This window comes from Vibrio sp. Vb0598 (genome assembly GCF_033338935.1).
In the GTDB taxonomy this organism is placed as follows: Bacteria; Pseudomonadota; Gammaproteobacteria; order Enterobacterales; family Vibrionaceae; genus Vibrio; species Vibrio alginolyticus.
Map to the genome: position 1 here is coordinate 1 of NZ_JAWOTP010000008.1, position 213,877 is coordinate 213,877.

189 protein-coding genes, 2 tRNA genes, 1 other RNA gene, 2 riboswitches and 1 other annotated feature are annotated in these 213,877 nt (G+C 44.2%); of the genes, 121 read left to right on the plus strand and 71 right to left on the minus strand.

Annotated elements, in window-relative coordinates; all coding sequences use genetic code 11:
- Nucleotides 1-67: transfer RNA gene (locus tag R7Q38_RS10190), tRNA-Tyr, on the minus strand.
- A gap of 292 nt (nucleotides 68-359) precedes the next feature.
- Here R7Q38_RS10190 and R7Q38_RS10195 point away from each other — a divergent pair.
- From R7Q38_RS10195 to R7Q38_RS10205, 3 genes are all read left to right on the plus strand, one after another.
- Nucleotides 360-1,454 (plus strand): efflux RND transporter periplasmic adaptor subunit, encoded by a 1,095-nt coding sequence (locus R7Q38_RS10195; RefSeq protein WP_154204730.1) that lies wholly within the window; start codon nucleotides 360-362, stop codon nucleotides 1,452-1,454.
- The gene (vmeF, locus tag R7Q38_RS10200) at nucleotides 1,454-4,567 is read left to right on the plus strand and encodes a multidrug efflux RND transporter permease subunit VmeF (protein WP_005389957.1); all 3,114 of its coding nucleotides are present in this window, start codon (nucleotides 1,454-1,456) and stop codon (nucleotides 4,565-4,567) included. The genes R7Q38_RS10195 and vmeF overlap by 1 nt, the downstream gene beginning before the upstream one ends.
- A 221-nt stretch (nucleotides 4,568-4,788) precedes the next feature.
- The gene (locus tag R7Q38_RS10205) at nucleotides 4,789-4,986 is read left to right on the plus strand and encodes a type II secretion system protein (RefSeq protein WP_031781369.1); all 198 of its coding nucleotides are present in this window, start codon (nucleotides 4,789-4,791) and stop codon (nucleotides 4,984-4,986) included.
- A gap of 90 nt (nucleotides 4,987-5,076) precedes the next feature.
- Here the strand turns inward: R7Q38_RS10205 and R7Q38_RS10210 are convergent, their stop codons facing one another.
- Nucleotides 5,077-5,652, minus strand: coding sequence for a porin family protein (locus tag R7Q38_RS10210; protein ID WP_239939159.1), 576 nt, complete (start codon nucleotides 5,650-5,652; stop codon nucleotides 5,077-5,079).
- A 214-nt stretch (nucleotides 5,653-5,866) separates the two neighbouring features.
- Here R7Q38_RS10210 and R7Q38_RS10215 point away from each other — a divergent pair, with 214 nt between their 5' ends.
- Entirely contained in the window at nucleotides 5,867-6,184 is a 318-nt protein-coding gene (locus R7Q38_RS10215; RefSeq protein WP_005378586.1) for a DUF1244 domain-containing protein, read from the plus strand.
- A 60-nt stretch (nucleotides 6,185-6,244) separates the two neighbouring features.
- Here the strand turns inward: R7Q38_RS10215 and R7Q38_RS10220 are convergent, their stop codons facing one another.
- Nucleotides 6,245-7,339, minus strand: a complete 1,095-nt coding sequence (locus tag R7Q38_RS10220; RefSeq protein ID WP_239939158.1) for a PLP-dependent cysteine synthase family protein — start codon at nucleotides 7,337-7,339, stop codon at nucleotides 6,245-6,247.
- 140 nt (nucleotides 7,340-7,479) lie between these two features.
- Between R7Q38_RS10220 and R7Q38_RS10225 the strand changes: the two genes are divergently transcribed.
- Nucleotides 7,480-7,944: an Lrp/AsnC family transcriptional regulator gene (locus R7Q38_RS10225; protein ID WP_025998626.1), complete on the plus strand. Its 465-nt coding sequence runs from the start codon at nucleotides 7,480-7,482 to the stop codon at nucleotides 7,942-7,944.
- Between the two features lie 456 nt (nucleotides 7,945-8,400).
- Nucleotides 8,401-11,442: a cadherin repeat domain-containing protein gene (locus R7Q38_RS10230; protein ID WP_239939229.1), complete on the plus strand. Its 3,042-nt coding sequence runs from the start codon at nucleotides 8,401-8,403 to the stop codon at nucleotides 11,440-11,442.
- Nucleotides 11,443-11,510: 68 nt separating this feature from the next.
- On the opposite strand, the gene tesB is transcribed toward R7Q38_RS10230, so the two are convergent.
- Nucleotides 11,511-12,371 (minus strand): acyl-CoA thioesterase II, encoded by an 861-nt coding sequence (tesB, locus tag R7Q38_RS10235; protein WP_005378575.1) that lies wholly within the window; start codon nucleotides 12,369-12,371, stop codon nucleotides 11,511-11,513.
- Between the two features lie 240 nt (nucleotides 12,372-12,611).
- Between tesB and R7Q38_RS10240 the strand changes: the two genes are divergently transcribed.
- Complete coding sequence (locus R7Q38_RS10240; RefSeq protein WP_005378572.1) at nucleotides 12,612-13,046, plus strand: YbaY family lipoprotein; 435 nt, start codon at nucleotides 12,612-12,614, stop codon at nucleotides 13,044-13,046.
- A gap of 30 nt (nucleotides 13,047-13,076) precedes the next feature.
- Here R7Q38_RS10240 and R7Q38_RS10245 read toward each other — a convergent pair whose 3' ends face one another.
- Nucleotides 13,077-13,379, minus strand: coding sequence for a DNA base-flipping protein (locus R7Q38_RS10245; protein ID WP_005378570.1), 303 nt, complete (start codon nucleotides 13,377-13,379; stop codon nucleotides 13,077-13,079).
- Between the two features lie 257 nt (nucleotides 13,380-13,636).
- Here R7Q38_RS10245 and R7Q38_RS10250 point away from each other — a divergent pair, with 257 nt between their 5' ends.
- The 7 genes from R7Q38_RS10250 (at nucleotide 13,637) to udp (ending at nucleotide 21,934) form a co-directional block, all read left to right on the plus strand.
- Complete coding sequence (locus tag R7Q38_RS10250; protein ID WP_005378568.1) at nucleotides 13,637-14,380, plus strand: hypothetical protein; 744 nt, start codon at nucleotides 13,637-13,639, stop codon at nucleotides 14,378-14,380.
- 152 nt (nucleotides 14,381-14,532) lie between these two features.
- Nucleotides 14,533-16,536: a GGDEF domain-containing protein gene (locus tag R7Q38_RS10255; protein ID WP_017820005.1), complete on the plus strand. Its 2,004-nt coding sequence runs from the start codon at nucleotides 14,533-14,535 to the stop codon at nucleotides 16,534-16,536.
- A gap of 137 nt (nucleotides 16,537-16,673) precedes the next feature.
- Nucleotides 16,674-16,770, plus strand: an RNA gene (gene ffs, locus R7Q38_RS10260) — signal recognition particle sRNA small type.
- Nucleotides 16,771-16,982: 212 nt separating this feature from the next.
- Nucleotides 16,983-17,717 (plus strand): RNA methyltransferase, encoded by a 735-nt coding sequence (locus tag R7Q38_RS10265; protein ID WP_005378485.1) that lies wholly within the window; start codon nucleotides 16,983-16,985, stop codon nucleotides 17,715-17,717.
- A 245-nt stretch (nucleotides 17,718-17,962) separates the two neighbouring features.
- The gene (locus tag R7Q38_RS10270) at nucleotides 17,963-18,382 is read left to right on the plus strand and encodes a CBS domain-containing protein (protein WP_005378483.1); all 420 of its coding nucleotides are present in this window, start codon (nucleotides 17,963-17,965) and stop codon (nucleotides 18,380-18,382) included.
- 172 nt (nucleotides 18,383-18,554) lie between these two features.
- Nucleotides 18,555-20,861, plus strand: coding sequence for a zinc/cadmium/mercury/lead-transporting ATPase (locus R7Q38_RS10275; RefSeq protein ID WP_239939230.1), 2,307 nt, complete (start codon nucleotides 18,555-18,557; stop codon nucleotides 20,859-20,861).
- A gap of 314 nt (nucleotides 20,862-21,175) precedes the next feature.
- Nucleotides 21,176-21,934 carry a uridine phosphorylase gene (gene udp, locus R7Q38_RS10280; protein WP_017820007.1) on the plus strand — a complete coding sequence of 253 codons (759 nt, stop codon included), beginning with the start codon at nucleotides 21,176-21,178 and terminating at the stop codon, nucleotides 21,932-21,934.
- A 157-nt stretch (nucleotides 21,935-22,091) separates the two neighbouring features.
- Here udp and R7Q38_RS10285 read toward each other — a convergent pair whose 3' ends face one another.
- On the minus strand, nucleotides 22,092-23,252 hold the full coding sequence (locus R7Q38_RS10285) for a DUF1887 family protein (protein ID WP_005378476.1): 1,161 nt from the start codon (nucleotides 23,250-23,252) through the stop codon (nucleotides 22,092-22,094).
- Between the two features lie 163 nt (nucleotides 23,253-23,415).
- A complete protein-coding gene (locus tag R7Q38_RS10290; protein WP_213909899.1) occupies nucleotides 23,416-25,407 on the minus strand; it encodes a methyl-accepting chemotaxis protein in 1,992 nt (663 codons plus the stop codon).
- Between the two features lie 269 nt (nucleotides 25,408-25,676).
- Between R7Q38_RS10290 and hinT the strand changes: the two genes are divergently transcribed.
- From hinT to R7Q38_RS10325, 7 genes are all read left to right on the plus strand, one after another.
- Nucleotides 25,677-26,027 carry a purine nucleoside phosphoramidase gene (hinT, locus tag R7Q38_RS10295; RefSeq protein ID WP_239938935.1) on the plus strand — a complete coding sequence of 117 codons (351 nt, stop codon included), beginning with the start codon at nucleotides 25,677-25,679 and terminating at the stop codon, nucleotides 26,025-26,027.
- Nucleotides 26,028-26,096: 69 nt separating this feature from the next.
- Entirely contained in the window at nucleotides 26,097-27,494 is a 1,398-nt protein-coding gene (locus R7Q38_RS10300) for a hypothetical protein (RefSeq protein WP_318114210.1), read from the plus strand.
- Nucleotides 27,494-27,886 carry a YcfL family protein gene (locus R7Q38_RS10305; RefSeq protein ID WP_005378469.1) on the plus strand — a complete coding sequence of 131 codons (393 nt, stop codon included), beginning with the start codon at nucleotides 27,494-27,496 and terminating at the stop codon, nucleotides 27,884-27,886. The genes R7Q38_RS10300 and R7Q38_RS10305 overlap by 1 nt, the downstream gene beginning before the upstream one ends.
- Before the next feature lie 66 nt (nucleotides 27,887-27,952).
- Complete coding sequence (gene lpoB, locus R7Q38_RS10310) at nucleotides 27,953-28,543, plus strand: penicillin-binding protein activator LpoB (protein WP_005378467.1); 591 nt, start codon at nucleotides 27,953-27,955, stop codon at nucleotides 28,541-28,543.
- A gap of 24 nt (nucleotides 28,544-28,567) precedes the next feature.
- Nucleotides 28,568-29,449 (plus strand): thiamine kinase, encoded by an 882-nt coding sequence (thiK, locus tag R7Q38_RS10315; RefSeq protein ID WP_213866963.1) that lies wholly within the window; start codon nucleotides 28,568-28,570, stop codon nucleotides 29,447-29,449.
- A gap of 75 nt (nucleotides 29,450-29,524) precedes the next feature.
- Entirely contained in the window at nucleotides 29,525-30,067 is a 543-nt protein-coding gene (gene ycfP / locus R7Q38_RS10320; protein ID WP_005378464.1) for an alpha/beta hydrolase YcfP, read from the plus strand.
- 533 nt (nucleotides 30,068-30,600) lie between these two features.
- On the plus strand, nucleotides 30,601-31,890 hold the full coding sequence (locus R7Q38_RS10325) for an NAD(P)/FAD-dependent oxidoreductase (protein WP_005378463.1): 1,290 nt from the start codon (nucleotides 30,601-30,603) through the stop codon (nucleotides 31,888-31,890).
- A 76-nt stretch (nucleotides 31,891-31,966) separates the two neighbouring features.
- On the opposite strand, the gene R7Q38_RS10330 is transcribed toward R7Q38_RS10325, so the two are convergent.
- From R7Q38_RS10330 to R7Q38_RS10345, 4 genes are all read right to left on the minus strand, one after another.
- Nucleotides 31,967-32,515 (minus strand): GNAT family N-acetyltransferase, encoded by a 549-nt coding sequence (locus tag R7Q38_RS10330; RefSeq protein WP_005387823.1) that lies wholly within the window; start codon nucleotides 32,513-32,515, stop codon nucleotides 31,967-31,969.
- 160 nt (nucleotides 32,516-32,675) lie between these two features.
- Nucleotides 32,676-33,449: a peptidoglycan binding protein CsiV gene (locus R7Q38_RS10335; protein WP_005387825.1), complete on the minus strand. Its 774-nt coding sequence runs from the start codon at nucleotides 33,447-33,449 to the stop codon at nucleotides 32,676-32,678.
- Between the two features lie 7 nt (nucleotides 33,450-33,456).
- On the minus strand, nucleotides 33,457-36,918 hold the full coding sequence (mfd, locus tag R7Q38_RS10340) for a transcription-repair coupling factor (protein WP_239938931.1): 3,462 nt from the start codon (nucleotides 36,916-36,918) through the stop codon (nucleotides 33,457-33,459).
- 5 nt (nucleotides 36,919-36,923) lie between these two features.
- On the minus strand, nucleotides 36,924-37,493 hold the full coding sequence (locus tag R7Q38_RS10345) for a PilZ domain-containing protein (RefSeq protein ID WP_239938929.1): 570 nt from the start codon (nucleotides 37,491-37,493) through the stop codon (nucleotides 36,924-36,926).
- A gap of 249 nt (nucleotides 37,494-37,742) precedes the next feature.
- Between R7Q38_RS10345 and lolC the strand changes: the two genes are divergently transcribed.
- The 3 genes from lolC to lolE are packed head-to-tail and all read left to right on the plus strand — an operon-like array spanning nucleotide 37,743 to nucleotide 40,898.
- Nucleotides 37,743-38,951, plus strand: a complete 1,209-nt coding sequence (gene lolC / locus R7Q38_RS10350) for a lipoprotein-releasing ABC transporter permease subunit LolC (protein WP_053349430.1) — start codon at nucleotides 37,743-37,745, stop codon at nucleotides 38,949-38,951.
- On the plus strand, nucleotides 38,944-39,651 hold the full coding sequence (lolD, locus tag R7Q38_RS10355) for a lipoprotein-releasing ABC transporter ATP-binding protein LolD (RefSeq protein WP_005378457.1): 708 nt from the start codon (nucleotides 38,944-38,946) through the stop codon (nucleotides 39,649-39,651). Before lolC ends, lolD begins: the two co-directional genes overlap by 8 nt.
- A 2-nt stretch (nucleotides 39,652-39,653) precedes the next feature.
- Nucleotides 39,654-40,898 (plus strand): lipoprotein-releasing ABC transporter permease subunit LolE, encoded by a 1,245-nt coding sequence (gene lolE, locus R7Q38_RS10360; protein ID WP_064376276.1) that lies wholly within the window; start codon nucleotides 39,654-39,656, stop codon nucleotides 40,896-40,898.
- Between the two features lie 148 nt (nucleotides 40,899-41,046).
- Here the strand turns inward: lolE and R7Q38_RS10365 are convergent, their stop codons facing one another.
- Nucleotides 41,047-41,556 (minus strand): DUF2062 domain-containing protein, encoded by a 510-nt coding sequence (locus tag R7Q38_RS10365; RefSeq protein ID WP_005387834.1) that lies wholly within the window; start codon nucleotides 41,554-41,556, stop codon nucleotides 41,047-41,049.
- Nucleotides 41,557-41,564: 8 nt separating this feature from the next.
- Between R7Q38_RS10365 and R7Q38_RS10370 the strand changes: the two genes are divergently transcribed.
- The 5 genes from R7Q38_RS10370 to kdsB are packed head-to-tail and all read left to right on the plus strand — an operon-like array spanning nucleotide 41,565 to nucleotide 47,528.
- A complete protein-coding gene (locus R7Q38_RS10370) occupies nucleotides 41,565-43,820 on the plus strand; it encodes a DNA internalization-related competence protein ComEC/Rec2 (RefSeq protein ID WP_213962930.1) in 2,256 nt (751 codons plus the stop codon).
- 31 nt (nucleotides 43,821-43,851) lie between these two features.
- Nucleotides 43,852-45,600, plus strand: coding sequence for a lipid A ABC transporter ATP-binding protein/permease MsbA (gene msbA, locus R7Q38_RS10375; RefSeq protein WP_186584398.1), 1,749 nt, complete (start codon nucleotides 43,852-43,854; stop codon nucleotides 45,598-45,600).
- 5 nt (nucleotides 45,601-45,605) lie between these two features.
- Complete coding sequence (gene lpxK, locus R7Q38_RS10380) at nucleotides 45,606-46,613, plus strand: tetraacyldisaccharide 4'-kinase (RefSeq protein ID WP_318113002.1); 1,008 nt, start codon at nucleotides 45,606-45,608, stop codon at nucleotides 46,611-46,613.
- A complete protein-coding gene (locus R7Q38_RS10385) occupies nucleotides 46,594-46,773 on the plus strand; it encodes a Trm112 family protein (protein WP_009707122.1) in 180 nt (59 codons plus the stop codon). Before lpxK ends, R7Q38_RS10385 begins: the two co-directional genes overlap by 20 nt.
- Nucleotides 46,773-47,528, plus strand: a complete 756-nt coding sequence (gene kdsB / locus R7Q38_RS10390; protein ID WP_047100855.1) for a 3-deoxy-manno-octulosonate cytidylyltransferase — start codon at nucleotides 46,773-46,775, stop codon at nucleotides 47,526-47,528. Before R7Q38_RS10385 ends, kdsB begins: the two co-directional genes overlap by 1 nt.
- 79 nt (nucleotides 47,529-47,607) lie before the next feature.
- On the opposite strand, the gene R7Q38_RS10395 is transcribed toward kdsB, so the two are convergent.
- The 9 genes from R7Q38_RS10395 to R7Q38_RS10435 all read right to left on the minus strand — a co-directional run bounded on the left by R7Q38_RS10395 (nucleotide 47,608) and on the right by R7Q38_RS10435 (nucleotide 60,593).
- A complete protein-coding gene (locus R7Q38_RS10395) occupies nucleotides 47,608-49,167 on the minus strand; it encodes a SpoVR family protein (RefSeq protein ID WP_005378449.1) in 1,560 nt (519 codons plus the stop codon).
- A gap of 11 nt (nucleotides 49,168-49,178) precedes the next feature.
- On the minus strand, nucleotides 49,179-50,450 hold the full coding sequence (locus R7Q38_RS10400) for a YeaH/YhbH family protein (protein WP_005378448.1): 1,272 nt from the start codon (nucleotides 50,448-50,450) through the stop codon (nucleotides 49,179-49,181).
- 47 nt (nucleotides 50,451-50,497) lie between these two features.
- Nucleotides 50,498-52,432 (minus strand): PrkA family serine protein kinase, encoded by a 1,935-nt coding sequence (locus R7Q38_RS10405; protein WP_005378447.1) that lies wholly within the window; start codon nucleotides 52,430-52,432, stop codon nucleotides 50,498-50,500.
- 493 nt (nucleotides 52,433-52,925) lie between these two features.
- Complete coding sequence (locus R7Q38_RS10410; protein ID WP_005378446.1) at nucleotides 52,926-53,426, minus strand: YfbU family protein; 501 nt, start codon at nucleotides 53,424-53,426, stop codon at nucleotides 52,926-52,928.
- 136 nt (nucleotides 53,427-53,562) lie between these two features.
- The gene (locus R7Q38_RS10415) at nucleotides 53,563-54,228 is read right to left on the minus strand and encodes an energy-coupling factor ABC transporter permease (RefSeq protein WP_005378445.1); all 666 of its coding nucleotides are present in this window, start codon (nucleotides 54,226-54,228) and stop codon (nucleotides 53,563-53,565) included.
- A 154-nt stretch (nucleotides 54,229-54,382) separates the two neighbouring features.
- Nucleotides 54,383-55,123, minus strand: a complete 741-nt coding sequence (gene pflA, locus R7Q38_RS10420; RefSeq protein WP_005378444.1) for a pyruvate formate lyase 1-activating protein — start codon at nucleotides 55,121-55,123, stop codon at nucleotides 54,383-54,385.
- Nucleotides 55,124-55,334: 211 nt separating this feature from the next.
- The gene (locus R7Q38_RS10425) at nucleotides 55,335-56,312 is read right to left on the minus strand and encodes a lipid A deacylase LpxR family protein (RefSeq protein WP_005387855.1); all 978 of its coding nucleotides are present in this window, start codon (nucleotides 56,310-56,312) and stop codon (nucleotides 55,335-55,337) included.
- Nucleotides 56,313-56,465: 153 nt separating this feature from the next.
- Complete coding sequence (gene pflB, locus R7Q38_RS10430) at nucleotides 56,466-58,742, minus strand: formate C-acetyltransferase (RefSeq protein ID WP_005378442.1); 2,277 nt, start codon at nucleotides 58,740-58,742, stop codon at nucleotides 56,466-56,468.
- A 303-nt stretch (nucleotides 58,743-59,045) separates the two neighbouring features.
- Complete coding sequence (locus R7Q38_RS10435) at nucleotides 59,046-60,593, minus strand: DUF3360 family protein (RefSeq protein WP_005378441.1); 1,548 nt, start codon at nucleotides 60,591-60,593, stop codon at nucleotides 59,046-59,048.
- 453 nt (nucleotides 60,594-61,046) lie between these two features.
- On the opposite strand from R7Q38_RS10435, the gene R7Q38_RS10440 reads away from it, so the two are divergent.
- From R7Q38_RS10440 to R7Q38_RS10465, 6 genes are all read left to right on the plus strand, one after another.
- On the plus strand, nucleotides 61,047-62,510 hold the full coding sequence (locus R7Q38_RS10440; RefSeq protein WP_151514641.1) for a 54K polar flagellar sheath protein A: 1,464 nt from the start codon (nucleotides 61,047-61,049) through the stop codon (nucleotides 62,508-62,510).
- Nucleotides 62,511-62,751: 241 nt separating this feature from the next.
- The gene (locus R7Q38_RS10445; RefSeq protein ID WP_318114211.1) at nucleotides 62,752-63,522 is read left to right on the plus strand and encodes an ABC transporter ATP-binding protein; all 771 of its coding nucleotides are present in this window, start codon (nucleotides 62,752-62,754) and stop codon (nucleotides 63,520-63,522) included.
- A gap of 83 nt (nucleotides 63,523-63,605) precedes the next feature.
- Nucleotides 63,606-64,376, plus strand: coding sequence for an ABC transporter substrate-binding protein (locus tag R7Q38_RS10450; RefSeq protein WP_005378437.1), 771 nt, complete (start codon nucleotides 63,606-63,608; stop codon nucleotides 64,374-64,376).
- Between the two features lie 81 nt (nucleotides 64,377-64,457).
- Complete coding sequence (locus R7Q38_RS10455) at nucleotides 64,458-65,198, plus strand: ABC transporter permease (protein ID WP_005378436.1); 741 nt, start codon at nucleotides 64,458-64,460, stop codon at nucleotides 65,196-65,198.
- 3 nt (nucleotides 65,199-65,201) lie between these two features.
- The gene (locus R7Q38_RS10460; RefSeq protein ID WP_053303243.1) at nucleotides 65,202-65,879 is read left to right on the plus strand and encodes an ABC transporter permease; all 678 of its coding nucleotides are present in this window, start codon (nucleotides 65,202-65,204) and stop codon (nucleotides 65,877-65,879) included.
- Nucleotides 65,880-66,033: 154 nt separating this feature from the next.
- Nucleotides 66,034-68,757, plus strand: a complete 2,724-nt coding sequence (locus tag R7Q38_RS10465; RefSeq protein WP_239939250.1) for an ImpA family metalloprotease — start codon at nucleotides 66,034-66,036, stop codon at nucleotides 68,755-68,757.
- Nucleotides 68,758-68,850: 93 nt separating this feature from the next.
- Here R7Q38_RS10465 and xthA read toward each other — a convergent pair whose 3' ends face one another.
- From xthA to dinG, 5 genes are all read right to left on the minus strand, one after another.
- A complete protein-coding gene (xthA, locus tag R7Q38_RS10470) occupies nucleotides 68,851-69,657 on the minus strand; it encodes an exodeoxyribonuclease III (RefSeq protein ID WP_005378433.1) in 807 nt (268 codons plus the stop codon).
- Nucleotides 69,658-69,750: 93 nt separating this feature from the next.
- Entirely contained in the window at nucleotides 69,751-69,915 is a 165-nt protein-coding gene (gene rsmS / locus R7Q38_RS10475; protein WP_005378432.1) for a pleiotropic regulatory protein RsmS, read from the minus strand.
- Nucleotides 69,915-70,460, minus strand: coding sequence for a primosomal replication protein (locus R7Q38_RS10480; RefSeq protein ID WP_171345296.1), 546 nt, complete (start codon nucleotides 70,458-70,460; stop codon nucleotides 69,915-69,917). Before R7Q38_RS10480 ends, rsmS begins: the two co-directional genes overlap by 1 nt.
- Complete coding sequence (locus R7Q38_RS10485) at nucleotides 70,457-71,242, minus strand: sulfite exporter TauE/SafE family protein (protein WP_005387866.1); 786 nt, start codon at nucleotides 71,240-71,242, stop codon at nucleotides 70,457-70,459. The genes R7Q38_RS10480 and R7Q38_RS10485 overlap by 4 nt, the downstream gene beginning before the upstream one ends.
- 14 nt (nucleotides 71,243-71,256) lie before the next feature.
- Nucleotides 71,257-73,332 (minus strand): ATP-dependent DNA helicase DinG, encoded by a 2,076-nt coding sequence (dinG, locus tag R7Q38_RS10490; protein ID WP_017634733.1) that lies wholly within the window; start codon nucleotides 73,330-73,332, stop codon nucleotides 71,257-71,259.
- Between the two features lie 515 nt (nucleotides 73,333-73,847).
- Here dinG and R7Q38_RS10495 point away from each other — a divergent pair.
- The gene (locus R7Q38_RS10495) at nucleotides 73,848-74,927 is read left to right on the plus strand and encodes a porin (RefSeq protein ID WP_005378424.1); all 1,080 of its coding nucleotides are present in this window, start codon (nucleotides 73,848-73,850) and stop codon (nucleotides 74,925-74,927) included.
- Between the two features lie 76 nt (nucleotides 74,928-75,003).
- Entirely contained in the window at nucleotides 75,004-75,681 is a 678-nt protein-coding gene (locus R7Q38_RS10500; protein WP_017634732.1) for a DUF2057 family protein, read from the plus strand.
- A gap of 85 nt (nucleotides 75,682-75,766) precedes the next feature.
- Here the strand turns inward: R7Q38_RS10500 and R7Q38_RS10505 are convergent, their stop codons facing one another.
- Nucleotides 75,767-76,468 carry a pseudouridine synthase gene (locus tag R7Q38_RS10505; protein WP_005387874.1) on the minus strand — a complete coding sequence of 234 codons (702 nt, stop codon included), beginning with the start codon at nucleotides 76,466-76,468 and terminating at the stop codon, nucleotides 75,767-75,769.
- Nucleotides 76,469-76,779: 311 nt separating this feature from the next.
- On the opposite strand from R7Q38_RS10505, the gene R7Q38_RS10510 reads away from it, so the two are divergent.
- On the plus strand, nucleotides 76,780-79,005 hold the full coding sequence (locus R7Q38_RS10510) for an NADP-dependent isocitrate dehydrogenase (RefSeq protein ID WP_239938484.1): 2,226 nt from the start codon (nucleotides 76,780-76,782) through the stop codon (nucleotides 79,003-79,005).
- Nucleotides 79,006-79,190: 185 nt separating this feature from the next.
- Here R7Q38_RS10510 and cspD read toward each other — a convergent pair whose 3' ends face one another.
- Nucleotides 79,191-79,409: a cold shock domain-containing protein CspD gene (gene cspD / locus R7Q38_RS10515; protein ID WP_005378407.1), complete on the minus strand. Its 219-nt coding sequence runs from the start codon at nucleotides 79,407-79,409 to the stop codon at nucleotides 79,191-79,193.
- Between the two features lie 704 nt (nucleotides 79,410-80,113).
- On the opposite strand from cspD, the gene clpS reads away from it, so the two are divergent.
- Entirely contained in the window at nucleotides 80,114-80,434 is a 321-nt protein-coding gene (gene clpS / locus R7Q38_RS10520; protein WP_005378419.1) for an ATP-dependent Clp protease adapter ClpS, read from the plus strand.
- Between the two features lie 50 nt (nucleotides 80,435-80,484).
- The gene (gene clpA / locus R7Q38_RS10525; protein ID WP_151514644.1) at nucleotides 80,485-82,752 is read left to right on the plus strand and encodes an ATP-dependent Clp protease ATP-binding subunit ClpA; all 2,268 of its coding nucleotides are present in this window, start codon (nucleotides 80,485-80,487) and stop codon (nucleotides 82,750-82,752) included.
- Between the two features lie 132 nt (nucleotides 82,753-82,884).
- Here clpA and infA read toward each other — a convergent pair whose 3' ends face one another.
- The 3 genes from infA to aat form a co-directional block, all read right to left on the minus strand.
- Nucleotides 82,885-83,103, minus strand: coding sequence for a translation initiation factor IF-1 (gene infA, locus R7Q38_RS10530; protein ID WP_001040192.1), 219 nt, complete (start codon nucleotides 83,101-83,103; stop codon nucleotides 82,885-82,887).
- Between the two features lie 81 nt (nucleotides 83,104-83,184).
- On the minus strand, nucleotides 83,185-83,886 hold the full coding sequence (locus R7Q38_RS10535; RefSeq protein ID WP_151514645.1) for an arginyltransferase: 702 nt from the start codon (nucleotides 83,884-83,886) through the stop codon (nucleotides 83,185-83,187).
- Nucleotides 83,883-84,590 (minus strand): leucyl/phenylalanyl-tRNA--protein transferase, encoded by a 708-nt coding sequence (gene aat / locus R7Q38_RS10540; protein WP_005387881.1) that lies wholly within the window; start codon nucleotides 84,588-84,590, stop codon nucleotides 83,883-83,885. Before aat ends, R7Q38_RS10535 begins: the two co-directional genes overlap by 4 nt.
- 39 nt (nucleotides 84,591-84,629) lie before the next feature.
- Between aat and R7Q38_RS10545 the strand changes: the two genes are divergently transcribed.
- Together R7Q38_RS10545 and aroA are read left to right on the plus strand one after the other, a co-directional pair.
- On the plus strand, nucleotides 84,630-85,106 hold the full coding sequence (locus tag R7Q38_RS10545; protein WP_005378348.1) for a glycine zipper 2TM domain-containing protein: 477 nt from the start codon (nucleotides 84,630-84,632) through the stop codon (nucleotides 85,104-85,106).
- A gap of 290 nt (nucleotides 85,107-85,396) precedes the next feature.
- Nucleotides 85,397-86,677 carry a 3-phosphoshikimate 1-carboxyvinyltransferase gene (gene aroA, locus R7Q38_RS10550; protein ID WP_005387883.1) on the plus strand — a complete coding sequence of 427 codons (1,281 nt, stop codon included), beginning with the start codon at nucleotides 85,397-85,399 and terminating at the stop codon, nucleotides 86,675-86,677.
- Between the two features lie 63 nt (nucleotides 86,678-86,740).
- On the opposite strand, the gene R7Q38_RS10555 is transcribed toward aroA, so the two are convergent.
- Nucleotides 86,741-86,989 carry a YciN family protein gene (locus tag R7Q38_RS10555; RefSeq protein WP_005387884.1) on the minus strand — a complete coding sequence of 83 codons (249 nt, stop codon included), beginning with the start codon at nucleotides 86,987-86,989 and terminating at the stop codon, nucleotides 86,741-86,743.
- 434 nt (nucleotides 86,990-87,423) lie between these two features.
- On the opposite strand from R7Q38_RS10555, the gene topA reads away from it, so the two are divergent.
- The 4 genes from topA (at nucleotide 87,424) to R7Q38_RS10575 (ending at nucleotide 94,240) form a co-directional block, all read left to right on the plus strand.
- Complete coding sequence (topA, locus tag R7Q38_RS10560; protein ID WP_005378351.1) at nucleotides 87,424-90,054, plus strand: type I DNA topoisomerase; 2,631 nt, start codon at nucleotides 87,424-87,426, stop codon at nucleotides 90,052-90,054.
- Between the two features lie 608 nt (nucleotides 90,055-90,662).
- Nucleotides 90,663-91,880, plus strand: coding sequence for a glucose-1-phosphate adenylyltransferase (glgC, locus tag R7Q38_RS10565; protein ID WP_017634726.1), 1,218 nt, complete (start codon nucleotides 90,663-90,665; stop codon nucleotides 91,878-91,880).
- A complete protein-coding gene (gene glgA, locus R7Q38_RS10570) occupies nucleotides 91,870-93,327 on the plus strand; it encodes a glycogen synthase GlgA (protein ID WP_318114212.1) in 1,458 nt (485 codons plus the stop codon). The genes glgC and glgA overlap by 11 nt, the downstream gene beginning before the upstream one ends.
- Nucleotides 93,328-93,436: 109 nt before the next feature.
- Nucleotides 93,437-94,240, plus strand: coding sequence for an alpha/beta fold hydrolase (locus R7Q38_RS10575; RefSeq protein ID WP_017820032.1), 804 nt, complete (start codon nucleotides 93,437-93,439; stop codon nucleotides 94,238-94,240).
- Between the two features lie 31 nt (nucleotides 94,241-94,271).
- Here R7Q38_RS10575 and R7Q38_RS10580 read toward each other — a convergent pair whose 3' ends face one another.
- The 5 genes from R7Q38_RS10580 to torD all read right to left on the minus strand — a co-directional run bounded on the left by R7Q38_RS10580 (nucleotide 94,272) and on the right by torD (nucleotide 98,618).
- Nucleotides 94,272-94,592 (minus strand): DUF2007 domain-containing protein, encoded by a 321-nt coding sequence (locus tag R7Q38_RS10580; protein WP_031781154.1) that lies wholly within the window; start codon nucleotides 94,590-94,592, stop codon nucleotides 94,272-94,274.
- A gap of 20 nt (nucleotides 94,593-94,612) precedes the next feature.
- On the minus strand, nucleotides 94,613-95,299 hold the full coding sequence (locus R7Q38_RS10585) for a TVP38/TMEM64 family protein (protein WP_005378366.1): 687 nt from the start codon (nucleotides 95,297-95,299) through the stop codon (nucleotides 94,613-94,615).
- 114 nt (nucleotides 95,300-95,413) lie between these two features.
- On the minus strand, nucleotides 95,414-96,004 hold the full coding sequence (locus R7Q38_RS10590) for a TfoX/Sxy family DNA transformation protein (protein ID WP_005378367.1): 591 nt from the start codon (nucleotides 96,002-96,004) through the stop codon (nucleotides 95,414-95,416).
- Between the two features lie 116 nt (nucleotides 96,005-96,120).
- A riboswitch (cyclic di-GMP riboswitch) is annotated at nucleotides 96,121-96,210 on the minus strand.
- A 287-nt stretch (nucleotides 96,211-96,497) separates the two neighbouring features.
- Complete coding sequence (purR, locus tag R7Q38_RS10595) at nucleotides 96,498-97,502, minus strand: HTH-type transcriptional repressor PurR (protein ID WP_005378368.1); 1,005 nt, start codon at nucleotides 97,500-97,502, stop codon at nucleotides 96,498-96,500.
- 468 nt (nucleotides 97,503-97,970) lie between these two features.
- Nucleotides 97,971-98,618 (minus strand): molecular chaperone TorD, encoded by a 648-nt coding sequence (gene torD / locus R7Q38_RS10600; RefSeq protein WP_005378369.1) that lies wholly within the window; start codon nucleotides 98,616-98,618, stop codon nucleotides 97,971-97,973.
- Between the two features lie 266 nt (nucleotides 98,619-98,884).
- Here torD and torR point away from each other — a divergent pair, with 266 nt between their 5' ends.
- Entirely contained in the window at nucleotides 98,885-99,595 is a 711-nt protein-coding gene (torR, locus tag R7Q38_RS10605) for a two-component system response regulator TorR (RefSeq protein ID WP_005378370.1), read from the plus strand.
- Nucleotides 99,596-99,666: 71 nt separating this feature from the next.
- Here the strand turns inward: torR and elyC are convergent, their stop codons facing one another.
- Nucleotides 99,667-100,452: an envelope biogenesis factor ElyC gene (gene elyC / locus R7Q38_RS10610; RefSeq protein WP_213966495.1), complete on the minus strand. Its 786-nt coding sequence runs from the start codon at nucleotides 100,450-100,452 to the stop codon at nucleotides 99,667-99,669.
- A 114-nt stretch (nucleotides 100,453-100,566) separates the two neighbouring features.
- On the opposite strand from elyC, the gene cmoM reads away from it, so the two are divergent.
- From cmoM to mukB, 4 genes are read left to right on the plus strand one after another with little or no spacing between them, the layout of a single operon-like run.
- Nucleotides 100,567-101,358: a tRNA uridine 5-oxyacetic acid(34) methyltransferase CmoM gene (cmoM, locus tag R7Q38_RS10615; protein ID WP_025766915.1), complete on the plus strand. Its 792-nt coding sequence runs from the start codon at nucleotides 100,567-100,569 to the stop codon at nucleotides 101,356-101,358.
- A gap of 2 nt (nucleotides 101,359-101,360) precedes the next feature.
- Entirely contained in the window at nucleotides 101,361-102,698 is a 1,338-nt protein-coding gene (mukF, locus tag R7Q38_RS10620) for a chromosome partition protein MukF (RefSeq protein WP_213966496.1), read from the plus strand.
- Nucleotides 102,679-103,404, plus strand: a complete 726-nt coding sequence (gene mukE / locus R7Q38_RS10625) for a chromosome partition protein MukE (RefSeq protein ID WP_005378379.1) — start codon at nucleotides 102,679-102,681, stop codon at nucleotides 103,402-103,404. The genes mukF and mukE overlap by 20 nt, the downstream gene beginning before the upstream one ends.
- 2 nt (nucleotides 103,405-103,406) lie before the next feature.
- Entirely contained in the window at nucleotides 103,407-107,870 is a 4,464-nt protein-coding gene (mukB, locus tag R7Q38_RS10630; RefSeq protein ID WP_203345849.1) for a chromosome partition protein MukB, read from the plus strand.
- 143 nt (nucleotides 107,871-108,013) lie between these two features.
- Here mukB and R7Q38_RS10635 read toward each other — a convergent pair whose 3' ends face one another.
- The 7 genes from R7Q38_RS10635 to R7Q38_RS10665 all read right to left on the minus strand — a co-directional run bounded on the left by R7Q38_RS10635 (nucleotide 108,014) and on the right by R7Q38_RS10665 (nucleotide 114,656).
- Nucleotides 108,014-108,166, minus strand: a complete 153-nt coding sequence (locus R7Q38_RS10635; RefSeq protein ID WP_005378381.1) for a hypothetical protein — start codon at nucleotides 108,164-108,166, stop codon at nucleotides 108,014-108,016.
- A 227-nt stretch (nucleotides 108,167-108,393) separates the two neighbouring features.
- The gene (locus R7Q38_RS10640; protein WP_005378387.1) at nucleotides 108,394-109,362 is read right to left on the minus strand and encodes an alpha-L-glutamate ligase-like protein; all 969 of its coding nucleotides are present in this window, start codon (nucleotides 109,360-109,362) and stop codon (nucleotides 108,394-108,396) included.
- Between the two features lie 3 nt (nucleotides 109,363-109,365).
- Nucleotides 109,366-110,871, minus strand: a complete 1,506-nt coding sequence (locus tag R7Q38_RS10645; RefSeq protein ID WP_005378389.1) for an inactive transglutaminase family protein — start codon at nucleotides 110,869-110,871, stop codon at nucleotides 109,366-109,368.
- A gap of 11 nt (nucleotides 110,872-110,882) precedes the next feature.
- Entirely contained in the window at nucleotides 110,883-111,629 is a 747-nt protein-coding gene (locus R7Q38_RS10650) for an ATP-dependent zinc protease (protein ID WP_005378391.1), read from the minus strand.
- 276 nt (nucleotides 111,630-111,905) lie between these two features.
- The gene (gene cmoB / locus R7Q38_RS10655; RefSeq protein ID WP_064353746.1) at nucleotides 111,906-112,877 is read right to left on the minus strand and encodes a tRNA 5-methoxyuridine(34)/uridine 5-oxyacetic acid(34) synthase CmoB; all 972 of its coding nucleotides are present in this window, start codon (nucleotides 112,875-112,877) and stop codon (nucleotides 111,906-111,908) included.
- Between the two features lie 81 nt (nucleotides 112,878-112,958).
- The gene (gene cmoA / locus R7Q38_RS10660; protein ID WP_017635063.1) at nucleotides 112,959-113,696 is read right to left on the minus strand and encodes a carboxy-S-adenosyl-L-methionine synthase CmoA; all 738 of its coding nucleotides are present in this window, start codon (nucleotides 113,694-113,696) and stop codon (nucleotides 112,959-112,961) included.
- A 93-nt stretch (nucleotides 113,697-113,789) separates the two neighbouring features.
- Nucleotides 113,790-114,656, minus strand: a complete 867-nt coding sequence (locus tag R7Q38_RS10665) for a DUF72 domain-containing protein (RefSeq protein WP_171344565.1) — start codon at nucleotides 114,654-114,656, stop codon at nucleotides 113,790-113,792.
- Nucleotides 114,657-114,929: 273 nt separating this feature from the next.
- Here R7Q38_RS10665 and aspS point away from each other — a divergent pair, with 273 nt between their 5' ends.
- From aspS to R7Q38_RS10770, 21 genes are all read left to right on the plus strand, one after another.
- Nucleotides 114,930-116,708, plus strand: coding sequence for an aspartate--tRNA ligase (gene aspS / locus R7Q38_RS10670; protein ID WP_171344566.1), 1,779 nt, complete (start codon nucleotides 114,930-114,932; stop codon nucleotides 116,706-116,708).
- 142 nt (nucleotides 116,709-116,850) lie between these two features.
- The gene (locus tag R7Q38_RS10675; RefSeq protein ID WP_005378402.1) at nucleotides 116,851-117,597 is read left to right on the plus strand and encodes a YebC/PmpR family DNA-binding transcriptional regulator; all 747 of its coding nucleotides are present in this window, start codon (nucleotides 116,851-116,853) and stop codon (nucleotides 117,595-117,597) included.
- A gap of 92 nt (nucleotides 117,598-117,689) precedes the next feature.
- A complete protein-coding gene (gene ruvC, locus R7Q38_RS10680; RefSeq protein WP_005387909.1) occupies nucleotides 117,690-118,211 on the plus strand; it encodes a crossover junction endodeoxyribonuclease RuvC in 522 nt (173 codons plus the stop codon).
- 67 nt (nucleotides 118,212-118,278) lie between these two features.
- Complete coding sequence (ruvA, locus tag R7Q38_RS10685; protein ID WP_017820041.1) at nucleotides 118,279-118,890, plus strand: Holliday junction branch migration protein RuvA; 612 nt, start codon at nucleotides 118,279-118,281, stop codon at nucleotides 118,888-118,890.
- Between the two features lie 286 nt (nucleotides 118,891-119,176).
- Nucleotides 119,177-120,181 carry a Holliday junction branch migration DNA helicase RuvB gene (ruvB, locus tag R7Q38_RS10690; protein ID WP_005378312.1) on the plus strand — a complete coding sequence of 335 codons (1,005 nt, stop codon included), beginning with the start codon at nucleotides 119,177-119,179 and terminating at the stop codon, nucleotides 120,179-120,181.
- A gap of 461 nt (nucleotides 120,182-120,642) precedes the next feature.
- A complete protein-coding gene (gene cydA / locus R7Q38_RS10695) occupies nucleotides 120,643-122,229 on the plus strand; it encodes a cytochrome ubiquinol oxidase subunit I (RefSeq protein WP_005378311.1) in 1,587 nt (528 codons plus the stop codon).
- A gap of 17 nt (nucleotides 122,230-122,246) precedes the next feature.
- Nucleotides 122,247-123,383: a cytochrome d ubiquinol oxidase subunit II gene (cydB, locus tag R7Q38_RS10700; protein ID WP_006742909.1), complete on the plus strand. Its 1,137-nt coding sequence runs from the start codon at nucleotides 122,247-122,249 to the stop codon at nucleotides 123,381-123,383.
- 12 nt (nucleotides 123,384-123,395) lie between these two features.
- Nucleotides 123,396-123,503, plus strand: a complete 108-nt coding sequence (gene cydX, locus R7Q38_RS10705) for a cytochrome bd-I oxidase subunit CydX (RefSeq protein WP_000270284.1) — start codon at nucleotides 123,396-123,398, stop codon at nucleotides 123,501-123,503.
- Nucleotides 123,496-123,798: a cyd operon protein YbgE gene (ybgE, locus tag R7Q38_RS10710; RefSeq protein ID WP_031781159.1), complete on the plus strand. Its 303-nt coding sequence runs from the start codon at nucleotides 123,496-123,498 to the stop codon at nucleotides 123,796-123,798. The genes cydX and ybgE overlap by 8 nt, the downstream gene beginning before the upstream one ends.
- A gap of 172 nt (nucleotides 123,799-123,970) precedes the next feature.
- Complete coding sequence (ybgC, locus tag R7Q38_RS10715) at nucleotides 123,971-124,390, plus strand: tol-pal system-associated acyl-CoA thioesterase (protein ID WP_017820044.1); 420 nt, start codon at nucleotides 123,971-123,973, stop codon at nucleotides 124,388-124,390.
- Nucleotides 124,380-125,078, plus strand: a complete 699-nt coding sequence (gene tolQ / locus R7Q38_RS10720) for a protein TolQ (RefSeq protein WP_005378301.1) — start codon at nucleotides 124,380-124,382, stop codon at nucleotides 125,076-125,078. The genes ybgC and tolQ overlap by 11 nt, the downstream gene beginning before the upstream one ends.
- Before the next feature lie 3 nt (nucleotides 125,079-125,081).
- Nucleotides 125,082-125,525, plus strand: coding sequence for an ExbD/TolR family protein (locus R7Q38_RS10725; RefSeq protein ID WP_005378298.1), 444 nt, complete (start codon nucleotides 125,082-125,084; stop codon nucleotides 125,523-125,525).
- 13 nt (nucleotides 125,526-125,538) lie between these two features.
- Complete coding sequence (tolA, locus tag R7Q38_RS10730; protein WP_005387924.1) at nucleotides 125,539-126,603, plus strand: cell envelope integrity protein TolA; 1,065 nt, start codon at nucleotides 125,539-125,541, stop codon at nucleotides 126,601-126,603.
- Nucleotides 126,604-126,618: 15 nt separating this feature from the next.
- The gene (gene tolB, locus R7Q38_RS10735) at nucleotides 126,619-127,971 is read left to right on the plus strand and encodes a Tol-Pal system beta propeller repeat protein TolB (RefSeq protein WP_005387925.1); all 1,353 of its coding nucleotides are present in this window, start codon (nucleotides 126,619-126,621) and stop codon (nucleotides 127,969-127,971) included.
- 30 nt (nucleotides 127,972-128,001) lie between these two features.
- Entirely contained in the window at nucleotides 128,002-128,526 is a 525-nt protein-coding gene (pal, locus tag R7Q38_RS10740) for a peptidoglycan-associated lipoprotein Pal (RefSeq protein ID WP_005378293.1), read from the plus strand.
- 15 nt (nucleotides 128,527-128,541) lie between these two features.
- Complete coding sequence (gene ybgF / locus R7Q38_RS10745) at nucleotides 128,542-129,294, plus strand: tol-pal system protein YbgF (RefSeq protein WP_005387926.1); 753 nt, start codon at nucleotides 128,542-128,544, stop codon at nucleotides 129,292-129,294.
- Nucleotides 129,295-129,545: 251 nt separating this feature from the next.
- Nucleotides 129,546-130,607: a quinolinate synthase NadA gene (nadA, locus tag R7Q38_RS10750; RefSeq protein ID WP_318114213.1), complete on the plus strand. Its 1,062-nt coding sequence runs from the start codon at nucleotides 129,546-129,548 to the stop codon at nucleotides 130,605-130,607.
- Nucleotides 130,608-130,725: 118 nt separating this feature from the next.
- The gene (locus R7Q38_RS10755) at nucleotides 130,726-131,769 is read left to right on the plus strand and encodes a potassium channel protein (RefSeq protein WP_017820047.1); all 1,044 of its coding nucleotides are present in this window, start codon (nucleotides 130,726-130,728) and stop codon (nucleotides 131,767-131,769) included.
- Nucleotides 131,769-132,185: a DUF350 domain-containing protein gene (locus R7Q38_RS10760; RefSeq protein ID WP_005378281.1), complete on the plus strand. Its 417-nt coding sequence runs from the start codon at nucleotides 131,769-131,771 to the stop codon at nucleotides 132,183-132,185. Before R7Q38_RS10755 ends, R7Q38_RS10760 begins: the two co-directional genes overlap by 1 nt.
- A gap of 8 nt (nucleotides 132,186-132,193) precedes the next feature.
- Nucleotides 132,194-132,763, plus strand: coding sequence for a DUF1190 domain-containing protein (locus R7Q38_RS10765; protein ID WP_025766906.1), 570 nt, complete (start codon nucleotides 132,194-132,196; stop codon nucleotides 132,761-132,763).
- A gap of 8 nt (nucleotides 132,764-132,771) precedes the next feature.
- Nucleotides 132,772-133,938 (plus strand): glutathionylspermidine synthase family protein, encoded by a 1,167-nt coding sequence (locus R7Q38_RS10770; protein WP_318114214.1) that lies wholly within the window; start codon nucleotides 132,772-132,774, stop codon nucleotides 133,936-133,938.
- A gap of 73 nt (nucleotides 133,939-134,011) precedes the next feature.
- Here R7Q38_RS10770 and R7Q38_RS10775 read toward each other — a convergent pair whose 3' ends face one another.
- A complete protein-coding gene (locus R7Q38_RS10775; protein ID WP_005378278.1) occupies nucleotides 134,012-134,623 on the minus strand; it encodes a YecA family protein in 612 nt (203 codons plus the stop codon).
- Nucleotides 134,624-134,674: 51 nt separating this feature from the next.
- Between R7Q38_RS10775 and R7Q38_RS10780 the strand changes: the two genes are divergently transcribed.
- The 3 genes from R7Q38_RS10780 to R7Q38_RS10790 all read left to right on the plus strand — a co-directional run bounded on the left by R7Q38_RS10780 (nucleotide 134,675) and on the right by R7Q38_RS10790 (nucleotide 138,279).
- On the plus strand, nucleotides 134,675-137,095 hold the full coding sequence (locus R7Q38_RS10780; RefSeq protein WP_213969557.1) for a hybrid sensor histidine kinase/response regulator: 2,421 nt from the start codon (nucleotides 134,675-134,677) through the stop codon (nucleotides 137,093-137,095).
- Between the two features lie 502 nt (nucleotides 137,096-137,597).
- Nucleotides 137,598-138,047 carry an L-alanine exporter AlaE gene (locus tag R7Q38_RS10785; RefSeq protein WP_213969474.1) on the plus strand — a complete coding sequence of 150 codons (450 nt, stop codon included), beginning with the start codon at nucleotides 137,598-137,600 and terminating at the stop codon, nucleotides 138,045-138,047.
- A 144-nt stretch (nucleotides 138,048-138,191) separates the two neighbouring features.
- Nucleotides 138,192-138,279: transfer RNA gene (locus R7Q38_RS10790), tRNA-Ser, on the plus strand.
- Between the two features lie 273 nt (nucleotides 138,280-138,552).
- Here R7Q38_RS10790 and R7Q38_RS10795 read toward each other — a convergent pair.
- The 3 genes from R7Q38_RS10795 to R7Q38_RS10805 all read right to left on the minus strand — a co-directional run bounded on the left by R7Q38_RS10795 (nucleotide 138,553) and on the right by R7Q38_RS10805 (nucleotide 141,357).
- Nucleotides 138,553-138,681, minus strand: a complete 129-nt coding sequence (locus R7Q38_RS10795) for a hypothetical protein (RefSeq protein WP_256902832.1) — start codon at nucleotides 138,679-138,681, stop codon at nucleotides 138,553-138,555.
- A 349-nt stretch (nucleotides 138,682-139,030) separates the two neighbouring features.
- Nucleotides 139,031-140,023, minus strand: a complete 993-nt coding sequence (locus tag R7Q38_RS10800; RefSeq protein WP_005388401.1) for a cytochrome d ubiquinol oxidase subunit II — start codon at nucleotides 140,021-140,023, stop codon at nucleotides 139,031-139,033.
- Nucleotides 140,024-140,025: 2 nt separating this feature from the next.
- The gene (locus R7Q38_RS10805; protein ID WP_206969718.1) at nucleotides 140,026-141,357 is read right to left on the minus strand and encodes a cytochrome ubiquinol oxidase subunit I; all 1,332 of its coding nucleotides are present in this window, start codon (nucleotides 141,355-141,357) and stop codon (nucleotides 140,026-140,028) included.
- A gap of 816 nt (nucleotides 141,358-142,173) precedes the next feature.
- On the opposite strand from R7Q38_RS10805, the gene R7Q38_RS10810 reads away from it, so the two are divergent.
- Nucleotides 142,174-142,422 (plus strand): hypothetical protein, encoded by a 249-nt coding sequence (locus R7Q38_RS10810; RefSeq protein ID WP_005378271.1) that lies wholly within the window; start codon nucleotides 142,174-142,176, stop codon nucleotides 142,420-142,422.
- 5 nt (nucleotides 142,423-142,427) lie between these two features.
- Here R7Q38_RS10810 and R7Q38_RS10815 read toward each other — a convergent pair whose 3' ends face one another.
- Nucleotides 142,428-143,417: a Solitary outer membrane autotransporter beta-barrel domain gene (locus R7Q38_RS10815; RefSeq protein WP_172563326.1), complete on the minus strand. Its 990-nt coding sequence runs from the start codon at nucleotides 143,415-143,417 to the stop codon at nucleotides 142,428-142,430.
- Nucleotides 143,418-144,190: 773 nt separating this feature from the next.
- Here R7Q38_RS10815 and R7Q38_RS10820 point away from each other — a divergent pair.
- The 4 genes from R7Q38_RS10820 (at nucleotide 144,191) to R7Q38_RS10835 (ending at nucleotide 151,240) form a co-directional block, all read left to right on the plus strand.
- Nucleotides 144,191-145,828 carry a methyl-accepting chemotaxis protein gene (locus R7Q38_RS10820; protein WP_104978955.1) on the plus strand — a complete coding sequence of 546 codons (1,638 nt, stop codon included), beginning with the start codon at nucleotides 144,191-144,193 and terminating at the stop codon, nucleotides 145,826-145,828.
- A gap of 465 nt (nucleotides 145,829-146,293) precedes the next feature.
- Nucleotides 146,294-147,433 (plus strand): efflux RND transporter periplasmic adaptor subunit, encoded by a 1,140-nt coding sequence (locus R7Q38_RS10825; protein WP_005388411.1) that lies wholly within the window; start codon nucleotides 146,294-146,296, stop codon nucleotides 147,431-147,433.
- Nucleotides 147,434-147,435: 2 nt separating this feature from the next.
- Nucleotides 147,436-150,597, plus strand: coding sequence for an efflux RND transporter permease subunit (locus R7Q38_RS10830; protein ID WP_005378264.1), 3,162 nt, complete (start codon nucleotides 147,436-147,438; stop codon nucleotides 150,595-150,597).
- Nucleotides 150,598-150,784: 187 nt separating this feature from the next.
- Entirely contained in the window at nucleotides 150,785-151,240 is a 456-nt protein-coding gene (locus R7Q38_RS10835; protein ID WP_017635039.1) for a MarR family winged helix-turn-helix transcriptional regulator, read from the plus strand.
- Between the two features lie 44 nt (nucleotides 151,241-151,284).
- On the opposite strand, the gene R7Q38_RS10840 is transcribed toward R7Q38_RS10835, so the two are convergent.
- Nucleotides 151,285-152,241 (minus strand): AEC family transporter, encoded by a 957-nt coding sequence (locus R7Q38_RS10840; RefSeq protein ID WP_005388415.1) that lies wholly within the window; start codon nucleotides 152,239-152,241, stop codon nucleotides 151,285-151,287.
- A gap of 601 nt (nucleotides 152,242-152,842) precedes the next feature.
- On the opposite strand from R7Q38_RS10840, the gene trpS reads away from it, so the two are divergent.
- Entirely contained in the window at nucleotides 152,843-153,865 is a 1,023-nt protein-coding gene (trpS, locus tag R7Q38_RS10845; RefSeq protein ID WP_025766897.1) for a tryptophan--tRNA ligase, read from the plus strand.
- Between the two features lie 84 nt (nucleotides 153,866-153,949).
- On the opposite strand, the gene R7Q38_RS10850 is transcribed toward trpS, so the two are convergent.
- Nucleotides 153,950-154,906: a hypothetical protein gene (locus R7Q38_RS10850; protein ID WP_064368018.1), complete on the minus strand. Its 957-nt coding sequence runs from the start codon at nucleotides 154,904-154,906 to the stop codon at nucleotides 153,950-153,952.
- On the minus strand, nucleotides 154,903-156,231 hold the full coding sequence (locus tag R7Q38_RS10855) for a sphingomyelin phosphodiesterase (protein ID WP_213901065.1): 1,329 nt from the start codon (nucleotides 156,229-156,231) through the stop codon (nucleotides 154,903-154,905). Before R7Q38_RS10855 ends, R7Q38_RS10850 begins: the two co-directional genes overlap by 4 nt.
- 291 nt (nucleotides 156,232-156,522) lie before the next feature.
- Here R7Q38_RS10855 and R7Q38_RS10860 point away from each other — a divergent pair, with 291 nt between their 5' ends.
- Both R7Q38_RS10860 and R7Q38_RS10865 read left to right on the plus strand, forming a co-directional pair.
- On the plus strand, nucleotides 156,523-156,789 hold the full coding sequence (locus R7Q38_RS10860; protein ID WP_005388970.1) for a hypothetical protein: 267 nt from the start codon (nucleotides 156,523-156,525) through the stop codon (nucleotides 156,787-156,789).
- 154 nt (nucleotides 156,790-156,943) lie between these two features.
- Nucleotides 156,944-158,572, plus strand: coding sequence for a methyl-accepting chemotaxis protein (locus tag R7Q38_RS10865; protein WP_318114215.1), 1,629 nt, complete (start codon nucleotides 156,944-156,946; stop codon nucleotides 158,570-158,572).
- Between the two features lie 125 nt (nucleotides 158,573-158,697).
- Here the strand turns inward: R7Q38_RS10865 and miaE are convergent, their stop codons facing one another.
- Complete coding sequence (miaE, locus tag R7Q38_RS10870; protein WP_017634952.1) at nucleotides 158,698-159,468, minus strand: tRNA isopentenyl-2-thiomethyl-A-37 hydroxylase MiaE; 771 nt, start codon at nucleotides 159,466-159,468, stop codon at nucleotides 158,698-158,700.
- A gap of 97 nt (nucleotides 159,469-159,565) precedes the next feature.
- Entirely contained in the window at nucleotides 159,566-160,330 is a 765-nt protein-coding gene (locus R7Q38_RS10875) for a hypothetical protein (RefSeq protein WP_033905073.1), read from the minus strand.
- Between the two features lie 313 nt (nucleotides 160,331-160,643).
- Between R7Q38_RS10875 and cysB the strand changes: the two genes are divergently transcribed.
- Nucleotides 160,644-161,618, plus strand: a complete 975-nt coding sequence (gene cysB, locus R7Q38_RS10880) for an HTH-type transcriptional regulator CysB (protein ID WP_005388967.1) — start codon at nucleotides 160,644-160,646, stop codon at nucleotides 161,616-161,618.
- A 53-nt stretch (nucleotides 161,619-161,671) separates the two neighbouring features.
- A complete protein-coding gene (locus R7Q38_RS10885) occupies nucleotides 161,672-162,868 on the plus strand; it encodes a methyltransferase (protein ID WP_213970495.1) in 1,197 nt (398 codons plus the stop codon).
- 93 nt (nucleotides 162,869-162,961) lie between these two features.
- Here R7Q38_RS10885 and ald read toward each other — a convergent pair whose 3' ends face one another.
- A complete protein-coding gene (gene ald / locus R7Q38_RS10890) occupies nucleotides 162,962-164,086 on the minus strand; it encodes an alanine dehydrogenase (protein WP_005378241.1) in 1,125 nt (374 codons plus the stop codon).
- 156 nt (nucleotides 164,087-164,242) lie between these two features.
- On the opposite strand from ald, the gene lrp reads away from it, so the two are divergent.
- The 8 genes from lrp (at nucleotide 164,243) to R7Q38_RS10930 (ending at nucleotide 173,156) form a co-directional block, all read left to right on the plus strand.
- A complete protein-coding gene (gene lrp / locus R7Q38_RS10895; RefSeq protein WP_005378234.1) occupies nucleotides 164,243-164,737 on the plus strand; it encodes a leucine-responsive transcriptional regulator Lrp in 495 nt (164 codons plus the stop codon).
- 152 nt (nucleotides 164,738-164,889) lie between these two features.
- On the plus strand, nucleotides 164,890-167,937 hold the full coding sequence (locus R7Q38_RS10900) for a DNA translocase FtsK 4TM domain-containing protein (protein WP_239932369.1): 3,048 nt from the start codon (nucleotides 164,890-164,892) through the stop codon (nucleotides 167,935-167,937).
- A gap of 61 nt (nucleotides 167,938-167,998) precedes the next feature.
- Nucleotides 167,999-168,625: an outer membrane lipoprotein chaperone LolA gene (gene lolA / locus R7Q38_RS10905; RefSeq protein ID WP_005388103.1), complete on the plus strand. Its 627-nt coding sequence runs from the start codon at nucleotides 167,999-168,001 to the stop codon at nucleotides 168,623-168,625.
- Nucleotides 168,626-169,981 (plus strand): replication-associated recombination protein A, encoded by a 1,356-nt coding sequence (locus tag R7Q38_RS10910; RefSeq protein WP_242542049.1) that lies wholly within the window; start codon nucleotides 168,626-168,628, stop codon nucleotides 169,979-169,981.
- Between the two features lie 91 nt (nucleotides 169,982-170,072).
- Nucleotides 170,073-171,380 (plus strand): serine--tRNA ligase, encoded by a 1,308-nt coding sequence (gene serS / locus R7Q38_RS10915; protein WP_005378225.1) that lies wholly within the window; start codon nucleotides 170,073-170,075, stop codon nucleotides 171,378-171,380.
- Nucleotides 171,381-171,586: 206 nt separating this feature from the next.
- On the plus strand, nucleotides 171,587-172,318 hold the full coding sequence (locus tag R7Q38_RS10920; protein WP_151514665.1) for an ATPase: 732 nt from the start codon (nucleotides 171,587-171,589) through the stop codon (nucleotides 172,316-172,318).
- Nucleotides 172,312-172,752 carry a hypothetical protein gene (locus R7Q38_RS10925; RefSeq protein WP_151514666.1) on the plus strand — a complete coding sequence of 147 codons (441 nt, stop codon included), beginning with the start codon at nucleotides 172,312-172,314 and terminating at the stop codon, nucleotides 172,750-172,752. Before R7Q38_RS10920 ends, R7Q38_RS10925 begins: the two co-directional genes overlap by 7 nt.
- A gap of 137 nt (nucleotides 172,753-172,889) precedes the next feature.
- Nucleotides 172,890-173,156 (plus strand): DksA/TraR family C4-type zinc finger protein, encoded by a 267-nt coding sequence (locus R7Q38_RS10930; protein WP_005437185.1) that lies wholly within the window; start codon nucleotides 172,890-172,892, stop codon nucleotides 173,154-173,156.
- Nucleotides 173,157-173,225: 69 nt separating this feature from the next.
- Here R7Q38_RS10930 and bioA read toward each other — a convergent pair whose 3' ends face one another.
- On the minus strand, nucleotides 173,226-174,506 hold the full coding sequence (gene bioA / locus R7Q38_RS10935; protein WP_213905303.1) for an adenosylmethionine--8-amino-7-oxononanoate transaminase: 1,281 nt from the start codon (nucleotides 174,504-174,506) through the stop codon (nucleotides 173,226-173,228).
- Nucleotides 174,507-174,636: 130 nt separating this feature from the next.
- On the opposite strand from bioA, the gene bioB reads away from it, so the two are divergent.
- Genes bioB through bioD form a run of 4 tightly spaced genes read left to right on the plus strand, consistent with a single transcriptional unit; the run spans nucleotide 174,637 to nucleotide 178,331 of the window.
- Complete coding sequence (gene bioB / locus R7Q38_RS10940) at nucleotides 174,637-175,689, plus strand: biotin synthase BioB (RefSeq protein ID WP_151514668.1); 1,053 nt, start codon at nucleotides 174,637-174,639, stop codon at nucleotides 175,687-175,689.
- Nucleotides 175,676-176,827, plus strand: coding sequence for an 8-amino-7-oxononanoate synthase (bioF, locus tag R7Q38_RS10945; protein ID WP_318114216.1), 1,152 nt, complete (start codon nucleotides 175,676-175,678; stop codon nucleotides 176,825-176,827). The genes bioB and bioF overlap by 14 nt, the downstream gene beginning before the upstream one ends.
- Nucleotides 176,827-177,648, plus strand: a complete 822-nt coding sequence (gene bioC / locus R7Q38_RS10950) for a malonyl-ACP O-methyltransferase BioC (RefSeq protein WP_318114217.1) — start codon at nucleotides 176,827-176,829, stop codon at nucleotides 177,646-177,648. The genes bioF and bioC overlap by 1 nt, the downstream gene beginning before the upstream one ends.
- Nucleotides 177,645-178,331, plus strand: coding sequence for a dethiobiotin synthase (bioD, locus tag R7Q38_RS10955; protein WP_005378217.1), 687 nt, complete (start codon nucleotides 177,645-177,647; stop codon nucleotides 178,329-178,331). The genes bioC and bioD overlap by 4 nt, the downstream gene beginning before the upstream one ends.
- A gap of 81 nt (nucleotides 178,332-178,412) precedes the next feature.
- Here the strand turns inward: bioD and R7Q38_RS10960 are convergent, their stop codons facing one another.
- Nucleotides 178,413-178,616: a hypothetical protein gene (locus R7Q38_RS10960; RefSeq protein WP_054575128.1), complete on the minus strand. Its 204-nt coding sequence runs from the start codon at nucleotides 178,614-178,616 to the stop codon at nucleotides 178,413-178,415.
- A gap of 473 nt (nucleotides 178,617-179,089) precedes the next feature.
- Here R7Q38_RS10960 and htpX point away from each other — a divergent pair, with 473 nt between their 5' ends.
- From htpX to R7Q38_RS11005, 9 genes are all read left to right on the plus strand, one after another.
- Nucleotides 179,090-179,959, plus strand: coding sequence for a protease HtpX (gene htpX / locus R7Q38_RS10965; RefSeq protein ID WP_005388085.1), 870 nt, complete (start codon nucleotides 179,090-179,092; stop codon nucleotides 179,957-179,959).
- 211 nt (nucleotides 179,960-180,170) lie between these two features.
- The gene (locus R7Q38_RS10970; RefSeq protein WP_005378211.1) at nucleotides 180,171-180,590 is read left to right on the plus strand and encodes a nuclear transport factor 2 family protein; all 420 of its coding nucleotides are present in this window, start codon (nucleotides 180,171-180,173) and stop codon (nucleotides 180,588-180,590) included.
- The gene (locus tag R7Q38_RS10975) at nucleotides 180,587-181,312 is read left to right on the plus strand and encodes an SDR family oxidoreductase (RefSeq protein ID WP_262639269.1); all 726 of its coding nucleotides are present in this window, start codon (nucleotides 180,587-180,589) and stop codon (nucleotides 181,310-181,312) included. Before R7Q38_RS10970 ends, R7Q38_RS10975 begins: the two co-directional genes overlap by 4 nt.
- Nucleotides 181,313-181,324: 12 nt before the next feature.
- On the plus strand, nucleotides 181,325-182,635 hold the full coding sequence (locus R7Q38_RS10980; RefSeq protein WP_262652799.1) for an NAD(P)/FAD-dependent oxidoreductase: 1,311 nt from the start codon (nucleotides 181,325-181,327) through the stop codon (nucleotides 182,633-182,635).
- A 1-nt stretch (nucleotide 182,636) separates the two neighbouring features.
- Nucleotides 182,637-183,455, plus strand: coding sequence for a DUF1365 domain-containing protein (locus R7Q38_RS10985; protein WP_318114218.1), 819 nt, complete (start codon nucleotides 182,637-182,639; stop codon nucleotides 183,453-183,455).
- Nucleotides 183,449-184,705, plus strand: a complete 1,257-nt coding sequence (locus R7Q38_RS10990) for a cyclopropane-fatty-acyl-phospholipid synthase family protein (RefSeq protein ID WP_318114219.1) — start codon at nucleotides 183,449-183,451, stop codon at nucleotides 184,703-184,705. The genes R7Q38_RS10985 and R7Q38_RS10990 overlap by 7 nt, the downstream gene beginning before the upstream one ends.
- Nucleotides 184,706-184,711: 6 nt before the next feature.
- Entirely contained in the window at nucleotides 184,712-185,224 is a 513-nt protein-coding gene (locus R7Q38_RS10995; RefSeq protein ID WP_318114220.1) for a DUF2878 domain-containing protein, read from the plus strand.
- Nucleotides 185,184-185,777 (plus strand): chalcone isomerase family protein, encoded by a 594-nt coding sequence (locus R7Q38_RS11000; RefSeq protein WP_053349498.1) that lies wholly within the window; start codon nucleotides 185,184-185,186, stop codon nucleotides 185,775-185,777. Before R7Q38_RS10995 ends, R7Q38_RS11000 begins: the two co-directional genes overlap by 41 nt.
- A complete protein-coding gene (locus R7Q38_RS11005) occupies nucleotides 185,777-186,310 on the plus strand; it encodes a DUF3833 domain-containing protein (protein WP_005378200.1) in 534 nt (177 codons plus the stop codon). The genes R7Q38_RS11000 and R7Q38_RS11005 overlap by 1 nt, the downstream gene beginning before the upstream one ends.
- A 133-nt stretch (nucleotides 186,311-186,443) precedes the next feature.
- Here R7Q38_RS11005 and purB read toward each other — a convergent pair whose 3' ends face one another.
- The 3 genes from purB to mnmA all read right to left on the minus strand — a co-directional run bounded on the left by purB (nucleotide 186,444) and on the right by mnmA (nucleotide 189,720).
- Complete coding sequence (gene purB / locus R7Q38_RS11010; RefSeq protein ID WP_005378198.1) at nucleotides 186,444-187,814, minus strand: adenylosuccinate lyase; 1,371 nt, start codon at nucleotides 187,812-187,814, stop codon at nucleotides 186,444-186,446.
- Nucleotides 187,815-187,967: 153 nt separating this feature from the next.
- Nucleotides 187,968-188,585, minus strand: coding sequence for a high frequency lysogenization protein HflD (hflD, locus tag R7Q38_RS11015; protein ID WP_005378194.1), 618 nt, complete (start codon nucleotides 188,583-188,585; stop codon nucleotides 187,968-187,970).
- Nucleotides 188,586-188,595: 10 nt separating this feature from the next.
- The gene (mnmA, locus tag R7Q38_RS11020; RefSeq protein WP_005378192.1) at nucleotides 188,596-189,720 is read right to left on the minus strand and encodes a tRNA 2-thiouridine(34) synthase MnmA; all 1,125 of its coding nucleotides are present in this window, start codon (nucleotides 189,718-189,720) and stop codon (nucleotides 188,596-188,598) included.
- Nucleotides 189,721-189,908: 188 nt separating this feature from the next.
- Between mnmA and R7Q38_RS11025 the strand changes: the two genes are divergently transcribed.
- Entirely contained in the window at nucleotides 189,909-190,178 is a 270-nt protein-coding gene (locus R7Q38_RS11025) for a hypothetical protein (RefSeq protein ID WP_151514676.1), read from the plus strand.
- 117 nt (nucleotides 190,179-190,295) lie between these two features.
- Entirely contained in the window at nucleotides 190,296-191,600 is a 1,305-nt protein-coding gene (locus R7Q38_RS11030) for an inosine/guanosine kinase (RefSeq protein WP_005378187.1), read from the plus strand.
- A 128-nt stretch (nucleotides 191,601-191,728) separates the two neighbouring features.
- Here R7Q38_RS11030 and R7Q38_RS11035 read toward each other — a convergent pair whose 3' ends face one another.
- Nucleotides 191,729-192,136, minus strand: coding sequence for an H-NS family nucleoid-associated regulatory protein (locus R7Q38_RS11035; RefSeq protein WP_005378185.1), 408 nt, complete (start codon nucleotides 192,134-192,136; stop codon nucleotides 191,729-191,731).
- Nucleotides 192,137-192,718: 582 nt separating this feature from the next.
- A riboswitch (Lysine riboswitch) is annotated at nucleotides 192,719-192,901 on the plus strand.
- A gap of 109 nt (nucleotides 192,902-193,010) precedes the next feature.
- On the opposite strand from R7Q38_RS11035, the gene tet(35) reads away from it, so the two are divergent.
- Nucleotides 193,011-194,612: a tetracycline efflux Na+/H+ antiporter family transporter Tet(35) gene (gene tet(35) / locus R7Q38_RS11040; RefSeq protein WP_005378182.1), complete on the plus strand. Its 1,602-nt coding sequence runs from the start codon at nucleotides 193,011-193,013 to the stop codon at nucleotides 194,610-194,612.
- 323 nt (nucleotides 194,613-194,935) lie between these two features.
- Here the strand turns inward: tet(35) and R7Q38_RS11045 are convergent, their stop codons facing one another.
- A complete protein-coding gene (locus tag R7Q38_RS11045; protein WP_005388056.1) occupies nucleotides 194,936-195,889 on the minus strand; it encodes a sigma-54 interaction domain-containing protein in 954 nt (317 codons plus the stop codon).
- 370 nt (nucleotides 195,890-196,259) lie between these two features.
- Nucleotides 196,260-196,397, plus strand: a sequence feature (His leader region).
- Nucleotides 196,398-196,450: 53 nt separating this feature from the next.
- Here R7Q38_RS11045 and hisG point away from each other — a divergent pair.
- The 8 genes from hisG to hisIE all read left to right on the plus strand — a co-directional run bounded on the left by hisG (nucleotide 196,451) and on the right by hisIE (nucleotide 203,625).
- Nucleotides 196,451-197,347 carry an ATP phosphoribosyltransferase gene (hisG, locus tag R7Q38_RS11050; RefSeq protein WP_318114221.1) on the plus strand — a complete coding sequence of 299 codons (897 nt, stop codon included), beginning with the start codon at nucleotides 196,451-196,453 and terminating at the stop codon, nucleotides 197,345-197,347.
- A gap of 5 nt (nucleotides 197,348-197,352) precedes the next feature.
- Nucleotides 197,353-198,645 (plus strand): histidinol dehydrogenase, encoded by a 1,293-nt coding sequence (gene hisD / locus R7Q38_RS11055; protein ID WP_318114222.1) that lies wholly within the window; start codon nucleotides 197,353-197,355, stop codon nucleotides 198,643-198,645.
- Nucleotides 198,646-198,663: 18 nt separating this feature from the next.
- A complete protein-coding gene (gene hisC / locus R7Q38_RS11060) occupies nucleotides 198,664-199,704 on the plus strand; it encodes a histidinol-phosphate transaminase (protein ID WP_262638472.1) in 1,041 nt (346 codons plus the stop codon).
- Nucleotides 199,705-199,773: 69 nt separating this feature from the next.
- Nucleotides 199,774-200,847 (plus strand): bifunctional histidinol-phosphatase/imidazoleglycerol-phosphate dehydratase HisB, encoded by a 1,074-nt coding sequence (hisB, locus tag R7Q38_RS11065; RefSeq protein ID WP_033905090.1) that lies wholly within the window; start codon nucleotides 199,774-199,776, stop codon nucleotides 200,845-200,847.
- Nucleotides 200,848-200,873: 26 nt separating this feature from the next.
- A complete protein-coding gene (hisH, locus tag R7Q38_RS11070; RefSeq protein WP_318114223.1) occupies nucleotides 200,874-201,488 on the plus strand; it encodes an imidazole glycerol phosphate synthase subunit HisH in 615 nt (204 codons plus the stop codon).
- Nucleotides 201,489-201,500: 12 nt separating this feature from the next.
- The gene (hisA, locus tag R7Q38_RS11075) at nucleotides 201,501-202,238 is read left to right on the plus strand and encodes a 1-(5-phosphoribosyl)-5-[(5-phosphoribosylamino)methylideneamino]imidazole-4-carboxamide isomerase (RefSeq protein ID WP_005390889.1); all 738 of its coding nucleotides are present in this window, start codon (nucleotides 201,501-201,503) and stop codon (nucleotides 202,236-202,238) included.
- A complete protein-coding gene (gene hisF, locus R7Q38_RS11080) occupies nucleotides 202,220-202,993 on the plus strand; it encodes an imidazole glycerol phosphate synthase subunit HisF (RefSeq protein WP_004749837.1) in 774 nt (257 codons plus the stop codon). Before hisA ends, hisF begins: the two co-directional genes overlap by 19 nt.
- Nucleotides 202,990-203,625, plus strand: coding sequence for a bifunctional phosphoribosyl-AMP cyclohydrolase/phosphoribosyl-ATP diphosphatase HisIE (hisIE, locus tag R7Q38_RS11085; RefSeq protein ID WP_020196969.1), 636 nt, complete (start codon nucleotides 202,990-202,992; stop codon nucleotides 203,623-203,625). Before hisF ends, hisIE begins: the two co-directional genes overlap by 4 nt.
- Before the next feature lie 280 nt (nucleotides 203,626-203,905).
- Here hisIE and R7Q38_RS11090 read toward each other — a convergent pair whose 3' ends face one another.
- The 4 genes from R7Q38_RS11090 to R7Q38_RS11105 all read right to left on the minus strand — a co-directional run bounded on the left by R7Q38_RS11090 (nucleotide 203,906) and on the right by R7Q38_RS11105 (nucleotide 207,107).
- A complete protein-coding gene (locus tag R7Q38_RS11090; protein WP_262639274.1) occupies nucleotides 203,906-204,421 on the minus strand; it encodes a YchJ family protein in 516 nt (171 codons plus the stop codon).
- An 80-nt stretch (nucleotides 204,422-204,501) separates the two neighbouring features.
- Nucleotides 204,502-205,716 (minus strand): EAL and HDOD domain-containing protein, encoded by a 1,215-nt coding sequence (locus tag R7Q38_RS11095; RefSeq protein ID WP_005378158.1) that lies wholly within the window; start codon nucleotides 205,714-205,716, stop codon nucleotides 204,502-204,504.
- Between the two features lie 98 nt (nucleotides 205,717-205,814).
- On the minus strand, nucleotides 205,815-206,552 hold the full coding sequence (lpxH, locus tag R7Q38_RS11100) for a UDP-2,3-diacylglucosamine diphosphatase (protein WP_005389817.1): 738 nt from the start codon (nucleotides 206,550-206,552) through the stop codon (nucleotides 205,815-205,817).
- Between the two features lie 60 nt (nucleotides 206,553-206,612).
- Nucleotides 206,613-207,107, minus strand: coding sequence for a peptidylprolyl isomerase (locus R7Q38_RS11105; RefSeq protein ID WP_005378156.1), 495 nt, complete (start codon nucleotides 207,105-207,107; stop codon nucleotides 206,613-206,615).
- 202 nt (nucleotides 207,108-207,309) lie between these two features.
- Here R7Q38_RS11105 and cysS point away from each other — a divergent pair, with 202 nt between their 5' ends.
- Nucleotides 207,310-208,692 carry a cysteine--tRNA ligase gene (gene cysS / locus R7Q38_RS11110; RefSeq protein WP_005378155.1) on the plus strand — a complete coding sequence of 461 codons (1,383 nt, stop codon included), beginning with the start codon at nucleotides 207,310-207,312 and terminating at the stop codon, nucleotides 208,690-208,692.
- Nucleotides 208,693-208,779: 87 nt separating this feature from the next.
- Nucleotides 208,780-209,358 carry a thymidine kinase gene (locus R7Q38_RS11115; protein WP_005378154.1) on the plus strand — a complete coding sequence of 193 codons (579 nt, stop codon included), beginning with the start codon at nucleotides 208,780-208,782 and terminating at the stop codon, nucleotides 209,356-209,358.
- Nucleotides 209,359-209,418: 60 nt separating this feature from the next.
- On the opposite strand, the gene R7Q38_RS11120 is transcribed toward R7Q38_RS11115, so the two are convergent.
- Genes R7Q38_RS11120 through R7Q38_RS11130 form a run of 3 tightly spaced genes read right to left on the minus strand, consistent with a single transcriptional unit; the run spans nucleotide 209,419 to nucleotide 211,778 of the window.
- Entirely contained in the window at nucleotides 209,419-210,057 is a 639-nt protein-coding gene (locus R7Q38_RS11120) for a YdcF family protein (RefSeq protein WP_239938342.1), read from the minus strand.
- The gene (locus R7Q38_RS11125) at nucleotides 210,054-210,881 is read right to left on the minus strand and encodes an NAD-dependent epimerase/dehydratase family protein (protein WP_064353801.1); all 828 of its coding nucleotides are present in this window, start codon (nucleotides 210,879-210,881) and stop codon (nucleotides 210,054-210,056) included. Before R7Q38_RS11125 ends, R7Q38_RS11120 begins: the two co-directional genes overlap by 4 nt.
- Nucleotides 210,882-210,899: 18 nt before the next feature.
- Nucleotides 210,900-211,778 (minus strand): LysR family transcriptional regulator, encoded by an 879-nt coding sequence (locus tag R7Q38_RS11130; protein WP_005378151.1) that lies wholly within the window; start codon nucleotides 211,776-211,778, stop codon nucleotides 210,900-210,902.
- A gap of 89 nt (nucleotides 211,779-211,867) precedes the next feature.
- On the opposite strand from R7Q38_RS11130, the gene R7Q38_RS11135 reads away from it, so the two are divergent.
- Nucleotides 211,868-212,314 carry a PACE efflux transporter gene (locus R7Q38_RS11135; protein WP_213966530.1) on the plus strand — a complete coding sequence of 149 codons (447 nt, stop codon included), beginning with the start codon at nucleotides 211,868-211,870 and terminating at the stop codon, nucleotides 212,312-212,314.
- A gap of 43 nt (nucleotides 212,315-212,357) precedes the next feature.
- Here R7Q38_RS11135 and R7Q38_RS11140 read toward each other — a convergent pair whose 3' ends face one another.
- The gene (locus R7Q38_RS11140) at nucleotides 212,358-212,591 is read right to left on the minus strand and encodes a TIGR02647 family protein (protein WP_005387662.1); all 234 of its coding nucleotides are present in this window, start codon (nucleotides 212,589-212,591) and stop codon (nucleotides 212,358-212,360) included.
- A gap of 299 nt (nucleotides 212,592-212,890) precedes the next feature.
- Between R7Q38_RS11140 and focA the strand changes: the two genes are divergently transcribed.
- Nucleotides 212,891-213,751: a formate transporter FocA gene (gene focA / locus R7Q38_RS11145; protein ID WP_054577945.1), complete on the plus strand. Its 861-nt coding sequence runs from the start codon at nucleotides 212,891-212,893 to the stop codon at nucleotides 213,749-213,751.
- The last annotated feature ends 126 nt before the right edge of the window (nucleotides 213,752-213,877 follow it).

Consider the following 213,877-nt stretch of genomic DNA (forward strand, 5'->3'; position numbering starts at 1 on the left):
GGACGGATTCGAACCATCGAAGGCAGTGCCGGCAGATTTACAGTCTGCTCCCTTTGGCCACTCGGGAACCCCTCCAGAGGATTTTTATACTTAGTAAGATGTTTTCCCAACTCATCTCCCAAGTGCGGAGCGAATCATAGCAAACTCGCTCAGGCTGTAAAGCGTTTTTCTTACGTTTTTACGTTGAATGCTGTCTTTTTGGGCAAAGATGGTAGAAAGTCAGCGTTTTGTTTGTCCTTTGAACAGAAGAGAGGCGCGCTTTTTACTTGAATTTACACTACTTGACGTTAAACACCGTATCTACTGATAAACTGTAAGCAGTTTAATGACATAAGTTTATTCGTTTAGAAGTCAATATCATGAGCATGAAAGCCACGTTATCGTTATCTGTTTTAACGCTTTCTATATTACTGAGTTCTCCATCGGTTTCCGCTGCGATGCGAGGAGGCTCAGCGGTTACCGTTGTGACTGAACAAGTAGAAACGCACGAGATCAATCAATCCTTAACTCTTATCGGCAAATTAAAGGCAGCGGAGTCTGTGGTTGTCGCATCGGAAGTCGCCGGCAAAGTGAATCAAATCGCTGTTAAAGCGAATCAAAATGTCCAGCAAGACCAGCTATTAATTAAGTTAGATGACGATAAGGCTCAAGCCGCTTTGATTGAGGCAAAGGCGTATCTAAAAGATGAACAGCGTAAGTTAAAAGAGTTCCAACGTTTGGTTAAGCGGAATGCGATTACTCAAACTGAAATCGATGCACAAAAAGCCAGTGTTGAAATAGCACAAGCGAGGCTTGATGCTGCTCAAGCCAATTTAGCTGATCTCCATATTACTGCCCCATTTTCTGGCACTGTTGGTTTTATCGATTTTAGCCGCGGCAAAATGGTCAGTGCGGGTACTGAACTTTTGACGTTGGATGATCTTTCCGTCATGGAACTGGATTTACAAGTACCGGAGCGCTATTTATCGATGCTTTCTATTGGTATGGAAGTCATCGCTAAAACCAGTGCATGGGGTAGCCAGATCTTTACTGGTCAAGTCACAGGTATTGATACGCGTATCAGCGCCGAAACACTGAATCTTCGCGTGCGTATTGAGTTTGATAACCCAGAAAATCAATTGAAGCCGGGCATGTTGATGAACGCTTCACTAGCATTTCCTGCTATTAAGGCGCCAATCATTCCTGTTCAAGCGCTTGAATACTCCGGAACTAAACGTTTTGTATATGTAATTGATGAAAACAACAAAGCTACTCGTCAAGAAGTGTCGCTAGGTGCTCGTGTTGGTAACGAGGTGGTGATCGAATCTGGTGTTGAGATTGGTGACAAGATTGTGGTTCAAGGCATTGTTAACATGCGTGATGGTGTCGAAGTGAAAGAAATTGTCGCGCCACTAAAAGCGAACACCACGGATGTGACACGCAATGACAGTGAATCGGATGAGGAAGAAAACTAATGTTACTGTCCGACGTTTCAGTTAAACGCCCTGTCGCGGCGTTGGTTCTGAGCATGCTGTTGTGTGTGTTTGGCTTTGTGTCATTCACCAAATTAGCCGTTCGTGAAATGCCTGATATAGAAAGCCCAGTCGTTTCTATCAGTACGCGTTATGAGGGTGCATCGGCGACTATTATTGAAAGCCAAATTACCTCCGTTTTGGAAGACCAGCTTTCTGGGATCAGTGGAGTTGATGAAATTAGCTCCACTACTCGTAACAGCATGTCGCGTATCACGATCACGTTTGAGTTAGGTTACGATCTCAACACAGGTGTGAGCGACGTGCGTGATGCCGTAGCTCGTGCTCAGCGCTCGCTACCTGATGAAGCGGATGACCCTATTGTTTATAAGAACAATGGCTCGGGAGAGGCGTCGCTCTACATCAATCTCAGTTCTGCAGAGATGGACCGTACTCAATTAACCGATTATGCCGAACGTGTATTGATGGACCGCTTTAGCCTGATCTCTGGGGTTAGCTCCATTGATCTCTCCGGTGGTTTGTACAAGGTCATGTACGTGAAGCTTAAGCCAGAACTAATGGCTGGACGTTCAGTTACAGCTTCGGACATTACATCAGCTTTACGAAGTGAGAACCTAGAAAGCCCAGGTGGTGAAGTTCGCAACGACTCAACAGTAATGTCCGTGCGTACGGCTCGTACTTATAACACGCCTGAAGATTTTCAATATCTTGTCATTAAACGCGCAAGCGACAATACACCTATCTATTTAAAAGATGTAGCAGATGTCTTCATTGGTGCAGAAAACGAAAACTCAACCTTCAAAAGTGATGGTGTAGTAAACATCAGTCTTGGTGTGGTACCGCAGTCAGACGCAAACCCGTTAGAAGTAGCGAAGCTGGTTAGGTCTGAAGTCGATAACATCCAGAAGTTCTTACCAGAAGGTACACGTCTTGCGATAGATTACGACGCGACAGTGTTTATCGAGCGTTCAATCGAAGAGGTGTACAGCACGCTATTTATCACGGGCGGCTTGGTGATTTTGGTATTGTACATTTTCATCGGCCAAGCTCGTGCAACCTTAATTCCTGCGGTTACGGTACCTGTTTCTCTGATTTCTTCGTTCATTGCCGCGTACTACTTTGGGTTTTCTATCAACTTGATCACCTTGATGGCGTTGATATTATCGATTGGTTTGGTGGTGGATGACGCAATTGTGGTTGTAGAGAATATCTTCCACCATATTGAACGCGGTGAATCGCCATTACTCGCCGCATATAAAGGCACAAGAGAGGTTGGTTTTGCTGTTATAGCAACAACATTAGTGCTGGTGATGGTGTTCTTACCGATCTCCTTTATGGATGGCATGGTAGGTCTACTATTTACAGAGTTTTCTGTATTGCTGGCTATGTCGGTCATATTCTCCTCTTTGATTGCCCTGACGCTGACTCCTGTATTAGGTAGTCAGATTTTGAAAGCGAATGTAAAACCAAATCGATTCAATGAAGCGGTTGATCGCTTGTTTAGCAAGCTTGAGAGTGGCTATCGCGCATTATTGAAAGGTGCATTGAAAGTACGTTGGGCTGCTCCGCTGGTGATTCTAGCTTGTTTGGGCGGTAGCTATTTCTTGATGAATCAGGTACCGGCCCAGCTGACCCCACAAGAAGATCGCGGTGTGATATTCGCGTTTGTGCGCGGTGCAGATGCTACGTCGTACAATCGTATGTCAGCCAATATGGATATTGTCGAAGACCGATTGATGCCATTACTAGGGCAAGGTTATCTGAAGTCATTCAGTATCCAAACGCCAGCGTTTGGTGGCCAGGCAGGAGACCAGACAGGCTTTGTGATCATGATTCTAGAAGATTGGAACGAACGTGATATCACGGCTCAGCAAGCCCTTAACAAAGTACGGAAAGAATTGGCGGGTATCCCAGATGTTCGAGTGTTCCCATTTATGCCAGGTTTCCAAGGTGGTTCGAGTGAGCCAGTTCAGTTCGTATTAGGCGGCTCTGATTACGATGAGCTCGTTGTTTGGGCTGAAATGCTAAAGAACAAAGCAGAAGAATCACCAATGATGGAAGGAGCAGAGATAGATTACTCGGAAAAAACGCCTGAGTTATTGGTTACAGTTGACCGACAGCGTGCCGCAGAGCTAGGAGTCAGTGTTAAAGACATTTCTGACACCCTAGAAATCATGCTCGGTGGTAAAAGCGAAACGACTTATGTTGAGCGTGGCGAAGAGTACGATGTGTATCTTCGCGGTGATGAAAATAGCTTTAATAATGCTGCAGATTTAAGTCAGATTTATCTGCGCACGAATAGCGGTCAGCTAGTGACGTTAGATGCGGTCACAAAAATTGAAGAAGTGGCGGCCTCTATTCGTCTTTCTCACTACAACAAACAGAAGTCCATTACTATTACTGCCAACCTGTCGGAAGGTTATACATTAGGAGATGCGCTGAATTACCTAGACCAGGAAGCCATCGACAACTTACCGGGTGACATTTCGGTGAGTTATTCGGGGGAGTCGAAAGACTTTAAAGAGAACCAAGCGAGTGTTGCTGTTGTGTTTGCATTGGCACTACTAGTGGCGTATCTCGTGTTGGCGGCTCAGTTTGAAAGCTTCGTAAACCCGTTAGTGGTCATGTTTACGGTGCCGATGGGTGTATTTGGTGGCTTCCTTGGTTTGGTTATTATGGGCCAAGGTATGAACATTTATAGCCAGATTGGCATGATCATGTTGATTGGTATGGTGACGAAAAACGGTATTTTGATCGTAGAATTTGCCAATCAGTTACGTGATCGTGGCGTTGGGTTTGAAAAAGCGATCATTGATGCAGCTGCGCGACGTCTACGTCCAATCTTGATGACTGCGTTTACCACACTTGCTGGCGCAATTCCGTTGATCGTATCGACAGGGGCGGGTTATGAGAGCCGTATTGCCGTGGGTACGGTTATCTTTTTCGGGATGGGGTTTGCGACATTGGTGACCCTGTTTGTTATCCCGGCAATGTACCGATTGATTTCGGCGAAAACACAAGCACCAGGTCATGTAGAAGCAGAGTTAAACAAAGCAATTAGCCATGATACGAAGGGCCGTGTTGCCCACCCCTAGCAGTAGCACGTAAAGCTTTGATTGAAAACGCCGGGCAATTTTTGTTCGGTGTTTTTTTATATAGATAGTGATTACTTATAGATTTAATGATTATTTTTGTTTATTATTTCGCCACTTCTTCGAGGGGCACAGGACTCGCTCATCGTTTTGACTGAATGTTGGGTCTTGTTAGGTTTAATGCTAGGAAAGCAGCCTATGCCTATTATTATTGAGGTGTTTCCTTGAAAAAAGTACGTGGTAGTTACATGGTCGAAATGGTTTTAGTTGCAGGTGTTATGGCGTTGCTAGCAACTACCGCACTTCCAACGTTGACGAATGCATTAAAAGATCGTCAAGATGGTATTTTGCATTCTCTCGATGCTGGTCAACCAAGCAACCATGTGAACAAAGAGGCAACAGAAACGTTCTCTGTTCAATAAGTGACGACATACTATAGAATCTAAAAGAAGCCGAGGTAAAACACTCGGCTTCTTTGTTTTTCAATTATGGAAACTTGGTGCTACCTAATGTTAGAAGCGTTTCCCTAGGCTGATTTGTACACCTTCGTAGCTGTCGTAAAAATCTTCAAAACCCATATCCGCGACATTATAAATGTACTCTGCGCGTAACCAGATATCTTTGCTCATATCCCAATGGACACCAGCACCGATGTTGAATAGTGCACCTGAATCATCTGTGACTTTTTGTTCGTTTGGAACATACATTTCAGCTTGAGTGCCAAGCGCAGTTACGCGACCAAACAGTGATAGTGGCGTATCGCCTAAGTTATCACTTGTTACAACAGCAGACATACCTGCTTGGTAATAGTGAAGATCTAAGTCAGTTTTTAGAGCATCGTTCTTAAGTTCATTTTGTGAATAGCGCAGAACCCCTTCAAACGCGAGGTATTGGTTTACATGGTAACCCCAGCCAACGGTGATATGTGGTGTTGACCACTCATTGTCTCTATCCGAGCCGAAGTACGGTGTATCAAAACCAACGTTACCAGTACCCAGATAAAAATAAGATTGATGAACTTGTTCTTGAGCAGCTAAAGTTGGCACGCTAATGGTCAAGGCAGACAATAATAGAATGGCGTTTTTCATAACTAGACGATAACCTTGGTAAAAGACCGTTGTAATGATTTGTTTAAATGTTAATTTAATCAATAGGATGGATGGTAATTATCATATCAGCTTTTATCAAAGGTAGTGATTTTAGAATGGGAATTGTTGCGCTAAAGCATACTTCTTACTCATGACTACCGACTAACTAGATATGGTGACGAAAGCTAGTTAAATAAGAGAGAAGGAAAGGAAAGTGGCTGAATTCAAATACAAAAACTTGACTCAAGAAGAACAAGATAAGTTAGACGCGGCGACATTTCGCCGTTTATTGGCGCATTTAGATGCTAACAAAGACGTACAAAACATCGACCTGATGATCCTTGCGGGCTTCTGTCGCAACTGCTTTAGCAAATGGTATAAATCTGAGGCTGAAAATCTCGGTTTGGATTTAGATATTGATGACGCTCGCGAACGTGTTTACGGCATGACTTACGATGAATGGAAACAAAATCATCAACCAGCGGCAACGCCAGAACAATTGGCTGCGTTTGAAGCGCGCCAGAAAAAGTAAAGCCCAGCGATAAAAACAGCCCGCATGAAGTTGGGCTGTTTTTAAAGTCCAGTTTGCACGTTAAGCGTTAGTTGAGCCGCAACAAGCTGGCTCAACGCAACCTTTTGCTTGAATGACTTCGAGTTGAGCTAAGTAAGGTTGAATATCGCCGATGTTCTCTTTTACCCATGTTAAGTCATAATACGTATCTAGGTAACGCTCTCCAGAATCACATAGAAGCGTCACGATAGAACCCTTCTCACCGCGTTGTTTCATCTCACAAGCCAATTGCAGCACACCGTAAAGATTGGTGCCTGTTGATGCGCCGACTTTACGCCCAATCAGCTGAGATACCCAATGGGCAGTTGCCACACTGGCTGCGTCTGGAATTTTGCGCATTTCATCAATGACACCAGCAATAAAGCTTGGTTCGACACGTGGTCGCCCGATACCTTCAATTTTGCTGCCAGTATCGCCTTTCAATGAGTGATTTCCTGACTGGAAAGCATCGTAAAACACTGAGTTTTCAGGGTCTACCACGCAAAGCTTAGTGTCGTATTTTTGGTAACGAATAAAACGGCCAATGGTTGCTGATGTGCCGCCTGTTCCAGGACTCATCACTACCCAGCTAGGAATCGGGTGATCTTCTAACTCCATTTGGCTAAAGATAGAGTTCGCGATGTTGTTGTTACCGCGCCAGTCAGTAGCGCGTTCAGCATAAGTAAACTGGTCCATGTAGTGACCATTTAGCTCTTGAGCCAAGCGTCGAGACTCGTCATAAATCTGATCTGATCGTTCAACAAGGTGCGCTTTACCACCGTAAAATTCAATTTGTTCGATCTTTTTACGTGCAGTGGTTTTCGGCATGACGGCAATGAACGGTAAGCCAAGTAAACGCGCAAAATACGCTTCCGAAATGGCAGTGCTGCCTGAGGACGCCTCGATTACAGTGGTTTCAGGACCAATCCATCCATTACAGATAGCATAAAGAAACAATGAGCGCGCCAATCGATGCTTAAGAGAGCCTGTAGGGTGCGTACTCTCATCTTTTAGATAGATATCGATACCATCAAGAGAAGGTAGTTCGAGTTTAAATAAGTGAGTATCAGCAGAACGTTGGAAGTCTGCTTCAATTTTACGCACTGCATTGTTGATCCAATTGTGGTCAGTACACATGGCGTCTCTCCTTGGGAAATCGATAGATAAGTATTAGATAGGGATAATTTATCTAAAATTTTCGAGAAAAACTTTGCTATTGTTACTCTTAATAAAGATTTTTGTAGAAAAAATTTCTACATTTTATGGGTTTTATAGAAATGAGTTTAGATCGAATAGATAAGCAGCTGCTTGCTTTACTACAAACCGACAGCACCTTGTCATTAAATGACGTGGCTGAGCGAGTCAATCTTACTACAACACCATGCTGGAAGCGCTTGAAAAGGTTGGAAGAAGAGGGCTACATCGAAAAACGCGTGGCGTTGTTAAGTGCAGAAAAGCTCGAGCTATCTTTCATTGCATTTGTTCAGTTAAAAACGATTGATCATTCCGAAGGTTGGTATCACCATTTTGTTACAACTGTGAGTGACTTTCCTGAGGTAATGGAGTTTTATCGTATGGCTGGCGAGTATGACTACATGATGAAAGTACTAGTCAAAGATATGAAGTGTTTTGACGAATTCTATAAGCGGTTAGTTAATAGTGTAAAAGGGCTATCTAATGTGACTTCAACATTTGCTATGGAGTCCATTAAATACACAACAGAGTTACCAATCCTAAAATAACTCGCCCTATAAGAATTCTATCTAATGTTAATTCTACCTTTTAGTATTTTAAATGTTAAAAGGTAGTTTGATTATGCTTTTAAAACTATTTCCTACCAGATTTTTATAAATATAAACGATATTTATTCTCTCTTCTATTTTTCATTAACCATTTGTTTTTACAGTCCATTAATCCTATACATCATAATGAAAGAAAAAATAACGCAATTTTTTCTCTTTCTTTTTCATGTTTTATTTTATTGAATATTGATTTTTACTAAATTAATGGAAGAGTTTGATTTAAACGTTTGCTTTTTGTGTTTTCATGTAATTTGGTCGCTATTTTTGAGTATTTGTTTTTAGGATTAATACAGTAGCAATTACTTAAGTAATAAAGTACTCAAAAATGGGGATAGTGATTAATAAAACATCGTATTATTATCGCCCCATCTTGTATGTAACAAAGTATTACTAAAAATGAACAGAAATTACTATTTGCTTTTTCTCGCAGCTTTACTCGCTGGCTGTGGCGGTGGGGGAGACTCTAAGCCGAACAATACGAAGACACCAACTACGGTAACAAAGCAGAACCGTCCGCAATTAAAAGTGGAAGACACGGTGTTGAAGTTTGAAGGAGTGGGAACGGTTACTGAAGCAAAACTGAGCAATGTACATGGGTCGGTATCTTACCAAGTCATTGACTCTAATCCGCCAAATGTCGTGAAAATTAATGACTCAGGAATACTACAAATTCTGCGCCCAGGAACGGCGACGATTCTTGCTACAGATAGTAGCTCTGCTTATGAATCTTCTGAAGCAAGATTTTCTGTCACTGTAGAGCGAGGCATCAATACTGAACTTTCAGTGAGTGATCTGAATTTCAATGCGATTGAGTCAGAAGGAAAAGCGTTGATCGTCCGTGGCCAAAAAGGCGAACTGAGTTATGAGGTAGAAAGTGGTCATAACTTGATTCGTGTTGATGAGAACGGTTCGGTATATTCATTAGGTTCAGTTGGTCAGGCATCGGTGCTGATTACTGATTCAGGTAACGACTTTTACTTGCCGAAACAAGTTCGCGCTACGGTTAAGCTGCATGCAGTAGCTCCGGGGCAATTACAGTTCGCTTTGCTTGAAGACGAGTATCGAGAAGGGTTGACGTTAGAACCAGTGCGTCTAGATAAAGCTCAAACGCAACGTATTTCTTACAAAATTATAAATAGCGTACCAGACAGCAAGGTGGCCGAGTTGCTAGACCCTGAAACGGGTTTACTTCTTGTTCATAATGTTGGTCGATTAACGGTTGAAGCGACTGCAACTTACAGCGACGCGTTTCTGGATAAACAGCAAACAGCGCAATTTTTTGTGGATGTAAAACAAGGCAAGCGTCAAGAAATCAGGGCAGCGGATATCGTCACAACTTATGAGGAAGGTGGACGAATTTTCCCTAAGGTGACGAACGCCTACGGTGACTATGAGCTGAGAATCATTCGTGGTGAAGACGTTGTCGCTAAAACTGAAAATGGTGAAGCATTACTGATCAAAGGTGTTGGTGCTGCTGAAGTGGAAATTTACGAGCATGACATGCGTAATTATCCTGCAAGCAAAACTCGCTTTGATCTTGAAGTTAATCGCGCGCCTCATCCCGTTATAAAAGACATTGAAATGCCGCTTACCTATCAACCAAATCTTTCAATCCCTCTGGCGTTTAAAGGGCAAAAAGGTAACGTAAATCTAGTTAGCAGCTTACCTAATGGCTTACGAATGACTGACGGCAAGTTGGAGGTAGTGACTGCGGGTGAGTACGACCTTAAGTTTGAAGACGATGGTGGGGAGTTCTACCAACCTATTCAATTTAATGTCGTCATTAAAGTTGCAAAGGCTGAAGGCCAACCCATGGCAACGCACGATTATGACGTTGTATACAGCAACAAATACAGTTTTGATCTTCATCGTGATTTTGGTTTGAGTGCTGACGAGCAAATTGAGATTGTAGATAACACCGCACCAGATGTTGTCGGTGGTTTTAGTGAAGGACGTCTCCATGTGTATAAAGCGGGTAAAGCGACGCTAACTGTGCGCAGAAAAGAGAGCGCGAATTATACTGTTGGTCCTGATCAAAAAGTCTACGTGACAATTTTGAGTGCGCCGAGCCGAATTGAAGTTCAATCCGATGTGGAAGAGATTTGGAAGGTTGGCCAAACATTTGTTGCGCCGAAAATCTCTGGTACGGTTGGGGAAGTTACGTACCGATTTGCAGACAACGCAGCAACAGATGTAGTTTCCTTAAACAGCCAAACGGGTGCCATGCAAATTCTTAACGCGGGTAGCACAAAAATTATTGTTTCGGATGCGGGGGACGACAAAGTGGATCCGGGTGAAAGTAGCTTCTCGGTCACGATTAAACAAGGCACAAACCCTGTATCGGTTACTTACCCAACGGTAGAATTCTCCGCTGGTAGTGTTATCTCACCAGTGATGAGTGGTGGGACTGCGAAGGCAAGTTACCGTCTTATTAACCAAAAAGATCCTGTGGTCGAGCTAGTTTCCCCTGATACGGGGCGTTTGAAGATTTTGCACGCAGGCGAGTACCAAGTAGAGGTTACTCTTACTGGACGCAACTACAAAGCTAAAACAATCGTCGTAAATGGCACTATTAACAAAGCGAATCACCCTGGTTTAAGTGCTTCTACAATGAAGGTGGAATTTGAACCATTTAAAAAGGTTAAGCTAGACTTTGGTACACCAATAGGAAACCGCAGCTATCAAATATCCAGCTCAACAATTAAAGGAGTCGCTTCATTAGATGTTGATAAGGAAGAGCTGACGTTACTTGACCTCCCGCCAGTAAAAAGACGTTGGATTTCTCTCGACGTTTCTGAAGGAGAATCTCGAGATTACAAAGCGTTGGAAAGTAAGAAAGTCCAGCTGTATCTAAGCTTTGCAGATGAAGGTGTTGCGGATCAATATACATTGCTTGAAACTGAACAAACAGTATTGTTTAGCACGCTAAATGCACGTGAGTTTTCTAACTTAGAAGAAAGTGAGTTTGGTTTGATGAACGTTCGTTCAGTGCGTGAGCCAACGGACGAAGAATTGAAACTATACGGCAAAGGTAAGATTGCACTACTTGCATTCAAGCCGGTGGGTAACGATGACCAAACTCTAATAAAAGGAGCGTGGGTACACTTAGCTCGATTTGATGGATGTACATCAGAGCTGTTCGAAGATGATCTCAAGCCTTTTGAAGCAATTGACTATGATGACCCAGGGTACTGCACCAACGGCAGCACGATTCGTATGACTCGGTTCTTAGTAATTGATGACTCGAAGATGGAAAAGGTAGAGTATGAGTTAGTAGCACCTGTGATTACTTACCGTCGTGGGGTTCGTGAATTTTTAGCAACGAATAAAGGTGGATTCTATGCCGACCCAAATGTCATTTACGGGAAAGGCGAATATGGTTACCCGAAATCACTTTACGAATGGTCGGTTGTTAACATGAAGTATCAACCAAATTAATCATCGTTTGATACCCATTAAAAAAGGAGTGCGGAACAGCACTCCTTTTTTCGTGTAACGAACACGAGCTATTTCGTGTAGCGCATCACCCCTTCTTGCACGGCGGTCGCCACTAAGTGACCTTGCTGGTTGTATATTTCGCCTCGGACCAACCCACGAGTATTGCTCGCCGTTGGGCTCTCTATCGCATATAGAAGCCATTCATCCATCTTAAACGGACGATGGAACCAGATAGAGTGGTCAATGGTGGCCACTTGAAAGTTAGGCGTCATTAATGAGACTTCATGTGGATGCATTGCTGTCACAAGGAATCCCCAATCGGATGCGTAGGCCAGAAGGTACTGGTGAATTAGCTGATTCTCTGGCATTTCACCATTAGCACGAATCCAAAGGTACTGTTTGGGTTCTGCTTTTTTGGGCTTCAAAGGGTTGATAACCGTAACGGGGCGAGTTTCGATTGGCTTTTCCCCGCAAAATGTTTTGCGTAAGCGTTTGGGTAGAAATTCTGCAATATGGCTTGCGAGCTCACTCTCTGAGGCAAAGTTTTCTGGACCAGGGATATCTGGCATTTCTTTTTGATGATCAAACCCAGGTTGATCGCCATGGTAGGATGCGGTTAGGTAAAAAATAGGGCGTCCATTTTGAATTGCTTTTACGCGTCTAGTGCTAAAGCTACGGCCATCTCTCAGATTTTCTACATCATAAATAATAGGTTTTTCTGGATCGCCAGGGTACAAAAAATAGCTATGGAAGGAGTGTACCGTGCGTGTTTCTTCAACGGTGTAGCGCGCAGCAGAAAGCGCTTGCCCAATTACTTGACCGCCATAAACTTGAGGCAAACCTAGGTTTTCACTTTGGCCACGAAACAAGCCTTCTTCTAATTTTTCGAGTTGTAGTAGGCTGAGCAATTCTCGTAGTGGTTTACTCATTGTGTCTCCTCACCGTTGTCTTTCATTCCAAGTTACCTCAACAGCCTCACTCTTGTGAAGTGGCATAGTTAAGAACTATTGAGTAACTTAGAAATAGTATTGTTCCAATTATGAAACAAAATCAATTGTTTGATAAATTCTAACTCAGTCAAACTATTGTCAAATAAACTGACAGGAAGCAGACAGTTTTATATTCCACACCTATAATTGCCTCGGTTTAATGCTCTTTTCGAGGAATATATGAAAAAAACACTACTACTTGTTACTTCTCTACTCTTTGGGGCTGCGTTAGTGGGTTGCCAAACTTCTCAAAATACAGAAATGGAATCTACAGAAGCGTCAATGAAGACGATTACAGGTACAGTGGCTTATCGCGAGCGGATTGCCTTGCCACCAAACGCAGTGGTTACTATTGCGTTAGAAGATGTGTCCTTGGCGGATGCGCCAGCAAAAGTGTTGGCGAAACAGACATTCGAAACAGAAGGTAAGCAAGTTCCTCTTTCTTTTGAGTTGAGTTACGACAGCAATGAAATCAAACCAAACCATCGTTACAGCGTTCGTGCTCGCATTGAGGTAGATGGAAAGCTGCGTTTTATCAGCGACACACATAACGGTGTTATTACAGATGAAGCACAAACTCACCAATTAGATATTCGTCTAGTTGGAACACGTTAATACGACGTACTGAGAACAAAAAATGGCAGCTTAAGGCTGCCATTTGTATTTTTTAAGTGAAGTTTTGCCAACTTCCGATACTTCAATCCCTTCTGCTTCTAATTTCTTTTTTTGTCGCTCTAAGTCTCTGCCTTTTAAAGATATTTTTCCTTGGCTATTTACCACTCTAAACCAGGGGAGTTTGCTGCCTTCTGGTAGGTTACCCAGTGCTTTACCAACATGTCTCGCATAGCCCGGATAACCGGCCATTTTTGCAATTTCCCCATAGGTGGAGACTTTTCCTTTTGGAATTTGGTGAATTACAGCAAAGATTTGCGCTAAAAATTGGTCCATACTCAAAAGTGTCTATTTTGGATTACTAAGGAATGGTAAACCATTGGACTTGTATATTGCTAACGGTTCTTAACCCTTGTGTTGTCAGCGACTCACTTTGAAGAATTACATTTTCTGTTCTTTAGTGTCGTTGGTTGATGAGCCTTAAACAGCATGAAGCAAACGCAAGCTAAGCTTGAATCTAGACCCTCTCAACGACTTTCAATCCCAGTTTTTGCCGTTGAGTTACCAAGTAGGTGGGGAAGCCAGGAGGCGCTATGATTTTATCGACACTTCAATTTTTCGTTACGACCTTACTCGCTGTTGTCTGCGTTCGGGCGATGAGTTTGAGCGAGGGTGACATTCCCGTTCTTGCACTTATGATCCCCGCGCTGTGGGTTCTGCCACAAGGTGGGTTCGCTGGCCTAGTATTACTGGGCGCGATGATGGCTTTTGGTGCGACACTCTCAATGCAGCCAATTGCTTTGTCGGTTGGTGTTTTGATCCTTTTCCCACTTTTAATGGTGGTATTTTCTCGTAGAAGCTCTTTAGGTGTGTTGCTCACCGCTGGTCTTATTGTACTTACACTGCAAGTTGGTCTTATGGTCACACAGCAAGGCGGTAAGCTGGATGGTTTTGCTTGGGTTACAGTGGTTCAAACCATTGCGGTTATGGCGATGTGGTGGTCGGCTGCGCATTGGACGCCATCCAATAAACACAGCTGGTGGCCGTTGTTTTTGTTGCTCCCATTGTGGATTGCAGGCCTACCGTACGCCGTTCTTATGGCGTTAAGTTTGACGGGAATGTTAGCGTCAATGGAAGCACTTGCGAAGCTTCAACATACCATTCGTTGGAGCAAATTATTATGTTGGACATTGCCGACTGTGGGTTTTGCCGCTTTAGTCGTCAGCCCGACCACGGATGTGCCAAACCCTGTTTTCGTGGTTTGGATCTGTTTGTTAGGGACGGCTTGGATGACTGACTATATTTTACGTAGTAGCGATGAACAGGCTGAATTATGAATTTTTAGTCAGGTAAAAAGTGACATGTGCGGCAGAGTATCGAATTGGTTGTGGAACAAAATGGAGATTAGTATATGTTCTTCATTTCATATTTACTACACTTCCAATAATAATAACCACAATATAAGTGGTTGATTTAAGATAAGTTTGTCATGACAACTTTTGCTCGAACACTGTTGCTTTTTGCATGTTGCCTCTTGAGTTTGAATGTAAAAGCCGAAGCCCCTTTAATTGCTCATTATAAAGTCGCGACTGAAGCGGATGATGTCGTCACTCGTGTTCTTTTCAATGCTGCTTCAAAGGAGTTTGGCTTTACCGTTCAATACGTGAACTACTCCAGCTTTGATGCCATTCTAAATTCAGTAGCGAATGGGGAAGCGGACTTTGCTGCGAATATCACTTACACACAAGAACGTGCTCAACGTTTTAGTTATTCCCGCCCAACAAATATCGAATATACCTACCTCTTTGGTTTAAAAGATTCGACGTTGAGTGACATTTCGCGTGTTGGCATCCCCAAAGATACAGTTTATGCCCAATTACTTAAACAACACTACCCTGAGCTAGAACAGATCTCTTATCAAGGTCATGAACAAGCAGTAACACTGCTACGTTCAGGTGCTGTGGACGGCGTTGTCGATGCCATTAACCAGCTCAAGCCGATGCTGATGGAGGGGTTTGACGCCAAGATGCTCAATGATCAGATTTCGATAAAGCCCGTATCCATCATCAGTAAAAAAGATCATCATCTTGAGGAGTTGGACACGTTCGCTACGTTTATTCACGGGGAAGCGGTGCAAAAGCAGCTTCGCGAAGAAATTTCCCAGTATCAATTTGAATTAAGGCGAGCAGCGTTGCGTGATTCTATTCGTTTATTACCCCTTGATTTTAATGAACCAATACGGATTAAGCTCGAATCTATCTTTCCATATGTTGTATACAACGCAGATGGTAGTGTCGAAGGGATGACGGCTGATGTAGTCCTGAGAAGTTGTGAGATCTTGGCTTTAAACTGCTTGATCATTAGTGAGCCTGGTGAAAGCTGGGGTTCTATGTACCATGAGTTTATCCAAGGTAATTTCGAAATTTTGGCGCCGTTAACGGTCAGCCGTGAGCGGCGCGCATTTAGCTACTTTCCAAAGTCCCATTACGCGCCAGCATCGGTGATGGTCAAGCGTTTAGGTTACAAACCGAGCACATACTCTCATGTTTCACAGTTGATATCTGAGCGGATTGGCGTAGTTAAGGATGACTTTTTCGATCAAATGATGACGCAACTGTTACCGCTAAAAGAACTCAAACGTTATCGTACCCAACAAGAACTCATTCAGGGGCTATTAAATGAAGAAGTCGATTACATTCCGATGGATACGGCGATGCTCAATCATTTTTTACGTCTCAGTGAACTGGTTCCGATAGAGCAGGATACCGCTATTGGCGAGTTTTATGAGTCTCAACTCTCTGTTGGATTGGTCGCGAATGAAAAAGGAGCCATGCTTGCGCCTTTCTTCAGTCGAGCGATAGCGATGTTAGAAGTTGATAAGATCATTGCTCAGTACGATGTACGCCCAGATTGGCGTACCGCACTTGAATATGAGATTCGATTAGCGACGCAAACACAAGCTGTGTTTATCTTTGTATTATTGTTTGCTATTTGTGTTTCGCTTTATCTTTACCGTCAATCGAACACTGACAACTTAACAGGGTTAAGGAATCGTCGTGCGTTGCAAGTAAAGTATCGAAAAGGAGTAAACAAAGATCTATCCATACTTTACTTAGACATTAATCATTTCAAACGAATCAATGACACTTATGGGCATCGCGCTGGGGACGAAGTTTTACAACTACTGGCACTAAAAATTCATTATGTCTGGTCGGGAAGATGTTATCGAATTGGAGGGGATGAGTTCATATTGCTGGGTTATCCAACGCAAGCCGAGTTAACTAGAGCAATGAGAGAGCTCAGTAGAATCGACGTGAAAGGCAAATTATGTAGTGATTTGGAGTCTATAAGTATCTCTATTGGTTTCTCTGCAAAAAGGGAACGGCACATGAGCTTAGAGCAAGCGATGCATTTGGCTGATGAAGACATGTACATGAGTAAGCAGTCCTCACGGCACGACTCCTCTTATCGTGACTGCACGGTTTCATCATAAAGGAATGAATTGATCGAGTTTTGTTCAAACGGTAATGAAATGATGAAATTCAAGGTTTTTGCTCTTGCATTATGAGAGCTGATACTGAATAATCGCCCCATCGATTGAGGCAAGACCTCTCGAAAAGAATTATGGGGCTCTGGTCCTCTCGCAACAATAGCTCGTGAACTCGGTCAGGTCCGGAAGGAAGCAGCCGCAGCGTGTGACTTGTGTGCCGGGATGTGGCTGGGGTCCCACCCTTTGAAAGCCCTGCGTTATCGCAGGGCTTTTTTCGTTTTTGAGCCTTCTTTTATTTTGGCTACGCTTGGTGTTCAACGTCTTCTGATGATCAAGCTTCTTGAGGTTATTTAGGTATAATTTATAATCTCATCCGCTCGATACCGAACTTTCGTGAAGATTGTTTAGGGTACACTCGCCGAATAACCATTTTCACCTGGGATACTTTAATGATTTCAAAAAACCAATTAAAACTGCTTCGTGCTTTAGGTCAAAAGAAACAGCGTAAAGCGCATGGCTTATTCCTAGTTCAGGGTGAAAAGAACGTACTAGAGCTAGCAAGTAGTTCATTGAAGGTGAAGCAGGTTTTTGCAACAGCGGCATTTCTCGAACAAAATGCTGGTACGCTAAATCGTTTTGATTGTGTTGAAGCATCGCTTGATGAATTGACCAAAGCGAGCACGCTTGTGAGCAATAATGCGGCCATTGCTGTGGTTGAAATTCCGAGTGTAAAAGAGCCTCAAGCGAAAGGCTTGATGATTGCGCTAGATGGTGTATCCGACCCTGGTAATCTAGGTACGATTATTCGTGTTGCAGACTGGTATGGCATCAAGCACATTATTGCGAGTACAGATTGTGCTGATCCTTATAATCCTAAAACGATCAGTGCGACCATGGGCAGCTTTGGCCGCGTACAAGTGAGTTTGGTGGATTTGCCAAGTTACTTGGAACACGCCAAATTGCCAGTATATGGCGCGTTTTTGGAAGGAGAGAGCGTTCATAAAACGGATTTCGCTGCTGAAGGTATTTTGTTGATGGGCAGCGAATCTCATGGTGTGCGCGAAGCCGCAGCAAAATTCGTGACAGATAAGATCACGATTCCGGCGTTTGGCGGTGCCGAATCACTGAATGTCGCGATGGCGACTGGCATTATTTTAGACAACATGCGCCGCCAACATAGCTAATGCAACAATTACTTAATAACAAAGCCAGTCTATTTGACTGGCTTTGTTGTATTTTGCCTAGAAAAATCAGCCTGGCTGAATCTTGCGTTTAACAAAATACAGTGAATGTTGTTCGGTGAGTTAATTTTGTTTTAGTTCAATAGGCTGTGCCTATAAATAAAATTACTCCTTTCCATTTAGTAAAATCAGGAAATTAGGCGACACTTATCTAAAGGCCGCAATAAAATGCCCTTAAGGAGATAAGAATGCATTCATTAAAAGTAAAAGATTACATGACGTTGCAAGCGGTGACTTTCACGAAAGATATGTCACTTTCGGCAGCTTTAAACAAAGTAATGCAAAGTGTCACACTAGGTGGCCCTGTCATTGATGAAAATGAAAAAGTGGTTGGGTTTTTATCGGAGCAAGACTTATTAGATAAGTTGGTGAAAGCAAGTTATCACTGCCAAGATACACATACGGTACAAGAGTGTATGCATGATGATGTCTTATCTGTTTCTCCAGAAATGTCAGTAATTGAACTGGCTGACATGATGAAAGTTGGAAAGCCGAAAATGTATCCAGTGGTGGATGGCAAAGGTAAGTTGGTTGGTGTTATCACAAGAAGAGACGTGCTGCGTGCCATAGGAATGACATTAAATGAGTGTTTTAAGCATCCCGTTTAACCTCTCTGTTTAAACTTTACGGAATATTGCTTTTAAACTGGTTTGGAAAGACGCTTCGGCGTCTTTTTTATTTTCTATCGCCGAACTGTACAAATTTATCTTGACCTTGGAGCTTACTCTAAGGTTTATCCTTAGCAATAGGTAAATCACCGATACCAATAAGGAAAAAATTATGTGTACAAAACATCAAGGTTGCCAATCTAGCAAAATCAAAACTGCGGTGCCGCTTGGTGCAAGCGAGTCATGCTGTGCGCCAGTAAAATCTTCGCTCAATATCTCTCAGGCCAGTGTTGATGTTTCTGAAAGCTCTTGCTGTAGTGGAGGAGGCTGCAGCGTTGACACAGGCGAGGAAGACGATCCCACAAGGGAGAGTAATTCCTCCGTTCGGAACGCTTGGCTTGTGTCAGGTATGGATTGCCCATCTTGTGCGCAAAAGCTTGAGAAAGCCATTACGTCTTTACAAGGCGTCAGCCAAGCCAAGGTTTTGTTTGCAACAGAAAAACTGGTCGTCGATTTTGATGGTCTAGAGCTGATAGCTACGATAGAGCAGACAGCCCAAAAAACGGGTTTCCCGCTCTCTTCACTTGATGCTCCAAAACCAAGCACTACAAAGAAAGGCTGGCTTGGCGTCATAAGAGACAACATCCAAATTCTCTCGATTGCTGGTGCAATGGCTACTGCGGCAGTAATTTCTAAGATCGACCCTCAAATAAGCGCTTGGTTATTCACTTTGACGTGTTTACTTGGTTTATACCCAATCGCGCTCAAAGCATTTAAGTTGGCGCGTAGCGGTACGCCTTTTGCGATTGAAACGTTAATGAGTGTAGCGGCGCTCGGCGCTTTATATTTAGGTGAAACCGCCGAAGCCGCAATGGTGTTATTGCTTTTCCTTATTGGTGAAAAGTTAGAAGCATATGCATCATCTCGCGCGCGAAGCGGTGTCCAGGCGTTAATGGACTTAGTCCCAGAAAGTTCAATTTTAATAATTGATGGTGAACGTAAAGAAGTACCAGCTGCTCAGCTTAAACCAGGGGATATCATAGAAGTCGCACCCGGAGGTCGTTTGCCTGCCGACGGTGTTTTGCAAGATGCGCTTGCGAGTTTTGACGAAAGTGCGTTAACGGGAGAATCTGTTCCCGTTGAGCATCAAACCGGTGGCAAAGTGATGGCCGGGGCTGTGGTTGTCGATAAAGTGGTTCGCTTACAGGTGACTTCCCGTCAGGGCGAGAATGCGATAGACCGAATTCTTCATTTGATTGAAGAAGCAGAATCCCGTAAGGCACCATTAGAACGCTTTCTTGATAAATTTAGCCGTTGGTATACGCCACTAATGATGTTGGTGTCTCTGGTGGTTATCGTTACGCCGCCATTACTATTTGCCCAACCGTGGGAAACGTGGATCTATCGAGGACTTGCCCTGCTGTTGATTGCTTGTCCATGTGCATTAGTAATTTCAACGCCTGCGGCGATCACTTCTGGCTTGGCGGCAGCTGCTAAGCGGGGCGCATTGATCAAAGGTGGAGCGGCGCTTGAGTTGCTTGGCAAGGTTGAGTCTGTCGCATTTGATAAAACTGGGACACTGACGCAAGGTAAACCAGAAGTGACCGACGTCTTTGCTTTTGATATGGATGAAGACAAGTTACTTAGCCTAACTGCGTCAATCGAGGTTGGCTCAAGTCATCCTCTAGCAGTTTCTTTAGTTACCAAAGTGCAAGAGCAGGGGCTTACTATTCCTGAAGCGTTGGATAAAACCGCGCAAGTAGGCTCTGGTGTCACTGGTTACGTCGATGGAAAAATGGTCCAAGTGGTCACGCCTTCAAAGGCAGACTTTCCACTTTCTCAAGAAGCCAAAGAGCAAGTGGTTACGTTGGAACAACAAGGTAAAACGGTTGTCATTGTGCGTTTCGATGACGAGGTCATTGGCGTGATCGCATGGCAAGATACATTGCGCTCAGATGCTCAGCAAGCCATCGCAATGTTGAAGGAACTTGGGGTCACGTCGGTGATGCTAACGGGTGACAACCCGAGAAGTGGAGAAGCAATGGCAAATAGAATAGGCTTGGATTATAAAGCGAGTTTGTTACCTGCAGACAAGGTGCATTACGTCGAGAAGCTATCACAACAACATACCGTTGCGATGGTGGGAGACGGTATCAATGATGCTCCAGCCATGAAAGCTTCGAGCATTGGTATTGCGATGGGAGGCGGTACGGATGTTGCGCTCGAGACAGCTGATGCGGCGTTAACACACAACCGTTTGATTGAGCTACCTGCCATGATAGAACTGTCGCGTGCGACGCTAAGTAACATTCGTCAGAATGTCGCGTTAGCGCTAGGTTTGAAAGGTGTATTCTTAGTGACAAGTTTACTTGGTGTTACTGGGTTGTGGGTTGCTGTATTAGCCGACAGTGGTGCAACAGCACTGGTGACATTGAATGCGTTGAGATTACTTCGTTTTGAGTCCAAGCAGATTAAATAACTGACCTAACCATTGATCCCACTCATTAATAGCCCGAGGCATTCGTGTATCGGGCTTTTTTTAACCGTATTCACCTGATGCGATCAGACGTTTTTCTCGTCCTTGAAATCACGCATTGCTATGCAACAAAATGATCTAATGCCCCTTAAAGTGTGATCAATACCAGTTTTGTTTGAAATTTCATTTTCATTACATTTTGTCATTGTGATTATGATCACTCTATGTTGGTGAAAGGTTCGCTACAGTGCATCTGTACCCAATAACTGATTAATGAGCTTATTGTTCATAAAATAAGCCACAATAAGGAGCGACTTATGTCTCAAGCTGTATTCCATTTAGGTATTACTGAAGCTGATCTTAATGGTGCGACTCTAGCGATCATTCCTGGTGACCCAGCGCGTGTTCAAAAAATCGCAGAACAAATGGAAAATCCAGTATTTCTAGCAAGCCATCGTGAATACACGCTATACCGTGCAGAGCTAGACGGTAAACCTGTTGTGGTTTGTTCTACAGGTATTGGTGGTCCTTCTACCTCTATCGCAGTTGAGGAATTGGCACAGCTTGGTGTTCGCACTTTCCTACGTGTTGGTACAACGGGTGCAATTCAACCGCATGTAAACGTGGGTGACATGATCGTAACGACGGGGTCAGTTCGTCTTGACGGTGCGAGCCTACACTTTGCTCCTATGGAATTCCCAGCAGTTGCTGACTTTGAAGTAGCAACCGCAATGAAAGCAGCGGTAGAAGAGTCTGGCGCTACGGTTCACATGGGTGTGACTGCATCAAGCGACACGTTCTACCCTGGTCAAGAACGTTACGATACGTTCTCTGGTCGTGTTGTTAAGCGTTTCCAAGGCTCTATGCAAGAATGGCAAGACATGGGCGTACTTAACTTCGAGATGGAGTCTGCAACACTGCTAACAATGTGTGCGAGCTCTGGTTTAAAAGCGGGTTGTGTGGCTGGTGTTATCATCAACCGTACACAAAAAGAGATTCCAGATCATTCAACTCTGAAAGAAACGGAAGCGCGTTCAATTAAAGTGGTTGTAGAAGCAGCGCGTAAAATGCTTTAAGCCGCTATAGTTGGCATTTAAACAAACAGAAAAACCAGAGGCTAACCTCTGGTTTTTTTCTACTTATAGAAATGCGTACAGCTAAAGTTTAGGTATAAAAAAAAGCAGCATTAATGCTGCTTTTTATCGTTGTGAATTTTAGCTTTTCTTAATGGCACTAGATCTCGTCTGAACCGCCCGCGTCTTTAAACCAAGCCGTTAAGTGCGTTCTTAAATCTTTAAGCTCATCAGGGCCAATCAGGGCTAGCCCTAAGTCTTCAGCACGAGTAATGTCATTGTGACGAAGAGGACGGAAGCTCACCAACATTGCGCGCGCTTGTAAGCCACCTAATAGATCGCGAAGCGATTCTAACTTATATAAAGTATCGTCGCCGTCATCTCTCATGCCTTTGGTTTTGCACTCGATGATGTGCAGCTTGTTGTTTACAACTGTTGCGACATCTAACTCATTGCGTACTTCACTTTCACCAAGTTTGCGATAAACCTGAACATTTAACGATCGATCTTGGATCGTCGGCATGGTGTCTTGGATTTGCTTCACGGTGCTGTGAACCAAAGTTTCTAACCACTCACCGTTTGAAAAGCGTCGAGCATCTTCATCTGCAAACGTTAAAACGCCATTCTCATAGGTGGCGATTTCTGCTTCTACTAAATCTGAAAGCAACATGTTGAGCTCACGGTAGCCCTGCTGTTTTTCGGAGAGCTCGACATCAAGCTTTTGTTCTTTGCGGCATGTGGTTGCAAGGTAGTTAAGTGTTGCTAGACCTGGCCCAAGCTCAAGCGCATTTGAGGCCCATCGTTCACCAAGTTCATACAATTTTTTATCAAGAAGAGGTGGTAAATCAACGTGGTGAAACTCGCCGCGTGCACCAAAGATAGTGAGGTAATCTGCAATCGTAATGTGATCTTCGACTTGGGTATCTTCTTTGCCATCAGGGTATAACCAACAAAGCTTATCGCTACTAGGCTCAACCACAAAAATTGGCCAGCGATAGGTACGGAAAACTTCGTACACCGACAACAAGCGATGACGAAGACCACAGCTCGCGTTCAATTTTACATCTTCGCCGCGTTCATGGAGATCTTTTGCCAGTTTTTGAATTGCTTGTTTGATCAGAGATGTATTAACAGCGGATGGAATTTCAAAAAATTCAGAAGTAATTTCTCGTTGATCTAAAACGGCACTCAGTCGGTCAAATATATCTAACTGGCTCTTGTCTCCGATGAAGACGATATGTGTGCTTAGCGTACGATTATCTAATAGAGGAGTGACCAATCTCACTGGGTCTTGGTCGATAATACCAACATGAACAGCCATAGATTTTCCTTTTTATGAGGCCGCTCGAAAAGAGTTGTGCAAGGGGATGAGCTGGCCTTATTAATCATATGTAGACATGGCCGACAAAAAACAAGGGCGACTTAACAAAAAGTCGCCCTTATACAGTTGATTGCACTAATTAATACTCTTAATTATAAAGTATTTATAACTTAAAGCGGTGGACCAATTCATTTTGCTGATGAGCCAAGTGGGTCAGTGATTCACTGGTTTGTGCGATACTCGACATGGCTTGGAAACTTTCATCGGCGATGCTGTTGATATCTTCAATACTGCGAGCAATGTCTGTTGATGTTTCACTTTGCTCTGCTGCTGCTTGTGAAATGTGCGTACTCATTTGGCTGATCTCAATGATTAGCGCCTGGATCTCTTCCATTGAGCTGTTCGCTTTTGACGCTTGCTCAACCGACATCTCCATATCGCTCATACAGCTTTGTATGACTTGGTTCGCCGATTGCGAGCTAGATTGCAGATTACTGATCATGGATTCAATTTCAGTGGTTGATTGAGTCGTTCTTGATGCGAGTACTCGTACTTCATCTGCCACTACCGCGAAGCCGCGACCTTGTTCACCAGCGCGAGCCGCTTCAATTGCCGCGTTCAATGCCAGTAGGTTGGTTTGCTCCGCAATGTTGCGGATCACATCAAGGATAGACCCAATTTGACCACTCATTTTTTGTAGCTCAGAAACTGCGGAGACCGATTCGTTCAAACGTGTTTCTAGTTGATTAATGGTTGAGATGTTACTGCTCATAACATTTCTGCCTTCTTCAGAGGCAGATTCGACGCGTTGCACCATTTCTAGCGAGCCTTGCGCACTTTGCGCGACTTCCTGCACTGAATGAGACATTTCTGTCATCGCGGTAGCGACGTTTGCCGTTTGTTCGCGTTGAGAGCTCAATTTAATTTGTGCTTGCGAAGAGGTGCGTTCGTTGGTTGTCGCGGTTGACGATAGGTTTTCTGACGCTTCGTTGAGTTTCACCAAGATCTCGTGAAGGTTGTCGGCGAGTGAGTTAATGTGTCCACTCACACGGCTGAATTCGTTGTTATAGCGAATGTCGATACGCTGTGTCATATCACCTTCAGTCAGGCCTTCTAACACTTTTAGAATACGAGTCAACGGCTCGCGAACGCTTTGTGCGATGTGGTAGCCAATCGCTGTCGCGAGTAAAACGACAATAACGCCAATGATGATGGCTTTCGTTACACCCGCCGAATATATGTCACCTGCATCTGCCAATGATTCATTGAGCTTATCTGTTGCGGTTGTCGTAAATTGCTCAAGAATCGCCATGGTTGAATCCACTTTATTTGCTAGGTTGGCGATATTGTTATACAAAGCGGCGCGAGCATTGAGGTAATTATTATGTTGGTCTAGCACACCGCCACGCATACCGACGTCACGAGTAAATTGCTCTACAGATTCGCCAAATGCTTTTTCTAGCTCAGGAAGCTGAGTCACCAACCCGCGGAATGCGTAATTCAAGTGCGTTACTGCTTTGCGGTTTTTAGCCACGGCTTGCGTAACAAACTCAGGGTTGGAACTGGCGAGAGCATCAGAAGTAATCACTTCGGCATCTTTTAACTTGATAAAGTAGCTCTTTGCCATGACTTTGACAGAAATGCTGGTTTGATCTGCCACATATTCTTTAAGACCAACCGACAGTTCGGTATTCAGTTTTTGGAAGCGGCGTGAGGATTTTTGCACTTCTTCTTGAGCCGCGAACATTGCTTCGTAGTTGTCCATGGCCTCTAGAGCTTCTGTAAAATAGCTCTGCTCTAACGTTTTTAACTGTGAAAACGGTTCGGCAAGAGAAGGGTAGGTTTGGCTTGCGGTTTTCAGTTGAGCCAATGTGGATTCGAAGCGCTGTTGAGATCTAGCAAATTCCTGACGCATTTCATCCATGCGTTGTTTATTCTCTGTCGTCAGGAAGTCTTTAAATGATTTGTCGGCAGAAAGCAGCTCAACACTGGTTTGATTAGATAACGATACCAACGGTAGGGATGATTTAGAAACCGTGCCAAATTTTCCGTGAATATCACTCATTCCTCCCATCATAATGGCAATTGTGACGGCAAATAGGATGATGATCAGTGCAAAGCCGGCATACATCCTTTTAATAACTGAACCTCGCATAAGTGAGCTTCCTCTCCCAAAAATAGACAAGCTACCCAAGTATTTTTGAATTTACTTGGGTATAAAAATAATAATTGTCTTAAAAAAGTAACAAAATTCATTGGATTGTATTCAGTTTGTGATGCGCATTTTATGACGCACACGACAAAAAAAGCTTCGTTAATTAGCATTTGATTAATAATGTTAAGTGAACACTGTTTTTATTGAGCTCCGCTTTTGGTTGGCGCATACTAATTGGGGTCTAATTACGTTTATAAAATGGAGTCCTCATGGCGGAAGAAACGATCTTTAGTAAAATTATTCGCAAGGAAATCCCTGCCGATATCCTTTATCAAGATGATTTGGTGACTGCGTTTCGCGACATTAACCCTCGCACACCAAGCCATATTCTCATTATTCCGAATAAACTGATCCCAACAACGAATGATGTAGAAGCTGAAGATGAAGCAATAATGGGGCGTTTGTTCACTGTTGCTAGAAAGTTAGCGAAAGAAGAAGGTATTGCTGAAGACGGCTATCGCCTGATCGTTAATTGTAATCCACATGGTGGCCAAGAGGTTTACCATATTCACATGCACCTACTAGGCGGCCGCCCTCTAGGTCCAATGGTATTGAGCTAAGCTTTTAAAAGTGGGTGGTGATTCACCCACTTCTTTTTCCTGTCGAATGACACATTTGTGGAGATAAATGTGAAACTAGGTGTAAAGCTGTTAGGGCTGATGAGCTGGGCTTTAATGGCCTCTGGCTGCGCGAATTTATCTGCGGGCAATCTGTTTAGTCATTACAGCAACCAGAATCAAGAAGTTTATCAAGCCGTTGTTGCAGGGGAATATGCCAAAGCAAAACAACTTCAATCAAGTGAAGTGGGTGGCGAGATACTTGGCAATTTTGAAAAAGGTCGTATCTCTTTTCTTGCTGAAGATTACCCGACAAGTTTGAATGCGCTAGAAAGCAGCGATCGTGCCGTACGTGTTCAACAAGATCGAGCGACGATATCTGTGTCAGGCACGGCAACGAGCGTCGGCTCTCTCGCAGTGAACGACAATCTCCAAGACTATCATCCCGCCGATTACGAACTTGGCTTTTTGCACCTGTATCTAGGACTAAATTACTTACAGAAAAACGATTTAGAAGGGGCACTAGTTGAAGTGCGTCGAGCTAATCAAGTTCAGGAAGCAGCAAGAAAGGCGCGTGAAAAAGAGCTAAAAGCAGCAGAGAAAGACCTTAACAAGCAAGGCATGTCTGCCAATTTAGGCAGTGTGTTAGCGAACTACCCTGATGCTGGTAAAAAACTAAGCGCGGTACAAAATGGTTATCTGTTCTATCTTTCTGGCTTGTTATATGAAGCGTCGCGAGACTTAAACAGTGCTTATGTTGATTACCGACGAGCACTCGCTGTAATGCCAGACAACAAGCAAGTTGTGGAAAGCACCTTATACGCTGCTAAGAAGCTGGGCATGCGTGAAGACTTGCGCATGCTAGAGAAGCGGTATGGTAAAGCACCTTCTGGATTAACTCAGTCACAAGGGCGAGTCATCGTTATTGATGAGCAGGGTGTTGTTGAGGCGATGAAAGGGTGGCGTATTGATTTACCAATTTACGACAGTCGCGATAATGGCGCGATTTATTCGTTGGCGCTTCCTTATTATCAGAACCGAGGTGCTCAACGTTTTAGCGATGTTGTTTTAAATGGTCAGGTATTATCTTCCAGTACGCTGGTTGATGTTAATGCGATGGCGCAAAACGATCTTAATGAACGTCTTACTACAATAGTGATCCGTCAAGCTCTTCGTGTTTGGGCAAAAGATCGAATCCGAAAAGAGGCGGCGAAAAAAGGCGATGATGTGGGCAACATACTTTTCAACGTATGGAATACATTGACCGAACAGCCAGATACGAGAAGTTGGCAAACGTTGCCAGCGCAAGTGAAAACGGCTTCAAAAATCGTGAAACCGGGAACACAAAGTTTAAACTTGGGTGATCAAACCTATCAGTTTGAAGTGCCTGCACAGCAGACTACATTGGTATGGGTATCTCGTCAGGGAGCACACTCAACCGTGTGGCATAAACAGCTAGGGAGACTGTAATGAAAGCATGGCTTGTTTGTTTAGCAATGGCTATTGGTTTAGTTGGATGCGCCGAAAACACGGCTGGTATTCGAATTGATGGCCAAACGCAAAAAGTATTCTTTAATGATAACGTTTTAGGTAGTCGCTTATTAGTTGACAACATCACCACCACTTACGTTGATGATCGCCCACGAGGAGTCGTGCAGCTGAGTAGCAATTACAAAGGTGATCAGCACATTCTTTACCGATTTTATTGGTATGACAACAATGGTTTAGAAGTGAATACCAAACCTGGTCCGTGGCGAAAAATGATTGTGCGAGGATTTGAGCAAGTCACGTTATCTGAAGTTACTGTGAATCCAAATGGCACAAAATTCCGTGTGCAAATTAGAGAAGCACAAGACGATTAATCTTAACGGCTCTGCCGAAGCTGCCGCGCTAACGATGCGCTGGTATTGAAAAACTAAGGAACTCTCATGAAAAAAAGTATTATTGCTCTTTTAGGTCTTGCCGTCATTTTAGGTGGCTGTTCTAACAAAGTCTCTTACGGCGATGCGCAAGCAACAGAAACCACGACTATCGATTTTGGCTCAACAGATTTACAAAAAATCGCGGCTGAAATGGTGGATAGCATGATGATGTCGGGCTCTGTAGCAGCAATTACTCGTGACCAACGTCCTATCGTTTTTGTTGAGCGAATTAAGAACAAAACCAGTGAACATATTGACACTGAATCCATTACTGACACGATCTCTACTAAGATGTTGAACTCAGGTAAGTTCCGCTTTGTTGATATGGATCGTGTTGAGTCTGTGCGTGAACAACTTAACTTCCAAAACACGGATGAGCTTGTTAACCAAAGCACAGCGATCCAATTTGGTAAAATGGTTGGTGCTCAATACATGCTTTACGGCAACCTATCTAGCATTGTGAAAAATGCAGGTAGCGATAAAGATGTATACTACAAGATGACCATGCGCCTAATGGACCTAGAAACAGGTTTGATTGAGTGGGCGGATGAAACTGAAATTCGTAAAGCGCAATCTAAGAGCCTATTCGGTCTTTAATCGAACAGGGTGGAGAAGTCATCAATGGCATGGTTTTCTTGGCAACAAGCAAAACAGTTAGATCCGAGTCTTAATGCTCTCGATGGCTTCTTTACGGAGCCTCCGGTAAAAGTACAAACTGTTACCGGGGGGCTAACCAACCGCTGTTGGCGGTTGGAATCTTCTCAAGGCCTTGCATACATCTGGCGACCGACCAGTCATGTCTGCAAGGCTTTTTCAATTTCTCGTCACAGTGAATATCAAGTGCTGAATGCAGTCTCTTCATTGGAAATTGGCCCCAAGCCAGTTTTTATTCATGAGCAAGGGTTGCTGGTGGAATGGATAGAAGGAGAGGCACTGACGGAGTTAGGCTTAGCACTAAGCTATTTATTATCCATTGCGGCGAAGATTCATCAATATCCGATAAGCGCAATTCCTTTGGTTCCATTTTCATATATTTCTCGCATCGATCATTATTGGCTTGAGCTTGATGGTCAGTATGTGGGTACGGAGTTTGAGGCTTTGTACATGAAGTGGCGCACGGAACCGAACGTTGCACCTGTTCCGCTTGCCCTATGTCACTTCGATCTGGGGTGTTACAACCTAGTGCGAGGAGAGAGTGGGGTGAAAGTCATTGATTGGGAGTATGCCGGGATTGCTGACCCTAGGCTTGATTTGACCTTAACTATTCAGGTCGCGAATTCGCCTGTGGAAGAAGCGGTAAAGCAGTATTGCCAAATTCGAGGTGTCGAAGATGTGTCTCTTTGGCTGAGAGGTGTAAAAGCTTGGCAACCAAGAACCTTGGTGATGGCGATGCTCTGGTATCTACTTGCCTATAAATTGTGGGGAGATGAACAATACTTAAACAGTGCGTATGAGTTGAAAGGCTCATTGTGTATGGAAGATCACTGTTTTGAGAACTCGTGATATTTTCCCCTTTAACAGTAAGGAAATAGTGGTAGTTTTAATAAAAGTACCAGATACACACAGGGAGAGGTACACATGATTATTTACTTACACGGCTTTGACAGTACAAGCCCGGGTAACCACGAAAAAGTTCTTCAACTGCAATTTATCGACGACGACGTTCGTTTTATCAATTACAGCACCCTTCACCCAAAGCACGACATGCAACACTTGTTAAAAGAAGTGTCTAAAGTTATCGATCAATCTGATGACCCAAACCCGTTAATCTGCGGGGTTGGTTTAGGTGGTTACTGGTCTGAGCGAATTGGTTTTCTATGCGGTATCAAGCAAGTGATGTTCAACCCGAACTTGCACCCAGAAAAAACGATGGCTGGTCGAATCGATCGCCCAGAAGAGTACGAAGATATCGCAACAAAATGTGTTGATCAGTTCCGAGCGAAAAATCAAGCTCACTGCTTAGTGATTCTCTCTAAAGATGATGAAGTGCATGACAATTCGAAAACGGCAGCTGAGCTAGAAAAACACTATCAAATCATTTGGGATGAAACTCAGTCTCATAAGTTCAAAAAAATCTCTCATCATTTACAAGCGATAAAGGCATTTAAAAATACTTATTAATGTTGAGTGTAGACAGTAAAGCGGCGTTTTTATCGGCTGCTTTGCTGCGATTCCTTCTCTTGAGTATGCCGAGCCACTGTCTCTTTGAAAGGCACATTTTCTTGGTTTAACGCTTTGAATATTGTGTTCTCCTTACCGTTTTCTTACTTCCCTCCTATGTAGCACGAACACCTTGTTGTAGAGTAGTCGAAAAGTAGTCAATCCGTACTCGTTACACGGATTTTGGTTGCCTTCAAAGTTGGTCTCTATATAATGAACCGGACTAAAATAATTTGATAAATATCAAAAAAAATTGAGAGCGAGTAATAAACTTGCCCAAAAACTTCTGGCGCCGTATGCGTACCAGATAAACATGCCAAACCCTGACAAGTCATTGATAGATAAAGAATCAAAGTGGGTGGTAGTTTTTTAATCCAAGTAATTGAGACACCTCTAAGAACCAAGAATTCATCGGTTGGATGGATGCCACAAATGTTTGTGAGTCATGCATCGAGCTGAACCCCATATATTCATTTTTGTAGAGGAAAATCATTGTGACACGCATTATCGTTGTAGGCGGCGGTGCAGGTGGTCTTGAGTTGGCAACTAAGCTTGGTCGAACTCTAGGTCGCAAAAACCGTGCGCAAATTACGCTAGTCGATCGAAAAGCGAGCCACTTGTGGAAGCCATTATTGCATGAGGTTGCTACAGGTTCTTTGGACGAAGGAGTAGATGCACTGAGCTACCGAGCTCATGCAAAAAACCACAGCTTCGACTTCCAAATGGGTAGTCTTCAAGACATCGACCGTGAACGTAAAGTTATCATCTTAAGTGAGCTTAAAGACGAACACGGTGAACTTCTTATGCCAAGCCGTGAGCTAGAATACGACATTCTAGTGATGGCGATTGGCTCGACATCAAACGACTTCAACACGCCTGGCGTTCGTGAAAACTGTATTTTCCTAGACAGCCCTGAGCAAGCACACCGTTTCCGTACAGAAATGAACAACGAGTTCCTAAAGCTGCACGCGAAAAACGGTAACGGTACGGTCGATATTGCGATTGTTGGTGCTGGTGCAACTGGCGTTGAACTATCAGCTGAGTTACATAATGCTGTTAAAGAGCTGCGCACTTATGGCTTCGGTGATCTTGATTCTAGCAAGTTGAACGTCAATCTGATTGAAGCAGGTGAGCGTATTTTACCAGCGTTACCTCCACGTATTTCTTCTGCTGCTCATCAAGAGTTGGTGAAGTTGGGCGTAAACGTGCGCACCGCCACTATGGTGACTAAAGCTGAAAAAGATGGCCTTACTACAAAAGATGGTGAGAAAATCCCAGCTCAAATCATGGTTTGGGCTGCAGGTATCAAAGCTCCAGACTTTATTAAAGATATCGCTGGCTTAGAAACGAACCGTATCAATCAGCTTGTAGTGAAAAACACACTACAGACAACACGAGATGATGACATCTTTGTTATTGGTGACTTAGCACAATGCACCCAGTCTGACGGTTCGTTCGTGCCGCCACGCGCTCAAGCTGCACACCAAATGGCAAGCCAGGCATTTAGTAACATCGTCGCGAAGATCAACGGGCGCGAGTTGAAAGACTATGTATATAAAGATCACGGTTCATTAGTGTCTCTAAGTCGCTTCTCAACCGTTGGTAGTCTGATGGGGAACCTAACTAAAGGGTCGATGATGGTAGAAGGCCGTATTGCTCGTGTCGTTTACATCTCATTGTATCGCATGCACCTAATGGCGTTGCATGGTGTATTCAAAACCGGTCTGATGATGCTCGTCGGCCGCATTAATCGCGTGCTGCGTCCAAACCTTAAGCTGCACTAAGGTTTTAAATCCACTCTGTGTGGATGTGTTGTATCTTAAAAAATGCAGAAGCCACCGCAAGTCGGTGGCTTTTTGTTTATGTTAGATCTGTCGGTAAAAGTGAGAACACAACGCCATCTTTAGGCTTACCCTGAAAAATAAACCGGTTTCTGGCGATGGCTTCTTTTTGTGCACCGACGGACTCAATTAAGGCTTGGCTAGCTTCGTTGTCGGGGTCACAAACAATCTCTAGTCGAGTTAAACTTAGCTTTGCGAAGCAGAATTCTGCTAAGGCTTTAACGGCTTCTTGGGCATAGCCTTGCCGTTGATAGCGGTCGGCAACCCAGTAACCAATACTCGCCATATTAAACGTATGATATAACTCATTAACCGCTGCCATTCCAACCAAAGTGTTACTTTGCCGCTCATAGATACCGAAACCAAAAGCCTCAGTTTTGACCCAGTTAAGACGGGTTGCCAACAGAAAGTCCTGCGCGGTTTTCAATGTGACGTTTTTATCACACCAGTCAAGCCATTGGTGCAGCGAAGGGGATTCTGCAAGTAATCGTTGTAGTGAATGTGCTTCTTCAGCAGGGATGAGCTTGAGCGCTAAGCGGGGCGCAATGATTTCAAAGTCTGGACTCATGAACTAATACGACTTCCATGTTGAGTGTAAGTAAATTGAAAGCTGTCTATTTATACTTGAACGCAGCTATTTTCCTTGCTCTGCGTTGGTTAGGAATAACTGAGGTATAGCAGATAAAAACAAAGCGCAGCTTTGCTGCGCTTTGTCGAACCGCTCGTGCTTATCGAACCCGACGAACTTGAATGATCATACCCATCAACGGGTTATCTAGGTAATGAGTCTCGCTGCTACGCATACGACGTTTTTGATCCATTCGATAACTCTTCAGGAATTTCTCTTCGGTTACTGTCGGCGATATTTCTGCCAAGTTACCGACTTGGACGTTACCATCTACTTCACCTAAATCATCCGCCAATTGCTCAGTTGAGGTTGGTTCAAAACGCACCTCTCTAACACTTGGTTCGCGCAGATCTAGTGTTGTTTCGGCGAAGAGGTAATGCTGTACGTATATTTGGAATCGACCATCTAGTTCATATAAAGGACCATTGACCGTCTCTTCACTGTAACCGTCGCTGGAAAATGTTTGATTGCTATTGCCATTGATTGGGCGGCCATCTGCTTGATAAGAATCAGAGAAATCTCGCCCGCCAACGATGCGGAAAATTGGGGCGCTAGATTTACCTCGGTCACCTTGACGCCAGGCTACGTGTTTAAGCACTTTAAAGCCGGCATGATTATTTAGTGCCGCTTCTTGCGCGTTGAGACGGAAAGAAGAACTTGGCAAAAGTGTCACGCCTTTAGAGCGGCGGTAGGATTCACTCTCTAGGCTACCGACATTTTCCATATCGATTTTTGGCAGTTGATTCGGCCAAGATTCTGTTGTGCTTTCAGCGTCGACTGCTCGCTTGAAAATGATCACTTCAATATCAAATTGGCGCTGTGCCCAAGAGGGCATTGAGACACATAGAAGCAATAACGGGATCAGTATTCTCATTCGACTATTAGCTCGTTGGTAATAAATTCTGTTTAAAATCATTCAGTAAGTCTTGAACAAACTGAATGCGTTTACGTCGGTCCACCAATGGTACGCTAAACTTGAACTTAGTTGGACCTTCCATTGCAAATTTTTGCGGCTGTGATTGCAGCAGTTTAACTAAATACGCTGGATTTATGTCAGCATCAGGGTAAAACTCGATAAATCCACCTTTATCATGGGCTTCTATCTTTTTCGCTTTTAAACTACCAGCCGAAATTTTCAATTCTGAGACGGCAAGTAAGTTCTTTGTTGCGTCTGGAAGCAGACCAAAGCGATCAATCAGTTCCACTTTTAGCTCTGATAGTTCATCACTGCTTGTGACACTCGCAATGCGTTTGTACATCGACAGTCGTGTGTTTACATCCGGAATGTAATCATCTGGTAAGAGCGCTGGAATTCGCATTTCCACTTCAGTTTGCTCACGAAGCAGCTCATCCAAAGATGGCTCCTTGCCTTCTTTTAATGCTTGCACTGCTTGTTCCAGCATTTCCATATAAAGTGTAAAACCAACGGATTGAATTTGCCCACTTTGCTCATCACCAAGCAGCTCACCAGCACCACGGATTTCTAAATCGTGGGTTGCTAACGTAAAGCCAGCACCTAAGTCTTCCAGTGAAGCAATCGCATCAAGACGCTTGATGGCATCTTTGGTCATGGCTTTTGGATGTGGCGTTAATAAGTAAGCATAGGCCTGATGGTGCGAACGTCCAACACGGCCACGCAATTGATGCAACTGCGCCAAGCCAAGATTGTCCGCACGATCCATGATTATGGTATTTGCCGTTGGTACGTCGATACCGGTTTCGATGATGGTTGTACACACCAACACATTAAAGCGCTGATGGTAGAAGTCATTCATGATTCGCTCAAGTTCGCGCTCGCGCATTTGACCATGAGCCACGGTAATGCGTGCCTCTGGGATGAGTTTCTGTAAGTCTTCTGCCGTTTTTTCAATGGTTTCAACCTGATTGTGCAGGAAGTAAACCTGACCACCACGCATAATTTCACGCAGTACCGCTTCACGGAGCACTGGCTCTTCTTTTTGTCGAACAAAGGTTTTAATGGCTAAACGGCGTGCAGGAGGTGTCGCGATGATCGACAGGTCTCGCATGCCACTCATTGCCATATTCAGTGTGCGTGGAATTGGTGTTGCGGTGAGGGTAAGAATGTCCACATCCGCACGCATTGCTTTGACTTTTTCTTTTTGACGAACCCCGAAGCGGTGTTCCTCATCAACGATCAACAAACCTAAATCTTTGAATTTAATGTCGCTCGAAAGCAGCTTATGCGTACCAACGACAATGTCTACTTTACCATCGGCAACGTCTTGCAGAATGACTTTTTGTTCTTTGGCAGATTTAAAACGAGACAGTACTTCAACTCGGATTGGTAAGTTGGCAAAACGGTCACGGAAGTTTTCGAAATGCTGCTGAGCAAGCAAGGTTGTTGGTACGAGTACGGCGACCTGTTTACTGTTATCCGTTGCGACAAATGCTGCGCGCATAGCGACTTCCGTTTTACCAAAGCCCACGTCACCACACACTAAGCGATCCATCGCTTTTGCCTGGCACATGTCTGACAAGACGGCATTGATGGCCATCGCTTGGTCATCTGTTTCTTCAAACGGGAATGTTGCTTTAAATGTTGCGTATTGCCCACGATCTAGCTCAAATTTGAAGCCAGGTTTTAATTCTCGTTTAGCATACACATCCAGCAATTCTGCCGCGACATCACGCACTTTTTCTGCCGCTTTACGACGTGCTTTTGCCCACGCTTCACCACCTAATTTATGCAGTGGCGCACTCTCTTCAGCGCCGCCAGAATAACGGCTGATAAGATTCAGTGATGAAACTGGCACGTAGAGCTTGGCATCGTTTTGATACTCAAGGGTGACGTATTCCGTTTTCATACCACCGGCTTCAAGTGTTTGTAAACCGATGTAGCGGCCAATACCGTGATCAATATGAACCACAGGTTGACCGGGTTTTAGTTCCGCAAGATGGCGAATAACGGTGTCACTGTTGACGGCTTTTTTATCTTTGCGGCGTCGCTGGATAACGCGGTCACCGAGTAGATCACTTTCACAGATCAGAGCGAAGTTCAGCTCTTCGTGAATGAAACCATGCTCTGCTGCGCCTAAGATCAAGCTGAATCGATCACCCGAGTCTAGAGCTTGGTAAAGTGAGCCATGTACGACTGGCCGAACTTTGATGCCTTGCAACAGCTCCGTTAGTGCTTCACGACGACCTTCTGACTCTACCGAGAAAACGATTTTTCCGCTGAATTGCTCACTAAACTGACGAAGGCGCGAGAGCGGCTCTTTATTTTGTTGCTGAACGCCAAGCTCGGCTAACGATTGTACGGGTAGGTTTTGACGACCGGCACGCTTAACCACTTTATCTAGGCTCAATTGAGCGATAGGGAGCTGTTTTAGTTGACTGAAAAGTTCGTCTTTTTTCAACCAAAGCTGTTCAGGAGTCAAAAGAGGACGCAGCGGATCAACTTTTTTCTGGTCGTATCGATATTCGACATCGGTTAAGAAAGTATCGACCGCAGATTCGATATCACCATATGTGATGACTTGAGAGTCTTCTGGCAAATATTCAAATAAAGTCTCGGTATGGTCAAAAAACAGCGGCTGCCAATACTCAATACCAGCGGGCCACGTGCCTTTGGTCACTTGCATGTAGATTGATTCAGGCTCGCGGCGTGCGTCGAACTGGGTGCGCCAACGTGTACGGAAATCTTCAATCGCTTCTTTAGTGGTTGGGAACTCATGTGCAGGCAGCAATTGGATTTGCTGAATATCGTCGATAGAGCGTTGGTTCTCTGGATCAAACGTGCGAATGGTATCTATTTCATCATCAAAGAAGTCGATGCGGTACGGGTCATTGCTGCCCATAGGAAAGAGATCCAGAATAGACCCACGACTTGCATATTCACCTGGCCCAAATACTTGATCTACATGGCGGTAGCCTGAATTTTCAAGTTGTACACGTAACTTCTTTAGCGAGATTCGATCACCAGTTTTCACCATTAAAGTGTGTTGCAACAAAAAATCACGTGGCGATTGGCGTTGCAATACTGTACTGACCGGGACGATGGTTATGCCATCACGTTGACTTGGCAGTTGGTATAGGCGTGCGATACGTTCAGAGATGATTTCTTGATGCGGAGAAAAGTTATCGTAAGGCAGCGTTTCCCAGTCGGGGAATAGGCTTACCGTTTGGTCGGTGAATTGCTCAATCTCTGCCTGAAGCTTTAAAGCGATTTGCGGGTCAGGCACAACGAGTAGCGAGTGACTCGAATGCTGCTTGGCTAGCTCTGCAATGGCTAGAGGTAGAGCTGCGCCCGGCAAATTACCTAGCTGTTTTTTGTCGCCACGCTCTGAAGGGTTGGTGACGGAAAGAATCGTTGCTTTTGTCATAGGAATTATTTTTTATCTCGCTCCATCGAGCGCTGACGTAAAAGTTTTTGTTGTTGATACAGTGCCGCCTTTATCAGTAAATCTTGATCAGATTCTCGGAGCATCTTGTATCTAAGCGTGATAATGAAATCTTGCTCTGAAGCATCACATTCTTCTACTTGAGCGTAACAGTAAATCGCCGCAGCAGGGTGATCGAGGAACAGTTTAACACGAACGAGTTGTTGAGTAGTTAACGCTGTACCTGAGCGGAAACTGAGTTGACTAGCACCAAACTGCGTCGTTTGATAGCGAATGGAGGCGTCATCTTGTTGTGAAAGCATAAAGCTCAACAAGAGGTTAAGTTTCGCGTTTTGCGTATCAAGCAAGTTGATCACATGCTTTAACTCTTTGTTTTTCAGCTCTAGACGCGCGTTGTCTGCCAACATATCTAAGTGACTAAATTCACTGGCGACAATAAATGGTGCTGGAATTTCGGAGGCAAATGTTTCTTCATCTGGCAAAGCAAAGTCCGCACTCAACGTTTCGACGTTGATGGTGAGGTTATGATGGACGGTAAAGTATTCTTGCTCTGTCATATAGTCGATCCTTTTGCCAGTGAGCGCTCCCTGTTCACTCAACAAACAAAGAGAAATAGGGCACTGATTATCGCTAACTGAATGAAGTTATCAAGTTTAGCCGGTTTGTCCTTGAACTTTTTGCCCTAAATACAGACTTATTGCATGTCGTTGACAAATTTAGCGATTCTCTTGTCTTCTTAATGAGAAGAGTAAGGTAAGATAATCCGCTAAAGCTTTATATCAAAACAACCAGTTGGTTTGTCTTATATGTATCATCCTATCTCATTGTTTATTGGCTTAAGGTATCTTCGGGGACGCTCTGGAGATAGGTTCAGCCGATTTGTTTCTTATATGTCGACGGCGGGTATTACGATCGGTGTAATGGCGTTGGTGACGGTTCTTTCTGTGATGAACGGGTTTGAATCGCAGTTAAAAGAACGCATTTTAGGTGTGCTACCTCATGCCGTTGTTTCGCAACACGATGGAAAAACGCCTATGACCGAGTCTGCCCCTCCATTTGTTCAAGCGATGTCGAGTGAATCTCAGCCGGAACCTATCGTTAGAGGAGAGGCTGTTATTCAGAGTTCTGCACAGCTGACGGCTGGTTACCTCATCGGTATTGAACCTAAGAAAGGCGATCCGATTAGCAACCATTTGATTGCCGGACGATTATCGTCACTTCAAGCAGGTGACTACAATGTATTTTTGGGTCACAGTTTGGCGCGTTCACTAAAGGTCTCAATCGGGGATAAAGTGCGCTTGATGGTGACCAACGCAACGCAGTTTACCCCACTTGGCCGTATTCCTAGCCAGCGAAACTTTACTGTCTCAGGCATTTTCAATACGGGATCGGACGTTGATGGTCAATTAATGATTGTGAACATGACGGATGCATCTAAGCTGATGCGTTTCCCTAAAGACACGGTTTCTGGTTGGCGTGTCTTTTTCTCTGACCCATTTATGGTGACGGATTTTGCTGACCAACCCATGCCTGATGGGTGGCAATGGAGTGATTGGCGCGAACAGCGTGGTGAGCTTTTCCAAGCGGTGAAAATGGAAAAGAACATGATGGGACTTATGCTAGGTCTAATTGTGGGTGTCGCTGCATTCAATATTATCTCCGCTTTAATCATGGTGGTAATGGAGAAACAATCAGAAGTCGCAATATTGAAAACTCAAGGCATGACTCAATCTCAAGTGATGACCATTTTCATGGTGCAAGGTGCAAGCAGTGGTGTAATTGGCGCGATTGTTGGTGGCGCTGCGGGCGTGATCTTGTCACTTAATCTAAATGCGATTCTTGAATCTGCTGGTGTGGCGCTATTCAGCTTTGGTGGTCATCTACCCATCTTGATTGATTCACTGCAAATTCTTTTAGTGGTGGTATTGGCGATTGCTCTTAGCCTTGCTGCTACGCTTTATCCTTCTTATCGAGCATCTTCTGTTAAACCTGCTGAGGCACTTCGCTATGAATAAGCTATTAGAATGTCGTGATATTCGTAAAGTCTACCGAGAGGGTTCGTTAGATACGGAAGTGTTGAAAGGCGTAAGTTTCGATATCGACAAAGGGGAGTTGGTTTCTATTGTTGGCTCTTCTGGTTCGGGAAAAAGTACCTTATTGCATATTTTAGGTGCGTTAGATGACGCAACTCATGGTGAAGTTGATTTTCTAGGGCAAAACCTATCAGCTTTGAGCTCGAACAAACAGGCGGCATTACGCAACAAGCACCTTGGTTTTGTATACCAGTTTCATCACTTATTGGCTGACTTTACTGCGCTTGAAAATGTGGCGATGCCACTGATGATTGGCGGTGCTAAAGTAGCGGATGCAAAACAGGCGGCTAAAGCGCTGTTAGATAAAGTTGGTTTGAGTCATCGGATGCAACATAGACCCTCCGAGTTATCGGGCGGTGAGCGTCAGCGTGTTGCGATTGCGCGTGCATTGGTGAATAAACCTGATCTGGTCTTGGCTGATGAACCTACGGGGAACTTAGATCACAATACGGCACTGTCTATCTATGATTTGATGCGCGAGCTCAATAAAGAGTCAAACATTGCATTTTTGGTTGTCACGCATGACAAAGAGCTGGCAGCAAAAATGGATCGTCAAATGCACATGCAAGATGGTTTGCTCGTAGATCGTTTTGTGACTGATACAGCATCTGCGGAGGGCTAGTTTTGTTTACCTCTTTAGCTTTGATGATTGGTGGTCGCTTCAGTCGAGCGAAAAAGCGCAACAAGATGGTGTCTTTCATATCGCTTTCTTCGACCATTGGTATTGCGGTTGGCGTTGCTGTGATCATTATCGGTTTGTCTGCAATGAATGGCTTTGAGCGCGAGCTGCAATCGCGTGTGTTGTCTGTGATCCCACACGGCGAGTTAGAAGGTGTTAATGGACCACTTCATGACTACACCAAAACGATGAATCAAGCTCTAAAACATGAACATGTTGTCGCGGCAGCACCGTACGTTCGTTTTACGGGTTTGGCAGAAAAAGGCAGTAAGCTAAAAGCGATAGAAGTTCGTGGCGTAGAGCCTACTTTCGAGCAAGCGGTGTCGAGCTTATCGAATTTTATTGACCAAGCAGCTTGGCAAAACTTTTATGCCGGTCAGCAGCAAGTGATCTTAGGCCGAGGTGTAGCAAACGAGCTAAATGTCGCCGTGGGGGATTACGTTACGTTAATGATTCCGCAAACAGGCGGCGCAAATAAAGTGCAGGCTCCTAAGCGTGTGCGCGTGAAGGTGTCAGGGTTCTTAACGTTGAATGGCCAAATCGACCACTCTCTAGCGTTAGTACCATTAGCGGATGCGCAGCAATACGCGAGGTTAGGGGAAGGGGTCACTGGCATTTCACTAAAAACTGACGATGTTCTCAATGCGCCTTCTATTGTTCGCGAGGTTGGTAGCATGGTTGATGTTTACGTGTATTTGAAAAGCTGGCAGCAAAAGTTTGGTTTTTTGTATCGCGATATTCAGCTCGTGCGCACCATTATGTACTTGGTGATGGTACTGGTGATTGGCGTGGCATGTTTTAATATTGTGTCTACGTTGATGATGGCAGTGAAAGACCGAGCGGCGGAAATTGCAATTTTGCGAACAATGGGAGCAAAAGATAGCCTAATCAAACGGATCTTTGTTTGGCAAGGTGTATTCTCTGGTGTATTTGGCAGTCTCGTCGGCAGTGTTATCGGTGTCTTAGTGGCGTTAAACCTGACTCCGTTAATTAAAGGGTTAGAGAGCTTAATTGGTCATCAGTTTTTATCGGGTGATATTTACTTTGTTGACTTCTTACCATCACAACTACACTGGCCAGATGTCGCATTGGTGTCAGTGACGGCGATAGTGCTTAGTTTACTTGCGACGTGGTATCCTGCTTCTCGTGCCGCAAGGTTGAATCCGGCGGCTGTACTGAGTTCTAAATAGCTGATTGTTTTACAATATGCGAAAAACAAAAAGGACCGAATTCGGTCCTTTTTTGTATTTATCCGACTTGAGTAACATCGCGTTTCATTCTAACTGTTAGATGCCCCTCAACTGATAGCTCAAATGCTGATTTTTACGCAGTAAGGTCTTATCTTATTTTGCGTTTTTGCCAGCTCCGTACCACGGAGTAGCGCCAAAGCCCTCGAATTCCGAAGTAGCCAATAATCGCGGATACAACCCCACAAATTGCGCAGCCCAATAGAAATGGAGGTCCAATGGTGCTCATTTGCTGCATGATGAATTCCCACGATAGTTCAAAATGAAAAGGTTGCGGGGGAAGACGCATCACTAGAGCACCTAGCTTGTACGCAAAGTAAAATAGCACAGGCATAGTGATAGGGTTGCTGATCCATACCAAAGCGACGGAGAGGGGCAGATTGACACCCAACATAATGGCCAAGCCAGCGGCCATGATCATTTGGCTTGGCAGCGGAACAAAAGCCATAAATAACCCGACAGCAAAAGCCCCTGATGCCGAGCGGCGGTTTAAGCACCACAAGTTCGGGTTGTACAACACATTGCCGAAGACCTTCAATGCTTTTTGGCGTTTGATCAATTCATGATCTGGCATGAAGCGTTTTATCAGCTTTCTAGGCATAGGACAGCATGACTCTCTCAGAAAAAAGTTGGACCTTGGCGTTATTTGTAGCGAGCGTAATCTCGTCGGCTTGGTGGCCGACAATACCAGATTGGCGTTGGTTGCTGCTGGGAATAATAACCACTGGCTCAATAATCAAATTACGTCGTGGCTTAATTAGCATAGGCGCAATTGCGGGCTTTATGGTTGTCATCGTCCACGGCAATGTATTGGAGTCTCAGAGACAAGCCCTTTTTCAAGCAGGGGAGAATATTACCATAATTGGTAAAGTTGACAGCCCTTTTACGCAAATAAGTCACGGTTATGAAGGTATTGTCGCGATAGAAGCGGTAAATTCTCAAACTCTGTTACCTTTTCTTAAACCTAAAATCCGTCTTATTACGCCTTTTCCACTCGATGTTAACAGTGAGTTTACGACATCCATCTCGTTAAAGCCGATTACAGGTCTACGCAACGAAGCTGGCTTTGATGCTGAAAAGCACGCGATGGGTAAAAATATTATCGCCCGAGCGGTTGTTAACAAAGATGCTAAGTGGATTGTTCGTTCTAATGTATCTCTGCGTCAATCCATTATTGCCGATGTCGCTGATGATGTGTCTTCCCTTCATCATTTCTCGTTAATAAGTGCGTTAGTTTTTGCTGACCGTTCTTGGTTGTCTAAGGAAGATTGGCAAGCGCTCAGGGACAGTGGTTTACTGCATTTGGTCTCCATTTCTGGTTTACATATTGGTATGGCGTTTACTTTTGGGCTAGTCGTGGGCGGTACCGTTCGTTATCTATTACCCCAATACCAGTTGTTACCTAGCTTATATGGGCTGATCTTCGCTGTTGCCTACGCTTGGTTAGCGGATTTCTCTCTGCCTACTACGCGAGCAGTGTCGGTATGCGTTGTTTACGTTCTCCAGAAGTATACTCTGGTGCACTGGACTTCTTGGCGAGTTCTTTTGCTTGCAGTATCTCTACAACTGCTTGTCCAACCTTTTACATCCTACAGTATGAGCTTTTGGTTATCATACCTCTCCGTTTGTGCGGTATTGTTCGCAATTAATTTGATTCGACATCAAAGGGGAGGTTGGAAAGCGCGATTAAAAGCGTTATTGCTTACTCAATTGATGTTGAGCGCTTTAATCGTACCTGTTAGTGGCCATTTCTTCTCCGGTTTTAGTTTGTCCTCAATAGCCTACAACTTGGTATTTATTCCTTGGTTCGGATTTATCGTTGTACCTTTGATGTTTCTAGCCCTGTTCTCATCTTTGTTTCTTGAAATGATAGCGAAGCCTCTGTGGCATTTGGTGGACTGGTCATTACAGCCATTGAGCACGTCAATACAGTACGCAATAGGTTCTTGGCAACCTATTAGCATGGAAATGACAATGCTGGTTATGGCGATAGTGGTTTGCTTAATATTTCAACGGTTCATGTCTCAGTACGCGTGGTATTTGTTACTCGGCATCGTTATTAGTATCAAGCTTGCATCGGAGTATGAACCGCATTGGCGTATCGATGTATTAGATGTAGGTCATGGCCTTGCAGTGGTTGTAGAAAAAGACGACAAGGTGTTGCTGTATGACACTGGTAAAGCATGGCAAAGCGGCAGTATCGCAGAGCAGGTCGTCACTCCGGTTTTGCATCAACGAGGTTATGAAAGCATAGATACACTGATTCTAAGCCATTCCGATAATGATCACGCAGGCGGCCGCTTTTTCATTGAAGATGCCTTTTCTCCACAACGTAAACTTAGTAGTCAATTCTTTATCGAATATGAGCCTTGCACTAGAGGCGACCAATGGAAATGGCAAGGATTAAACATGGAAGTGCTCTGGCCTCCTGCACTTGTTCAACGCGCGTATAATCCGCACTCCTGTGTATTACGACTTACTGACCCTATTTCTAACTTTAGTATGCTTTTTACTGGTGATATTGAGGCCATTAGCGAGTGGATTTTGCTTAGAGAACCCGGAAAGTTACAAAGCGATGTGATGCTAGTCCCTCACCACGGGAGTAAAAGTTCATCGAATCCTCGATTTATCGAGTCGGTGAGCCCGAGTGTGGCGGTTGCTTCTTTAGCAAAAAACAATCGATGGGGAATGCCAGCGGAAAATGTCGTTGCTTCATACCGAAAGCTTGGCATTACTTGGCTTGATACTGGTGAGGGTGGTCAGGTAAGCTTCTTTATTCACCGTGATAATTGGCACTCAGAAACCAAACGTAGCGATACATTTGAGCCTTGGTATAGGCAGATGCTGCGTAAGGGAGTAGAATGAGAGTCTTAATGTAAGAAAATAAAGCACTTCTATGTCGATAAATACTGATGAAACGACTTGGCAGACGTTTAAGCGTCTATGGCAATTTATTCGCCTTTATAAGTCAGGTCTTGTCGTTGCAGTCATTGCATTAGTTATTAATGCCATATCAGATACCTATATGATTTCCCTGCTAAAACCACTACTCGATGAAGGTTTTGGGAACGCTGAATCTGATTTTTTACGCACGCTTCCATTGATTATTTTTGCCATGATGTTCATCCGTGGCATAAGTGGATTTGTCTCCACCTACTGTTTGAGCTGGGTATCTGGCAACGTAGTTATGCAAGTCCGTCGCATGGTGTTCAATCACTTTATGCATATGCCAGTGTCTTACTTTGATAAGGAAAAGACGGGCAACTTATTGTCGCGTATAACCTACGACTCAGAGCAAGTATCAGCGGCAACTAGCCAAGCGTTGGTGAGCATTGTCCGTGAAGGCGCAAGTATCATTGGTCTGTTAGTCTTGATGTTTTACAACAGCTGGCAATTGTCGCTAGTGCTGTTTGCTGTTGCTCCCGTTGTGGCATGGGGTATTGGTGTTGTTTCTAAACGTTTTAGAAAAATATCCAAAAATATGCAGACCATGATGGGTAACGTAACTGCATCAGCAGAGCAGATGCTGAAAGGCCATAAAGTTGTGTTGAGCTATGGCGGCCAAGACATCGAACGTAAACGATTTGAAAAAGTCAGCAACCAAATGCGTCAACAAAGCATGAAGTTGGTGACGGCTCAAGCGGCGGCTAACCCTATCATCCAAATGATTGCATCACTTGCAATTGTTGCCGTTCTTTATTTAGCAAGTATTGATTCGATTAAAGAGCAACTGACTCCAGGTACATTTACTGTTGTCTTCTCTGCAATGTTTGGTCTGATGCGCCCACTTAAAGCGCTGACTAACGTTACTTCTCAGTTCCAACGTGGTATGGCCGCGAGCCAAACGCTCTTCGCGTTAATTGACCTCGAGCCTGAGAAAAACGAAGGTAAGTTGACAGTTGAACGCGCAAATGGCGATGTTTCAGTTAAAAACGTAAGCTTTACTTACACTGGTGCAGAAAAACCAGCATTGGAAAATGTCAGCTTCGATATTCCAAGAGGAAAAACGGTGGCGCTAGTTGGCCGTTCTGGCTCAGGTAAAAGTACCATCGCGAACTTGTTCAACCGCTTCTATGATGTTGACAGTGGATCTATCACATTAGATGGGCATGATATTCGTGATTACGAGCTAAAGAATTTACGTCAGCAATTTGCACTAGTATCGCAAAATGTTCATTTGTTTAATGACACGATAGCAAACAATATTGCGTACGCAACGGATGGCCAATATGAGCGCAGTGATATCGAGAAAGCGGCAACACTCGCGCATGCGATGGAGTTCATCAGCAAAATGGATGATGGACTTGATACCATGATTGGTGAAAATGGTGCTAGCTTGTCTGGTGGTCAACGCCAACGTGTTGCGATTGCGCGAGCTCTATTGCGTGATGCTCCAGTGCTGATTCTTGATGAGGCAACTTCGGCTTTGGATACCGAATCCGAGCGAGCTATTCAAGCTGCACTTGATGAGCTGCAAAAAGACAAAACGGTACTTGTAATAGCGCACCGCTTATCCACAATCGAGAAAGCCGATGAAATTCTTGTGGTTGATGATGGTGCCATCATTGAACGTGGCAACCACGCTGAGCTTATTAAGAAAAATGGTGCGTATGCACAATTGCACCGTATTCAGTTTGGTGAATAAGCGCGGTGATTGAAAAAATCTGGTTTGAAAACCATCCAATAAAATATCTCTTGTGGCCGCTTTTGTGGCCACTGAGTTTATTATTTGGAGCGATAAGCAAGTCAAAGCGAAAGCAATACCAAACTGGCCGCAAGCAAGTTTATAATGCGCCTATACCTGTTGTTGTGGTTGGCAATATCACTGCTGGTGGCAATGGTAAAACACCAGTTGTTGTGTGGCTTGTTGAGCAACTACAGCAAATGGGCTTTAAGCCGGGGGTTGTTTCTCGTGGTTATGGGGCAAAGGCTCCTGCCTATCCGTTAGTGCTAAAAGAAGATACGCCAGCGAAGCATTGTGGCGATGAACCTAAGTTGATTCATCGCCGTACAGGAGCACCTGTTGCGGTAGATCCTGTGCGTTCAAATGCTGTGAAAGCACTGCTAGATTTGGATGTGGATATCATAATTACGGATGATGGATTACAACATTATGCGTTAGGCCGTGATATTGAGTTAGTGATTGTGGATGGGAATCGCCGGTTTGGTAATGAAAGCCTGATTCCATTAGGTCCTTTACGTGAAGGTATTGAGCGACTTAAAGAAGTCGACTTTACCATCACCAATGGCGGTCAAGCTCATACGGGCGAAATCGCAATGGCTTTAGCACCCTCTAAAGCTATTAATCTTAAGACTAAGCAACATGTGGATGTCTCGGAGTTGAAAGATCTCGTCGCATTTGCGGGCATTGGGCATCCTCCGCGTTTTTTTCATACACTAAACTCGATGAACGCAGATGTTAAAGTTACAAAAGGTTTTGCTGACCATCAAGACTTTGATCAACAAGAATTAGAAGCATTGGCTCAACAAGGGGCCAATGTGATTATGACCGAGAAAGATGCCGTCAAGTGCAGCCATTATGCGCAAGATAATTGGTGGTATCTGCCTGTATCTGCCCAGTTTGAATCAAACGATGCAGAGCAAATTTTAAATAGAATAAAAGAGGTTAAAGCGGCTTATGGATCACCGTCTACTTGAGATTGTAGCTTGCCCTGTTTGCAAAGGTAAGCTGACGTACGATAAAGATAATCAAGAGTTGATCTGCAAATTGGATCGCCTTGCTTACCCGATCAAAGAGGGTATTCCAGTTCTGCTAGAGCCTGAAGCTCGCGCTATGAGCATGGATGAGGGACGCTAATGTCTTTTACGGTTGTCATCCCTTCGCGCTACGCATCGAGCCGTTTGCCTGGTAAACCGCTAGCGGATATTGGTGGTAAGCCTATGGTTCAGTGGGTTTATGAACAAGCGCTACAAGCGGGTGCGGAAGATGTCATCGTTGCAACTGATGACGAGCGTGTTGCGAAAGCGGTTTCGTCATTTGGTGGTAAAGTTTGTATGACCTCTCCCCACCACGAATCAGGTACGGAGCGTCTTGCAGAAGTTGTTGAAAAGATGGCTATTCCGTCAGACCACATTATTGTTAATGTGCAAGGGGATGAGCCTTTGATTCCGCCGTCCATCATTCGTCAGGTTGCTGATAACTTATCAGGGTGTGAAGCCCCGATGGCGACGTTAGCTGTAGAAATAGACTCGGAAGAGGAAGTGTTCAACCCGAATGCTGTTAAAGTTGTCGCAGATGAGCAAGGCTATGCGTTGTACTTTAGTCGAGCAACCATCCCTTGGGATCGCGATAACTTTGCTAAACAAGACAAAACCATTGCCAACCCATTAATGCGTCATATTGGTATTTATGCTTATCGAGCTGGTTTCATTAATACGTATGTCCACTGGGCACCAAGTGCATTAGAGCAGATTGAGTGTCTTGAGCAACTGCGAGTGCTTTGGTACGGTGAAAAAATTCATGTGGCGGTAGCGAAAGAAGCACCAGCGGCAGGGGTTGATACGCCCGAAGACCTAGAAGCCGTGCGCGCGATTGTTGCAAAGCAAGCGTAACAAATGTTCATATAGATTTAAGAATAAACAAGGCTCCTGAATTAGGAGCCTTTTTGTTTTACTTGTATCGCGGTATTAGTTAAATGTTAGTGTCGTATTGGTTCCGTTTAGGGCAGGTTGCTAACACTTCTCGGTGACCGGTGTCTTTCACTTCTTGGAGAATGACATCAAAGCCCCATAATCGGTACACGTGCTTTAGAACTTCTTCGTAACTATCATCAAGTGGGATGCGGTTGTGAGGAACGTACTGCAACGTAAGCGATCTATCACCACGGACATCGACATTAAACACCTGAATGTTTGGCTCAAGATTAGATAAGTTATACTGAGCAGCTAAGGTTTCTCTAATGCGTTTATAACCCATCTCATCGTGTATCGCAGCGACTTCAATAAAGTTCTTATGATCATCATCGTTGATCGCAAACAGCTTGAAATCACGCATTAATTTCGGAGAAAGGTATTGGCTAATAAAGCTTTCATCTTTGAAATTATGCATCGCGAAATGCACTGCATCTAACCAGTCGGTTCCTGCTAGGTCTGGAAACCACTCTTTGTCCTCATCAGTTGGTTCTTCACAGATACGCTTAATATCTCGGAACATGGCAAAGCCTAACGCGTAGGGGTTAATGCCATTAAAGTAAGGACTGTTATAAGGCGGCTGAGCCACGACACTGGTGTGGCTATGTAAGAACTCTAGAATGAATTTTTCAGACACCAAGCCCTCATCATAAAGATGGTTGAGTATGGTGTAGTGCCAGAACGTTGCCCAGCCCTCATTCATAACTTGCGTTTGTTTTTGCGGATAAAAATACTGACTGATCTTACGGACGATCCGAACAACTTCACGTTGCCACGGCTCTAGCAACGGCGCATGTTTTTCGAAGAAGTAGAGCAAGTTTTCCTGAGGCTCGCTTGGGAATCGCTCTTTAATGTCTTCCTCTTTCGTCTTGGCTGTCGGTACCGTGCGCCAAAGCTCATTAACTTGAGATTGTAGGTATGCTTCGCGTTCTTCTTGTCTTGCTTTTTCCTCTGTAATTGAGATTTTCTCTGGACGCTTGTAGCGGTCTACACCAAAGTTCATTAACGCGTGACAAGAGTCGAGCAGTTTTTCCACTTCTTTTACGCCATATCGTTCTTCACACTCGGCTAAATACTTTTTGGCGAACAGCAGATAGTCGATAATAGAGCTGGCGTCAGTCCACGTTTGGAATAGGTAATTACCTTTGAAAAAAGAGTTATGGCCGTAACACGCGTGCGCTATAACGAGTGCTTGCATTGTTACCGTATTTTCTTCCATCAAATAAGCAATACAAGGGTCGGAGTTAATCACAATCTCGTAGGCTAACCCCATTTGACCATGTTTATAGTTCTGCTCTGTTTGAATGAATTTTTTACCAAATGACCAGTGGTTGTAATTGATTGGCATGCCGATACTTGAGTAGGCATCCATCATCTGTTCTGAAGTAATCACTTCTATTTGGTTAGGGTAAGTGTCTAGGCGATAATGCTCCGCGACACGCTTAATTTCTTTGTGGTATCGCTCTAACAGCTCAAATGTCCAATCTGGTCCATCTGGCAACACTTTACTGTTACGCTTTTTAGGCGCCTCTCCTGAGAGGTTTCTCGTTGCGGTATTCATCGCTAGCCTCCTTACGCCGTTTCTTTTTGGAATAGTTCACGAAAGACTGGGAAAATATCCTCCACAGAGCGAATGTTTTTCATTGCGAAATTAGGAAACTCTTCAGTGAGTTTTTCGTACTCATGCCATAGAGTTTGGTGCGATCGCCGCGTGATCTCTATGTAAGAGTAATACTGACAGTTTGGAAGTAATTTGTTCACTAACAGATCCCGGCATCTTGGCGAATCATCTGCCCAGTTGTCACCGTCGGATGCTTGAGCTGCATATATGTTCCACTGACCAATCGGGTATCGCTCTTTTACTATTTCATCCATTAACTTGAGCGCGCTAGATACAATGGTACCCCCGGTTTCTTGTGAGTAGAAAAATTCGTGCTCGTCCACTTCCTTCGCTTGGGTATGGTGGCGGATAAAGACGACTTCGACATTCTCGTAGGTACGAGTTAAGAACAAGTACAAAAGAACATAGAAGCGTTTTGCGATGTCTTTCGTTGCCTGGTCCATCGAACCGGATACGTCCATTAGACAGAACATTACCGCTTGGCTCGATGGTACCGGGCGTTTCTCATAGTTCTTGAAGCGTAAGTCGAAGGTATCGATGAACGGCACGCTTTCGATTTTCTTGCGCAGTTCTTCAATTTCAGCCTTCAAGCGGTTCTCTTCAAACTGCTGAGCAGGTTCAATATTTTTGATGCGAGCAAGTTCGTCTTCTAACTCTTTAAGAAGTCGTTTCTTACCAGCAGTCATTGCAGTACGGCGCGCAAGAGATTGTTGCAGAGAGCGTACTACGGCGATATTGGAAGGGATACCGGCAGTTTGAAAGCCTGCACGGTGCGTTTTCCATTCTGTGATTTTGGCAATTTGGTTTTTTTCTAGATTAGGCAGCTCGAGATCTTCGAACAAAATATCGAGGTACTCATCTTTTGATATTTGGAATACAAATTCGTCTTGGCCTTCTCCATCTGGACTGGCGTTCCCTTCTCCTGAGCCGCTACCTTGACCGCCACCTTTGGGACGCTCAATTTTATCACCAGTAATGAATTGGTCGTTACCGGGATGAACTCGTTCTCGAACACCACCTTTGCCTTGATGAAATATAGGCTCATTGATGTCTTTGTGAGGGATAGAGACGTCTTCGCCCGTTTCCGTATTCGTAATCGAGCGTCGATTCACTGCGTCTGCTACCGACTCTTTTATTTGCTCTTTGTGGCGCTTCAAGAAGCGCTGTCGATTAACAGCGCTCTTGTTCTTGCCATTGAGCCTTCGGTCTATAAATTGCGCCATGAAATAGCCCTCTTCATGTTTCACAAGCGACCTAACTCAATACTGGGTTAGGATGACTTACGTACTCGTAGGTACCACTCAGAAAGTAGGCGAACCTGTTTCTCGGTATAGCCTTTTTCCATCATGCGAGCGACAAAGTCGTCGTGCTTCTTCTGATCTTCAGAAGAGGTTTTCGCATTAAATGAGATAACCGGAAGTAGCTCTTCGGTATTGGAGAACATTTTCTTCTCGATTACTGTGCGCAGTTTTTCGTAGCTGGTCCAAACCGGGTTTTGACCATTGTTATTCGCTTTCGCACGAAGCACAAAGTTAACGATTTCGTTTCGGAAATCTTTCGGGTTAGAAATACCAGCTGTTTTTTCGATCTTCTCTAGCTCAGCATTCAGTGAAGAGCGATCAAATAGCTGACCAGTTTCTGGATCTCGGTACTCTTGGTCTTGAATCCAGAAGTCTGCATAGGTGACATATCGGTCGAAGATGTTTTGGCCGTACTCAGAGTAAGACTCAAGATAAGCGGTCTGAATCTCTTTACCGATAAATTCAACGTATCGAGGTACTAGGTAGCCTTTCAAGAACTCGAGATATTTCTCTGCTGTTTCAGCAGGGAACTGTTCGCGCTCAACCTGTTGTTCAATCACATAGAATAGATGTACAGGGTTGGCTGCCACTTCGGTTTGGTCGAAGTTAAATACGCGTGACAAAATCTTAAAGGCAAAACGTGTTGAGAGACCGTTCATGCCTTCATCGACACCAGCATAATCACGATACTCTTGATAGCTTTTTGCCTTTGGATCCGTATCTTTCAGCGTTTCACCGTCGTATACGCGCATCTTAGAGAAGATGGACGAGTTTTCAGGCTCTTTAAGTCGAGAAAGAATACTGAATTGTGCCAGAGTCTCGAGCGTACTTGGTGAACAAGGGGCTTGAGACAACTCACTGTTTTCAAGAAGTTTTTGGTAGATTTTGACTTCTTCTGAAACACGTAGACAGTAAGGTACTTTCACAATATAAACACGGTCCAAGAACGCTTCATTGTTCTTGTTGTTACGGAAGGTCTGCCACTCAGATTCGTTTGAGTGAGCCAGAATCATACCGTCGAATGGAATCGCAGAAAGGCCTTCTGTACCGTTGAAGTTGCCTTCTTGCGTTGCTGTTAACAGCGGGTGAAGCACTTTGATTGGTGCTTTGAACATCTCAACGAATTCCATTAAACCTTGGTTTGCTTTACACAGCGCACCGGAGTAGCTGTAAGCGTCTGGATCGTCTTGCGAATAGTGTTCAAGCTTACGAATATCGACTTTACCAACCAATGATGAGATATCTTGGTTGTTTTCATCGCCTGGTTCAGTTTTGGCAATACCGATTTGGTCAAGGATAGAAGGGCGTACTTTCACTACTTTAAATTTGGTGATATCACCACCAAACTCGTGAAGACGTTTAGCGGCCCAAGGAGACATGATCGAGCGAAGATAACGGTGCTCGATGCCATATTCTTTTTTCAAAATATCGCCATCTTCTGTGGCTTTGAATAGGCAGAATGGATGGTCATTCACTGGGCTGCGTTCGCCGTTAGCAGTAAGAACATAAATAGGCATCTGTTCCATCAGAGCCTTAAGCTTTTCTGCAAGCGAAGACTTACCGCCACCTACAGGGCCGAGTAAGTAAAGAATCTGCTTACGCTCTTCTAGGCCTTGCGCCGCATGTTTTAGGTAAGACACAATTTGTTCTATGGCATCTTCCATGCCATAAAAGTCTTTAAAGGTTTCATAACGAGAGATAACACGATTCGAGAAGATTCGGCTTAGTCTCGGATCCTTTGCCGTATCGATTATCTCTGGTTCACCAATCGCCATCAGTAGGCGTTCTGCTGCATTAGCATAAGCGCTTTTGTCATCTTTACACAGGGCTAAAAACTCCTGTAACGACATCTCTTCATCTTTTGCAGCTTCATATCTTGATTGATAGTGGTCGAAAATACTCATGTCGCTTTCCCCTTTAATAGTCAGTCTACCGACGAACGTTGATTCAGGCTTTCCACCAACAGTTATGCTCGTTGTTGTTTGAATATACGTCCTGTTATCACATTTGGTTCGTACAGAATGTAAGATTGGCGACACCAAAGACTTTGCTTTATGGACGGTTTTTTCGTTACAACGGTGAGCGGTGGATATGAATTTTTCAATCACAGCCTTTCTCTACTTAAGCCTAGTCGGGGATTTGCAATTTTGCTTAACAATTATGAATTTATTGTAAAAGTGACATTTGAATCACTCTTTTATTAAGGACGAATTTATGTCGTGAATAGGTGCAATAGAAATCAAATATTTGGCAAAGACAGAAGAGTCTCAGTGATTCGTTGTTCTACATTGAGCAAGGTAAGTGAAAGAGGTAGGAAGAGAGCAAAGTCTTAGATAAGTTTGTGACAGGGTAAATAACAAGGAGAGCGGGCGCTCTCCTCATTCTTAGACGACCATTTTATGCGCTGAAGATTTGCGCTAGTTCGTTTTCACATAAATGATACTGACGAGGGCAGTTACGCCAAGTTTGCAGCATACGGCGGTATTTATCTAGCATCGGCATTTGGCTGTTAAAGTGATGATCTGCCTTGTCAAACTGAGGGTACAAACCTTCAGAATCGATGAGAAAACGTACGTAATGTACTTGTTGCGCTTCTGAAGCGATATCAAATCCCAAGAACTTCAAGCGGCGCTGATCTACGTTGCTGCGGTCTTCATCGTCTAGCATGTTGTAAGATTCTTGCATCGCATGATACATCTCCATAACGTCGATGATCTCACGACATTCTGCTTCTGAGAGGCAGCCGAAATCTTTGTTCAACTCTCGCATTTGTAGTTCATAACCACGTTCAACGATCGTTTGTAAGCGTTTGTATTTGGCCGCATTACTTGGATCAAGTTGAGACATAAGGTTGTATTGGTTTGATAGAATCAAACGTTGAGCGTTTGACATTTCCATGGTGACCTCACTAGATATCTAATACATTTTTAATGTGCTTAGGTTAACGCTTAAGACATGAGTGAAACATGATCTCAACACATATTTAATACTAAAAAATGGCAAGAACTGTCACTTTTGACCAGTTTGAAAACACTTATTTATGGTAATGATTGTATATGTAGTCTCGGTCTGAAAATACTCTCAGCCACTCTGGCTTGAATACGGTTAAAACCGCCAGTGCCATACCATTTAATAGACCTTCTGGAAAGGCGAGCAACGGCACAAAAACAAAGTAGTTATGTTGAATGGTTTCCCAATCGTAGTGACCAACTGATAGGTGATAAAAAGAGTTAATGATGAGGTGCAGACTTCCTGTTATCGCGCCATTGAAAAATCCAGCAACGAAGATGAAAACAAAAATGTTTCGTGGCAAGTAGTGGTAACTCAGAAGAAACACTAAGTAACTAATGAAAATCGGAATTAGGGCAGATAGAACTAACGACGTGGGTAAGAGTAGCAAGGACACATCATGTAGTAGGTGGTTGACCAGCATTGCAGGGATACTGAGTAGAAATGCCATACGCCAACCATACATCATCGTCAGCGTTGTTAGTGCAAGAAAATGAATCTGTAATCCTTCTTTTACACCTGCTTGAGCTGTCCATAAAATACTGAAAAAGAAGAGCGTTGCAAAAACGAGGTGCTGAAATCCTTTCTCTTTTTCCAGTTTGGGCCAAACGACTTTTTTCCAATCTGGTAGGCAGTAGACTACTACTATCCAAATTGAGACAACAAGAGAGCCTAAGTTAAACAAATCCATGTTACTTCCTTCCTATGCGAACATGACGCAATCATTTCTATCGTTCTTTTTCTACCTAAATGACCGCAGAGAAACTCACTGATAAGGCTTAGATATAATCAAAAAAATACCAGCAATAAGCTGGTATTTTAAAGAGGTTAGTCTTGCGGTTCACTTAGTATTTTACGTTATCGTTGTATTGAGCAAGAATGGATTGAATTTCATCCATGGTTTCTTTCGGTGGCGGGTTTACGCCTTCGAGTGGGTATTCTAAGCCTAACGCTTCCCACTTATGAGCCCCTAATTTGTGGTAAGGAAGTAACTCGACCTTTTCGATGTTATCCATGTCTTTAATAAATTCACCAAGCATGTGTGCTGCTTCTGGGTCATCTGTGTAACCAGGCACGACGACATAGCGAATCCATGTTTTCTTTCCGATTTTTTGTAAGTAACGAGCAAAGTCCAATGTGCGTCGGTTGGATACACCGATGAGATCTTGGTGCACTTCGTCTTTCATGTGTTTGATGTCAAGCATGACTAAGTCTGTTGCATCCAGTACTTCATCGATAACATCAGTGTGCTTACGAACATAACCGTTAGTATCTAGACATGTATGAATGCCCTCGGCTTTAGCTGCGCGGAAAAAATCACGTACGAATTCCGGTTGAAGCATCGCTTCGCCGCCAGAACAAGTAACGCCACCACCTGATGCATTCATGAAGTGGCGGTAACTTTTCGCTTCGGAAATGATTTCTTCAACCGTGACTTCTTTGCCATCATGCGTGTCCCAAGTATCGCGGTTATGGCAATACTTACAGCGCATTAAACAACCTTGCAAGAAGACGATAAATCGAATACCAGGTCCGTCTACGGTACCACATGACTCAAATGAGTGAATACGACCAGCTGTTGACATCTTTTGCTCTCATTACTAGTAAATTCTAGCTGTTATTTTATTACAAAAAGCAGGGTTAAAACAGCTTTGTCGGTACTAAAGGCAAGGTTATTTGAAGAAAGAAAATAGATGGAGCCAATCTACATAAACGCTTGAACACGAGGTGGTTAATACCTACCCCGAGAACTTGCCGTGTATCTAGATTGACTTCGGTGCTGGGATAATCCAGTTTTTAGAAAAAGGCGAACACGGAGAACGAGCCTGTCCCATAAACATCGGTTTGGGCTTCTTCATAATCCGGTGTTTTAATTGTAAAGGTGATGCTTGCACCGTAATTTTGGTTGTACCAAGATACCCCCGCGACGGCACTTGCTTGCCAATTTTGCAGAGTGACGTCGTATGGCGCTGATGGTTCAGGAATGCCAGGACGATCTCCTTCGATAGTCATGTCATTAAAGCGGTAACGACCTTCAAACCCGGTGAACAAGAACCAACTCGACGTGTTCTGAGCGATCATACTTGCTGAAAAAGGGCTTTCGACACTGATATTGGCGGCTCCGATGCTATTCGCTAGGTTTGTACCCCAACGAAACATGACGCCTTGAGAGACATCACTACGGAAGTTACCCGCATTGATGTCGTTAATGTTGGTGATCTCCCATTGTGTTTTTTGTTCTTCGCTGCGCATCAATTTGTTAAATACGCGGTAACCAAGGCTGAACGCAACTTTATCTTCAATCTGGTAATCCCAACCTTGAGGGTCCGTCGATCCTGTTATGCCGTGAACGATTTCTTGCGCCTTTTCTGATAGCGAACTTTCACCCGTAGCTCCTATGGTGAAATTGTACCGTACAGCTTTGTCACTCGTTAGGGAAAGGTAGTTGATTTCGGTGTGTAGGTAACCGGCATATGGGCGATCATTGATTAGTGGATAATCGGCTTCAATGTCGCTTGGAGTCCACATTTTGTGGCCAAGAACCAACTCTATTTTATCGATATTGGCGTGCTCTGAGTTAGCTAGACTCAGCCATTTCCATTGGCTTTCTTGTGTCAGTTGGTCTGTCGCGTACGAAAGGAAAACACCATTCGTATAGTCTTGATCGACGCCAAAAATACCATCGTTGTCGATGGTAAAAGAAACCGTAGACTTAGTGGATGCTATTGCAACTGGAGAAAGAAGGGTAAGAATAATTAATTTACTAAATCTCATAGACTTTATTTGCTAACTTTTTTCGCATCATACGTAAGAATGCGGGCAAAAGTCTTTCGCGATATCACAACTTTCATTCAAGAAATAAAAAAAGGCTGATGCTACTTAGCATCAGCCTTTGTTGTATTACTAGAACGTTATTTCGCTATAGTCTTATAGAGACTCAGTGAATGTACGTGCGATTACGTCAGCTTGTTGCTCTGCAGTTAGAGAGTTGAAGCGAACAGCGTAACCAGATACACGGATTGTTAGCTGAGGGTATTTCTCTGGGTGCTTAACTGCGTCTTCTAGAGTTTCACGGTTAAGAACGTTCACGTTTAGGTGTTGGCCACCTTCGATACCCGCTTCGTGGTGGAAGTAACCATCCATCAGACCAGCAAGGTTAGCGCGTTGTGAACCCTCATCTTTACCTAGTGCGTTAGGTACGATAGAGAATGTGTAAGAGATACCATCTTGTGCGTCAGCAAACGGCAGTTTAGCAACTGAAGTTAGTGATGCTACAGCACCTTTCTCGTCACGACCGTGCATTGGGTTTGCACCTGGAGCAAATGGAGCACCAGCACGACGACCATCAGGCGTGTTACCAGTTTTCTTACCGTAAACCACGTTTGAAGTGATAGTAAGAATTGACTGAGTAGGGATTGCGTCACGGTAAGTCTTAAGCTTACGGATTTTGCCCATAAATACAGAAACAAGTTCACATGCAATGTCATCAACGCGTGGGTCGTTGTTACCGAATTTAGGGTAATCGCCTTCGATTTCGAAGTCGATTGCTAGACCGTCTTCGTCACGAATTGGCTTAACTTTTGCGTATTTAATTGCAGATAGTGAGTCAGCTGCAACAGATAGACCAGCAATACCACAAGCCATAGTACGTTTAACGTCACGGTCGTGTAGAGCCATTAGTGCCGCTTCGTAGCTGTACTTATCGTGCATGAAGTGGATAGCGTTTAGTGCAGTCACATATTGTTTCGCTAGCCAATCCATGAAGTGGTCCATTTTCTCCCACAGTTCATCGTAGTTAAGAACATCGCCTTCGATCTTAGGCATTTGCGGGCCAACTTGGATTTTTAGCTTCTCATCCACACCACCGTTGATGGTGTAAAGCATTGTTTTCGCAAGGTTCGCACGAGCACCGAAGAACTGCATTTGCTTACCAACAACCATTGGAGATACACAACATGCGATCGCGTAGTCGTCAGAGTTCATGTCTGGACGCATTAGGTCGTCATTTTCGTACTGAATAGAAGAAGTATCGATAGATACTTTCGCACAGAACTTCTTGAAGCCTTCAGGTAGTTGCTCAGACCAAAGAACAGTGATGTTTGGCTCTGGAGAAGGACCCATAGTGTATAGTGAGTTTAGGAAACGGAAGTTTGTACGAGTAACTAGCGTACGACCGTCAAGACCCATACCACCCATAGACTCAGTTGCCCAGATAGGGTCGCCAGAGAATAGATCATCGTACTCAGGAGTACGTAGGAAACGAACCATACGTAGTTTCATTACGAAGTGGTCGATCATTTCCTGAGCTTGTTCTTCAGTTAGCTTACCAGCCGCGATATCACGTTCGATGAAGATGTCTAGGAACGTAGAAGTACGACCTAGAGACATAGCCGCACCGTTTTGAGATTTAACAGCAGCTAGGTAACCGAAGTAAGTCCACTGAATAGCTTCTTGCGCAGTTTCAGCAGGACGAGAAATATCACAACCGTATTTTGCAGCCATTTCTTTGATTTGACCTAGAGCACGGTGTTGCTCTGCGATCTCTTCACGAAGCTGCATTGTCATTTGTAGGTCTTCGCCGTTCTCAAAACGCTCTTGTAGAGAAGAGAACTGCGCGAATTTATCCTTCATTAGGAAGTCAATACCGTATAGAGCAACACGACGGTAGTCTCCGATGATACGACCACGACCGTATGCATCTGGAAGACCAGTCAGTACGCCAGATTTACGACACGCCATGATTTGAGGAGTGTAGATATCGAAAACGCCTTGGTTGTGAGTTTTACGGTATTCTGTGTAGATTTTTTTAACTTGTGGGTCTAGCTCGCGGTCGTAGGCTTTGCATGAACCTTCAACCATGCGGATACCACCGTTAGGGATGATCGCACGTTTTAGAGGAGCGTCAGTTTGAAGACCTACGATAGTTTCTAGGTCTTTTTCGATGTAGCCTGCATCGTGAGCAGTGATGGTAGAGATAACTGAAGTATCAAAATCAACAGGAGCGTGAGTCGCGTTCTCTTGTTTGATGCCTTCCATTACCTTAGCCCAAAGCTTGTTAGTCGCTTCAGTACCTTCAGAAACTAGGAAAGATTCGTCGCCTTCGTACGGAGTGTAGTTCTTCTGAATGAAATCACGAACGTTTACTTCGTTTTGCCAGTCGCCTGCAGCAAAACCTTCCCAAGCTTTAGCAAATTGCTCTGCCATGACATACCTACCTTTTTAGTAGAAAAAAATACGTACTGCTTCGCCGTTGAGCCAGCTATCCCCAGATAAAAGAGGGGAACAGTACACTCTTATGAATAACAATATTTATAGTCTTAAATTTACGTATTCGATTTACAAAACTATAAATATTGTCACTAGTTTTAACGTTTCTCTTTTTAAGCAACAGTTAGAGGTTAAACTAAAATTTTTTTGCAAACCTTAAACTAAATCAATAAATCCTCAAAAATCTCGATAAAAATGGGGTAGCGACGAGCGCTACCCACAAATTTCTGGACTGCTAGCTTATAGCCAAGCTTGGATGCCATACTGGCCTTCAAGCATACCAACTGCAAGCATAGCAACTAAACAGATAACAAGTACGCTTACTGGGATCACAATCTTGTCTACAAATGATAGGCGAGACGCGCGCTCTTTATCTCCAATTAAACCGTTGTTATCTAAAAGCATAGTTAGTGCCCAAGCTAGAACTGGGTTAACAACGGCAGAACCAAAGATACAGATACCTGCTGCTTGTGAGTCTTTCGAGTCCTTCACCATCTGCATGCCAGCTTCAAGCAGTGGTAGAGATACACCAACGAGAAGAGCAACGCGCATAACTGGAGGCCATACTGCAACGTCCATAGGAAAACCAAGGATTGCAACAATAATACATAGAGAGCCTAGTAAGATGGCGCCAGCAGGAATAGGGCGTTTCGCGATTGCAGCAGGGATCATGTAAGTCCCCCAAGATGATGTGATGTTACCACCACCCACTGCAGTACCGACCATTTGGCGAACGGAACACATTGTCATTGTGTCATCAACGTCCATCAGCACTTTCTCACTCTTACGTGGATAGTTCATCTCTTGGAAGATACGGTGACCCAAGAAGTCAGGTGACCACATTGCTACCGCAAGAATGGCGAATGGTAGAGAAGCGATGAAGTGTTCCATATTAGGAAGACCAAGCATCCAACCTTCTTCTGTTGAACCCCACCAGTAGATTGGATTTAGGTTTGGAAGGCCTGTCTCGGTTACGAATTTAATATCGAAGCCTGCGCCAAGAGCAAGTGCGATTGCAAGCCCAGTGAAGGCACAAACAGGGATCGCTAGCCAGCGTTTGTTCACTTTAGCAAGGAACGCGTATAAGCCAATGGTAACCGCAAGAACAATTAGACCGATGTAACCCATGCTACCAGCGGCAACCGTATCGGATTGCAAACCAACAGCCCAAGCTTGAATAGAGTTAATTTGGCTCATGGTTCCGGTTAAACCTAGGAAAATAAGAAGGCCACCAGCCGTACCTTCAGAGGTGAGGTTAACCAGTTTTGACCCACCTTTTAAGAGGCTCAAAATCAAACCAAACACACCAATGAGAATTGCTAATGCAAGAGGGTGAGCACCAGCAAGAGCGATGGTACCAATAAGAGGGATCATTGGGCCGTGGTTGCCTGCTAGGTTGGCTTTAGGGTTAATAAAACCAGAGGCAAGTACACAGAAAAGAAGTGCAGGGATGAGCATTTCTACACGCGCAACTTCGATAGCAAAGTCCTTGCCTAAGTTTACGTGGTCCCATGCTGCAGTAAGACCTTCAGCCCAAGACATCATTACCGCAGAGTACATTGCGATAATACCGATAGTACCAGCAAGCGCTGGAACAAGGTCTTCAAGCTCAAAGCGGAAGTCACGACCTGGCAAGTTCAAGCCAAAACGACGTGGCTTCATAATTTGTAGTTCGTGGTCTAGGTAGTCTGAACGGCTTGCGAACTCAGATGCTGGACGATGAAGCTCACGGTAGCTCTTGGTCTCGATATCTGAATCAGAGTGCGTTTTGTTAACTGCGTCTGACATAGATTCCTCATATATTTAAAAGTTATGAATTCTTCATTCAATTGTGTTAGTCCGCATCCTGCGGCACGCTTATGCTAGCTATTATTAGATTTGTTACACGTCGACACTGTGCCTAAGCATAGCTAATAACTTATTGTGTTGAGGCACAAAAAAAGCCTCATCTTTTGGCAGGAGTCTAGCAAGATAGCCATTTAGGGTGATTGATTTAGATCACTTTAAGAATGGTTGTGAAATAAAACTACAGAAAGTTTCTGGCATGCGAATGAGATGCGGAGAACTTGTGTAATTTCATTACACAAGTTGCATAAAATTAGAACTTTTTGTCCTTTTGCACGAGATGCAGATTAAATGTCAATATTCACGATGATTATATAAAGCTGGCTTTATTCTTGCTTTGGACAGAGCAAAGACAATTTTTTGGCTAATCATTGCCGCTTAGTTTAGGAAAAAGACATGAAACAGCTTAAAGTACTGCCACTAGTGGCAATCATCTCAGGGTTAATGGTCGGTTGTGGCGGCGGTGGCGGCGGTGGCGGTAGTTCCACACCAAGAACTACATTCACTTTTACTTTTGCAGCTCCAAATGTCATTAGTGAAACAAATGCACAAAAAGACAGCTGTACTATTTACGACCGAAGAGTAGATGGCAACGGCATCGAGCAGGTATTGACCTATCAACCAGCCGTAAGTGCACAGCTAACAGGAGGTAAGGTCGTCGGTTTCTATTCAGACAAGAATGGTGTCCGTCAAGGCGACTTTATCTACCCATCAGGCACTACTTTGAAATTTGTTCTAGAAGACATTCCTGAGGACGGCTATTTTACTTATCAGTTGCTTGATGCTTCTGGAACAGTATTTACGGCAAACAGCTTCGGTCGAGATTTTTTAAAGGACAATAACCTTAGAAACTCAACGTTCTCAATGAATCGAGAGGCGGTGTCTGCTTGCAATAAAAATGGCAACTTCCGTAAGGCTACCCGAACTGACCTTAAATATGAAGCAACGGAGGCTGGTGGCTTAGAGTACAACTTCATATCTAAAATTGCGAAAGAGTCTAAGCCTACCTATTCTATTGATTCTTTGGATGTAAGAGCAATTGGTTCGAAGATGGAGTCGACAGTCGTTCTACAATATGCAGACGCAGCGAAAACAGAACTGCACCAGTATGGTATTCGCGATTGGTCGAGTGAATCACCATTGCCGTTGGTTGGCATGAATGGTTCTTCTCCAATCTTGAACCCAACACTTTTTAAATATGACACTTTAGACATCAGTGTACTTGTTGGTGATTACAACTACGAAGTTGCAGAGCTACCTATGTCAACGACGAAGTTCTACCACCCGCTTGAGCCAAAAACGGAAACTTGGACTTACAGTGTTGCAGCTGAAAAACCTATCAATGGTTGGACGGTAGTGCTGAACCAAAAGATGTATCAGGACGCAAATTGGGATATCTCAATTGATCCAAGCGCTTACTACAACCTAAATGCTCTGCCTGCGTCGCATGTGGTGAGAGGCTCAACTATTGATACTGGTTTTGCTTTCACTGACCAAGATAAAGGCTTTAGCCGCCTTGCATATCGTGCAGAGTCTAACTCTGGAACACTACACCGAGTAACACACAAGATATTTACAACTTTAGAGAGTGATGTCGTTGTTCCGGAGTTGTTCTACTACACATTCGATGACAGTGTGAAGCAAGATTTGAAAGTTTCTTCTAAAAGTGATTTCTCACAATCTATTGTCGTGGAGTCTGCTGAAGCAAACCTAAATAGCTATGACTTTGTTTCTCTTTTCTCTCATGGTGATGTGACCGATCTTAAAGTGGATCACGATGGTCTTGTGATCAGTGAAGTTGATTCTGAGAAGGTCAATACGAATGCTCAGAAATCTGATTTTATGGTATTGGTTAAGTAGCGTCTTAACACTTTTGTAAATTTATTAAGCCCCTTTGAAAGGGGCTTTTTTATATTTAATATTCAACTTTTGAAGAATATGTTGCTATATATTGCATATTAATTTGTCTATCGTATCTTTCTATTCGAATTATTTAGGTTAATAATTTGTTGCAAGTTTCAAGGGGCGGTGCTAATTTGTTCCGAATTAGAGAGGGCGGAGTCCCTTAATTGCAGTGACAAAAACACAGGGAGTAGGGCGCATGAATGATGTACCAGCGCTAGATATAAAAGACCTGCACAAAACATTTGGACAAAATGAAGTTTTAAAAGGCATTTCACTTGCCGCGCACAAAGGAGATGTTATCTCCATCATTGGCTCTTCCGGCTCAGGTAAGAGTACCTTTCTCAGATGTATCAACTTGCTAGAAACGCCTACCGCGGGCGAAATTTGGGTAAATGGTGAATTAATCCAAATGAAGAACAACAGAGCAGGTGAATCTGTTCCTGCTAATGAAAAGCAAGTCCAACGTATTCGCTCACGCCTGGCAATGGTTTTCCAAGGTTTCAACCTCTGGTCTCACCTAACCGTACTAGAAAACGTGATTGAAGCGCCTGTTCATGTCTTAGGCGTGCCAAAAGCTCAAGCGATTGAAAATGCAGAAGTCTTGCTTAAGAAAGTAGGCTTGTATGAGCGTAAAGATTATTACCCTGGGCACTTATCTGGCGGCCAGCAGCAACGTGCAGCTATTGCCCGTGCGCTAGCAGTTGACCCAGAGTTGATGTTGTTTGACGAGCCAACTTCTGCGCTTGACCCAGAACTTGTAGGAGAAGTTCTGGGGGTAATGAGAGATTTGGCAGATGAAGGGCGAACTATGCTGGTGGTCACGCACGAAATGGCGTTTGCACGTGACGTATCAAACCATGTGATGTTTTTACATCAAGGCTTAGTGGAAGAACAGGGAAATCCAGCTAAGCTATTTACAAACCCGGATTCAGAACGATTACAGCAGTTTATCTCATCCATTTACTAATATTTGTTAGGCGGCAGACTATTGCCTCCTAAGCCAACACAACAAACAAAACGAAATAAAATAGCAATCACAGGAGTATGGAAATGAAAAAGTGGTTATTAGCAGCAACGATTGCTGCAACAGCAGTATCAGGTGTTGCCCAAGCGAAAGAATGGAAAACAGTTCGCTTTGGTATCGAAGGTGCTTACCCTCCGTTTAGCTGGACAGAAACTGATGGCTCAATAAAAGGCTTTGACGTAGACATGGCAAATGCACTCTGTGAAGAGATGCAAGTGAAGTGCAAAATCGTCGCTCAAGATTGGGATGGTATTATTCCTTCTCTGCTTGCACGTAAGTACGATGCCATCATCGCAGCAATGTCTATCACTGAAGAGCGCAAGAAAAAAGTCGATTTCACTGGCAAGTACGCACAAATTCCAAATAAATTTATCGCTAAGAAAGGTGCGGGTCTAGATTTTGATAATCTTAAAGATGTCAAAATTGGCGTGCAACGTGCGACGACACATGACAAGTACTTAACTGACAACTACGGCGATGATGTTGAAATTGTGCGTTATGGCTCTTTTGATGAAGCGTATCTTGATCTAGAAAATGGTCGAATTGCTGCCGTTTTAGGTGATGCGTCTGCTCTAGAAGAGGGTGTGATCAACAAAGCAGGTGGCGAAGCTTATGAGTTTGTTGGACCGTCGTTAACCGATCCAAAATGGTTTGGTGAAGGTATGGGTATCGCTGTTCGTAAACAAGACAAAGATCTGACGAAGAAACTCGACGCAGCAATTATTTCACTACGTGAGAAAGGTGTTTACCAAGAAATTGCTGGTAAATACTTTAACTACGATGTGTACGGTGAATAAACCGTAATTAAGCGACCGTTGGCTTGTTCCTAGAAGTAGTCAACGGTCGATTTTTTGAGTTTAGGGATTAGGAACTCACCTATGCTAGATTTACAAGGATACGAAGCTTCGATTTTGAAAGGAGCTTTAGTAACAATAGAAGTTGCAGTGCTTTCACTCATCCTCGCCATGGTCTTAGGCATGCTTGGCGCATTAGCTAAGTTAGCACCTTACAAATGGGCAAGGGCGATTGCCACTCTTTACACCACAGTCATTCGCGGCATTCCAGATTTGGTTCTGATGATGCTAATTTTCTTTGGTGGACAAATACTTTTAAATAACAGCCTTTACTCCATCAACGAAACGCTCAACGAGTGGTTTGCCTCGAGTGATCCAAACCATGAATGGACGTCTTACTTACCTGATTATATTGATGTCAGCCCATTTATAGCTGGTGTACTCACGATTGGTTTTATCTTTGGCGCCTACATGGCGGAGACTTTTCGTGGAGCGATCATGGCGGTGGACAAGGGTGAATTAGAAGCGGCGAAAGCTTATGGGATGAGTTCAGCTTTATCGTTTAGAAGAATCTTGCTTCCTCAGATGATTCGTCATGCATTACCTGGATTTGGTAATAACTGGTTAGTGTTACTTAAGACCACAGCGTTAGTTTCCATTATTGGTCTGGATGACATGGTGAGAATGAGCTCATTGGCAGCAGGTACGACCAAAATGCCGTTCACCTTTTACATGGCTGTCGCGCTCATCTTTCTATTTTTTACCAGCGTTTCGACCGGGCTACTCAAGCTTGTTGAGCGTAAGTTCAGTATTCATGCGAGGTAAGTTATGGACTTTTCTTTGATTATTGAAAGCTTTCCAACTTATCTTCAGGGACTTTGGACAACAGTTTGGTTAGTGGGATTAGCGTTGGTTATTGGCTTGTGTGTCTCTATCCCATTAGCCGTGGCACGCAATAGTACCAATTACGCTCTAAGCTTACCTTCTTGGGGATTCATTTACTTTTTCCGTGGAACGCCGCTATTGGTTCAGCTGTATTTGATTTACTACGGCATGGATCAGTTTTTCCCTGTGAAAGATACCTTATGGGAGAACGCTTGGTTCTGTGCTTTGGTCGCTTTTATTCTTAATACATCGGCTTACACCGCAGAAATTATTCGTGGTGCGATTAATGGTTTGCCGAAAGGTGAGGTGGAAGCTGCGAAAGCATATGGCATGAGTAAGTTTATGACATACAGACGTATTATCTTGCCGAGTGCATTGCGTCGAGCATTACCAGCTTATTCAAACGAGGTCATATTTATGCTGCACGGAAGTGCAGTCGCGGGCATCGTTACCATCATGGATTTAACTGGTGCTGCGCGTCTAGTTAACTCGCGCTACTATGCACCATTTGAGTCTTTCCTGACGGCGGGGCTGTTCTACATGGCACTGACGTTTATGATTTTGTGGTGTTTCAAAGTGGCAGAGAGGCGTTTCTTAGCTTATCTACGTCCTTTAAGCTAATTATCAATAGAGGCAATAGCACCGGAATGGGTGCTATTGCTTTTGATAATTTTGTTATCTTCATTCCTATTTTTCCAGCCGATATAAAAGACTCTTTCTTATTATTCATTAACTTACATTAACATTCAGTAAACTCATTGTTTAGTAAGTAAAAATGAAAAAAACAATTCTATCGTTGGGCATTGCCGCCTTAGCCACAGGATGTGGTGGGGGAGAGGGAGAATCACAACCTAATGCTCAAGTAAAACCAACGCCAGCTCCAGTTCAACAAGCTCTGGAAACTGGTAATGCACTGCTCGTTTCTGACCCGAGCGATTTCATTCGTAAAAGTCATCAGGTTGTGGAAGCTCACAAGATGCAGTCGAATACGATCAAATCTGCAATTGCGAAAAGCCTTTCAGGTCTTTATTGGGATCCAACCCATGATGCCGCGATCTTGGCACCTCAGTATGGCTTCAACGACACCATCTTGATGACCAATAAGGCCATGGCAAGCGGTTACAAAGATCAAGCTCTGTCAATTGGCGTTGCCGGGGAAAAGTCTAATGGTCAACGTTACGCACTATTAGGTAGTAACCCATTTAGAACGGCACAACGTTTTCCCGACTCTTCCAACGCAGCGATGACGAAATGGTTAAGTAATCTGGTCACTTGGTTGTCGGGCGGAGTTACTTCAAACGTCGTCATCGCGCAAATGGACCAGTCTTATTACTTTCCGGATGAGCAAGCGACTCGGAATTGGCTAAAAGACAATGTTTCACAAGAGTTGGCGTTTAACGAGGCCAACCTATGCGATGGTTCGAAGCTACTTAGCTGCTTGCAAACCAATACTCCAAACTTATTGATCTTGTCACAGCATCTGCAATCTGGAGATACCAACAAACCAGTACTCGACGCTTTGGAATACGCTGAGCAAGCCCAAATTCCTGTTCTATACCTGCATTGGGATGGAGGACTAACTGATCTTGGCCAAGACATTTTGGAAAAATTCCATGTTGATTATGTGGGAGATAACTATTGGCGTAAGTTAGGCTTGGTCGACTGGGAACCTTCATCGTTGATGAACGTTGTGCCGGACTCTATCATCACACAACAAGCGCTGTTGTCTCGTTTTGAATCTCAAAATTTCAACGTTGACTTGTCAAAGTGTGATGACAAATCCTGCCCTGACACTGCGAATATGGACAGTCAATTTTATGCAGGGGCAAACAGCATTCGCCATTGGTTGCAAAAGCTTGATGAACAAAAAGTAGATTTGTTTAATCAAAACGGCTACCAATACGAAAAACTCATGGTATTGCTGGCTGATCATTATCGTCAAACGGTTGTCTTCCCGATGGACAAACAATCAACCCAAACGACCGAATTCCTAAAGTCGTACTTTGCCGATTACGTGCAATACAACAGCCGAAGCGTAAACCCAAAACAACCAAATATGGGGAACTTCAGCCGTAGTGAGTTTAGCCCTGACATAAAGAGAATCAGTGCAACGATTAATATGGAATCAAAGCGTAACTTCCGTTCGGCTGGTGTGTATGCGCTTCCTGGGGAAACCTTTACGGTTAAACGTAATGACAGCAATGATGTGGCGACTAAGATTGTCATCAACACTTTAAGAAGTGGTGCAACTCATGAGTTCAGCAAAGATGGATACACGCGACCAAAACTGCTGACTTCATTCGGCTATGAAGTGAAGCCGGGTGAAACCATCACGCTGACTTCTCCTTATGGTGGTCCAGTACAGGTTCACTTTGACAAAAATGATGTTCCGGTTGAACTGAAATTTAATCATGTGGCACAGCATCCAGTTTGGAGAAGTGAGAAGGACAACGACGCTTTTATTCAACAGTTAGAAGCCAATTTATTCGATTGGGCTGAGCTGATCACTCCTGGGTTTGAAGTGCACTCAAAGCGCGACAAAATGTTGGAGTCGGTCAACGATGAAATGTGGTCTACCCCTTCGGAAATGGCACTTGCGACAGAAGAATATGTTCACAACTACCCGCATGTGCTGGCAGGTTTCCAAGGGCCGGGCATAGATGAAGTGCCTGAAGTTATTCAATACGCCCAAAACCAAGGTTGGGAAATCGCCAATATTGATATAGTTAAGCACATGAACGCTGACCAAGCGACGTGTGGTTATGGTTGTTCGGGTAACCCTTACGATGCTTATTGGTCATTCAGCCCACTCGGTCACGGTGATTTACATGAGCTTGGTCATGGTTTAGAAAAAGGTCGATTCCGATTTTCAGGCTGGGAAGGGCATTCAACGACCAATTACTACTCGTATTACAGTAAGTCTCGTTTCTTCCAGAATACGGGAAAAGTTTCAACCTGCCAAAGCTTGGATTTCAAAGGCCAGTTTGAATTATTGCAAGCTAGCCGAACTCAAGCGGATCCAAACGCATACATGGCTGCGCAAAATCAAACCAGTTGGAGTTGGGGCGCTCGTGTTTACATTCAAATGATGATGGCGGCGCAGCATGAAGGTGTGCTTAAAAATGGTTGGCATTTATTGGCGCGCTTGCACCTGATTGAACGTGAGTTTAACCGCTTAAAATCGGACGACGCGCTTTGGGATGAGAGACGATTGAGCATTGGTTTTGCCAACTACTCTCGGGAAGAAGCAAATAGCATCTCGAACAACGACTGGTTGCTTATTGCTCTGAGCTACATCTCTCAGCGAGATATGACTAGCTATCTCGATATGTGGGGGTTCTCGTTCACAGAAAAAGCGAAACAGCAGGTTGTGGCGCTGAATCTACCGCCGATGCCGCTCACTTACTTTGCAAGTAGTAATACAGGCTACTGTCTGAACGAATTTGCACAAACACCGATAACTGTTGATGGTCAAACGGTTTGGCCGCTGAATCAGTGATTAAATGGTAATTTGTATGAAAAAGGGAGACTGAGTCTCCCTTTTTATTGGATTAAGCTTAGCGTTGAGTCTCGCTTATAGCTTTGCAATATATTACTTAAATGTTGACCAGATTGGTGCGTGATCTGAAGGCTTCTCGATACCACGAAGCTCATAGTCGATACCAGATTCAATACACTTTTCCGCTAGAGAAGGGGTTGCCAAAATGACATCAATTCGTAGGCCACGGTTATCATCAAAACCGCGAGAACGGTAGTCAAACCACGAAAATTGATCGTTCACCTCTGGGTATAGCTTACGGAAGGTGTCCACAAAGCCCCAGTCTAGTAAGGTTTTCAACCATTCGCGCTCTTCAGGTTGGAATGAACATTTACCTGTTTTTAGCCAACGTTTACGGTTTGGCTCGCCGATACCGATATCTGCATCAATAGGGCTGATGTTGATGTCACCCATAACAATCAATTGCTCGTCGTTATTGTGATGATCGTTTAGGTAGGTCATCAGATCTTTATAGAATTGGCGCTTGTATGGGAATTTGGTTTCGTGGCTGATGTTATCCCCTTGAGGGAAATAGCCGTTTAGCACAGTGACCTTTTCGCCGTTTTCATTTAAAAACGTTGCCATGATCATGCGCTTTTGATGTTCCTCGTTATCCGTCGGGAACCCTTTTTGTACGTGTAGAGGCTCTTGCTTACAAAGCATTGCTACGCCGTAATGTGCTTTTTGACCATGGAAATACACTTTGTAGCCCATGGCTTCGACAGCTTCAATCGGGAATGCTTCATCGTGAACTTTAATTTCCTGAAGACCAATCACATCAGGTTGGTGTTTGTCGATTAGCGCTTGGAGTTGGTGCAGTCGCGCACGTAGTCCATTGATGTTAAAGCTGATTACTTTCATTATTTATCCTTTTGGGGCGTACTTTTTATGAATAGTATCATTGTGTAAGAGCACTGAAAATGAGTCTCGGTGAGAGGAGTGAAACGCTCTGAGCTACTTTGCTTTTAATTTGTTTTCTAAGTCGTTTTGCACGATCTTTAAAGCGTTAAGCGCAACTTCTGGATCTATCTCATTGCTCTCAAGCAAATAGATTAAATCGACAGCCAGTTTGATCTCTTCAGGTGCGTCATCTAAAGGCGAGGTTGGTTGGTCAGCCATTATTGATGTTTTTCCCTATGTGTAATTTGGTTCTCTAGCTTAAGAAGTGCTGCTTCACAACGCTCTAAACGTTGCTCGGTTGCTAGTAATACTTTTTGAGCGTCGGCACGCATAAAACTAGGAGCACTTTCGACAGCACGTTCTTTTTCTAACACCATCTCGCGCAAGCGTCTTGCCCACTCTTGGTGTTGAGCGAGCTCCTGATAAAGCACGTTGATAGGCTTGCGGAAGTGGCTGCTATGTTTGATTTCATTCTTACGAATTTTAGTGGTAGAAATCTCGCGTTGAATCGCACCGATTTGCGCCACTAACCGTTCAGTGAGGTACTCAGCACGCAAAGCGGTGAGCTTACCTTCATTTTGCTCACGCACAATCGCATCCAGCGTGGCTTTTGCTTCTTTTACGCAAGGAGTAAGTAAGCGAGAGCGGCAACCAAATAAACGCTCATCAAAAAGCGGAACATGATGTTCGCCTCTTTGACGGTCAAGAACAGCGGCTTGCTTCGCCATTTGTTCTAGATTTTCCTGGAGTTGAGAAATGTTCATGACAAACCTACAAACCATGCGTCATAAGCCAATTTAATAGCTAGTATGCTGACGACAGTAACAAATACAGGACGAATGAATTTAGAACCAAATCTAATAGCGGAGTGCGCGCCAACAAAAGCACCAGCCATTAAACATACTCCCATTGTTAAGCCTAGCACCCAGTTGATATGTCCGAGGAATGCAAAAGTGATCAAAGAGGTAAAGTTACTGGTAAAGTTCATTGCTTTTGCTAAGCCAGAGGCGAGCAAGATATTCAGCCGGTACAGCGCCATTGAACTTACTGTCCAAAAAGCCCCAGTTCCAGGCCCTGCGAGTCCGTCGTAGAATCCTATGGATAAGCCTTGCATGTACTGTTTTTTATGAAGTTTTGGGCAAGGCTCGGGTATTGGACTTTGATGAGCAGAGTGGGGTGTTTTATGAAAAACGGTATACAACGCTGCCGCCAAAATAACAAGCGGCAATCCTTTTTCCAGCCAATCCGTACTAATCGCATCTACAAATAGCGTACCTAATGTCGCTCCGACGAGTGTTGCCACGAATGCACGCCTCCAGCATTGAGGTTTGAATAGACGTTTTTTGTAGTACGTAAATGCTGCAGTAGAAGAAGCAAAGGTAGCGGCAAGTTTATTGGTGCCTAGTGCAATATGAGGCGGCAAGCCTAGCGAAAGTAGAGCAGGTACGGTAAGCATGCCACCACCACCGGCAACTGCATCAATAAATCCTGCGACAAAAGCGACAAGCGCCAACACCAACAGCATGGTTGGCTCAATCATTTCCATAAATGGTGATTCTTCTAATATTCTATTTTACGTTTAAATGGAGGTAGTGAGTCGATTAAGGCTTGTCCGTATCGCTTAGTGACTAGGCGTCGATCAAGAATCGTTACTCTACCAGAATCTCTCTCTTTACGCAGTAAGCGACCTACGCTCTGGATCAGCTTTTTGCTTGCGTCTGGTACAGTTATTTGCATAAACGGGTTTCCTCCTTTTTTCTCAATGTATTCGGAATGAGCCTGCTCAACAGGGGAGGTTGGAACGCCAAATGGAATTTTTGTAATCACCAAGTTTTCAAGTAATTCGCCAGGTAAGTCTAGCCCCTCAGAGAAACTGCCAGTACCAAATAAGACGCTGGTTTTATTTGATTCTATTAGCTTTTTATGTTTTTTTAGAATTTCTTGACGTGAGCTTTCACCTTGAACTTGCAACGCCCAGCCTTTTTTTATGAACTCCGAAGAGAGTGCCTTCGCGACTTGGTTCATCTGCCAATAGGATGAGAATAATACTAAGTTGGCTTTCTTGTCTTCCAAGTACTTAGGCAATATCTCGATAAGATATTCAGTAAATTGAGGCGCTGGTGGTTCATATTTCATCGCAGGGATGAGCAATTCTGCCTGGTTTTGGTAATCGAATGGTGACGCAAGCGCTAAAAACTGAGTGCCTGATTCTGGTTTTCCATCAATACCAACCTGATGGCAAAAGTAATGGAAAGAGTTTAATGCACGCATCGTTGCGGAAACCAAAATGGCGCCAATACATCTGCTCCAAATCTGTTGGTCGAGTTGCCATCCAATTTCAAGTGGCGAAACACTCACAATGAAATCACCCTCGCGATCGGGGTGGGTTTCTAACCAGCGAGCTAAAGGCGCACCTTTTTCACGAGTTGGTTCTGCCATTAAATGCCATACTTGCGCTAGGTTTTCTAACCTTTGAATGTAGAAACCGAGCTCTGCAAGCGCTGGTTCAGCCAACCTTGTCGCAAGCTCCCCGTCTTTTACTCTTTCCGCAATAAGGTCGGCAATTTTTGCCACACTCTGATTTGCTTTTTTACTGAACTGTTTTAGTTCTTTGGATTGGTTCTCTAGCCACTCAGGTAGTTCACCGTGTTCGAAGCGGTAGATACCCTCTTCAAATTGAGCTGGGTCGAACTGTTTGGGCAATTGAGTCAGTGCCGGTATCAAGTTCTGAACCGCGTCTTGAAGGTCGTTGCGAAATCGAGCTACGCGTTTCTCGTCTGCGAGTGATGAAAACTTACTAATCGACTGATTTAACTTCTCAAGCCATGCTGCCGCGCCTTTTAAACTCGCAGATGCTGAAGCATGGTCACGAGCGACGTGAGGTAAGTGATGTGCCTCGTCGAAGACGTATATTGTATTTTCTGGCTCAGGTAAAATCACGCCGCCACCTAAATCTGCGTCTGCCATGACGAGAGAGTGGTTAGCAATGATGACATCGTTTTTATCCAACTCTGAGCGCGCTTTTTGGAATGGGCAGCCGCGGTGACCTGGTAAACTGTTATTGCAACTGTGTTTATCACTGACAATCAGTTGCCAAAGCTTATCGTCGATGGGTTTAGGCCAAGAATCACGGTCACCGTCCCATTTACCTTGCGCAAGAGAGCGATGCATTGTTTCTAACAGCTCTATATCTTTTTGCTTAGGTTTGGTTTCAAACATCGCTAACTGGCCACCATCAGCACCGCTAGCAGTCGCGAGCTTTTCTGCACAACAATAGCGTTGACGGCCTTTTGCCAAAATAAAAGAAAACTCTCGGTCGGTAATCCGACGAAAAAGAGGGAGGTCTTTATTTATGAGCTGCTCTTGCAGAGCGACGGTCGCCGTTGAGATAACCACTTTCCTATTGTTATGTACAGCCACGGGAATGGTCGCCATTAGATAAGAGAGCGATTTACCAATTCCAGTCCCTGCTTCTGCAACGAGTATTCGGTTAGATTTGTGATACTGACCGCACAGCGTTTTTGCAATCTCTGCAACAAGGTAGTTTTGTGCTCTTCTAGGCACAAAGTTATCAAGTTGATCTTGAAGGTTTTGATAGCTATTACGAATCGATTTTTGAATGTTACTGGTCAGCATACGGGCCTCAAATGCGTTGGAGGCGAATAGTAGCACACATCACTAGTTGTACAGTAGTTCACAAAACGGAATGCTTTTATAAGGAATGTAGATCTCCTTCACAAAAAAATATTGAACCTTATCTTAATGAAATTAATTTCATTATATGAAAAATATAAAACTCCAACTTGGTCTGATTTGTAGGTTTTTATTCTTTTTTTGTTTTTTTAAAATTTACTTATTGGATTAAAAAACCATTTGTTAATAATTTTGTAAATTACAAATAATAATGGGGATTGGTTAGATGTTCGTCGAATAAATAAAGGTAAACCTATTAACTTGTTGTTTTGTAATGGTATTTTGTTTTTTTTACATTGGTATTTAGAAAATTTGACAGCCAGAATAATCTTTTGCACTCTTAGCTCCAGATTTTGAGGAGGTGCTGTATAACGTTTTGTTAACGCTCTACCTCAAACATATAAAAAAAGGGAACCGGACAAGGATATCCCGAACTAAGAAAAGGCAGTGGATTAATTATGAAAAAAACTCTATTAGCACTAGCTGTAGTTGCGTCTGCAACTTCAGTGAACGCAGCTGAAGTATTCAAATCTGAAGAAGGTTCTGTAGATTTCTACGGTCAGCTACGTCCAACTCTTCTATTCACAGAAAAAACTGATCACACAGCAGAGCTAAACACTAGCTCTTCTCGTACTGGTGTGAACGCGGTTTACGTTGTTGACGAAAGCCTAAAAGTTCTGGGTGAAGTTGAAATCGGTGTTGCTCTAGGTGACAACTACGACGCAGGTGCTGATTCAAGCGAGCGTACAGATGACTCTGTATACGTACGTCGCCACATCATCGGTTTTGATATGGGTGATATGGGTACTCTTCGCTTCGGTAAAGAAGGTACTTGGGCTGATGACGTATACTTCGCAGATTACTCTTACTTCTTCGGTGGTAACGCAGCGGAAACTGCATACGGTCACGCTTGGAACAACGATTCTCAAATCAAATACGCTTACGAAAATGACGCATTCTGGCTAAAAGCTGGTTACGCGCTAGGCGAAAAAGATTCTAACGAAGAAGTACTAGAAGTATTCGTTGGTAAATCTTTCAACGACCTATCTCTACACGCTGGTGTACTTACTGCAAACAACGACATCAACGTAACTAAAGAGAAAAAACTAGTTCTTAATGGTGTAGAGCAAACAGTTTCTCACACAGAGCGTACTGATAACGAAAACCTATCTTTTGAAGTAACTGCTGAGTACGCACTAAACGAGCACACTCTAGGTGCTACGTACTACTACAACGAAAACGAAGATAAGCTAGGTAAATCAACAGTTGATTCACACTACATCGTTGTAGCTGGTATGTTCGCTGTTGCTCCTAAAACAACTCTATACTCTGGTTACGAGTACTTAGCTCAGTCTACTGACGAAGCAGGTAAAGTAGACGCAGACTCTTCTTGGTTCTACGCTGGTGTTGAATACAAGTTCTCTAAATGGGCACGTGTATTCGCAGAAGCGGGTTACACTTTCGAAGGTACTGACTTCGACAACAAAGACACAGACGACGCAACTAACTTCGGTGTTGGTGCTCGTTTCTACTGGTAATCAATACCCAGTTTGATATTGTAAGACCCAGCTATATGCTGGGTCTTTTACTATGAAGATAAGGATGAAAAATTCTATGCAGTTATCATTAAAAGTGGCAATGGCACTGTCTATTTTTGCCAGTACAAACCTCTACGCTGCAACGACTTTAGTGGTTCCAGAAGACGTGAAGTTATTGGCCGTCAACATGGAGAAGCCAGATCTAGAAGGTGGTCTTTTTTCTAGTGAGAAGACAATCGAACTACCTGACGGAACGAATCAAATTGTCTTCAAATATCAACCTACATTCGAAATTAACGAAAACCTTAAGACGGTTTACAGTGATGTAATCGTTGCTAAATTTGATGCTGAAAACGAAAAGCTAACGTTTGAACTGCCAGAGTTTAAAACTCTTCGCCAAGCGCAAAACAACATCTCGCCTCTAGATTGGCAATTACTGGATACCAAAGGCCAACCTATTGCTTTGGTCGAAGATGTATTAGAGTCAGATGGTGTTCAAATTGGTCGTAATTACCCTCAAGAATCTCGTAACTACAATATTGCTGGCGGTATCGCGAGTGTTGCCGTTAGTTATGTAACTGTGAATCAGCATCAACAATCAGTAAGTGATATCGAGCCTCGAGTTGAGACTAGTGATACCCGTTCAACAGCCGCATCGAACGACAGCCCAATGGTTGATGTATTAAAGACTATGTACCAGAAAGCGTCTCCGGCGGAAAAAGAGGCATTTAAAAACTGGCTTGCTGAGCAGTAATCCCTTAGTTCATTAGATAGGGCTTAACTGAAAAAGTACGAATCTAAAAAGCAGGCTTTAAGCCTGCTTTTATCTTTTCTGCTTATTAGAGAGAGATTTCTCTCCATTCACCAGGCATTAGGTCGTTAAGGACGATATCACCCATCGAATGACGAATGAGGCGCAAAGTAGGGAAGCCAATGTGCGCAGTCATGCGACGCACCTGACGATTTCTTCCTTCGATAATGGTAATGGCTAACCAAGTGGTAGGGATATTTGCGCGAAAACGAACCGGAGGCGTTCTGTCCCAGACTTGTGGTTCTGGAATAACTTCAACTTCGGCTGGTAGAGTCATACCATCTTTTAGCTCTACTCCCTTCCTCAATTTTTCAAGATCTTGCTCCTGAGGAGCGCCATCGACTTGAACCCAATAAGTCTTTGGCGATTTTGACTTTGGCTGCGTTAACTTCGCCTGCAAGATGCCATCGTTAGTGAGTACCATCAAACCTTCGCTGTCTCGGTCCAATCGGCCAGCCGCATAGACATTTTTGATTGGGATATAGTCCGCTAACGTTTTGCGACCATCGCCATCGGTAAATTGACTGAGCGTATCGTAAGGCTTATTGAAAATAATGACTTTACGATCTTTAGGGGCCACTTTTGGCTTTTGGCTTTTTGTTGGGCGATTAGGGCGGCGGTCTTGCTGAGTACGAGTCTTCGAGCCATTGCGAGCTCCTGAGTGTTTAAAATGGCCCGTTTTAGACTGGTTACGACTGCGACCTTTTTCCTGACCTGTACGAGATGACATGTTAACTACCCTGCAAAAATGTAAATGAACTGTGTTTGAAAGTTTTAAGTTTTCTCATGATCGGATATGATTTGCGCGCCTAAAACTAACAAACGCGCACAGAATGATAGACTAATTCGTGTTATTTGTTTAATTATATCAGTGCACTCATGGATTCAGAGCTTAGAGCTTCAAACTACAACAAAGAGTGCGAACCGCATGTGGCGTTAGTGAGGAGACATGTACTGCTAACGTGCAGCAATGCGTCAATTAAACCAACTCAGACGCTGAGTTGATCAGCCAACAAGTTGATTAAAAAATAGGGAAATTTCATGCCTACAGAAAAACCTACAATTATCTACACCATCACTGATGAAGCGCCGGCGCTAGCAACTTATTCATTACTACCAATCATTCAATCATTCACAGCATCGTCTGGCATCAATGTAGATACTCGTGATATTTCACTAGCAGGTCGAATTATCGCTAACTTCCCAGAGCATCTAAAAGAAGAACAGCGCATTGGCGATGCGTTGACTGAGCTTGGTGAACTAGCTCAAACTCCAGAAGCAAATATCATCAAGCTACCTAACATTTCAGCTTCAGTTCCTCAGCTTAAAGCGGCGATTAAAGAGCTTCAGGCGAAAGGTTACGATTTACCAAACTACCCAGAAGAGCCGAGCACGTACGAAGAGAAAGCGATTAAAGCGGCTTACGACAAAATCAAAGGTAGTGCGGTTAACCCAGTACTTCGTGAAGGTAACTCAGACCGTCGTGCTCCGACTTCGGTTAAGAACTACGCGAAGAAAAACCCACACTCAATGGGTGCATGGTCAGCAGAATCTAAGTCTCATGTTGCGAGCATGTCAGACAATGACTTCTTTGGTAGCGAAAAGTCTACAACTATCTCTGGTGCAACAGATGTCAAAATCGAGTTTGTCGGTAATGATGGTACAGTTAAAGAGCTTAAGTCTGCGTTCCCATTACTAGATAAAGAAGTCATTGATACTTCAGTAATGAAGAAGAAGGCGTTGGTTGAATTTTTCGAGAAAGAGATTGCTGAAGCGAAAGCACAAGACGTGCTGCTGTCTCTTCATATGAAAGCGACGATGATGAAAGTTTCTGACCCTGTCATTTTCGGCCATGCCGTAAAAGTTTACTACAAAGACGTTTTCGATAAGTACGGTAAGCTGTTTGAAGAGCTAGGCGTTGATGTAAACAATGGCATCGGTGATGTTTACTCAAAAATTGAGTCTCTACCTGAAGCGCAAAAAGCAGAAATTGAAGCGGCCATTCAAGCGGTTTACCAAACTCAACCAGAACTTGCGATGGTTGACTCTGATCGTGGTATCACAAACTTACATGTACCAAGTGACATTATTGTAGATGCTTCTATGCCAGCAATGCTTCGCTCTTCGGGTCAAATGTGGGGACCAGATGGTAAACAAAAAGACACCAAAGCGATGATTCCAGATCGTAGCTACGCAGGTATTTACCAAGCGGTTATTGATTTCTGTAAAGAGCACGGCGCATTTGATCCAACCACTATGGGTAGCGTACCTAACGTTGGTCTAATGGCTCAGAAAGCTGAAGAGTATGGTTCTCACGACAAGACATTCATTCTAGACGCTGCGGGTACTGTTCGCGTTGTTGATGCTTCAGATAACGTACTGTTAGAGCAAGCGGTTGAAGAAGGTGATATCTTCCGTATGTGTCAGGTTAAAGACGCACCAATCCAAGATTGGGTTAAACTAGCAGTGACTCGCGCACGTGCAACAGGTGTTCCAGCTGTATTCTGGCTAGATGAAAACCGTGCGCACGATGCTGAGCTCATCAAGAAAGTAAACGCCTACCTACCAGATCACGATACTGACGGTCTAGAGATTAAGATCCTATCTCCTGTTGAAGCTTGTAAGTACTCACTAGAGCGTATGAAAGCGGGCCTAGATACTATCTCTGTTACAGGTAATGTTCTTCGTGACTACCTAACAGACTTGTTCCCAATTCTAGAGTTAGGTACGTCTGCTAAGATGCTATCTATTGTTCCATTGATGAATGGTGGTGGTCTATTTGAAACAGGCGCTGGTGGTTCTGCTCCTAAGCATGTTCAACAAGTAGAAAAAGAGAATCACCTTCGTTGGGATTCTTTGGGCGAGTTCCTAGCGCTTGCAGCGTCGTTAGAGCATTTAAGTGTAGCGACAAACAATCCTAAGGCTCAGGTTCTAGCAGATACACTAGATAAAGCGACCGGTGAGTTTTTAGACACCAACAAATCTCCGTCACGCAAAGTGGGTGAGCTAGATAACCGTGGAAGCCACTTCTATCTTGCACTTTACTGGGCGAAAGCGCTTTCAGAGCAAACGGATGATGCGGATCTTGCTGCTGAATTTGCACCAATTGCAAAAGCGCTGTCTGAGCAGGAAGAAACGATCGTTGCTGAGCTAAATAATGCGCAAGGCGTGAAAGGTGAGCTAGGAGGTTACTACTTACTAGACGATGCATTGGTTTCTAAATTGATGCGTCCAAGCGAAACCTTTAACGCAATCATTAACAAGTAAGTTAGTGTTAAAAAACACGTCGTTTTCGGCGTGTTTCCTATCCTGTAAGTGCGTTGTAAGTGTTCCTTTTGTAACACGTGCTCTAAATAGTAAGAAACCCGCTATCTTGGCGGGTTTATTTTTCTCTTCAAAACATCAACGTGGCGTTTCGAGAGCAATATTTTTATATTTCGACAGCGCTCTAATTATTTGGCTTGGCCTTCAAGAGGCACGACGCTACTCGCGTGACAGCCTTTGGGACCTTTTTCAATCTCGTAAGAGACTTGTTGGCCTGCTTTCAGTGTACGATAACCGTCCATCTGGATAGTTGAGTAGTGGGCAAAGATATCTCCCTCTTCTTCATCTGAACAAATAAACCCAAATCCTTTGGCATTGTTAAACCACTTTACTGTACCTGTAGCCATGCTTTACATCCCTCATGCATTTTTTACTGATGTTGTTACTGCAACCAAGTTATACCTTTAACTTGGTACTACCATTGTCAGCGAATGCCAACAAACGTCAAATCAATGATAAGTCACATTCATCAAACCACTTAAAGAAGAGAGGTTTCAAAATGATGATTTATGCATCGACACTTTCCACTGTAGTCAATGAATTTCGACAGTCAATAGCAGTGAGCAACAAACAGAAACATAATTGAAAACAAATCACTTTTGAGATTAACAAATTTGCAAACAGTTTTTCGTATATACGCAGAAGTTTAGTCAATTTGCCTATGAAGTGGTTCATACTGAAAAAGCCATACTGTCCGTGTTGCTTATGGTAGAAGAATCCTCTGACTGAATAAAAAATGAAGTTTTCGTGATAATTACCGTATTCTCAATGAGGAAGTGTGATCCAGATAGAAGATGATGGGGCGGTTTGCAATAGCCCGAAAGCAATAAATAGAAAGTTCTTTTATAAGAAAAAATGTGTAACTTATCGACAAGCATCTTTTATTTGCGCCGTATCAAGACGTGCATTAGTCTCTATATTAGGTAGCAACTTTTATCGATCAAAGATCGAATTCGGTGCCATAACTCACTACACCGCGCTGCACGCTTGTGGTAGATTGTTTTTATAGGTCGAAAACATCAACCCTTTGATACGATATCTTTAGATTGCCATGAGTAAAAATTTTGAATGGGTCACTCCGGACTCTGATCTTCTGGAGCGAGAAAGTACGAAAGTCCAGCCACCTAAGCTGTACAATGTCGTACTCAATAATGATGACTATACACCTATGGATTTCGTCATAGAGGTGCTTGAGCGATTTTTCTCACATGATATTGATAAAGCAACTCAAATCATGCTTCAGGTCCACTATGAAGGAAAGGCAATCTGCGGCACATACAGCGCAGAAATTGCCGAAACAAAAGTAGCGCAAGTTACGATGTACGCAAGGGAAAATGAACATCCGCTACTTTGCACTATGGAGCAAGCGTAAACAAAGAAGACTTGCTCGAACAACCCCAGTTGTTTTTTCGGGAGGTACTTATGCTAAATAAAGAACTAGAGTCAAGCCTTAACGGTGCATTTGCTCGGGCGCGCGACAAACGCCACGAGTTTATGACTGTCGAACACCTCCTACTTGCATTGTTGGAAAATGATGCAGCTAAGGAAGCCCTTCTAGCTTGTAAGGCGGATCTTGACGCTTTACGCAACGAACTCGATATTTTCATCGATCAAACTACGCCTCTTATCCCAGATAGTGATGAGACGCGTGAAACGCAGCCGACTTTGAGTTTTCAACGTGTACTACAACGCGCCGTCTTTCATGTACAGTCGTCTGGTCGTAATGAAGTAACAGGCGCCAACGTGCTTGTTGCTATCTTCAGTGAGCAAGAGTCGCATGCCGCTTACTTACTGAAGAAAAATGACATCTCCCGATTAGATATTGTTAACTTCATCTCCCATGGTATTACTAAAGCATCAGGTGCAGGTGAGGATTCATCATCAGACTCGTTTAGCTCAGAAAGTGTTGAAGAGCCTAATTCTGAAGAACGCCTAGAAAGCTTTGCGACGAATCTTAATCAAGTCGCTAAAGATGGAAACATCGACCCACTCATTGGACGTGATAAAGAGTTAGAGCGCACTATTCAGGTACTTTGTCGACGCCGCAAGAATAATCCACTACTAGTGGGTGAGGCAGGGGTTGGTAAAACAGCCATTGCGGAAGGTCTTGCATGGCGAATTGTCGAAGGGCAGGTCCCTGAGGTTATTCAAAACAGCGTGATTTATTCACTAGATATTGGCTCTTTGCTCGCTGGTACCAAATATCGCGGTGATTTTGAAAAGCGCTTCAAGGCGATTTTGAAACAACTTGAAAAAGAAGAAGATGCCATTTTGTTCATCGATGAAATACATACCATCATCGGTGCAGGCGCGGCATCTGGTGGTCAAGTCGATGCAGCAAATCTTATTAAGCCTCTTTTAAGTAGCGGTAAGTTGCGTTGTATTGGTTCGACGACATACCAAGAGTACAGCAACATTTTCGAGAAAGAGCGTGCGTTGTCTCGCCGTTTCCAAAAGATAGACGTTGTAGAGCCTTCATTGGATGATACAACTAAAATCTTGATGGGCTTGAAGCCGAAGTACGAAGCTCACCATGAAGTACGTTATACCAATAAAGCACTGCGTGCCGCGGTAGAACTGTCGGCTAAATACATTAATGAACGCCATCTACCAGATAAGGCCATTGATGTCATTGATGAAGCTGGTGCGCGTAGTCGTCTTGCTCCTGCAAGCCGTCGTAAAAAAACGGTCGGAGTGGCTGATATCGAATCAATGGTTGCCAAAATGGCGCGAATTCCAGAGAAGTCGGTTTCTTCTTCAGATAAAGACATTTTGAAAAACTTAGATAGCAAAATGAAGATGTTGGTATTTGGTCAAGATAATGCGATTGATGCATTGTCCGAGGCGATCAAGCTGACACGTGCAGGTTTAGGTGTAGACAACAAACCTGTTGGTTCATTCTTGTTTGCAGGCCCAACAGGGGTTGGTAAAACAGAGGTGACGGTGCAGTTATCTAAGCTTCTAGGTATCGAACTACTTCGTTTTGATATGTCTGAGTATGGTGAGCGTCACTCCGTAAGTCGCTTAATTGGTGCGCCTCCTGGTTATGTCGGTTATGACCAAGGTGGTTTGCTAACCGATGCTGTTATTAAGCACCCACACTCAGTCGTATTACTTGATGAGATTGAAAAAGCGCACCCTGATATCTTTAACCTGTTGTTGCAAGTCATGGATAACGGTACGCTAACGGACAACAATGGTCGCAAAGCAGACTTCCGTAATGTCATTCTTGTTATGACAACTAACGCAGGTGTGGCGGAAACCGAGAAGAAATCAATTGGTTTGATTCAACAAGACAACAGTCACGATGCAATGACGGAAATTAAGAAGGTGTTTACTCCTGAGTTCCGTAACCGTCTTGATAACATCATCTGGTTTAACAGCCTTGATGAAAGCGTTATCCATCAAGTGGTTGATAAGTTCATTGTTGAACTGCAAGTGCAACTTGATGCGAGAGGCGTTTCAATGGAAGTATCGCAAGACGCTCGCCATTGGTTAGCACATAAAGGTTATGACAAAGCTATGGGGGCTCGCCCAATGGGGCGTGTTATCCAAGAACAGCTTAAGAAGCCTTTGGCTAACGAACTGTTGTTTGGATCTTTAGTTGACGGCGGTACAGTGAAAGTAACGCTGGTCAACGATACGCTTGAGTTTGAATACTTAAGTGAGAAAGAGACAGCGATGCATTAATCGTTAGTCGGTAACAAACGCAAAAGCGCACGAGAAGATCGTGCGCTTTTTATCTGAACTAAATCGGAAAAAATTGTGCAATAAAAAACGGAGCAGCTTGCTCCGTTTTTTATTGCATCCGAAAATCAGAGATTAACGAGCGCGGAAGACGATGCGGCCTTTTGACAGGTCGTATGGAGTCATCTCTACAGTTACTTTGTCACCCGTTAGGATACGGATGTAGTTCTTACGCATCTTGCCAGAGATGTGAGCAGTCACAACGTGACCGTTTTCAAGTTCAACACGGAACATAGTGTTTGGTAGAGTGTCAAGGACTGTGCCTTGCATCTCGATTACGTCTTCTTTAGCCATTTAATCCTCTTTAGAAATTAGGCAATATTAGCGGGCTATATTCTGCCGCTAAATAGTAATTATGTAAAGTTGAGGCGTATTCTACCCTCGCCAACGCTGATTTACTAGCCTTTGGTGGCGTTGAAAGCGTGTTTTGTAGCTCATTGCTGGGCACTCATCAATCTGATATCCCAAATATAGCCACTGTTGTTTGTTTTCTTGGCAGTATTTAATTTGATAAAGCACTGCTAACGTGCCAAGAGATAACTCGTAGTCAGGGTCAAAAAAAGTATAAAAAGCACTCGAGCATTGTGGCATCAAATCTGTCACTGCAATGGCGAGCAATTGATCTGATTCATCGTAAATGTGTAAAAACGACGTTGTCAGCCAGCTAGTTTGAGCAAATCGAGCAAACTCATCACGCTTTGGTGGGTACATAGTGCCGTTTTTATGCCGTTTGCAGATGTACCGACTGTAAAGCTCAAACCATTCCTCATCCATTTCAGGTTTCATATCCCAGCGTAAAGACTGTGCTTTATTAAGCAGCCTCTTCTGACTTTTTGATAGTCTAACGTCTGGAATCGAGACTCGAATTGGCTGGCAAGCGGTGCAATGCTCGCAATGCGGTTTATATATGGTATCTCCGCTACGACGAAAACCGTTAGCCATGAGCAACTGGTAATTTTCTTCAGTATGCAGCCTTTCATCAAGCGCCACCGCAACCCGCTCTTGCCGTTCAGGCAAATAACTACAAGGGTGATTATTCGTCAACCCTATTCGAATATGTTGTATATCCGTACTCATACTGAATCCTGCAAAACTTGGGGCTGATAGGCATCAAATAGTGTTTGCTTTTCTCTTAAAGATAGTAGTTTTTGCATAAATTCGTCACGCTCAAGTTCAAATGCGCCAAGTGATGCCAAGTGAGAATTCATAACTTGGCAATCGATTAATTGACCTTGCTTTGACGCCAAATGGTTGCATAAGTACCACAATGCAATTTTGGATGCGTTATCTTTTAGACTAAACATCGACTCTCCGCAAAAAAGTTGGCCCACGCAGATGCCATATAGTCCGCCAATCAGGTTGTTGTCATGCCATACTTCTACAGAGTGACAGTGACCAAGTTTGGCTAACTCAATGTAGGAAGCTTGCATTTCCTCGTTGAGCCATGTTTCCTCTGCAGGGCGTGTTGAAGAACATAGTCTAATCACTTCTTCTGTCGCGAAATTGAGTGTTACTTTATAGTTATGTTTACGCTGAAATTTTTTGAGACTTTTAGATGGCTTAAACTGCAATGGGTCAAACACAGCGCGCGGAGAAGGGCTCCACCATAAAATAGGTTCACCAGGACCATACCAAGGGAAAATGCCTTGATAGTAACCATTGAGGATTCTCATGGGGTTTAAGTCACCACCAAAAGCCAGCAAACCATTGGGGTCGCTGAGTGCTTTATAGGGTGAGGGAAAGTTGAACGTTTCATCGAGTTCAGTTAAATAAATAGCCATAAGAAGTCGTTACCAACATTGGAGTCAGAGGAGTTTATGATGACCTGGTTAAGAAATATCGTAAAAGTATGGCTTGGGATCATACTGTTTTTACCACTTGTCGCCAACGCAGCCTATGAAAGAAATGTTGCCAAGCCAGTTAATGAAGTAGTTTACGGGAAGATTGACTCTGTCCGTTATATTACTCAACAAGAGGTTGTTCAATCGAAAAGTAACGGTTGGAAGACACTACTTGGTGCCACTATCGGTGGTTTAGTCGGTAATCAATTTGGTGGCGGTACGGGAAGAGAAGTCGCGACGGCAGTGGGTGCGCTTGCAGGTGCCGCAGTTGCTCAAAACCAAAGTAATTACCAATACACGGTTGAATATAAGTTAGTTGAGCTACTCATCAAAGTGAAGGGTGATAAGCTAATTAATGTCATCCAAGATGTTGATAAAAATATGTTATTTAGTCGAGGGGATGAAGTTCGTATTTTATATTTTGATGATGGAGTCAGGGTTGATATCACTTATTAACCCTAGGTTGTTTTAGTCTAACGAAGCCTAATCAGGCATGTACAGTCGGGCTGGCTTATCGTCAAATAAAGTCGAAATAGTTTGCTGTTTCGCCGTGCTTCTTTCGCTCTGATTTACATCGCTGGCAATGCCTTTAATTCTGTATCTTTAGGCTGCTTGAGGATATTCATAAATTAGCGCCGATTTACTCTGGTTTTGTCGTGTTTTTTTGGGTAGTCTGAATTCACGAAGAATTGTTTAGCCCTCATAAAAAATCGTATGTTGAGGGCACAAAGGATTATCAACTTTTAATGGAAAGCCTAACGTTACAACCTATCAATAAAATTCAAGGGGAAGTGAACCTTCCTGGCTCTAAAAGCGTTTCTAATCGAGCTCTTTTACTTGCTGCTCTTGCTAAAGGCAGAACTCGCCTTACTAATCTCCTCGACAGTGATGATATCCGTCATATGCTGAATGCGCTGACTAAACTAGGCGTTCAATACCAACTTTCCGAAGATAAAACAGAATGTCTCGTTGAAGGCCTTGGGCGTCCGTTTTCTGTCTCAGAGCCGGTAGAGTTATTTCTCGGCAATGCTGGCACTGCGATGCGACCATTAGCTGCGGCTCTTTGTCTTGGAGAAGGGGAGTATGTACTGACGGGCGAACCTCGTATGAAAGAGCGTCCAATTGGTCACCTTGTCACGGCACTGAAAGATGCTGGTGCGAACGTTGAGTACATGGAAAACGAGAACTTTCCGCCTCTCAAAATAATTGGTACTGGCCTAAAAGCAGGTACAGTTTCTATCGATGGGTCCATTTCAAGTCAGTTCTTGACCGCTTTCTTAATGTCTGCGCCATTGGCTGAAGGTGAAATTCGCATCAACATCGAAGGCGATTTGGTTTCTAAGCCTTATATCGATATCACCCTGCATATCATGAAGCAGTTTGGAGTCGATGTGATCAACAACGACTATCAAGAGTTTGTGATCCCAGCCGGTCAGCAATACATCGCTCCAGGTGATTTCTTGGTTGAAGGTGACGCGTCTTCTGCTTCTTACTTCTTGGCGGCGGCAGCCATCAAAGGCGGAGAAGTTAAAGTCACGGGTATCGGTAAAAACAGCATTCAAGGTGATATTCAATTTGCTGATGCGCTTGAAAAAATGGGTGCAGAAATTGAATGGGGTGATGACTACGTAATTTCACGTGTTGGTCAATTAAAAGGCATTGATATGGATTACAACCATATCCCTGATGCTGCAATGACCATCGCGACAACAGCGTTATTTGCCGAAGGCACTACCGCTATTCGTAACGTTTATAACTGGCGTGTAAAAGAAACAGACCGTTTGTCAGCTATGGCGACTGAGTTACGTAAAGTTGGTGCGGAAGTGGAAGAAGGGGAAGACTACATCATCGTCAAACCTGTCTCTCAGTTAAAGCATGCTGCGATTGATACTTACGATGATCATCGAATGGCGATGTGTTTTTCGCTGGTGGCACTTAGTGATACGCCTGTGACGATTAACGATCCAAAGTGTACGTCGAAAACGTTCCCTGACTACTTCGACAAACTTAAGGCTTTAAGTTGCTAAATATTCTGACCTAAAACAGGAAAGCCAGAGTGAATAACACTCTGGCTTTTTTGTTTCCCAATACTATTTAACCAGCGTAAATTCCTTAGAAAGGTGATGCGCTAAGTATTTGAACATATTGAATACTGCAGTCGTATTTGAAGTTGGTAAACCTTTGTCATCAAGGAAGTATTCACCTTTAAAAACTAAAACACCTTCTTTTTCTTCTACGCTTGTTGCTCGCATCCCCTCGATGTAATCATCGTGCTCTTGGATGATTTGGTTAGCGATCAAAAGAAGGTCGAACTCTTCGATAAACGTTCTATCAGACATATTCTTTCTACCATCCTATTCAGTTAAGAACGCTGAGTATACCTACAACTAAAATGGGTTTGCATGATTAATTCAGTCAATCGTTCAGTAAGACTAAACAGATCAATTTTTAGAGTATAAGCATGATGCGGAGGAAGATGGCAGAGCATTGAACCAAACTATTTTGTGATGGGTAACAAAATTTATTGCATTGGATTAGCGGATGCTAAGTTTGCCTGTTTAGATATGCCGCTCAATACCTTTCAGAACCCTGTCTCTTTGAAGTATAAAGACGATGAATTGTCAACCAATCGGATCTGAATTTCAAAAAAGCAGTTGATCTTCTTTTCATCTCGCACAATAGTAAAAAAAGAAGCAATGAAATAGAACATTATGCGGGTGGCCTTTAAACAAGGTTTCTACCCGCATTATTATGAAGGACGTTAGAGTCAGTTATGGGTAAATCACTCGTTATAGTGGAGTCACCAGCCAAGGCAAAGACGATAAATAAGTACCTTGGTAAAGACTTTATTGTTAAGTCTAGTGTTGGTCATGTGCGTGATCTGCCTACGGCCGGTCAAAGCACTGGTGAGAAAAAAGCCGCAGCCATCTCAACTAAAGGGATGAGTCCGGAAGAGAAAGCGCGCGTTAAAAAAGAGAAAGACCGCAAAGCGTTGATCAAAAAGATGGGGATTAACCCATATCATGACTGGGAAGCGAATTACCAAATCCTTCCAGGCAAAGAAAAAGTTGTCAACGAACTACAAAAACTCGCCAAAGACGCAGATTGCGTTTATCTCGCAACCGATTTGGACCGCGAAGGAGAAGCAATCGCATGGCACCTTCGTGAGATCATCGGTGGCGATGAAGAGCGATACAAACGTGTAGTTTTTAACGAAATTACGAAAAACGCGATCCAACAAGCTTTCCAGACACCTGGCGAGCTGAACATGGATGGTGTAAATGCCCAACAAGCACGTCGCTTCATGGACCGTGTCGTTGGTTTTATGGTTTCACCTTTACTTTGGAAAAAAGTGGCTCGTGGTTTATCTGCTGGTCGCGTGCAGTCTGTTGCGGTGAAACTGTTAGTTGAGCGCGAGCGTGAGATTAACGCGTTTGTACCAGAAGAATTCTGGGACATTCATGCGAATACGAAAACGAAAGACAAAGCGGACTTTAAACTGCTTGTTGCTCAGAAAGACGGTTCTGCGTTTAAGCCAGTTAATGAGGCAGAAACCAAAGCAGCGATGTCTGTACTTGAGAATGCAAGTTACGAAGTATGTAAGCGTGAAGACCGCCCTACAAAGAGCAAGCCCTCAGCACCTTACATCACCTCTACGCTTCAACAGGCAGCAAGTACACGTCTGGGCTACGGCGTGAAAAAGACCATGATGCTAGCTCAGCGCCTCTATGAGGCCGGTTACATCACTTATATGCGTACTGACTCGACTAACCTAAGTGCCGAGGCTGTGGACGCTGTACGTGACTTTATTGGTTCTGAGTTTGGTGATAAGTACCTACCAGCGAAACCATTGACGTACGGTAGCAAAGAAGGAGCACAGGAAGCGCACGAAGCGATCCGCCCTTCAAATGTGGGTGTTAAGGCGGAAGACCTGCAAGGTGTCGATGCTGATGCGCACAAACTTTATGCTTTGATTTGGAATCAGTTTGTAGCGTGTCAAATGACGCCAGCAGAATACGATTCAACAACCATTAGCGTAAAAGCGGCAGAATACACGCTTAAAGCGAAAGGCCGTATCCTTAAATTTGACGGCTGGACTCGTGTACAGCGTCCAATGGGCAAAAACGAGGATACAATCCTTCCAGCGGTACAACTTGGCGATAAGCTAAGCTTAGAGTCACTTGACCCTAAACAGCACTTTACAAAGCCACCTGCGCGCTACACTGAAGCAGCACTGGTTAAAGAGCTGGAGAAACGAGGCATTGGTCGTCCGTCGACTTACGCATCGATCATTTCTACGATTCAAGATCGTGGCTACGTGAAAGTTGATCAGCGCCGTTTCTACGCTGAAAAAATGGGTGAAATTGTTACTGACCGCCTTGATGACAGCTTTAACGATTTGATGAACTACGACTTTACTGCGCGTATGGAACAGAAATTGGACCAAATCGCTGAAGGTGAAGTGAACTGGAAAGCTGTGTTAGACAACTTCTTTGCTGATTTTACTGGCGATCTTGAAAAAGCGGAGCTGGATGAGTCAGAAGGCGGTATGAAGTTAAACCACATCGTCATGACGGATATCGAGTGTCCGACGTGTAGCCGTCCAATGGGCATCCGTACTGCTTCGACAGGTGTGTTCTTAGGCTGTTCAGGTTACGCGTTACCACCAAAAGAGCGTTGTAAGACAACCATCAACTTGGGTGACGAAGAAGGTATTATTAACGTTCTAGAAGAAGACGTTGAAACCGCAGCTCTTCGTGCTAAAAAGCGTTGTCCGATCTGTGAAACAGCGATGGACGCATACCTGATTGATGACAAGCGTAAGATGCATGTTTGTGGTAATAACCCGAACTGTGAAGGCTACCTTGTTGAATACGGCGAGTTCAAAGTAAAAGGCTACGATGGTCCAGTTGTTGAATGTGACAAATGTGGCTCTGATATGGTGCTTAAGAACGGTCGCTTTGGTAAATACATGGATTGTACGAGCGAAACGTGCAAGAACACTCGAAAGATCTTGAAGAATGGCGAAGTCGCGCCCCCGAAAGAAGATCCTGTTCATTTCCCCGAGTTGCCATGTGAAAACTCAGATGCGTATTTCGTACTTCGTGATGGTGCTTCAGGTCTATTTATGGCGGCAAGCAACTTCCCGAAATCGCGCGAGACACGTGCTCCTTTGGTTGCTGAACTGGCACGTTTTGAAGAGCGTTTACCTGAGAAGTTCAAATACCTAGCGACCGCACCGCAAGAAGATCCTGATGGTCGTCCTGCAGTTGTACGCTTTAGTCGCAAAACAAAAGAGAACTACGTTCGTTCGGAAGAGAATGGCAAACCATCTGGTTGGACAGCGCTCTTTGTTGACGGTAAGTGGGAAGTCACTGATAAGCGTAAAAAAGCGAAAGCATAAAAACGTACGATCTAAGTAATGTAAAAAGGCAGCGATATCGCTGCCTTTTTTGCGTTTTGTTTTTGCGTAAAGGCCACTGTGTTGTTCGTATAGATCTTTGCTGCTTTGACTGAGTTTTGCTGACGCGAGAAGATCCCAGTATCAATATTTCGTAGTCGCTGATGTATTTTTTATGTAAAAAATATTCGTTGTAACTTTCATTTTGCATTCACATATTTGTTATACATTGGGCTAAAAAATCGGCGGTGTAGTGAATCCGTTCGTAAATTGTTTTCACAATGTAATCGTTTGCTTTTCCATGTGTGATCTAGATATCGTCTTGAGTACGCAAGAGCTGTATGGTACACAGAATGGCGTATTAAAAATTGTAATTTAGAACCCGCTTAGATAATTTATTACAAAAATTAGTGCAACTGTGTGCATTGTTTGCGTCAAAAAATAAGGAAAGAGTGGACGTTGCATACTGGAAGTGCCGTAGCTTTTTTATCCGTGTTGTAAGAGTTCACAGAAACTCAGAGACGGTTGCTAAATGTATTCGCTTGACTCCCCGAGTATGACTCATTCAAGCGAGTACCAAATCCAAGCTATAACGATATGGAGAACAACAAATGGCTGGTGTTTTGGGAATGATTCTTGCTGGCGGTGAAGGCTCTCGTTTGAGACCTTTAACGGAATCTCGCAGTAAACCTTCGGTACCGTTTGGTGGTAGTTATCGATTGATCGATTTTGCTCTAAACAATTTTGTTAATGCGGATCTGATGCGCATTTACGTCCTAACCCAATTTAAATCTCAATCTTTATTCCATCACTTAAAAAAGGGGTGGAACATCAACGGCATTACAGACCGCTTTATCGATCCTATTCCCGCTCAAATGCGTACTGGTAAACGTTGGTACGAAGGGACGGCGGACGCGATCTATCAAAACCTGCGTTTTATGGAATTAGAGGAACCAGAGCAAGTTTGTATTTTTGGCTCTGACCATATCTATAAGATGGATATCAAACAAATGCTGAACTTCCACTCAGAAAAGCAGGCTTCTCTGACGGTATCTGCATTGCGCATGCCACTAAAAGAGGCGTCGCAATTTGGGGTTATCGAAGTGGATAGTGAAGGTCGTATGATTGGCTTTGAAGAAAAACCAGCAAATCCGAAGTCGATTCCTGGTGACCCTGATTACGCTTTAGTTTCAATGGGTAACTATGTTTTTGAAGCTCAGGTACTGTTCTCAGAGTTGGTCGAAGATGCGGATAATGAAGCTTCATCACATGATTTTGGAAAGGACATCATTCCAAAGATGTTCCCTAGAGGTGATGTGTTCGTGTATGACTTCAGTACCAACAAAATCAGTGGCGAAAAAGAAGAGGTGTACTGGCGTGATGTCGGAACTATTGATGCGTACTGGCAAGCGCATATGGATCTGCTAGAAAAAGATGCACCATTTTCGCTGTACAACCGTAAATGGCCATTGCACACCTACTACCCACCATTGCCACCTGCGACATTTACCGACTCTGATAATGGTCGTGTGCAGATAATCGATAGTTTAGTGTGTAATGGCAGCTATGTTAGAGGCTCAAGAATCGAAAAGTCGGTGCTTGGTTTTCGCAGTAATATTGCTTCTGCTTGCGATATCAGCGAATGTATACTTCTTGGTGACGTAAAAATTGGCGAAGGCTGTGTTTTACGTCGTGTGATTGTCGACAAGGATGCCGATATTGCTCCTGGTACTCAGATTGGTGTGAATCTTCAAGAAGATAAAAAACACTTCCACGTGTCTGAGGAGGGCATTGTTGTTATTCCGAAAGGAGCTCGAGTTGGCTACTAACAACTTATCTATTCTGTTTGTAGCTTCTGAGGTTGAAGGCCTCATTAAAAGTGGTGGCTTGGCAGATGTTGCCAAGGCACTACCGGAAGCCCTTCAAAACCTACAGCAAGACGTAAGAATTACCATCCCTGCGTACAGTAGTATTGATAAACTCGCAGACGCAGAAGTTGTATTAGAAACAGAATTAACATCATGGCCGCATACGGAGTATCGAGTTTTGCGGCTCATGTTAGGTCAAAATCCTGTTTACCTGATTGATTGTCCGCCGTATTTCAATCGACCATCAATGTATGCGGAGAACAACCAAGCGTATACTGATAACGGCGAGCGCTTTGCGTTTTTTAGTGCAGCATGTCTCGACATGTTACCCAAGCTCGCCTTTCAACCTAATATCATACACGCGAACGATTGGCACACAGGTCTTGTTCCATTTTTGCTCAAGCACAGGTATGGCAATGATCCGTTTTTTGCTCATACTAAAAGCGTCATTTCAATTCACAATGCGGTCTTTAAAGGCGTATTTAGTTATGAAGACGTGCAGTGTTTGCCAGAGTTTCATTGTAGAAACGTTCCCGATGCTGCGGTGAGTGCAACGCATATTACGATGCTCAAAGCTGGTGTAATGAATGCAGATAAGATAAACGCGGTCAGCCCTACGTACGCAGAGGAACTCAAAACAGAGCTTGGCAGTCATGGAATGGCTTGGGAGTTTCAGCAACGCGCGCAGGACTTAGTTGGTATTTTGAACGGTTGTGATTACAGTGCTTGGAACCCGGAAACGGATACTTACTTGCCAGTTAATTACTGCGCCGACCAGCAAAGTATGTCGCAAGGGAAGAAAGCTTGTAAAAAAGCATTACAGCAACGACTAAATTTGCCCGAAAAAAATGTAGCTATGTTCGGTATGGTTTGTCGATTGACCCAGCAGAAAGGCGTTCATTACTTGTTGCCTGCTTTGGCCGATTTTTTGAAGCACGATGTTCAGCTAGTTGTCGTTGGGACCGGAGACCCTGTTCTTGCCGCTCAGTTACGAGAGGTTGCCGCGCAGTTTTCTAGCAAATTTGCCTTTGTAGAAGCGTATGACAATGAACTTGCGCATATCGTTGAAGCTGGTTCTGATTTCTTCTTGATGCCTTCTGAGTTTGAACCATGTGGCTTAAACCAAATCTATAGTATGGCTTATGGGACATTACCGATAGTACGCGGTGTTGGTGGCTTAAAGGACAGCGTTAGCGATTATGATGTAAACCCATCTGAAGCAACGGGGTTTGTTTTTTTCGAACCGACACAGCAGGCATTGTTGTTAACGATGCTAAGGGCACTGTTGCTCTACGCTCAAAACGAGCCTGAAGTGAATAAAGTACAGTTGCACGCGATGCAACAAGACTTTTGTTGGCAAAAGGCCGCAGAATCTTATTTGCAGCTTTACCACTCAGCGTTAGTTTGACTTAAAATTGTAACGAAAGGCACCGAATGAGGTGCCTTTATTATCTTGAGTAAGGGGAGTGTGGTAGGATGGCTTTTTACTCAATAGCACGATCTTTTTGATACTCAATATGACCCAGCCGCTACTTTTTCATAAAACCTATTTGCACCCTACTAGTAATGAGTGGGTTGTATTTGTGCACGGTGCTGGTGGTAGCTCTTCTATCTGGTTCAAGCAAATTAAAGCTTACAAGCAACACTTTAACTTATTGCTGATCGATTTAAGAGGTCATGGAAAGTCAAATCAGTTACTTAAAGAGCTCATTGCTAGCCGTTATACCTTTACGGAAGTTACCCAAGATATTTTGAAAGTATTGGACCATTTAAAGATCCAATCCGCTCATTTTGTCGGTATGTCGCTTGGTACTATTATTGTTCGAAACCTTGCTGAATTGTCATCAGAGCGCGTACGTTCGATGGTGCTCGGCGGTGCTGTCACAAGGCTTAACACTCGTTCTCAGATATTGGTGAAATTAGGTAATTTTTGTAAGCATATCCTACCGTACATGTGGCTCTACAAACTGTTCGCTTATATTGTTATGCCTCAAAGAAGCCAACGAGAATCTCGCCACCTTTTTATTCGCGAAGCCAAGAAGCTTTGCCAAAAAGAATTTAAACGTTGGTTTATTCTTGCCGCTGATGTAAATCCGTTAATGAAATATTTTAAAGATCGAGAGTTACCCATTCCGACTCTTTACTTAATGGGCGACAGGGATTACATGTTTATTAAACCTGTCAAAGAAATGGTTGCAGCACATAAGCTCAGCATTCTACGAGAAATCCCGAATTGTGGTCATGTATGCAATGTAGAGCGTCCAGAAGACTTCAATCAACACTCCATCGAGTTTATTAAACAGCAAGCTGTATGTGCTTAAAACTGAGTGCATCCACTGAATAGGAGAGCCGCTATAGCTCTCCTAGTTGATATCCACATTGCCAACATGCACCAAATTGCCCTTCGTTTATTTCATGACATTTTGGGCATTGCCAATCTTGATACTCATGCCTATCGGATTGTTTTCGATATGCTTTTACTATTTCTTCAGCTTTCATCTTTTGTGCAGTGTCAAAAAGCCACACATAAGGATCGGTATCATCACCTAACGGCAGTTCTCCTTTTAAGCCGAAAATACCTTCTCCACGAACTTCACAGTAAATTTGTTCCACTTTAAGCAGCTCACATACAATGTGTGCTTCTGCTGGGTTTTTAGCGATAAATATTTTCATCAAAATACCCACTTCACCAATTACGAGTTTTGCTGACTTGGTGTCGGCCTTACTTTATTCATAACCCATTTAGTGATGATTGGAAATAGTCCCAATAGCGCAAAAGACGCTAATACTGCGGGTGAAACAATGCCCGATAGGCTTTCAATTGTTGCTAATTGAGTACCTGCATTCAGATATACGGCTGTGCCTGGCAGCATACCTATTTGGCTAGTGAGATAAAATCTACCTACAGACATCGGCGTTAAGCCCATCAGTAAGTTGATTAGAAAGAAAGGGAATACAGGGATTAGACGCAAGGAAAATAGATAAAAAGCTCCGTCTTTTTCGACACCTTGATTAATTGCGTTGAGTTTATTTCCGAATTTGTTTTGTACCCAGTCACGCAATAAGTATCGGCTGCTCAAGAAGGCCAGTGTTGCCCCCATAGTGCTAGCGAAAGAAACCAGTAGCAAGCTTGTCCAAAAACCAAATAAGGCTGCACCAAGTAAGGTGACTACTGCCGCTCCTGGGATAGAAAAAGCGGTAATTGCAATGTAGGTAAAAAAGTAAATCGCAGCCGAGAATACAAAATTCTGATCGATGTATGTAGTTAGTGCTTCTTGTTGGGCTTTTGCATTCTCTAAGGTTAAATACTGGCCAAAGTTAATACCTAAAAAGACGATAGCCGCTAGTAGGATGAGACCTAAAATCAGTTTCTTATTCATAATTTTGATTCCAATTTGGGATATATGTAATAAGACAGTAGGAAAACCGAAAAAATTTCACAAAAAAACCGCAGATTAGACTGCGGTTTTACAAGATAGTTTTTAGGCCGACTTTTATTGGAGGCCGTTCATCAACTCATCTCGGCGAGCTTGAGGTACCACACTCCAATGAGTGCCGTTGATAGCACCTTCTAGTGCCCATAGCAACTCAATGTTGACGGTTGCAGAGTGCGTATCTCTTATCGCTTTATAGGCGTTAAGCGCACCTTCCTCTTCAAGCTTCTCTACGGATTCGATGCCGGCTTTTTTTAGCATGCGCTCGGTAGCCAGTCGTAAGTTAGGCAAATCTTTCAAACGGTTAGGCTTTGTACTTGCTTGCTGTTCTTTCTCAAGCTTTGCCTTTTTCAATGATTGATTCGCTACTTCGATTAAGCGTTCGCTTGATTCCCATAAATCGCTGGAAATAGCGTAGTACTTTGTAACGACTGGGAAGCCACGTTTTTTATAAACGTAAGGCTTTAGCCCTTGTTTCTCGAAGTCAGATGAAGTTTTTTGGTCTGCTCTGATATGAAGCTGATTATTTACCACTAGTGCAAACATTGTTTCATCAGCGAATAGTCCGAAGCCACCAAACATTGAGCGCGACTTGATATTACCAAGTGCCTCAAATAGCTTCATAGAGTCTTTGAGTATCGGTTTATCCATGTTTTGTTATCTCGGTGTAATTAATATTACGCCACCAAAAGTCAGGTCCGAGAGAGTAGCAAACATGCGTAAAAACAATGTCATTACAGAGTAAAGTCATTGCTTACACACTTGCCATCGGTAACCCCGCTACCTTCCATATCGCAATATGGTTCAGGCCGGAGGCTTTGCGTCCCACTCTTTCGAATGGTTTGCCCTGTGCGTGACACAATGAGCATACTTCTTATATTGAATTAACATCACGGTTTAGCGTTAAAAGTGTGATTTTGGTTCAATAAAAATGATAGATTGAATGCTCTATTTTGCATATGGAAAGGTGCAAATTGGCCTTTGAAAAGGAGTTCTTAATATATATTACATTTATATAAAACAGGGAGTTAACGTTAGTCAATTGTTATTAGAGCGGTGTGAAGTATTAGAGAATGCTTAATTTTCCCAAAAAAATAAGCGCCCCTGTAGAGCGCTTATTTAACACGGTTAAATACAGTGAAATTTAGTTCATTTTTTTCACAGTATTTCGAATTACAAGCTCAGGTTGCATTTCGAAAATTCGTTTTTCGTGTTCTTTATCTTTGATACGCTCAAGTAGAATTTCGAATGCATTTTTACCAACACGACGTTTAGGTTGGTGGATAGTCGTTAGCGGTGGAGAGAAGTATTCCGCAAGCTCGATGTTGTCGTAGCCGATCACTGAAATATCTTCAGGAATTTTGATCCCGTTTTGTTGCAAGCGGCTCATTAGGCCTAGAGCCATTGTGTCGTTAAAACAGAATACCGCCGTCGGGCGCTTGTCCATTGCGGTAATTTTATCTGCAACTAATACGGCCGTATCACATTCAAAGTTACCTTCAAGGATCCAGTCTTCATTTACAGCTAGGTTCGCTTCGCTCATTGCGCGACGGAAACCTGCAATGCGCTCTTGGCAAGCAAGCTTTTCAAAATGACCGCTTAGACAAGCGATATCCGTATGACCATTATCAATCAGATGTTTGGTTGCAATGTAGCCACCTTCTTCTGAGTTATCCATGATCTTGTCTGCTTGTGAGCTCTCTGGGCCCCAATCCATGACCACTTTAGGAATGTCCGCATGACGGTCAAGCATCTCTTTTAGTTCTTCGGTTAAGTCAGAACACATCACTAGGATGCCATCAACGCGCTTTTCAGCCAGCATACGAATGTAATCGCGTTGTTTTTCGTAAATCCCGCCTGTGTTACATAAAATCAGAGTATAGCCTTGGCGGTAACAGTAGCTCTCAACGCCATCAATCACTTCTGAGAAAAATAGGTTAGTTGATTGAGTTACTAACATGCCAATCGTACGAGTTGAGTTGCATTTTAGGCTGCGTGCAACGGCACTTGGCGCGTAATTCAGCTCGTCAACGGCTTTCATTACTTTTTCTTGCGTTGCTTCTGCAACGAAACGCGTTTTATTGATAACGTGCGAAACTGTCGTAGTGGAAACGCCGGCTAAGCGAGCAACGTCTTTTATCGTGGCCATAAATGGTGTCCTGTATCGAGCTACTGAAATATGTCGTATTGGATGTACCTGATGCTCTAATGGTTTCACACCTAGCAATATAAAATTGGCGCTAAGTGTCTCGGCAGCGGTTGATCCAAGTGCGACAAAAGGGTACGTAGCAGCATCGGTCGATGAATTTTATCTTTTTTCTATCTGATGAGAAATTGCCATCAACCTGTTAAGAAAACACAAAAACCGCTATATTTCAGCGGTTTACATATAAATCATATTTAATCGTTTGCGCTCACATTTTAGCCCTATGTGGACTGACTAGCAATGTTTTCAGCAAGAGATTTGTGTATTTGAAGTCACATTTTGACTGCTAAATAACCAAGCGTCTTTGCGCTAAGTTAAGGCAAACGAATATTATACCCAAGTTACTTACAATTGGTCACTTTCAGGCATACAGGAAGCCCGATAGGCAGGCTCCCTAAAAATAGGCGGCAATTATTCACCAAGAAGGTAGGCGCTGTCTAGTTTACAAAATGCAACTAATAGTTTCGCGACACTCGAGTAAAATCCAAATTCGTCGAATTTTTTACATTTGTCTGAAAACTGAGGTAACCAAGACATCAATTGTTGCTGGATAAAGTCGTTTTGTTTAACGAAGGCTTCTTCCATGTGTTTTTCTTGTTCAAGCTCGTTTGAGCGGATAATCATGTTCCCGAGAAAGTCGAGCTCAACGGCTAAGTGATCCGCAGGTTCCTTTAGGTTTTCGTCTACTTGAACGCCAAATTCAGCCATCAACTTTTCCATTTCCTCAGCTGGCTTGTCATTCAGTAAACCTGATTCACCAATGTACATGGATGCGTAAGGAAGAGCGCCGTATTTTTCTGTCTTCAAAAACAGTTCACAAAAGTCAGCTGCAAGCTCTAGTTGTGCATCTTCACGATCTTGTAACCGATTCAATGCATCAACTAGGCTATCAACAGCTGGTTTCAGCGACTCATTTTCACCTAAACCTGCGAGAAAACTGCGAATTTCAACACTGTGATAGGCTTCCAATTCTTTCTCTGTTAGTTCTTTTGCGAACAAGCTCGAAAACCACCAGTAAATTTCAGCGCGTTTTTCATTAAAAGCTTTCACTTCTTGCATTTTGGGCTCCTGAATGATGCTTCAAGTCATGCATCACAAAGTCAATTAGGGATATCCCCTAAGTGTAATCAATTAAAATGAATAGCAGTAACTATAATTGTTATGTTTTATGGTCAAAAATGACCGTTTATTAATAGCAATGGGCAAGCTTGTTTTGAATCAATAAAAACGCTAAATCTTGCGTTTTAATGTATCTATGACTAGAAATGTTACTAGTTATGAATAGAATACGTCTTGGATAATAAGAAGACAGAAAAGTGGTGTAAATGAGCTATCACGTATTAGTCGTAGAAGATGATGTTGTAACTCGTAGTAAGCTTGCGGGATATTTCCAAAATGAGGGCTACCAAGTCAGCGAAGCAGAGAGTGGCGCAGAAATGCGTGAAGTTTTGCAAGCGGGCGATGTAGACCTGATCATGCTGGATATTAACCTGCCTGGTGAAGACGGCCTGATGCTTACTCGTGAGTTACGTAGCCAATCGGATATTGGTATCATATTAGTAACAGGACGCACGGATAGCATTGATAAAATCGTAGGCCTAGAAATGGGTGCTGACGATTATGTGACAAAACCTTTTGAACTGAGAGAGCTGTTAGTTCGCGTTAAAAACTTGCTGTGGCGTATTTCAGCGGCGCGCAGTGGCAGCTCGAAAGCGAATGAAACCAGTGAAGAGCACATTGTGCGCTTTGGGGAGTGGACATTCGACATTCAACGTCGCGCACTTAGCCGCAACGGTGAGCCAGTAAAACTAACTAAAGCAGAGTATGAACTTTTGGTGGCATTATCGTCTTATCCTAACCAGGTGTTAAGTCGTGAGCGTATTTTGAACATGATCAGCCATCGAGTGGATGCGCCGAATGACCGCACCATTGATGTTCTTATTCGACGTATGCGCGCAAAAATGGAGTTCGATCCTAAGAACCCACAGATTTTTGTAACGGTGCACGGCGAAGGCTATATGTTTGCTGGTGACTAGTTTGAACATAACTCAATCGTAAAAAGAAAAGGAGAGCTTCGGCTCTCCTTTTTTGTGGCTTCAAGATAATACTAGTTTGCTTCAACCATTGGTGTTTGGCCGACAGTATCACGCAACCTTTGCCAAATACTGCCCAAGTACTCATGCCAATAAAGCTCTGTTTGTTCTAAGTAACGCGCTTTAGGTGAGTATTTATCCCAAGGTTGACTTATCTCGCTAATAGCTAAGAAGTTGGTCGGGGCTGGGATTGGTTTAATGCCTGCTGCGTTGAACTCATACAATGCACGGCTCATGTGACTCGCAGAAGTGACTAACACCATCTCCTTTTGTTGAACGAATGCAGCCGCTTGACGCGCCTCTTCCCACGTATCTTTCGCATCTTCTAATAAAATGATATCGGATTTCGCGACTCCCAACGCAAGGGCAACGTTCGCCATCATTCGCGCGTGGCTAATTTCAGATCCGCCAGCATAGCCGGATAAGATTAATTTCGCGCCTGGATACATTCTTAAAATACGAATGCCCTCAGTTAAGCGCATTAATGCTGCACGGCTTAACTGTGAGGTGGGTGGAATTTCGTCATCGATAACATGACCATTCCCTAAAACCATCACGTAGTCGATGGTGCCAGAAACTGGCAAAAAGGCTTTATGCTCTCGCTCTAACGGCATAAGAAGCTTGGTTGAAACAGGTTGGAAGGCAACAAGAAAAATGCCAACAAAAGAGAATAGAACAACGAAGCAGCCAGTTTTACGTTTTGTAGTAAAACTAATGAGAGCAAGACCCAACAAGCCTATCAGCAGCAATGCCGGAAGGGGCATAAGCACGGCTGACACTACTTTTTTCAGCTCAAACATACATAAATAGTCCGAAAAAACATCAATTGATAATAAAAATGAGGGTATCCCTCTTTATTCCTGCTTTCCTTGTGCCAGAATAGCGGCACAATCCGTTATGATAACTCAGCAGAAGTGACAGAAGACCGCAATTTCGACGATATCGCCCACAAATTTGCAAAAAATATTTACGGCTCCGATAAAGGGGAGATCCGCCAAATCATTGTGTGGGAAGATTTTCTACAGATTCTAAGTGAATTAGATGCTGACCAGCAACCCCTAGAAGTGTTAGACGCTGGTGGTGGTTTGGCACAAATGTCGCAAAAGCTTGCTAAGCTCGGACATCGAATCGCTTTATGTGATCTATCTTCGGAAATGCTGCAGTTGGCTAAGCAGGATATTGAAAAAAACGGTTTGCTTGAGCAGTATCGCCTGATTCATTCGCCTGTCCAATCCATCGGTGAACATATGGATGGACAGGTCGATCTGGTTATGTTCCATGCTGTGATGGAGTGGCTGGTTGATCCTAAGGCCGCACTTGAAACAGTTCTAGAACAAGTAAAACCGGGAGGCATCGCATCAGTCATGTTCTACAACCACCACGGTTTAGTCTATAAAAACGTGGTTTGTGGCAACATTCCTCATATATTAGACGGCATGCCTCACCGAAAAAGATTTAAACTACAGCCGCAAAAAGGCTTAAAACCTGAAGAAGTCTACCAGTGGATAGAAAATTCAGGTTTTAATATTTGTGGCAAATCTGGTATTCGCTCATTTAGTGATTACATAGGCAATATGGAATACATGGGTGATTACGAGTTTGAAGATGTGTTGGCGCTAGAAAAACAACTTTGTCGACAAGAGCCATACCTCTCATTAGGCCGCTACATTCATGTGTGGGCTAAAAAGAACGATAAACAGGAATAACAATGAGTGAGATGACTCTCAATGCTGCAGAGCAACCAATCGATGAGCTGGTTGGCTGGGTTAAGCAGCACGATTTCTCGTTGAACCTGACCACAGAGCGATTGGCATTTTTGATAGCCATTGCCGTACTGAGTAATGAAAGGTTCGATGAAGAACTGGGTGAAGGTGAACTGCATGATGCATTTGCCATCGTCACTCGACTATTTGATGAGACCGGCGAAGCCTCCGCTTTTCGTGCGAACAATGCGATCAACGAGATGGTTAAGCAGCGTCTTATGAGCCGTTTTGTCAGTGAGATTACTGACGGAGCGAGCATTTACCGCTTGTCGCCATTAGCGATAGGAATAACCGACTACTACGTGCGCCATCGTGAGTTCTCAAAACTGCGTCTATCTATCCAGCTATCCATGGTAGCGGATGAAATGGCGAAAGCGATTGAGGCAGCACAAAAAGGTGGCACACCGGGTCACTGGAAGAAAAACGTATACGGTGTTTTAAAATATTCTGTAGGCGAAATCTTCGATCAAATTGACCTCAACCAACGTGTTATGGATGAGCAGCAACAGTCAGTGAAACAACAGATTGCTGACCTGCTTAACAAAGACTGGCGCGAAGCGATCAACAACTGTGAAGCACTTCTGTCAGAAACATCAAGCACGTTGCGTGAACTTCAAGATACGCTGCAAGCCGCCAGTGATGAACTGCAAACTCAGATCCTCGATATTCAAGAAATTGTTTACGGTGACCCTGAGCTGGAGTTTATCGAAGAAGCTTTGTTTGGTCTGCAAATGAAACTAGACCGAATCACAAGCTGGGGCCAGCAAGCTATCGACCTTTGGATTGGTTATGACCGACACGTGCACAAGTTTATTCGTACTGCAATCGATATGGATAAGAACCGTGCGTTTAGCTCGCGTCTGCGTCAATCCGTCAAAGAATACTTCGATGCGCCTTGGTATCTGACTTATGCAGATGCGGAGAGGCTTTCTGACCTTCGTGATGAGGCCCTAGTACTGCGTGATGACGAGGTCACGGGTCAAGTTCCGATGGAAGTAGAATACGAAGAGTTTCAACAAGTCAATGATGAGCTGTCTGAACGAATTGGTGACATGCTAAAAGCGCATAAAGATCAAGGCACACCAATCGATTTGAGTGTGGTACTGCGAGATTACCTTGCACAGCACCCTTATACTCATCATTTTGATTTAGCTCGCATTATCGTCGATCAAGCTGTACGTCTAGGGTATTCAGAATCGGATTACCAAGCGATTCAACCAGACTGGAAAGCAATCAACGAATTTGGGGCAAAGGTACAAGCGAATGTCATCGACCGATACTAATGAATACATGTCAGAGAATCTGGCAAAAGCAATTTCTAACCCTCTGTTCCCAGCGCTAGACAGCATGCTTCGAGCAGGGCGTCATATCTCAAGTGAAGATCTAGACAACCACGCGTTGCTGTCGGATTTCGAACTTGAGCTTTCTTCTTTCTACCAACGCTACAACACCGAATTGGTGAAAGCGCCAGAAGGTTTCTTCTATCTTCGTCCTCGTTCAACGTCTCTGATTGGCCGTAGTGTTCTTTCTGAACTGGATATGCTGGTGGGCAAGGTACTGTGTTTCCTTTATCTAAGCCCAGAGCGTCTTGCGCACGAAGGCATCTTCACTAACCAAGAGCTGTACGACGAACTGCTTGCTCTAGCAGATGAAAATAAGCTGATGAAGCTAGTGACGAACCGTGCTACCGGTTCTGACCTTGATAAAGAAAAGCTGTTTGAAAAAGTACGTACGTCACTTCGTCGTCTGCGTCGCCTAGGCATGATCATCAACATCGGTGAAACCGGTAAGTTCAGCATCAGTGAAGCGGTATTCCGCTTTGGTGCCGATGTACGTATTGGCGATGACATGCGTGAAGCGCAACTGCGTCTGATCCGTGATGGTGAAGCAGTAGTGCACACCAAAGAGCCAAGCCAAGGCAGCCTATTGTCTGAAGAAGATCAAGACGACCAAGCCCAAGAAGAAACGACAGAAGAGGGTGAAGCATGAGCATGATTGAACGCGGTAAATACCAATCGCTGACCATGGTCAACTGGAACGGCTTCTTTGCCCGTACGTTTGACATCGATGGTCTGGTCACCACGCTATCAGGTGGTAACGGTGCAGGTAAATCAACCACAATGGCGGCGTTCATCACCGCATTGATTCCTGACCAAACGCTACTGCACTTCCGTAACACCACAGAAGCAGGCAGCAGCCAATCGTCTCGCGACAAAGGTTTGTACGGTAAGCTACAGCCGGGCGCATGTTATGCGGCGCTAGATGTGGTGAACTCACGTAACCAACGCCTATTGTTCGCAGTAAAACTGCAGCAAGTTGCGGGTCGTGATAAGAAAGTAGACATCAAACCGTTTGTTATCCAAGGTCTTCCAAGCCATGTGAAACCAACGGATATCTTGATTGAAAGCGTATCAGCGACTCAAGCTCGTGTACGTCAAATCAACGAAGTAAAAGAATCGATCGCAGAATTTGAAGGTGTTCAATTTAAAGCCTTCTCTTCGATCGTGGATTACCACGCGCAAATGTTTGAATTCGGTGTGATTCCGAAGAAACTGCGTAACTCTGGTGACCGTTCTAAATTCTACCGCCTGATCGAAGCATCGCTTTACGGTGGTATCTCAAGTGCGATTACCCGTTCGCTACGTGACTACCTTCTGCCACAAAACGGCGGCGTGAAGAAAGCGTTCCAAGATATGGAATCGGCGCTGCGTGAAAACCGCATGACGCTAGAAGCGATCAAAACTACGCAAGCAGACCGTGACTTGTTCAAACACTTGATCACAGAGTCGACTAACTACGTGGCAGCGGACTATATGCGCCATGCTAACGAGCGTCGTAAAAAACTAGAACAGACATTGTCTTTGCGTTCAGAGTTATTTGGTTCTCGCGAGACCTTGATTGAGCAAAACAATCTGCTTAATCGCGTTCAAGAAGAGCTGGAACTGCTGATCGAATCAGAATCTTCTTTAGAGCAAGACTACCAAGCGGCTTCTGATCACTTGCAACTGGTGCAAAACGCGCTGCGTCAGCAAGAGAAGATCGAACGCTATCAAGAAGATCTTGAAGAGCTGAGCGAGCGTCTTGAAGAACAAATGATGGTAGTCGAAGAAGCGCAAGAACGCGTGATGATGGCTGAAGAGCAAGCTACCGTTGCAGAAGAAGAGGTGGATAGCCTTAAGACGCAACTTGCTGATTACCAGCAAGCTCTTGACGTTCAGCAAACTCGCGCCCTTCAATATCAACAAGCAGTTCAAGCGCTGGAGAAAGCGAAGCAGCTACTTGGCGATGACAGCCTAACGGCAGAATCGGCACAAGCGCTTGTCTCTGAGTTTAAGAGCAAAGAATCAGAAAACACCAATGCGTTGCTATCGGTTAAGCACAAACTGGACATGTCTTCTGCAGCGGCAGAGCAGTTTGAAACCGCGCTTAAACTGGTACAAAGCATCGTTGGTCAAGTTGAGCGCAAAGACGCGTCTGAACATGCGAAAACTGCAATCGCGAAAGCGCGTGAGTCACAACAAATCGCACAAAACGAACAGCAATGGCGAGCACAACACCGTGATCTCGAACGCAGCCTTAACCAGCAGCGTCAAGCACGTGAACTGGTTGCTGAATACAAAAAGCAATATCACGTTGAACTAACCGATGAGGTTACATTTGAACAAGAACGTGAACGTCATGCGACGCAAATCGAATCACTAGAGATAGCTCAAGAAGAAGTTCGTGATCAGCGTGGTGAACAGCGCCGTCTAGAGCAAAACGCGGCGGCAGAAATCAGTAAGCTTGAAGCAATAGCACCAGCTTGGATTGCGGCGAACGATGCGCTAGAGAAACTGAGAGAGCAGAGCGGTGAAGAGCTTGAGGATCGCCATGCGGTAATGAACCACATGCAAGTTGTCCTTGAACAAGAAAGGGAGCTGTCTTTAGCTAAAGATAAGCTTGCTGAGCGCCGTAGCCAGCTAGACGCTGAGATTGAGCGCCTAGCTTCTCCTGGTGGTTCAAACGACCCTCGCCTGAAAGGTTTGGCAGATACGCTGGGCGGTGTATTGCTGTCTGAGATCTACGATGACATCACGATTGATGACGCGCCTTACTTCAGTGCGATGTACGGTCCGGCTCGTCACGCTATCGTTGTTTCTGACTTGTCAGGCATCGAAGAAAAACTGGTAGAGCTAGACGACTGTCCAGAAGACTTGTACATCATTGAAGGTGACATCGATGCCTTTGATGACAGCTCGTTCGATGCAGAAGAGTTAGAGGGCGCGGTTTGCGTTCGTATGAACGATCGCCAAATGCGTTACTCTCGCTTGCCTGAGATCCCATTGTTTGGCCGTGCGGCACGTGAGCAGCGTCTAGAGTTGCTGCGTAACGAACGAGAAGAAGTGGTAGAGAAACACGCGAAAGCGGCGTTTGATTCTCAGAAAATGCAGCGCTTGTACCAAGCGTTTAACCTATTTGTGTCTAACCACATTCAGGTTGCTTTTGACGCCGATCCAGAACAAGCACTGGCAACTATTCGTGATAAGCGTAACCAAATTGCTCGCGTGTTGGCGGATCTGGATGCGAAAGAGCAACAACAACGTTCTCAGCTTCAAACCAGCAAGCAAGCGTTGTCTTCTCTGGACAAGCTAGCGTCACACATGGTGCTTGTTGAAGATGAGTCATTGCAAGCGCGTTTTGATGAGCTAGAAGAGAAAATCGCTCAGCTTGCAGAGGCAAAAAACTTCTTAAACAACCATGCAAAAGCCGTCACGCAATTAGAGAATATTGCGTCTGCGCTTGATGCTGACCCAGAGCAATTCGATGCACTAGAAGCAGAATACAAAGCGGCAGACGAGCGGCTACAAGATCTTAAGAAGCAAATCTTTGCACTCTCGGATCTCGTTGAACGTCGTCACTACTTCGCTTACTCAGATTCAGTAGACCTACTGAACAAGAGTAGCGAACTGAGTGAGCAGCTAAAAGCTAAACTGGTTCAAGCTGAACAAATGCGTACTCGCTCTCGTGAAGAGTTGAAGCAATCGCAAGGTCAAATGAACCAATACAACCAAGTATTGGCATCATTGAAGAGTTCACACCAAGCGAAACTGGAAACGGTTCAAGAGTTCAAACAAGAACTTCAAGAGTTTGGCGTGAACGCTGACGAAGGTGCGGAAGAGCGCGCAATGCGTCGTCGTGACGAACTGCACGAGCGTCTACACTCGTCTCGCAGCCGTAAGAGCGAATACGAGCGCACGATCACCTCTACTGAACTAGAGATGAAAGGCTTGGCAAAACGTCTGAAGAAAGTTCAGAAAGAATACGTTGAGCTGCGTACGTTCGTGGTTGCTGCGAAAGCTGGCTGGTGTTCAGTACTTCGTCTGGCGCGTGAGAATGATGTTGAGCGTCGTCTACACAAGCGTGAACTGGCTTACATGTCAGCGGATGAACTGCGTTCGATGTCGGATAAATCACTGGGTGCGCTGCGTCTAGCGGTTGCGAACAATGACGACCTGCGTGATGCGCTGCGTCTATCAGAAGATAATGCACGTCCAGAGCGTAAAGTTCTGTTCTATATTGCTGTATACCAACACCTTCGTGAGCGTATTCGTCAGGATATCATCCGTACTGATGACCCAGTTGAAGCAATCGAAGAGATGGAAGTCGAGCTGGCGCGTCTAACGGAAGAGCTAACGCAACGTGAAAACCGTCTAGCGATCAGCTCTGAGTCAGTAGCGAGCATTATCAAGAAGACGATTCAACGTGAGCAAAACCGTATTCGTATGCTGAACCAAGGCCTGTCGAACATCTCGTTTGGTCAGGTGAAGGGCGTACGTCTGAACGTGAAGATCCGCGAAAGTCACGAAGTGCTACTGAACGGCCTAGCGACACAACAAGAGCAGCATAAAGACCTGTTTGAATCGACTCGCTTTACCTTCTCTGAAGCAATGGCGAAACTGTTCCAACGCGTGAACCCACACATCGATATGGGTCAGCGTTCTCCTCAAGTTCTGGGTGAAGAGCTACTGGATTACCGTAACTACCTAGAGCTAAGTGTAGAAGTGAACCGTGGTACAGATGGTTGGCTACAGGCTGAGTCTGGCGCGCTATCAACAGGTGAAGCGATCGGTACCGGTCAGTCAATCCTTCTTATGGTTGTTCAAAGCTGGGAAGAAGAGTCTCGTCGTCTACGCAGCAAAGACATTGTGCCTTGTCGTCTGCTCTTCTTGGATGAAGCCGCGCGTCTGGATGCGAAATCGATCGCGACATTGTTCGAATTGTGTGACCGTCTGGATATGCAGCTTCTCATCGCGGCACCTGAAAACATCAGCCCAGAGAAAGGTACGACCTACAAACTGGTGCGTAAGGTGTTTAAAGACCACGAGCACGTACACGTAGTTGGTCTGCGTGGTTTTGGTCAAACGGATAAGCCTAAGACTGAAGCGCAAGAGATGATTGAAGAGTTTGAATCGTAAACCCCGAATCTAATAAAACGCCCGCAATGAACGCGGGCGTTTTTGTATCTATTTACGAGGTAGGCTTCGAACAACATAAGACAAGCCGAGACTGTAGGACGGCAGTCTCGGCTTATTAGCGGAACTTCACGAGGAAGCGACGTTTATTCCTCTGGAATATCGTCCCTGACTTCGATCATTTCAGCAAGCTCTTCGAGTGCTTGGACAGAAAGCTCAGACAAGCGTTGTAGGTGTTGGTCTAAGCTCTCTTGTTCTTCAAGCTCTGGTTCATCATTATTTGTTTCTTTTATTAGCATTTCCCAACCTCTCAAGTTGAGTAAGGGGAGCTCTCATCATACTCAAAAGGCAAAGTAGAAAAGAAACGATCTATGTTGATTTTGTTAGCTCGATCATTGATTCAACTTATATATGAGAAGGATGTGTTTAATAAGGAGAGCAAGTGCAAGGTTTTTGGATGCGGGAACAAAAACGCCAGTAATCATGACAATTACTGGCGAGTAATAACGAACATTATGTCGGAGGGTTAGAACAACGGCTTCACACCGAACTGCTCTGCCGCGTAAGCGACGCGTTCAATCGGTTTTGGATACTCAGCAGGTGTGCCAAGGCTCTCTATGTGTTTCAAACGAGGAAGCAAGCCTGCACCATTAGCGATTTGGATTGCCAGACCAGGGCGAGCGTTAAGCTCTAAAACCATAGGTCCTTCATCTTTATCCAGCACCATATCCGTACCCATGTATCCCAAACCTGTCATTTCCCAGGCACTTGACGCAAGCTCCAGCAAGCGCTCCCAATGCGGTACTTGAAGGGTCGAAAGGTCTTTACCTGTATCAGGGTGATGAGTCACTGGATGATCGAACTGCACCGCTCTGACGGCTTTACCTGTCGCGATGTCAATGCCTACTCCTACGGCACCTTGGTGAAGGTTTGCTTTGCCGTCGGAAGCCGCTGTAGAACAGCGCATCATCGCCATAACTGGATAACCTTTAAATACGATGATCCGAACATCTGGTACGCCTTCATAACTGAAGCCATCAAAACAGTCATCAAACTTGATTAAGTTTTCAACCACAGCAACGTCATTTTTACCACCAAGAGAGAAAAGGCCAGCAAGCGCATTACTAATGTGACGCTCGACCTCATCCCTACCAATTGTAGAGCCGGAGGGTTTGGTATATACCCCGTTTTTGTGAGACGTAACAACCAGAATGCCTTTACCGCCACTACCTTGTGCAGGTTTGATTACAAAACCAGGCCAGTTCTCAACCATTTTGTGGATAGTCTTAACTTCAGCTTGGTTATGAATGACACCGATCAGGGCAGGAACTGTTGCTCCTGCTGCCTGTGCAATAATTTTGGTCTTTAGCTTGTCATCGACAAGTGGGTATTTAGAACGATCATTGTAACGGCCAATATAGCTGTGGTTACGCTTGTTCATCCCCATAATGCCTTTATGGCGAAGCTTAGACGGCGAAGTAAAACTTTCGAACATCGTTTAGTCCTCCGCTAGTGGTTTGAAGCGTCGTAGCTCAGTGAGGCGGTAACCTGTGTAAGTACCTAGTAATAGAATACCGGCCAGAACAATCAACTGTAGACCAATGAAGTTAAAGGTTAAGTGTTGAATGTATGAGTTCGTCATTGCAAGGTAAACTAATACCGCTGTCAGCAATGAACCACCACCTTGCAGAGCAACTTCCTTCGCACCTTCTTCTTCCCATAGGATTGACATACGTTCAATCGTCCAAGACAAGATGATCATAGGGAAGAAGGTAATTGTTAGGCCTTCCGTTAAGCCCATCTTAAACGCAACAACGGTGAACACCGAGATGATCATGATAACGGTAATAATGACCGCAGATATCCTTGCTACCAGCAATAAGTTCAACCTAGACAAATAGCTTCGAATAATCAGGCCTGTACCTACAATTAGCAAGAAACCGACAATACCCGTTAATAGTTGAGTTTGAACAAAAGCAACGGCAATCAACACAGGCATGAAGGTACCGGATGTTTTCAGGCCGATAATCACACGCAAGAACACAACGATCAGAGCACCGATAGGGATGAGCATGATGGTTTTGAACATCGCTTGCTCTTCCAAAGGTAAGCTATGAATTGAAATATTCAGTAATCCATCTGCTTCTATTTTGTTGTTTGTAGCTTGTTGTGGTGTCATTTCTTGCTTAATCATCGAGAAATGCACTTGGCTATTTTTACCACCAACAAGGTCAAGTAAGGATACGTTTGATTCATCCCACACTAACAAGTTGGGTTTCACTGCTTTTTGTTCGGATTTTGGTGAAAACAGTACCCAATCTTTACCTGACCAAACCTGAACCATTGGTTGAATTGTTTGGCGTCGACGACCATCTTCTAGTTCGATAACACCGACGGTTTTGCTCTGTATACCTGCGGTAAGCAAAATGTTATGCAGTGCATCAGTACGGCTGAAATCGTTCAGTAGTAGCGACGAGTTTTGGCTATCTGGGTCATTAAGCGCTTTGATAAGCTCACGAGTAAACGTCACATTATCGGCTGAGCGACTCATCGCACGTTCGATAAGGGCATTTGCCGCTGCTGCTTGTGGTGCTGATAGCGTTGGTGGCGTAATGTCTTCCGTTGGCGGTAAAGGAGTGACTTTAGCCTGAGGGTCTACTAAGAACTGGGCTTTGTAGTATATGGTTTGTGGCCCTTGAGCTTGGCGAATTGACCATTCTGCACGACGGCCTGAATCGTCATTGATGTAGGAAACGCCATAACCTGATGAGGAAGCAGATTCACCGATAAGTGTGTAACCACTTTGTGTATGAGGTGCTGCAAGTGACGCTTTTACTTCGTTGCCGTTAGCGTTGAACTCAATACGAGCTTCTACATCCCATACCTGGCGAGTTTCGCCTGGCGTCCAAGGCACGCCGTAGTTTTCATGTCTGAAAACACTCAGAGCAATGCCCGCAATCACCAATAAGATGATAGAAAGGTAAAACGGTATTTTTGACGTCATAATCTACCTTATTATTTTTTATCTTCGTCCGTTTGGATATAGGTACGACTTACATCGACAAGTGCTATGTCGCGCATAAATTCTCTACCCAGTAAAATAGGATGGTTCATATGTGAGCGATCTGCCAACGTAAATTGCGCTTTTTCATGAATTTTTCCAACGCGCACCCAAAGTTCTACCACAGCGCGGCGTTCTAACTCTTCACTGGTAACCTGGCGGATTTTGACGTAGCGAATGACAGGAGCTTCGATCCAAGTACTTTTCTCTTCTTCGGATTTACTGGTGTCTGCTAAGTGGAATCGGACCCATTTTTTGCCATTTCTTTCGAACTCTTCAATATCAACGGCATTTAAAGACGACGTCGCGGCACCAGTGTCGATACGTGCATCAAAAGTTTGCTTAATCGACTCTACAGTGACCTTTTCGATAGAGCCAAGGACAATATCGTGAGTTGGGGTTGGTTCCACAGGAGCGGGAGATTGGACAATAATCGGCTCTTTCGGTTTTTTTACTTCTGCCATTGCTTCATCGCGAAATGTAAGAAGTTCAACCTGTAGTTTATCGACTTGTTCTTCAAGGCTGTCGATATAGTCCGATTGGTTGCTGAGCTGTAGCTCTAGGTTGGTAATGCGATTATTGACATTCGCTTCTGAATTTTGAATCGCCGCTAACGTTTCTTGGTGGTACTGTTCGCCTTTGGTTAGTGAGCATCCAGATAGTAAGGCGATGGCAACAATCGGGGTCAATCGTAATAACATTGAAAACCTTGGGATTGGATTAAGTTGTTTATTTTTTAGGAGTTTAGCTTATATCGATAAAGCCTCACAAGTAAGAATGTTTCTCTATTACTTATTGTTTGAGGAATAGTGATGAAAAGCCAAAAATCAAGGACATAAAAGCGCATCCTTATTTAGAGCGTGCTTATATTTTGACGTGAAAAATGGATTCAAAAAACAAACTCGCTCATTACGAGGAAAGAGGGTAATGTCTTAACTCGTAAAATGAGTTAAGACAATGTCAGGAATCTCAGCGAATTATGATTTGCGAGCGACAAGAACCGCGCGGCGAGGGGCAGGATAGCCTTCTACAGTTTTGCTTGGGTCGTTCGGATCTAAGTAGTCAGGTAGAGAGTTATGCGTCATCCAATCTGTGGTACGTTGTTCGTCTACGGACGTGATGTTTTCATCAACGATACGAACATCTTCAAAACCGACCAATTCTAGCCACACTTTTAGGGCTTTTGCTGAAGGGAAGAAATAGACATTACGCATTTGCGCGTAACGAGAAGTCGGGACCAGTACTGCATTCTCATCACCTTCAATCACGAGTGTTTCCAATACGAGTTCACCTCCAGATACCAATTGATCTTTTAGTTGCACTAAATGATCGAGAGGCGAGCGGCGATGGTAAAGCACGCCCATGCTGAATACCGTATCGAACGCTTCTAACTTAGGTAGTTGTTCAATGCCCAATGGCAGTAGGTGTGCACGTTGGTCATCGCCCATTAGTTTACGAATTGCTTCGAACTGAATCAGGAACAGGTGAGATGGATCGATACCGACAGTTAAGCGTGCACCTTCGCCTAGCATGCGCCACATGTGGTAGCCGTTACCACAACCTACATCGAGTACGCTGCGATTCTTTAATGGTGAAATATGCGGAAGCACGCGGTCCCATTTCCAATCACTGCGCCACTCAGTATTAATATGGATGCCGTGTACGTGGTATGGGCCTTTGCGCCAAGGATGGAATGTACGAAGTAAGCTTTCTAGCTTTTTAAGTTCCCCTTGAGGCATCGGCTCATTGTTTGAAATCGTGACAGAATCAACAATGTCGATGTTGTCCGGTCTACCCGCTGGGATTTTGTTCAGGGCTTTCAACCAGCGACCAAAGTCACCGTGCTCTGCATTTTGCCAATCCGTTAGCTGTTGCGGAAGCACATTAAGCCAAGGTTGAAGACGAGTGTCTTGGGCAATCAATTGGTAGAAATTTGCAAAGTTAAACATAGTTAGTCAATCGCTGAGTTGATGGGTATAAATTATTAACAAAAGCCGAAATCGGTATGGTTCAGGCTTGGTATGCATGGTCTATTTAATCGCGAACATGGAGCCGAAGTTAAAGCATTGGAACCAAACGTCGTAGCTAGAAAAGCCAATTTTAGCGAAACGCTCTTTATGTTCTTTCTTTGAATCTGGGCGCATTACGTTTTCTATCGCGCTACGCTTTTGGCTGATTTCTAGTTCGCTATAACCATTCGCACGTTTAAAGTCGTGGTGAAGGTCAATTAACAGTTCGTTCGACACTTCATCTTCGAAGACGAACTTCTCCGATAGAATCAAAATGCCGCCTGGACGCAGGCCTGCGTAAATTTTCTCGAGCAAGGAGTAACGATCTTCTGGAGAGAGGAATTGCAAAGTGAAGTTCAACACCACCACTGACGCGTTTTCAATTTCGATATTGCGAATGTCTGCTTCTACTACATCCACAGGAGTGTCACTGCGGTAAGCGTTGACGTGAAGTTTACAACGCTCAACCATCGCAGGAGAGTTGTCCACTGCGATGATTTGGCAACCTTCTTGTTTGATATGGCGACGCATAGACAATGTTGCAGCACCCAAAGAACAGCCAAGGTCATAGATGTTTGAGTGAGGTTTTACAAAACGCTCTGCCAGCATACCGATTGCAGAAATGATATTGCTGTAACCCGGTACCGATCGTTGAATCATGTCAGGAAATACTTCCGCTACGCGTTCATCGAACGTGAAATCCCCAATTTTATCGATTGGAGCCGAAAAAATAGTATCTGGATTGCTCTTAGGGTTCATAACTAAGTCTCTGCATACAAGCCGCCTGAAAATGTCAGGCACCAAAAAAGGCGCGTATTTTATGGGAATTTCGCGCCTCTGTCATGTGTTGCGTTAGAACATCTGTAACTGCGAGTTGCCATCGTCAGCAGGGAAAGGCGCTAACTCAGGGATCGTGATACGCTTTTGTATGTCTTTATATAGGTTTGCGGCCAACTCTGGAGCAATTATATTGTCTGCGGTATGGATCATGACATATGGCTGTTTACCTTCGGCAATCCATTGTGGCAACTTGTTGAGCCATGGTTTAAAAAACTCGTAATTTTGCTGTTCTTCTGGATGACCAATAAAGCGAATCAAAGGGTGTGAAGCGGTAGCAATGGCGTGGACAGGGACTCGTGGTTTTTTCATTTGCGCATCAATGATCGCCTCATTGTCGGGCTTAGCGGCAAAGACTGGGCGGCTATCCATAATAATACGGTCAATATTATTCTCTACTAACCATTGGTTAAGTGCTCGCTCTTCTTCGCCTTTGGAGAAAAATGCCATATGACGAACCTCAACACCGAGAGGGAAGTTAGGTGGAAAGCTCGCACAGAACTTTTTCAGTCGATCAAGGTGCTCAGGACCAAATGCGGCTGGTAATTGAATTGTCCATTGGCCCACACGGTCATGCAAAGGCTCCATGACCTTCATGAAGTCTCTCAGTTGTTCGCTGCAACCTCTTAGCATTTGCTCATGAGTGATGGCTTTAGGAAGTTTGAAAGTAAAGCGAAAATCATCGTGGGTTGCGGCTCTCCAGTTTTGCACTGTATTGAGCGTCGGTGTGGCATAAAATGTCGTGTTGCCTTCCACGGTATGAAACACTTGCGCATACCTTTCTAAACGTTCAGCGGGCTTTGTCCCGCTGCCGTAAAAACTTTGTTGCCATTGATTGTGCGACCACATCGTCAATCCAAGTCGAAGAGGTAAGTTATCCATTATTCTTTACTGCTTGCTACTCGTGTGAATACTTTACGAGAGTTTTGCTGAAATAGGTAATTTCACGCTATAATCCTCCCCAATTTTTTCGCTTTGGTGCGCTTTTGAACATTTGTTGTACTAAAAAGCACCAGTGAATGATAAAACACACGTAATTGTATGTTGAGTAGTCGATTTTCGTGGACATTCAGCGTATAACTGAATCTTTACTCTGCTTAGCAATGAGGCTGACAGAGCGTAGTTAACAACATTTGAGAGATTGGGAATTTCATTATGCGTACCCATTACTGTGGTCACCTGAACAAGTCCCTTGCAGGACAAACTGTAGAACTTTGCGGCTGGGTTAACCGTCGTCGTGATTTAGGCGGTCTTATTTTTATTGATATGCGAGATCGCGAAGGTATCGTTCAGGTAGTTGTTGATCCAGATATGGCGGATGCGTATGAAGTGGCGAACACACTTCGTAATGAATTCTGTATCAAACTAACGGGTGAAGTGCGCGTTCGCCCAGAGAGCCAAGCAAACAAAGACATGGCAACAGGTGAAGTTGAGATCCTTGCGAAAGGTCTTGAAATCATCAACCGTTCTGATGTTCTGCCTCTAGACTTCAACCAAAAGAACTCTGAAGAGCAGCGCCTGAAGTACCGTTACCTAGATCTACGTCGTCCTGAAATGAGCGACCGCATAAAGCTACGTGCTAAAGCGTCTAGCTTTGTTCGTCGTTTCCTAGATGACAACGGCTTCCTAGACATCGAAACGCCAGTACTAACAAAAGCGACTCCAGAAGGCGCTCGTGACTACTTAGTACCTAGCCGTGTTCACAAAGGCAGCTTCTACGCGCTTCCTCAGTCTCCACAGCTATTCAAACAGCTTCTAATGATGTCTGGTTTTGACCGTTACTACCAAATCGTTAAGTGTTTCCGTGATGAAGACTTGCGTGCTGACCGTCAACCAGAATTCACTCAGATCGATATCGAAACGTCATTCATGACGGCTGACCAAGTTCGTGCAACGACTGAGAAAATGGTTCGTGAAATGTGGCAAGAGCTACTAAACGTTGACCTAGGTGAATTCCCAGTAATGCCGTTCAGCGAAGCGATTCGTCGTTTCGGTTCGGACAAGCCAGACCTACGTAACCCACTGGAACTAGTAGACGTTGCTGACCTAGTGAAAGATGTTGAGTTCAAAGTATTCTCAGGTCCAGCAAACGACGAAAAAGGCCGCGTTGCCGTTATTCGCGTTCCAGATGGTGCATCTTTGACTCGTAAGCAAATTGATGGCTACGGTGAATTCGTTGGCATCTACGGTGCGAAAGGTCTAGCTTGGATGAAGGTTAACGACCGTGCAGCGGGCATGGAAGGTATCCAATCTCCAGTCGCTAAGTTCCTAAATGAAGACGTGATCAACGGCATTCTAGATCGTACTCAAGCGGAATCTGGTGACATTATCCTATTTGGCGCTGATAAAGCGGGTATCGTTGCAGAAGCAATGGGTGCGCTACGTTTGAAACTAGGTAAAGACCTAGAGCTAACGGATGAGTCTGCATGGGCTCCACTATGGGTTGTTGACTTCCCAATGTTCGAAGAAGATGACGAAGGCAACCTACACGCGATGCACCACCCATTCACATCGCCTCTAGGTGTGACTGCAGAAGAGCTAAAAGCAAACCCTGCTGCGGCAAATTCTAACGCTTACGATATGGTTCTAAATGGCTACGAAGTGGGCGGCGGCTCTGTTCGTATCCACAACGCAGATATGCAAGAAGCCGTATTTGATATTCTAGGCATCACACCTGAAGAGCAACAGCTTAAGTTCGGCTTCCTGCTTGATGCGCTGAAATTCGGTACGCCTCCACATGCTGGTCTTGCATTTGGTCTAGACCGTCTAGTAATGCTGCTATGTGGTACAGAGAACATCCGTGATGTTATCGCGTTCCCTAAAACAACAGCAGCTGCGTGTCTACTAACAGACGCACCAAGTATTGCGAACCCAGCAGCGCTAGAAGAGCTAGCAATCGCAGTAACTGCAGCGAAAGAAAAAGACGCAGAATAAGCGCACAACATTTGAAGAAAACTCCCGCAACTGCGGGAGTTTTTGTTTAAATAAACCCAAGAAACTTCCAAAGCAATTTCCCAAGCAACGCTTTTAGAACATGTTTTGTTATTAAGCGTCAAAATACATTAAAAGGTGAATTATGGCTGGTCATAGTAAATGGGCGAATATTCGTCACCGTAAAGCAGCGCAAGATGCGAAGCGCGGCAAAATCTTTACTAAATTAATCCGTGAAATCGTTGTTGCGGCAAAAGAGGGGGGCGGTGAGCCAGAAAATAACCCACGTTTGCGAGCCGCAATTGATAAAGCACTGTCTAACAACATGACACGTGACACTGTCAATCGCGCTGTCAGCCGAGGTGCTGGTGGTGAAGGCGACGACAACATGGAAACCGTGATCTATGAAGGTTATGGTCCAGGTGGTACGGCGGTCATGGTCGAATGTATGACGGATAACCGAAATCGTACGGTATCTGGCGTACGCCATGCATTCTCAAAGTCAGGCGGTAATCTGGGGACGGATGGTAGCGTCAACTATCTTTTCGACAAGAAAGGCGTGATTTCATATGGCCCAGGTTTAGATGAGGATGCGGTAATGGAAGTAGCATTAGAAAGTGGTGCTGATGACATTGAAACGGCAGAAGATGGCTCGATTGATGTCTACACGGCCCCAGGCGATTTTGGACTCGTAAAAGATGCTCTTGATGCCGCAGGGTTTGAGGCAGAGAACGCGGAGGTGTCGCTGATCCCATCTACGAAAGCAGATTTGGACGCGGATACTGCGCCAAAACTACTTCGTTTGATTGACGCTTTGGAAGATCTGGACGACGTTCAAGAGGTTTATCACAATGGTGATATCTCTGACGACGTTGCGGCTACGCTAGATTAAACTCAAGGTGTCGAGAGCGGTATTTGCTCCGAAGTTAGCAAGTAATAATAAAAAGACTGAGGCCGAATTAGGCCTCATTTTTAGGAACATTCATGTCAATTATTTTGGGCATTGACCCAGGTTCGCGCATTACCGGCTATGGGGTCATTCGTCAAAATGGACGCCACTTGCAATACCTTGGTAGTGGCTGCATTCGTACTTCAGAAAAAGAACTTCCGGGTCGGCTTAAACAGATTTATGCAGGCGTCACGGAAATCATTACCCAGTTTCAACCGGACGTTTTCGCGATCGAGCAAGTGTTTATGGCCAAAAACGCGGATTCAGCGCTAAAACTTGGCCAAGCTCGTGGCAGTGCAATTGTTGCTGCGGTGAATGCGGAGTTGCCGGTATTTGAATACGCGGCTCGTCTTATTAAGCAAGCTGTCGTAGGCACTGGTGGCGCGGACAAAGCGCAAGTTCAGCATATGGTTCAGCAGATGCTTAAATTGCCCGCCAAGCCTCAAGCGGATGCGGCCGATGCTTTAGGTGTGGCGATTTGTCATGCCAATACTAACAAGACTCTCGTTGCCTTAGCGGGCAAAGCAACCAGTGCCAGAAAAGGGCGCTATCGATAAAATTAACTGGATGTCTATCCAGTTCTTTATTATCCTGTCGCAAATTCATTTCCAAAGAGTATTTATAGTGATTGGACGTCTTCGTGGCATACTGATTGAAAAACAACCACCTGAAGTATTAATTGAAGTTAATGGCATTGGCTATGAAGTCCAGATGCCAATGAGCTGTTTTTACGAACTGCCAAATGTTGGCGAAGAAGCCATTATTTATACTCACTTTGTTGTCCGTGAAGATGCGCAATTGCTATACGGTTTCAACACGGTAAAAGAACGAGCACTTTTCCGTGAAGTGATCAAAGCCAATGGCGTTGGTCCTAAACTCGGTCTTGGTATTCTCTCTGGTATGACGGCAACGCAATTTGTTACTTGTGTGGAACATGAAGACGTTTCTACGCTGGTTAAGCTTCCAGGCGTTGGCAAGAAAACTGCAGAGCGATTGGTTGTTGAAATGAAAGACCGCTTGAAAGGGTGGGGCGCTGGCGATCTATTTACACCATTTACGGATGCTGCTCCTGCGGATTCTAGTGCGACATCCAACAACGCGGAAGAAGAAGCAATCAGTGCGCTTCTAGCTCTAGGTTACAAGCCGACTCAAGCGTCGAAAGTGGTATCTCAGATCGCTAAACCGGACATGAGCAGTGAGCAAATGATCCGTGAAGCTCTAAAATCAATGGTGTAGCGCTGGTTGCACAGTGAACATTTGTTCAAGATAACTCATTCTCTAAGGTTAATGCCAATCGCTTAACGATGTTTTTTGTGTCATTCCAGCGAGCCTGGCGAGACTGGGAATCTAATAGCAGCACGCTGAGCGGTTAATGAAACAATTTGACCATAAATCGCTCGGATAGAAGATCCTGTATCACGCTCCTTCGTCGCTGTACAGGATAACGAGATATAGAAATATGCCACTTGCTGTTAAACGAGCGGCATTATTCTCTCAGGTAACCATTTTTCAAGGTAAAAAGATGATTGAAGCCGATCGTTTAATCGCGCCAGAAAACCCTGCCTTTCGTGATGAAGATGTCATTGATCGTGCTATTCGGCCAAAAAAATTAGCGGATTACCAAGGTCAGGACCATGTCCGTGACCAAATGGAAATCTTCATTAAAGCTGCTCAGTTACGTAGCGAAGCACTTGATCACCTTTTGATTTTTGGTCCCCCAGGTTTGGGTAAAACCACACTTGCGAACATCGTTGCCAATGAAATGGAAGTGAACATTCGCACTACTTCAGGCCCTGTACTTGAGAAAGCAGGCGATTTGGCCGCGCTGTTAACCAACCTCGAAGAAAACGATGTGTTGTTCATCGATGAGATTCACCGCTTGAGCCCGATGGTTGAAGAGGTGCTGTATCCGGCGATGGAAGATTATCAACTGGATATTATGATCGGTGAAGGTCCGGCCGCTCGTTCTATTAAGATCGATTTACCACCATTTACGCTAATTGGTGCGACGACCCGAGCGGGATCTTTAACGTCACCATTGCGCGATCGCTTTGGTATTACTCAGCGCCTTGAGTTTTATAAGATAAAAGACCTCCAAGATATTGTGCAGCGAAGCGCGGATTGTTTAGGTTTATCAATGGAACCTGAAGGTGCATTGGAAGTGGCAAGACGTGCGCGTGGCACACCACGTATTGCTAACCGTTTGCTACGCCGTGTTCGTGATTATGCGGAAGTGAAAGGCAATGGTCACATTTGTGCCGATGTTGCCGATAAGGCGTTGAATATGCTTGATGTGGACGCCGAAGGCTTCGATTACATGGACCGTAAGCTACTACTCGCGATTATGGAAAAATTTGGTGGTGGTCCGGTCGGGCTCGACAACATGGCAGCGGCGATAGGTGAAGAAAAGGACACTATTGAAGACGTTCTTGAACCTTATCTTATTCAGCAAGGTTATTTACAACGCACTCCGCGTGGAAGAATCGCGACAGATCGCGCGTATTTGCATTTCGGAATTGAAAAATAAGATTCCCTCGCTGGGCCTTTGTTGCCCAGCGCTTCATTAAAGTTGACCAAACTCACATTTTTTGAATTTTTTCTCATACTGGTTTAGTAAGTAAAAAGCATTGATTGTTAACTCGATGTTTGCTTGCAACTGGTTAATTTCTCTCCTGATTACTCTCTCTTAACATCCGTATCCAATACTGGTTGATCTAGATCAATGTGATGGATTTTTGTGCAAATTCCGCGCATAAACATTGATGTATATCAAAGCGCGTTACGGCTATAAACCTTTTGAAACAATCTGTTTTTACAAGTAATATTAGCCCCAGCTATATTAGCTGATGCTTAACAATTAACTAACCAATGAAGCACATTTTTGCAACAATGAGTTGTGATAATTCAACATTTTTCAAGTGTAAATAACACCTGAATATGGATTGCAATATGTAGAGAGTGTCATTCAGCCGACACATAGGAGTTACCATGATTGACGTAGTTGATCTATCGCGGTTGCAGTTTGCACTGACAGCGATGTATCACTTCCTATTCGTACCATTGACCCTTGGTATGGCCTTCCTTCTGGCCATTATGGAATCGATGTACGTAATGACGAACAAGCAAATCTATAAGGACATGACCAAGTTCTGGGGTAAGCTATTCGGTATTAACTTTGCACTTGGTGTGGCGACAGGCCTTACCATGGAGTTCCAGTTTGGTACGAACTGGTCTTACTACTCCCACTATGTAGGTGATATCTTCGGTGCACCGCTAGCGATCGAAGCACTTGTCGCATTCTTCCTGGAGTCAACTTTTGTTGGTCTATTCTTCTTCGGGTGGGATCGTCTATCTAAACGCCAACACTTAGCGGTTACCTGGCTTGTGGCACTAGGCTCTAACTTCTCTGCTCTTTGGATTCTTATCGCAAACGGCTGGATGCAAAACCCAGTAGGCGCAGATTTCAACTTCGAAACCATGCGAATGGAAATGGTGAGCTTCTCTGAGGTTGTACTAAACCCAGTTGCTCAGGTTAAGTTCGTGCATACGGTTGCTTCTGGTTACACTTGTGGCGCAATGTTTATTCTAGGCATCAGTTCATACTACCTATTAAAAGGTCGTGACATTGCGTTTGCTCGTCGTTCGTTTGCTATTGCTGCTTCTTTCGGTATTGCAGCTATCTTATCTACCATCGTTCTTGGTGACGAATCTGGCTACGAGCTTGGTGAAGTTCAAAAAGTGAAACTCGCTGCAATTGAAGCAGAGTGGCACACTGAACCTGCACCTGCCGCATTTACGTTATTTGGTGTTCCTAACCAGGAAACGATGCATACCGATTACGCAATTAAGATCCCTTACGTAATGGGTATTATCGCGACACGTTCTTTTGATGAGCAAGTAACAGGTCTTCGTGATTTACGTGATGAACACGTCGATCGTATTCGTGACGGCATGTACGCTTATGAACTTCTAGAGAAGCTTCGTGCGGGCGATAAGTCAGAAGAAAACATGACTGCGTTTGATGAAGTGAAAGGTGACCTAGGTTACGGTCTACTTCTAAAACGCTACACAGACAATGTTGTTGATGCAACAGAAGAGCAAATCCAAGCTGCTGCGGACGACTCAATCCCAACAGTATGGCCGCTATTCTGGTCATTCCGTATCATGGTTGCTTGTGGCTTCATCATGTTGTTTGTCTTTGGTGCGGCGTTTATCCAAACGTGTCGTCAGAAGATTGAGCAGAAACAATGGATTCTAAAAGCTGCACTATTTAGCATTCCACTACCTTGGATTGCAATTGAAGCGGGTTGGTTCGTCGCTGAGTACGGCCGTCAACCTTGGGCTGTAGGTGAAATTTTACCAGTACATGTTGCAGCTTCTGCACTAACTGCAGGTGAAATCTGGACTTCACTCTTCGCAATTCTGGCGCTATACACGGTATTCCTGATTGCAGAAGTTTACCTAATGTTGAAATTCGCTCGTAAAGGCCCAAGTAGCCTGAAAACGGGTCGCTACCACTTCGAGCAAAATGCTGACTCTGTTGAAGACAAAGTTAGTCGCCAAGTAGAAGCGTAAGGTAAGGAGATAACAAGATGTTTGATTACGAAATCTTGCGACTCATCTGGTGGGTACTAATCGGTGTTCTACTAGTTGGTTTTGCAGTAACAGACGGCTTCGATATGGGTGTAGGCGCGCTTGTACCTATCATCGGTAAAAACGACACGCAACGCCGTGTCATGATTAACTCAATTGCTCCTCACTGGGATGGTAACCAAGTTTGGCTTATCACTGCTGGTGGTGCACTGTTCGCAGCTTGGCCTTTGGTTTACGCAACGTCATTTTCAGGCTTCTACTTAGCGATGATTTTGACACTAGCAGCGCTATGGCTTCGTCCTCTGGGCCTAGACTACCGCTCTAAAATCGAAGATCCAAAATGGCGCAATACCTGGGATATCTGTATCTCAATCAGTGGTTTTGTTCCGCCAATCATCTTTGGTGTAGCGTTTGGCAACCTTCTACAAGGTGTACCATTCCAATTGAGTGAGTTCTTGATGCCAACATACCATGGCTCATTCTTTGGTCTACTAAACCCATTTGCACTGTTGTGTGGTCTAGTAAGCTTGTTCATGATTTTGATGCAAGGTTCTACTTGGCTACAAATGAAAACAACGGGCGAAGTGCATGTGCGTGCGCGCAACGTTGCTCAGTTAGCTGGTTTACTGACGGTTGCTGCGTTTGTAGCGGCTGGTTTCTGGATCCAAAATATCGATGGCTACGTCATTGTTGGCGGTATCGACACTAACGCTGCTTCTAACCCTCTAAACAAAGAGGTTATCCGTGAAGCTGGTGCGTGGATGAAGAACTTTGAAAACTACCCACTACTATGGGCTGCTCCTGTATTAGGTGTTGCAATGCCGCTTCTCGCTGTATTGGCATCTCGTCTTGAAAAATGTGCGATTTCGTTCATTACTTCAAGCTTGGGTGTTGCTGGTGTTATCTTTACTGCAGGTTTTGCGATGTTCCCATTCATCATGCCTTCAGACTTAATGCCAAGCCACAGCTTAACAATGTGGGATGCAACGTCATCTGAGCTGACTCTGAACCTAATGACAGGCGTTGCGTTTGTTATGGTGCCAATCATCCTTGGCTACACATCTTGGACTTACTACAAGATGTTTGGTCGCCTTGATGACCAGTACATTGAAGACAACAAAAACTCACTTTACTAAGGAGCATTTACTATGTGGTATTTCGCATGGATTCTAGGTGTACTACTTGCTTGTGCATTCGGTATCATCAACGCTCTTTGGCTAGAGCACTCAGAAATGATGGATAAAGACAGTGAGTAACCTCGCTGATAAGGTAGCGAAACTTCACGCACCAATGGATAAGACTCTGCTACGAGTCTTATCTCTCATCCTTGGCTTTATGCACGTAGGATTGGTGATGTGGGACCCTGAAGCTTACCATCAAGCAATTGGTGGTTTTGACTCAATCATCGCACCAGCACTGATTTGGTCTGTATGTTCAAGCATGGTGTATGGGGTGGGCTTCAAGCCAAGAAACTGGTACTGGCAAGTTTTGTTTAGTCCTTATTTCTCGTTAGCTATCTTAATTTATCTAACGGCACTTTATTTCATTTAGGCTGAAATATGCTGTAATAAAGTCGGTTACTAAATCATCGAATAAAAGCTAGGTATCTCGCCTAGCTTTTATTTTTTCTACAAATTTCAAAAATATTTCCTTAGCTCGGTACCAATTGCTGTCGCTTCAGTTATAGTAATTACTTTAAAGAATTGAATATATTGGTACTCCCTTGCAAGGCACATCAAATCTCTTTCACTGGCCGATCACCGTGTACTATGAAGACACTGATGCGGGCGGTGTTGTATATCATTCTAATTATCTAAAATTCTTTGAGCGCGCACGGACAGAGATGTTACGTGCTAAAGGCATTTCTCAACATGTGTTACTGGAACAAAATATCGGCTTTGTTGTCCGACACATGGATATCGATTTCAACCAAGGGGCTAGGCTGGACGAGCATCTGACAGTCGTAACCCGAGTGTCAGAAATAAAACGTGCTTCTCTGCAATTCTGTCAAGAGTTGGTCAATGATCAAGGCAAGATATTGTGCAAGGCCTCGGTTAAGGTAGCATGTATCGATAATAAGAAAATGAAACCAATAGCTATTCCAACCTTTATAAATTCGGAGCTAACAAATAGTGACTGCTGATATTTCCATTTTAGATCTCTTTCTTCAGGCCAGTCTGTTGGTAAAGCTTGTGATGCTGACGTTGCTTGGCATGTCAATTGTGTCATGGGCAATGATCATCAAGCGCAGCAAAGTGCTTTCTCAAGCATCAAAAAATGCAGAGCAGTTTGAAGACAAATTTTGGTCGGGTACTGATCTTTCTCAGCTTTACCAAAAAGTAAAAGCGCGTAAAGACGAAATTGAAGGCACAGAAGAAATCTTCTACGCAGGTTTTACAGAGTTTGCTCGCCTACGTAAGAGCAACGCAAATTCACCAGCTTACATCATGGAAGGCACTGGCCGCGCAATGCGCGTTGCTGTTTCTCGTGAAGTAGATGAGCTAGAAACAAGCTTACCGTTTTTGGCAACAGTCGGTTCTATAAGCCCTTATATCGGCCTATTTGGTACCGTTTGGGGCATCATGCATGCCTTTATTGCGCTGGGTGAAGTAAAGCAAGCTACGTTGTCTATGGTTGCACCGGGTATCGCCGAGGCACTTATCGCGACAGCGATGGGGCTATTTGCGGCTATTCCGGCAGTAATGGCGTACAACCGCCTAAGCAATAAAGTGAGTAAACTAGAGCACACTTACGCAACATTTTCTGAAGAATTCCACAGCATCCTTCATCGTCAAGCGATGGCTGGCCGAGACAGCGCGGATAAGGAATAAAGCATGGCGGGTTATCAACCTAAAAAGCGAAAAATGACAGCGGAGATCAACGTTGTTCCGTATATCGACGTAATGCTCGTACTGTTGATCATTTTTATGGCGACCGCTCCATTTGTGACTCAAGGCGTCGACGTTGATCTTCCGAAAACATCGACCGCAGAATCTATGCAAGACCTTGCTGGCGAGACTGACAGTAGCTTTATTATCATCGAAATTGATAGCGAGGGTAATTTAGGCCTAAGCGTAAATGATGAAGAAGTTCAGCGAGGTTTGTCGTTGCAAGATGTTATTGTGCGAGTGAAAGCGGAGCGAGAGGTTAAGCCAGATTCACCAGTTGCGGTAGGTGGAGACGCGGCAACACCATATGCCGATGTTGTTCTATTGCTAGATGAACTAAGTCGAGCTGGTATCCCTAAGGTAGGTCTAATGACCGATATCAGGGAATAGACATCAATTATCTATGAAAGATCACAAGAAGAAACCCAACCAATACGCCAAACCGATAGCAATATCGATTGGTTTGCATGCAATTCTAGTTGCAGCCCTGCTTTGGGGGACGGACTTCAACATGTCTAAACCAGAGCCTACAGGGCAAATGGTTCAAGCTGTTGTCATCGATCCAAAACTTGTGCAGCAACAAGCGAAAGAAATTCGCCAGCAACGCGAAAAGGCAGCGAAAAAAGAACAAGAGCGTCTTGATAAACTGAGACGCGAAGCAGAGCAGTTAGAAAAAAACCGCAAAGCTGAAGAAGAGCAAATTCGCAAGTTGAAAGAGCAGCAAGCGAAAGATGCTCAAGCGGCACGAGAAGCAGAAGCTGCACGTAAGAAAAAAGAGCAAGAGCGCAAGCAGGAAGAAGAACGTGTTCGCAAAGAAAAAGAGCGAGCTGCTAAGCTAGAAAAAGAGCGCAAGGAAAAAGAAGAAGCCGTGCGTAAAGCTGAGCAGGAGCGTTTAGCAAAAGAAGCGGCTATAGCAAAAGCTGAGCAAGAACGTTTGGCTCGTGAAAAAGCAGCAAAAGAAGCGGAAGAAAAAGCACGTCGTGAGCGTGAAGCTGCTGAAAAAGCTGAACAAGAGCGCATTGCAAAAGAGAAAGCGGCAAAAGAGGCAGCGGAGCGAGAGCGTAAAGCGAGAGAAGCAGCTGAGCGTGCCGAGCGTGAGCGTAAAGCTCAAGAAGCCGCGTTAGATGATATTTTTGCGGGTCTCGAGAGTGAGTCAGAACAGAATCAGCAAGCGAAAAATCAACATGTGCAATCTGAAGTTGACCGCTATGGTGCAATTTACAAACAATTGATAGAGAGTCGTATCATTAAGGACGATTATCTTGTGGGAAAGTCGTGTAGGCTTAATGTGAAGCTAGTTCCAACTGGGACTGATGGTATTGTGAGTAATGTTACTGTGTTAAACGGTGACTCTCGTCTTTGTAGTGCAGCCAAAAGTGCAGTAGCCCAAGTTGGCAACTTTCCGATGCCTAAAGATAGAGATGTTATTGATAAAGTTAGAGATATCAACTTAACCGTTGAATACTAGAATAAGGAATAAGACGTGATTAGACGCCTTTTACTAGGAATGTTTGTACTGTTTAGCAGTATGACAAATGTGGCGAATGCCGCATTAGAGTTGGTCATTACCGATGGTATTGATTCAGCACGACCAATTGCTGTTGTTCCGTTTAAGTGGGAGGGCACACAAGCGCTTCCAACGGATGTTTCTGCTGTTATCGCCTCGGATTTACAACGTAGTGGTAAATTCAGCCCAGTTCCAACGAGCAAAATGCCACAAACACCGTTCAGTGAATCAGAAGTTAATTTTGATGCTTGGACCAATTTAGGTGTGGATGCGCTATTGACTGGTTCAATCAAGCAAAACGACCAAGGTGACTACGTTATCAACTATCAACTTGTTGATATTGTGCGTGGTCAGTTAACAGGTGGGAAGAGTAAGGCGCTTGGTAGTGACGGTGAATTGGTTCTGTCAAAAGATCATGTGCTATTCAATAAAGTAGCCACTGTTCAAGGGCCTCGTATGCGTGAGTACGCTCACCGTATCTCTGATTTGGTGTATGAACAGTTAACTGGCGACCGTGGCGCTTTCATGACTCGTATCGCATATGTGGTAGTGAACGATAAAGACCGTTTCCCTTACCAACTTCGAGTCGCTGATTACGATGGCTACAATGAGCGTCTGGTTTTACGTTCTAAGCAACCATTAATGTCACCAGCGTGGTCACCAGATGGTAAAAAGCTTGCGTATGTTAGCTTCCAAAATGGCCAAGCAGAAATCTTCATCATGAACATCTACACCGGTGAACGTGAGAAAATTACTTCATACCCACGTCACAATGGTGCGCCAAGATTTTCGCCAGATGGCAATAAGTTAGCGATTGTTCTTTCTAAAACAGGCTCGCTTCATGTTTATACGTTTGACCTTAACACTCGTAAGCTGACGCAAATTACGCGTGGCAGATCAAATAATACGGAACCGTTCTGGCATCCGGATGGAAAATCGTTGATTTTCACATCGGATAGGGGTGGTAAACCACAGATTTATCAAGTAAATTTGGGCAGCGGTTCTATTGACCGTTTGACTTGGCAAGGCAGCCAAAATTTGGGTGGTCAGATTACTCCTGATGGGCGATTCCTAGTTATGGTGAACCGCAGCAACGCAGGATTTAATTTGGCGAAACAAGATTTGGAAACTGGTGCTCTTCAAGTCTTAACTAAGACCTTGCTTGATGAGTCTCCTAGTATTGCCCCAAACGGTGGCATGGTTGTGTATAGCTCGATTTACAACAAGAAAAACGTACTATCGATGGTGTCAATTGATGGTCGATTCAAAGCTAGATTACCGGCAACAAATGGGCGTGTTCGAGCGCCTGCATGGTCACCGTTTTTGTAGTAATAAGTTTGATTAATAAAGGAAAATAAGATGCAACTGAACAAGGTTCTAAAAGGGCTACTAATCGCGCTTCCTGTAATGGCTGTTACAGCGTGTAGTTCAAGCGACGACGCTGCTTCTAACACTGGTGCAGCAACAAACAACAATGGCGCAGTGGAAACAACAGTAGCTACGCCAATTGATCAAAGCGGTCAGTTGACAGAGCAAGAGCTAAAAGAGCAAGCGCTACGTGAAACTCAAACAATCTACTTTGCTTTTGACAACTCAACAATTGCAGCAGATTACGAAGAGATGCTAGCGGCTCACGCTTCTTACCTAAGCAAGAACCCAGCACTTAACGTAACTATCGAAGGTCACGCTGATGAGCGCGGTACACCTGAGTACAACATTGCTCTAGGTGAGCGTCGTGCACAAGCAGTAGCGAACTACCTACAAGCACTAGGTGTTCAAGCTGACCAAATCTCAATCGTTAGCTACGGTGAAGAGAAGCCACTTCTTCTAGGTCAATCAGATGAAGTTTACGCTAAGAACCGTCGCGCGGTTCTAGTATACTAATTCGAGGTAATCCTCATGTTCAGTAACACTAAGCGCGCTGTTGCGCTTACGTTACTGGCAAGTGCAGCGAACTTTGCGTTCGCTGCACCAGCTCCAGTATCCGATCTCAACAGCACATCATCCGTCTCTAAGAGCCGTTCATCTGAAACGGAAGTAGAGCGTCTAGAACGTTTGCTACAAAATCGCAATCGCGTTCAGCTCCAAATGCAACAGCAAATTGACCAAATGTCACAAGAGATCAGTGAATTGCGTGGTCAATTAGAGCGAAATAGCTACGAAATGAAGCAAATGTTGCAACGTCAACGAGAGTTGTTTGTCGAGCTGGATCGTGTTCGTGGAGAGATAAAATCCGCGCCTGCGCAAGAAGCGAAACCGGCTAAAACAGGTGGTCAGTACACACCAAATGTTGATGAGCAAACGGCATACCAAAATGCAGTCGACCTCATCCTCAAGAAACGTGACTACACTGGCGCAATTGCAGCGTTCCAGCAGTTCCAGAAAGATTATCCTGATTCTACATATTCAGCGAATTCTCACTACTGGCTAGGTCAGTTGTACTTCGCTAAAAAGCAGGATGAGGATGCAGTGAAAAGTTTTGCCGCTGTGGTGTCTTACAAAGACTCCAATAAGCGAGCCGATGCGTTGCTTAAATTAGGCGAAATCGCTGAGCGTAATAACAATGCAGCTCAAGCGAAAAAGTACTACCAACAAGTGGTTGATGAATACCCAGGTAGTGCATCTGCAAAACTTGCCAGCTCTAAGCTGTAAGACGTTATGTTTTGAAAAGGAAGCCTCGGCTTCCTTTTTCTTTTCCATTTTCTGTTGGTGCAGAACGGCTAAGTCGATAGCAATGATGCAGAGCCTCTGACCTTGTGTTGCACCGAATTTCGCTACTCGGAAATGCTACCTGTAACAAAGATATACGGCTAGACCGCTAGAAATCCCCGCGACAAGTTGGTTTTTGAAAATTAACGAGGTTACAATACTCGGATTAAAGGAAGTTGCGTAGAGCAAGAGCAATGAGCCATATATTAGATAAAATCGACACTGTTTACCCATTCCCACCGAAACCAGTTCCATTAAGCGAAGAAGAAAAAGCATCTTACATTGAGTGTATTAAAAAGTTACTCAAAGAAAAAGATGCGGTACTTATCGCGCACTATTATACCGACCCTGAGATTCAAGCCCTAGCTGAAGACACTGGCGGGTTTGTTGGTGACTCGTTGGAAATGGCGAAGTTTGGTAATCGTCACCCTGCAAGTACATTGATTATTGGTGGTGTTCGCTTTATGGGCGAGTCGGCCAAAATTCTGACACCAGAAAAGCGCATTCTAATGCCAACGTTGGAAGCGGAATGTTCGCTCGACCTTGGCTGTCCTGCGGATAAGTTCAGCGAGTTTTGTGATGCTCACCCTGATCATACGGTTGTAGTTTACGCAAATACTTCAGCAGCGGTTAAAGCCCGTGCCGACTGGGTCGTTACATCGAGCATTGCGCTTGAAATCGTGGAACACTTAGACGCTGAAGATAAGCCAATTATTTGGGGACCAGACCGTCACCTAGGATCGTACATCGCTAACAAAACTGGCGCAGATATGCTGCTTTGGCAGGGTGAGTGTGTGGTTCATGATGAGTTCTCTGCTGATGCGCTACGAAAAATGAAGAGCGTGTATCCAGATGCGGCTATTTTGGTTCACCCTGAGTCACCAGCAAGCGTCGTAGAACTTGCCGATGCCGTTGGATCAACGAGTCAGCTGATCAAAGCAGCGAAAGAGCTTCCTCACAAACAAATGATCGTTGCGACAGACAAAGGCATTTTCTTTAAAATGCAGCAACTTGTGCCAGAGAAAGAACTTATCGAAGCGCCAACCGCAGGTGCAGGCGCAACATGTCGCAGCTGTGCACACTGTCCTTGGATGGCAATGAACGGTTTGAAAGCAATTGAGAAAGCGCTTAGTGAAGGTGGTGAAGAGCACGAAATTTTTGTTGATGAAGCGCTACGTGTGAAATCACTTATCCCACTGAACCGCATGCTAGATTTTGCTGAGCAGCTAAATATGCAAGTGAAAGGTAATGCTTAAAAAGTAGGCGTAACTGAAAGTAAATCTCAAAAACCAGCCGAATATGGCTGGTTTTTTTGTGTCTTACTATCAATGAGTTACTATTGATGCAATCAATGAATATCGAGGTCATAAATTTATGGCGGTGTGGTTAGTAGTTAAAAAGTGGCTTAGTTCCCACCTTTTTAAATTGAGCAACCGAAGCCTTCTCATCTTTAGTGGCTTATATGTGAGCCTTTCATGGTGGCTGCTGGTTCTCGCTGGTGAAACAGCATTAACAGACAGTTTCGCTAACTTTATCTATTACCTCATGGTTACGGCGAGTACGGTGGGTTATGGCGACCATTCTCCAGTAACAGATATGGGTAAATGGGTTGTCGTACTATTTGTAATCCCCGGCGGTTTGAGCTTATTCGCCGCATTATTGGGGCGTGTCGCTGGAGCAGCGATGGACTATTGGCGAGCGGGTATTTTAGGAAAACGGAGAGTAAGAGTGGAAAACCATATTGTATTGTTGGGCTGGAATGGATCGAGAACGATGCACCTTATTCGCATGTTACAACATGAAGAAGAGGGAAAGCGCCCGATTGTTTTATGCAGCCGTTCAGAAATAGAGAACCCGTTACCTGGCGAAATCAGTTTTATCAAAGTGACCAGTTATACCGATTCGCAAGAGATGAAAAACGCCAATATTGCCGAAGCCGCTTGCATTATTGTGGATAATCTCTCGGACGACATTACCTTGTCAGCCGCTCTATACTGCGCATCTGTAAACCCTTCCGCTCATTTGGTCGCTTACTTTAAAGATGAAGCGCTAGGCCGACTTCTAAGTCAGCATTGCCCGAAAGCGGAATGCATACCTGCTGTTGGCGCAGAAATGTTGGCAAAAGCGGCGGTTGACCCGGGCTCAAGTGCGCTTCATCAGGAGCTTTTGGCTTCAACACGAGGTATGACGCAATACTCAGTTATTTATCCTGAGGGGCAGTCTGCCACCACTATTGAGAATCTCTTCGTTTTTCTCAAAAGACGCCATCATGCCACGCTGATTGCTTTTGATATTGGCGATGGTATTCAACTCAACCCAGATTTAGATGCTGAAGTACCCGCGAGTACCAAGCTGTTTTACATTGCAGATGAACGTATTGAAGATTTTGCCTGGAAAGAAATGAACAAGGAACAATAATGCACATGATTGCCGGCCTGTTAGCAGGCTTCCCAAACTTTTTACTCTATTTCTCTGTTTCTATTATTTTTGTATTGGCGTTTAAGTTCATCTACGTCAAGTTGACGCCATACGATGAGTGGCATCTGATTAAAGAAAAACAAAATACAGCAGCAGCGATTGCGCTAAGTGGGGCTTTCCTTGGTTACTGTCTCGCGATTTCGGGGGCGGCAAAAAACTCAGTCAATATCGTCGATTTTATGGTTTGGGGCGTTGTCGCAATGCTTGCTCAAATTATCGCATTTGCAATTGTACGCTTTATTTTACTTCCGAAAGTGGCAGAGCGTATCGAAAAAGATGAACTGCCAGCCGGTATCGTATTAGCAGCAGTTTCTGTTTCGGTCGGCGTATTGAATGCCGCTTGCATGACTTACTAGGAGGAACGATGAAGCGGAGTTCTAACGTTAAACGTTCTTCCATGGACAAAAGCTTAAAGCTTGGGAAAATTCTTCCCTTTGCTGCCTTTGGTGGTATTTTCTTCTTTGCTACGTACGAGTCAAAAACAGAAGGGTACATTTTTTCTGATGCCGATGAGTGTAAATCTAACTCGCCTGAGTTTAGTGAACAGTGTGACATTGCATACCAAGAAGCTTTAGCTCGTGCCGAACAAAATGCCCCTCGCTACCGCAGCGAGTTCGAATGCGAGAATGATTTCTACGAGGATGATTGTTACTACAGTTCCAGTTCCCGAGCTTATGTACCTAACTTTGGCGGTTTTTTTTACAGTCGCTCATTAAGCGGGTTGAAAGGTTATAACAAGAGCTATTACTCAGAGCCGATGTACCGTTATAAATCCAAATTCTATAATGGAGCAGGACAATTCTTTGGCTCCTACCGAAATCAGCCGACCAAAGTCGCGACGAATAGCCTTAACAAACGTGGTGGCGGCACCATTGGCAGGGCGATGTCTCGAGGCGGGTTTGGTAAAGCGGTGTCGGTCAGTCGAGGCGGTTAAAAAGCACTATGTTTCGAGGAGAAATACAAGAGCGCGAAAACTGGCGTGAATTAGCACGCCAGTTTGGTTTTGGTTTCCATACCATGTATGACCAACCGTATTGGGATGAGAGTGCTTACTATCAATTCACGCTGGAGCAAATTGAGCGCGATATAGAAGCGCCCACTGAAGAGCTGCATCAGATGTGCCTGGCTATTGTGGATGAAGTCGTTCGGAGTGAGCGGTTGCTGACGCAATGTGCGATCCCTGAATCTATGTGGGAGCAGGTCGCTTCTTCATGGAGACGAAGCGAACCTTCGCTTTATTCGCGGCTGGATTTCGCGTACAACGGGACCTCGCCAGCAAAATTACTGGAAAACAATGCGGATACGCCAACCAGCTTGTTTGAAACTGGCTTTTGGCAGTGGGTGTGGCTAGAAGATGTTGTAAATAAAGGTCGAGTTCACCGTAGCGCGGATCAATTCAATATTCTTCAAGACTTTTTGATCGAGCGCTTCGCCGAAATAGCAAAATACCAACCAGGACAAACACTTCACTTTAGCTGCTGCAAGTACACTGAAGAAGATAAAGGGACTGTCCAGTATTTAGAGGATTGCGCGCGAGAGGCAGGGTTAGCAACGGCATTCGTGCATGTCGAAGATATTGGAGTGACGGAAGATGGTCTGTTTGTGGATGCTGACGACAGAGCGATTCGTTGGATGTTTAAGCTTTACCCTTGGGAGTTTATGTTTGAAGAGGAATATGCGAAGTACTTAGCGACTGCAAACGTAAACTGGTTAGAACCGATGTGGAAGTCGATACTATCCAATAAAGCACTTTTACCGTTATTGTGGGAGCGCTTTCCTAATCATCCGAACCTTTTGCCCGCTTATTTTGCTAACGATTCAAAAGCGAACACTATGAGAGATTATGTCATCAAGCCACTATTTTCTCGAGAGGGCGCGAACATCGAGATCGTCATCGATGGAAAACGTTTGGTTAAAACGTCAGGGCCTTATGAATCTAAATTTAATATCGTCCAACAATACCATCCACTACCTAAGTTTGGGCAAAACCATACGTTAATTGGCAGTTGGTTGGTCAATGATAGAGCTGCCGGTATTTCGATTAGGGAAGACAGTAGCTTAGTGACTCAAGATATGGCGCGGTATATTCCACATGTAATTTTAACATGATCAAAAAAGCTCTCCATTTGGAGAGCTTTTTGTCTATTCAGCCGTTCAATCTTGATGGTCGACAGCGTTGCGTCTATTGTTCTTCAGCTAATGCAACACCGCGCTGGGTAAGACCACATAACATCACTGGCATTGCATTGAAGATCTCTTCAAACTGCTCTAAGCCTTCCATACCTTGTTCGGCCAATGTTTCAATGGTTGTTTCTGGGTCGTAAAGCATAGTAAGAGAAAGTAAAACACCACCGAGTAGGGCATTATCTTCGCTATCCTCAGGCATCAACGTTTCCCAGTCATCACGCGCAAGTTGCCAGCCTTGTAATACACCTTCACAGAAATCGCGAGCCTGACTTGTTACAATGTCTTGCTCATCTAGCGCGCACCCTGCAGGCCACTGCCAAGTGCCTTCTAGGAGAGCGGGACGAGTTTGGTTCCACATTTGTACAATCTCGTCAATGTACTGCTCTAGTTGTTCACCGTCAGTAAATGGCGCTGTTTCTTCTCCACCCCATAAGAATGGCAACCACTCTTGAGGCATTAATACGTTTGGCGCTGCAGCCATCGCTGTTACAAAGCCTTGAGTTTTTGCTAGGTTTAGTAGTTTACCGTCAAGTTCTGGGAGAGAAAGGATGTCTTGTAGTTTCAAAATAGAATACCATTTGTTAATGGGCTGGTTGATTGCGCTCATCTTACCAATCAATTAGTGATAAATCGATATTAGGGAATGATTCACACATCTATGGAAATTCGCTCATCACTTAGAAAAAAAAGCATTCTCGCCCTAACACTTTACCTGTGCTTCTTTATCGCCACTATCGGTTCTGTCGCCTATTTGGTTGTTGAGCCACCAGTTAGACAAAAGCTAGAGCAAAACCTAGAGTTACGTACCCAACTCCTGGCTCTTGAGATAAAAGAGCCCCTCCTCAGTTCTACAGGTGTATTGAGCAGCTTAGTAGGGCTAGCCCAAGGGACTGAAAATATTCAATCTCTCAACACAATAATTCCACATATACTTCAATTGAGTGACAAGATGCTTGTTAGTGGTGGCGTATGGCCTAAACCCGAACTCAAAGCAGAACAATGGAGATATAAAAGTCTATTCTTCAATAAAAACAGTGATAGTGGTATTGACCAAATTCACTCCTACAATAACCCCGAATCTGGCGGTTATGATAATGAACCCTGGTATGTCGCTGCCGCCGATGCTCCGGTAGGTTCTGTTAGTTGGTCTACGGTTTACATCGATACCTTTACTCAGGTCCAGATGATTACCGCGTCTTCTCCGTACTACCAAAACGGTCGATTCGCTGGAGTTGTAACGGTAGACCTATCACTTGATGCACTTTTTCAGTTTATTCGAGAGCACACGAACCAGCATTCTTTGGGGGTAGTGGTTCGCGATGCTGACTCAAACGTGATTATTGAGCACAACTTTCAACTGACGGACGAAATTTATGTCAGCGAGCTTGATTTCGGAGAGTTCGATTGGCGCATGGAAGTTGTCAACGCAAAAGCTAAAGTCGCCGATCAAGTGTTTGAACAAGTGATGAGCGTTGAGGGGAGGATCATTCCATTTTTGCTCTTGTGTGTCTTGGTCGGTTACTACTTACTGAATCGCTATATTGTTGAACCAATTGTTCGCATTGCCGCTAAGATTGATGACTCGAAAACTGGTGGGATCATAGATATTGACTACGATAGCGATGACGAAATCGGACAGCTTATCGAGAAGTTCAATGAAAAGACGATCTATTTAGAGCAGGAGAGAATAAAAGCTCAGGCTTCGACAAACGCTAAAACGGCATTCTTAGCCACATTGTCCCACGAGATTCGCACACCAATGAACGGTGTACTAGGAACTGCCCAGATACTGTTAAAAACACCACTTACCGATGAGCAGCGTAAGCACCTGAGAACACTTTATGATTCAGGTGATCACATGATGACATTACTCAATGAGATTTTAGATTACTCAAAAATTGAACAAGGGCATGTTGAGTTTGAAAATAAGCCTTTCCCAATTGAGTCGATTATCGGCAGTATCAAGAGTGTTTATCAAACTCTATGTGCAGAAAAAGGTCTTCGCTTTAGAGTCGTCTCGCATTTACCAACGGGTCGTTGGTACAACAATGACAAAGCCCGTTTGCGTCAAGTACTGTTCAATCTACTCAATAACGCTGTTAAGTTCACCGATCGTGGCATCGTAGAGGTAGAGCTAGCCGAGCAATCGAGTAAGGCAGGCACCAAGCTGATACTAAAGGTAAAAGATACAGGAATTGGTATTTCAAAAGAGGCACAAAAACGCATTTTTCGTCCTTTTGAGCAAGCGGAGTCATCAACGACTAGGCGGTTTGGTGGTACAGGGCTTGGTTTAGCAATAGTCAAAGAAATCGCGGAACATATGGGTGGGCAAGTGGTTGTAGAGAGTCAGGAGGACGCTGGAACGACTTTTACTGTCGAAATTGCCCTTACACCTTGCAAGCCGGGTAAAGTAGAGTCAATCAATACACATAAATTGAACTGTAAAGGGTTGAAAGCACTCATTGTTGAAGACAACCGAACAAATGCGATCATTATGGAAACTTTCCTCCGAGCCAAGGGCTTTGAGTGCACAAGTGTCGAAAATGGTCAGCTTGCAGTCGATGAGGTTGCGAGCAAACCATTTGATTTGATACTGATGGATAATCATATGCCTGTTCTAGATGGCGTTGGGGCCATATCAGCCATTCGAGCAATGAGTTCACCTGCTAAGTCGGTACTGATTTTTGGCTGTACAGCGGATGTGTTCAAAGAAACACAAGAGCGTATGATTAATGTAGGAGCAGATCACATAATAGCGAAACCAATAGTGGAGTCTGAATTAAATGATGCACTGTATCTTCATGCGATACAGTTATATCAGTACCAATCGGACTTTGATGGAAATGCAGCAGATAGCTTTAATGCTGAAAAGTGGTTACTCAACTTCTATGTCGCTCTAGATAATGGACATCTTAATGAAGCACTTGAGGCTATTTCAGCGATCATTGCGGAGGCTCCCCTTGAACTCAGTGACGACGTTTCTTCAGTCGCTGAACGGATAAGAAGTAACTTAAAGCGTCAGCAATCCCCAGACCAAGATGATATCGATACATTAACGATTTTGCTGGCCTCACCATAACTGAATCAATATGGCGCAACTGTGAATTGTTCTTACTATTCATACGTCATCCAGCTTCGTGACAAACTCTTCTAACCTGCAATGAACAGGCTTGCAGTTTTACTTTTACGAGTAAAGCAGCAAGACCTTCTACTGTGATTATATCGGTAATACTCTGAATTTTCGCAGCTTGGTAGCATAAGCTATAGGAGTGACTGTTTACAGTCCGAGTTTTGTTCTAACTTTACGTCAAAATAATTATCGTAACCCCTTTTTATGTAAGTGAAATCCGTGTTTTTGTACCATTTTTACGTAATTTTAGGCGTTTTTACTCGTCATTGGTGAAAAAAACTACTTTTACTTTAAAAGTTGGTTATAAATTTACAACTTAATTTTAAATACAGAGCCATAAGCTAGTTTTTGTGTGTTCTAATTGCATTATTAACTGGCTTGGTGTCTTTTTAGTGGTTAATAGTTTTATTATTTTTATTAATTGCAGTGTTTGATTTTAAGGGTTTTGTAAATGAAGTCTCGTGGACCATTTTGTATTCGTCACGCCGCAGCGGATACCTTTGCTATGGTTGTTTTTTGCTTTATCACAGGGATGATTGTCGAGATTTTGATTTCAGGGATGACATTTGAGCAATCTCTAGCATCGCGTACGCTATCGATTCCAGTGAATATCGCTATTGCTTGGCCGTATGGGGTTTTTCGTGATTGGGTGCTGTATCAAGGTAGTAAGGTGTCGCCGTCTTCCTTTATGAAGAACATCTCTGATCTGGTCGCTTATGTACTATTTCAATCTCCAGTTTATGCGGGTATTTTATTCGCAGTTGGCGCGTCTACAGATCAAATTGTGACCGCAGTGGCAAGTAACGCTGTTATTTCTTGTGGCATGGGTGTGTTGTATGGGTACTTCTTGGACATGTGCCGCCGTTGGTTCCGTGTTCCCGGTTATTCTCAAAGCATGTAAATGCCCCAGTTTTGCTCAATTTAGTTACTTAGTGAGCAATCGATTCGAAAAGGGCGCTTTTTTTTATGTTTAGCCTTGACCATCAGGCACATAATCATTAAATTAGCGCCTCGTTAGCCAATGATGCTAACCAAAATTTGATTCGGTGAGTTGTCCGAGTGGCTGAAGGAGCACGCCTGGAAAGTGTGTATACGGCAACGTATCGAGAGTTCGAATCTCTCACTCACCGCCACATTCTAAAAGGTCTGATTTATCAGGCCTTTTTTCATATCTGCACTAAAGTAATGCATCATTGAAAGTACATAAGAGTACTCAGAGTGCAAACGCAACTCTATCTACAAGCCAACTGTTCATATCTCACCTCGATACAACGCCAAAATTGAAGAAGCTATACAGAGGCAGCCATAATCTGATTGGTGCGGGTTAGCCCATCCGCTTTAATCTAGAATTTAGCACCCATATCACATGAGGTATGAATACGGCCACAAGAATGAACGTATTGCTACTAGATGCTAAGCAAAACAGCCATGAACACGAATACAACAGCAATCATAACAAAGAGATCTGTGTTTGGATTGAGGTCATCAGGGTTAAATTTTTCAATGCTTTGCGTCGTTTTGCATCTTATCTTCATGTTCTTGTCCTTATTTCATGTACGATTTCAACAGCAACATAATATGCAATTGAGTGTTCACAAGTTATAAAAAGCATAAGTATACTTGCACCTCATTGAGCGCAAAAAATACTCAAAGCGTTTTAAAGTGGCGGTCTACCTTTTGTAACATCAAATATTCTTTCTGTTTTTGTGCCTGTATCGCTATAGTTGAGAAACGGTTATCTCGTTCTAGTTAGGAACAAACTACTGGCTGCCGCTACATTCTCTCAGCGTTCCCACTCAGTCGCCTTGGGTAGATACTTTAGTCGTGAGTACTGCAAAAAAAACGCCGCATGAGCAGCGGCGCTTCGTTGAGGAATTCCCTTTCCTACTTGTAGCTAAGTTCTGTCGCTTTGCCTTTGAAGATCCGGTATACCACAAAGGTGTAAAGCAATATCACCGGCATAACAATCATCACACCGTAGCCCACGATTATTAATGTCGCAGGTGAGGAGGCCGCTTGTTGTGCGGTCATCAACCCCGGCACAACTTCTGGGAAGAAGCTGTACGCAAGACCGAGAAAGCTCAACGCGAAAATGACGGTGACACCAAAGAAAGGCCAACGCACACCCAGATCATTCACCATTGGAACCTGACGCAAATAGCGATCAACTAGGAAGATGGTTGCCAATACAATTAACGGAACTGGGGCAAGCAACAAGATTTCTGGGAAGCTGAACCAACGCAAGGCAACTTGTTGATTTACAATTGGGTTTACAACGCTAACCACCAAGATTCCTAAGGCCGCTAACCAACCAGCACGGCGAGACCAACGGGCCGAGCGTATTTGCAAATCACCTTCCGTTTTTAGTACTAACCATGCGCCACCGATGTAAACGTACGCCGCTGCTACACAAAGTGCGCTTAACCAAGCAAAGCCAAATGCTTCGGTTGATTGTTCAAATCCCATGATGTAACGACCCACCATGTAACCCTGAGTTAGTGCGGTGATTAGCGAGCCAATTCTGAAGCACCAATCCCAATGAGGTTTATGATCCGAGTTCGCTTTGGCTCGGAAATCGAACGCCACGCCACGCATTATCAGTGCGATAAGCATTATGGCGGTCGGCATATAGAGCTCCGTTAAAATCAAACTGTGAGCGGTAGGAAAGGCAATCAACAAAATACCAACGGCTAACACCAACCACGTTTCGTTCGCGTCCCAGAAAGGGCCGATAGAGGCTATCATTCGGTCACGTTGCGCTTCATTATCACTTGGTAAAAGGATACCGACGCCAAGGTCGTAGCCGTCGAGCACAGCATACATAAAGACCGAGAAGCCAAGCAGCAGAAGATAAATTTCTGGTAGATAGTCGAGCATGATTAGGCCTCTTGTTGTGTCAGTGGGACTTCATGGGCTGCAATGTCTTTGCGCGCCAAATAGAATAGGGTATGGATGTACGCAACCAGCAATGCAGCATAAATGGCTAAGTACATAATGAGCGAAGTCATCACGCTACTGCTCGCAACCGTGGTGACGGCTTCGGATGTACGCAATACACCGCTGACCAACCAAGGCTGTCGGCCAATCTCAGTAACATACCAACCCGCCAATGTGGCTATCCAACCGGAGAACGTCATGGCTAATACCGTGTACAGGTAAGGTTTAGGTAACGCTTTTTTGCGTGCTAGCGTCACCGCGCCATACCAGCTAACCAGCAGCATAAGGACACCTACACCAACCATCACGCGGAAACCAAAGAACAGGGGCTTCACTGGTGGGTGGTCAGGCGCAAACTCGTTAAGTCCCTGGATTTCCCCGTCTAAGTCATGCGTAAGAATCAAACTCGCCAACTTAGGGATGCCCACTTCAAAATCATTGCTGCGAGTTTCTTCATTTGGCATCGCAAATAGTAGAAGAGGCGCGCCTTGCTCGGTCTCCCACACACCTTCCATCGCTGCAATTTTTGCAGGTTGATGTTCAAGCGTGTTTAACCCGTGAAGGTCACCGACAAAGATTTGTACCGGGATGAACCCAGCCGCCGCGAACAGCGCGACTTTTAGGCCAAGTTTGGCTGAGCGGTGATCTGACTTTTTCATTATTTGATAAGCCGAGATACCTGCAATCAAGAAGCTGGCAGTCAGCGCCGATGCTAATAGCGTGTGTAGAAGACGGTACGGTAAAGAAGGATTGAAAATGACTTCTTTCCAACTGGTCACATGAACAATGCCGTCAATCACTTCATAGCCACTTGGTGTGTGCATCCAGCTGTTAAGCACCAGAATCCAAAATGCGGACATACTTGTCCCAACAGCAACCAGAACGGTGGCGAGAGTATGAACCCATTCCGGTACTCGTCCTCGTCCAAAAAGCATTACACCCAGGAAGGTGGCTTCCATAAAGAAGGCGGTCATCACTTCGTATCCGAGCAATGGTCCAGCTACGTTTCCGACTCGTTCCATAAAGCCTGGCCAGTTGGTACCAAACTGGAAACTCATCGTAATGCCGGATACCACACCCAAGGCGAAAGTGAGAGCGAATATCTTGACCCAGAAGTAATAAACATCGAGCCATACGGGGGCCTGTGTGCGGTTATATCGCCACTTGAAAAACACCAACATCCATGCCAACGCGATGGTGATGGTCGGGAAGAGAATGTGAAAGCTGATATTGGCCGCGAACTGGATCCGCGACAGCATGAGGGTATCTAACATCTTGGTTCCTCAAAAACGTGCCATACTAAAAATCGTGTCTATCTGTAATTTAGTTACGAAAAGTCGGGCAGTTTGGATTCATGTATCGAGAAATACAGGTGATTCTGTTTTCTTCTAACCATGATTTATATCAACTAAGGGAAAGAAAGGAGTGTAGGAAATTGTCTCAAAATGCCACTAATAGTCGCGAGAAGTGAGTAAAAGAAAGCAAATGTAACTGAAGGAGCATGGATTAAGATTAGTTCGAATTATCCTTATGATGGTTTCGATAATCCTGAAATAAAATTACAAAAACAATATTTTTAGTAAGGAAAATTGCCTTGCCTTCACTTTGAACCTCCATACTATTTATACACTAGTCATGTCGAGATCATCTCAAACACAGCAAACTTACTGGCAGTTAAGGTGGGAAACTTTAGCTAATTGATAAACTTAAAATTGCACTGCTAATGACATGTGCATCATAAGTTCGTTAGCACTCGACCAGAAGTGCGATAGGCTACATTTTTATACTAGCGAACGATTTGGCTCTAGGTAATTCGGCTTTCACTAGATCAACAAGTCGACTGCGGACCATTTTCGATTCCTGATGAGTTTCAATCCAAACTGACACTTACTTTTCAGCAAGTGTGCTAGTGTCTTTCTTGTTATTTATTAAATAATTAATAAATGCCTATATGGTAAAGAGAGTTGTGGGCAGCTATCTCGAGCAGTAGACTGGCGCTAGCCAGAGAGTCTGACTTTGAGGGGGGCATTCTACATGAACCTTGGATTCTGCCACCGCAAAGCTGATATTGAATTTGATGGAGATGGATAATGAACGACAGTTGGGCTAATTTCTTTCCTTACTTTGCTGGAGCTTTTAAGCTTATTGTATTAGGGATAGGAGCCTACTTAGCCATTAAATGGCATTTTGACGAAGAGCGAAGGGTAAGAGAAGCGGAAGGTGTGGTGTTTGATAACCCAAGTCTCATGAAAAAGTTTGCGAAGACGCTAACTCTGCCATTCCTTTTGTGTCTTCTCGTTCTTCTTGTTATATATGCTACCAACTGGTTCCTGTACTGACAGCGTTATTGTTTGTTGTAGTAAAGTTGAATGCTGCCACCTCTGAGAGTCGAGCCGTAGTTGAAGTTAACGCCTATGCCGAAATTGTCCAACCAATCAAAGGGCTTTGGTGCATAAAATAGCCATCCTATAGAAGCTTCGTAGTAATGCGGACTTCCCAGTTCATCGCTTAAATCATGCGAAAGGTCGACTCTTTTAATCCCGGTAAATAAAGCTTGCTCACCGTGATAAATATTGTAGTAACCGGTGATTTCATTAGATAGGTACCAACCTTTAGGGTTGCCTATATTGCCGTTATTTGCGCTTCCCCAGCTGTGCCCAATGAATGAATTCAATGTCGAACTGGCATGCCATTTCCCCCAACTTGTGGGAGACGTGTATTTGGCTTTAATGGATGGTTGAACTATTGCCGCCCATGCTGAAACGTTAACGGCACGGCCGTCTAGGATTCTTCCAATGATGGATGAAAGTTTATTATCGGTAGAGAATGAGTTTTTATAACGCATAAGGTGAGTCGTCGTTCTGGTGCTAAGGGTGACGTTTTCACTTGCTTTGTATAGATACCCATAACCAATCGATGCACCGTATGTCCTTTCCTTGAGAAGATCCTTACTTGTGCCGAATAGTTTGAGATCATTCTCTGTTTGTATCGTAAATGCCTTAAACGACAGCTCATGTAAGTCCTCGCTGCCCTCTATGTCAAAGTTAGTCGTGTAAGGGAGAACATATACGGATTTGCTTCGACGTTCATTGATTGACTCGTCAGTCCCGAACTCTGGGTTGGCGGTATCAAATAATGCATTCGGATCAAAGTCGCCAATACCAAACGCAATTGCGTCAGTGTCGGACAGCAAAACCGCGATAGAAAAACGTTGTTGGAGAAGGTTGCTAATTTCCTTATCTAGTGGATCCGCTTGAGCAGTGTGAGGAAGTGAGAGTAGGAGAGTGAGCGAAACGACTCGCCACTCCACTGAGGCGAAGTTGGGTTGGAACATTTTGGCTCTTTCAAATGGTTCATGCATGGAGTTTTTGGACGTACCGGTACGCTAACATTAGTTTAATCGTTGAATGGTCGGTGTAACTTTGAGAAATCTATGTTTTCTCATATTGATATGAAAAAGTTCCTTAAACGAGTTTAGCTTCAATGTGTATGCTGCACCAGATTTGTTTAGCAACATCATTCTTTTCTGAAGATGTAGCAAAACTTTGTGACTAGGTTGCATTATTTTCTTGAATGCGTCTCTTGAGAGGAAAATAGCAAACTTTTTTATTGCCTTGGCGCTCAAGAAAATCTGAATCGTTCACTGTGCTACAGGTTACTTCGAAAACTTGTAAGCACCCTGTCTGCCAACATCACGACTAACATCATCAAGGATTACCCTTAAATACGTCAGATAAACAATGGTTTTTTTGAGCTTTAGAAGAAATGTTCGGACTTTTGCATATTCCGCGGTGGTGCTCAATCCAAGAACTGTGTTTTGTATGTGTTCTCAGTAAATCATTGAGTCGATCTATTCTTCAAAATGTGGTCCCTTTTAATTCACTTTCTGTTACATATTTTTCGTTTTGAAAGAGCATTTTAATTTGCATCTTTTGAAAAGATCTCTTTGTTAAATTTTGTATAAAATCAACTAATTGTTGAAATTAGAACCCTTGTCAAAAAGTCATTAGATTTCATGTTGAATAGCCTCTTTTACCTAATAGTATACTCTATTTGTTTGATATAATTTCCGGCAGTTTGTATACCATAAATAAAGAGAGTCTATTCATGTTCCAGAACTTAACGATCAAGCAGAAGATAGTGATTCCGCTGTCATTGATTATTGGATTGTTTATTGTGAGCTCTGTATTAAACGTTATGACAAGTTGGAAGCAATCTGAATTGAGTGAGACACTCAACGAACAGATCGTGCCGAACTTATTAACGATTGAGGATGCTTATCGCGATCTTTACCAAGCAACATCTGCAATCCAAGGTGTTGCACTTTCTGATACTCAAAACGATATTGATCATCACATCGGTGAATACAAAGACAACGCCTACAAAGCACTACCACGTATGGAACAAATGATTGAGCTATCACAAGCCGGTGTGATGCCTTCTACACATGGTAATGAAGTTCGAACGCTTGTCTCTTTGGGTGAAAAATGGTTAGCAAGTTATGAAGCGATGCTACGTTTACCTCAATCTCAATGGCGTGGTTACTACAACGAGCACAAACATACCTTTGAAGACCAATTTATCGAGGTTAGAGCGCAGCTTAACGTTGTAAAAGATGCAATAGAAGAAAAGCAAAGCCAGTTGAAGGGCGAAATATCAGCGGCTGCAACAAGAGCAGAACTCATTCTTGAGGCTGGCATTGTGATTGTTATTTTTGCCGCTATCGCGATGGCTTTTTTGTTGTTACAAACGGTTGTGAAGCCTATCAATGATATTAAAAATGCGATGACAGAAATTGCGTCCGGTGAAGGTGATCTAAGTCAGCGAATTGATGTAAAAACACAAGACGAAATTGGCAATTTAGCAGACGCATTTAACCAGTTTGTGTCCAAAATTCAAATGACAGTCGCTCAGGTAATTGAAAGCTCAAATACTTTACGTAACGAAATGGCAAATCTTAGCTCGTTGACCACGACCATCGCGAACTCGACCGTTTCTCAGCAAAAAGATAGCGAGGCGGTAGCGGCGGCAGTGCATGAAATGCAAGTCACCAGCAGAAATGTAAGCGATAGCGCTAACGAAGCTGCGGTTGCGAGCCAAACAGCGAATGATGAACTTACCAATACCAATGTTATTTTGGATCAAACAGTTAGCTCAATTCGTAGCCTCGCAAGTGAAATCGAAAGCGCAAGCCACGTCATTAACACATTGGATCATGATGTGAGTAACATTGCGTCCGTACTGGATGTAATTCGTGGTATTGCCGAGCAAACAAACTTATTAGCGCTTAACGCAGCCATTGAAGCGGCTCGCGCTGGAGAGCAAGGGCGAGGCTTTGCTGTGGTAGCGGACGAGGTTCGTTCTTTAGCCAGTCGTACGCAACAGAGTACGGGAGAAATCCAAACCATGATTGAAAAGCTACAATCTGGTGCAGGACAAGCTGTAGAAGTGATGCGCGGTAGCCAAAATAGCAGTGATGAAACGATCAAGTCCGCTGGCCGAGCGAGTGAATCCCTTTCTGAAATCTTGAACGCGATTTCACGTATGAACGAGATGAATACACACATTGCAACGGCTGCGAGCCAGCAAAGTACAGTAAGTGACGAAGTAAATAGCAACGTACAAGGCATTGCAGACAGTAGCACTTCAATTGTGGAAATCGTAAACCAAGCGCAAGCTTCTTTAGCCATGTTGTCAGAGCAAACTCAACGTTTAGATCATCAGGTCAGTCAGTTCAAAGTATAAGCTGAGAACAGCAATCTCACTGACGAAATAACCCGCTTCTTAGCGGGTTATTTTTTAGATAAGTGGCGAACCTGACTTGTGAAATTTCGACTATATTTACATTCCTTTCTCACTTTAGTTCGTATACCAGAGTGGGCAAATAACCCTAGACAGCGGTAACAAACTCTGTACAGCGTGATGATGCTTTTATCATCACTTTTGCTGCTTTTTAACTATTGCAATTGCACACAGGAAAATGTGATTTCCAACCCAAAATCTTCAAATTTGAGAACTTCATAACACCTTTACCATAAACGTTTTTCGTAAGCGTATAGAACTGTAAATTTTGTTGTATGTACAACACTGGGTATTTATCATCCTAATTAATTTGTTCTGGATATACATCCATTAGTCATTATTAAGTCATTCTAGAAGCTTTTAATAAGGAATCTTGAAGGCTTGTCGGTAGATAAGAGAGAAAAATTCATGAGACGTAAAACCACGCTATCTCTGCTGATTGCGTCGAGCCTTTTTGTGGTTGGATGTCAACCTAGCGAAGAAGGATCGAGCCAAGGTGGGGGGCCTGCGCCCGCAACCGAAGTCGAAGTGTTAACAGTGCAGCCAACGCGCCAAGCATTGACAGTAGAGTTGCCGGGTCGTAGCAGAGCATTCAAAGAAGCAGAAGTTCGTCCGCAAGTCACTGGCATTATTTCGGAGCGAAATTTTGTTGAAGGTGGCCTTGTTGAACGAGGGCAGTCGCTATATCAAATTGATGATTCATCATTTCAGGCGGATTTGCTGAGCGCTGAAGCGGAATTAATCCGTGCGCAAGCTGCGGCAGAGTCGACCTATGCCACGGTGAAGCGTTACAGAACCTTGATCACCAAAAAATCCATCAGCCAACAAGACTTGGATGAAGCAGAAGCGGCATACAAAGAAGCGAAAGCGCAGGTCTTAGTCGCAAAAGCCAAGATCAACACAGCAAAAATCAACTTAGATTATACGCAAGTCAAAGCTCCGATTAGCGGGGTGATCGGTAAATCGAGTGTGACAGCGGGTGCGTTGGTTACGGCTAATCAAGCTGCCAAATTAGCGACCATTCAGCAGCTTGACCCTATCAATGTTGATATTGTGCAATCATCCGCGCAACTGCTGCGTTTGAAAGCATCACTCTCCCAAGGCCATATGCAAGAAGATGACTCTGCGCAAGTTACATTGATGCTTGAAGATGGCAGCACTTACGAACACAAAGGCACAATGAAATTTACTGAGGTTAATGTGAACGAAAGTACGGGCAGCGTGACGCTTCGTGCCGAATTCCCAAACCCTGACGGTTTGTTGCTACCTGGAATGTTTGTTCGTGCGACGGTCATTACTGGTGTCGACCCTGATGCGATTCTAATACCACAAAATACGGTATCTCGTGATGCGACAGGTAAAGCGACAGTGATGACGGTTAATGGCGAGAACAAAGTGGAAGCGAAACCAGTGAAGACTGCCGAAGCGATCAATAGCCAATGGCGCATTATTGATGGTTTGAACGCGGGTGATAAAGTCATTACCGCCGGTTTACAAAAGGTAGGGCCAGGCAGTTCGGTAACTATCCAAAACGGTGAACAGGAGTAATCATGGCACGATTTTTTATCGATCGTCCGGTATTTGCTTGGGTTCTCGCGATTCTAACGATGTTGGCGGGGGTAATGTCATTATTCAATTTACCCGTCTCGCAATACCCAACGATTTCACCGACGACGATCACCATCAGTGCTCGCTATCCAGGTGCATCAGCAAAAACCGTTGAAGACTCGGTAACGCAAGTTATCGAGCAAAACATGACGGGATTAGATTACCTTCGCTACCTATCATCGAGCAGTGATGCATTTGGTAATGCGACAATTACCCTGACGTTTGATAGCGAAGCTGACCCTGATATCGCGCAAGTACAGGTGCAGAACAAACTGCAATTGGCATTGACTTCATTACCGATGGAGGTACAAAACCAAGGTATTGTCGTAAATAAATCCAATACGGCATTTCTCATGGTTGTCGCAGTTTATTCTGAAGATCCAGACTTTACAGAAAACGATATCGGCGACTTTGTTGTAACGAATATTCAAGACCCGATAAGTCGTGTAACTGGCGTAGGACAAGTGCAGGCGTTTGGTGCGCAGTATGCGATGCGAGTTTGGCTGGATCCATTTAAGCTTACGCAGTTCAACTTGACCGCAATCGATGTAGCGAACGCGATCAGTGAACAGAACGCGCAAGTTTCTTCAGGTCAACTTGGTGCAGCACCTGCGCAGGAAGGCCAGTTGTTGAATGCAACGATTTCGTCTGCAAGTCGTTTGAGCAGTGTGGAAGAGTTCCAAGACATCATTCTTAAGTCTGACGCCAGTGGTTCGAATGTTTATTTGAAAGATGTAGCTCGTGTTGAACGTGGTGCAGAAAGTTACGATATTCGAGGCCAATATAATGGCTTCCCAGCATCGGGGTTAGGTATTTCATTAGGTACTGGCGCAAACGCGCTTGAGACAGCCAATGCGGTAAAAGAGCGTTTAGAACAACTGAGTGCAACGTTCCCAGAAGGGCTGCAGATTGCTTACCCATTTGAAACAACGCCATTCGTCAAAGCCTCGATTCAAGAAGTGGTTAAAACGCTGTTAGAAGCCATTCTTCTTGTGTTCTTAATCATGTACCTGTTCTTGCAGAACTTCCGTGCGACGATCATTCCAACGATCGCTGTGCCTGTCGTATTGCTAGGAACCTTCGCTATTTTGTATGCGACTGGATTTAGTGTAAACACGTTAACCATGTTCGCGATGGTTCTGGCTATCGGTTTGCTGGTGGATGATGCCATCGTTGTGGTAGAAAACGTCGAGCGTGTGATGCATGAAGATGGTTTAGAGCCCAAAGAAGCGACCAAAAAATCGATGGGACAGATTACTGGTGCCCTGATTGGTGTGGGGTTGACGCTTTCAGCGGTATTCGTCCCTATGGCGTTTATGTCTGGTTCTACCGGGGTTATTTACCGTCAGTTTTCAATAACTATTGTGGCGGCTATGACGCTTTCCGTTTTGGTTGCGATAATTCTGACTCCAGCATTGTGTGCTACGTTGCTGAAAAAAGGCGATGCTGAGCTTCTAGAGAAGAAAGGCTTCTTTGGCTGGTTTAACCGCAAGTTTGATGCGATGACAGCAGGCTATGAAACCGGCGTTGCCAAACTTCTAAAACGCACAGGTCGCATGTTGGTTGTATTTTTGGCAATGAGTGCAGGTGCTGGCTGGTTATTTATGAACCTTCCAACGTCATTTTTGCCAGATGAAGACCAAGGCACAGTATTCTCAATGGCTATTTTGCCGCCTAACTCAACACAAGAACAGACGGAAAAAACACTTGAGAAAATGCGTGACTTTTACCTAGTAGACGAAAAAGACAATGTAAAGTCCGTCTTCTCCGTTGCTGGATTTAGTTTCGCAGGCCAAGGCCAAAACATGGGGATGGCATTTATCGGTCTGAAAGATTGGTCTGAGCGTGAAGCGCCTGGCGCTGATGCGGCTTCCATTACGGGCCGAGCGATGGGGTACTTCTCTACCATTAAAGAAGCTTTGGTGTTTGCGTTCGCCCCTCCAGCGATTCAAGAGCTAGGTAACTCGACAGGTTTCGATTTCTATCTCCAAGACTCGTTGAATAAAGGGCACGATGCATTAGTTGCGGCTCAAGGGCAACTTCTGGGCATGGCAGCACAAAACCCGAAACTTGTCGGTGTTCGTCCAAACGGTCAGGCAGATGCGCCAATGTACAAAGTGAACATTGACCACGTCAAACTTCGTGCTTTGGATGTCAGTATCAATGACGTAAACCAAATCCTGTCAGCTGCATGGGGCGGGGCTTACATTAACGATTATATTGATCGCGGTCGTGTGAAGAAAGTGATGGTGCAAAGTGATGCGGAATACCGCATGCAGCCAAAAGACTTCGATTCATGGTACGTACGCAACGCTAAGGGAGAGATGGTGCCTTTCTCTGCTTTTGCGAGTGGCGAGTGGACATATGGTTCTCCTCTTTTGCAGCGCTTTGATGGTTTGCCAGCAATGAATATTCAAGGCGGTGCAGCTCCTGGTGTAAGTACTGGTGAAGCCATGGAAGAAATTGAAGCAATGGTAGAAAAGCTACCAGAAGGTTTCACGGTGAACTGGAATGGTATTTCGTATGAAGAGCGCCTTTCCGGAAACCAAGCGCCGATGCTATATGCGCTATCTATCCTTGTCGTATTCTTAGTTCTTGCCGCTTTGTATGAAAGTTGGTCAGTACCTTTCGCCGTGGTGTTAGTTGTTCCTCTTGGTGTGCTTGGTGCTGTGCTTGCGGTAATGACGCGCAGTATGGATAACGATGTGTTCTTCCAGGTGAGCTTATTAACTACGGTCGGCTTGGCAACCAAAAACGCCATTCTGATTGTTGAGTTTGCAAAGGACTACTATGAGAAAGGCGCTGGGCTTATCGAAGCAACCCTGCATGCTGTTCGCGTTCGTCTGCGCCCAATTATCATGACATCGCTTGCTTTTGGTTTGGGTGTGGTACCACTTGCTATCAGTTCAGGTGTGGGATCGGCAGGTCAAAACGCAGTAGGTACCGGCGTACTTGGTGGCATGATCAGTGCCACGATATTGGGTATATTCTTCGTCCCAATCTTCTTTGTAGTGGTTGAGCGATTGTTTGATCGACGTGCGAGAAAAGAGTCGGAGGCAGAGTTGTCTGAGACCAGCACTAAACCCACTCAGCAAAGCGAGTAGGACTTGGTTGTTTTAACTGAGTTATACTAGTGATAATAAACACGATTAAAGGGCGCTTCGGCGCTCTTTATTTTATGTTTTCACTTGGTGGTTACCGTTTATGACGCGAGCCTGAAAGACGGCGTGTTGTGTGCAGTATCAGCACAGCCTTTTCGGCCGAATGAAAGCCTAAAGAAGAAAAACGACGATGAAAGATCAGAAAATTTCCCCAATTTCCGTTTTGGATCAAAGCCCTATGTTTGTCTGCGGTGTGATGCAGCGCATGTACCGCAATCGTGCCCAAGCTGAGCTCTCTCGGCAAAATTTGATGACACTAGAAATGGCAAGTGCACTGGCCGCTTTAGAAGAATTTCAACCTATGAGCCAGCAAGCGTTGGCTGATGCGGTTCGAACTGAGCGAAGTGTAGCAAAGCGGATGGTGGACAATCTGGAAAAGAGAGGGTTTGTTCAAGTGTCTAAAAGTAAATCGAATCAGCGCCTTAAAATGCTAAGCATGACAAAAGAGGGGGCAAATGCTTTAAAGCAAGTTCATCAAATCATGACGAATTTACAGAAAGAGTTTTTTTCTTGTTTGTCGGAATCTGAAGCGAGTGAATTTTTTCGTCTGGTAAGAAAGCTCACTTTTGCGAATCACGACCAGTAACTGACATCAATGCCGTTTAGCGTCTTTATTTTATCGCAGACCAATTATATTAAGTTGTAGAACTTAAGAAATAGGATGCCCAACGTACAGGTCACGGTAGAAAGCACCGTAGTGAGTGCGATGATATTTGCAGCTAACGTGGCATTGCCTCCCATGGAACGCGCCATGACATAGCTGGCAGCAGCGACTGGAGAGGCGTTCATAAAGAAAAGAATACCTAGCTCAATTCCTCGAAATCCTACTAAGTACGCTCCCATGGTGATGATGACTGGCGCTACGATGAGCTTGTAACTGCTCGCAAACCAAGATGGACCTTTCTCTTTTCTCATCAAGCTAAAGTCAAGTGAGCCACCCGTACACAACAGCGCCAAAGGCAATGTCATTTTGGACAAGTAGTCTCCTGCATCAATAACCACATTCGGTACTGGAATAGCGAGTAAATAAAAAGCCATTCCTAGAACAATGGAGATTATGAGCGGATTCCTAGTCAGTGTTCGGCCCATCATCTTTGCTGCTTGCGAGGCAGACGTTGCCCCCTTGGGCGATAAGCAAATTACCGCTTGGACGTTATAAATAAATGTGGTGACCGCGACATAGAGCGCTGCTAGCGCCACACCTTGAGAACCATACGCATTGGCAACGTAAGCGATACCAATAATACCTGTATTTGCTCGGAACCCACCTTGGATGAGAACGCCTTGGTCAGGCGACGCTTTGAACAGAAGTTTGACGGAAAGGTAGGTGAAAATGAAAAACGAAATACTAGCGATGACGCCGAAATTGACGAATCCACTTGCCGCGGAAAAGTCGTGTTCTGAAGCCACAATGCTGACAAATAACATTGCAGGCAAGGTAACTTGAAACACCAGTTTAGAGCCTACTTCGATAAAATTATCGTTGATTAGACCAAAGCGCTTAAAAAGAACGCCAAGTACCAACATCAAACAGATAGGTCCGGTTATCGACAAAGAGAATTGCAACTGATGTAAAACAGCTTCCATGTAAGTATCCGCAGTAAAAGAAAAAAGTGTTCCTGCTGCCTATTAAGCCACAAACCCGGAGGGTAGGACAGTAACGTGATGAAATTTTCTTCTGTTGTAGGTTCCGGAGTCATTTACACTCCAAGTTATGGACGAGGTCCCAATTTAACAAAGCGGTACTGGTCCTACGTGCGATATGTTGGTTAACTCGTTGTCGTGATGCATCCACATGCGTATTAGATGTGAGGGCTGGTCATCGTAGTTATGGATAGGAGTTCATCAATGAAAAGGAAACACAACAAAACTGTACTGTGTGCGTTTGTCTCTGGTTCGGTATTTGGTGCGGTTTTGGTCATTGCGATGTCTTTACCAATGTAATCCTCTTAATTGGCTGTTGGAACACTCACACTAATTCAGTACAAAACAGATTGAGTTCTGCGGTGTGTGCTGTTAGTTTAAAAAACATGAAAATACACGTTCGCCCTTCATTAACAACCTTCTCTTGGTGGCGCTCTAAATAGAGCGGCGCGGAATACTTACATTCTTAAGCTGCTGGATGGTAGCTAAGAGTGTTTGATCTTTTTATCTCCAGTAGCGATCTATTAAATACTTGGAGACAAATATGAATAGCCATAAAAATACATCTCAGCGTGAAATTATACTTACCGGAGATCGAGCAACAGGTCCATTACACCTCGGGCACTATATTGGTTCATTGCAACAACGAGTCAAATTGCAAACGGAGCACGAGCAAACGATCTTGGTTGCGGACATGCAAGGGCTGACGGATAACGCGCATAACCCATCAAAGGTATCCTCTAATATTCTCAATGTCGTTGCAGATTATTTGGCTGTTGGTATCAACCCCGCTCAAACTACGATCACGTTGCAGTCTCAAATTCCAGCGTTAGCCGAGTTGACAATGTATTACAGTAATCTTGTTTCTATCGCACGATTAGAGCGAAACCCCACGGTTAAAAATGAGATTCAAAGTAAAGGCTTTGAACGCTCTATTCCCGCAGGCTTTTTAACGTATCCAATTTCTCAAGCTGCTGATATTACGGGGTTTCATGCGACGCTAGTACCAGTGGGTGATGACCAACTGCCGATGTTAGAGCAAACTAATGAAATCGTGAGAAAAATAAACCATCTGGGTGGAAAAGAGGTTCTTAGAGAATGCCGTCCATTACTTAGCGATGCACCTCGTTTGCCGAGTACTGACGGTAAAAATAAGATGTCTAAAAGCATGGGGAACGCAATCAACTTAGGCGCCTCCGAAAAGGAGATTTCCGCGGCAGTGAAATCTATGTATACCGATCCCAATCATCTGAAAATTGAGGACCCTGGCCAAGTCGAAGGGAATATTGTATTCATCTACCTCGATGCTTTTCATCCTGATAAAAATTATGTCGAACAGCTAAAAGACCATTATCGACGAGGTGGATTAGGTGATGGTTTGACCAAGAAAGTGTTAGAAGAATGCTTACAAGAAATGCTTCGCCCTATTCGAGAAAAGCGCGCTATGTATTTGAATGATAAAGCGCAGCTGATTGATATTTTAAAACAAGGTAGTGAGCGTTCTCGCGAGAAAACCGAAAAAGTGCTATTTGATGTGAAAGATGTATTTGGTTTAAATTTGTTCTGAATTAAAAGTAGAGAGTTGAACATAAGGCACGACGGCTGGTTAGCAACGTGCCTTTTTAAGTTCCCAGTCAGTCAAAGCGCATTATTAAGAAGAAAAAAATTCACGACGAAAATCCGCGACTTCTTGTTGGTAATAGCTTTGCCATTCCGGTTCTGACAAATTTGAATGGCTTGTGGCTCTCTCTTTTCTGAGCCTGGACTCAAGTTGTTGCAATGCTTGTTGGTAACCTCTGACTTGCTCTTTTTGCTCAGCAATTTGTTGCTCACGAGCGTGAATGTTTTTAGTTTCTTCTTTCGTTAAGTAAGTTCGTTCTAGCTCTGCGATGATCGCCAAGCGATCTGGTAGGCTCATACTATTAGGAATCAGGGTGACCGCACGCTCATATTTTTCCTGGTCGCTTGTTAGCCCGATAGCACCTGCATGTTCTTGCCAGTCAATGGTGAGTTGCTCGAAAGCTCGCAAAAAGTTATCTGGGCTTTGAGTGTCCAGCTTTTGGGCTTCTAAGTTGAAATCGTACAGCGCGAACTCATCCGCAAAAACAACATCAGCCAATTCCCCCCAGATGCTTCTTGCTTCGTTCTTCAGCTGTGCAACACGCGACGCCAGTGATTGTTGCTCATCAAATAACAAATTTCCTACACTCTCTTGCCATTGGCTGCTGAGCTGAGGGTAGTTCGCCAAAAGCTGGAATCGAGCTGAAGATAAATGCGCCTCAAACAAGGCGACCTGCTCTTCACAACTACGGTTCAACATACACTCTTGCCAAAACGTCTCAAGTTCGGCGACAAGTTTCCTGCCTTTGAGTTGAGTTAATCGCTCAGTCGTTATTTGAACTGTGGAAGGGAGCTTAGCGGTTTGTGGTGAAGTATCTGTATCGGGCACGATGCTGCTTGTTTGTGGTGATGTACTGGAGACATTCTGATTTTTTGTCTTAGGGGAAGGAGAGGAAGCGAGCTCTTCTTTTTGAACATCGTGACTGAAAGTTAAAAATATCATGCCCGCCATAATGGCGGACATGATTATCAAAGCGATTTTCTTCATGGCTTGATTGTTGCGCTTACTGGGAAATGGTCAGAAAGGTTGTAGTGTTTCCATAAACTCTCTGCGGTTGTGCGCGGTACGTCTACACGGTTGTCATTGAATGATTTCACCCCGTATTCACTACTCACCATAACATAGTCAAGGTATTCCACGTTTTCGCCACCTGATAACGCTTCACCTGCGAAGTTATTGATACGGGGATCAAAGGTTGACTCCGTGTAACCAGAGTACTGAGGCTCTATGGCGCTTAAGTTAGCGATCATTTGTTGGTAGTCACCAGGGAACTTTCTTTTGTTGACGTTAAAGTCGCCGCTGTATACCACAGTTTCGCTTGAAGGAATGTTAAGAGATTGGGCGAGTGCGCGGATTTGTTTGAACTGGCGCTGACGATACTCACGGGCGGTGTCTGTATCGAAAGATGCGGTATGGGTAGCAAACACATGGTAAGCCTGACCACCTTTAATTATTTCCGCATAATTTACGCCTTTATCGGCAAAGCAGTCTGTACCAGAGCAATCGGGAAAGACATACTGCGCTTCATTCACGATAGGGTAGCGACTAACTATGATTACGCCACCATCATGAATATTAACGCCTTCTTTATCTAACATCTTTGTTTGGTAAGGATATTCCTTGGCTAACTCACGTAAGAATGCTTCACGACCGCTGGCAAACACCTCTTGCAGCGCCAAAACATCGTAACCTTTTACATGTTGAGGAATCAGTTCGTAACGATCTCCAATGTGCGATGCAATAGCCGTCAACGCCCAGATGTTATAAGTCATCAACTTAAGGTTTTGTTCTTCGTTGTCGACAGACTCCGCTACCTTGCTTGGCGTGATGGTGTAGTAAAGATCATCATATCGAGCGGTACTGTCTGACTTAAATGCCAGTTCGGTTTCTCTCGCACCAAAAGCGTTAGTGTTGGCACGATGAATGTTACGATCATCTTTGAGAGATAACTCGACATCGGCTGCGGACAAGCCGTATTCAATGGTCGAATTGTACCAATGGCCTTCCATTATTTGATTGAGTGTTATGCTTTCACCTTCGGGGCTAGAAACCACAGTTTCAAAACGGTAAGTTTGATTTGATTTCACGCCCTCCCAGCGGTTGAAGCTTAATACAGATTTAGTTTCCCACGGACCAAGTACCTGCACATGTTGTTGCCATTCTTCCCCGTATTGAAGCAAATCACTACCTTCATGTTTTACTTGAATAGTTAACGGTTGATCAGAGTTATTCGTTAGGTAAACGTCGGTATCTGCAATGCTGGGTAACGCTATCAAGCTACTTAATAAAAGGCTCCACTGCGAAAATTTCATCTTATTTTTCCATCATTTGAACTAGAGCAATCATTCTTGTTTATAAATGTTACTTGCACGTTAAATATGGATGACACCTAAGCCAGTGCTGAAAATTGTTATCAGAATGTGATCTTTATTCAATGGTGAGGGTGGAGGTATTGAGTGTGTGGCCGTTGAAGCGGTGGAAAATAATACCAACAGTCAACGAATTGCATTCACTGCAATCAAGCTGTCATCTTTGCTCTATAAGTTGTGCGGCGTCATTCATCTAGCCATATGGCTAGAACTCAAATTGATAGATGGAGCACCATGGCTAGAGCAGTAAATCCAACCGATGAAACCATCATTAAATTGTTACAAGAGCAAGGTCTGATTAGAAGTGAAGCAGAAGCGCGTTTAAAGAAAGAGGTGTACCGCTTGCAGCCTAATGAGATAGCAAAAGTAAAAAATTATGCCCAGCATTTTGGGATAAACGCGAAAGAAAAGCTCATCGATGAGATCTTGGATCTGCGCCGAGAAGCGCTCATGAAAAGATGTAGACACAATACGGAGCATACGAGCCTATCTCTAAAATAGCATGTGATAAAACTATCAATTACTGGTCAAGATTTGATCTCTCAAGCCGATGTATATAAGAGCGTTCAATGATATCGAGCGCAAAAACAGTGTGTTTTAGAGGTTAAGCTTTCACTTAAGTGAGAGGTTTGGAAAGGCTGCGGGGAGAAAGTGCATGCGTATTAAAGACTTAAGTGTCGTAAAGAAAATATCGGTTAGTTATTTAACCGTTTTTGCCGTGTTTGGTTTAGTGTCAGTAATGTTGGTGCAAGGTTTGTTAACACTGAATAAAGACATCTCAGTGCTAACAGATAAAAGTTTACCTTCTGTTGCGATTTTGAAAGGTATCCAAGTTGATATTACTAAAGTGCGTAAAGATGAGTTCTCTTTATTGCCAAACGCAAATCACCCCAAAATTGGTGAGTGGTTAAAAGGCCTCGACCAATGGCGTTCTGATGTGCAGGCTGGTATTGCAGAATACGAAAAGCTCGACCTTAATAAGCGTGAAACGCAGTCCTTTAGCGTTTTTAAAGAAACTTGGAATCAATACATCAAAGAAACGAAGACTTACAACGTATTGCTAAGCCAAGGCGATGCTGAAAGTGCAAATGATGTAATTTTATCAAGTTTCGATACCTACTCAAAAGCGTTGAGCAGCTTGGATGATACCCTCGCGTTGAACGATGAGTTGGTGAATTTGATTGGCGAAGAAGTACAAAGTGAAGCGGCATTTACACAATACAGCGCTGCTGTTGGTGCGCTTGTCGTCGCATTGGTCATGGTAATGTCTGCCATGTTGCTTTCTCGAGTCATCTGCGGGCCTGTTGATCGAGCACTGGAATTCGCTTCCAAAATCGCCAAAGGTCAATTGAATAATCAAATCGACGAAAGCGAATTGAGCAAAGACGAGTTAGGAACGCTGCTCAAAGAGCTTGTCGGTATGCAAACAAACTTACATTCGTTGGTTTCTGAGATTAATGGCTCAACGATTCAGCTAACGGCAGCAGTAGAGGAAGTGAGTGCTATTTCTTCTCAGACCGCTTCTGGTATGCAAAATCAACAAATTGAACTTAGCTCGGTGGCTTCTGCGATGACAGAAATGCAAGCTGCTGTAAGTGAAGTGGCACAAAATACCGAAGTTGGCGCAACCTCTGCTTATTCGGCTGCGGAAGTGGCAAAGCAAGGAACGGCGACGTTACAACAAACTATCGCAGTAATTGAGCGTGTATCACATACGATCCAAGAATCAGATGAACTGGCACGTGAGCTTGAATCAAGCTCAAACAATATCAATGTGGTCGTCGATGTGATCCGCGGGATTGCGGAGCAAACAAACTTGTTAGCACTGAACGCCGCAATTGAAGCCGCTCGGGCAGGTGAACAAGGACGTGGGTTTGCTGTTGTGGCAGATGAGGTTCGTTCTCTGGCGCAACGCACTCAAGACTCCACTTCACAAATTGTGGAAATTGTTAATCAACTACAAGAGAGCAGCAGTAAAATAGGGCATTCAAGCCGTGATTGTCAGGAGGGTATTTCTCAGTGTGTTGAGCAAGTTAATGATGCTGATAGCCAGATAAAAGAAATTGAACATTCTGTCGATAACATAGCGCAAATGAGCACACAAATCGCAACGGCGTGCAGTGAGCAGAATTCTGTATCCGAAGAGCTGAATCGCAGTGTGGAGCATATTAATAGTGCTTCAACAGAGATGGCTGAGGGAGCTTCACAAACGGCTGTGGCTTGTCAGCAGATTAGTAGCCTAGCGCACAACTTGAAAACTCGAATGGGTTCATTCCAGCTCTAGCTGTTGTGTTTCAGCTTTATTCCTAACCTCATTGCTACAATAAATAAGCCGGACGAAATGTCCGGCTTATTTATTCTCTGTCTATATAAGTTCAGAGTATGCTCAACCTTGGGAGAATATGCTCGCTAGGCTGGAATACCACTGTGAAACTTAAAATCTGTATCTGGCGTAGAAATTAAATCTGCCTCGATACGTCCAAAGTAGGCGATGCGCTCGCTGATATCTTTGCCTGCGATTTGCTCCGCTAATACAAGATAATCCTGGTAATGGCGTGCTTCTGAACGTAATAAAGAAATGTAGAACTTTGCGATATCGTCATCCATATGTGGTGCTAGTTTGGCAAAACGCTCACAAGATCGGGCTTCGATGTACGCACCAATGATGAGTTTATCGATCAGCGTTTCCGGCTCATGAGTCTTCATATGCGAAATCAGTCCTTTAGCATAGCGACTTGCTGGAATATTTTTATACTCAATTCCACGACTTTCCATGATCTCTAAAACTTGATAAAAGTGGTGTAACTCCTCTTTTATCAAAAGCACCATCTTATCGATCAAATCTTGGCTGTATGGTGAGTCGGACTTAGCCATGATTGACTTAGAAATATTGCTCTTGCCTTTTAAAGTTTCCAATGAGCCTACGTTACGGTAAGCAAAATCTTCGTAGGGCTTAAACCAGTCAAGTAGAGCATGTGAACTGGATTGGTCAACGGCATACTTACGAATTAAAAACATGGCAGATTGGCCAGCTTTTAGTTCGCACAGTAGGTGGTCTAACAAAATGGTTTGAAGGTTCTCTGGTTTCTTTGCTTCCTCTACCCATTCATCAGGTGTACTGCATCGCAGAAATTGGTTAATGGGAGCAAGAAGATCTTGATAGGCGTCTAGATTCATCATTTTAGTTTTAGTACTTCACATTTTTATTGGGCATATCCGTTGTCTTGCGGATAGAAAAAAGGCTGCAATTGCAGCCTTTTTTGACCTGAAGTGAATGTTACCACTTTTTCTTCTCGCCGAAGAGAGCTTCCATGTCATTGTCACGCTCTTTGTCAGCAATCTGCTGCATTTCGGCATCGCTTTTATCTTGGCGCTTTTTATCTAAGTCACCTAACATCTCTTCAAGCTTTTGTTTCGCTTGAATAGAATAAGGATCGCTCTTAGTGCTCAAAGCATCGATACCTTTACGCAGCAGTTGAAGCGCGGTGCCTGGTTGGCCACGAGAGATAGAGTCGTTTGCTCTTTTGATGACATTTTCAATGTTGATGCGAATTTGCATCGTTTCCAAGCGCGCATTTTCGGTTACGTAAGTCTGGGTATCCAATCGGCCTTTGTTGTGCTCGTTACGGATAGTGTCGCGAAGTCGTTTAACCAGCTTAAGCATGACGATAGCTTGTTTGTCACTACTCGGCATCTTGAAAGTGGTACTCTCGCCAGTAGGGCCATTCTCTTTTAGCTGCGTAATCTGCTGCTTCATATTTTCGATACGTTGAGCAAGTTGCTTGTTCTTCGGGTCCAGCTCATGCATGCTCTCTAGCGCGTCAAGAATACGATTGTTTAGACACAGCAACAGCTCTTTACTAAAAGGGATATGGTGCGCATGACCAATCAACTCTTCAGTACCATCTATCAAGGCTACATATCGCGCTGATTCCTGCCTTTTTGCGGTTTCAACTTTAACCTTATATTGCAACATAATGTTATAGCCTAGGATTAACACCAGTAGGATGGCTACCAAAGCGATTATTAAACCAATATTCATATCTTTGCGTCTGCTTTACTTTTCTGCGGCTAGCGTTAAAGAATACATGAATCTTATCTTACTCGGCACCTTATTTGTTTGATTATTTTGTCTCTCCCACGTTTTAGTTACTGATAGAAGTCACATCATAGAACTTCGGTCATTTATTGGCTCAACTTTGTGCATATTGTTTCTTGCTTGAAGATTATTAGTATGTGATTGAGGTATAAGTTAGAAATTGCTGTTCATTTCGATTTGAACGCGTTATAACTAATTATTATATCGCTCGCTTGAGTGGCCAATAAACTCTCTCATGAATAAGTAAGGGATTACGATGAAACTGCAGCAGCTGAAGTATATTGTTGAGGTTGTAAACCATAATCTGAATGTATCTGCAACGGCGGAAAGCTTATATACCTCTCAGCCAGGTATCAGTAAACAGGTTCGGTTGCTGGAAGATGAGTTAGGCATTCAGATTTTTGAACGTAGCGGTAAGCACTTAACGCAAGTGACGCCAGCTGGTGAAGAAATTGTACGTATCTCTCAAGAAATTCTCGCTCGTGTAGAAAGTATCAAAGCGGTGGCTGGAGAGCACACCCATCCAGAAATGGGGACGCTGAATATCACCACGACACATACGCAGGCTCGTTATGCACTGCCAGATGTCATCAAAGGTTTTACTTCTCGTTATCCAAAAGTGTCGTTACACATGCACCAAGGTACACCGTCACAAATGTCTGAGGCGATAGCTAAAGGCACAGCGAATTTTGCGATTGCGACAGAAGCGCTTCACTTATATCAAGATGCCATCATGTTGCCTTGTTATCACTGGAATCGTTCAATAGTTGTGCCTAAAGACCACCCACTAGCGAAGAAAGACAAAGTAACGATCAGTGATCTTGCCGCTTACCCATTAGTCACTTACGTGTTCGGTTTTACTGGCCGTTCAGAGCTGGATACAGCATTCAACCGCGAAGGTTTAACCCCGCGAGTGGTGTTCACTGCAACTGATGCAGACGTCATTAAAACTTACGTTCGTATGGGTATTGGTGTGGGTGTGATTGCAAGCATGGCTGTGGATGAAGAGCAGGACGGTGACTTGGTTGCAATAGATGCGAGCCATTTGTTTGGCGCGAGCACCACGAGCATCGGCTTCCGCCGTGGTACATTCTTACGCTCTTACATGTTCGATTTTATGGAGCGTTTTGCACCGCACTTAACGCGTCCAGTGGTTGAGCAGGCGATTTCGTTGAAGTCTAATGCAGAAATCGAAGAGATGTTTAAAGACATCGAGCTTCCGGTCAGATAACACTTCATTGATGTTTCGATTCCCTCTACAATGCGCTCGTTGTAGGGGGAGCTATGAAAACGCAATTTCAGTTTATTAATGACTGCTTAATCGAAAACCAATCTTTGTGGCGATTCGAGCCTTTTAAAAGCAGCATTCACACATCATTACCTTGGCAGGAACAACATCCTCGACTGTGCCAATGGCTAGCGTCTCTTACTCCTTCTCAAATCGAAGAATACAAAGCAGAACCAGAACTCGCGTTAAAAGCACTTAGTCCGTTTTTGTCTGAGCTTGAACAACTCGCAGAACTGACTCATTTAGAGCTTTTGTCGTTAAACGGCTTGGAACTCGCTCGTGGTTTAGATAACGGTATTCCGGGACGTAAGTTGGAGCAAATTAGCTCAATGGGTGAAGCTGCAATTCAACAACACTGTGGCGAAGAATGGCTAGAATGGTGCTCAGGTAAAGGTTACTTGGGGCGAATCCTGACAACGCAAACCGATCAGCCTGTAACCAGCTTTGAATACCAACAAGCACTGTGCGATTCGGGGCAACAAGCAGCCAATGAACATCATTGGAAGATGACGTTTATTCAAGGCGACGCGTTTGATAGCAAAGCGAAAGCCGTGTTTAAGCCAACGCAACACGCAGTAGCACTGCATGCATGCGGTGACCTTCACGTTCGTCTAATGCAGTACGGCAGTGAAAATGGGGTTGCTGCGATGACCATATCACCTTGTTGTTACCACTTGATTCAGTCGGAACAATACCAGCCGATGTCGGAATCGGGCAGGGCTTCTTCTCTCTCATTGTCTAAGCAAGAACTGCGTATCCCATTACAACAAACGGTGACGGGAGGAGAGCGCGTGCGTCGTCATCGTCAGCAGGAAATGATGTTTCGTCTTGGGTTTGATTTGATCACGCGACAAGCTTTGGGAATGGCAGAGTATCAGCCTGTGCCGAGTATCCGTAAGTCGCAATTAAGTGATGGTTTTGAAGCCTTATGTCGCTGGGCAGCGGAGCAAAAAGGCATTGTTCTTCCTCAAGAAATCGATTTCTCTCATTTTGAAAAGTTAAGCGAACAACGCTTCTGGCAAATGGAGAGAATGAGCTTAGTGCAACTTGTTTTTCAACGTCCGTTGGAGATCTGGCTCGCATTAGACAAAGTGCTTTATCTTGAAGAACGTGGTTACCGTGTTAGATTGTCAGAGTTTTGCCCTAAATCGGTCACGCCTAGAAATATTTTAATTTGTGCATATAAGATTTAGTTATTCTTTATAGCCAAACGCTCTATATGAAAAAGCCCACTTATGAGTGGGCTTTTGTAAACAAAACGTGACAAGTTATGTTTTATTTTGTCATTAATTAAACATAGCGATAGCTTGAGTTGGTTCAACGTATTCCAAGTCAAAGCTTTCTGCTACTTCTTTACACGTTACTTTTCCGTGAATAACGTTTAGACCTTCAAGGAAGCCTTTATCTTCTAGAAGTGCTTCGCGGTAGCCTTTATTTGCTAACTTCACGATGTATGGAAGTGTAGCGTTGTTGAGTGCAAATGTTGAAGTGCGAGCAACTGCGCCAGGCATATTTGCTACACAGTAGTGAACCACTTCATCAACGATGTAAGTTGGATCTGCGTGAGTTGTCGCGTGCGAAGTTTCGAAACAACCGCCTTGGTCAATTGCCACGTCAACCACTGCCGCACCAGGCTTCATCTTAGCAATGTGCTCTTTAGTGACCAGTTTAGGTGCTGCTGCGCCAGGAATTAGAACGGCACCGATAACAAGGTCCGCTTCTAGAACATGCTTCTCGATAGCGTCTTCAGTAGAATAAACCACTTTTGCGCGACCTTGGAATTCTTCGTCAAGCTTACGAAGTGTGTCTACGTTACGGTCTAGAATAGTGACGTCAGCGCGAAGGCCAACCGCCATACGAGCAGCGTTTGCACCAACAACGCCACCACCAACGATAACGACTTTTGCAGGTTCAACACCAGGTACGCCGCCTAGGAGTAGACCACGACCGCCGTGCGATTTTTCCAACGTTTGCGCGCCAGCTTGGATAGACATCCGACCTGCCACTTCTGACATTGGTGCTAACAGTGGCAAACGACCCATATTATCTGTTACAGTCTCATAGGCTATACAGACAGCTTTGCTCTTGATTAGCTCATCAGTTTGTGGAAAATCTGGTGCTAGGTGTAAATAAGTAAATAAAATTTGCCCTTCGCGGAGCATTGCTCTCTCTACTGCTTGGGGTTCTTTTACTTTTACAATCATGTCTGCTTGCGCAAATACGTCAGCAGCATGAGGGAGAATGGATGCGCCGACAGCGATGTAATCATCGTCTGAAAAACCAATGCCGGCACCTGCATTGGTCTCAACTAAAACTTGGTGACCATGTGAGATGAGTTCTCTCACGCTAGCTGGGATCATACCAACACGATATTCGTGATTCTTGATTTCCTTAGGTACGCCAATGATCATCCTGTATCCTCTTTCTATAATGGTTGTATTAACTGTTAGTAGGGTGTTATTGTCGAATTAATAACTAGTATAGTTATAGATTTGTAAAATTTGGCACCAAATATTAAAAAGTTGTAGTATATTTTTTTGCAAGGAAGTAATAAGGTGGAATAAAAAATGGCAGACAACTATAAAAAGCCGTCCAAGGAACTAGACCGTATCGACCGCAACATTCTTAATGAGCTGCAGAAAGACGGTCGTATTTCAAACGTTGAGCTTTCAAAACGTGTGGGACTTTCTCCAACGCCATGTTTGGAGCGTGTACGTCGCTTAGAGCGTCAGGGTTATATCACAGGGTATACTGCATTATTGAATCCGCAGTTCCTGGATGCATCACTATTAGTATTCGTTGAGATTACGCTAAACCGTGGTGCGCCGGATGTGTTTGAGCAGTTTAACTCAGCTGTTCAAAAGCTAGACGACATACAAGAGTGTCATCTTGTTTCAGGTGACTTTGACTATCTTCTTAAAACCCGTGTATCAGATATGGGTGCTTACCGCCGACTATTGGGCGATACGTTACTACGTCTACCTGGCGTAAATGACACTCGCACATACGTTGTTATGGAAGAAGTGAAACAATCTAACCAGCTTGTGATCAAAACTCGTTAATTTCTTGCAAAGAAAGCGGTATATGCTTCCGCTTTCGCCAGAGAGTAATTGGGTTTTTCTCCTTGATATGGTTAAATCAATTTACCGAGCGGCTTGATGCCGCTCGGAATGTTTTGCAATTTCCTATTTCATTTCCATATTCAAGTTGATTTATGTTCAAAGAGAACGCAAAGAAAGTCGAAACCATTATCAAAACCAGTGAAGAGCCCCAGTCTTCACGCTTAAATGGCTTCCAACGCTTAAAAGAGTGCTGCTTTATCGTTGGCGTTCTTAGCTCGGTATTGCTTGCGGTTGCACTATTTACCTTCAGTCCGGCCGATCCTTCTTGGTCCCAAACCGCATGGGGAGGGGATATCGATAATGCTGGTGGCCTTTTCGGCGCTTGGCTAGCCGATACTCTATTCTTCACATTTGGCTCTCTCGCTTACCCAATCCCTTTCTTGCTAGCGGCGGCTGCATGGGTGATTTGCCGTAAACGAGGAGAAGATGAGCCCATTGATTTCATGCTATGGGGTACAAGGCTGCTCGGTCTTGTCGTCCTTATTATGACCAGTTGCGGTCTTGCCGATATTAATTTTGATGACATTTGGTATTTTTCATCCGGAGGTGTGGTCGGGGATGTGTTGTCTAGCCTCGCTTTACCTACATTAAATGTACTCGGTACCACATTGGTACTGCTGTTCTTGTGGGGAGCGGGCTTTACGCTCTTCACTGGCATCTCATGGCTTAACATCGTGGAATGGCTTGGTGATCGTGCATTAGCACTAATTGCCGCGCTTGCAAATAAGGCAAGAGGTTCAGAGCAGGAAGTTTTAGAACCTCAGCTTGATGAGTTTGTAGAAGATAAAGTCTCTACGCCTAAACATAATGTAGACCATGAAATTGATGATGAGCCGCTTCCTCATTTAACGGCGTACGATGTCGATGAACCGAAAGAGTCGGCGCCAGCGCATGAGTATCCTATTTATATGCCGCAAGCTAAACCTGATAAGCCTGCGGAACAGGCGATGGTAGAACCGACTCCACCACAACGCAAGGCTACGGTTAATGCTGCGCCAGTTTATTCTGAACCTGAGCCTCAAACACAACCTATCCATACGGTTAACACTGATAACGTTGATCCGCTCTTGGAACGCACCAAGCAACTGAATGTTACGATAGAAGAGCTTGAAGCAGCGGCGCAACAAGCAGATGACTGGGGAACTGAAGAACAGGCTGCCCCATCATTTGCAGACACTTATTCTTCCTATGTCGAGCAACATACAGCTACAGAAGAACCGATCAGTGTTGAACCAGATTATGCGGAGTACGAACAATTTGAAGCAGAGCAAGTACAGCAGCCAAGTATTGAGCATCCTGTACATGAAGAGCCTGCAATTGATTCTGCTGTATTAGATAGCATCACGGCGCAAACGGAATCGAGCCAACATATTGAGCCTACGATCTCTGACTTTGATGTGTTAGATGATGAAGACGAAGTGGAGTCTCAGCCTGCGCAGCAAGTACAGCCAACAACGCCTCATCAGCAAGTTGCAACACCTTCAACAACATTTGAACCTGCACCTCAAAAAGTGGAGGTAGAAGAGGTCCAAGACAACGACCAAGACGTTACCGCATTCCAAGATATGGTTTCCAATGCGCAAGCCAAAGTCGCTGCAACACAGAACCCATTTTTGGTACAGAAAGAAGAAAACTTGCCAGTTCCGGAAGAGCCACTCCCAACGCTCGAGTTGCTTTATCATCCAGAAAAACGTGAAAACTTTATCGACCGTGATGCGTTAGAGCAGGTCGCTCGATTGGTAGAGAGCAAACTCGCTGACTACAAAATCAAAGCCGATGTGGTTGGTATTTATCCTGGTCCAGTGATCACTCGTTTTGAGCTTGATTTGGCGCCGGGGGTGAAAGTAAGTCGTATTTCTGGTCTTTCAACTGACTTAGCGCGTGCATTGTCTGCGATGGCGGTACGTGTCGTGGAAGTAATCCCTGGCAAGCCTTACATCGGTTTGGAACTGCCAAACATGAGTCGTCAGACGGTCTATTTATCTGATGTCATCAGTAGCCCTCAGTTTGAGCAAGCAACGTCACCAACAACGGTTGTGTTAGGTCAAGACATTGCGGGCGAAGCTGTGGTGGCCGATCTTGCGAAGATGCCTCACGTGTTAGTAGCAGGTACAACAGGTTCTGGTAAGTCGGTGGGTGTGAACGTGATGATTTTGAGCATGCTGTATAAAGCAGGTCCAGAAGATGTACGCTTCATCATGATTGACCCGAAAATGCTAGAGCTTTCTATTTATGAAGGTATCCCTCATCTTCTTTCTGAAGTTGTGACTGATATGAAAGACGCATCAAATGCTCTACGTTGGTGTGTGGGCGAGATGGAACGTCGTTACAAATTGATGTCGGCATTAGGTGTACGTAATGTGAAGGGCTTCAACGAAAAATTGAAGATGGCAGCAGAAGCGGGCCACCCAATCCATGACCCGTTCTGGCAGGAAGGCGACAGCATGGATACTGAACCGCCATTGCTAGAAAAGCTGCCTTACATCGTCGTTGTTGTTGACGAATTTGCTGACCTGATGATGGTGGTAGGTAAGAAAGTTGAAGAACTGATTGCTCGCTTGGCGCAAAAAGCGCGTGCGGCAGGTATTCACTTAATTCTTGCGACTCAGCGTCCATCGGTTGACGTTATTACCGGTCTAATTAAAGCGAACATTCCAACTCGTGTTGCGTTTACGGTATCGACTAAAACGGACTCTCGTACAATCCTAGATCAAGGCGGCGCAGAATCACTACTTGGTATGGGTGATATGTTGTATCTACCGCCGGGATCAAGTCATACAACTCGTGTTCACGGTGCATTTGCATCAGATGATGATGTTCATGCTGTTGTAAACAACTGGAAAGCGCGTGGTAAACCGAACTACATTGAAGAGATCATCAGTGGAGATCAAACTCCAGAAAGTCTATTGCCAGGTGAGCAAATGGAAGCGGATGAAGATGTAGACCCGCTCTTCGATCAAGTTGTTGAGCACGTGGTTCAATCACGTCGAGGTTCGGTTTCCGGTGTTCAGCGCCGATTTAAGATAGGTTACAACCGTGCCGCCCGTATTGTAGAGCAGCTTGAAGCGCAGGGCATCGTAAGTGCTCCGGGTCATAACGGTAACCGTGAAGTACTGGCACCTGCGCCACCAAAAGATTAATGAACTTGTGTTACTCACCTCAGTCCAACTGAGGTGAGTGGTTCTAATAATAGGTATCTGAATGAAAAAACTATTTTCAGCGAAACTTTTCTCCGCGCTTGTTTTAAGCTTTTCCCTCTTCTCTACTGCACACGCAGCATCTCCTAAAGATGAATTAAACAAACGCCTTTCTATGAATGATGGCTTTAGTGCAGATTTCTCTCAGCAGGTTATCAGCCCTGAAGGCGAAACGGTGATGGAAGGAGAAGGTACGGTTGAAATTGCCCGCCCAAGTCTGTTCCGTTGGAGTACAACATTCCCTGATGAGAACCTATTGGTCTCTGACGGTAAGACATTGTGGTACTACAGCCCATTCATCGAGCAAGTGAGCATCTACTGGCAAGAGCAAGCAACAGAGCAAACGCCATTTGTTTTGCTAACGCGTAACCGTGCAAGTGATTGGAATAACTACAAAATATCTCAAAAAGGTGACCAGTTCACTCTCATTCCTACCGCAGTAGACTCCACACAAGGTCAATTCCAGATTAATATTGATGCCAAAGGTGTCGTGAAAGGCTTCAACGTGGTTGAGCAAGACGGTCAAAAAGGTTTGTTCACCTTTAACAACGTGAAGCTGGGTAAACCAAAAGCAGACAGATTCACATTCACAATTCCAAAAGGTGTGGAAGTGGATGACCAAAGGAATTAATTGGTAGTGAGTAATTACACATTAGATTTCTCGGGGGACGAAGATTTTCGTCCCCTTGCTGCTCGTATGAGACCGGAAACAATCGAGCAATACATCGGACAGCAGCACATTTTAGGCCCTGGTAAGCCACTGCGCCGTGCGCTAGAGGCGGGTCACATTCACTCTATGATCCTTTGGGGACCACCAGGCACAGGCAAAACGACATTAGCGGAAGTGGCTGCAAACTATGCCAATGCTGAAGTCGAGCGTGTGTCTGCGGTAACGTCTGGTGTGAAAGAAATCCGTGCTGCAATCGAGAAAGCACGTGAGAACAAAATGGCGGGCCGCCGCACCATCTTATTTGTGGATGAGGTGCATCGCTTCAACAAATCTCAACAAGATGCGTTTTTACCGCATATCGAAGATGGCACGGTTACCTTTATTGGTGCGACGACAGAAAACCCATCGTTTGAGTTAAACAACGCATTGCTGTCACGTGCACGTGTCTACAAGCTAACGTCTCTCGATAAAGATGAAATCTCACTGGCGCTGAATCAAGCGATCAGCGATAAAGAACGTGGCTTGGGTAACACACCTGCACACTTCGCTGATAACGTATTAGACCGCCTAGCAGAACTGGTAAACGGTGACGCTCGCATGTCTCTCAATTATCTTGAGCTGCTCTACGACATGGCAGAAGACAATGCGCAAGGTGAAAAAGAGATCACGCTTAAGTTGCTTGCGGAAGTAGCAGGGGAGAAAGTCTCTCGCTTTGATAACAAAGGTGATATCTGGTACGACTTAATCTCTGCGGTCCACAAGTCGATTCGTGGCTCTAACCCAGATGCGGCGCTTTACTGGGCTGCACGTATGATTGCAGCGGGATGTGATCCTCTTTACATTGCCCGTCGATTACTTGCGATAGCATCGGAAGATGTCGGCAATGCGGACCCTAGAGCCATGCAAGTGGCACTCTCCGCGTGGGACTGTTTTACGCGCGTTGGTCCAGCAGAAGGTGAACGTGCGATTGCACAGGCGATCGTGTACTTAGCGTGTGCGCCAAAAAGTAACGCGGTGTATACAGCATGGAAACAAGCGCTCACGGACGCTCATAACTTACCTGAATATGAAGTGCCGCATCACCTTCGAAATGCGCCAACCAGTTTGATGAAAGACATGGGTTATGGGGCTGAGTATCGTTATGCTCACGATGAGCCTGGTGCTTACGCAGCAGGTGAGCAATATTTGCCACCTGAAATGGGCGATCGTAGGTACTATCAGCCGACAAATCGTGGTCTAGAGACCAAAATCGGCGAAAAGTTAGATTACTTGGCTACTTTAGACGCAAATAGCCCACAAAAGCGCTATGAAAAGTAGGCGTTTTTGGATACATTTGTTCAGTAAATTTTTTTAACGCGTACGCTTGGAAAGTGCGCGTGATTTCACAACAAAAAGCATAGGATTAACAATGCTGGATTCTAAATTACTTCGTACAGAGCTGGATGAAACAGCTGCTAAACTGGCGCGTCGTGGCTTTAAGCTAGACGTAGATACTATTCGTAAACTTGAAGAACAACGTAAGTCCATTCAAGTAGAAGTAGAAAATTTACAATCCACGCGTAACTCCATCTCCAAGCAAATCGGCCAAAAAATGGCGGCTGGCGACAAAGAAGGCGCAGAAGAGATCAAGAAACAAATCGGTACGCTAGGTAGCGATCTTGATGCGAAGAAAGTTGAACTTGAGCAAGTAATGGCTCAACTAGACGAATTCACGCTTTCTGTACCAAACATCCCAGCAGATGAAGTGCCAGATGGCAAAGATGAAAACGACAACGTTGAAATCTCTCGTTGGGGTGAGCCAAAGTCTTACGACTTCGAACTGAAAGATCACGTTGACCTAGGCGAAATGGGCGACGGTCTAGACTTCGCCAGTGCAGTTAAGATCACTGGCGCACGTTTCATCGTGATGAAAGGCCAATTCGCTCGTCTACACCGTGCAATCGCTCAGTTTATGCTAGATCTTCACACTGAAGAGCACGGCTACACAGAAATGTACGTACCTTACCTAGTAAACTCTGACAGCCTATTCGGTACTGGTCAGCTTCCTAAGTTCGGTAAAGATCTTTTCCACACTGAGCCTTTAGCGGAAAAAGTAAACGACGAAGAGCCTCGTAAACTGTCTCTAATCCCTACTGCAGAAGTACCTGTAACGAACCTAGTTCGTGACACGATTTCTGACGAAGCGGATCTACCAATTAAGATGACAGCGCACACGCCATGTTTCCGCTCAGAAGCAGGTTCTTACGGTCGTGATACTCGTGGTCTGATCCGTATGCACCAGTTCGACAAAGTTGAGCTAGTACAAATCACTAAGCCAGAAGATTCAATGAACGCACTAGAAGAGCTAACAGGTCATGCTGAGAAAGTTCTACAACTTCTTGAGCTTCCTTACCGTAAAGTGGTTCTATGTACAGGTGACATGGGCTTTGGCGCTCGTAAGACTTACGACCTAGAAGTTTGGGTTCCTGCTCAAGAAACTTACCGTGAAATCTCTTCATGTTCTAACATGTGGGACTTCCAAGCTCGTCGTATGCAAGCGCGTTTCCGTCGTAAAGGCGAGAAGAAACCTGAGCTTGTACACACGCTTAACGGTTCTGGTCTTGCTGTAGGTCGTACAATGGTTGCTATCCTAGAAAACAACCAAGAAGCAGACGGCCGCATTGCAATCCCTACAGTACTTCAGAAGTACATGGCGGGCGCAACGCACATCGGTTAATTCATTAACCACTAGAACACCAAAACCCAGCCTTAGTGCTGGGTTTTTTGTTATCTGCGTCGAGTGAAAATACGTTGTTATGTAATTAGCACACGTATTAGTGACGAACTCGCCCAGAATTTGGCAGTACGAGATAAATGATATTTTTCTAAGCGGCTTTTCACGTGACAAGCTAACGTCCTCATTTGTCTTTGTTGTGAAATGTTATGCCAGTAAATCATCTTTTATTACGTGTTATTTTTGCGTTTACCTTGCTCGTTTCCGGTAGGGTTGTCGCAAGCGAACTTATCCAGCCTCAATACTTAGATAGTGAGCGAACAGACCGCTTTTTCGCACGTGAGGTAGCGAAACCTTCCAAAGAAAATATAGATATGCGCAATTCATTCGACTGGGGCTATGAACTTGAATTGAGACGTGCGCCTGACAAAGAAAAATTGGTATCGAATTGCCAAGACTTAGCTAATGCAAGCTCAGCGGGTTTTACTGCGGCTAAAGCTTATGAATACGGTGCGTTTAAAGCGTATTTAACGCAGTGCCAAACATGGGGTGAGATGGCAAAGTTAGCTGCCTCTAAGCGCTCATATATATCGAAATTTAAGTTAGATGATAGCTTTCCTAGTTTAGCTCCAAGTGCGCTTGCTTTTGTTATTTCTAACGAAAGCGCTGAGAAAGTAAAGGCACTATCAACGTGGGATGAAGTGGACCGTATCCAAAGAACTCAGGTCGCCAGTCCGGTGAGAGCAGAGTACTTCGACGCGACCGATGGTTTTCAAGTCATTACGATTATGGCAAAAGGGGATTACAACGCTGACGGCATTGAGGATATCGTTATTGAGAAAGAGAATAGCGTACTCAGTGGCTCGTATTCTTCTTCACACGGCTATGTATTAACTCGCATGTCTGATCAAGCGCTATTTACTGTGTTGGCCGAATGGTAATGAAACGATTGGCGGTTATTTGTTTTTTAGGTGTAGCGATGGTGAGTACGTTTGCTGTCGCTGATACCTCGCCTAGAAAAGTCTTTGAATGTTCAGTAAACCAAACTATGAACTTTAGTATTTCGATAGATCAAGCTAAAGGCGGGCTTATCCTTTATAAGTCTATTGCGAATAAAAGCCCAGTTTTACAGCGGATAAAACCTCAAGATTATCGTGTCGAACATTACCATCGAGCATTGGTAGATGAGAAGTCACTGGAATTTAGTATTGGTGAGCGCGTCATATTAGTCAGTGAGTACTTTAGCGAGGAGTTTGATGAGGTAGAGAAGATACTCAGTGTTACTTTGATAGAGCCTGAGCAAACGCAGTATTTTGAATGCGAGGAAGGGAGTAGGAGTAACCTTGCATTGCTTTTCCGTGAGAGTACCGAATAATCTATTACAGAGTAATTATTACTAAAACGTAATAGTGTTTTCGAATTTATCCTAATTATCTTGCTATTTGTGATCGATATAATTATCCACCTTATCACGGTAAGTAGATTTTCTCATTCAAGTAACGAGGAGGGCTTATGGCCGTAGGGTGGGCAAATGACGATAGCGTCAGCCAACAAATTCAAAACACAATAGACGACGAGATTTCCCGTGTTCGTGGCAGTATCACAAAGGGTGAGAGCGCCCATTACTGCGATGAGTGTGGTGATGAGATTCCGGAAGCGCGTCGTCTTGCTATGAAAGGCGTTCGTTTGTGTATCGAATGTCAGTCAACAATCGAATTGGTGTCTCAACGCCAAGCATTGTTCAATAGACGAGCGAGTAAAGACAGTCAACTCCGATAACTTTACTGCTCTAATAAATAACGAGACGGTTTGAGTCTCATACTCAAACCGTTTTCATGTTCAATTGAACTATGAAGCGAAGCAGTCTTTACGTTGTAACGCAGCATCAATCGCATTCACTAACTTTTCAATATCTTCTGGCTTGCTGATGAACGGCGGCATCATATAAATCAGTTTGCCAAATGGACGAATCCACACTCCGTGTTCAACAAACAAGGCTTGGATGGCTTCCATATTCACAGGGAGATGCGTCTCCACTACGCCAATGGCACCTAACCAACGGGTGTTTTTCACCAACTCGTATTCTTCAAGTTTTGGCAGTAACTCAGAAAACAGTGCTTCGATTTGTTGGGTTTGCTGTTGCCAGTTACCTTGTTCAATCAATTCCAAACTTGCAGTGGCAACAGCGCAGGCAAGTGGGTTACCCATAAAGGTTGGACCGTGCATAAAACACCCAGCATCACCACCACAAACGGTATCCGCAACGTGTTTGCTCGCCAGGGTCGCAGAGAGAGTCATGTAGCCTCCAGTGAGTGCTTTCCCAACACACAGAATGTCTGGTTGAATATCTGCATGTTCGCAAGCAAACAACTTACCAGTACGCCCAAATCCGGTTGCGATCTCATCTGCAATTAATAACAAACCGTATTTGTCGCAAAGCCTACGCACGCCTTTGAGAAATTCTGGATGGTAGATACGCATGCCGCCCGCGCCTTGAACGATAGGTTCTAGGATCACCGCAGCAAGTTCTTGGTGGAGCGTTTCAATCTTGTGCTCGAAGTCGGTAAGGTCCTCTGGCTTCCATTCATCCCAATAACCACAAGTTGGTGACTCCGCAAAGATATGTTCAGGCAAAAAGCCTTTGTAAAGAGAGTGCATTGAGTTGTCAGGATCGGTAACCGACATCGCCGCAAACGTATCGCCGTGATAACCGTGTCGCAAAGTAAGAAACTTCGGTCGGCGTTCGCCTTTTGCATGCCAATATTGCAGTGCCATTTTTAAGCTGACTTCTACGGCAACGGAGCCTGAATCGGCAAGGAATACATGTTCAAGATTACTTGGGGCTAGGGATAGCAACTTCTTACACAAACTGATTGCTGGCTGGTGGGTAATCCCGCCAAACATCACGTGAGAGACCTGATCGATTTGCTGGTGAGCGGCTTGATTTAAATGCGGATGGTTGTAGCCGTGGATCGCCGACCACCAAGAAGACATGCCATCGACAAGCTCAGTACCGTCTTCCAATTTAATGTGAACACCACTTGCTGATGCCACTGGGTAGCAGGTCAGAGGTGTCAATGTCGAAGTGTAAGGATGCCAGATATGCTGGCGGTCGAAGGCGAGATCCATGTGCGATTCCAATAACAGTTAAGATTAAAAAATAAACAGATGTAAACTTTATTATTTTGTGTTGTGTTGACAGTTTATCGAGACTCAGTAGACTGTCAACACAACAACAAAAGTGACTAAAGGAATACACGTGGAAGTTCGTCATAACTGGACGCATGCTGAAGTGCGCGATCTCATGGAAAAACCATTCATGGATCTCCTATTCGAAGCGCAGCTTGTACATCGTCAATATCAACAAACCAACCATGTTCAAGTAAGCACGCTTCTGTCGATTAAGACAGGTGCTTGTCCAGAAGATTGTAAGTACTGTCCTCAGAGTGCTCGTTACACCACAGACATCGAGAAAGAGCGTCTGATGGAAGTAGAACGCGTACTCGATGCTGCGCAAAAAGCCAAAAATGCTGGTTCTACTCGATTCTGTATGGGCGCAGCATGGAAAAATCCAAAAGAGCGTGACATGCCGCATTTGACCGACATGATCAAAGGCGTGAAGAGCATGGGTTTAGAAACGTGTATGACATTAGGCATGTTGACGCCAGATCAAGCAAAACAACTGGCAACCGCAGGTTTGGATTACTACAACCACAACCTAGATACGTCTCCTGAATTTTACGGCAACATCATTACCACACGTACTTATCAAGACCGTTTAGATACTTTGTCTCATGTTCGTGATGCTGGCATGAAGATCTGTTCCGGTGGCATCATCGGTATGGGTGAAAGTGCTAACGACCGAGCAGGTTTGTTGGTTGAATTGGCTAACTTGCCGGTACACCCTGAAAGCGTTCCAATCAACATGCTCGTGAAGGTAAAGGGGACACCACTGGAAGAAGTGGATGATGTTGAGCCTTTCGATTTCATTCGCCTGATTGCGATTGCACGAATCATGATGCCTCAATCAGCCGTTCGTTTATCCGCTGGCCGTGAAAACATGAACGAACAAATGCAAGCGCTGTGTTTTATGGCGGGTGCAAACTCCGTCTTCTACGGCTGCAAGCTTCTGACAACGCCAAACCCTTCTGAAGACAAAGACATGATGCTGTTCAATAAGCTCGGCATTAACAGTCAAGAGGTGTCTCAAAAGCCTGATGAAATCGAAGAAAACGAGTTACTCGATCGCGTCGTAGAGCGCGTTGCTGCCCGTCCGACAAAAGACGACCTTTTCTACGATGCCAGCGTTTAAATCTCGTATCGAGTCCGCCCTTGCTGAGCGTAAAACGCAAGGGTTGAATCGTTCTATGAATGTGGTGTTTGCCGGTAACCAGTCCGTTTTGGAACACGAAGGCAGACGCTACATCAACTTCTCAAGTAATGATTATTTGGGCTTAGCCAATGACCAAGCGCTTGTTCGTGCTTGGCAGCAAGGTTTAAGCGTATATGGCAGTGGCAGTGGAGCATCACCGATGGTGACTGGCTTTAGTGCCGCGCACTGCAATTTAGAAGCCGCACTGACCGAATGGCTGGGTTACGATAGAGCAATTCTGTTTGGTTCTGGATTCAGTGCTAATCAAGCCTTGTTGTTCACCTTGTTAGAAAAGTCAGACGTATTGATCCAAGACCGTTTGAATCATGCTTCATTGATGGAAGCGGGGGCGTTGTCACCAGCTAAAATGAAGCGCTTTAAACATAACGACATCGAGCACCTAAAATCGCTGTTGAATAGCGAAGACAACCATCTAGTTGTGACTGAAGGGGTATTCAGCATGGACGGTGATTGTGCGCCGCTCAGCGATATAGCTGAAGCCACCCGCAGTCATGATGCTTGGTTTGCTGTCGATGACGCTCATGGTATTGGCGTTCTTGGTCAATCCGGTGGTGGCTCTTGCGAGCTTGCCGCGGTTAAGCCTGAGTTATTGGTCGTTACCTTCGGTAAAGCGTTTGGTATGTCTGGCGCGGCTATTTTATGTGACCACGCAACGGGGGACTTTTTAACTCAGTTTGCTCGTCACCATGTGTATTCCACGGCGATACCACCAGCACAAGCGTATGCGTTGACTCATGCAGTCTCGATGGTTCAAGAGCAGTCTTGGCGACGTGAAAAGCTCTCTGAGCTTAGTGAAGTGTATCGAGATAGCCTTAGCGACCTTGAGGGGTTTGTTGAGACTCAAACTTCGATTAAGCCCTTTTTGATTGGTGAATCTGAATTGGCTTTGCGAGTAGCAGGTGCTTGTCGCCAAAACGGTATTTGGGTGACTGCTATTCGCCCTCCGACGGTGCCTAAAGGAACGTCTCGTCTTCGAATCACACTCACTGCCAATCACACTAATGAACAAGTTAAAACGCTTTCAATCGCATTGAAGCAAGCATTAGGAGCGCTGTGATGGATAATGCAACTACCGCATTAGCGCAAACGCTCGCGTTAGAGAGTTTCCATCAAGATAAAGACGCGATTGCCTCTTCGTTTGGTAAAGCAGCAGAAACATACGATAAACATGCGGCTTTTCAACGTGATGTCGGGCATCAGCTGCTTGATAAACTTCCTGAAAACTTGACGGGAAAACGTGTATTGGATTTAGGTTGTGGCACGGGTTATTTCTCCCAACTACTTCAACAACGCGGTGCGGAAGTAGTCTGCGGCGATATCTCTCAAGCCATGTTAGATAAAGCAGAGCAGCGTTGTGGTACAGTACGAATGCATTACCAAGTTGCTGATGCTGAAAACTTACCATTTGACGATGATAGCTTCGATTACGTGTTTTCAAGTTTAGCGCTGCAATGGTGTACAGATTTAAGTTACCCACTAAAAGAAGTGCGCCGCGTGCTAAAAAATGGTGGGAAAGCATGGTTCTCTACACTGGTTGATGGATCACTGTATGAGCTGCGTGCATCATGGGAAAAAATTGATGCATATCAACACGTCAATAACTTTCTAACGCTCAATCAGGTAAAAATTGCGTTAGCGCAATCTCGATGTGACAGCCATCAACTAGACTTGACCACCATCACAGTTTGGTATGACTCTGCATTTTCAGTTATGCGTGACCTCAAAGGTATAGGTGCAAATCACGTAAGCGGGCGCTCACACGGTTTAACTAGTCGCGAGACTTTGTTAAAAGTTGAGCATGCGTACCAAGCGTTTAAAAACGATCAAGGTCTTCTACCTGCAAGTTATCAGGTTTGTTTTGGAGTAATACATCTATGATTGATGCTTTTTTTATTGCTGGTACGGATACTGATGTTGGAAAGACGGTAGCGTCTAAAGCCATTTTGCAAGCGATCGCTGCAAAAGGACTAAACACTATTGGTTATAAGCCAGTGGCAGCAGGGAGTGACAAGACTGAAGCCGGATGGCGTAACTCTGATGCTTTACACTTACAAGACGCCGCAACACTCGATGTGGCCTATGATGATGTGAACCCATACGCTTTAGAGTTGCCTGCTTCTCCCCACATTGCAGCGAAGCATGAACATGTCGAAATAAGTTACGATGTTCTGAGTCAAAAACTGGCTCAACATAAGCAGCAAGCCGATGTTGTTCTCGTTGAAGGTGCTGGAGGCTGGCGTGTGCCAGTATCCGATACGGACTGTTTATCTACATGGGTAAAAGAAGAGCAGTTACCTGTTGTACTGGTGGTTGGCATTAAATTAGGCTGTTTGAGCCACGCTTTACTCACAGCGGAGAGTATTAAAGCGGATGGTTTGAATCTTGTTGGCTGGGTGGCAAACCGCGTCAACCCTGGCACAGAGCACTACGCTGACATTATCGAGATGCTAGAAGCACGTATCGATGCACCTAAGCTTGGGGAAATTCCATATATTCCAAGTGCTAAACGCAAAGAGCTAGGCAAGTACATTAATGTAGAGCCGTTGCTAAACACTGACTAATGGTGTTTAGGATAAAAGACTAAAAACCCAAAGGGCTGCGCAATGCAGCCCTTTCTTGTTGGTGTAACCTAAAAAGTCAGATTACTTATCTTGGCTGAGCCCCATCAATGCTTGTTGTGTTTCTGCAACACGCTGAGACATATGATGATCGGTTGAAATACCAAGTTGTTGCTTTGCCTCGTCCTCTGAGATGCCTAGGTGACAACGTAGTAAATCAATAGCCATTTGATAGTCGTTAGTTTCTACCATGGTTTTTCCCTCAATACATGGAGTTTTTGAACTCACCCAATGCACTTTTTGCAATGTACTTAGAGTGGCTCTGTTTTGTTCATCTCATTCGAATTTAGCATGTCCATGTGGCCGCACAATAAGACCAAAGTCTATAGCAGAGCTAACGTACTGTTTTTGGTCTATTAAAAAATTTCTAGCTAAGTTGCTAAGAGGTGATAGATTTAACACCAAGATCATCTATCAATAGATGATGAGTAGCTCAGAGCTTATTTCATCATTTTGATAAATGTATATGAACGGAGGTTCCAGCTCCTACCAAAGCATGTTTTGAAATCGCTTGAATCAAATATTTCAGTCCCGAAAACAAATGTTGCAATTTATTGCTTAACCTTGTTTTTATCGCGGATAGACTATATCTATAACGCACGGAACATGAAAATCAACGGAATTGGCTTTTATAGCGATTACCATTTGTTCCTTATAACAATCCGTTTTAAAAAAACGATAAGCTTCCTCGGAGAAAAGTAATGAAGCGAATTATGTTATTCCTAGCAACTAACCTAGCTGTCGTGCTAGTGCTTAGTGTTGTTCTGAATATTGTTTACGCTGTAACTGGAATGCAACCAGGCAGTCTGTCAGGTTTACTTGTAATGGCTGCTGTATTTGGTTTTGGTGGCGCATTTATTTCGTTGATGATGTCAAAGGGTATGGCGCTACGCTCGGTTGGTGGTATGGTCATTGAAAGCCCGCGCAACGAAACGGAGCATTGGTTAGTCGAAACTGTGGGTCGTCAAGCTCAACAAGTGGGTATTGGTATGCCAACGGTGGCTATTTATGATTCACCAGATATCAATGCATTTGCGACAGGTGCAAAACGAGATGACTCTCTTGTCGCAGTTTCTACTGGTCTTTTACACAATATGACTCGTGATGAGGCAGAGGCAGTACTTGCACACGAAGTGAGCCATATTGCAAATGGTGATATGGTCACGATGACGTTGATGCAAGGTGTCGTGAACACGTTTGTTATCTTCCTATCACGCTTTATTGCCAATATCGTGGCGTCGAACGATGATGAAGAAGGCCAAGGTACAAATATGATGGTTTACTTTGGCGTATCCATGGTGCTTGAACTGGTATTTGGTTTCCTAGCTAGCTTCTTGACTATGTGGTACAGCCGTCATCGCGAATTCCACGCGGACGCAGGTGCAGCGCGCCTCGTTGGCAAAGAAAAAATGATTGCGGCTCTAGAGCGTTTGAAGGTGAGTCATGAATCTCAACTGGATGGCACCATGATGGCATTTGGTATCAACGGCAAGCAGTCGCTGACTGAGCTACTAATGAGCCACCCTCCGCTAGATAAACGTATTGCAGCGTTGCGAGGCCAGCAATACTAATTGTTCCTACTTAAATAATTGTTAATCTGCTGAAAAGGCTTGGTTTTGACCAAGCCTTTTTTTTTTCGCCGATTGATCGCGTGCGAACTTCATCACGTACTACTTACAGAAATAAAGTTATACAAAATTATTTTTGTACAACTTTGGTGGAATGAACTATCTTGTACATATAATAATTTTGTACAACTTAATGGGCGTGTAGGAGTAAAAAATGGACATACAGTCTGTTGGCAATATCTATCAAAAGCTCAACAAAGCGAACTTACATCTGCTTAAGGATATATATCACCAAGATGTAGTATTTGAGGACGCAGCGCATCGTTTAGAAGGATGGCCAGCACTTTCGGATTATTTCACCTCATTATATGCCAACGTCATCAGTTGTGATTTTGTAATCCATGAGCATCAACAAGTCGGAGATACAGGCTTCCTAACTTGGACAATGGACCTTCAGCATCCCAAACTTCAGAAGGGTGCGCCTATTCTCGTCAATGGTGTTTCGCACCTCAAATTTAGCGAAGGTCAGGTCATTTATCACCGAGACTATTTTGATCTCGGAGAGATGCTCTATGAGCATTTACCGTTACTTGGTTCAGTCGTTAAAACCATCAAGCAGAGGTTAGGACAATGAACAACACCATCTTAATCACAGGCGCCACCTCCGGAATAGGAAGACAGCTTGCCCTAGATTACGCGAACTCAGAATGGAATGTGATTGCTTGTGGTCGGAATCAAGATGTTCTTGCAGAACTGGAGGCAGTTTCCTCCAAAATTCATACATTGCAGTTTGATGTGACAAATTATGAGGAAACTCAGCAGGCGCTCTCTAATTTGCCCTTTACGCCAAACACATGGGTTTTTAACGCAGGCGATTGTGAGTACATGGATGAGGGAGTGGTCGACGCGAAACTCATGGCGCGTGTGATGAACGTAAATGTTGTCGGTGTTGCTAACTGCGTCGAAGGCTGCCAAGTGCACTTAGAGAGAGGGCACCGCATTGTTATTGTTGGCTCTATCGCATCAGAAGTGGCACTGCCTCGTGCTGAAGCTTACGGCGCGTCCAAAGCGGCAGTCAGTTATTTTGCACGCACGCTCGCCGTCGACTTGAAAAAGAAAGGGATCAAAGTGGTAACGGTGTTTCCTGGTTTTGTTGAAACGCCGTTGACTGACAAAAACGACTTCGAAATGCCAATGATCATTTCTACTCAGCAAGCGTCGGAATCTATCAGGAAGCAGTTAGCCGCCAACAAGACCTATATCTATTTCCCGGCGAGATTTACCAGTATTTTACGTTTTATCTCGTTACTTCCATACAGTTGGCAAGCTCGCCTAACTGCTAAACTCGTATCATAAGAAGGAATAAAAATGAAAACAGCAGGAAGAAAGAAGATAGCGATTGTGGGAACGGGAATCTCTGGCCTTACTTGTGGTTATTACTTGCATAAAGAACATGATGTAACGCTGTTTGAAGCGAACGATTACATCGGTGGCCATACTGCAACCGTTGATGTGAGCCTTGATGGTAAAGAATACGCGATAGACACTGGGTTCATCGTCTATAACGATCGTACGTACCCTAATTTCATTAAAATGATGAGCGAGATTGGCGTTGAAGGTCTGCCGACTCAAATGAGTTTCAGTGTCAGAAACGATGGGAACGGACTAGAGTACAACGGCCACACAGTGTCGACATTGTTTGCTCAAAAACGCAACTGGGCAAACCCTAAATTTTATCGATTTATCTTCGAGATACTTCGTTTCAATAAACTTGCCAAGCGCTTCGCTAGCGAACAATCCTCGCACTCTCAGACGTTAGGTGAGTTCCTTGATGAACACAAATTCAGTGCTTTCTTTACCGATAACTACATATTACCGATGGGGGCTGCGATTTGGTCGTCGACTTTAGCTGACATGCGCGCATTCCCTCTTATGTTCTTCTTACGTTTCTTCCTCAACCACGGTCTGCTAGATGTGACTAACCGGCCACAATGGTATGTGATTAAAGGTGGTTCACGTTCATACATTCCACCATTGACCAAAGGCTTTGCCGAGAGTATTCGTCTTAATAGTCCTGTCGAAAAAGTGGTTCGCAACGAAAAAGGGGTTGGCGTTCAAGTTCGCGGAGAAACGCATTGGTTTGATGACGTTATCTTTGCTTGTCACAGTGATCAAGCAATGAGAATGCTAGAGGATATCAGCCCAATTGAGCAGGAAATCTTGGGGGATATGACATACCAAGCAAATGAAGTTGTTCTTCATACCGACTCTGCCGTACTACCAAAACGTAAGGCAGCATGGGCATCATGGAACTACCTATTGGAAGGCAGTGAAGAGGAACAGCAACGCCTCCCTTCGCTCACTTATAACATGAACATTCTTCAGCATATTCAATCAGAACACACGTTTTGTGTAACGTTGAACAGTACTGAGAAAATTAACTCAAATAAAGTCTTGCGTTCGTTCACTTATCATCATCCAGTATTCACCACTGAGTCTATTGCAGCGCAGCAGCGCAAAGATGAGATACAGGGCAAACAAAGTACCTGGTTCTGCGGCGCTTATTGGTACAACGGTTTTCATGAAGATGGCGTGCGTAGCGCGCTTGATGTTGTGAAAGAACTAGAAGAAAAGTACTGCGAACAAAATGTGGTTCCTTTCGAAAAAGGCGCAGCGTGATATGGATAGCCAAATGAACAGCCGATTGTTTATAGGCAACGTTCGTCACCGTCGATTCACGCCTGTGAATCATGAGTTGAACTACTCTTTATTTATGCCCGCCATCGATGTAGACGAGCTCGATGCTTTAGAGAAAAAAGTATGGGGTTTTGGTTCGCGTTGGTGGCATTGGGCTCGCTTCAAGCGCAGTGATTACATTGGTGAAGGTAGCGTCAAGTCGGCAGTGCACAGCAAAATTGAAGAACTGACAGGTGTTCGCTGTACCGGCAAGGTAATCGCAGTCTGTCACTTGCGTTATCTAGGACTTTATTTCAGTCCCGTTAATTTCTACTACGTTTATAACACGGAAGGAGAATGGAAGTATCTCCTCGCAGAGGTGAGTAACACTCCTTGGAATGAACGACATTACTACGTGGTGTCAGCAGATAAAGAAGAAGAAAAGTTTGGTTGGGAACAAAATAAAGCATTCCATGTTTCACCATTCAACCCGATTGACCAACTCTACCGCTGGAGAATTAAACCTTTGACAGACAAGTTGAATATTCATCTTGAATGTCACAAAGGAGAGAAACACTTTGATTCCACCATGGTTATGAAAGCCAAGCCACTTTCAAGCAAAACCTTATTGAGGTGTTTGATCGTTACACCAATACAAACGGTAAAAGTAATGGTTGGTATTTATTGGCACGCATTAAAACTTTGGGTGAAAGGCGCACCTTTTTATTCTCATCCTAAATATTCAACGCATGAAGAAATAGAAGCCGATACTGAAAAAACAGACAAAAAAAATAAAAAGCACAAGGAGAATTCTGCATGTTAAATACTAGTTCTATGACATTGCCGCGTAAATTGACGACAACGCAAAAAGCGGCTCGCGGAGTTATTTTTCAATGTCTGCAAAAAATGGAAATCGGCTGCTTAACAGTTATTGAAAGTTTTAAGACGGAAACGACAGAGCGAAGCGAGCGTTTTAATGCGCCAAATGGGGAGTACAGTGGTCAACCTGTTGTCGCTACTATAGAGGTAAAACATCCAGGCTTTTATTCACGGATCTTGCAAGGCGGCAGTATTGCTGCTGGTGAGGCTTATATGGATGGGTGGTGGGATAGCCCCGATTTAACCTCATTAATGAAACTGATGGCCCTTAACATGCGTGCTCTAGATAAACTCGAAGAGCAAGGCAGTTGGTTGACTAAAATACTGTACAAGTTCAGTCATTGGTCAAACAGAAACTCTGAAGAGAACTCACGTAAAAATATCCATGCGCATTACGACTTGGGTAACAACCTATACGAAGCGTTCCTTGATACCAATATGCTGTACTCGTCGGCGCTTTACAATCATGCGGATGACTCTCTAGAGCAGGCTCAAATCAACAAAATGGATCGTCTATGTCAGCAACTTGAGCTGAAGCCCACTGATCATGTTGTTGAAATTGGCACAGGGTGGGGCGCTATGGCGATTTACATGGCCGAACAATACGGTTGTCAGGTCACCACAACAACGATATCTGAAGAGCAACACGAGTACGCGGAGCAAAAAATCAAAGAGCGTGGCTTAGAAGACAAAATCACTCTACTCAAACAAGATTACCGCAACCTAACCGGCACTTATGACAAGCTCGTTTCTATTGAAATGATTGAAGCTGTGGGCAAACAATTCCTGCCTTCGTACATTAAGGTCTGTGAGTCTTTATTAAAGTCCGGTGGCTTGATGGCGATTCAAGCGATTACGATTGCCGATCAGCGTTACGATTACTACAGTAACAACGTCGACTTTATCCAGAAGTACATTTTCCCAGGTGGTTTTTTACCGTCGGTAACCTCACTAACCCAAGCAACAACAAAGTACAGTGACTTAGTGACGCGAGACTTGTTCGATATTGGTTTGGACTACGCCAAGACGCTGAACGAATGGCACCTACGTTTTAATCGAGCAGAGAATGAAGTGCGCTCGTTTGGCTACGACGATCGCTTTGTGCGTATGTGGCGCTACTATTTGAGCTACTGTGAAGGGGGCTTTTTGGCTCGCACGATCAGTGCAGTTCACATGACGTTTCAACGCCCGTAGTTCGTTATGAAGGTATTTCTTGCTTCGACATGGTTCCAACTCTGCTGGTTTGCAGCGGTGCTTGGAACCTATAAATGGCAATGGGTGACGTTATTCCTTACTTTGGCAACCCTACTATATTGTTTGAAAACTGACGCATCTTCGCTCAAAAGTATTGGTGTTATCGCCACGATTGGTCTCGTGCTTGATACATTAAATCAGCAATTTTCAATTTTCATGTTTGCCACTCAATGGTTACCCCTTTGGCTTTTGTGCCTTTGGGTTCTGTTCGCCTGGTATGCCTATCAACTCAAGTCAATTTTGTACCGTTTCCCAAAAACCTACGTATCAATAGTAGGCGGTATCGGAGGAACAGCGAGCTACTTTGCTGGCTATAAACTCCAAGCCGTTGAATTTGGATTCAGCACTGGCGCTACACTGGCAATGTTGTTTGTCGAATGGTACGTCATGATGCTCTTGATACTCAAGGTGTACGGAAATGAAAAGCTTGAAGAGAGTTTTAACTCAGAGACTGACTAGGTTGCTTGCGTTGGTAATAGTAACTGGTTCTTTTGCTCTGCAAGCTCAACCTGTTGGAAATAGCGAAGCTGCCAGCAACATTGCGAATTGGAAGGGGTGGAAAACTGTTGGAGAAGCCCAACTTACTTGGTTCATCTTCGATATTTATCACTCAAGATTAAAAGCGCCTGATGGAAAGTTCATCGTAAGCGATGACGTATCGCCACATCCCCTTGCGTTGGAAATTAATTACAAGAGAGACATCAGTAAGCAACAGCTGCTTGATGTGACGGATGAGCAGTGGGCGAAATTGGGTTTTACTGACTCATATCGAAAAACTTGGATCAGCGAGCTCGATCGTATGTTTCCTGATATTCAAAAAGGTGACGAGCTTACTTATCTAACAGATGGAAAATCTGGTCAGCTGTTTTATAAGCAGGTTGGGGACGTGCAAGTAAAGAACGTTGGCATCATTGAAGACGAACGAATGAACGATGCATTTTTAGCTATATGGTTATCACCCAACACAGAATTCCCGAAACTCCGAAAACAATTGATAGGGCAGGTTAGATAGTGCTTAAACGAATTTTTAAATCAGCGACTTTAGTGGCAGCTGTTTTTCTTTCGGCATGTTCCGCAGACATTGATAATTACCGCTCTTCTACACCGACTTTTGATGTATTCGGTTATTTCGAAGGCGACATAAAGGCGTGGGGGATGGTGCAAGATTATACCGAACAGCAAACCCGTCGCTTTGAAGTCGATATAGTGGGTACTGTAGAAGGTGATACGCTGACGCTGGTGGAAGACTTCGTGTTTGATGACGGAGAGGTGGACCAGCGAATTTGGGTTATCACTAGATTAGAAGACGGTAGTTATGAAGGTAAGGCAGACGATATTATAGGTGTAGCAACAGGGGAAGAGCAGGGCAATGCGCTACAGTGGCAATATGACTTTGAGCTACAAATGGAGGATTCATCAGTGACGGTTGCTTTTGATGATTGGCTTTATCGTCAGGATGACAGACACGTTTTCAATCTAACGAAAATAAAAAAGTTTGGTGTGGAAGTAGGAACAATAACCTTGTTCTTCCAAAAGCAGCCATAACAAATGGGGCTGATCTTCAATTAATAATCCATTCCATATAACTAAAATTATTTTCTCCCGACCTAACTCTCCTAACTAAAAAAGGTTGACGCTTTCGCGTCAACCTTTTAAGTATCTGGTCGTTACAGGAGGATTACAGCTTATCTGTCAGCTCGATTGCTTGACCGATATAGTTCGCTGGCGTCATCTCTTTCAGACGTGCTTTCTCGTGCTCAGGAAGCTCAAGACCGTCGATGAAGTTACGCATTGCTTCGCCGTCTACACGCTTACCACGAGTTAGCTCTTTCAGCTTCTCGTATGGCTTCTCGATGCCGTAACGACGCATAACTGTTTGTACTGGCTCAGCTAGTACTTCCCAGTTCTTGTCTAATTCAGCAAGAAGCGCTTCACGGTTTACTTCTAGCTTGCTGATGCCTTTAAGCGTAGAAGTGTAAGCGATGATAGCGTAGCCAACACCAACACCAAGGTTACGTAGAACCGTTGAGTCAGTTAGGTCACGTTGCCAACGAGAGATAGGCAGTTTCTGTGCTAGGTGGCCGAATACAGCGTTCGCAAGACCTAGGTTACCTTCTGAGTTTTCAAAGTCGATTGGGTTAACTTTGTGAGGCATTGTTGAAGAACCGATCTCACCAGCAATAGTTTTTTGCTTGAAGTGGCCTAGTGCAATGTAACCCCAAACGTCACGGTCGAAGTCAATCAGGATAGTGTTGAAACGAGCGATAGCGTCGAACAGCTCAGCGATGTAATCGTGCGGTTCGATTTGAGTTGTGTAAGGGTTCCAAGTTACGCCTAGAGACTCTGTGATGAACTCTTCAGAGAACTTGTGCCAATCTAGTTCTGGGTAAGCAGAAAGGTGTGCGTTGTAGTTACCTACTGCACCGTTGATTTTCGCTAGGATTTCAACGTTTTCGATTTGCTTGAATTGACGCTCCATACGGTACGCCACGTTTGCCATTTCTTTACCCATAGTAGATGGAGAAGCAGGCTGACCGTGTGTACGAGATAGAAGAGGAATGTCGCGGTATTCCACTGCTAGTGCTTTGATAGCGTCGATTAGGTTACGGATTTCTGGAAGAATCACGTTCTCACGCGCTTCTTTAAGCATTAGAGCGTGTGATGTGTTGTTGATGTCTTCAGAAGTACATGCGAAGTGGAAGAACTCGTTTACTGCGTGCAGTTCAGGAACGTCTGCTACTTTCTCTTTTAGGAAGTACTCAACCGCTTTTACGTCGTGGTTAGTTGTACGCTCGATCTCTTTGATACGGCGTGCATCTTCTTCAGAGAAGTTTGCAGCAAGGTCGTCTAGGAATTGGTTTGCTTCTGCGCTAAACGCTGGCACTTCTGCAATTTCAGCAGTAGCAGCAAGCTTTTGTAGCCAGCGGATTTCAACGATAGTACGGTACTTTAGTAGACCGTATTCACTGAAAATTTCGCGTAACGCAATTGTCTTGCTTCCGTAACGGCCGTCTACTGGTGAAACAGCAGTCAATGCTGACAGTTCCATGATGTTCTCCTGAATTGGGTTTCTAAATTTCGTGAGCTTTATACCAATAACTGTGGCAATTGTCACGAATATTGCGCAAACGTTTGCGCGAGATTTGTTTTAGTCGAAAAAAATGAGCTCGCGATAAACGCGAGCTGCTTATTTGATATTTTACTACAGACGAGCAAGAAGGATTTGTGCTTGCTCTACCATCTTCTTGCGCCCGAAGATTAGGTGGCGACGCTTACCACCAACTTGACGCCAAAGAACTGCACTACGAATGCCAGATAACAACAGCGCACGAACTTTGTGTTGGCTTGCCGTCTGCTGCAGTACAGATGGCGTGCCCGTTACTTGAATGCGTGGGCCAATAGGGCTAACGACATCCAGATAGATGCTCGCTAAATTGCTGATCATTTGATCGTCTAGTAGCTCAAAGTGCTCTGACTGACGCTTGGCCATTTGAATACGATCACCAAGCTGAGACATAGCATCGTTACGAGAGCTTAACTTACGCTCTAACGCCATTAAACTAATAATGTAACGAGTAATTTCACTGCCTGATGGTGTGCTATCAATCCCCTTAACCAAGCACTCTAGGCCGAGCTTTAGATCGGCTTCGCGACCGAATACGCCAACTGTGTTAGCAGGGTTCGTGCTCAAAATAGCGTTGATTGATGTTTCAAAAGCATCTTGATCACAATGTCCGTTTCTCGCTACCTGTTGAACTAAAGCAACAGCTTGGCAAATCCCAGCGAAAGCGATAGTACGGTCATAAAGTGTATTCGCCACGTAACGACTCCTAAGCTTGAGAATATTTAATGCGTTGCTCGATGATGCCGCCACCTAGGCACACGTCACCTTTGTAGAACACTGCTGATTGACCTGGAGTTACAGCAATTTGTGGCTCGTCAAAGATAACTTTAATGTTTTCATCATCGATAGGGATGATTGTACAAGGAATATCTTCCTGACGGTAACGAGTTTTCACTGTGCACTTCATAACATCGCGAATTGGCTCACGATCTACCCAGTGAAGTTGTGATGCAAGTAGACCTTCTGATTTTAACATTGGATGGTCTTTACCTTGAACGGCAATCAAAACGTTACGTTCTAGATCTTTCTCACCAACGAACCATGGGTCCTCGTTACCACCGCCGCCTTTACGGCCACCGATGTGTAGACCTTTACGCTGACCAAGCGTGTGGTACATCAGGCCTTGATGTTGACCAATCACTTCGCCTTCAGGTGTTTCGATGTTGCCTGGTTGAGCTGGAAGGTAGCGACCTAGGAATTCTGTAAACTTGCGTTCGCCGATGAAACAAATACCCGTAGAGTCTTTCTTCTTCGCCGTGATTAGATCTTGCTCTTCCGCGATGCGGCGTACTTCTGGTTTCTCTAGGTCACCAACAGGGAATAGGCTACGTGCGATTTGCTCGTTGCTTAATGTGTACAGGAAGTAGCTTTGATCTTTGTTGCCATCTAGACCACGTAGCATCTGTGGTTTTTCACCGTTTTCTGGGAAAGAGCGACGCACATAGTGGCCCATTGCAATGTAATCAGCATCAAGTACTTCATCAGCGAATTCTAGGAATGCTTTGAACTTGATTTCTTTGTTACAAAGAATGTCAGGGTTCGGAGTACGGCCAGCTTTGTATTCAGCAAGGAAGTACTCAAATACGTTATCCCAGTATTCGGCAGCAAAGTTGATAGTGTGTAGGTGGATGCCTAGCTTGTCACATACTGCCTGAGCGTCAGCAAGATCTTCTGCCGCTGTACAATATTCTTCGTTGTCATCTTCTTCCCAGTTCTTCATGAAAAGGCCTTCTACTTGGTAGCCTTGCTGCTTTAGAAGATACGCGGAAACAGATGAATCAACGCCGCCGGACATACCGACGATGACTTTCTTTTGGCTGTTATCAGACATTACTAAACACCACTTAAATAAACGGGATGCAGATTCTATCAGAATCCACAGACCGGTGACAGATCCGAGATCGAAATCACAATTCGTTTCGCTGGATTTTTCTTCAACAAAGATTCGAACGAGTAATTTCGCAAGTATAGAAGAGGTATATATGGCATAGTTGGCCAAAATCCAAGAGGAAACACCAAATGACAGAAGAAAACCAATTTATGCAAGAAAGTGAGTTGATTGAAATTGTTGAAAATCAGCTCGAAGATGGCAACCCGCTTAAAGTAAAAGAAACCCTTATGCGTTTAATGATGACTGGCACACCACGTGAAGATGCGGTTGCGATGATGGCATGTGCGATGTCAATTGAGATTTTTGATGTGATGAAGAATGAAGGTGAGTTCGACCTAAAGCGTTATAGCGAGCACCTTGAGCAACTACCAGATCTCAGCTTTATGGAAGGTGAATAAGCCACCTAAAAGAAAAAAGTAGTCAGCAAACGTTTGCTATAATCGCTTTTATTGCTGCTTTATTATTAGCGGTATAGAATCCGCTCTCCTTTTCATCCCCTTACTCAGACTGACAATATGAAATTTCCTGGACAACGCAAATCGAAGCACTATTTTCCTGTTCATGCTCGTGACCCGCTGGTGAGCCAAGCACAAGAAAGCAAGAAGATGACGCGCACTCACATCATTGGTATTGACCAAACCTTGGTTGATATTGAAGCAAAAGTTACAACGGATGTGATTGAAAAGTACGGTCTGAGTAAAGGTCACTCTCTGGTTATCGATGACGAAAGAGCAGAAGAGTTATACCAGCAACTGAAAGAAGAGAACTTGATTACCAATGAGTATGCGGGCGGTACAATTGGTAACACGCTACATAACTACTCCGTGCTAGCGGATGACCGCTCCACACTACTTGGAGTGATGAGCCAGGATATTAAGATTGGCAGCTACGGTTACCGTTATCTTTGTAATACATCAAGCCGCATGGATTTGAACTACCTACAAGGTGTAGATGGTGCAATTGGCCGTTGCTTTGCTCTTATCACAGAAGACGGTGAACGTACTTTTGCTATCAGCGAAGGGCAAATGAACCAACTCCATCCTGATAGCATTCCAGAGAAAATCTTTAAAAATGCATCAGCACTTGTACTGACGTCATATCTAGTACGTTGCAAAGACGGCGACCCAATGCCGGAAGCAACAATGAAAGCGATTGAGTACGCGAAAAAGAATGATGTGCCTGTTGTTCTGACTCTAGGCACAAAGTTTGTTATTCAAGATGATCCTAAATATTGGCAAGAATTCATTCGAGATAACGTTTCTGTCGTTGCGATGAATGAAGATGAAGCAGAAGCTCTGACGGGGGAATCTGATCCACTTGCTGCGTCTGATAAAACATTGGAGTGGGCTGATCTAGTATTGTGCACGGCGGGTCCTGTAGGTCTATTTATGGCTGGGTATACGGAAGATAGCGCGAAGCGCGAAACTTCTTTGCCATTACTCCCAGGGTCAATTGCTGAATTTAATCGTTATGAATTCAGTCGTCCGGCGAAAAAAGACTCATGCGAGACGCCAATAAAAGTGTACTCGCATATCTCGCCATATATGGGTGGCCCAGAAAAAATTAAGAATACAAATGGCGCAGGTGACGCCGCGTTATCTGCTGTTCTTCATGATATGGCAGCAAATAAATACCATAAAGAAAATGTGCCTAATTCAAGCAAGCACAGTAACGAGTATTTAACTTACTCTTCTTTTTCTCAAGTCTGCAAATACGCAAACCGTGCTAGCTACGAAGTTCTCGTGCAACATTCACCACGATTGTCGCGCGGACTTCCTGAGCGAGAAGATAGCCTAGAAGAAGCATACTGGGAACGTTAATACGAAGCGGTTTAATTAACTATTCTGTAACTAAAGTAAAAGGCACATTAAGAAATGTGCCTTTTTTTATTTGTAATGGTTTAAATAAAAAAGGCTCCCTATGGGAGCCTTTTAAAAATAGCACGGATCTAGATTAGGAACTCATCCAGAGATTTACCTGCATCAAGTTGCTCTTGAATCGCCGAAGGTGTACGACCTTGGCCAGTCCAAGTTTTCTCATTACCGTTTGAATCTGTGTATTTGTATTTAGCAGGGCGAGGTGCGCGCTTCGCTTTGCCTTTCGTCTTAGTTTCGCCAGATAGCGCAGTAATAAGTGCTTCTACGTCAATACCGTCTTGAGCGATTTTCTCAGCAATCTCTGCAAGCTTAGCTTCTTGCTCTGCTTGTGCTGCGCGCTCTGCTTCTTCTGCTTCACGACGCTCATCTACGACAGTAGTGAGTTTATCTAGAGCTTCTTCCAATTGTTCTAGAGTCAGCTCACGAGAAAATGCACGAAGGCTACGGATATTTAGAAGGGTTTTAGTCAGCTCTGACATAACGATTCCTATTAAAAGGTTAATGTGTTGGGCACTTTTTATCGTTACGATTAAATAATGCCAATCTATAAATAAACAAAGAGTCCTTATATTTAACTTTATCTTTTCCTTATGTGCAAATGCTAAATCAAGATTTTGTTTAAATTTGACTACTTTTTAAAGCAATTAATATTATTACACTCGAAATAAATCATTATTAGATGAGAACTAAAATCAACAATCATTATTGTATAGAGAGAGTGACAGCTTGGTTTTTTATAAAAAAATTTGAGTTATTACTTAAAAATATGAAGCATCCATCTTTAATGGTGTGTCATATATCCTTAATTTATTGATATAAGATAAACCATGATATTTCTAAGGTAGTAATAATGTTTCATAAATAACATGATTGATGTGATTTCAGTTGCACAAAACTTATGGAAGTAGGCAAGGTTTATAAATTATCTCAGTCATTATTTATTTGTTTAATTTAGTTTGATGTGTTGCATTGACTCTCATCATAAGTACAATGGCTGCCACCTGATGCAATATTGCAGACAATTTGTTGTTAATTTGTACAGTTAGTGGTTAATTGTTTGTTGTTGCCGTAGAGGCGCGGTCTCGAAGAGTAGCTATTATTGGGGTGATGCCAATGAATAATAGTGGAAGGCGAAGATTGCCGAAGTAAGTAACTCATCAAAGTTACTTGCTGGGGTTGTATCTGAAAGGAACAACACTGCCATAGTATATATTCACATTAAACTATGGAGCGCTACTGTAGGGTTGGGTGGAGTGTTCGCTTCCCTGTCGCTAAGTTCAACATGAGCACGTATCGTATGCTACGTGACTTGTCTGCAGTAGATCTCTAGCCAAACTTTGGTTTTTGAAGATCATGAATTTAATAGATTTTTCTAGTTCTCCTGTTTCATTATTGCCACCTATTGTCGCTTTGACTTTGGCGATTTTGACTCGACGTGTATTAGTTTCCTTGGGTGTAGGTATCGTGCTAGGTGCGGTGCTACTTAATAGCTGGTCTATCAGCGACACCGCAGGTTACGTCAGTTCTCAAGTTTCTTCTGTCTTTATTGAAGATGGCGGAATTAACACTTGGAACATGAGCATTGTTGGTTTCCTAATCTTATTAGGTATGACAACAGCTTTATTAACGCTATCTGGCGGTACTCGTGCTTTTGCTGAATGGGCACAATCTCGAGTGAAGAGTAAACGCGGCTCCAAACTTCTTGCCGCCTTTTTAGGCGTATTCATTTTTGTCGATGATTACTTTAATAGCCTTGCTGTTGGTGCGATCTCTCGCCCAGTAACCGATCGCTTTTATGTGTCTCGCGCTAAGCTTGCGTACATTCTAGACTCAACCGCTGCTCCAATGTGTGTAATTATGCCTGCTTCTAGCTGGGGTGCTTACATTATTACTATTATTGGCGGGATCTTAGTCTCACATGGGATCACAGAGTATTCGGCTCTTGGCGCATATGTTCGTCTTATCCCAATGAACTTCTACGCCGTTTTTGCGCTGCTAATGGTGTTCGCTGTTGCTTGGTTTGGTCTTGATATTGGTAAAATGCGTGAGCATGAGATCTCTGCATCGCAAGGTCGTGGCTTTGATAAAGACAAAGAAAATGACTCGCAAGAAGCGCATGACCTAAACGAAGAGCTAGATATCCGTGAAAGTGAAAAGGGTAAAGTGTCAGATTTGATACTTCCTATCGTGACGCTGATTATCGCGACTATCGCTTCAATGCTTTACACGGGTGGCCAAGCATTGGCTGCTGATGGTAAGGAGTTTGCGCTTCTTGGTGCTTTTGAAAATACAGATGTAGGTACATCACTAATCTACGGTAGCTTGCTTGGCTTAGCAGTTGCACTGTTTACTGTTGTGAAGCAAGGTCTACCAATGGCTGAGATCGCACGTACACTTTGGATTGGTGCTAAGTCTATGTTTGGTGCGATTCTAATCTTAGTATTTGCCTGGACCATTGGCTCTGTTATCGGTGATATGAAGACTGGTACTTACCTTTCGACAATGGCGCAGGGAAATATCAACCCTCATTGGCTCCCAGTTATCTTATTCTTGTTGTCTGGCCTGATGGCGTTCTCAACAGGTACTTCATGGGGTACGTTCGGCATCATGCTTCCAATCGCCGGAGACATGGCTGGTGCAACAGACGTAGCGCTAATGCTACCGATGTTGAGTGCGGTTTTAGCTGGTGCGGTATTCGGTGACCATTGTTCACCAATCTCAGATACGACTATCTTGTCATCGACGGGTGCACGTTGTAACCACATTGATCACGTATCAACACAGCTACCTTATGCATTATCAGTCGCGCTTGTTTCATGCGTCGGCTTTATTGCCCTTGGTATGACTGCTTCAATTGCGTTCTCGTTCATTGCAGCGTCGATAACATTCGTTATCGTTTGCGCTATTTTGTCATGGCTTTCAAAGTCTAAAATAGCGTCTTGCCAGAGTGCGTAAGTTGTTTTGAATAGATTCGTTACAGAGGGAAGCTCCGCTAATTTAGCGGAGCTTTTTTTAACGCGACTTAGGTGAGGGGGGCAATCGCGTTTTTGGGGATAAAAGTCTCGTGTTAAGAGCGAATTGTTTGTGTACCGAGCTCTCCTTGATGGGCTGTAATGGAAAAGCAATCCATCTTCTTCTTAGTTCTAAGCAAAGACTATGCCCATTTTAAGCTTTTGATTTTTAATACAGAAAAATCCGCATGGTTGCGATGCAGAGTTAACTAAATGATATCTAAAGAGTTACCTGTTACACAGTGTTACGTTACACCTATACAGTATTTAAACATTTAAGTTGTATTTCTTTATTAATCGATAAAGCGTTGTTCTTGAAATGCCGAGGTGACGTGCAGCCGCACTCATATTGTGTTTATTTTCTTCGATAGCTTGCAGTAGGTAGTCGAGATCAATTTGGTCCACAGAAGGGAGCAATTGCCTCTCATTGTTATCAAGGCCCAAGTCAGCGACGAGAAGCGTGTGATCTTCACACATGACAATTGCTCGTTGGATGACATTACGCAGTTCTCTTACGTTGCCTGGCCAACGATGTTTGAGGAGCTTGGCTTTTACCTTATCAGACATTTTTTGTACCTGACCATGAGACAGATCTGCTAGAAAGTGTTCAGATAAAATAATAATGTCTTTTCCACGCTTTCTCAGTGGAGGGATAGTTAATGGCAATATATTAAGCCGATAGAATAGATCTTCACGAAATCCTCCTTGTACGACCTCATTTTTCAAATCCACGTGGCTTGCTGCAATGACCCTACAGTCCACGTCAATGAATTTATCCGCTCCGACTTTATGGATTTGTTTACTCTCCAAAAAGTGAAGGAGGTGGATTTGTAAGTCTGGTGGCATGTCACCAATTTCATCAAGAAATAGGGTGCCTTTATGTGCCTTTTGAATAAAACCTATACGCTCTGAGATTGCGCCTGTAAATGCTCCTTTTTCATGGCCGAAAAGCTCGGATGCAATAAGACCACTTGGAATGGCTCCACAGTTGACTTCCACAAAAGGTGCTGAGTGTCTGTTCGACAATTGATGAATAAGGCGAGCGCAAAGACCTTTCCCAACACCAGTTTCACCCTGAATGAGGACTTCAGCATCACATTGAGCGTACTTTTGTATTGCAGTACGAAGTTCTTGGATACAGGCACTATTGCCGATCAACGGGTATAGTGCCGTATCGTCGAAATCTACAGCTTGTTTATTACTACCGTTACGCAGTTTCATTATTAATCACTATTTTTTGCCCCGCTCTAATAATAGTTTTGAATGACTTGTCTCAAACGTGAGTTGCTGTCTCTTTATTGAGAAAAAATGTCAATTAATGGGTTGGGTACGGTCTAAATAGTTGATTTGGTGGATATTCATACTATTCTTCGCTTTCTTCGTCAGAGTAGAGCTGATTGGAGGTGTTCTTTCCACCAGAGTATTCAATATGGAAAAGAATTTAATTTCATTTAAATCAATGTCTTGTGAAAAATATTTAGAAAATATTCAATTGAGTATTGAAAAATATAGAATCCTTAGTTAGTGTGGTTACTAACAAAGCAACTCAAAAAGAGCCTTAAATAAGTATGCGTAATTTTGTAATGAACATTCATCACCATCATCACCCAATCTAGTCTTTCGGGCGATGTACGCATACCCGGGAGGCAGGAAACTCCCGGAGGTAAAATCAAAGTAAAAGCAGATTTTAAACCCTCGGGAGACTTCAATCTCCCGAGGGTTTTTTAGTTTTATTAGTTTGAAAAATACTTAGATATCAAAATCTTGCATAGGGACAAAGCAATGCAAACACAACGTTTAAGAATCGCAATTCAGAAAAAAGGTCGTCTTAGCAAAGAGAGTCAAGCTCTACTAAAACAGTGCGGCGTAAAGTTCAACGTAATGGGCGAGCGTTTAGTTGTCCATTCTGAAAATATGCCAATTGATTTACTCTTGGTTCGTGACGACGACATCCCAGGTTTAATTATGGATGGCGTGGTTGACCTTGGCTTTATTGGCGAAAATGAGCTAGAAGAAGTTCGCCTTGACCGCAAAGCATTAGGTGAACCCTGCGAGTTTGTTCAGCTTCGTCGACTTGATTTTGGTGGCTGTCGTTTATCTATCGCAATCGACAAGGACGAAGAGTACAACGGTCCACAAGACTTAGCTGGCAAGCGTATTGCTACAACGTATCCTCAACTTCTAAAAGCGTACATGGATGAAGTCGGCGTTCCATTCTCTACATGTATGCTGACAGGCTCTGTAGAAGTTGCGCCTCGCGCGGGTCTCGCTGATGCTATCGCTGATTTGGTTTCTACAGGTGCAACACTGGAAGCGAACGGCCTTAAAGAAGCTGAAATTATCTTCAAATCAAAAGCGACATTGATTCAACGCACAGGTGAGTTCGACGCAGACAAAGTGGCGCTAATCGAAAAGCTGTTAACTCGCATGCAAGGCGTGCAGCAAGCGAAAGAATCTAAGTACATTATGCTTCACGCCCCAGCAGAGAAGTTAGATCAAATTAAAGCACTACTGCCAGGTGCTGAAGACCCAACTGTTCTTCCTCTTTCTGCAGATAAGCAGAAAATGGCTGTTCACTTAGTGAGTTCTGAAAACCTGTTCTGGGAAACAATGGAACAGCTGAAAGAGTTGGGCGCAAGTTCAATTCTCGTTCTACCAATTGAAAAAATGATGGAGTAAGCATCATGAGAACAGTCGTTTGGCAATCATTAAGTGAGAATCAGCAAGACTTTATTTTGGAGCGCCCTGCTATTGCAGAAGGTGCCAATATCACCACTGCTGTGGCCGAAGTTATTGCTAAAGTTCGAGAAGAAGGTGACTCTGCTCTTATTGAGCTGACCGAAAAGTTTGACCGTGTTAAGCCTGAATCCATTCGTGTTTCTTCTCAGGAAATTAAGGCAGCGTCAGAGCGTTTGTCAGAGTCAATGAAGAGCGCACTAGAGCAAGCTTACGCCAATATTTCTAAGTTCCACAAAGCGCAAAAGCCGCAACCGATCAAGGTGGAAACCCAGCCAGGTGTCCTTTGTGAACAAGTAACACGCCCAATTCAAAAAGTGGGTTTGTACATTCCTGGTGGCAGTGCGCCTTTGCCATCGACTGTTTTGATGCTCGGCGTTCCTGCAAAAATTGCAGGTTGTCGTAAAGTCGTTCTTTGTTCTCCACCCCCAATCGCTGATGAGATCCTTTATGTCGCGAAACTGTGTGGCATTGATGAGGTGTATAACGTCGGTGGTGGACAAGCAGTTGCTGCAATGGCTTATGGCACCGAGACGGTATCGAAAGTAGATAAGATCTTTGGTCCGGGCAACGCTTACGTGACCGAAGCAAAACGACAGGTTAGCAATGATTTCCGCGGTGCTGCGATTGATATGCCAGCAGGGCCATCAGAAGTGTTAGTGATTGCAGATGAAACCGCAGATGCAGACTTTATCGCTGCGGATCTTTTGAGCCAAGCGGAACACGGTCCTGATTCTCAAGTGGTATTGGTGACTCCTTCTCCTGTGATTGCTGATCAAGTGACGGATGCGGTTCAACGTCAGCTTAAGGAGCTATCTCGTGCAGACATCGCAGAAAAGGCTCTGGCATCAAGCTTGATCATTATTTCCGAGTCGATGACGCAGTCAGTTTCTATTTCCAATTACTACGGTCCTGAGCACTTGATTGTTCAGACTAAGAACCCTCGTGAGCTTCTACCTCTATTAGATAACGCAGGTTCTATCTTCCTTGGGGATTGGTCGCCTGAATCTGCGGGAGATTACGCATCGGGGACTAACCACGTCCTTCCTACTTACGGTTACACACGTACTTATTCAAGCTTAGGTTTGGCGGATTTCTCTAAACGAATGACGGTTCAGGAGCTTTCTGCTGATGGTTTAAAGAACCTTGCACCAACGGTAGTCACGATGGCTGAAGCGGAAGGTCTGGACGCTCACAAACGTGCTGTTACTATCCGCGTAGAAAAATTAGTAAGTAAGTAAGAATAAGAGAGTAATGAGATGGAAAAGCTAGCGCGTAAACAAGTCCAACAGCTTACCCCTTATATGTCGGCTCGCCGAATCGGTGGTACGGGTGACGTATGGCTAAATGCCAACGAATCACCATTTAACAATGAATACAAAACAGACTTTGCTCGTCTTAATCGTTACGGCGAATGCCAACCGAAAGAACTGATTTCTGCTTACGCAGCCTATGCGGGTGTGAAAGCAGAACAAACACTGACTTCTCGCGGCGCAGACGAAGGTATTGAGTTATTAATTCGTGCATTCTGTGAGCCGGGTGAAGATGCGATTCTTTACTGCCCACCAACTTACGGTATGTACGCCATCAGTGCAGAAACCATCGGTGTAGAGCGCAAAACCGTGCCGCTAACGTCAGATTGGCAACTAGACCTTGCAGGCATCGAAGCTAATCTGGATAACGTGAAACTGGTTTTTGTATGTTCGCCAAACAACCCAACGGGTAACTTGGTTAAGCGTGAGGACATTGTGTCTCTGCTTGAGATGACAAAAGACCGTGCAATCGTGGTGATGGATGAAGCGTACATCGATTTTTGTCCAGAAGCGTCAACGGTAGACCTACTGGCGCAATACCCGAATCTTGCGATTCTGCGTACTCTGTCGAAAGCTTTTGCGCTTGCAGGTCTGCGTTGTGGATTTACGCTTGCGAACGAAGAGCTTATTAATGTACTTCTTAAAGTTATCGCACCTTACCCAGTCCCAGTTCCAGTGGCAGAAATTGCGACTCAGGCGCTTTCGGAAGCGGGTTTAGCACGAGCGAAGTTTCAAGTTCTCGATTTGAATGCAAACCGTGCTTACTTGCAAGTTGGCCTTTCAATGATTCCGGGTTTGGAAGTGTTTGAAGGGTGGGGGAACTACCTATTGGTGAAATTCCCAGATGGCGATGACCTTTTCAAAGCGGCTTGGGATACGGGCATTATTTTGCGTAACTCGCCAATTGAAAACTGTGTGCGTATCAGTGTGGGTAACCGTGACGAGTGCGAAAAAACGCTTGGATTTATCAGAAACTACTACGCATAAATAGAGACAGAATTTATCGCTCTCGCTCAATAGCGGGAGCGCCAAAAGAATAGCAATAAGGAAGTTCGAGTGAGCAAACAACAAAAAATCCTTTTTATTGATCGTGATGGCACCTTAATTGTCGAGCCGCCGATTGATTTTCAAGTAGACCGTTTAGACAAACTAAAGCTAGAGCCATTTGTTATCCCAAGCCTGTTGTCGTTGCAGGATGCAGGATACCGTCTAGTGATGGTCACGAACCAAGATGGTTTGGGTACCGACAGCTACCCACAAGAAGATTTTGATGCACCACACAACATGATGATGGAGATCTTTGAATCTCAAGGTGTGAAGTTTGATGATGTGCTGATTTGTCCTCACTTCGATGAAGATAACTGCTCTTGCCGTAAGCCTAAATTGGGCTTGGTAAAAGAGTACCTTCAAGGTGGCAAAGTGGATTTCCAAAACTCTGTTGTGATTGGCGATCGTCAAACCGATCTTCAACTTGCAGAAAACATGGCAATTCGTGGCATTCAATACAACCCAGAAACCATGGGTTGGAAACAGATCCTGAAAGATCTAACGGTGAAGGCTCGCGTTGCTGAAGTGGTTCGCACCACAAAAGAAACAGATATTAAAGTATTCGTTAATCTTGATGAGCAAGGTGGTAACGACATTTCTACAGGTCTTGGCTTCTTTGACCACATGCTGGATCAAATTGCGACGCACGGTGGATTCCAAATGGTGTGCAAAGTGGAAGGTGACCTGCACATTGACGATCACCACACAGTAGAAGATACCGCTCTTGCGTTAGGTCAAGCCTTGAAAGAAGCACTGGGTGACAAACGTGGTATTGGTCGCTTTGGCTTTAGCTTGCCAATGGATGAGTGTTTGGCGCAATGCGCACTAGACCTATCAGGTCGTCCTTACCTTAAGTTCGACGCGCAATTCAGCCGTGAGCAAGTGGGTGATCTTTCAACAGAGATGGTGGTTCACTTCTTCCGCTCTCTGACTGACACATTAGCGTGTACGCTGCACCTGTCTTCAGCGGGCAACAATGATCACCACATCATTGAAAGCTTGTTTAAAGCGTTTGGTCGTACTTTGCGCCAAGCAATCAAAGTAGAAGGCACTGAGCTACCAAGTAGTAAAGGCGTGCTTTAAGGCTAACCTTAGCAAGGAGAAAAACAGTGACAGAACAGAAAGTTGTCATTATCGATACTGGCTGTGCCAACGTCTCTTCGGTGAAGTTTGCTATTGAACGCCTAGGCTATGACGTAACGATTTCAAAAGATCCGCAAGTTGTGTTATCGGCAGATAAGCTATTCCTACCAGGTGTGGGAACTGCCAGCGAAGCGATGAAGAACCTAGAAGAGCGCGATCTTATCAGCTTGGTAAAACAGGTAGAAAAGCCGCTGTTAGGTATCTGTTTAGGCATGCAACTGCTGGGCAAAGTGTCTCAAGAGAAAGGGCAGAAAGCCGACGAGTTGGTCGAGTGTCTTGGACTTTGTGATGGCGAAGTGAAGCTACTACAAACTGGCGATTTGCCGCTGCCGCATATGGGGTGGAACACGGTCTCTGCAAAAGCAGGTAGTCCACTTTTCAAAGGTATTGAAGAAGGAGAGTATTTCTACTTCGTGCACAGCTTTGCAATGCCTGTTGGGGATTACACGATTGCTCAATGCGAGTACGGCAACCCGTTCACAGCAGCAGTACAAAGCGGTAACTACTACGGCGTGCAATTCCACCCTGAGCGTTCTTCAAAAGCGGGCGCGAAGCTTATTCAAAACTTCTTAGAATTATAAAAGGGATTTAGTGTGATTATTCCAGCTCTTGATTTAATTGAAGGACAGGTGGTTCGCCTTTATCAAGGTGATTACGGCCAAGTAACTGAGTACAAAGTCGACCCAGCAGAGCAGTTCAACTTGTACCACCAAGCTGGTGCTAACTGGCTGCACTTGGTGGATTTAACTGGCGCGAAAGACACGACAGCACGCCAGCTTGATTTGATTGCAAAGCTACTAGCAAGCACGCCAGCGAACATCCAAATCGGTGGCGGCGTACGTACAGAGCAAGACGTGATTGACCTGCTAGAAGCTGGTGCTCAGCGTGTTGTTGTTGGTTCGACAGCAGTAAAACAGCCAGAGCTTGTGAAAGGTTGGATGGAAAAATACGGCGCAGAGAAAATCGTTCTCGCGCTAGACATCAACATCGATCAAGACGGCACGCGTAAAGTGGCGATCTCTGGTTGGCAAGAAGACTCAGGCGTGACTATCGAAGCTCTGATCAACGATTACCTAACGGTAGGTTTGCAGCACGTGCTTTGTACGGACATTTCTCGTGACGGTACGCTAGAAGGCTCAAACGTAGAGCTTTACGTTGACCTATGCAAACAGTACCCACAAGTGCAGTTTCAATCTTCAGGTGGCATTGGCTCATTAGCAGATATCGAAGCGCTAAAAGGCAGCGGTGTGGCTGGTGTGATTGTTGGTCGTGCACTGTTAGATGGTAAGTTCACAGCAGAGGAGGCGTTTGCATGTTGGCAAAGCGAATAATTCCATGTCTTGATGTTCGTGATGGACAAGTGGTAAAGGGCGTTCAGTTCCGTAACCATGAAATCATTGGCGATATCGTTCCTCTGGCGCAGCGTTATGCGGAAGAGGGCGCAGACGAGCTTGTGTTCTACGATATTACTGCTTCAAGTGATGGTCGTGTCGTCGATAAAAGTTGGGTTGCTCGCGTTGCTGAAGTGATTGATATTCCTTTCTGTGTGGCTGGTGGTATTAAATCAGCGGAAGACGCAGCGCGCATTCTTGAGTTTGGTGCAGACAAGGTGTCTATCAACTCACCTGCATTAGCGAACCCGCAATTGATTACTGACCTTGCTGATAAGTTTGGTGTGCAATGTATCGTCGTTGGTATCGATTCATACTACGACAAAGAGACGGGCAAGTATCAGGTTTACCAGTTTACTGGTGATGAAGAACGCACCAAAGCGACCCAATGGGAAACGCGTGATTGGGTGCAAGAAGTACAAAAACGCGGCGCTGGTGAAATCGTACTGAACATGATGAACCAAGACGGTGTGCGTAACGGCTACGATATCGAACAACTGAATATGGTGCGCGAAGTATGTAATGTACCGCTGATTGCATCGGGTGGCGCGGGTGCTATGGAGCACTTTGCGGAAGCATACCAAAAAGCCAATGTGGATGGCGCGCTTGCCGCATCGGTATTCCACAAACAAGTCATCAACATTGGTGAATTAAAGCAGTATTTGAAACAACAAGGCATTGAGGTACGACTATGAGTGTGAAAGCCGCCGAAGTAAGTTCGCTAGCTGAGCGAATCAACTGGGAAAAGGTGGATGGTCTGGTACCTGCCATCGTACAAGATTTCCAATCAAGCCAAGTGCTGATGATGGGTTACATGAACCAAGATGCGTTGGCAAAAACGGGCGAAACTGGTCAAGTGACGTTTTTCTCTCGAACCAAGCAACGTCTTTGGACGAAAGGTGAGACTTCTGGCAACGTATTGCAATTGGTGAACATGCAGCTCGATTGCGACAACGATACGCTACTGGTGAAAGTTAATCCCATTGGCCCTACGTGTCACCTGGGTAACACAACTTGCTGGGATGTGGACCCTCAAGAGGAGTCACAAATGGTGTGGCTTCATCAACTTGAGCAGCTATTGGCTGCCCGCAAAAGTGCCGACCCAGATTCCTCTTATACTGCCAGTCTTTATGCCCGTGGCACCAAGCGTATTTCGCAAAAAGTGGGCGAAGAAGGCGTTGAAGTCGCGCTTGCGGCGACGTCGGGTGATAAGGCGGAGCTAGTGTGTGAATCAGCAGACTTGGTTTACCACTTGCTGGTATTGCTTCAAGACCAAGGCTTATCGATGAATGACGTAGTGAACAAACTGAAAGAGCGTCATAAGTAAGCTTGCTATAGATAAGTGAAAGCCCCTATGCTCTCGAGCCTAGGGGCTTTTTTAATTTAGTGTTCTTGATTCGGGGTAAAAACCGGCAACAGTGCTAGTAGCGATTAGATTCTGAATCACACTCGTTCCTCGCTGTTCAGAATGACGGTATATTTTCTAATGGTGCTTGCAGTAGAGTTATTTACTTCAAACAGGTACATATATTCACGTCACTCCAACGAGCCTAGGCGAGATCAGGAATTTCATTAAAGAGAGCTCAATAAGCTAGGAGTGGATGATCTTACCCACAACACTTCTTAAATTTCTTACCGCTTCCACAGATACACGGGTCGTTACGACCTACTTTTAGGCTACTTACTGGCTGGTTTAAGCGTGGATCTTGTTCTGGCTCTTCTTGTGGCTCTTCTTCAGGAAATGTGCCGTCAATGTAGTACCAAAGTCCATTTTCTTTTACAAAGCGAGAACGCTCTGTCATACAGTAGCGCTTGCCGTCTTCATCAAAATAAGCGCTAAATTCGACAAAGCCTTCATTGTCATTACTGCCAGCTTCTGTTTTTACAACTTCAAGTTTGCACCAATCGCTGTCGATAGATTGGGCAATGCCTTCACGTTGCTCTTCTGCATTACAGCTTGGGTGGTACGTGTTCACTACGTAATCGACTAGACCTAACACATGCGCACTGTAACGAGAGCGCATTAACTGCTCTGGAGTGGTGACGTCAGCATGGTTGTTGTGGGCCATTTCACAACACTGTTGGTAGGTGCGGTTAGATCCGCAAGGGCAAGAAGAAGCCATAAAATGAAATCTCGATTAATTAAGCGGTAAAAACAAACAACCTCACAATTGCGAGGCTGGGGGTGAGGCATTATAGCGATTTAGGGCGTTTGAGACAGCAGTTCTTGAGCCCATTCCGTCGATTGATTAAAAGCGTCCGCTAATTGAGGTTCGGTTAATTTAAGAACGGTGCAATATCGCTCGGCTAACTCCCAGTCCGCTTGTTCATAGGCGATTGTCATCGAAAGTAAGTGACCAAGTACGCCTTTTCGACTGGTTAATGCGAGTTTTATATCTTCGTCAACGGGGATATCTTCAATGACATCCGAGAGCGGTTGATCGAGCAAAGATCCGAGTAAAGAAAACATGCCTGTCAAAAAAGCCTGCCCAGGGTCATACCTAGTGTTCATTTGACTAAGTAACAGTTCACACATTCGTGCACGCTGAATCGCTAAAGAGTAAAGAGAGTCAGGTTTATCTTCTTGAACGGACGCAATTGCAACTAAGGAAATAAAGCGTCGTAGTCGCTCTTCACCCAGATAAATAAGCGCCTGTCTGAACGACTTAATCTTGGTCGTTAATGTATATCCTGAATTTACGTAAGTAAGCAACTTGTATGACAGCGTCACATCAATTGAAAACAGACGTTCAACCTCATTGAAGTCGATGGGCTTATCTGCAATCTCTTTACAAAGCTGGATGACGGTAAGAAACGCGGGGTTCAACCGTTTTTTCTGGATCATCTCAGGTTTGCTAAAAAAATACCCTTGAAAATAGTTAAAACCGGCTTCTAGAGCTTGCTCAAACTCTTCATAGGTCTCTACCTTTTCCGCAAGAAAGTCGATTTTAAATGGGCTCAACGCCTGAATAAAAATGGCAGCTTTCTTGATCGGCACAAGTCTAATATCAAACTTGATCATGGAAACGTATGGAAGAAAACGCTTCCAAGCTTTCGTCGGAACAAAATCATCCAGAGCAATTTTGTATCCGCACTCATGAAGGTGCTTGATGGCTTCTAACAGTTCTTCTGTCGGTTCGCAGTCTTCAAGGACTTCAATGACGAGAGATTCTTTAGGGAACAAAGTTGGGACCAAGTTCACCAAGCTTTGATGCGGAAAGTTAACAAAGCCAAGTTTGTTTCCTAATGTGTTGTAATGCGTCGACAAAAAATGATCGGATAGCAGTCGACTAGTAGCCAGCTCTGGTTCTACTTCAGGGAAGGTATTTTTAGGGCCGTCTCGAAAGAGGAGTTCGTAACCTATGGTTCGTTTTTCTCTATCCAGAATCGGTTGGCGAGCTACGTAAGAATACTTCAATTAGGTACTTCGTTCTGTTTAACTTAGTATTATGATAATAGCGATTTTTTACAAAATATCTACGACTTGAGCGTGAATCTTCTACACGCTCTACATGCTTAACGCAAATTCTGTATGAACGGTCTCGTTTGTAGGTCAAAACTATCAGAATTTACTTTTAAAACTGAGCCTTGCGTATACCAATCCCCTAAAACAATTCGGGTCTTTTTAACGCCATCGACGTCAAAAAAATGTGTGTTCGGGCGATGTGTGTGACCATGAATCATTAAGTTGACGCAGTTCTGAGACATCACTTTCTCGACCTCATTTTGGTTGACGTCCATGATATCTAATGACTTGCTCATTTTATCATCACGAATATCGGATTGAACTTTTGAGACAATTTTCTTCTTAATGAACCAAGGAATACGGTTAAACAACCATTGTAGCCATGGCTTGTGAACGGTTTTTCTAAACTCTTGGTATTTCACATCGTCAATGCAGAGCGTATCGCCATGTAGGATTACGGCTTTTTGACCATAAAGATCAATCGTGCAGACATCGTCGAGTAATGTCATACCGGTTTCTTTGCAAAAGCGTTTGCCGAGTAAAAAATCTCGATTGCCTTGGATGAAAAAAGTTGGCACACCCGCATCCGTCAGTGCTTTAAATTCTGCACGGATTTGGTCTGCAAAAGGGGTGTTGTCATCGTCACCAATCCAGAATTCAAACAGATCGCCGAGTACATAAAGTGCATCAGCTTTTGTTGCTTCTGTTCGCATGAACGTCACAAAACATTCCGTGATATCAGGACGTGATGGGGTAAGGTGAAGATCGGAAATAAATAATGTCGTCATAGAAATAAGGGGAAGCTATGCCTCCCCATTAACTTATCTTTTAAAAATAATTCCTAAGAATTACTCTTCAATTGTTGTACCAGTGATTACTACGTCTTCTAGAGGTACGTCTTGGTGCATGCCGTAAGAACCAGTGCTAACGCCTTTGATCTTATTTACGATGTCCATGCCTTCGATTACTTCACCGAACACACAGTAACCCCAACCGTCTAGGCTTTCGCTACGGAAGTCTAGGAACGTGTTGTTGTTTACGTTGATGAAGAACTGAGAGCTTGCTGAATGCGGCTCCATAGTACGTGCCATAGCAAGTGTACCCACTTTGTTGCTAAGGCCGTTGTTTGCTTCGTTCTTGATAGGTGCACGAGTCGCTTTTTCACGTAGACCAGACTCCATACCACCACCTTGGATCATGAAGCCGTCAATAACACGGTGGAAAAGCGTGTTGTCGTAGAAACCGTCGCGGCAGTACTGAAGGAAGTTTGCGCTTGTCTCTGGCGCTTTCTCTTCGTTTAGTTGAATCTTGATGTCACCAAAATTAGTGTGAAGGGTGATCATGCTACTTTCCTTTACTGTGTTGTGTTGAGCCCGAGATTCTAGCCTAAGTTCTAGTGCTTTAAAAACTCAGGAAGAGGAAATTCTTCGTTTTGTGCTTGAAGTTTAGCCGATTATCGTTTTATCGGTTAATTGCTATTACCTAACTAGGTTGGAGTTGATATACTCATCTTCTTTTATTCATTCACAATCATAGATAGAGATCATGTTAAAGATATATAACACACTCACAAGACAGAAAGAGGAATTCAAACCAATTACAGCTGGCAAAGTCGGTATGTATGTCTGTGGAGTTACCATCTACGATCTCTGTCACATTGGTCACGGTCGTACTTTCGTCTCTTTTGACGTTGTATCACGTTACCTTCGCTACTTGGGCTATGATCTGACGTTTGTACGTAACATCACAGATATCGACGATAAGATCATCAAACGTGCCGCAGAAAATGGTGAGTCTTGCGATTCATTGACTGAGCGTTTAATTGGTGAAATGCACGCTGATTTTGATGCGCTGAACATGAAACGCCCGGACGTTGAACCTCGTGCGACACAGTTTATTGCTGAAATCATCGAATTGGTTGAGAAGCTAATCGAGCGCGGTTTTGCATACGTTGCAGATAACGGTGACGTAATGTTTGAAGTGGGCAAGTTCAACGAATACGGTAAGCTGTCTAAGCAAGACCTTGATCAGCTTCAAGCTGGCGCGCGCGTTGATATCGAAACAGCAAAACGCAGCCCTCTAGACTTTGTACTTTGGAAGATGTCTAAGCCGGGTGAACCAACGTGGGAGTCACCATGGGGTCCTGGTCGTCCAGGTTGGCACATTGAGTGTTCAGCAATGAACTCTTCAATCCTAGGTAACCACTTCGACATTCACGGCGGCGGTTCTGACCTTCAGTTCCCACACCATGAAAATGAAATCGCGCAATCATGCTGTGCACACGATACACAATACGTGAACACATGGATGCACAGCGGCATGGTAATGGTAGACCGTGAGAAGATGTCTAAATCTCTAGGTAACTTCTTTACTATCCGTGACGTTCTTGGTCACTACGATGCTGAAACAGTGCGTTACTTCCTAATGTCTGGTCACTACCGTAGCCAGTTAAACTACAGCGAAGATAACCTAAACCAAGCACGTGCTTCGCTTGAGCGCCTGTACACATCTCTACGTGGTTTAGACCTAAACGCGGCGCCTGCTGGTGGTGAAGAATACGTATCTCGCTTCACTGCAGCGATGAACGATGACTTCAACACACCAGAAGCATACTCAGTACTGTTCGACATGGCGCGAGAAGTTAACCGCCTGAAGACAGAAAACCTAGAGAAAGCGAGCGAACTCGGTGCGCTAATGCGTGAACTAGCTGACGTGATCGGTATTCTTCACCAAGATCCTGAAGCCTTCCTAAAAGGTGATGCGGGTAACGATGATGAAGTGGCTGAAATCGAAGCTCTGATCAAGCTGCGTAACGACTCTCGTGCTGCGAAAGATTGGGCGAATGCAGATATGGCTCGTGACAAGCTGACCGAAATGGGCATTGTTCTGGAAGATGGTCCAGAAGGCACAACGTGGCGTCGTAAGTAATTGAATTTTCATTTTTAAAGGGCTGATAATTCAGCCCTTTTATTTTCCATTTCCATAAATTAAAACTTTAACTTTAGGTAATGCTCTGTGGCTCAGATGTATTTCTATTACTCAGCAATGAATGCGGGTAAATCAACAACGCTTCTTCAATCCTCTTTCAACTATCAAGAACGCGGCATGACGCCAGTTATTTTTACGGCTGCGCTAGATGATCGTTTTGGTGTCGGTAAAGTGAGCTCTCGTATTGGTCTTCAATCTGACGCACATTTATTTCGTCAGGATACCAATTTGTATCAGGAGATCGCAGCTCTGAATGAGGTTGAAAAACGTCACTGTATTCTTGTTGATGAGTGTCAGTTCTTGTCGAAAGAACAAGTTTATCAACTTACTGAAGTCGTTGATAAGTTGCATATTCCAGTATTGTGTTACGGCCTTCGCACCGATTTTCTAGGCGAACTTTTTGAAGGCAGTAAGTATCTATTATCTTGGGCGGACAAGCTGGTTGAGCTCAAAACAATCTGCCATTGCGGCCGCAAAGCGAATATGGTTATTCGTACCGATGAACACGGCGTGGCAATTAAAGAAGGCGATCAAGTTGCGATCGGCGGTAACGATAAGTATGTCTCCGTATGCCGCCAACATTACAAAGAAGCGCTCGGTAAATAAGCCGTATTGATACAGAAAAGCCACCGTACTTGGTGGCTTTTTGTTGTCGGTTAGAAAAAGCTAGCCTAAGTCAAAACCAAACCGCTCGAGTAAAACCTGGTAAGAAGATTCAACTTGATGAGGGATGTTCTGCTCGGTTTGAAATCCTTTCTCTGGATAGCTTTTTACGCGAGAGAAATCTTCCATTAGTGCTTCTAGCACCATCATTAATGGCATGTCTTCATTAATGTATTCAAAAAATGGAAGAGCCGCAGAGCTTACTTGGAGCTGAGTGTAGGGTGACTGCCACTGTTTTTCAAATGTCGCGATTGCTCTACGCTCCATAAACGGTTTTTGTACCAGAATAAACGAGGAACATTGTTTTCCTTCCTCTTTTAATCGTTGCTCAGTAAAGCGGACGTTTTCTCCGCTGTTTGTGGATTTAGTCTCGAGCAAAATTGCTTCGCTTGGAACGCCCGACAACTTTGCAATCTCGGCAAAGGTTTCTGCCTCGCTTTTTTCAAACAGTCCATCTGTGAAGCGACCTTCACCCCCTGAAAATACAATCAAAGGTGCCAACTTTTGGTGGTAGAGCTTGGCAGCGTGCTCCGCTACACGCACATCATTACTGCACATCACAAACAAACAGTCCGCAGGCTTCAGTTCATGTTTAAGTTGCATGTAATCCCAAAGCGTTTCTATATGTCTATAGAGTCTCATAGCGCATCCAAAGTTGAATTGAAGTGAAATCGATAACCAAGTGAGAGTAGTTTGTCAGCAAGAATACGCTTGTCAGCTTGCTCTGTGACGGGTGGAAGAGGTATCTCACTTCCGATTTTGTTTATGGCAGCTTGGTAGAACTCAGCCTTGCTGACAGTATGAGGTGTCGTAACATTAATGACTTGGTTGCTTAAATTGCCTAAGGCAAATTTCGCAGCCGAGACAGCATCATCTTGATGAAGCATATTAGCTGGTGCTTTACGACTAACTTGTTGAAGCCTTGCTGCAAAGCGAGATGGGTGTCTATCTGGCCCGATTAATCCGCTACAACGTAGAATAACAAAGCTAATATTCGAGTCGATAACATGCTGCTCTGCTTGAAGCATAATACGTGCATTGTCAGAGAAATAAGGGCTTTCGGCTGCTAAAGAGAGTGACGCGTCAGCTTCTTCCATATCGGAAGCAAGGTTAGGGTAAACCGTTGTAGAGCTGATCATGAGAAGTTTTTCAACGTTGTTTTGCTTAGCTGCGTTGGCAAGTATTTGCCATTGCTGTGCATATTCTTGACCGCGTCCTTTACGAAATCCTGGAGGAAAAGCACCGATAACGTGCGTAATTTGATGCTGTTTGAGCAGCTCATCTAGCCGTGCTGTGGCGTTCAATTGATTGAAATCGAACAATGCGGAGTGAGTTAATGAGGTGGGTAACTCTTTTAATCGAGTTTGGCTACGACGAGTGACAACAACATAGTGTCCATCTTTCATCAATGTTTCTGCTAGCGGAGTTCCGAGCCAGCCTGCACCTACGATCAATGTATTTGCCATTTGGGTCTTCCTACTTACTTATGTCTGCCCGAATAGGTTGAGCAGTTCTGCTTTGGCTTGTTGATGGAGGGGATCTGAATGCCATTTCTGGTGCTGAATAAGGTCAACATTGACTTGCCAAGCCAGTTTTGTGAAATCATCCCCAACTTTTTTTAATGTATTAGGTGAATACGCGACTAAATGCTGTGGTAGAAAGCACCAACCAAACCCTTTATTCGCCAATTCCAACAAAATATAGTAGTTATCAGCGTACCAGATATCTGGGCTAAATGCTTGATTGAGGCCACATGGCTCTGCACTTTTGGATCGTATGACCAATTGACGATGTTGTTTTAATTGATCAATGTGAGTGATTTGCTGCTTTGCTAAAGGATGTGTTGAAGAGACATAGACATCAAATGCAATATTGCCAAGATTGGTGAAATCGATGTGCCTTGGCATTTGTAAATCACTCAAAATAATCCCAGTCGTGGCGCGTTCCGACTTAACCAATTCAATGATATCAGGGCTTGATGCCGTTAAGCATTCAACTTGTAAGTGTGGAAAGCGTTGCTCTAACTTCTTTAGCACATCCGGCAAGCGAGTCAGAGGAATCCCTTCATCAATAGCTAAGACTAATTTGTTCGTTGGCGTGGAAAAGAGCTGCGATGCCCTATTGTTTAGGCGGTCGAGTTGGCTGATTGTTGCTTGTGCATAAGGTACGAGCGCGAGGCCATTCTCTGTTAATTTAGGGTACCTGCCTGATCGATCGAAAAGCTCAACACCACAGTCGATCTCCATATTCATGATGTGCTGGCTCACTACAGATTGAGCTCGCCCCAGTTTTCTAGCTGCTCCTGAAAATGATCCTGCTTCTGATGTAGCAATGAAAGCTTGCAGTTGTTCGATGGTAAACATATCGCTTAAACCGATGGTATCTAACTTTTGGTTATCTAAATAATAGATAAAATTCTAAGCATTGAGTAGAACTATTTGGACAGAGAAATATGACTCGTAACGAACGAATTTTTCATGCAGTACTTTTTGAGTTAATCGCACTCGCGATTATTGTACCAGCGGCTTCATTGATCACTGGAAAGGGTTCTAGTGATCTCGCGTTGGTTGGGATCGGGTTGAGCATGTATACCGTGATATGGAACTACATCTACAACTTGTACTTTGATAAGTGGTTTGGTGGCAATCGAGCTGAGCGAAGTTTAGCGATGCGGCTTGGACACACTATTGGTTTCGAGGGAGGATTGATCTTTATCTCTCTACCTGTGATTGCCTGGTTCTTAGAAATTACGCTTCTTCAAGCTCTAATGCTGGAAGCCGGCTTCCTCGTTTTCTTCCTATTTTATGCCACTGGTTTTAACTGGTTGTATGACAAGGTTCAACCATTTAGCAAAATGAAAAAGCGATTATTGCCACAGGCATCGACAGGAAAAATATAGGACTAAAAAACGCCACCGAGTTCGGTGGCGTTTTTTGTTCAAATTACACAGACAAAACTCTTAAAATCTTATCTGCATGTTCTGCAACTTCAATGCCTTCGTCTGTTAGATAACCACCGTCAGGCTGTGTACAAAGTTGCTTCTTATATAGACGAGCAACGGCTGCCTGCATTTCTTCTGACGCGTCTGTATGAACTTTAATACCAGTTGCAGCACTACTTAGGTCGAACTGAAGAAGTAGATTCAATTCGGCGATATGTTCAGCTGAATATTTCATAAATGATTCCTTTGCGCTTTTTTTACCAAGCTAGTCTGAAAAGTAGCGTTGGGCAACATTCAACGACAAGAAGTGTTAAGTATGGCGCTATCAGGCTGATATAACGCAGGATCTTTGTTCGAAAGGCCGAATACTTGTTAAGTATCAATGATACTTACGGTAGCGAATGATAGGCGCTATTTATTGCTTGATCTCCCAATAACAACGATTTTAGTAAACACGCCAAATAGCACTTGAAAAAATAAGGAAATAGAGCGATTATCCGCGCCTCTTTAAATGTTTCTAAATGTTACACCAGAATGAACTTTAATCAGTTTGACTCACTATTACCGCCACAAGCTGCGGAACGCGCGGCTGAAGTGGGGGTAGGCAAAGCAACGAAAGCTCCAATCAAATCTTTTCTGCTCGCCATTTCTGCGGGGCTTCATATTGGTATTGCTTTCATCTTCTATACCACAGTAACAACAGGCGCAGGCGAGCTGCCTTGGGGCATTACACGACTCATTGGTGGTCTGGCATTTAGCCTTGGTTTGATTTTGGTGGTGGTTACTGGCGGCGAGCTTTTCACTAGCTCTGTGCTGACACTAGTTGCGCGTGCGAGTGGAAAAATCTCTTGGCAAGCACTTATCAAAAACTGGTTGGTGGTTTACTTTGGCAATATGGTTGGGGCCATTTTGCTCGTGGCCTGTATGCTAGTTACCAAGCAATATATGTTTGATCATGGCCAAGTTGGTCTCAACGCGATGGCGATCTCCCAACACAAATTACATCATGGTTTCTTTGCTGCTGTTGCGCTTGGCATTATGTGTAACGTATTAGTTTGTATTGCAGTTTGGATGACGTTTAGTGGGCGAACATTGACAGATAAAATAGCGGTCATGATTTTGCCTGTGGCTATGTTCGTGTCGGCAGGTTTTGAGCACTGTATTGCGAATATGTTCCAAGTACCTATGGCGATTGGTATTAAGTACTTTGCGCCAGAAGCGTTTTGGCAAATGACAGGGGTAGATATTGCAAACTACGCGGACTTAAACATGATGGGGTTCATCGTAAACAACCTAATTCCTGTTACGATAGGAAACATTATTGGTGGTGGCGTATTTGTTGGCATGTGGTATTGGATGATTTATCTACGCGATGAAGATAACCATTTGCGATAAGTTTAGAAGATCACAAGAAAGGCGAACCAGATGGTTCGCCTTTCTTTTTATTTTCAGCCCTAAACCACCTACTTCAGTAGGTGGTTATCATCCGTTTCGGCTTTGCCTGTAAAACTACTCATGCTA

Excerpts from the sequence above, each read along its gene's own strand:
- R7Q38_RS10405 (WP_005378447.1), bottom strand. The coding sequence starts at position 52,432 with ATGAGTATTTTCGACCACTATCAATCAAGATATGAAGCTGCAAAAGAT.
- R7Q38_RS10495 (WP_005378424.1), top strand. The coding sequence starts at position 73,848 with ATGAAAAAAACTCTATTAGCACTAGCTGTAGTTGCGTCTGCAACTTCA.
- R7Q38_RS10535 (WP_151514645.1), bottom strand. The coding sequence starts at position 83,886 with ATGAGTACGGATATACAACATATTCGAATAGGGTTGACGAATAATCAC.
- htpX (WP_005388085.1), top strand. The coding sequence starts at position 179,090 with ATGAAGCGAATTATGTTATTCCTAGCAACTAACCTAGCTGTCGTGCTA.
- cydA (WP_005378311.1), top strand. The coding sequence starts at position 120,643 with ATGATTGACGTAGTTGATCTATCGCGGTTGCAGTTTGCACTGACAGCG.
- cmoB (WP_064353746.1), bottom strand. The coding sequence starts at position 112,877 with ATGTTTAACTTTGCAAATTTCTACCAATTGATTGCCCAAGACACTCGT.
- lolA (WP_005388103.1), top strand. The coding sequence starts at position 167,999 with ATGAAAAAACTATTTTCAGCGAAACTTTTCTCCGCGCTTGTTTTAAGC.
- cydB (WP_006742909.1), top strand. The coding sequence starts at position 122,247 with ATGTTTGATTACGAAATCTTGCGACTCATCTGGTGGGTACTAATCGGT.
- nadA (WP_318114213.1), top strand. The coding sequence starts at position 129,546 with ATGAGCCATATATTAGATAAAATCGACACTGTTTACCCATTCCCACCG.
- R7Q38_RS10650 (WP_005378391.1), bottom strand. The coding sequence starts at position 111,629 with ATGTTATTACGATTGACCCCGATTGTTGCCATCGCCTTACTATCTGGA.
- R7Q38_RS10995 (WP_318114220.1), top strand. The coding sequence starts at position 184,712 with ATGAAGGTATTTCTTGCTTCGACATGGTTCCAACTCTGCTGGTTTGCA.
- R7Q38_RS10820 (WP_104978955.1), top strand. The coding sequence starts at position 144,191 with ATGTTCCAGAACTTAACGATCAAGCAGAAGATAGTGATTCCGCTGTCA.
- ybgF (WP_005387926.1), top strand. The coding sequence starts at position 128,542 with ATGTTCAGTAACACTAAGCGCGCTGTTGCGCTTACGTTACTGGCAAGT.
- R7Q38_RS11135 (WP_213966530.1), top strand. The coding sequence starts at position 211,868 with ATGACTCGTAACGAACGAATTTTTCATGCAGTACTTTTTGAGTTAATC.
- R7Q38_RS10920 (WP_151514665.1), top strand. The coding sequence starts at position 171,587 with ATGCCAGTAAATCATCTTTTATTACGTGTTATTTTTGCGTTTACCTTG.
- R7Q38_RS11000 (WP_053349498.1), top strand. The coding sequence starts at position 185,184 with ATGAAAAGCTTGAAGAGAGTTTTAACTCAGAGACTGACTAGGTTGCTT.
- R7Q38_RS10590 (WP_005378367.1), bottom strand. The coding sequence starts at position 96,004 with ATGGATAAACCGATACTCAAAGACTCTATGAAGCTATTTGAGGCACTT.
- R7Q38_RS10335 (WP_005387825.1), bottom strand. The coding sequence starts at position 33,449 with ATGAGAATACTGATCCCGTTATTGCTTCTATGTGTCTCAATGCCCTCT.
- tesB (WP_005378575.1), bottom strand. The coding sequence starts at position 12,371 with ATGAGTAAACCACTACGAGAATTGCTCAGCCTACTACAACTCGAAAAA.
- R7Q38_RS10785 (WP_213969474.1), top strand. The coding sequence starts at position 137,598 with ATGAAGTCTCGTGGACCATTTTGTATTCGTCACGCCGCAGCGGATACC.
- udp (WP_017820007.1), top strand. The coding sequence starts at position 21,176 with ATGTCTCAAGCTGTATTCCATTTAGGTATTACTGAAGCTGATCTTAAT.
- lrp (WP_005378234.1), top strand. The coding sequence starts at position 164,243 with ATGGCAGACAACTATAAAAAGCCGTCCAAGGAACTAGACCGTATCGAC.
- R7Q38_RS10930 (WP_005437185.1), top strand. The coding sequence starts at position 172,890 with ATGGCCGTAGGGTGGGCAAATGACGATAGCGTCAGCCAACAAATTCAA.
- R7Q38_RS11120 (WP_239938342.1), bottom strand. The coding sequence starts at position 210,057 with ATGAGACTCTATAGACATATAGAAACGCTTTGGGATTACATGCAACTT.
- R7Q38_RS10230 (WP_239939229.1), top strand. The coding sequence starts at position 8,401 with ATGAACAGAAATTACTATTTGCTTTTTCTCGCAGCTTTACTCGCTGGC.
- msbA (WP_186584398.1), top strand. The coding sequence starts at position 43,852 with ATGTCGATAAATACTGATGAAACGACTTGGCAGACGTTTAAGCGTCTA.
- R7Q38_RS10510 (WP_239938484.1), top strand. The coding sequence starts at position 76,780 with ATGCCTACAGAAAAACCTACAATTATCTACACCATCACTGATGAAGCG.
- R7Q38_RS10875 (WP_033905073.1), bottom strand. The coding sequence starts at position 160,330 with ATGAATATTGGTTTAATAATCGCTTTGGTAGCCATCCTACTGGTGTTA.
- aat (WP_005387881.1), bottom strand. The coding sequence starts at position 84,590 with ATGGCTATTTATTTAACTGAACTCGATGAAACGTTCAACTTTCCCTCA.
- R7Q38_RS10225 (WP_025998626.1), top strand. The coding sequence starts at position 7,480 with ATGAGTTTAGATCGAATAGATAAGCAGCTGCTTGCTTTACTACAAACC.
- cspD (WP_005378407.1), bottom strand. The coding sequence starts at position 79,409 with ATGGCTACAGGTACAGTAAAGTGGTTTAACAATGCCAAAGGATTTGGG.
- tolA (WP_005387924.1), top strand. The coding sequence starts at position 125,539 with ATGAAAGATCACAAGAAGAAACCCAACCAATACGCCAAACCGATAGCA.
- lolD (WP_005378457.1), top strand. The coding sequence starts at position 38,944 with ATGAATAAGCTATTAGAATGTCGTGATATTCGTAAAGTCTACCGAGAG.
- R7Q38_RS10575 (WP_017820032.1), top strand. The coding sequence starts at position 93,437 with ATGACCCAGCCGCTACTTTTTCATAAAACCTATTTGCACCCTACTAGT.
- R7Q38_RS10780 (WP_213969557.1), top strand. The coding sequence starts at position 134,675 with ATGGAAATTCGCTCATCACTTAGAAAAAAAAGCATTCTCGCCCTAACA.
- R7Q38_RS10990 (WP_318114219.1), top strand. The coding sequence starts at position 183,449 with ATGTTAAATACTAGTTCTATGACATTGCCGCGTAAATTGACGACAACG.
- R7Q38_RS10770 (WP_318114214.1), top strand. The coding sequence starts at position 132,772 with ATGTTTCGAGGAGAAATACAAGAGCGCGAAAACTGGCGTGAATTAGCA.
- R7Q38_RS10850 (WP_064368018.1), bottom strand. The coding sequence starts at position 154,906 with ATGAAGAAAATCGCTTTGATAATCATGTCCGCCATTATGGCGGGCATG.
- R7Q38_RS11125 (WP_064353801.1), bottom strand. The coding sequence starts at position 210,881 with ATGGCAAATACATTGATCGTAGGTGCAGGCTGGCTCGGAACTCCGCTA.
- R7Q38_RS10855 (WP_213901065.1), bottom strand. The coding sequence starts at position 156,231 with ATGAAATTTTCGCAGTGGAGCCTTTTATTAAGTAGCTTGATAGCGTTA.
- R7Q38_RS10925 (WP_151514666.1), top strand. The coding sequence starts at position 172,312 with ATGGTAATGAAACGATTGGCGGTTATTTGTTTTTTAGGTGTAGCGATG.
- R7Q38_RS10545 (WP_005378348.1), top strand. The coding sequence starts at position 84,630 with ATGACCTGGTTAAGAAATATCGTAAAAGTATGGCTTGGGATCATACTG.
- R7Q38_RS10640 (WP_005378387.1), bottom strand. The coding sequence starts at position 109,362 with ATGTTCGAAAGTTTTACTTCGCCGTCTAAGCTTCGCCATAAAGGCATT.
- R7Q38_RS11035 (WP_005378185.1), bottom strand. The coding sequence starts at position 192,136 with ATGTCAGAGCTGACTAAAACCCTTCTAAATATCCGTAGCCTTCGTGCA.
- pflB (WP_005378442.1), bottom strand. The coding sequence starts at position 58,742 with ATGGCAGAGCAATTTGCTAAAGCTTGGGAAGGTTTTGCTGCAGGCGAC.
- lpoB (WP_005378467.1), top strand. The coding sequence starts at position 27,953 with ATGAAAAAAAGTATTATTGCTCTTTTAGGTCTTGCCGTCATTTTAGGT.
- xthA (WP_005378433.1), bottom strand. The coding sequence starts at position 69,657 with ATGAAAGTAATCAGCTTTAACATCAATGGACTACGTGCGCGACTGCAC.
- torR (WP_005378370.1), top strand. The coding sequence starts at position 98,885 with ATGAGCTATCACGTATTAGTCGTAGAAGATGATGTTGTAACTCGTAGT.
- R7Q38_RS10815 (WP_172563326.1), bottom strand. The coding sequence starts at position 143,417 with ATGTTCCAACCCAACTTCGCCTCAGTGGAGTGGCGAGTCGTTTCGCTC.
- mukB (WP_203345849.1), top strand. The coding sequence starts at position 103,407 with ATGATTGAACGCGGTAAATACCAATCGCTGACCATGGTCAACTGGAAC.
- R7Q38_RS11030 (WP_005378187.1), top strand. The coding sequence starts at position 190,296 with ATGAAATTTCCTGGACAACGCAAATCGAAGCACTATTTTCCTGTTCAT.
- R7Q38_RS10365 (WP_005387834.1), bottom strand. The coding sequence starts at position 41,556 with ATGCCTAGAAAGCTGATAAAACGCTTCATGCCAGATCATGAATTGATC.
- hisC (WP_262638472.1), top strand. The coding sequence starts at position 198,664 with ATGGAAAAGCTAGCGCGTAAACAAGTCCAACAGCTTACCCCTTATATG.
- R7Q38_RS11105 (WP_005378156.1), bottom strand. The coding sequence starts at position 207,107 with ATGATCACCCTTCACACTAATTTTGGTGACATCAAGATTCAACTAAAC.
- cmoA (WP_017635063.1), bottom strand. The coding sequence starts at position 113,696 with ATGAACCCTAAGAGCAATCCAGATACTATTTTTTCGGCTCCAATCGAT.
- rsmS (WP_005378432.1), bottom strand. The coding sequence starts at position 69,915 with ATGGCTGACCAACCAACCTCGCCTTTAGATGACGCACCTGAAGAGATC.
- elyC (WP_213966495.1), bottom strand. The coding sequence starts at position 100,452 with ATGTTTGAGCTGAAAAAAGTAGTGTCAGCCGTGCTTATGCCCCTTCCG.
- mukE (WP_005378379.1), top strand. The coding sequence starts at position 102,679 with ATGTCATCGACCGATACTAATGAATACATGTCAGAGAATCTGGCAAAA.
- infA (WP_001040192.1), bottom strand. The coding sequence starts at position 83,103 with ATGGCTAAAGAAGACGTAATCGAGATGCAAGGCACAGTCCTTGACACT.
- hisIE (WP_020196969.1), top strand. The coding sequence starts at position 202,990 with ATGAGTGTGAAAGCCGCCGAAGTAAGTTCGCTAGCTGAGCGAATCAAC.
- R7Q38_RS10250 (WP_005378568.1), top strand. The coding sequence starts at position 13,637 with ATGATTTTATCGACACTTCAATTTTTCGTTACGACCTTACTCGCTGTT.
- R7Q38_RS11140 (WP_005387662.1), bottom strand. The coding sequence starts at position 212,591 with ATGAAATATTCAGCTGAACATATCGCCGAATTGAATCTACTTCTTCAG.
- lpxH (WP_005389817.1), bottom strand. The coding sequence starts at position 206,552 with ATGACGACATTATTTATTTCCGATCTTCACCTTACCCCATCACGTCCT.
- R7Q38_RS10255 (WP_017820005.1), top strand. The coding sequence starts at position 14,533 with ATGACAACTTTTGCTCGAACACTGTTGCTTTTTGCATGTTGCCTCTTG.
- R7Q38_RS10825 (WP_005388411.1), top strand. The coding sequence starts at position 146,294 with ATGAGACGTAAAACCACGCTATCTCTGCTGATTGCGTCGAGCCTTTTT.
- torD (WP_005378369.1), bottom strand. The coding sequence starts at position 98,618 with ATGCAAGAAGTGAAAGCTTTTAATGAAAAACGCGCTGAAATTTACTGG.
- R7Q38_RS10435 (WP_005378441.1), bottom strand. The coding sequence starts at position 60,593 with ATGTCAGACGCAGTTAACAAAACGCACTCTGATTCAGATATCGAGACC.
- mukF (WP_213966496.1), top strand. The coding sequence starts at position 101,361 with ATGAGTGAGATGACTCTCAATGCTGCAGAGCAACCAATCGATGAGCTG.
- bioF (WP_318114216.1), top strand. The coding sequence starts at position 175,676 with ATGCCAGCGTTTAAATCTCGTATCGAGTCCGCCCTTGCTGAGCGTAAA.
- bioA (WP_213905303.1), bottom strand. The coding sequence starts at position 174,506 with ATGGATCTCGCCTTCGACCGCCAGCATATCTGGCATCCTTACACTTCG.
- R7Q38_RS10505 (WP_005387874.1), bottom strand. The coding sequence starts at position 76,468 with ATGTCATCTCGTACAGGTCAGGAAAAAGGTCGCAGTCGTAACCAGTCT.
- R7Q38_RS10210 (WP_239939159.1), bottom strand. The coding sequence starts at position 5,652 with ATGAAAAACGCCATTCTATTATTGTCTGCCTTGACCATTAGCGTGCCA.
- R7Q38_RS10220 (WP_239939158.1), bottom strand. The coding sequence starts at position 7,339 with ATGTGTACTGACCACAATTGGATCAACAATGCAGTGCGTAAAATTGAA.
- R7Q38_RS10800 (WP_005388401.1), bottom strand. The coding sequence starts at position 140,023 with ATGCTCGACTATCTACCAGAAATTTATCTTCTGCTGCTTGGCTTCTCG.
- trpS (WP_025766897.1), top strand. The coding sequence starts at position 152,843 with ATGAATAGCCATAAAAATACATCTCAGCGTGAAATTATACTTACCGGA.
- R7Q38_RS10415 (WP_005378445.1), bottom strand. The coding sequence starts at position 54,228 with ATGGATTTGTTTAACTTAGGCTCTCTTGTTGTCTCAATTTGGATAGTA.
- R7Q38_RS10270 (WP_005378483.1), top strand. The coding sequence starts at position 17,963 with ATGCATTCATTAAAAGTAAAAGATTACATGACGTTGCAAGCGGTGACT.
- ald (WP_005378241.1), bottom strand. The coding sequence starts at position 164,086 with ATGATCATTGGCGTACCTAAGGAAATCAAGAATCACGAATATCGTGTT.
- R7Q38_RS10400 (WP_005378448.1), bottom strand. The coding sequence starts at position 50,450 with ATGGCGCAATTTATAGACCGAAGGCTCAATGGCAAGAACAAGAGCGCT.
- R7Q38_RS10465 (WP_239939250.1), top strand. The coding sequence starts at position 66,034 with ATGAAAAAAACAATTCTATCGTTGGGCATTGCCGCCTTAGCCACAGGA.
- mfd (WP_239938931.1), bottom strand. The coding sequence starts at position 36,918 with ATGACAAAAGCAACGATTCTTTCCGTCACCAACCCTTCAGAGCGTGGC.
- topA (WP_005378351.1), top strand. The coding sequence starts at position 87,424 with ATGGGTAAATCACTCGTTATAGTGGAGTCACCAGCCAAGGCAAAGACG.
- mnmA (WP_005378192.1), bottom strand. The coding sequence starts at position 189,720 with ATGTCTGATAACAGCCAAAAGAAAGTCATCGTCGGTATGTCCGGCGGC.
- hisD (WP_318114222.1), top strand. The coding sequence starts at position 197,353 with ATGAGAACAGTCGTTTGGCAATCATTAAGTGAGAATCAGCAAGACTTT.
- pal (WP_005378293.1), top strand. The coding sequence starts at position 128,002 with ATGCAACTGAACAAGGTTCTAAAAGGGCTACTAATCGCGCTTCCTGTA.
- clpS (WP_005378419.1), top strand. The coding sequence starts at position 80,114 with ATGAGTAAAAATTTTGAATGGGTCACTCCGGACTCTGATCTTCTGGAG.
- R7Q38_RS10345 (WP_239938929.1), bottom strand. The coding sequence starts at position 37,493 with ATGACAGAGCAAGAATACTTTACCGTCCATCATAACCTCACCATCAAC.
- R7Q38_RS10860 (WP_005388970.1), top strand. The coding sequence starts at position 156,523 with ATGGCTAGAGCAGTAAATCCAACCGATGAAACCATCATTAAATTGTTA.
- R7Q38_RS11130 (WP_005378151.1), bottom strand. The coding sequence starts at position 211,778 with ATGTTTACCATCGAACAACTGCAAGCTTTCATTGCTACATCAGAAGCA.
- R7Q38_RS10330 (WP_005387823.1), bottom strand. The coding sequence starts at position 32,515 with ATGAGTCCAGACTTTGAAATCATTGCGCCCCGCTTAGCGCTCAAGCTC.
- R7Q38_RS10755 (WP_017820047.1), top strand. The coding sequence starts at position 130,726 with ATGGCGGTGTGGTTAGTAGTTAAAAAGTGGCTTAGTTCCCACCTTTTT.
- R7Q38_RS10810 (WP_005378271.1), top strand. The coding sequence starts at position 142,174 with ATGAACGACAGTTGGGCTAATTTCTTTCCTTACTTTGCTGGAGCTTTT.
- R7Q38_RS10460 (WP_053303243.1), top strand. The coding sequence starts at position 65,202 with ATGGACTTTTCTTTGATTATTGAAAGCTTTCCAACTTATCTTCAGGGA.
- R7Q38_RS10290 (WP_213909899.1), bottom strand. The coding sequence starts at position 25,407 with ATGCGAGGTTCAGTTATTAAAAGGATGTATGCCGGCTTTGCACTGATC.
- R7Q38_RS10585 (WP_005378366.1), bottom strand. The coding sequence starts at position 95,299 with ATGAATAAGAAACTGATTTTAGGTCTCATCCTACTAGCGGCTATCGTC.
- R7Q38_RS10265 (WP_005378485.1), top strand. The coding sequence starts at position 16,983 with ATGATTTCAAAAAACCAATTAAAACTGCTTCGTGCTTTAGGTCAAAAG.
- focA (WP_054577945.1), top strand. The coding sequence starts at position 212,891 with ATGAACTTTAATCAGTTTGACTCACTATTACCGCCACAAGCTGCGGAA.
- bioD (WP_005378217.1), top strand. The coding sequence starts at position 177,645 with ATGATTGATGCTTTTTTTATTGCTGGTACGGATACTGATGTTGGAAAG.
- purR (WP_005378368.1), bottom strand. The coding sequence starts at position 97,502 with ATGGCCACGATAAAAGACGTTGCTCGCTTAGCCGGCGTTTCCACTACG.
- R7Q38_RS10645 (WP_005378389.1), bottom strand. The coding sequence starts at position 110,871 with ATGACGTCAAAAATACCGTTTTACCTTTCTATCATCTTATTGGTGATT.
- R7Q38_RS10305 (WP_005378469.1), top strand. The coding sequence starts at position 27,494 with ATGAAAGCATGGCTTGTTTGTTTAGCAATGGCTATTGGTTTAGTTGGA.
- R7Q38_RS10285 (WP_005378476.1), bottom strand. The coding sequence starts at position 23,252 with ATGGCTGTTCATGTTGGTATTATCGACCAAGACCCAGTGAGATTGGTC.
- cysB (WP_005388967.1), top strand. The coding sequence starts at position 160,644 with ATGAAACTGCAGCAGCTGAAGTATATTGTTGAGGTTGTAAACCATAAT.
- ycfP (WP_005378464.1), top strand. The coding sequence starts at position 29,525 with ATGATTATTTACTTACACGGCTTTGACAGTACAAGCCCGGGTAACCAC.
- R7Q38_RS10805 (WP_206969718.1), bottom strand. The coding sequence starts at position 141,357 with ATGTTAGATACCCTCATGCTGTCGCGGATCCAGTTCGCGGCCAATATC.
- R7Q38_RS10500 (WP_017634732.1), top strand. The coding sequence starts at position 75,004 with ATGCAGTTATCATTAAAAGTGGCAATGGCACTGTCTATTTTTGCCAGT.
- dinG (WP_017634733.1), bottom strand. The coding sequence starts at position 73,332 with ATGCTGACCAGTAACATTCAAAAATCGATTCGTAATAGCTATCAAAAC.
- hisG (WP_318114221.1), top strand. The coding sequence starts at position 196,451 with ATGCAAACACAACGTTTAAGAATCGCAATTCAGAAAAAAGGTCGTCTT.
- vmeF (WP_005389957.1), top strand. The coding sequence starts at position 1,454 with ATGTTACTGTCCGACGTTTCAGTTAAACGCCCTGTCGCGGCGTTGGTT.
- R7Q38_RS10835 (WP_017635039.1), top strand. The coding sequence starts at position 150,785 with ATGAAAGATCAGAAAATTTCCCCAATTTCCGTTTTGGATCAAAGCCCT.
- R7Q38_RS10725 (WP_005378298.1), top strand. The coding sequence starts at position 125,082 with ATGGCGGGTTATCAACCTAAAAAGCGAAAAATGACAGCGGAGATCAAC.
- R7Q38_RS10635 (WP_005378381.1), bottom strand. The coding sequence starts at position 108,166 with ATGCTAATAAAAGAAACAAATAATGATGAACCAGAGCTTGAAGAACAA.
- hinT (WP_239938935.1), top strand. The coding sequence starts at position 25,677 with ATGGCGGAAGAAACGATCTTTAGTAAAATTATTCGCAAGGAAATCCCT.
- R7Q38_RS10425 (WP_005387855.1), bottom strand. The coding sequence starts at position 56,312 with ATGAGATTTAGTAAATTAATTATTCTTACCCTTCTTTCTCCAGTTGCA.
- R7Q38_RS10675 (WP_005378402.1), top strand. The coding sequence starts at position 116,851 with ATGGCTGGTCATAGTAAATGGGCGAATATTCGTCACCGTAAAGCAGCG.
- cysS (WP_005378155.1), top strand. The coding sequence starts at position 207,310 with ATGTTAAAGATATATAACACACTCACAAGACAGAAAGAGGAATTCAAA.
- R7Q38_RS10765 (WP_025766906.1), top strand. The coding sequence starts at position 132,194 with ATGAAGCGGAGTTCTAACGTTAAACGTTCTTCCATGGACAAAAGCTTA.
- R7Q38_RS10410 (WP_005378446.1), bottom strand. The coding sequence starts at position 53,426 with ATGGAAATGTCAAACGCTCAACGTTTGATTCTATCAAACCAATACAAC.
- R7Q38_RS10865 (WP_318114215.1), top strand. The coding sequence starts at position 156,944 with ATGCGTATTAAAGACTTAAGTGTCGTAAAGAAAATATCGGTTAGTTAT.
- R7Q38_RS10385 (WP_009707122.1), top strand. The coding sequence starts at position 46,594 with ATGGATCACCGTCTACTTGAGATTGTAGCTTGCCCTGTTTGCAAAGGT.
- R7Q38_RS10900 (WP_239932369.1), top strand. The coding sequence starts at position 164,890 with ATGTTCAAAGAGAACGCAAAGAAAGTCGAAACCATTATCAAAACCAGT.
- R7Q38_RS10370 (WP_213962930.1), top strand. The coding sequence starts at position 41,565 with ATGACTCTCTCAGAAAAAAGTTGGACCTTGGCGTTATTTGTAGCGAGC.
- R7Q38_RS10970 (WP_005378211.1), top strand. The coding sequence starts at position 180,171 with ATGGACATACAGTCTGTTGGCAATATCTATCAAAAGCTCAACAAAGCG.
- R7Q38_RS10485 (WP_005387866.1), bottom strand. The coding sequence starts at position 71,242 with ATGGAAATGATTGAGCCAACCATGCTGTTGGTGTTGGCGCTTGTCGCT.
- bioC (WP_318114217.1), top strand. The coding sequence starts at position 176,827 with ATGGATAATGCAACTACCGCATTAGCGCAAACGCTCGCGTTAGAGAGT.
- ruvC (WP_005387909.1), top strand. The coding sequence starts at position 117,690 with ATGTCAATTATTTTGGGCATTGACCCAGGTTCGCGCATTACCGGCTAT.
- miaE (WP_017634952.1), bottom strand. The coding sequence starts at position 159,468 with ATGATGAATCTAGACGCCTATCAAGATCTTCTTGCTCCCATTAACCAA.
- R7Q38_RS10480 (WP_171345296.1), bottom strand. The coding sequence starts at position 70,460 with ATGAACATTTCTCAACTCCAGGAAAATCTAGAACAAATGGCGAAGCAA.
- R7Q38_RS10450 (WP_005378437.1), top strand. The coding sequence starts at position 63,606 with ATGAAAAAGTGGTTATTAGCAGCAACGATTGCTGCAACAGCAGTATCA.
- R7Q38_RS11045 (WP_005388056.1), bottom strand. The coding sequence starts at position 195,889 with ATGAAACTGCGTAACGGTAGTAATAAACAAGCTGTAGATTTCGACGAT.
- kdsB (WP_047100855.1), top strand. The coding sequence starts at position 46,773 with ATGTCTTTTACGGTTGTCATCCCTTCGCGCTACGCATCGAGCCGTTTG.
- purB (WP_005378198.1), bottom strand. The coding sequence starts at position 187,814 with ATGGAACTGTCAGCATTGACTGCTGTTTCACCAGTAGACGGCCGTTAC.
- ruvB (WP_005378312.1), top strand. The coding sequence starts at position 119,177 with ATGATTGAAGCCGATCGTTTAATCGCGCCAGAAAACCCTGCCTTTCGT.
- R7Q38_RS10840 (WP_005388415.1), bottom strand. The coding sequence starts at position 152,241 with ATGGAAGCTGTTTTACATCAGTTGCAATTCTCTTTGTCGATAACCGGA.
- R7Q38_RS10885 (WP_213970495.1), top strand. The coding sequence starts at position 161,672 with ATGAAAACGCAATTTCAGTTTATTAATGACTGCTTAATCGAAAACCAA.
- R7Q38_RS10555 (WP_005387884.1), bottom strand. The coding sequence starts at position 86,989 with ATGTCTGATAGAACGTTTATCGAAGAGTTCGACCTTCTTTTGATCGCT.
- glgC (WP_017634726.1), top strand. The coding sequence starts at position 90,663 with ATGGCTGGTGTTTTGGGAATGATTCTTGCTGGCGGTGAAGGCTCTCGT.
- R7Q38_RS10195 (WP_154204730.1), top strand. The coding sequence starts at position 360 with ATGAGCATGAAAGCCACGTTATCGTTATCTGTTTTAACGCTTTCTATA.
- aspS (WP_171344566.1), top strand. The coding sequence starts at position 114,930 with ATGCGTACCCATTACTGTGGTCACCTGAACAAGTCCCTTGCAGGACAA.
- R7Q38_RS10275 (WP_239939230.1), top strand. The coding sequence starts at position 18,555 with ATGTGTACAAAACATCAAGGTTGCCAATCTAGCAAAATCAAAACTGCG.
- R7Q38_RS10980 (WP_262652799.1), top strand. The coding sequence starts at position 181,325 with ATGAAAACAGCAGGAAGAAAGAAGATAGCGATTGTGGGAACGGGAATC.
- R7Q38_RS10580 (WP_031781154.1), bottom strand. The coding sequence starts at position 94,592 with ATGAAAATATTTATCGCTAAAAACCCAGCAGAAGCACACATTGTATGT.
- R7Q38_RS10440 (WP_151514641.1), top strand. The coding sequence starts at position 61,047 with ATGAAACAGCTTAAAGTACTGCCACTAGTGGCAATCATCTCAGGGTTA.
- R7Q38_RS11025 (WP_151514676.1), top strand. The coding sequence starts at position 189,909 with ATGACAGAAGAAAACCAATTTATGCAAGAAAGTGAGTTGATTGAAATT.
- R7Q38_RS10985 (WP_318114218.1), top strand. The coding sequence starts at position 182,637 with ATGGATAGCCAAATGAACAGCCGATTGTTTATAGGCAACGTTCGTCAC.
- R7Q38_RS10445 (WP_318114211.1), top strand. The coding sequence starts at position 62,752 with ATGAATGATGTACCAGCGCTAGATATAAAAGACCTGCACAAAACATTT.
- R7Q38_RS11090 (WP_262639274.1), bottom strand. The coding sequence starts at position 204,421 with ATGGCTTCTTCTTGCCCTTGCGGATCTAACCGCACCTACCAACAGTGT.
- clpA (WP_151514644.1), top strand. The coding sequence starts at position 80,485 with ATGCTAAATAAAGAACTAGAGTCAAGCCTTAACGGTGCATTTGCTCGG.
- R7Q38_RS10760 (WP_005378281.1), top strand. The coding sequence starts at position 131,769 with ATGCACATGATTGCCGGCCTGTTAGCAGGCTTCCCAAACTTTTTACTC.
- pflA (WP_005378444.1), bottom strand. The coding sequence starts at position 55,123 with ATGTCAACAGCTGGTCGTATTCACTCATTTGAGTCATGTGGTACCGTA.
- R7Q38_RS10245 (WP_005378570.1), bottom strand. The coding sequence starts at position 13,379 with ATGGACCAATTTTTAGCGCAAATCTTTGCTGTAATTCACCAAATTCCA.
- lolC (WP_053349430.1), top strand. The coding sequence starts at position 37,743 with ATGTATCATCCTATCTCATTGTTTATTGGCTTAAGGTATCTTCGGGGA.
- R7Q38_RS10830 (WP_005378264.1), top strand. The coding sequence starts at position 147,436 with ATGGCACGATTTTTTATCGATCGTCCGGTATTTGCTTGGGTTCTCGCG.
- R7Q38_RS10795 (WP_256902832.1), bottom strand. The coding sequence starts at position 138,681 with ATGAAGATAAGATGCAAAACGACGCAAAGCATTGAAAAATTTAACCCT.
- R7Q38_RS10665 (WP_171344565.1), bottom strand. The coding sequence starts at position 114,656 with ATGGATAACTTACCTCTTCGACTTGGATTGACGATGTGGTCGCACAAT.
- R7Q38_RS10455 (WP_005378436.1), top strand. The coding sequence starts at position 64,458 with ATGCTAGATTTACAAGGATACGAAGCTTCGATTTTGAAAGGAGCTTTA.
- aroA (WP_005387883.1), top strand. The coding sequence starts at position 85,397 with ATGGAAAGCCTAACGTTACAACCTATCAATAAAATTCAAGGGGAAGTG.
- R7Q38_RS10240 (WP_005378572.1), top strand. The coding sequence starts at position 12,612 with ATGAAAAAAACACTACTACTTGTTACTTCTCTACTCTTTGGGGCTGCG.
- R7Q38_RS10775 (WP_005378278.1), bottom strand. The coding sequence starts at position 134,623 with ATGAGCGCAATCAACCAGCCCATTAACAAATGGTATTCTATTTTGAAA.
- R7Q38_RS10395 (WP_005378449.1), bottom strand. The coding sequence starts at position 49,167 with ATGAATACCGCAACGAGAAACCTCTCAGGAGAGGCGCCTAAAAAGCGT.
- R7Q38_RS10975 (WP_262639269.1), top strand. The coding sequence starts at position 180,587 with ATGAACAACACCATCTTAATCACAGGCGCCACCTCCGGAATAGGAAGA.
- cydX (WP_000270284.1), top strand. The coding sequence starts at position 123,396 with ATGTGGTATTTCGCATGGATTCTAGGTGTACTACTTGCTTGTGCATTC.
- hisF (WP_004749837.1), top strand. The coding sequence starts at position 202,220 with ATGTTGGCAAAGCGAATAATTCCATGTCTTGATGTTCGTGATGGACAA.
- thiK (WP_213866963.1), top strand. The coding sequence starts at position 28,568 with ATGGCATGGTTTTCTTGGCAACAAGCAAAACAGTTAGATCCGAGTCTT.
- serS (WP_005378225.1), top strand. The coding sequence starts at position 170,073 with ATGCTGGATTCTAAATTACTTCGTACAGAGCTGGATGAAACAGCTGCT.